At 56.4% G+C, this 215044-nt stretch carries 183 protein-coding genes, 4 tRNA genes and 2 pseudogenes; 80 read left to right on the top strand and 109 right to left on the bottom strand.

Annotation, left to right across the window (positions count from 1 at the left end):
- Positions 1–1345: 1345 nt before the first annotated feature.
- Complete coding sequence (locus IBT47_RS12020) at positions 1346–1552, bottom strand: DUF1107 domain-containing protein (RefSeq protein WP_105592072.1); 207 nt, start codon at positions 1550–1552, stop codon at positions 1346–1348.
- A 318-nt stretch (positions 1553–1870) separates the two neighbouring features.
- Here IBT47_RS12020 and IBT47_RS12015 point away from each other — a divergent pair, with 318 nt between their 5' ends.
- On the top strand, positions 1871–2428 hold the full coding sequence (locus IBT47_RS12015) for a YtfJ family protein (RefSeq protein ID WP_200560604.1): 558 nt from the start codon (positions 1871–1873) through the stop codon (positions 2426–2428).
- Between the two features lie 112 nt (positions 2429–2540).
- Here IBT47_RS12015 and cysQ read toward each other — a convergent pair whose 3' ends face one another.
- Positions 2541–3287: a 3'(2'),5'-bisphosphate nucleotidase CysQ gene (gene cysQ / locus IBT47_RS12010; RefSeq protein ID WP_200560603.1), complete on the bottom strand. Its 747-nt coding sequence runs from the start codon at positions 3285–3287 to the stop codon at positions 2541–2543.
- A gap of 325 nt (positions 3288–3612) precedes the next feature.
- Between cysQ and IBT47_RS12005 the strand changes: the two genes are divergently transcribed.
- Positions 3613–5550 (top strand): bifunctional 2',3'-cyclic-nucleotide 2'-phosphodiesterase/3'-nucleotidase, encoded by a 1938-nt coding sequence (locus IBT47_RS12005; protein ID WP_200560602.1) that lies wholly within the window; start codon positions 3613–3615, stop codon positions 5548–5550.
- 44 nt (positions 5551–5594) lie between these two features.
- On the opposite strand, the gene fklB is transcribed toward IBT47_RS12005, so the two are convergent.
- A complete protein-coding gene (gene fklB, locus IBT47_RS12000) occupies positions 5595–6215 on the bottom strand; it encodes an FKBP-type peptidyl-prolyl cis-trans isomerase (RefSeq protein ID WP_105592075.1) in 621 nt (206 codons plus the stop codon).
- Positions 6216–6592: 377 nt separating this feature from the next.
- Here fklB and IBT47_RS11995 point away from each other — a divergent pair, with 377 nt between their 5' ends.
- The gene (locus tag IBT47_RS11995; RefSeq protein ID WP_234471852.1) at positions 6593–7135 is read left to right on the top strand and encodes an OapA family protein; all 543 of its coding nucleotides are present in this window, start codon (positions 6593–6595) and stop codon (positions 7133–7135) included.
- Between the two features lie 92 nt (positions 7136–7227).
- On the opposite strand, the gene rplI is transcribed toward IBT47_RS11995, so the two are convergent.
- From rplI to rpsF, 4 genes are read right to left on the bottom strand one after another with little or no spacing between them, the layout of a single operon-like run.
- On the bottom strand, positions 7228–7680 hold the full coding sequence (gene rplI / locus IBT47_RS11990; RefSeq protein ID WP_200560600.1) for a 50S ribosomal protein L9: 453 nt from the start codon (positions 7678–7680) through the stop codon (positions 7228–7230).
- 38 nt (positions 7681–7718) lie between these two features.
- Complete coding sequence (gene rpsR, locus IBT47_RS11985) at positions 7719–7946, bottom strand: 30S ribosomal protein S18 (RefSeq protein WP_000135199.1); 228 nt, start codon at positions 7944–7946, stop codon at positions 7719–7721.
- A 4-nt stretch (positions 7947–7950) separates the two neighbouring features.
- The gene (priB, locus tag IBT47_RS11980) at positions 7951–8268 is read right to left on the bottom strand and encodes a primosomal replication protein N (protein WP_105592077.1); all 318 of its coding nucleotides are present in this window, start codon (positions 8266–8268) and stop codon (positions 7951–7953) included.
- Between the two features lie 5 nt (positions 8269–8273).
- Positions 8274–8669, bottom strand: coding sequence for a 30S ribosomal protein S6 (rpsF, locus tag IBT47_RS11975; RefSeq protein ID WP_004160104.1), 396 nt, complete (start codon positions 8667–8669; stop codon positions 8274–8276).
- A gap of 354 nt (positions 8670–9023) precedes the next feature.
- Between rpsF and bsmA the strand changes: the two genes are divergently transcribed.
- A complete protein-coding gene (bsmA, locus tag IBT47_RS11970) occupies positions 9024–9350 on the top strand; it encodes a biofilm peroxide resistance protein BsmA (RefSeq protein WP_200560599.1) in 327 nt (108 codons plus the stop codon).
- On the opposite strand, the gene IBT47_RS11965 is transcribed toward bsmA, so the two are convergent.
- The 15 genes from IBT47_RS11965 to nnr form a co-directional block, all read right to left on the bottom strand.
- Positions 9324–10955 (bottom strand): isovaleryl-CoA dehydrogenase, encoded by a 1632-nt coding sequence (locus IBT47_RS11965; protein ID WP_200560598.1) that lies wholly within the window; start codon positions 10953–10955, stop codon positions 9324–9326. The genes bsmA and IBT47_RS11965 overlap by 27 nt on opposite strands.
- Before the next feature lie 85 nt (positions 10956–11040).
- The gene (gene rlmB, locus IBT47_RS11960; RefSeq protein WP_105592080.1) at positions 11041–11778 is read right to left on the bottom strand and encodes a 23S rRNA (guanosine(2251)-2'-O)-methyltransferase RlmB; all 738 of its coding nucleotides are present in this window, start codon (positions 11776–11778) and stop codon (positions 11041–11043) included.
- Between the two features lie 88 nt (positions 11779–11866).
- A complete protein-coding gene (gene rnr / locus IBT47_RS11955) occupies positions 11867–14314 on the bottom strand; it encodes a ribonuclease R (RefSeq protein ID WP_200560597.1) in 2448 nt (815 codons plus the stop codon).
- Between the two features lie 16 nt (positions 14315–14330).
- The gene (gene nsrR / locus IBT47_RS11950) at positions 14331–14774 is read right to left on the bottom strand and encodes a nitric oxide-sensing transcriptional repressor NsrR (RefSeq protein WP_105592082.1); all 444 of its coding nucleotides are present in this window, start codon (positions 14772–14774) and stop codon (positions 14331–14333) included.
- 197 nt (positions 14775–14971) lie between these two features.
- Positions 14972–16270 carry an adenylosuccinate synthase gene (locus IBT47_RS11945; protein WP_200560596.1) on the bottom strand — a complete coding sequence of 433 codons (1299 nt, stop codon included), beginning with the start codon at positions 16268–16270 and terminating at the stop codon, positions 14972–14974.
- Between the two features lie 135 nt (positions 16271–16405).
- Positions 16406–16606: a DUF2065 domain-containing protein gene (locus tag IBT47_RS11940; RefSeq protein WP_105592084.1), complete on the bottom strand. Its 201-nt coding sequence runs from the start codon at positions 16604–16606 to the stop codon at positions 16406–16408.
- A 100-nt stretch (positions 16607–16706) separates the two neighbouring features.
- A complete protein-coding gene (hflC, locus tag IBT47_RS11935) occupies positions 16707–17711 on the bottom strand; it encodes a protease modulator HflC (RefSeq protein ID WP_200560595.1) in 1005 nt (334 codons plus the stop codon).
- A 3-nt stretch (positions 17712–17714) separates the two neighbouring features.
- Positions 17715–18968, bottom strand: coding sequence for an FtsH protease activity modulator HflK (gene hflK, locus IBT47_RS11930; protein WP_200560594.1), 1254 nt, complete (start codon positions 18966–18968; stop codon positions 17715–17717).
- 68 nt (positions 18969–19036) lie between these two features.
- Positions 19037–20317, bottom strand: a complete 1281-nt coding sequence (hflX, locus tag IBT47_RS11925; protein WP_105592087.1) for a ribosome rescue GTPase HflX — start codon at positions 20315–20317, stop codon at positions 19037–19039.
- Between the two features lie 199 nt (positions 20318–20516).
- Positions 20517–20828: an RNA chaperone Hfq gene (gene hfq, locus IBT47_RS11920; protein ID WP_105592088.1), complete on the bottom strand. Its 312-nt coding sequence runs from the start codon at positions 20826–20828 to the stop codon at positions 20517–20519.
- Positions 20829–20930: 102 nt separating this feature from the next.
- A complete protein-coding gene (gene miaA, locus IBT47_RS11915; RefSeq protein WP_105592089.1) occupies positions 20931–21881 on the bottom strand; it encodes a tRNA (adenosine(37)-N6)-dimethylallyltransferase MiaA in 951 nt (316 codons plus the stop codon).
- Positions 21874–23907, bottom strand: coding sequence for a DNA mismatch repair endonuclease MutL (gene mutL, locus IBT47_RS11910; protein ID WP_200560593.1), 2034 nt, complete (start codon positions 23905–23907; stop codon positions 21874–21876). Before mutL ends, miaA begins: the two co-directional genes overlap by 8 nt.
- Positions 23908–23919: 12 nt before the next feature.
- Positions 23920–25626: an N-acetylmuramoyl-L-alanine amidase AmiB gene (gene amiB, locus IBT47_RS11905; RefSeq protein ID WP_370569889.1), complete on the bottom strand. Its 1707-nt coding sequence runs from the start codon at positions 25624–25626 to the stop codon at positions 23920–23922.
- Positions 25623–26099, bottom strand: coding sequence for a tRNA (adenosine(37)-N6)-threonylcarbamoyltransferase complex ATPase subunit type 1 TsaE (gene tsaE / locus IBT47_RS11900; RefSeq protein WP_200560592.1), 477 nt, complete (start codon positions 26097–26099; stop codon positions 25623–25625). Before tsaE ends, amiB begins: the two co-directional genes overlap by 4 nt.
- Positions 26096–27619 (bottom strand): bifunctional ADP-dependent NAD(P)H-hydrate dehydratase/NAD(P)H-hydrate epimerase, encoded by a 1524-nt coding sequence (nnr, locus tag IBT47_RS11895; RefSeq protein ID WP_200560591.1) that lies wholly within the window; start codon positions 27617–27619, stop codon positions 26096–26098. Before nnr ends, tsaE begins: the two co-directional genes overlap by 4 nt.
- On the opposite strand from nnr, the gene queG reads away from it, so the two are divergent.
- Positions 27618–28757 carry a tRNA epoxyqueuosine(34) reductase QueG gene (queG, locus tag IBT47_RS11890; protein WP_200560590.1) on the top strand — a complete coding sequence of 380 codons (1140 nt, stop codon included), beginning with the start codon at positions 27618–27620 and terminating at the stop codon, positions 28755–28757. The genes nnr and queG overlap by 2 nt on opposite strands.
- A 313-nt stretch (positions 28758–29070) precedes the next feature.
- On the opposite strand, the gene IBT47_RS11885 is transcribed toward queG, so the two are convergent.
- The 3 genes from IBT47_RS11885 to IBT47_RS11875 all read right to left on the bottom strand — a co-directional run bounded on the left by IBT47_RS11885 (position 29071) and on the right by IBT47_RS11875 (position 30619).
- Positions 29071–29146 (bottom strand) — tRNA-Gly (locus IBT47_RS11885).
- Between the two features lie 223 nt (positions 29147–29369).
- Entirely contained in the window at positions 29370–30374 is a 1005-nt protein-coding gene (locus IBT47_RS11880) for an alpha/beta hydrolase family protein (protein WP_370569888.1), read from the bottom strand.
- A 169-nt stretch (positions 30375–30543) separates the two neighbouring features.
- Positions 30544–30619: transfer RNA gene (locus IBT47_RS11875), tRNA-Gly, on the bottom strand.
- Between the two features lie 293 nt (positions 30620–30912).
- On the opposite strand from IBT47_RS11875, the gene IBT47_RS11870 reads away from it, so the two are divergent.
- Complete coding sequence (locus IBT47_RS11870; protein ID WP_200560588.1) at positions 30913–31854, top strand: siderophore ABC transporter substrate-binding protein; 942 nt, start codon at positions 30913–30915, stop codon at positions 31852–31854.
- A 179-nt stretch (positions 31855–32033) separates the two neighbouring features.
- Here the strand turns inward: IBT47_RS11870 and IBT47_RS11865 are convergent.
- A tRNA-Gly gene (locus IBT47_RS11865) sits at positions 32034–32109 on the bottom strand.
- A gap of 213 nt (positions 32110–32322) precedes the next feature.
- A complete protein-coding gene (orn, locus tag IBT47_RS11860; RefSeq protein WP_105592095.1) occupies positions 32323–32868 on the bottom strand; it encodes an oligoribonuclease in 546 nt (181 codons plus the stop codon).
- Between the two features lie 102 nt (positions 32869–32970).
- On the opposite strand from orn, the gene rsgA reads away from it, so the two are divergent.
- From rsgA to mscM, 3 genes are all read left to right on the top strand, one after another.
- Positions 32971–34032 carry a small ribosomal subunit biogenesis GTPase RsgA gene (gene rsgA, locus IBT47_RS11855; protein WP_105592096.1) on the top strand — a complete coding sequence of 354 codons (1062 nt, stop codon included), beginning with the start codon at positions 32971–32973 and terminating at the stop codon, positions 34030–34032.
- A gap of 160 nt (positions 34033–34192) precedes the next feature.
- Positions 34193–35092 carry an archaetidylserine decarboxylase gene (asd, locus tag IBT47_RS11850; RefSeq protein WP_105592097.1) on the top strand — a complete coding sequence of 300 codons (900 nt, stop codon included), beginning with the start codon at positions 34193–34195 and terminating at the stop codon, positions 35090–35092.
- 9 nt (positions 35093–35101) lie between these two features.
- Entirely contained in the window at positions 35102–38437 is a 3336-nt protein-coding gene (mscM, locus tag IBT47_RS11845) for a miniconductance mechanosensitive channel MscM (protein ID WP_200543339.1), read from the top strand.
- A 137-nt stretch (positions 38438–38574) separates the two neighbouring features.
- Here the strand turns inward: mscM and epmA are convergent, their stop codons facing one another.
- On the bottom strand, positions 38575–39552 hold the full coding sequence (gene epmA / locus IBT47_RS11840) for an elongation factor P--(R)-beta-lysine ligase (RefSeq protein ID WP_200560587.1): 978 nt from the start codon (positions 39550–39552) through the stop codon (positions 38575–38577).
- A gap of 268 nt (positions 39553–39820) precedes the next feature.
- Between epmA and frdA the strand changes: the two genes are divergently transcribed.
- The 4 genes from frdA to frdD are packed head-to-tail and all read left to right on the top strand — an operon-like array spanning position 39821 to position 43090.
- Entirely contained in the window at positions 39821–41590 is a 1770-nt protein-coding gene (gene frdA / locus IBT47_RS11835) for a fumarate reductase (quinol) flavoprotein subunit (RefSeq protein WP_234471860.1), read from the top strand.
- Entirely contained in the window at positions 41583–42317 is a 735-nt protein-coding gene (locus IBT47_RS11830; RefSeq protein ID WP_105592101.1) for a succinate dehydrogenase/fumarate reductase iron-sulfur subunit, read from the top strand. Before frdA ends, IBT47_RS11830 begins: the two co-directional genes overlap by 8 nt.
- A gap of 11 nt (positions 42318–42328) precedes the next feature.
- Positions 42329–42724: a fumarate reductase subunit FrdC gene (gene frdC, locus IBT47_RS11825; protein ID WP_200560585.1), complete on the top strand. Its 396-nt coding sequence runs from the start codon at positions 42329–42331 to the stop codon at positions 42722–42724.
- 9 nt (positions 42725–42733) lie between these two features.
- The gene (frdD, locus tag IBT47_RS11820) at positions 42734–43090 is read left to right on the top strand and encodes a fumarate reductase subunit FrdD (protein ID WP_200560584.1); all 357 of its coding nucleotides are present in this window, start codon (positions 42734–42736) and stop codon (positions 43088–43090) included.
- Positions 43091–43209: 119 nt separating this feature from the next.
- Here the strand turns inward: frdD and IBT47_RS11815 are convergent, their stop codons facing one another.
- Positions 43210–43341, bottom strand: coding sequence for an entericidin A/B family lipoprotein (locus tag IBT47_RS11815; RefSeq protein ID WP_200560583.1), 132 nt, complete (start codon positions 43339–43341; stop codon positions 43210–43212).
- A 138-nt stretch (positions 43342–43479) separates the two neighbouring features.
- On the bottom strand, positions 43480–44046 hold the full coding sequence (efp, locus tag IBT47_RS11810; protein WP_105592105.1) for an elongation factor P: 567 nt from the start codon (positions 44044–44046) through the stop codon (positions 43480–43482).
- A gap of 42 nt (positions 44047–44088) precedes the next feature.
- On the opposite strand from efp, the gene epmB reads away from it, so the two are divergent.
- Complete coding sequence (epmB, locus tag IBT47_RS11805) at positions 44089–45117, top strand: EF-P beta-lysylation protein EpmB (RefSeq protein WP_200560582.1); 1029 nt, start codon at positions 44089–44091, stop codon at positions 45115–45117.
- Between the two features lie 107 nt (positions 45118–45224).
- On the opposite strand, the gene IBT47_RS11800 is transcribed toward epmB, so the two are convergent.
- On the bottom strand, positions 45225–45569 hold the full coding sequence (locus IBT47_RS11800; protein WP_105592107.1) for a DUF4156 domain-containing protein: 345 nt from the start codon (positions 45567–45569) through the stop codon (positions 45225–45227).
- 687 nt (positions 45570–46256) lie between these two features.
- Between IBT47_RS11800 and IBT47_RS11795 the strand changes: the two genes are divergently transcribed.
- From IBT47_RS11795 to IBT47_RS11785, 3 genes are all read left to right on the top strand, one after another.
- Entirely contained in the window at positions 46257–46913 is a 657-nt protein-coding gene (locus IBT47_RS11795) for a hypothetical protein (protein ID WP_200560581.1), read from the top strand.
- Between the two features lie 53 nt (positions 46914–46966).
- The gene (locus IBT47_RS11790) at positions 46967–47683 is read left to right on the top strand and encodes a fimbria/pilus chaperone family protein (RefSeq protein ID WP_370569887.1); all 717 of its coding nucleotides are present in this window, start codon (positions 46967–46969) and stop codon (positions 47681–47683) included.
- A 68-nt stretch (positions 47684–47751) separates the two neighbouring features.
- On the top strand, positions 47752–50154 hold the full coding sequence (locus IBT47_RS11785) for a fimbria/pilus outer membrane usher protein (protein WP_200560579.1): 2403 nt from the start codon (positions 47752–47754) through the stop codon (positions 50152–50154).
- 97 nt (positions 50155–50251) lie between these two features.
- Here the strand turns inward: IBT47_RS11785 and groL are convergent, their stop codons facing one another.
- The 3 genes from groL to IBT47_RS11770 form a co-directional block, all read right to left on the bottom strand.
- Positions 50252–51898 carry a chaperonin GroEL gene (gene groL / locus IBT47_RS11780; protein WP_105592112.1) on the bottom strand — a complete coding sequence of 549 codons (1647 nt, stop codon included), beginning with the start codon at positions 51896–51898 and terminating at the stop codon, positions 50252–50254.
- 47 nt (positions 51899–51945) lie between these two features.
- Complete coding sequence (locus IBT47_RS11775; RefSeq protein WP_105592113.1) at positions 51946–52239, bottom strand: co-chaperone GroES; 294 nt, start codon at positions 52237–52239, stop codon at positions 51946–51948.
- A 226-nt stretch (positions 52240–52465) separates the two neighbouring features.
- Positions 52466–52927, bottom strand: coding sequence for an FxsA family protein (locus IBT47_RS11770; RefSeq protein ID WP_105592114.1), 462 nt, complete (start codon positions 52925–52927; stop codon positions 52466–52468).
- Positions 52928–53385: 458 nt separating this feature from the next.
- On the opposite strand from IBT47_RS11770, the gene aspA reads away from it, so the two are divergent.
- The 5 genes from aspA to IBT47_RS11745 all read left to right on the top strand — a co-directional run bounded on the left by aspA (position 53386) and on the right by IBT47_RS11745 (position 59132).
- Entirely contained in the window at positions 53386–54816 is a 1431-nt protein-coding gene (gene aspA, locus IBT47_RS11765) for an aspartate ammonia-lyase (protein ID WP_105592115.1), read from the top strand.
- A 123-nt stretch (positions 54817–54939) separates the two neighbouring features.
- A complete protein-coding gene (locus IBT47_RS11760) occupies positions 54940–56241 on the top strand; it encodes an anaerobic C4-dicarboxylate transporter (protein ID WP_105592116.1) in 1302 nt (433 codons plus the stop codon).
- A gap of 178 nt (positions 56242–56419) precedes the next feature.
- Complete coding sequence (locus tag IBT47_RS11755; protein WP_200560578.1) at positions 56420–58303, top strand: protein-disulfide reductase DsbD; 1884 nt, start codon at positions 56420–56422, stop codon at positions 58301–58303.
- Positions 58304–58367: 64 nt separating this feature from the next.
- Positions 58368–58946, top strand: a complete 579-nt coding sequence (locus tag IBT47_RS11750; protein ID WP_105592118.1) for a transcriptional regulator — start codon at positions 58368–58370, stop codon at positions 58944–58946.
- Between the two features lie 110 nt (positions 58947–59056).
- Positions 59057–59132: transfer RNA gene (locus tag IBT47_RS11745), tRNA-Phe, on the top strand.
- 377 nt (positions 59133–59509) lie between these two features.
- Here the strand turns inward: IBT47_RS11745 and IBT47_RS11740 are convergent.
- From IBT47_RS11740 to IBT47_RS11695, 10 genes and pseudogenes are all read right to left on the bottom strand, one after another.
- Positions 59510–59782 (bottom strand): hypothetical protein, encoded by a 273-nt coding sequence (locus IBT47_RS11740; RefSeq protein ID WP_200543308.1) that lies wholly within the window; start codon positions 59780–59782, stop codon positions 59510–59512.
- Positions 59766–60896 carry a PAAR domain-containing protein gene (locus IBT47_RS11735; RefSeq protein WP_200543306.1) on the bottom strand — a complete coding sequence of 377 codons (1131 nt, stop codon included), beginning with the start codon at positions 60894–60896 and terminating at the stop codon, positions 59766–59768. Before IBT47_RS11735 ends, IBT47_RS11740 begins: the two co-directional genes overlap by 17 nt.
- Positions 60897–61030: 134 nt before the next feature.
- Positions 61031–61548: pseudogene (locus IBT47_RS11730) on the bottom strand (transposase); the annotation flags it as partial.
- Positions 61549–61779: 231 nt separating this feature from the next.
- Positions 61780–62595, bottom strand: a complete 816-nt coding sequence (locus IBT47_RS11725; RefSeq protein WP_200560577.1) for a TonB family protein — start codon at positions 62593–62595, stop codon at positions 61780–61782.
- A gap of 211 nt (positions 62596–62806) precedes the next feature.
- Positions 62807–63715 (bottom strand): DUF4880 domain-containing protein, encoded by a 909-nt coding sequence (locus IBT47_RS11720; protein WP_200560576.1) that lies wholly within the window; start codon positions 63713–63715, stop codon positions 62807–62809.
- A gap of 20 nt (positions 63716–63735) precedes the next feature.
- Positions 63736–64248, bottom strand: coding sequence for a sigma-70 family RNA polymerase sigma factor (locus IBT47_RS11715; protein WP_105592123.1), 513 nt, complete (start codon positions 64246–64248; stop codon positions 63736–63738).
- A gap of 160 nt (positions 64249–64408) precedes the next feature.
- Positions 64409–66916: a TonB-dependent receptor gene (locus IBT47_RS11710; RefSeq protein ID WP_200560575.1), complete on the bottom strand. Its 2508-nt coding sequence runs from the start codon at positions 66914–66916 to the stop codon at positions 64409–64411.
- Between the two features lie 182 nt (positions 66917–67098).
- Entirely contained in the window at positions 67099–67593 is a 495-nt protein-coding gene (locus IBT47_RS11705; RefSeq protein WP_105592125.1) for a GNAT family N-acetyltransferase, read from the bottom strand.
- Complete coding sequence (locus tag IBT47_RS11700; protein WP_200560574.1) at positions 67590–67883, bottom strand: DUF1778 domain-containing protein; 294 nt, start codon at positions 67881–67883, stop codon at positions 67590–67592. The genes IBT47_RS11705 and IBT47_RS11700 overlap by 4 nt, the downstream gene beginning before the upstream one ends.
- A gap of 122 nt (positions 67884–68005) precedes the next feature.
- Positions 68006–68338, bottom strand: coding sequence for a MerR family transcriptional regulator (locus IBT47_RS11695; RefSeq protein ID WP_200560573.1), 333 nt, complete (start codon positions 68336–68338; stop codon positions 68006–68008).
- 73 nt (positions 68339–68411) lie between these two features.
- On the opposite strand from IBT47_RS11695, the gene IBT47_RS11690 reads away from it, so the two are divergent.
- Complete coding sequence (locus IBT47_RS11690; protein WP_200560572.1) at positions 68412–68804, top strand: EthD domain-containing protein; 393 nt, start codon at positions 68412–68414, stop codon at positions 68802–68804.
- A gap of 70 nt (positions 68805–68874) precedes the next feature.
- Here the strand turns inward: IBT47_RS11690 and IBT47_RS11685 are convergent, their stop codons facing one another.
- The 5 genes from IBT47_RS11685 to glyA all read right to left on the bottom strand — a co-directional run bounded on the left by IBT47_RS11685 (position 68875) and on the right by glyA (position 74903).
- Positions 68875–70221 (bottom strand): gluconate:H+ symporter, encoded by a 1347-nt coding sequence (locus IBT47_RS11685; protein WP_200560571.1) that lies wholly within the window; start codon positions 70219–70221, stop codon positions 68875–68877.
- A gap of 105 nt (positions 70222–70326) precedes the next feature.
- Entirely contained in the window at positions 70327–71220 is an 894-nt protein-coding gene (purU, locus tag IBT47_RS11680) for a formyltetrahydrofolate deformylase (RefSeq protein ID WP_200560570.1), read from the bottom strand.
- A 10-nt stretch (positions 71221–71230) separates the two neighbouring features.
- Complete coding sequence (gene folD, locus IBT47_RS11675) at positions 71231–72130, bottom strand: bifunctional methylenetetrahydrofolate dehydrogenase/methenyltetrahydrofolate cyclohydrolase FolD (protein ID WP_200560569.1); 900 nt, start codon at positions 72128–72130, stop codon at positions 71231–71233.
- Positions 72131–72245: 115 nt separating this feature from the next.
- The gene (locus tag IBT47_RS11670) at positions 72246–73568 is read right to left on the bottom strand and encodes a D-serine ammonia-lyase (RefSeq protein ID WP_200560568.1); all 1323 of its coding nucleotides are present in this window, start codon (positions 73566–73568) and stop codon (positions 72246–72248) included.
- Positions 73569–73631: 63 nt separating this feature from the next.
- Positions 73632–74903 (bottom strand): serine hydroxymethyltransferase, encoded by a 1272-nt coding sequence (gene glyA / locus IBT47_RS11665; RefSeq protein ID WP_200560567.1) that lies wholly within the window; start codon positions 74901–74903, stop codon positions 73632–73634.
- Positions 74904–75036: 133 nt separating this feature from the next.
- Between glyA and IBT47_RS11660 the strand changes: the two genes are divergently transcribed.
- The 3 genes from IBT47_RS11660 to IBT47_RS11650 all read left to right on the top strand — a co-directional run bounded on the left by IBT47_RS11660 (position 75037) and on the right by IBT47_RS11650 (position 77974).
- Positions 75037–75990 carry a LysR family transcriptional regulator gene (locus IBT47_RS11660; RefSeq protein WP_200560566.1) on the top strand — a complete coding sequence of 318 codons (954 nt, stop codon included), beginning with the start codon at positions 75037–75039 and terminating at the stop codon, positions 75988–75990.
- A gap of 461 nt (positions 75991–76451) precedes the next feature.
- Positions 76452–77162, top strand: a complete 711-nt coding sequence (locus IBT47_RS11655; RefSeq protein ID WP_200560565.1) for a flagellar brake protein — start codon at positions 76452–76454, stop codon at positions 77160–77162.
- A gap of 110 nt (positions 77163–77272) precedes the next feature.
- A complete protein-coding gene (locus tag IBT47_RS11650) occupies positions 77273–77974 on the top strand; it encodes an EAL domain-containing protein (protein WP_370569886.1) in 702 nt (233 codons plus the stop codon).
- 36 nt (positions 77975–78010) lie between these two features.
- Here IBT47_RS11650 and IBT47_RS11645 read toward each other — a convergent pair whose 3' ends face one another.
- The 8 genes from IBT47_RS11645 to IBT47_RS11610 form a co-directional block, all read right to left on the bottom strand.
- Complete coding sequence (locus IBT47_RS11645; protein WP_200560563.1) at positions 78011–78661, bottom strand: fimbrial protein; 651 nt, start codon at positions 78659–78661, stop codon at positions 78011–78013.
- A 14-nt stretch (positions 78662–78675) separates the two neighbouring features.
- Positions 78676–79671 (bottom strand): fimbrial protein, encoded by a 996-nt coding sequence (locus IBT47_RS11640; protein ID WP_200560562.1) that lies wholly within the window; start codon positions 79669–79671, stop codon positions 78676–78678.
- Positions 79662–82148, bottom strand: coding sequence for a fimbria/pilus outer membrane usher protein (locus IBT47_RS11635; protein WP_200560561.1), 2487 nt, complete (start codon positions 82146–82148; stop codon positions 79662–79664). The genes IBT47_RS11640 and IBT47_RS11635 overlap by 10 nt, the downstream gene beginning before the upstream one ends.
- A gap of 11 nt (positions 82149–82159) precedes the next feature.
- Positions 82160–82861 carry a molecular chaperone gene (locus IBT47_RS11630; protein WP_200560560.1) on the bottom strand — a complete coding sequence of 234 codons (702 nt, stop codon included), beginning with the start codon at positions 82859–82861 and terminating at the stop codon, positions 82160–82162.
- A 92-nt stretch (positions 82862–82953) separates the two neighbouring features.
- A complete protein-coding gene (locus IBT47_RS11625) occupies positions 82954–83562 on the bottom strand; it encodes a fimbrial protein (RefSeq protein ID WP_200560559.1) in 609 nt (202 codons plus the stop codon).
- 362 nt (positions 83563–83924) lie between these two features.
- Complete coding sequence (locus IBT47_RS11620) at positions 83925–84254, bottom strand: helix-turn-helix domain-containing protein (RefSeq protein ID WP_105592135.1); 330 nt, start codon at positions 84252–84254, stop codon at positions 83925–83927.
- Between the two features lie 74 nt (positions 84255–84328).
- The gene (locus IBT47_RS11615) at positions 84329–87442 is read right to left on the bottom strand and encodes an efflux RND transporter permease subunit (protein ID WP_200560558.1); all 3114 of its coding nucleotides are present in this window, start codon (positions 87440–87442) and stop codon (positions 84329–84331) included.
- A gap of 30 nt (positions 87443–87472) precedes the next feature.
- A complete protein-coding gene (locus IBT47_RS11610; protein WP_200560557.1) occupies positions 87473–88603 on the bottom strand; it encodes an efflux RND transporter periplasmic adaptor subunit in 1131 nt (376 codons plus the stop codon).
- Between the two features lie 154 nt (positions 88604–88757).
- Here IBT47_RS11610 and IBT47_RS11605 point away from each other — a divergent pair, with 154 nt between their 5' ends.
- Together IBT47_RS11605 and IBT47_RS11600 are read left to right on the top strand one after the other, a co-directional pair.
- A complete protein-coding gene (locus tag IBT47_RS11605) occupies positions 88758–89462 on the top strand; it encodes a response regulator (protein ID WP_200560556.1) in 705 nt (234 codons plus the stop codon).
- A 1-nt stretch (position 89463) separates the two neighbouring features.
- Positions 89464–90516, top strand: a complete 1053-nt coding sequence (locus IBT47_RS11600; RefSeq protein ID WP_200560555.1) for an ATP-binding protein — start codon at positions 89464–89466, stop codon at positions 90514–90516.
- Positions 90517–90534: 18 nt separating this feature from the next.
- On the opposite strand, the gene IBT47_RS11595 is transcribed toward IBT47_RS11600, so the two are convergent.
- Entirely contained in the window at positions 90535–91143 is a 609-nt protein-coding gene (locus IBT47_RS11595) for a TetR/AcrR family transcriptional regulator (RefSeq protein WP_200560554.1), read from the bottom strand.
- A gap of 156 nt (positions 91144–91299) precedes the next feature.
- Between IBT47_RS11595 and IBT47_RS11590 the strand changes: the two genes are divergently transcribed.
- Positions 91300–92826, top strand: a complete 1527-nt coding sequence (locus tag IBT47_RS11590) for an MFS transporter (RefSeq protein ID WP_200560553.1) — start codon at positions 91300–91302, stop codon at positions 92824–92826.
- Here IBT47_RS11590 and IBT47_RS11585 read toward each other — a convergent pair.
- Positions 92823–93758 carry a LysR family transcriptional regulator gene (locus tag IBT47_RS11585; RefSeq protein ID WP_200560552.1) on the bottom strand — a complete coding sequence of 312 codons (936 nt, stop codon included), beginning with the start codon at positions 93756–93758 and terminating at the stop codon, positions 92823–92825. The two genes, IBT47_RS11590 and IBT47_RS11585, sit on opposite strands and share 4 nt — an antisense overlap.
- A 104-nt stretch (positions 93759–93862) precedes the next feature.
- Between IBT47_RS11585 and IBT47_RS11580 the strand changes: the two genes are divergently transcribed.
- Positions 93863–95092: an MFS transporter gene (locus tag IBT47_RS11580; RefSeq protein WP_200560551.1), complete on the top strand. Its 1230-nt coding sequence runs from the start codon at positions 93863–93865 to the stop codon at positions 95090–95092.
- Positions 95093–95270: 178 nt separating this feature from the next.
- Here the strand turns inward: IBT47_RS11580 and fsa are convergent, their stop codons facing one another.
- Positions 95271–95936, bottom strand: a complete 666-nt coding sequence (fsa, locus tag IBT47_RS11575; protein ID WP_200543267.1) for a fructose-6-phosphate aldolase — start codon at positions 95934–95936, stop codon at positions 95271–95273.
- Positions 95937–96284: 348 nt separating this feature from the next.
- Positions 96285–97022: a DeoR/GlpR family DNA-binding transcription regulator gene (locus IBT47_RS11570; protein ID WP_200543254.1), complete on the bottom strand. Its 738-nt coding sequence runs from the start codon at positions 97020–97022 to the stop codon at positions 96285–96287.
- Between the two features lie 229 nt (positions 97023–97251).
- On the opposite strand from IBT47_RS11570, the gene IBT47_RS11565 reads away from it, so the two are divergent.
- A complete protein-coding gene (locus tag IBT47_RS11565; RefSeq protein WP_200560606.1) occupies positions 97252–98055 on the top strand; it encodes a Cof-type HAD-IIB family hydrolase in 804 nt (267 codons plus the stop codon).
- A 167-nt stretch (positions 98056–98222) separates the two neighbouring features.
- Here the strand turns inward: IBT47_RS11565 and IBT47_RS11560 are convergent, their stop codons facing one another.
- Entirely contained in the window at positions 98223–99554 is a 1332-nt protein-coding gene (locus tag IBT47_RS11560) for a VOC family protein (RefSeq protein ID WP_200560550.1), read from the bottom strand.
- A gap of 156 nt (positions 99555–99710) precedes the next feature.
- On the opposite strand from IBT47_RS11560, the gene IBT47_RS11555 reads away from it, so the two are divergent.
- Positions 99711–100133, top strand: a complete 423-nt coding sequence (locus IBT47_RS11555) for an NUDIX hydrolase (protein WP_200560549.1) — start codon at positions 99711–99713, stop codon at positions 100131–100133.
- Positions 100134–100242: 109 nt separating this feature from the next.
- Positions 100243–101022, top strand: coding sequence for a 2OG-Fe(II) oxygenase (locus tag IBT47_RS11550; protein WP_200560548.1), 780 nt, complete (start codon positions 100243–100245; stop codon positions 101020–101022).
- Between the two features lie 22 nt (positions 101023–101044).
- Here the strand turns inward: IBT47_RS11550 and IBT47_RS11545 are convergent, their stop codons facing one another.
- The 3 genes from IBT47_RS11545 to treF all read right to left on the bottom strand — a co-directional run bounded on the left by IBT47_RS11545 (position 101045) and on the right by treF (position 104711).
- A complete protein-coding gene (locus IBT47_RS11545) occupies positions 101045–102145 on the bottom strand; it encodes a DUF2817 domain-containing protein (protein WP_200560547.1) in 1101 nt (366 codons plus the stop codon).
- A gap of 3 nt (positions 102146–102148) precedes the next feature.
- Positions 102149–102928 carry an ABC transporter substrate-binding protein gene (locus tag IBT47_RS11540; protein WP_200560546.1) on the bottom strand — a complete coding sequence of 260 codons (780 nt, stop codon included), beginning with the start codon at positions 102926–102928 and terminating at the stop codon, positions 102149–102151.
- Positions 102929–103040: 112 nt separating this feature from the next.
- Positions 103041–104711, bottom strand: a complete 1671-nt coding sequence (treF, locus tag IBT47_RS11535) for an alpha,alpha-trehalase TreF (protein WP_347710560.1) — start codon at positions 104709–104711, stop codon at positions 103041–103043.
- Positions 104712–105137: 426 nt separating this feature from the next.
- Here treF and IBT47_RS11530 point away from each other — a divergent pair, with 426 nt between their 5' ends.
- Together IBT47_RS11530 and IBT47_RS11525 are read left to right on the top strand one after the other, a co-directional pair.
- The gene (locus IBT47_RS11530; RefSeq protein WP_105592153.1) at positions 105138–106556 is read left to right on the top strand and encodes an MFS transporter; all 1419 of its coding nucleotides are present in this window, start codon (positions 105138–105140) and stop codon (positions 106554–106556) included.
- A gap of 142 nt (positions 106557–106698) precedes the next feature.
- Complete coding sequence (locus IBT47_RS11525) at positions 106699–107325, top strand: LysE family translocator (protein ID WP_200560544.1); 627 nt, start codon at positions 106699–106701, stop codon at positions 107323–107325.
- 48 nt (positions 107326–107373) lie between these two features.
- Here the strand turns inward: IBT47_RS11525 and IBT47_RS11520 are convergent, their stop codons facing one another.
- Complete coding sequence (locus IBT47_RS11520; RefSeq protein ID WP_105592155.1) at positions 107374–107919, bottom strand: 3-isopropylmalate dehydratase; 546 nt, start codon at positions 107917–107919, stop codon at positions 107374–107376.
- The gene (locus tag IBT47_RS11515) at positions 107916–109226 is read right to left on the bottom strand and encodes an aconitase/3-isopropylmalate dehydratase large subunit family protein (RefSeq protein ID WP_200560543.1); all 1311 of its coding nucleotides are present in this window, start codon (positions 109224–109226) and stop codon (positions 107916–107918) included. The genes IBT47_RS11520 and IBT47_RS11515 overlap by 4 nt, the downstream gene beginning before the upstream one ends.
- 138 nt (positions 109227–109364) lie before the next feature.
- On the opposite strand from IBT47_RS11515, the gene IBT47_RS11510 reads away from it, so the two are divergent.
- Positions 109365–110261, top strand: a complete 897-nt coding sequence (locus tag IBT47_RS11510; protein ID WP_105592157.1) for a LysR family transcriptional regulator — start codon at positions 109365–109367, stop codon at positions 110259–110261.
- Between the two features lie 162 nt (positions 110262–110423).
- Here the strand turns inward: IBT47_RS11510 and IBT47_RS11505 are convergent, their stop codons facing one another.
- Complete coding sequence (locus IBT47_RS11505; RefSeq protein WP_105592158.1) at positions 110424–111203, bottom strand: L-threonylcarbamoyladenylate synthase; 780 nt, start codon at positions 111201–111203, stop codon at positions 110424–110426.
- A 365-nt stretch (positions 111204–111568) separates the two neighbouring features.
- Between IBT47_RS11505 and IBT47_RS11500 the strand changes: the two genes are divergently transcribed.
- Positions 111569–112906 (top strand): MFS transporter, encoded by a 1338-nt coding sequence (locus IBT47_RS11500; RefSeq protein WP_105592159.1) that lies wholly within the window; start codon positions 111569–111571, stop codon positions 112904–112906.
- A gap of 15 nt (positions 112907–112921) precedes the next feature.
- On the opposite strand, the gene IBT47_RS27240 is transcribed toward IBT47_RS11500, so the two are convergent.
- Together IBT47_RS27240 and IBT47_RS11495 are read right to left on the bottom strand one after the other, a co-directional pair.
- Positions 112922–113056, bottom strand: a complete 135-nt coding sequence (locus tag IBT47_RS27240; protein WP_255569898.1) for a hypothetical protein — start codon at positions 113054–113056, stop codon at positions 112922–112924.
- Positions 113049–113861, bottom strand: a complete 813-nt coding sequence (locus IBT47_RS11495; RefSeq protein ID WP_105592160.1) for an IclR family transcriptional regulator — start codon at positions 113859–113861, stop codon at positions 113049–113051. Before IBT47_RS11495 ends, IBT47_RS27240 begins: the two co-directional genes overlap by 8 nt.
- A 337-nt stretch (positions 113862–114198) precedes the next feature.
- On the opposite strand from IBT47_RS11495, the gene IBT47_RS11490 reads away from it, so the two are divergent.
- The 11 genes from IBT47_RS11490 to araD all read left to right on the top strand — a co-directional run bounded on the left by IBT47_RS11490 (position 114199) and on the right by araD (position 125597).
- Entirely contained in the window at positions 114199–115725 is a 1527-nt protein-coding gene (locus tag IBT47_RS11490; RefSeq protein ID WP_200560542.1) for a sugar ABC transporter ATP-binding protein, read from the top strand.
- 40 nt (positions 115726–115765) lie between these two features.
- Complete coding sequence (locus tag IBT47_RS11485; RefSeq protein ID WP_105592162.1) at positions 115766–116863, top strand: ABC transporter permease; 1098 nt, start codon at positions 115766–115768, stop codon at positions 116861–116863.
- Complete coding sequence (locus IBT47_RS11480; RefSeq protein ID WP_200560541.1) at positions 116860–117960, top strand: substrate-binding domain-containing protein; 1101 nt, start codon at positions 116860–116862, stop codon at positions 117958–117960. The genes IBT47_RS11485 and IBT47_RS11480 overlap by 4 nt, the downstream gene beginning before the upstream one ends.
- 13 nt (positions 117961–117973) lie before the next feature.
- Positions 117974–118825 (top strand): SMP-30/gluconolactonase/LRE family protein, encoded by an 852-nt coding sequence (locus tag IBT47_RS11475; RefSeq protein WP_200560540.1) that lies wholly within the window; start codon positions 117974–117976, stop codon positions 118823–118825.
- Positions 118826–119112: 287 nt separating this feature from the next.
- Positions 119113–120111, top strand: coding sequence for a 3-dehydro-L-gulonate 2-dehydrogenase (gene yiaK / locus IBT47_RS11470; RefSeq protein ID WP_200560539.1), 999 nt, complete (start codon positions 119113–119115; stop codon positions 120109–120111).
- Between the two features lie 13 nt (positions 120112–120124).
- A complete protein-coding gene (locus IBT47_RS11465; protein WP_105592166.1) occupies positions 120125–120610 on the top strand; it encodes a YhcH/YjgK/YiaL family protein in 486 nt (161 codons plus the stop codon).
- Positions 120607–121905, top strand: a complete 1299-nt coding sequence (locus IBT47_RS11460) for an MFS transporter (protein ID WP_105592167.1) — start codon at positions 120607–120609, stop codon at positions 121903–121905. The genes IBT47_RS11465 and IBT47_RS11460 overlap by 4 nt, the downstream gene beginning before the upstream one ends.
- Entirely contained in the window at positions 121902–123377 is a 1476-nt protein-coding gene (locus IBT47_RS11455) for an FGGY-family carbohydrate kinase (protein ID WP_200560538.1), read from the top strand. Before IBT47_RS11460 ends, IBT47_RS11455 begins: the two co-directional genes overlap by 4 nt.
- A gap of 3 nt (positions 123378–123380) precedes the next feature.
- Positions 123381–124043, top strand: a complete 663-nt coding sequence (ulaD, locus tag IBT47_RS11450; RefSeq protein ID WP_200560537.1) for a 3-keto-L-gulonate-6-phosphate decarboxylase UlaD — start codon at positions 123381–123383, stop codon at positions 124041–124043.
- Position 124044: 1 nt separating this feature from the next.
- Positions 124045–124902 (top strand): L-ribulose-5-phosphate 3-epimerase, encoded by an 858-nt coding sequence (locus IBT47_RS11445; protein ID WP_200560536.1) that lies wholly within the window; start codon positions 124045–124047, stop codon positions 124900–124902.
- Positions 124899–125597, top strand: coding sequence for an L-ribulose-5-phosphate 4-epimerase (gene araD / locus IBT47_RS11440; protein ID WP_200560535.1), 699 nt, complete (start codon positions 124899–124901; stop codon positions 125595–125597). The genes IBT47_RS11445 and araD overlap by 4 nt, the downstream gene beginning before the upstream one ends.
- 131 nt (positions 125598–125728) lie before the next feature.
- On the opposite strand, the gene IBT47_RS11435 is transcribed toward araD, so the two are convergent.
- Together IBT47_RS11435 and IBT47_RS11430 are read right to left on the bottom strand one after the other, a co-directional pair.
- Positions 125729–126871, bottom strand: a complete 1143-nt coding sequence (locus IBT47_RS11435; protein WP_200560534.1) for a phytanoyl-CoA dioxygenase family protein — start codon at positions 126869–126871, stop codon at positions 125729–125731.
- A 9-nt stretch (positions 126872–126880) separates the two neighbouring features.
- Entirely contained in the window at positions 126881–127711 is an 831-nt protein-coding gene (locus IBT47_RS11430; protein ID WP_105592173.1) for an SDR family oxidoreductase, read from the bottom strand.
- 119 nt (positions 127712–127830) lie between these two features.
- Between IBT47_RS11430 and IBT47_RS11425 the strand changes: the two genes are divergently transcribed.
- Positions 127831–128838: a LacI family DNA-binding transcriptional regulator gene (locus IBT47_RS11425; protein ID WP_200543208.1), complete on the top strand. Its 1008-nt coding sequence runs from the start codon at positions 127831–127833 to the stop codon at positions 128836–128838.
- A gap of 16 nt (positions 128839–128854) precedes the next feature.
- Here the strand turns inward: IBT47_RS11425 and IBT47_RS11420 are convergent.
- A pseudogene (locus IBT47_RS11420) lies at positions 128855–129349 on the bottom strand (GNAT family N-acetyltransferase).
- A 547-nt stretch (positions 129350–129896) separates the two neighbouring features.
- Here IBT47_RS11420 and IBT47_RS11415 point away from each other — a divergent pair.
- The 10 genes from IBT47_RS11415 (at position 129897) to glgP (ending at position 145140) form a co-directional block, all read left to right on the top strand.
- Positions 129897–130592 carry a pirin family protein gene (locus tag IBT47_RS11415; RefSeq protein WP_200560533.1) on the top strand — a complete coding sequence of 232 codons (696 nt, stop codon included), beginning with the start codon at positions 129897–129899 and terminating at the stop codon, positions 130590–130592.
- A 113-nt stretch (positions 130593–130705) separates the two neighbouring features.
- The gene (gene gntR, locus IBT47_RS11410; protein ID WP_105592177.1) at positions 130706–131701 is read left to right on the top strand and encodes a gluconate operon transcriptional repressor GntR; all 996 of its coding nucleotides are present in this window, start codon (positions 130706–130708) and stop codon (positions 131699–131701) included.
- 192 nt (positions 131702–131893) lie between these two features.
- A complete protein-coding gene (gene gntK, locus IBT47_RS11405; RefSeq protein ID WP_105592178.1) occupies positions 131894–132433 on the top strand; it encodes a gluconokinase in 540 nt (179 codons plus the stop codon).
- 10 nt (positions 132434–132443) lie between these two features.
- Positions 132444–133784 carry a gluconate transporter gene (gene gntU, locus IBT47_RS11400; RefSeq protein ID WP_105592179.1) on the top strand — a complete coding sequence of 447 codons (1341 nt, stop codon included), beginning with the start codon at positions 132444–132446 and terminating at the stop codon, positions 133782–133784.
- A gap of 357 nt (positions 133785–134141) precedes the next feature.
- Positions 134142–135251: an aspartate-semialdehyde dehydrogenase gene (asd, locus tag IBT47_RS11395; protein WP_105592180.1), complete on the top strand. Its 1110-nt coding sequence runs from the start codon at positions 134142–134144 to the stop codon at positions 135249–135251.
- A 468-nt stretch (positions 135252–135719) separates the two neighbouring features.
- On the top strand, positions 135720–137903 hold the full coding sequence (gene glgB, locus IBT47_RS11390; protein ID WP_200560532.1) for a 1,4-alpha-glucan branching enzyme: 2184 nt from the start codon (positions 135720–135722) through the stop codon (positions 137901–137903).
- Entirely contained in the window at positions 137903–139879 is a 1977-nt protein-coding gene (gene glgX / locus IBT47_RS11385) for a glycogen debranching protein GlgX (protein ID WP_200560531.1), read from the top strand. The genes glgB and glgX overlap by 1 nt, the downstream gene beginning before the upstream one ends.
- 12 nt (positions 139880–139891) lie before the next feature.
- Entirely contained in the window at positions 139892–141181 is a 1290-nt protein-coding gene (gene glgC, locus IBT47_RS11380; protein ID WP_105592183.1) for a glucose-1-phosphate adenylyltransferase, read from the top strand.
- A gap of 57 nt (positions 141182–141238) precedes the next feature.
- On the top strand, positions 141239–142672 hold the full coding sequence (glgA, locus tag IBT47_RS11375) for a glycogen synthase GlgA (protein ID WP_105592184.1): 1434 nt from the start codon (positions 141239–141241) through the stop codon (positions 142670–142672).
- Positions 142673–142692: 20 nt separating this feature from the next.
- The gene (gene glgP, locus IBT47_RS11370; RefSeq protein WP_200560530.1) at positions 142693–145140 is read left to right on the top strand and encodes a glycogen phosphorylase; all 2448 of its coding nucleotides are present in this window, start codon (positions 142693–142695) and stop codon (positions 145138–145140) included.
- 60 nt (positions 145141–145200) lie between these two features.
- Here the strand turns inward: glgP and glpD are convergent, their stop codons facing one another.
- Positions 145201–146706 carry a glycerol-3-phosphate dehydrogenase gene (glpD, locus tag IBT47_RS11365; protein WP_200560529.1) on the bottom strand — a complete coding sequence of 502 codons (1506 nt, stop codon included), beginning with the start codon at positions 146704–146706 and terminating at the stop codon, positions 145201–145203.
- A 236-nt stretch (positions 146707–146942) separates the two neighbouring features.
- On the opposite strand from glpD, the gene glpE reads away from it, so the two are divergent.
- The 4 genes from glpE (at position 146943) to IBT47_RS11345 (ending at position 150582) form a co-directional block, all read left to right on the top strand.
- On the top strand, positions 146943–147272 hold the full coding sequence (gene glpE / locus IBT47_RS11360) for a thiosulfate sulfurtransferase GlpE (RefSeq protein ID WP_105592187.1): 330 nt from the start codon (positions 146943–146945) through the stop codon (positions 147270–147272).
- Positions 147273–147370: 98 nt separating this feature from the next.
- Positions 147371–148201, top strand: a complete 831-nt coding sequence (gene glpG / locus IBT47_RS11355) for a rhomboid family intramembrane serine protease GlpG (protein ID WP_200560528.1) — start codon at positions 147371–147373, stop codon at positions 148199–148201.
- Positions 148202–148214: 13 nt separating this feature from the next.
- Entirely contained in the window at positions 148215–148973 is a 759-nt protein-coding gene (locus IBT47_RS11350; protein ID WP_200543175.1) for a DeoR/GlpR family transcriptional regulator, read from the top strand.
- Positions 148974–149166: 193 nt separating this feature from the next.
- Positions 149167–150582, top strand: coding sequence for an MFS transporter (locus IBT47_RS11345; protein WP_200560527.1), 1416 nt, complete (start codon positions 149167–149169; stop codon positions 150580–150582).
- Positions 150583–150626: 44 nt separating this feature from the next.
- Here the strand turns inward: IBT47_RS11345 and IBT47_RS11340 are convergent, their stop codons facing one another.
- Complete coding sequence (locus IBT47_RS11340; RefSeq protein WP_200560526.1) at positions 150627–152705, bottom strand: EAL domain-containing protein; 2079 nt, start codon at positions 152703–152705, stop codon at positions 150627–150629.
- Between the two features lie 452 nt (positions 152706–153157).
- Between IBT47_RS11340 and sbmA the strand changes: the two genes are divergently transcribed.
- On the top strand, positions 153158–154384 hold the full coding sequence (sbmA, locus tag IBT47_RS11335) for a peptide antibiotic transporter SbmA (protein WP_200560525.1): 1227 nt from the start codon (positions 153158–153160) through the stop codon (positions 154382–154384).
- Positions 154385–154486: 102 nt separating this feature from the next.
- Here the strand turns inward: sbmA and IBT47_RS11330 are convergent, their stop codons facing one another.
- Positions 154487–156127, bottom strand: a complete 1641-nt coding sequence (locus IBT47_RS11330; RefSeq protein ID WP_200560524.1) for a dihydroxyacetone kinase subunit DhaK — start codon at positions 156125–156127, stop codon at positions 154487–154489.
- A 691-nt stretch (positions 156128–156818) separates the two neighbouring features.
- Between IBT47_RS11330 and leuA the strand changes: the two genes are divergently transcribed.
- On the top strand, positions 156819–158495 hold the full coding sequence (gene leuA, locus IBT47_RS11325; RefSeq protein WP_200560523.1) for a 2-isopropylmalate synthase: 1677 nt from the start codon (positions 156819–156821) through the stop codon (positions 158493–158495).
- Here the strand turns inward: leuA and IBT47_RS11320 are convergent.
- Together IBT47_RS11320 and gltP are read right to left on the bottom strand one after the other, a co-directional pair.
- Positions 158474–159241, bottom strand: a complete 768-nt coding sequence (locus tag IBT47_RS11320) for a helix-turn-helix transcriptional regulator (protein ID WP_105592195.1) — start codon at positions 159239–159241, stop codon at positions 158474–158476. The genes leuA and IBT47_RS11320 overlap by 22 nt on opposite strands.
- Positions 159242–159384: 143 nt before the next feature.
- A complete protein-coding gene (gltP, locus tag IBT47_RS11315; protein WP_105592196.1) occupies positions 159385–160683 on the bottom strand; it encodes a glutamate/aspartate:proton symporter GltP in 1299 nt (432 codons plus the stop codon).
- Between the two features lie 520 nt (positions 160684–161203).
- Between gltP and acs the strand changes: the two genes are divergently transcribed.
- The 3 genes from acs to actP all read left to right on the top strand — a co-directional run bounded on the left by acs (position 161204) and on the right by actP (position 165286).
- Positions 161204–163159 (top strand): acetate--CoA ligase, encoded by a 1956-nt coding sequence (acs, locus tag IBT47_RS11310; protein ID WP_200560522.1) that lies wholly within the window; start codon positions 161204–161206, stop codon positions 163157–163159.
- Positions 163160–163319: 160 nt separating this feature from the next.
- Positions 163320–163631 carry a DUF485 domain-containing protein gene (locus IBT47_RS11305; protein ID WP_105592198.1) on the top strand — a complete coding sequence of 104 codons (312 nt, stop codon included), beginning with the start codon at positions 163320–163322 and terminating at the stop codon, positions 163629–163631.
- The gene (gene actP / locus IBT47_RS11300) at positions 163628–165286 is read left to right on the top strand and encodes a cation/acetate symporter ActP (RefSeq protein ID WP_200560521.1); all 1659 of its coding nucleotides are present in this window, start codon (positions 163628–163630) and stop codon (positions 165284–165286) included. The genes IBT47_RS11305 and actP overlap by 4 nt, the downstream gene beginning before the upstream one ends.
- 66 nt (positions 165287–165352) lie before the next feature.
- Here the strand turns inward: actP and IBT47_RS11295 are convergent, their stop codons facing one another.
- The 4 genes from IBT47_RS11295 to IBT47_RS11280 form a co-directional block, all read right to left on the bottom strand.
- Positions 165353–166315 carry an Rpn family recombination-promoting nuclease/putative transposase gene (locus tag IBT47_RS11295; protein ID WP_200560520.1) on the bottom strand — a complete coding sequence of 321 codons (963 nt, stop codon included), beginning with the start codon at positions 166313–166315 and terminating at the stop codon, positions 165353–165355.
- A 434-nt stretch (positions 166316–166749) separates the two neighbouring features.
- Entirely contained in the window at positions 166750–167295 is a 546-nt protein-coding gene (locus IBT47_RS11290) for a YfaZ family outer membrane protein (protein WP_105592201.1), read from the bottom strand.
- Positions 167296–167439: 144 nt separating this feature from the next.
- Positions 167440–168138: an LrgB family protein gene (locus IBT47_RS11285; protein ID WP_105592202.1), complete on the bottom strand. Its 699-nt coding sequence runs from the start codon at positions 168136–168138 to the stop codon at positions 167440–167442.
- Positions 168131–168562, bottom strand: a complete 432-nt coding sequence (locus IBT47_RS11280) for a CidA/LrgA family protein (RefSeq protein WP_172606570.1) — start codon at positions 168560–168562, stop codon at positions 168131–168133. The genes IBT47_RS11285 and IBT47_RS11280 overlap by 8 nt, the downstream gene beginning before the upstream one ends.
- 109 nt (positions 168563–168671) lie before the next feature.
- On the opposite strand from IBT47_RS11280, the gene IBT47_RS11275 reads away from it, so the two are divergent.
- Positions 168672–169574 (top strand): LysR family transcriptional regulator, encoded by a 903-nt coding sequence (locus IBT47_RS11275; RefSeq protein WP_200560519.1) that lies wholly within the window; start codon positions 168672–168674, stop codon positions 169572–169574.
- Between the two features lie 45 nt (positions 169575–169619).
- On the opposite strand, the gene IBT47_RS11270 is transcribed toward IBT47_RS11275, so the two are convergent.
- The 4 genes from IBT47_RS11270 to soxR all read right to left on the bottom strand — a co-directional run bounded on the left by IBT47_RS11270 (position 169620) and on the right by soxR (position 174329).
- Positions 169620–171269 carry a Na+/H+ antiporter gene (locus tag IBT47_RS11270; protein WP_200560518.1) on the bottom strand — a complete coding sequence of 550 codons (1650 nt, stop codon included), beginning with the start codon at positions 171267–171269 and terminating at the stop codon, positions 169620–169622.
- 195 nt (positions 171270–171464) lie between these two features.
- Positions 171465–172814: an NCS2 family permease gene (locus IBT47_RS11265; protein WP_200543124.1), complete on the bottom strand. Its 1350-nt coding sequence runs from the start codon at positions 172812–172814 to the stop codon at positions 171465–171467.
- A gap of 343 nt (positions 172815–173157) precedes the next feature.
- Positions 173158–173820, bottom strand: coding sequence for a glutathione S-transferase family protein (locus IBT47_RS11260; RefSeq protein WP_200560517.1), 663 nt, complete (start codon positions 173818–173820; stop codon positions 173158–173160).
- Positions 173821–173861: 41 nt separating this feature from the next.
- Entirely contained in the window at positions 173862–174329 is a 468-nt protein-coding gene (gene soxR, locus IBT47_RS11255) for a redox-sensitive transcriptional activator SoxR (protein WP_105592207.1), read from the bottom strand.
- 145 nt (positions 174330–174474) lie between these two features.
- Between soxR and soxS the strand changes: the two genes are divergently transcribed.
- Positions 174475–174897 (top strand): superoxide response transcriptional regulator SoxS, encoded by a 423-nt coding sequence (soxS, locus tag IBT47_RS11250; RefSeq protein ID WP_105592208.1) that lies wholly within the window; start codon positions 174475–174477, stop codon positions 174895–174897.
- Positions 174898–174907: 10 nt separating this feature from the next.
- Here soxS and IBT47_RS11245 read toward each other — a convergent pair whose 3' ends face one another.
- Genes IBT47_RS11245 through pgaA form a run of 5 tightly spaced genes read right to left on the bottom strand, consistent with a single transcriptional unit; the run spans position 174908 to position 182024 of the window.
- Positions 174908–175771: a GGDEF domain-containing protein gene (locus tag IBT47_RS11245; RefSeq protein ID WP_200560516.1), complete on the bottom strand. Its 864-nt coding sequence runs from the start codon at positions 175769–175771 to the stop codon at positions 174908–174910.
- Positions 175772–175797: 26 nt separating this feature from the next.
- A complete protein-coding gene (gene pgaD, locus IBT47_RS11240) occupies positions 175798–176220 on the bottom strand; it encodes a poly-beta-1,6-N-acetyl-D-glucosamine biosynthesis protein PgaD (protein ID WP_200560515.1) in 423 nt (140 codons plus the stop codon).
- A gap of 5 nt (positions 176221–176225) precedes the next feature.
- Positions 176226–177554 carry a poly-beta-1,6-N-acetyl-D-glucosamine synthase gene (gene pgaC / locus IBT47_RS11235; RefSeq protein ID WP_200560514.1) on the bottom strand — a complete coding sequence of 443 codons (1329 nt, stop codon included), beginning with the start codon at positions 177552–177554 and terminating at the stop codon, positions 176226–176228.
- On the bottom strand, positions 177551–179560 hold the full coding sequence (gene pgaB / locus IBT47_RS11230) for a poly-beta-1,6-N-acetyl-D-glucosamine N-deacetylase PgaB (protein ID WP_200560513.1): 2010 nt from the start codon (positions 179558–179560) through the stop codon (positions 177551–177553). The genes pgaC and pgaB overlap by 4 nt, the downstream gene beginning before the upstream one ends.
- Positions 179561–179570: 10 nt before the next feature.
- Positions 179571–182024: a poly-beta-1,6 N-acetyl-D-glucosamine export porin PgaA gene (gene pgaA / locus IBT47_RS11225; RefSeq protein WP_370569885.1), complete on the bottom strand. Its 2454-nt coding sequence runs from the start codon at positions 182022–182024 to the stop codon at positions 179571–179573.
- 769 nt (positions 182025–182793) lie between these two features.
- Between pgaA and IBT47_RS11220 the strand changes: the two genes are divergently transcribed.
- The gene (locus IBT47_RS11220; RefSeq protein ID WP_105592214.1) at positions 182794–183075 is read left to right on the top strand and encodes a YjcB family protein; all 282 of its coding nucleotides are present in this window, start codon (positions 182794–182796) and stop codon (positions 183073–183075) included.
- Between the two features lie 278 nt (positions 183076–183353).
- Positions 183354–183749 (top strand): transposase, encoded by a 396-nt coding sequence (locus IBT47_RS11215; RefSeq protein ID WP_200543117.1) that lies wholly within the window; start codon positions 183354–183356, stop codon positions 183747–183749.
- Positions 183750–183864: 115 nt separating this feature from the next.
- Here the strand turns inward: IBT47_RS11215 and IBT47_RS11210 are convergent, their stop codons facing one another.
- A complete protein-coding gene (locus tag IBT47_RS11210) occupies positions 183865–184824 on the bottom strand; it encodes a DMT family transporter (protein WP_200560512.1) in 960 nt (319 codons plus the stop codon).
- Positions 184825–184902: 78 nt separating this feature from the next.
- Positions 184903–185733 carry an AraC family transcriptional regulator gene (locus IBT47_RS11205; protein ID WP_200560511.1) on the bottom strand — a complete coding sequence of 277 codons (831 nt, stop codon included), beginning with the start codon at positions 185731–185733 and terminating at the stop codon, positions 184903–184905.
- Between the two features lie 182 nt (positions 185734–185915).
- Between IBT47_RS11205 and IBT47_RS11200 the strand changes: the two genes are divergently transcribed.
- Positions 185916–186848, top strand: a complete 933-nt coding sequence (locus IBT47_RS11200; RefSeq protein WP_200560510.1) for a VirK/YbjX family protein — start codon at positions 185916–185918, stop codon at positions 186846–186848.
- Between the two features lie 4 nt (positions 186849–186852).
- Here IBT47_RS11200 and IBT47_RS11195 read toward each other — a convergent pair whose 3' ends face one another.
- From IBT47_RS11195 to dld, 5 genes are all read right to left on the bottom strand, one after another.
- Entirely contained in the window at positions 186853–187317 is a 465-nt protein-coding gene (locus IBT47_RS11195) for a DUF3828 domain-containing protein (RefSeq protein ID WP_105592219.1), read from the bottom strand.
- Between the two features lie 134 nt (positions 187318–187451).
- Positions 187452–188159: an alpha/beta fold hydrolase gene (locus tag IBT47_RS11190; RefSeq protein WP_200560509.1), complete on the bottom strand. Its 708-nt coding sequence runs from the start codon at positions 188157–188159 to the stop codon at positions 187452–187454.
- Positions 188156–189667 (bottom strand): J domain-containing protein, encoded by a 1512-nt coding sequence (locus tag IBT47_RS27075; protein ID WP_234471851.1) that lies wholly within the window; start codon positions 189665–189667, stop codon positions 188156–188158. The genes IBT47_RS11190 and IBT47_RS27075 overlap by 4 nt, the downstream gene beginning before the upstream one ends.
- A gap of 1 nt (position 189668) precedes the next feature.
- Positions 189669–191366, bottom strand: a complete 1698-nt coding sequence (locus IBT47_RS11180; RefSeq protein ID WP_200560508.1) for an Hsp70 family protein — start codon at positions 191364–191366, stop codon at positions 189669–189671.
- A gap of 38 nt (positions 191367–191404) precedes the next feature.
- Positions 191405–193096, bottom strand: coding sequence for a D-lactate dehydrogenase (gene dld / locus IBT47_RS11175; RefSeq protein WP_200560507.1), 1692 nt, complete (start codon positions 193094–193096; stop codon positions 191405–191407).
- Between the two features lie 606 nt (positions 193097–193702).
- Between dld and IBT47_RS11170 the strand changes: the two genes are divergently transcribed.
- Positions 193703–195097 carry an amino acid permease gene (locus tag IBT47_RS11170; RefSeq protein WP_200560506.1) on the top strand — a complete coding sequence of 465 codons (1395 nt, stop codon included), beginning with the start codon at positions 193703–193705 and terminating at the stop codon, positions 195095–195097.
- Positions 195098–195285: 188 nt separating this feature from the next.
- On the opposite strand, the gene gdhA is transcribed toward IBT47_RS11170, so the two are convergent.
- Positions 195286–196629, bottom strand: a complete 1344-nt coding sequence (gdhA, locus tag IBT47_RS11165) for an NADP-specific glutamate dehydrogenase (protein WP_200543108.1) — start codon at positions 196627–196629, stop codon at positions 195286–195288.
- A gap of 887 nt (positions 196630–197516) precedes the next feature.
- Here gdhA and IBT47_RS11160 point away from each other — a divergent pair.
- A complete protein-coding gene (locus tag IBT47_RS11160; protein ID WP_200560505.1) occupies positions 197517–199682 on the top strand; it encodes a TonB-dependent siderophore receptor in 2166 nt (721 codons plus the stop codon).
- A gap of 14 nt (positions 199683–199696) precedes the next feature.
- The gene (locus IBT47_RS11155; RefSeq protein WP_200560504.1) at positions 199697–201139 is read left to right on the top strand and encodes an FAD-binding oxidoreductase; all 1443 of its coding nucleotides are present in this window, start codon (positions 199697–199699) and stop codon (positions 201137–201139) included.
- Between the two features lie 45 nt (positions 201140–201184).
- Here IBT47_RS11155 and IBT47_RS11150 read toward each other — a convergent pair whose 3' ends face one another.
- The 3 genes from IBT47_RS11150 to IBT47_RS11140 form a co-directional block, all read right to left on the bottom strand.
- Positions 201185–202384: a multidrug effflux MFS transporter gene (locus tag IBT47_RS11150; protein WP_200560503.1), complete on the bottom strand. Its 1200-nt coding sequence runs from the start codon at positions 202382–202384 to the stop codon at positions 201185–201187.
- 202 nt (positions 202385–202586) lie between these two features.
- Positions 202587–203141 (bottom strand): TetR/AcrR family transcriptional regulator, encoded by a 555-nt coding sequence (locus tag IBT47_RS11145; RefSeq protein ID WP_105592228.1) that lies wholly within the window; start codon positions 203139–203141, stop codon positions 202587–202589.
- A gap of 239 nt (positions 203142–203380) precedes the next feature.
- Positions 203381–204403: a LacI family DNA-binding transcriptional regulator gene (locus IBT47_RS11140; RefSeq protein ID WP_200560502.1), complete on the bottom strand. Its 1023-nt coding sequence runs from the start codon at positions 204401–204403 to the stop codon at positions 203381–203383.
- A gap of 287 nt (positions 204404–204690) precedes the next feature.
- Between IBT47_RS11140 and IBT47_RS11135 the strand changes: the two genes are divergently transcribed.
- The 4 genes from IBT47_RS11135 to IBT47_RS11120 all read left to right on the top strand — a co-directional run bounded on the left by IBT47_RS11135 (position 204691) and on the right by IBT47_RS11120 (position 209602).
- The gene (locus IBT47_RS11135; RefSeq protein WP_200560501.1) at positions 204691–205614 is read left to right on the top strand and encodes a substrate-binding domain-containing protein; all 924 of its coding nucleotides are present in this window, start codon (positions 204691–204693) and stop codon (positions 205612–205614) included.
- Positions 205615–205882: 268 nt separating this feature from the next.
- Entirely contained in the window at positions 205883–207061 is a 1179-nt protein-coding gene (locus tag IBT47_RS11130; protein WP_105592231.1) for a Gfo/Idh/MocA family protein, read from the top strand.
- A gap of 9 nt (positions 207062–207070) precedes the next feature.
- Positions 207071–208012 (top strand): sugar phosphate isomerase/epimerase, encoded by a 942-nt coding sequence (locus IBT47_RS11125; protein ID WP_123331882.1) that lies wholly within the window; start codon positions 207071–207073, stop codon positions 208010–208012.
- A gap of 111 nt (positions 208013–208123) precedes the next feature.
- Positions 208124–209602, top strand: coding sequence for a sugar porter family MFS transporter (locus tag IBT47_RS11120; protein WP_200560500.1), 1479 nt, complete (start codon positions 208124–208126; stop codon positions 209600–209602).
- 42 nt (positions 209603–209644) lie between these two features.
- Here the strand turns inward: IBT47_RS11120 and IBT47_RS11115 are convergent, their stop codons facing one another.
- The 7 genes from IBT47_RS11115 to IBT47_RS11085 all read right to left on the bottom strand — a co-directional run bounded on the left by IBT47_RS11115 (position 209645) and on the right by IBT47_RS11085 (position 214714).
- Complete coding sequence (locus IBT47_RS11115; RefSeq protein WP_200560499.1) at positions 209645–210607, bottom strand: KpsF/GutQ family sugar-phosphate isomerase; 963 nt, start codon at positions 210605–210607, stop codon at positions 209645–209647.
- A gap of 2 nt (positions 210608–210609) precedes the next feature.
- Positions 210610–211377 carry a DNA-binding transcriptional repressor gene (locus tag IBT47_RS11110; RefSeq protein WP_105592235.1) on the bottom strand — a complete coding sequence of 256 codons (768 nt, stop codon included), beginning with the start codon at positions 211375–211377 and terminating at the stop codon, positions 210610–210612.
- Between the two features lie 92 nt (positions 211378–211469).
- Complete coding sequence (gutM, locus tag IBT47_RS11105; RefSeq protein WP_200543098.1) at positions 211470–211832, bottom strand: transcriptional regulator GutM; 363 nt, start codon at positions 211830–211832, stop codon at positions 211470–211472.
- Between the two features lie 43 nt (positions 211833–211875).
- A complete protein-coding gene (gene srlD / locus IBT47_RS11100; RefSeq protein WP_105592237.1) occupies positions 211876–212655 on the bottom strand; it encodes a sorbitol-6-phosphate dehydrogenase in 780 nt (259 codons plus the stop codon).
- 13 nt (positions 212656–212668) lie between these two features.
- Positions 212669–213037, bottom strand: coding sequence for a PTS glucitol/sorbitol transporter subunit IIA (locus IBT47_RS11095; protein WP_105592238.1), 369 nt, complete (start codon positions 213035–213037; stop codon positions 212669–212671).
- 13 nt (positions 213038–213050) lie between these two features.
- A complete protein-coding gene (locus IBT47_RS11090; RefSeq protein ID WP_200560498.1) occupies positions 213051–214151 on the bottom strand; it encodes a PTS glucitol/sorbitol transporter subunit IIB in 1101 nt (366 codons plus the stop codon).
- Between the two features lie 14 nt (positions 214152–214165).
- Positions 214166–214714 (bottom strand): PTS glucitol/sorbitol transporter subunit IIC, encoded by a 549-nt coding sequence (locus tag IBT47_RS11085; protein WP_105592240.1) that lies wholly within the window; start codon positions 214712–214714, stop codon positions 214166–214168.
- Positions 214715–215044 lie beyond the last annotated feature (330 nt).

Below are 215044 nucleotides of genomic sequence, written 5' to 3'. Positions count from 1 at the left end.
TTGGTGTTAGCCGGGTCTTCTGGCTGAGCGGTGCCCGCGCCGACTGGTTGGTGTTAGCCGGGTCTTCTGGCTGAGCGGTGCCCGCGCCGACTGGTTGGGGGCGGCTACGGGCGGTCCTCGCGCCGCTTCGCGGTTACCTTCACTTCGTTCGTCAGCCTGTCGGACCGGCTCAGACGGTCCATCCATGGCCCGACCGAGCCTTTCGCCAGCGTCCTGCTGGCGAATCCTGGCCTCCTCTCTGCGTTCAGCGCTGCGGATTGTCCGTAGCCGCCCCCAACCAGTCCGCTTTTAACAGTTAGTGATGCCTGTTAAAGAATCTCGTTTTCTCAAATTTCTCAATTTGTTGTTTATCCGAAGGATTACACTCTGAATATTGTTCGAAGTGCTGTTCACTTTCTTTCTCTCAGCTGGCTTCGTTGAAATCGCTATTCCCCCGGGCCTGATTTTTTTAACCCCGATGCCAGATATAAGAAAAACGCGTCTGATTGAGGGGGGCTTATCTCTGGCAACGAGTCAGCCTCCACGGCAGAGGTAATCCGTAGGCGGGACCGGAGAGACCGATTAGCCCCTTCCAGAAAGCGATGATTTTTCTGCCAGGGATTCAGCCTCTGCGGTTACCGGACAATCCGCAGTGCTGAGGTGCAGGTGGCGGGACTAGAAAAACCTGTCAGCCCCTGCCTGAAAGCAACGATGATGTTGCAAGGGGGTCGGCCTCTGCGGCTACCGGACAATCCGCAGCGCTGAGGTGGAGGTGGTGGGACCAGAAAGACCTGTCAGCCCCTACCTGAAAGCAACGATGATGCTGCAAGGGGGTCAGCCTCTGCGGCTACCGGGCAATCCGCAGCGCTGAGGTGCAGGCTGCGGGACCAGAAAGACCTGTCAGCCCCTGCCTGAAAGCAACGATGATGCTGCAAGGGGGTCAGCCTCTGCGGCTACCGGACAATCCGCAGCGCTGAGGTGGAGGTGGTGGGACCAGAAAAATCTGTCAGCCCCTGCCTGAAAGCAACGATGATGCTGCAAGGGGATTCAGCCTCTGCGGTTACCGGACAATCCGCAGCGCTGAGGTGCAGGCTGCGGGACCGGAGAGACACGCATGGACGCGTGGCTCAGGCGTGGCGCGGGCAGGACGCCCGCTCCACGCCGATCCGCAAGGCCCGCAGCCGGAAACGAAGGCACCACGCAAAGCGTGGCGCGAGGACCGCCCGGTAGCCGCAGAGGCTGAACCCCGATCCCCGAAACCACCAGCCACCAGCCACCAGGCAACAAAAAAGCCGCCCTCTCAACAAGATAGCGGCTTCAAACTCTCGACAGACAAACATCACACCACAGGGCGCCTTCTCTTACATCAGTTAAACTCTGACTGGAGGCGCAAAACCTGGCGGTTCACTTCTGACATCACACTAAAATGCTGCTTATCCTTCACGCGCGGCAGCAAAATCTTACCTTTATCGAACTCAAACGCGCCAACATCCTTAATATACAACCGACCACGAAACAGGGTTTTAACGTACTTAGCAACCTGAAGTGGGTTATAGCGTTGGAATATTTTCATTGTTGATTGTACTCCTGAATATTTAACGTACGCTCCGTCCGTAACCAAATCAGAGACGAATCCGTGAAGCGCAAAGTGATTAGACTATAGAACACTGATTGCTTTCTATGTCCTTAATTCCCAATTTTTTTACTACGTTTACACATCATTACAGAGCACTATCTCTCCCTATCGATGAGATGCAGTATAAACCTTCGATCTACAGGGTTTTGTGCAGTGTGTTGCAAAGATGTTATTTCTATGCGACAGCAGCATCATCCACACTTATTATTACATCTGAGTGAACAACTGGTCCGATCACATTACGCTGGAGCGATTATGAGAAAAGTTCGACATTTCCTTGCGCTGACCTGTCTCCTGCTGCCGTTTATGGCTGGGGCGCATAATCTGGCTGAGAACCAGCGCGTTCCTCCTGTCGGTATCGCCGACAAAGGAGAGCTGGTGTATCAACAAGATAAGTTTAGCTATAAAAACTGGAATAGCGCGCAGCTGGTGGGAAAAGTGCGGGTGCTCCAACATATTGCCGGTCGCTCGTCTGCTAAAGAGCAAAATGCTGCGCTGATTGAAGCCATTAAAGCCGCGAAATTACCGCACGATCGTTATCAAACCACCACCATTGTGAACACCGACGATGCGATTCCTGGCACCGGCATGTTTGTGCGCAGCAGCATCGAGAGCAATAAGAAACAGTTCCCATGGTCGCAGTTTATTATCGACAGCAATGGCAGTGTGCTGAAGGCATGGCAGCTGCAGAGCGGTGGTTCGGCGATTGCCGTGTTGGATAAAGAGGGCAAGGTCCGCTTCGTGAAGGACGGTGCGCTGACGCAGGATGAGGTTAAACAGGTCATGGCGCTGCTGCAGGCGCTTTTAAAATAAAGATTACATCCCGGCCTGAAGGGACAATGCCTCCTCAGGCCGGGCTAACAACCGTCAAACATTTATCGCTGCGCTGTAGCTGCTGTCAATATCCGGTAGCACCAGTCAAGACTTAAAAGATTGAGACGCGGAACCCCGGATTGAGGAAGGATTCACGCGGCGTGTAGTCCAGCGTTTTCCCCTGCCAGTCGTTGACGTGCGCACCCGCCGCCAGGGCTACAGCATGCCCTGCACCGGTATCCCAGATGTTGGTCGGCCCGAAGCGCGGATAAAGCTGCGCTTTACCTTCTGCAACCAAGCAAAACTTCAATGATGAACCGATCGCCGTAGTCTGATGCTCGCCCATGTGATCGAGGTATTCTTTCAGCTCCAGATCGGATGCCGCGTGTGAACGGCTGATCACCACCAGCGGAGGATGGGCTTCACGAACCTGAATCTGTGCTTTCTGTCCGCCCTCTTCTTTCCAAGCCTTACCGTTCGCTGCGGAGTACATCACGTCCAGCACCGGCGCATACACCACGCCCAGGACCGGTTTTCCTCCCTCAATCAGCGCAATATTGACGGTAAACTCACCGTTGCGTTTGATAAACTCTTTCGTTCCGTCCAGCGGGTCCACCAGCCAGTAGCTCTCCCAGCTCTGACGGGTCGGCCAGTCGGCCGGATCTTCTTCTGACAGCACCGGGATCTGCGGGGAAAGCGCCTGCAGCCCGGCAACAATAATTTTATGCGCCGCAATGTCCGCCGCCGTTACCGGGGAATCATCAGATTTGCGTGTTACGTCTACCGGCGTGGGTGCATCATACACCTGCATAATTGCATCACCTGCTTCACGTGCCAGCTGGCAAATTTGTTCTAACACTTTCCACCTCCCGATCGGATTCATACAGGCCTGCTATCAACGCGCAAACGCTAAGGCACTCTACTGAGAATAGCAGTTCACTTGAGCCAGGGTTAACAACAGGTTAGCCATTTATTTCAAAAGCATAGCGTAGAACCCCCCCACGATGACACCGTTTTGATTATTTTCTGCCATCGTGCATTCGATCCTCACAGTTCAGGTTTTTGCGGAAAATCACGGCTAATTATCGGCTTTCGATCACATTTTTTTGCAGCATAACGACAAATTTTCATATTTTTCTGCGAAGGTTATCGAAATTCAGTCAGGCATCAGAAAGGGAGACAACATGTTTAAACCTGGCATTACGCTGCTCACACTGCTGGTCAGCGGCACACTACAGGCCGCCACGGTCGATTTTCGTATTCTGGAAACCACCGATCTGCACAGTAATATGATGGACTTCGATTACTACAAAGATCAGCCCACCGATAAATATGGCCTTGTGCGCACCGCCTCGCTTATCGCCGCAGCGCGCCAGCAGGTGACGAATAGCGTACTGGTCGATAACGGTGACGTGATCCAGGGCAGCCCGCTGGGGGATTATATGGCGGCGAAGGGGCTGAATAAGGGAGAGACTCATCCGGTTTATAAAGCGATGAACACCCTGAACTACAGCGTCGGCAATCTGGGTAACCATGAGTTTAATTACGGCCTCGACTATCTGCAAAAGGCGATCGCCGGTGCACGCTTCCCCTACATTAACGCCAATATTATTGACGTTGCCAGTGGTAAGCCGCTATTTACGCCTTTCCTGATTGAACCGGTGAAGGTGCGCGATCGCGCAGGTAAAGAGCATACTCTGAAGGTCGGCTATATCGGCTTTGTGCCGCCGCAGATTATGGTGTGGGACAAAAAGAACCTCAGCGGTAAGGTTACGGTGGATGACATCACCGCCACCGCGAAAAAATGGGTGCCGGAGATGCGCGCTCAGGGTGCAGATATCGTTGTGGCCATCCCGCACTCCGGCCTTTCCAGCGAGCCGTATCACGCGCTGGCGGAAAACTCCGTTTACTACCTCAGCCAGGTTCCGGGCATTGACGCCATTATGTTTGGCCACGCGCACGCCGTATTCCCCAGCGCCGACTTCGCCGCCATTAAAGGCGCTGACATCGAGCAGGGGACGCTCAATGGCATTCCGGCAGTGATGCCCGGGATGTGGGGCGATCACCTCGGCGTGGTCGATCTGGTGCTGAATAACGAGAGTGGCAGCTGGAAGGTGATCGGTGCCAAAGCAGAAGCGCGGCCAGTTTATGACAAGGCAGCGAAAAAGTCGCTGGCGGCGGAAGATCCGGCGCTGGTGAAAGTGCTGGCCGACGATCATAACGGCACGCGTGAGTTTGTCAGCCAGCCAATTGGCAAATCCGCCGACGTGATGGCCAGCTATCTGTCGCTGGTGCAGGACGATCCGACCGTACAGATCGTTAATAATGCCCAGCGCGACTATACAGAACGCTTTATCCAGGGCGATCCCGACCTGGCGCGGTTGCCGGTACTTTCCGCAGCAGCACCCTTTAAGGCCGGAGGCCGTAAAAACGATCCGGCCAGCTATGTTGAAGTGGATAAAGGCCAGCTGACGTTCCGTAACGCCGCCGATCTCTATCTATATCCCAACACCCTGGTGGTGATGAAGGTCAGCGGTGCTCAGGTAAAAGAGTGGCTGGAGTGTTCTGCCGGGCAGTTCAATCAGATTGATATTCATAACAGCAGCCCGCAGTCGCTGATTAACTGGGACTTCCGTACCTATAATTTCGATGTGATTGACGGTGTGAACTACCAGATCGATATCACCCAACCTGCACGCTATGACAGCGAATGCCAGCTGATCAATCCGGAAAGCTCGCGTATTCGTGATTTAACCTTCAACGGCAAGCCCATCGATCCAGAAGCCACTTTCCTCGTTGCCACAAATAACTATCGCGCTTACGGTGGGAAATTTGCAGGCACGGGTGAAAAGCAGATAGCGTTTGCCTCACCGGATGAGAACCGTTCGGTGCTTGCCGCCTATATCAGCGCACAAACCAAAGCCGATGGCGAGGTGAAGCCGCAGGCAGACAATAACTGGCGACTGGCACCGATAGTCAGCAATACGCCGCTGGATATTCGTTTTGAGACCGCGCCGGGGGAGAAAGCCGCTGAATTTATTCGCACTCACGCCCAGTATCCGCTCAAGCAGGTGGCAACGGATGAAACGGGCTTTGCGATTTATCAGCTAAAGCTGCAATAACGGGGAACAGCAGCAGGCGCGCCCCACAGGGCGCGCCTGAGGGATTACAGAATTTCCAGCAGTTCGACTTCAAATACTAGCGTGCTGTATGGCGGGATTGATGCGCCTGCACCGCGCTCGCCGTACGCCAGGTTGTGAGGGATAACCAGCTCCCACTTAGAGCCAACCGGCATCAGGGTAAGCGCTTCGATCCAGCCTGGGATCACGCCGCTGACCGGGAACTCAGCCGGTTCACCGCGCTGTACAGAGCTGTCAAACACGCTGCCGTCAATCAGTTTACCGGTGTAGTGAACGCGTACGCGATCCTGACGGGATGGGATGGCACCTTCACCCTGAGTCAGCACGCTAAACTGCAGGCCGGTTTCGGTGCTGCTGACGCCGTCACGCTTCGCGTTCTCTTCCAGGAATTTCTGACCTTCCACTGCCAGCGCTTTCTGACGCTCCTGGCGCACAACCTCAGCACGCTCATGAACTTCACGCAGCGCGCGGTGAACAACATCAACAGGAACAGCCGGGGCATTCCCTTCCAGCGCATCACGCAGGCCCGCCAGTAGCGCCTCTGGTTGCAGACCCTGCAGACCAGATTCCTGCAGCTGCTGGCCAACCTGTAAACCGATACCGTAACTTGCTTGCGCTTCTACACTGTCAAAAGAAGGGGTTGTCATGGATTTTCCTTTCATCATTGATAAAACAGAAGCCGAAGCATAACAGCGCAGAGAACGTGCGTAAAATCCCATCTTCTACTGGTGACTTTTGATCGCGAAAGAGAAACAATAATGTCTTCAATTATTCAGAATGCTCAAATGGTTACCGCACAGCGTGTCTTTCCCGTTCCCAGAATAAAAACAGACCACGTTTGTCCAGATTGCGGAATTTTTTCACCCCAGGGGTAACCGGTTCAGCTACAGTGTACTCAGAGGTATAAATGGGCCAAATTGCCCGCCGGCGCAGGAAAAGCCAGCCACGTTTCTCTTTCGCATGGAAAAGCTGGATGGCCAGAGTCTTACTGATGGCGCGCAGCGTGCGCCGAAAGGAGGAAGCTATGCCAAATGCATCGAAAGTTTCACGCTCCCCCGCGTGGCTCAGCCATATCTGGCATCTGCCGGATAAGATGCACTGGATGGACCCGCTCCCCGCACCACACCGTCGCGGTATTATCGTTGCCGTTGTAGTGATCCTGCTGGCCTTCCTGTGGCCAACCCCTTCCCCGCTGCGAGCACCGGTTACGCCGCTGCAAAGCGGTTCTGAGGGGACTGAAGTGCCGTTACAGGCGAATATCGCCGACGACTTCCCGCAAAGCAGCAGCACGCAGGGTGATTCACGCGGGCAGTGGCGCAACTATACGATTGCGTCCGGCCAGACGCTGGCGCAGCTGTTCCGCGATAATAATCTGTCGGTTAACGATGTCTTTGCGATGGCGCAGGTGGAAGGCAGTGATAAACCGCTCAGTACATTGAATGCGGGCCAGAGGGTGAAAATCCGGCTCAATGCAGCAGGCGTTGTTACGGGATTAACGCTGGAGTCAGCGGGAAGGGAAATTCTGTTTACTCGTCAGGCAGACGGTTCATTTATTCGCGCTCAGTAGCACGGGCAACGCTGGGGATGCGCAGCGTCTTCAGCTTCCCACAGAAACAAAAACGCCGGCACGAGGCCGGCGTTTTTAATTGCTAAAAGCGATTAAGCTTCAGCAACTACATTCACGATCAGTTTCGCGAATACTTCGCTGTGAACCTGGAAGTCCACTTCGTGCTCACCGGTGGTGCGCAGAACGCCGTTCGGCAGACGAACTTCGCTCTTAACCACTTCAACGCCAGCTGCAGTTACAGCGTCAGCGATGTCGCGGGTACCGATGGAACCGAACAGTTTACCTTCGTCGCCTGATTTAGACGCGATGGTAACGGTGCCCAGTGCGTTGATTTTCTCAGCGCGAGCGTTAGCAGCAGACAGAACGTCAGCCAGTTTGGCTTCCAGCTCTGCACGGCGTGCTTCGAAGAACTCAACGTTTTTCTTGGTAGCAGGAACAGCTTTGCCCTGTGGTACCAGGAAGTTACGAGCGTAGCCCGCTTTAACGTTTACCTGGTCGCCCAGGGTGCCCAGGTTTGCTACTTTATCAAGCAGAATAACTTGCATTACCTTATCCTCTTAAAGTCGTTAATAGACAGTTGCCGTTACTGATGACGATCGGTGTACGGCAGCAGGGACAGGTAACGCGCGCGCTTGATAGCACGAGCCAGCTGACGCTGGTATTTTGCACGAGTACCGGTGATACGGCTTGGTACGATCTTGCCGCTTTCAGTGATGTAGTTTTTCAGCGTTGCGATATCTTTATAATCGATCTCTTGAACGCCTTCCGCGGTGAAACGGCAGAACTTGCGACGACGGAAATAACGTGCCATTTGGCTAGTCTCCAGAATCTATCAATTCAATCTGCTCGGCATGCAGTACGAGTTTGTTCAGGCCGTTGCGCCCTTGATGGCTGCAAATAAAACCCTGAACCGTGACCTGCGCGCCGACCGTTATACTTTGAGTAATGGCCTGATGGGCTTTGCCGCTGATAATCACCGGCATACGGCACCAGGCTTGCCGGGTAAAACCGGCTTCCACCTGCTGTGAACGATGCTCAAGCACGAACTGGCAGTGTGGAATTCCTGACGGGCTGACTTTTCGCATCGGCGTCTTGCACACGGTGCCAGACAGCGTCAGACGGTTAGCCGTCATAGAAATTACTCTTCAGAATCCCCAGCATCTGCATCATCAGAGGTTTCGTTAGCGAAATCTTCACGACGCTCACGGCGCTCGTCTTTCGCTTTAACCATCGGAGATGCTTCAGTTACCGCGTGCTTAACGCGCATAACCATGCTGCGGATAACGGCGTCGTTGAAGCGGAAGTTAGTTTCCAGCTCATCGATCGCTTCCTGCGGAGCTTCAACGTTCAGCAGAACGTAGTGAGCTTTGTGCAGTTTGTTGATCGGGTAAGCCAGCTGACGACGGCCCCAGTCTTCCAGGCGGTGGATCGTACCTTCTGCACCAGTGATGGTGGCAGAGTAGCGCTCGATCATGCCAGGAACCTGTTCGCTCTGGTCAGGGTGAACCATAAATACGATTTCGTAATGACGCATCGAATTTGCTCCTTACGGATTATTCAGCCTCCTGTCGGGGTCAGCCGCGGCCCATGGAAGCAAGGAACGTTATAAGCCGTAACCAACGATTAGCAGGCTACAACTTGAGAATGCGGCTGAAAAATTGACGCGTAATCATACTGGCGAGGGGTGGGAAACACAAGGTAAAGATCGAGCGAGCGGAGAAAAAAGATGCGGCCGCAGCATCAATGATAAATTCATGCTGAAAGGCGCTGCAACAGCCGCCGCCGGGGCAGGATTCTGCTCATCTGCCGCGGGCATTTCAGGTGAAATCGTCTCGTTCTGGCGTGGAATAACGTAAACTCATGCCACTGCCATCAAAGAGAGCTGAAGATGCGTCCGATCATTGCGTTATCCGTCATCCTGCTGCTGAGCGCCTGCAGCGCGCTGAAAACCACACCCCAGCCACCGCCGCCGCCAGCGGACCACGCGCAGGAGATCGTCCGCGCCCAAAGCACCAATCTGACACGACTGGGAACGGCCAGTGTCACGGTGCGCGGCTCCCCGGACGATGCCGAGCGGGCGCTGGCGGCAAAAGCCAACGCCAGCGGGGCCAGCTACTACCTGATCCAGCTGGTGAGCGAAACGGTGGCTCCGGGCATGTGGTACGCTTCGGCGATCTTCTACGGGCCATCAACTCACGCCGCTGGCGCGCAGTAGCAGGCGCTGGCAAACCTCATCGGGGATTGCCGCGCCTCCACGTGAGTCCAGCTGCTGGCGGCACCACGCGTCCGCCAGCGGCGGCTCAAGATAGCGCAGCACCTGCTCCGCCGTCGCCAGTGAGAACAGCCGTTCAACCAGACCTCGCGCTCGCGCTTCATCCGGCTGGCGAAGTAATAATCTGAGCTGCCGCCACTGCTGGTCAAAATGTCGGTTAATCCCTTTCACCTCGGCAAACTGCGCATCCAGTCGCTCACCGATCGCTGGCTGCTTAAGTAAGACTCGCAGCACGTCCAGGCACATCACGTTACCTGAACCCTCCCAAATGCTGTTAACCGGCATCTCGCGGTACAGTCGGGGCAGTTCGCTGTCCTCGCAGTAGCCGATGCCGCCAAGTACCTCCATCGATTCGGCTACAAACGGGATTCCGCGTTTACAAATAACGTATTTGGCAGCAGGGGTGAGCAAGCGGCTATAGCCCCGCTCGGCTTCATCTTTCGCATCAGACCAGGCACGAGCAAGACGCATCAGCAGCGCCGTTTGCCCTTCCAGTACCAGCGCCTGAGAGGCCAACACCTGGCGCATCAGCGGCTGGTCTACCAGCGTTTTCCCCTGCACCTGCCGCTGATGGGCATGGTACAGCGCCACTGAAAATGCACGACGCATCTGACCATGGCTACCCAGCGCGCAGTCAAAGCGCGTGTAACCGCCCATTTTCAGGATTTGCCGCACGCCTTCGCCCTCGTCGCCAATCAGCCAGCCGAGCGCATCCCTGAACTCCACTTCACTACTGGCATTGGAGCGGTTGCCGAGTTTGTCTTTCAGACGCTCGATCTGTACACCATTGCGCGTGCCGTCCGGCAGCAATCGCGGCAGGAAAAAACACGACAGGCCAGCCGGGGTCTGCGCCAGCACCAGATGGGCATCGCTTTGCGGCACCGAGAAAAACCATTTATGCCCGACCAGCCGGTAGCATTCACCGGGGCCACGATGGCTGACGGGTTCAGCACGCGTGGTATTACTCAACACGTCGGTTCCGCCCTGCTTTTCGGTCATGCCCATGCCAATCAACAGGCCGCGCTTTTGTTCACCAGGCTGAAGATGGGCGTCGTAGCGATCGGAGAGCAGCCCCGGCAGCCAGGCGTGAAAGTCGGCGGGTAAATGGCGCTGTAGCAGCGGAATGGCACCGAAGGTCATGGTAACCGGGCACAGCGTTCCGGCCTCAACCTGGGCATGCAGGATGAAACGAGCGGCGCGTGCCACGAAGGCATTCTCTGGCGCATCGGGCTGCCACGGCAGATTGTGCACCCGGTTCGCACACAGCCCCTGCATCAGCAGATGCCATGCAGGATGGAAACGCACATCATCCAGCCTTTCCCCCATGGCATCGTAGCGCAGCAGCTCCGGTGGATTACGGTTTGCCAGCCTTCCCAGCTCAAGCGATTCCGCGCTGCCCAGCTGTTGTCCGACGGAAGCCAGGCGTTCAGCATCCCAGCCAGCACCGTGGCGCAGCACGGCATCGCGCAGCGGAATATCGGAAAGAAACAGATTGCTATTGCTGAGGGGGGCGGGTTGATTGAAAACAGTATGGGTTTTCCAGTCCATCACGGCATCCTGTTTAAAACGGGCCAGATGACAGGATAAAACGAGGGGCGAAGAATGCTGGGGCGCAGGTCACGCCCCGAGCAATTTACTTAACGCTGCGCTGACGTACCGCTTCAAACAGGCAAATACCGGTCGCGACGGAAACGTTCAGTGAAGACACGCTGCCCGCCATCGGGATGCTGATCAGTTCATCGCAGTGCTCGCGCGTCAGGCGGCGCATGCCCTCGCCTTCTGCACCCATCACCAGCGCCATCGGCCCGGTCATTTTGCTCTGGTACAGGTCGTGGTCGGCCTCACCGGCGGTGCCGACGATCCACACGTTGGATTCCTGCAGCTGGCGCATGGTGCGTGCCAGGTTGGTCACACGGATCAGCGGCACATGCTCAGCGGCACCGCTGGCCACTTTCTTCGCGGTCGCATTCAGGGCGGCAGAGCGATCTTTTGGCACGATAACCGCATGAACGCCTGCGGCGTCGGCGCTGCGCAGGCAGGCCCCCAGGTTATGCGGGTCGGTCACGCCGTCGAGGATCAGGAAGAACGGGCTTTCCAGGCTCTCCAGCAGATCGGGAAGATCGCCTTCCTGATACTGACGGCCCGGTTTAATGCGGGCAATAATGCCCTGATGCACGGCGCCTTCAGACTTGCTGTCCAGCATCTGCTTGTTCGCCACCTGGATCACCACGCCCTGCGCTTCCAGCGCTTTCACCAGCGTTTGTAAGCGGCGATCGTCACGCCCTTTTTGGATAAAGACTTCCTGGAAACGCTGGGGGTCGCTGTCCAGCAGCGCCTGTACGGCGTGGATACCAAAAACAATTTCACTCATGGTTCAGTTACTCAAAGGTCATCATTCAGTTGAAAGGGGCAAACGCATCAACGCTCGCCCCCTGCTGCCGGTTATTCACACCGCTCAGTTAGTCGCGGTCGGATTTTTTCCCTGCGCGTTTCGCTTTGGTGGCGGCGGCGATTTTACGGGTTTTATCCGACGGCTTGCGTGGCTTTTTTTCTTTTTTCGCCGCTTGGGCATTTTTTGACTCGCCCGCTTTGCGGAAGTCGCTGTCCGGCTCGAAGTTTTTACTACCCGGACGCGGGGCACGGCGGCGGTTACCGCTGTTTTTGGCCACACCGCGTTTTTCACGTTCACGCTCGGTTTTCCCTTCACCGCGCGGCTTACGCTGGCTGGAGATCAGTGCGAAATCAATCTTACGCTCGTCCATATGCACCGCATCAACGCGCACTTCCACCGAATCGCCCAGGCGATAGGTACGGCCACCGGACTCGCCGATCAGGCGCTGCCCGACGGCGTCAAAGCGGTAGTAGTCGTTGTCCAGCGTCGACACGTGAACCAGGCCGTCGATAAACAGATCGTCAAGACGCACGAAGAAACCAAAGCCGGTCACGCTGGAAATCACCCCGCTGAAGGTTTCACCCACCTGATCCTGCATGAAGTCACACTTCAGCCAGTCGGCAACGTCGCGCGTCGCTTCATCAGCACGGCGCTCGGTCATCGAACAGTGCTGGCCAAACTGTAGCATCTGCTGCAGATCGTAGTGGAAACCACCGGTTGGCGTGGTGTTCCCCTGTAGCGTGTTGTTCTCTTTCGCCAGCAGATACTTAATGGCACGGTGCAGCAGCAGGTCCGGATAACGACGGATCGGCGAGGTGAAGTGCGCGTAAGATGCCAGCGCCAGGCCAAAGTGGCCACGGTTTTCCGGATCGTAAACCGCCTGCTTCATGGAACGCAGCAGCATGGTTTGCAGCATTTCGTGGTCAGGACGGCCAGCAATCTGGCTCAGCAGCTCGGCGTAGTCCAGCGGCTGCGGCTTGTTGCCACCCGGCAGCGTCAGGCCCAGCTCGTTCAGTACGGAACGGAAGCTTTTGATGCTGTCATCGCTTGGACGATCGTGATCGCGGAACAGCGCAGGCTCATTATTCTTCTCCACGAAGCGCGCAGAGGCGATATTGGCGAGGATCATGCACTCTTCGATCAGCTTGTGCGCATCGTTGCGGGATACCTGCTCAATACGATCGATACGGCGTTCAGCGTTGAAGATAAACTTCGCCTCTTCCGTTTCAAACGAGATACCGCCGCGCTGTTCACGGGATTTCTCCAGCGCCAGATACATGCGGTGCAGCTCTTCCAGGTCTTTCACCAGCGGCTGATACTGCTCGCGCAGATCCTGATCGCCCTGCAGAATGTTCCACACCTTGTTATAGGTCAGGCGGGCGAACGAGTTCATCACCGCTTCATAGTGCTTGTAGCCGGTCAGTTTACCTGTGGAGGATACGGTCATCTCGCACACCATGCACAGACGATCCACTTCCGGATTCAGCGAGCACAGGCCGTTTGACAGCACTTCCGGCAGCATCGGTACAACCTGCGACGGGAAGTACACTGATGTACCACGGTTAATGGCTTCGGCATCCAGCGGCGTGCCAGGACGCACGTAGTAGCTGACGTCCGCAATGGCAACCCACAGACGCCAGCCGCCACCGCGCTTACGCTCACAGAATACGGCGTCATCGAAGTCGCGGGCATCTTCACCATCAATGGTGACCAGCGGCAGATCGCGTAGATCCACACGGCCTTTTTTCGCCTCTTCCGGCACTTCTTCACTCAGATGAGCGATCTGTTTTTCCAGCTCCGGCGGCCAGACGTGCGGAATATCATGGGTGCGCAGCGCCATTTCAACGGCCAGACTGGTGCCCATGTTATCGCCAAGCACCTCGACGATTTTACCAATGGCTTTCGTACGGCGGGTCGGGCGCTGCGTCAGCTCCACCACCACCACAAAGCCCATTTTTGCGCCCATCAGCTCTTCGGCCGGGATTAAAATATCGAAGCTCAGGCGGCTGTCGTCGGGAACGACAAAGCCGACGCCCGCATCGGTAAAGTAGCGGCCTACAATTTGTGCGCTGCGCGGTTCGACTACGCGCACCACGCGCACTTCGCGACGGCCACGGCGATCGGCGCCCATGGCCTGAGCGAGAATGATATCGCCGTGCATGCACATCTTCATCTGCTCGGCAGAGAGATAAAGATCGTCTTTGCTGCCTTCAATACGCAGGAAGCCGAAGCCATCACGATGGCCAATGACTTTGCCTTTTAACAGATCGAGGCGTTCCGGCAGCGCGTAGCACTGGCGGCGGGTGAAGACCAGCTGCCCGTCGCGCTCCATTGCGCGCAGGCGGCGGCGCAGCGCTTCAGTCTGCTCTTCACCGTTAATGGATAGCTCTACCGCCAGCTCTTCCCGGCTGGCAGGCTTTTCACGTTTGTCCAGGTGCGCGAGAATAAACTCACGGCTGGGGATCGGGTTTTCGTACTTTTCAGCTTCTCTTTCCTGAAAGGGATCTTTTGACATCGAGGTTCCTCCGTTGTCAGCTGCTGAGCGACACGCGGTCGGTCAGCAAAATTTTGTAAAGCGGATGGTTATCTTCCACCAGGTCAGCCAGGGTGTAATTGTCCAGTTCCCGCAGGAAGCTCTGGACAGCATCATGCAGCGCCTTTTTCAGGCGACAGGCAGAGGTGATATGGCAGAAATCGCTGTGGCAATTCACCAGCTGAAGCGGTTCCATATCACGGACTACCTGGCCTATCACTATCTCCTCAGCCGGTCTGCCCAGGCGAATACCGCCATTTTTACCGCGCATCGCCGCGATGTAGCCGGCACGGCTAAGTTGATTGATAATTTTGACCATATGATTACGGGACACGCCATAAGTGTCTGTCACTTCGGTGATGCTGGTCATCTGGCCCTCTGGCAGAGAGGCAAGGTAGATCAGCGCACGCAAGCCGTAATCGGTAAAACTGGTTAGCTGCACAGTAACCTCAAGGATAAAACCCGTATTGAAGCTGTAATCCGCTTAAGAATGGACTTTGTTAGCAATGATAATAAACCAGCCACCGCAAAGGGGCGATTTTATTTAAACAAGCGGCATTGGTGAAACGAACTGACGGGGACGGCAGGAAACCAGTGCAGGAAAGGATCTGGCCGGGCAATGCCCGGCCTGAAATACAATTATGCGTCAAACGGGTCGCGCAGAATCATCGTTTCACTACGGTCCGGACCGGTTGAAATAATATCAACCGGTACGCCGGTCACTTCTTCAACGCGCTTGATGTAATCAAGCGCTGCCTGCGGCAGACCATCACGCGTTTTCACGCCAAAGGTCGTTTCGCTCCAGCCTGGCAGGGTTTCGTAGATTGGCTCGATACCTTCCCAGTTTTCTGCTGCCAGCGGAGTGGTGGTCACTTCGCTGCCGTCCGGCATACGGTATGCCACACAGATTTTCACTTCTTTCAGACCATCCAGCACGTCCAGTTTGGTCATGCAGAAGCCAGAGAGGGAGTTGATCTGCACGGCGCGACGCACGGCAACCGCATCCAGCCAGCCGGTACGACGACGACGACCGGTGGTAGCACCGAACTCGTTGCCTTTCTCGCACAGGAACTCACCGGTTTCGTCGAACAGTTCGGTTGGGAACGGACCTGCACCCACGCGGGTGGAGTAGGCTTTAACGATACCCAGAACGTAATCAACATAGCGCGGACCGATACCTGAACCCGTTGCCACGCCACCTGCGGTGGTGTTAGACGAGGTCACGTACGGATAGGTACCGTGGTCAATATCCAGCAGCGTACCCTGTGCGCCTTCGAACATGATCAGGTCGCCACGCTTGCGCGCGCCGTCCAGCAGTTCAGACACGTCAACCACCATGCTGGTCAGGATATCGGCAATTGCCAAGGTATCCGCCAGCACTTTATCGTAGTCAACCGCATCGGCTTTGTAGAAGTTAACCAGCTGGAAGTTATGGTATTCCATCACTTCTTTCAGCTTGGCCGCGAAGGTTTCTTTGTTGAACAGGTCACCAACGCGCAGGCCACGACGAGCCACTTTATCTTCGTAAGCCGGGCCAATACCGCGACCGGTCGTACCGATCGCTTTCGCGCCGCGTGCTTTTTCGCGCGCAACGTCCAGCGCCACGTGATACTCAAGGATCAGCGGGCAGGCTTCAGAAATGAACAGACGTTCGCGTACCGGGAAGCCGCGATCTTCCAGACCTTTCATCTCTTTCATCAGCGCAGCCGGAGACAGTACAACACCGTTGCCGATGATGCTGGTCACGTTTTCACGCAGGATGCCAGATGGAATTAAGTGGAGGACGGTTTTTTCACCGTTGATGACTAGCGTATGGCCAGCGTTATGGCCGCCCTGATAGCGCACTACGTATTTAGCACGTTCTGTCAGGAGGTCAACAATCTTACCTTTACCTTCGTCACCCCATTGGGTGCCCAGTACGACGACGTTCTTACCCATTTCTCAAAATCACCGATTGCTTAAAAATGGATTCTACCATCGTCATTTTAGTCTTTCAGCTGTTTTAGCATACGATTGCGTACTTTTTTGCCGACAATCACCATAACCGGTCGGATATCACAACATACGGTGGATTTAGCCACCGTTACGTACGCTAATCATGTAGTAGATCACAGCACCCGCCACAACCAGCCCGCCGCCTACCCTGCGCAGTAGTGCATCCGGTAGCTGCGCCATCGACAAAATCATTCGTCTCCAAATGCGCGGCCAGAGCATCGGGCCAAGCCCTTCAAAAACCAATACTAACCCCACTGCCATCCACACAATTGCATTCATCTTCGTCGATCTCGTTACTGTTCTGCCAGCCGCTGCCGGGCAAATTCCGGCCATAAAAAAAGGCCGGATAAATCCAGCCTTTCGCAGTTATAACAGATTATCAGCGCGTCGTGGTAGACGGATTCTTCATAAAGCGGAAGAAGTCGCTATCCGGGCTGAGCACCATCACGTCCTGATTGCTCTTGAAGCTGTTCTCGTAGGCACGCAGGCTACGCATAAACGCATAGAAATCCTGATCCTGGCTGAAGGCATCGGCAAACAGTTTTGCTGCTTCGGCATCACCTTCACCGCGGGTGATACGCGCCTGACGCTCTGCCTGAGCACTGATGAAGGCAACTTCATAATCCGCCTGCGCGGTCACTTTTGCTGCTTCTTCATCACCCTGCGCACGCTGGCTACGGGCAACGGATTCACGTTCTGCACGCATACGGGCAAAGATCGCGTCAGACACTTCAGTTGGCAGGTTGATCTGCTTGATGCGAACATCCACCACCTGAATACCTAACGCAGCCATGCTGTTCGGGTTGATCGACGGTTCTTTGCTATTGGTCTCACTCTCAACACGCTTGGCGACGGAAGCAATCGCATCGTCCGCTGCCGGCGTGGCCACTTCATCATCCGCACCCGCGCTACCGGTGTTCAGCGCATCGCGAACGTCGGTAGTCAGGCGACCACGTGAGTCGGTGACAATATCTTTTACATCCAGGCGACCAATCTCAGAACGCAGACGGTCACTGAACTTACGTTTCAGCAGAACTTCAGCCTGGGATACATCACCACCGCCGGTAGCGAGGTAGTAGCGGCTGAAATCGCTGATGCGCCATTTGATATAGGAGTCAACGATCAGATCTTTCTTCTCTTTGGTCACGAAGCGGTCTGCCTGGTTATCCATGGTCTGGATACGGGCATCAAGCGGCTTCATGGATTCCAGGAATGGGATCTTAAAGTGCAGGCCTGGTTCATAGACCAGCGGCTTGTTCTCATCATCACGCAGAACTTTACCGAAGCGCATCACAATGCCACGCTGCCCTTCCTGTACAACAAACAGTGACGCGTACAGCACCACCAGCACAACAATCAATAATACGATTAATGGCTTACGCATCGATTACTCTCTCCCTTCGCGCTGGGTATCGTTACGCTGGGAGTTCACCCTGCGCTGATCCATGATGTCGTCCGGGCTGAACGACGTACTGCTGCTGGCGCGTTCGCTGCCGCTGCTGGCAGGAGGCAGACGCATTAGATTGGTGCTGTCGCCGCTGCTCGCAGGAGCGCTGCCGGACTGGCCACGCATCAGCTGGTCCAGTGGCAGAACCATCAGGCTGTTGCCTTTGTCGTTTACCAGTACTTTGCGCGTATGGCCCAGCACGCGTTCCATGGTTTCGATATACAAACGTTCACGGGTAATCTGCGGTGCAGCTTTATACTCCGGCAGAATACGTGCGAAGCTGTCCACTTCCCCCTGCGCTTCCAGCGTCACACGCGCTTTATAAGCACGGGCTCTTTCCAGCGTTTCCTGCGCTTTACCACGCGCTACCGGGATTTCTCCGTTCGCGTAGGCTTCTGCTTCACGCACTTTCTGCTCGCGGTTTTCACGTGCGGCAATCGCATCGTCAAATGCGGCTTTCACCTCTTCCGGTGGACGCGCAGTCTGGAAGTTAACGTCCAGCAGCGTAATCCCCATATCGTAAGGGCGAATGGTTTCTTCCAGCTCGCGCTGGGTATCGCTACGCACGACGGTACGGCCTTCGGTCAGAATGCGGTCCATCGTTGAGCGACCAATCACGCCGCGCAGGGCGCTGTCGGTTGCCTGACGCAGACTGTCATCCGCGCTGGTCACCGAGAACAGATAGCGTTCAGGGTTGGTGACGCGGTACTGCACGTTCATTTCAACGCGCACGACGTTTTCATCAGAGGTCAGCATCGTACCGGAGGCAGAAAGCTCGCGCACCGCCTCAACGTTAACTGCGCGGACCTGATCGATAAAGGTTGGTTTCCAGTTCAGGCCTGGTTCAACCAGATGGCTGAATTTACCAAAACGAGTTACCACACCGCGCTCGGCTTCCTTGATGGTATAGAAGCCGCTACCGGCCCAAATGACCACTACAGCCGCTGCCGCGATGCTGACCAGACGCCCGGTGTTACCGGAACGACGCTGATCGTTACCATTGCCGCCATCGCCACCTTTTTTGCCACCGCCCAGACCACCAAGCTTATTGCTCAGTTTACGGAAGATATCATCCAAATCAGGAGGACCTTTATCACGTCCTCCCTTATTTCCCCCAGAGTTGCCGCCTTGATTATTGCTGCTTCCCCACGGGTCGCGGTCCTGTCCGTTATTTCCGGGCTGATTCCACGCCATGTTTATGCTCCATTAATTGTGTGTGCGGTGGTATCCCAAGCCGGGATACGCGTGTCAGGCAAAATCAGTCAAACAATGTAATTCACCAGCTCCGGCTCCTGCTTGCACAGACGTCGCCAGTCAACGATCGGCATGCGTATGTGTAAACCTACGCTCCCATCATCCTCATTCCACTCTTTTTCTATCGCCTGAAGCTGATAAAAACGACTGCGCAGCCGCCCCGCTTCCGGCGGCAAACACAAATCATACTGCGCGATTTCACCGGCCAGACGCTCAGTCAGAGCCTGGAACAGTAGCGGGATCCCCTCGCCGGTTTGTGCGGACAGCCAGACGCGGATCGGCAGGTTTTCTTCATCACGATCGATACGCGGGACGAAATCTTCCAGCATATCAATCTTATTCATAATCAGCAGGCTGGGGATCTCATCAGACTCGATCTCTTCCAGCACGACGTTTACCGCTTCAATGTTTTCATCAAGACGGACATCGGCAGCATCAATAATATGCAGCAGCAGCGTCGCCTGACGCGTTTCCTGCAGCGTGGCTTTAAACGCCGCAACCAGGTCGTGGGGAAGATGGCGGATAAAGCCTACAGTATCCGCCAGCACAACCTCGCCCACGTCGGCTACATTCACCCGGCGCAGCGTCGGATCGAGCGTGGCAAACAGCTGATCGGCTGCGTAAACATCGGCAGACGTCAAACGGTTAAACAGAGTGGACTTACCGGCGTTGGTATAGCCCACCAGCGAAACGGTCGGCACATCGGCTTTGCTGCGCGACTGCCTGCCCTGTTCGCGCTGCTTCTCAACGCGCTCAAGACGGGAAAGTATCAGCGTAATGCGATTTCTTAATAACCGACGGTCGGTTTCGAGCTGGGTTTCACCCGGGCCACGCAAACCGATACCGCCTTTCTGGCGCTCAAGGTGCGTCCAGCCGCGTACAAGACGGGTCGCAAGATGACGCAGCTGCGCCAGTTCTACCTGTAATTTACCTTCGTGAGTTCGGGCTCGCTGCGCAAAGATATCCAGAATTAATCCGGTACGGTCAATGACGCGGCATTCACAGAGCGCTTCAAGGTTGCGTTCCTGGGCCGGGCTGAGCGAGTGGTCAAAAAGCACCACGGAAGCCCCGCTCTCTTTAACCGCTTCGGCAATTTCTACAGCTTTTCCTTCACCGACAAAGTATTTAGGATGCGGTGCTTTACGGCTACCGGTAACGACACGGAGCGCTTCAACGCCAGCGGAAGAAACCAGAGTTTCAAACTCCTGTAGATCTTCCATATCTTTGTCTTGCGAAAAATAGATGTGTACCAGTACGGCCTGCTCACCGGCATCATAACGGTCAAACAAACTTAAACCTCTCAGAACCTGGTTGAACCTGCTACCCGATGGCCATACTGCATCAAAATCAGCTTAAACATGGCGCGCCAGCTCAATAATCGGCATTTTTACGCAATATCACCCCGCCTGGGCGAGATGAGAAAATCAGGATAAAACGTTATGCCAGGACGGGGAACAACTCCCCGTCATGGATAGACAGCGGCGCTATTTATTCAGCGTCATCATTGTCTTGTTGAGGCTGAGAAGACGCCCCCTGGTTACTTCCGCCATGATGATAGTTGTTGCTACCGCCACCCGCATTATTGCTGTGATGGGAAACGGGACGGGACGGAACAACGGTTGAGATCGCGTGCTTATACACCATCTGGCTAACCGTATTTTTCAAAAGAATGACAAACTGATCAAACGACTCAATCTGACCCTGAAGTTTGATGCCATTTACCAAATAAATCGAAACCGGAACACGTTCACGACGCAGTGCGTTCAAGAACGGATCTTGCAATGATTGCCCCTTAGCCATTCTATCTTTTCCTTATATGCTTGTTGTTTGTAACTTAAGAACCTTGCGATTCGAAATACGACGTAAAAAATTTGCGCGCGATAACGCACCAATTGTACACAATCACCCAGGCTTCGCACTAAGAACGTGTAACACTCTGGAATACGCTTCGTCAGGCTGTTCACTGTCAAGCCAGTGGACATCTTTCCAACCGCGTAGCCAGGTTATCTGACGTTTAGCTAACTGCCGGGTTGCGCAAATTCCCCGATAAACCATTTCATCGTAATCAATTTCACCGGACAAAAATGACCACATCTGGCGATAACCAACACAACGAATGGAAGGCATATCCGTATGCAAATCACCTCGTGCAAAGAGCGCCCGAGCCTCCGCTTCAAATCCTGACGCCAGCATCTGTTGAAAACGCAGCTCTATTCTCTGATGGATCAGTTCACGACTCGCTGGCGCGATAGCAAACTGGTGAACATCATACGGCAGCGCGTCTCCAGACGTTTTTGTCAGTTCCGTTAAAGTTTTACCCGAAATAAAAAAAACTTCCAGTGCTCGCGAAAGTCTCTGGGGATCATTCGGATGAATACGACGTCCTGCAACGGGATCAACATCACATAACTGGCGATGAAGTGCTTCCCAGCCCTTCTCACTCGCCATTTGCTCTATACGCTGACGCACTTCAGGATCGGCCGCGGGCAGTGGGGATAATCCTTCCAGTAACGCCTTGTAATAAAGCATGGTGCCACCAACAAGCAACGGAATATTCCCGCGTTGGGTAATCTCCGCCATTTCAGCCAGCGCATCGCGACGAAACTCTGCCGCTGAATAACTTTCAGCGGGATCGCGGATGTCCAGCAAACGATGAGGCGCCAATGCCAGCTCTTCCGCAGAAGGCTTGGCGGTGCCGATATCCATTCCGCGATAAATCAGTGCGGAATCTACACTAATCAGCTCTACCGGCAGCGCCTGACGCAGGGCTATCGCCAGCGCGGTCTTACCGGAGGCCGTAGGCCCCATCAAAAATATTGCCTTAGGCAGGCCAGCCGTGGATTGTTCACTCATACTTCAGGGCGTTCATCGCCGTATTAATATCAATAATTTGCACTAATCCAGAAGGTGGCGATTTCACTAACTGCGGGCAAAGTCGTTCAACATCGGCCAGCAGGGCAATCGCCTGCGAGTGATTCCAGTGCTGATGTTCAGAAACCGATTGACGCGCTAACCACTGCGCAATCTGACTGGCTGAAACATCCTGCTGCCGGGCCAAGTAGCCTAACAGTTCTGGAATCAAGTTTTGTAAATTTTGTTGGCGTAATGGTAAAGGCACCGCGCGCAGCATCACATGCTGGCCTTCCGCAAGCAGTTCAATACCCAGCTGATTTAGCAATGTGGCCGAATGGCTCATCGCCTCTCGCTCAGCTTTATCGAGCTTGAGTCGTACCGGGATCAACAGCGGCTGCGGTTTAAGTCCTTCCGCGCCCGGTTCCAGCTGCGCCTGCTTCAGCCAGCGTTCGGCAACGGCGAGGGCAACCAGCGATAAGCGTTCTGAACTTTCAACCAGCGCGTAATGCTGCTGTAACACCGTTAGTACGCGGCCAAAGCTGTGCGCATGGCCGCTAAGCGGTGTTTCAGGTAGCGGTTGCGGAGTCCTTTTTTCCGGCGCGGGCAAAGCAGGTTCGTTGCATCGCGCTGGCGGCGTATTCATCAGCTGTTGATAAGCGGCACCCTCACGTTTCTGATAAACCGGCTCCTGCCGCCGGTGCGGGAACATTGCGCCTGCCAGGCCACCGGATGCACGTTCTGAGGAACCTCCGCCAGAAGCGCTGCGCATATTATCTGCTGAAGAGGATGACGGGCCGACAGATGAACGAGGAACCTCTGTTGCAGCGTGGTCCAGACGGAATCCCGCTGCTGAGCCCGCACCCGCACCCGCACCCGCACCCGCACCCGCACCCGCACCCGCACCCGCAGAATAGTCTGCATCCGATGGTGCAGGCGTGGAGAAATGATTTCCACCCGCCGCCTGGCGATTTTCAGGCTGCCAGCGATCGGTAGGCGTACCGGGTTCAAGATCCGCCAGCATTTCCTGGCCGGTTTCCTGCAACACGCTCACCACGCCCTGATAAATAAAATCATGCACCAGGCGCGACTGGTGGAAGCGCACCTCATGCTTGGCCGGGTGAACGTTGACATCGACCTGATGCGGATCGATTTCAAGATACAGCACGTAGGCGGGCTGGTGCTGATCGCCCAGCTTATCCTGATAGGCCTGACGAATAGCGTGATTAATCAGCCGATCGCGCATCATGCGACCGTTAACATAGCAATACTGTAGCTCGCTCAGCACTTTAGACCCGGCGGGATCGGCAACCCAGCCGCGCAGCGCCAGTTCACCATGCTGCCACTCAATCGCCAGCGCGTGGCTGATGAACGCGGTACCGCAAATTGCACCAAGCCGCCGCTCGCGCTGCGTATCATCACTGACGCCACGGTACTGTCTCACCAGCTTGCCATTGTGGCTGAGGCTAATCGCCACATCGAAACGCGCCAGCGCAATGCGGCGCATCACTTCATCGATATGGGTAAACTCGGTCTTTTCGGTGCGCATAAATTTGCGGCGGGCGGGCGTGTTATAAAACAGGTCGAGCACTTCCAGGGTCGTTCCGACCGGATGTGCCGCAGGCTTCACGGTCACCGCCTGATCGCGGCCTTCCGCATAGGCCTGCCAGGCTTCGCTCTGCGCCTCGGTGCGCGAGGTGAGCGTCAGCCGGGAAACCGAGCTAATACTGGCCAGCGCCTCACCGCGAAATCCGAGACTGATAATGGCCTCAAGATCGTCAAGCGTGGTGATTTTACTGGTCGCGTGGCGGGCCAGGGCCATCGCCAGTTCGTCTTTGCCGATGCCGCAACCATTATCACGGATGCGAATCAGCTTTGCCCCGCCCTTTTCGATATCGATATCAATCCGTGTAGCCCCCGCATCCAGGCTGTTTTCCACCAGCTCTTTCACCACGGAGGCCGGGCGCTCTACCACTTCGCCAGCGGCAATCTGGTTAGCAAGCTGCGGTGGTAGCACCTGAATGGGCATAACTGTCCTCAATTACGATGTAGGAATGGTCAAGGTCTGACCCAGCATGACGTTTTGCGTCTTCATCTTGTTCGCCTGCTGAATCGCCTGTGGGCTAACGCCATACTTCGCAGCAATCGCCGTCAGAGAATCTCCCCGCACCACTTTATGTCGCTGCGGCTTAGCGGCTTTAACCGTGCTGGCGATCTGCTTTACGCTCCCCGCAGGCACTTTCAGCCGCTGGCCAACCCACACAACATCTTTCTTCAGAGTATTCAGGGAACGCAGCGTCGCCATGCTGACGCCATAATGCGCCGCAATCCCGGAGAGCGTTTCACCGCGTTTTACCACGTGGCGCTGCGTCGCGCCGGTGTACTGCGTTCCTGCCGGTGCCGGGTTAGCTTCTACTTCAACCGCCGCTGCGGACTGCAACGGTCGGTTTTCCTCCTTTGGGACCGATTGTAGCGGGTGCGCCAGGAAGTAGTTGCGCAAGCCTTTATAAATCGACTCGGCAATCTTCTGCTGGTAAGCGCTACTGCCAAGCAGTCGCTCCTCCGAAGGGTTGCTGATAAAGCCGGTTTCCACCAGCAGGGATGGAATATCCGGCGAGCGCAGAACGCCCAGGCTGGCATGTTCCGGACGACGTTTATGCAGCGCACCCACGCGCTGCAGCTGAGCAATCACTTTTACCGCAACATCGTACCCTACCCGCTGCGAGTGGCCGAATTGTAGATCCAGCACCGCCTGGCTCAGGTAGGGGTCCGCCTGGCTGTTAGCCAGCAAATCGCCCGCACCGCCCAGCAGTTCAGACTGTTTCTCATGCTGTTCGAGCCAGCCGGCCATTTCACTGTTAGCGCGACGGTTAGAGAGTACCCATACCGAGGCTCCCGAGGCGCTGCGGTTAGGAGCCGCATCCGCGTGTATGGAGACCAGCAGGTTGGCATTTTGCTTACGCGCCACATCTGAACGGCCCATCACGGAGATAAAGTAATCGCCATCTCGGGTCATTACGCCTTTAAACATCGGGTCGTCATTCAGCAGCGCCTTGAGCTTGCGGGCAATGGCGATGGTCACGTTCTTCTCTTTCAGCCCGCCGCCGCCAATGGCCCCCGGGTCCTGACCGCCGTGCCCGGCGTCGATCGCCACAATTACCGTGTCACTGCTGCTGGCCGCAGTGCTGCGCGGGCGGGCGGTTTGCGTACCGCTGGTGACGGCCGTAACCGGATTAGCGTTAAACGGATTTTTCTCTGGCTGGCTGCTGGTCGGGCGAGAAGCCGTACTGCCGCTAACCGTAGCCCGAGAAGCGTTACTGCTGCTGACCGGTGCCGGGCGGCTGGGTACCTTCGCCGGGCGCGTGCCGCTGATAGTAAACACCACGTCATAGCTGCTACCGTTTTTCTGGGTCACCGCCCGTGTTTTACCCGGCTGGGTCAGTTCGAACACCAGACGGATGCTCTGGCTGTCCTTCGCCTCGCTGGAACGAATACGCTTAACGATATTTTCCCCGCTGAAAGTCAGCGGCAGCCCGCCAACAACGCCGCTCTGGCGGATGTCCAGCACCACGCGATCGGGATTATGCAGCGGAAAAAACGCGTAAATCGGCTGTCCGGCAAAGCTGAGCGTGACTTTGGCTTCGTCACTACCGTTGGAAACTTTAATGTCTGAAAGGCTTGCCGCCACGGAGGCAAACGAACAGAAAAACAGGATAAGCAAAAACCAGGATTTAATCTGCCGCATCATCCCTCACCCTGCTGTGATGCAAACTGCTGCAGCATGGACTCACCGGCAGCGGAACGTGCACGCAGTTCAGCGTGGCGCGCATGCCCTTCATAGCTCAGATGCAGCTCCATATCGGGTTCAGGCAGAACGCCGGTTCCCCGCTGTGGCCACTCCACCAGACAAATACTGTCATTGGTGAAGTAATCGCGGATGCCCATAAATTCCAGCTCTTCCGGATCGGCCAGGCGATAGAGATCAAAATGATACACGCGGCGATCGACCAGCTCGTAGGGTTCTACCAGCGTATAAGTTGGACTCTTCACATTTCCCTGATGCCCTAAAGCCTGTAAAAATCCGCGACTGAACGTCGTTTTTCCCGCGCCCAGGTCGCCGTACAGATAAAGAGTTGCCGCGCCGTCACAGACGCGGGCCAGTCGGGCACTCAATGCGAGGGTTGCTGCCTCATCGGGCAACGCGATTACACAGGTCATCATTCTTTTTTATTCGACATCTCAGGATTGACAAACAGATACAGCACGGAAAAAAGATCGGTCGCTAACATGCCGCGTGTACCATAACGTGCGGCCACCGCGTCGGCTGCCGCTCCGTGCGCAACGCACCCTGCGCAGGCTGCATCGTAGTGTGGGAGCTTTTGCCCCGCCAGGCTACCGATAATGCCAGATAACACATCACCCATACCACCGCTGGCCATACCGGCATTGCCAACATCGGCAATTGCCAGTTTATCGTTCTCTTCCGCGACCAGCGTTCCGGCACCTTTAAGTACCACCACTCCGCCATAGCGCTTTACCAGCCGCCGTACCGCAAGTAAGCGATCGCTTTCGATTTCACTCACTTTCACGTTCAACAGGCGCGCAGCTTCACCGGGATGCGGCGTAATAATACGATTTTGACGTTTATCGGGGCTGATTGCCAGCAGGTTAAGCGCATCGGCATCCCAAAGCATCGGTTTATGAGAGTTTTCTACTTTTTTCAGGGCTTTTTTACCCCAGGCTCCCTGGCCCATACCCGGTCCGATAACAATGAAATCGGCCCATTCCAGCCCGTCATCCAGCGCGGAAGCCGTTAACTCTTGTACCATCAGCTCGGGTCGTGCCGTCAGCAGTGGGGCAACGTTCTCAATGTGAGTGAGTACTCGCACAAGACCTGACCCGGCGCGCAAAGCGGCTTCAGCCGCCATCCGTATCGCGCCTGCGGTACCGTGATCGCCGCCAATCAGCAGCAGGCGGCCATGATCGCCCTTGTGGGAAGTGGCTCGTCGCGGTGTGAGCCAATGCGAAAGATAACCGGCATCAAAGCGGGCAATCGGGGACTGCTGCGTTATCAGCCAGGGGTCGAGACCGAGACTGTGATAATCAAGCTGCCCGACATGGTCACGTGCTTTTCCGGTTAGCAAACCCGGTTTAAGGGCGATAAACGTCAGGGTAAATGTCGCTTCGATTGCCACACCTGGCGTAGTGCCGTTAGCAGCCACTAACCCAGACGGCACATCAATGGAAAAAATCGGGGCCGGATAGCGATTTGCCTGCTCAATCAGACGATCGTAAGGAGCGGCCGGAGCCCGATTCATTCCGGTGCCCAGCAGCGCATCGACAATCACATCCAGATCGTCCGGCCAGTCAATCGCCGGATCGTGAACCACACCTCCGGCGGCAAGCCAGGCAGCACGCGCCTGCTGCGCTTCATCCGGCAGAGCATGGCGGCCTTCCACGGCGATTAGCGTGACCGCCAGCCCGGCAGCTTTCGCCAGGCGCGCAATGACAAAACCGTCCCCGCCATTGTTGCCATGCCCGCAGAGAATCAACCAGTGTTGGGAATCCGGCCACAGGCTCCTTATCCAGTCAAACGCCGCTTCTCCCGCCCGCTGCATCAGTTCAAAGAGGGTAATCCCCAGCGCATCAGCGCCTTCCCGCTCCAGCTGAGCTATCGCCTCCACAGGCCAGACAGAATAGGGTAAACTAAGGTTGTCTTTCTGCTGGTTCAGGTTCTTCATGTCGCATCCTCTCGATTTCCATCAACTCGCCCTGGATATAAAACAGTGGGGGCTGTCGCTCGGCTTTCAGCAGGTCGGTATCTGCGATACCGATTTAACGCTGGAGGAACCGCGCCTGCAGGCCTGGCTGGATCAACAATATCACGGAGAGATGGACTGGATGGCGCGTCACGGCATGATGCGCGCCCGTCCCCATGAACTGATGCCAGGCACGCTACGGGTGATCAGCGTGCGTATGAACTATCTTCCGGCCAAAGCATCGTTTGCCAGCACGCTGAGAAATCCCCGCCTGGGCTATGTTAGCCGCTATGCACTTGGTCGTGATTACCACAAAGTATTGCGTAACCGTCTAAAAAAGTTAGGCGATATGATCCGTGAACGCTGCGAAGAAGCGCAATTTCGTCCTTTTGTTGATTCAGCACCGGTGCTGGAACGCCCGCTTGCAGCAAAAGCTGGGCTAGGCTGGACCGGAAAACATTCTCTGATCCTTAATCGGGAAGCCGGATCGTGGTTTTTTCTCGGTGAACTACTGATCGATCTTCCCCTTCCCGTCGACAGCCCGGGGGAAGAAAACTGCGGACGCTGCGTGGCCTGCATCACGACTTGCCCAACCGGGGCGATTGTAGAACCTTACAAGGTGGATGCCCGGCGCTGCATTTCGTATCTGACCATTGAACTGGAAGGGGCGATTCCGGAAGAGTTCCGACCGTTGATCGGTAACCGCATCTACGGCTGCGATGACTGCCAGCTAATCTGCCCATGGAACCGCTACGGCCAGTTGACTGATGAAGATGATTTTAGTCCTCGTGCCGTGTTACATGCACCGCCGCTTATCGATCTGTTCGCCTGGGACGAAACAAAATTCCTGCGGGTAACCGAGGGATCGGCGATCCGACGTATCGGGCACCTGCGCTGGTTGCGTAACGTGGCCGTAGCATTGGGCAATGCGCCCTGGGAAGCATCACACCTTCAGGCTTTAGAGGCCAGACTGGGGGAAAATGAAATGCTGGATGAGCATATCCGCTGGGCTATCGCCTGCCAGCTGGCAAAGCGCGATGAAAATGTTGTTGAGGTTCAGAGCAGCCAGCAGCGACGCCTGGTGCGAGCGATAGAAAAAGGATTACCGCGTGATGCTTAAATGCACAATTGGATCAATTTTTACCGCAGCAGATTTTTCCACACGCTGTGAATAAAAATAAAAAAGCTTTGTCATTCAATCTTCACAGAAATGACAAGCGATCCAGATAACATTTTGAAATATTCACAAATAGATAAAAAACAATGAGTTGTAAAAAAGGCATAGGAATTTGCCGATCGGGCAATTGCAGGCAGCAGAAAACTATCCTGTGGATAACTCTGTTTAAAACAATTTTCGTTTAGCAATAAAAAACAAACATCCTTCAGCGTAGTGCTGTGGATAATTTGAAGATTATGATGAGATGAAAAATTATTGGAGCGGGAAACGAGACTCGAACTCGCGACCCCGACCTTGGCAAGGTCGTGCTCTACCAACTGAGCTATTCCCGCTTAGGAGTGGTGCTGCTTTACTGAACTAGAAAGTTGTAACTTACTGATTTTTCTAGCTTTCCCCCTCAATTCCCGAGGAGAGGTCGCTATTATGGACCTGTTTGGTAGCGCTGGCAAGAGCCGCGTCAAAAAAAATTCACATGGTTCTCATTTTTTCGCTCAGTGCGACGTTATCTCCCTGAAAACCCCCGCCTTATCAGCCCCCCCTCCTTCCTGAGTGGGTTTAATCCGTCGTTTTCGGCAGGTTTTTTCCAAGAAACGCGATAACAAGATCGGCGATTTGATGGTGAATCTCCTCTCTGCTTCGGTTTCCTCCATCCTTACAGAGAATGTCCTGCCCTTCACCCGCCAGGATTGCCATCGCGCCCGGTTTACAGCGCTGGAGAAAGCTGAAATGCATGGCATCGGAGATTTCAACATAATCAGAACCTGCCTTTGGCAGAAACGCATGCAGGTAGCCGGATTCAAGCGCAACGGGCATATCACCGACATCCGTACCCGCACCAATAATGAGTGAAGGAATCGCTATTTCCCCCAGGCTCTGTGACGTGAATCCACGAATCAGCCCACCATCCAGGGAGATAAACGCTTTAATACGCCGATCCTGCATGCTTTTCTCCAGTCCCGGATTACCAAGATCCAGCGTTGAAGCCAGGCCGCAGGCATTCAGAATGGGATACATCCGGCATGCTTCTTTAAATAAGGTGGTATCAAAATGCCCACCCGCCAGAGCAACAACGGTCCATCCCCCAAGAGAATGGCCCAGAGCCGCAATCCTTTCCTCGTCGATGTCTCCTGCCAGCGAGGAATTCGCGCCTAGCACGTCAATAACCCGGCTGAGATCGTGCGGGCGCTGTGCTAACCGCGCAGCCTGGTGAGGATCGCGATTAAATGCACTGGTGCCGGGATGATTCGGTGCAGCCACAATGTATCCCCGATCGGCCAAATCAGCGGCCAGCCAACTCAGATTTCGCCACGTGCCGCCGTAGCCATGAGAAATGACGATTAACGGATGCTTACCGTTTTCAGGCGCGCCGTTCCGCACGGCGTTAAAACCATAGAATACCCGGCTATCGGCAATCATTTCCGCGTGGGTTTGTTTTTTCGCAGGATACCAAATGGCAAACTTCAGGGGGCGTGGATCGTCTTTATCCAGATCGATCTCTTTAAAACCCACCACCGGTGCGGCATAAGTCAGAGAGGAGAACAATAAGCACAAGAGCGTCACTAACGCCCATCGAACGCTAAAGCCGTAAAGGGAACCGCTCTGACAGAACATAATTATCCTTAAATAAATTAAGTTAATTTTTCTTGCAACGCTGGTGCTAATTTTTGGGCAGAACAGGGAGAATTAAAGTAAATCGACTGGAATTTAGAAAGGCGATAGGAAGAAAACTTGGAGCGGGAAACGAGACTCGAACTCGCGACCCCGACCTTGGCAAGGTCGTGCTCTACCAACTGAGCTATTCCCGCTTAGGAGTGGTGCTGCTATCAAACAGTAGGTAATTGTTTGATATTTAAATCTTTTACTTCATTCCCGAATCAGGAATGGGCGCCATTATGGACCAGATGATGCAGCCTGACAAGCCCCCTTTCTCGCTTTTTCATCTTAATCAGACCGACTGCTATAAATTTCTCCAAAAAGCATGTTTAACAAGCAGAATTCAGCACGTTCGAGCGAATAACAGCCCTATGTACATAGGAAACGTTTGCAGTATCATTAATTGAGAACGATTACCATTTACACTTACAAAGGATGTTGTTTTATGCCTCTACCTCGTTTCACTCGCAATATTCTGGCGACCAGCCTGCTACTCGCAACCAGTGGTTCTTTTGCTGCGGAGATATCTGCCACCAGCATCCCCGTTACCGATAGCATCAATACTCAGACGCTGAATAAGAATCCGCAGAATGTCGTGGTTTACGATCTGGCCATGCTGGATATTCTTGATGTGCTGGGAGTAAAGGTTTCCGGCCTGCCGTTACCTAAGGAAAAAGGCAGTTATCCGGCCTATCTCAGTAAGTACGAGTCAGACAGCTACTACAACGTTGGCAATCCGTTTAAGCCCGATTTCGAGGTGCTAAAACAGCATAAGCCCGACCTGATTATCGGCGGCAGCCGCGCATTTGAGTCAACCGATAAATTACGCGCTGTCGCACCCACGCTGGATCTGACCGTGGATAATGCCCATCTGCTGAGCAGTCTTGAAGATCGCACACGTACCTTAGGCAAGCTGTTTGATAAACAGCCGCAGGCAGAGCAGGCACTGGCCTCATTTAACAAGGATATTCAAAAAACGCGCCCGCTGGCGGAAAAAGCCGGCACCGCGATGACCGTCCTGGTGACGGGCGATAAGCTGATGGCCTATGGCTATGGCGACCACTACGGCTTTATCTTCGATCTTCTGGGCTTTAAAGAAGCGACCCAGGTCGAGGGCAAAGGCCGTTTCGGTGAGATCGTTGATGCTGCCCGCATCAAAAAAGCAGACCCGGAGTGGATCTTCGTGATCGACCGCAACAGCGCCATCGGTCAGGGACCGGCGAATGCGGAAAAACTGCTGGGCGATCCGCAGGTGCGTGCAACCAGAGCGGCAAAAGACGGCCATATTGTTTATCTGGACGCCAAAGCAATCTATTCAGCAGGTGGGTTAACCGCCTATGACCAGCAGGTTAAGCGCATTTATGGCGTACTGAGCAACAGCCAGTAATACCTCAGGGGCGGTGGAGACATCGCCCTGATATTTCGCTGGGCTTTGCAAGAAATACGACGGTTTTTAAATTCGCTGGCGCAGAAATCTGTCGGATATCAGGGAGAATTTCAGGCATAAAAAAAGACCCGTTAGGGTCTTTTTTTACTATTCCACCGCTTGCACGGCGGAACAAAATTTGGAGCGGGAAACGAGACTCGAACTCGCGACCCCGACCTTGGCAAGGTCGTGCTCTACCAACTGAGCTATTCCCGCTTAGTCGTAGCGATGTAATTTCTTCACCGGTACGGGGAGCGCATTATACGGAGATTTCCCCCCTGCGCAATCCCATCATCGTAAAAATATGGACTTTTCTTTCCGACTGCTGATAAAGCCAGCAAAAAGGTGAATTTATCAGCAAAACAGGTGAAGAATGTGGCTGGCAGCCGTTAAAAAGAATGTTCAACGCCCCACCCGCCACCGTTATTATCACAGCTGGATAAAGTGCTCGCGGTAGTAGGACAGCTCGGCTACGGATTCACGGATATCATCCATCGCCTGATGCGAACCCTGCTTTTTAAAGCCCGGCAGGATTTCAGGCTTCCAGCGACGCGCCAGCTCTTTCAGCGTGCTGACGTCCAGGTAGCGATAGTGGAAGTAGGCTTCCAGTTCAGGCATGTACTTAAACAGGAAACGGCGATCCTGGCCGATACTGTTGCCGCAAATTGGTGAGCTGTTCGCAGGCACCCACTCTTTGAGGAATTCGATGGTGGCCAGTTCGGCCGCACGATCGTCATGCTGGCTGGCCTTCACGCGTTCAACCAGTCCGCTGTTGGTGTGCGTACGCACGTTCCAGTCATCCATCAGCGCCAGCTGGGCGTCGGACTGATGTACGGCAAATACCGGCCCTTCAGCGAGAATATTCAGATTGGCATCGGTAACCAGCGTGGCAATCTCGATAATACGATCCCGTTCCGGGTCCAGGCCTGTCATTTCAAGATCAATCCAAATCAGGTTATTAGCATTCGCGGTCATAGTGCATCTCACTGTGGTCAAAGCGGCATTGTCGTTAATTAGCGTGTATGATAGACGTTTTGCCCCTCAAGGGCGAAACATGCCTGATTTGTGTGAGGAACAGTGAGTAAAAACAAACTATCCAAAGGTCAACAACGTCGCGTAAGTGCTAACCACGATCGCCGCCTGAAGCAGCGTGCCGATAAGCCCGAACCGGATGACAGCCTGTTCGGCGAGGCGCGTGATGGCGTCGCGATCAGCCGGTTTGGTATGCACGTAGACGTAGAAGATGCGGATGGTTCAGTTCACCGCTGCAACATTCGCCGCACCATCCGTTCTCTGGTTACCGGCGATCGCGTGCTGTGGCGACCGGGTGCTGAAGGTGGCGCAACGGTCAAAGGCATTGTTGAAGCCGTACACGAGCGGACGTCGGTCCTCACCCGCCCGGATTTCTACGATGGCGTCAAACCGATCGCCGCCAATATCAATCAGATCGTTATCGTTTCTGCGATTCTGCCCGAGCTGTCGCTGAATATCATCGATCGCTATCTGGTCGCCAGCGAAACGCTGGACGTTGAACCGCTGCTGGTGCTGAACAAAACCGATTTGCTGGATGAAGAAGGCCGTAAATTCGTCGATGAGCAGATGGATATCTATCGCCATATTGGCTACCGGGTGCTGATGGTTTCCAGCCATGAAAAACAGGGCCTTGCCGAGCTGGAAGAAGCGCTGACCGGGCGCGTCAGCATCTTTGCCGGCCAGTCCGGCGTCGGCAAATCGAGCCTGCTTAACGCCCTCCTCGGCCTGGACCTCAGCAGCAATGAGATCCTCACCAACGACGTTTCCGACGTCTCCGGCCTTGGCCAGCACACCACCACTGCGGCTCGTCTATATCACTTCCCACACGGCGGCGACGTGATTGACTCCCCCGGCGTTCGTGAATTCGGTTTATGGCATCTGGAACCGGAACAAATCACCCAGGGATTTGTCGAATTTCGTAAGTATCTGGGCGGCTGTAAATTCCGCGACTGCAAGCATGATACCGATCCGGGATGTGCCATCCGTGAAGCGGTAGATAACGGCGAGATCGACGAGTCGCGCTTCGTTAACTACCACCACATTCTGGAAAGCATGTCTGAAGTTCAGGCGAAAACCCGTCGAAGCTTCAACGCTGACAAAGATTGACCGTCTTTCCTTTAAGATGCTGATGGATGCAGACCGCCAGAATACGCTGCGCCATATTGCTGACTGAACGCGCCCGGACAGGCATTAGCCTTAACCGACGGGCGCTGTTACAATCCGCCCCCATTAATTTTTCGCTGTCTGATTAAGCCAGGAGGCTCACGTGTTGGATCGTATTAAACTCGGCCTGAATAATTTATTGCCTAAAAAGGCCCTGACTGAACTTGCCGGCTGGGGTGCCAGCAAACGCGGCGGATGGCTGACCAAAGCGGTCATCGACGTCTTTGTATGGTTCTACAAAGTCGATATGAAAGAGGCGCAGAAGCCGGATACCGCCAGCTATCGTACCTTTAACGACTTTTTTGTCCGTCCGCTGCGCGATGACGCACGGCCGCTGATTGCCGATCCAAACCTGCTGGTGCTGCCTGCTGATGGCGCCATCAGCCAGCTGGGCCACATTGACGGTGACCAAATCTTCCAGGCCAAAGGCCACACCTACTCGCTGGAAGGCCTGCTGGCAGGCAATGAAAAGATGACGGAGATGTTCCGCAACGGTGAGTTTGTAACGACCTACCTTGCACCGCGCGACTATCACCGCGTGCATATGCCGTGTAACGGTATCCTGCGTGAAATGATCTACGTTCCCGGCGACCTCTACTCGGTGAATCCGCTCACCGCACAGAACATCCCGAATCTGTTTGCCCGTAATGAGAGAGTCATCTGCCTGTTCGATACTGAATTTGGCCCGATGGCGCAAATTCTGGTCGGTGCCACCATCGTTGGCAGCATCGAAACCGTCTGGGCGGGCACCGTTACGCCACCGCGTGAAGGCGTGATCAAGCGCTGGAGCTTCCCGGGTGCGGATGCCGAGGGTTCCGTTGTACTCCTGAAAGGCCAGGAAATGGGCCGTTTCAAACTGGGCTCTACGGTGATTAACCTGTTTGCCGAAGGTAAAGTAAAACTGGCTGAAAGCCTGGCTGCGGAAAGTAAAGTCCGCCTGGGCGAGACGCTGGCCATCGCACTGCAAAAAGACAGTGCGGAAGACGTTCTCCATCATCCATAGCGGATTGCCATGTCACGCCTGATTCTCTCTCTTTTGTTAGGCTGGAGTCTTCTCCAGCCGCTCTATGCCGCCAGCGCACCGGATGCCGCGCAAATCAAACAGGAACTTGAACAGGCGAAGTCAGACAAAACGACTGCGAATCAGGCGGAAATTGTCGATGCCCTGCAGTCAACCCTGAACTGGCTGGACGAGCAAAAGTCCTCGCTGGATAAAACGCAGGAATATCAGCAGATCATCGATGATTTCCCCAAGCTTTCTCGTGATTTACGCCAGCAGATCGCCAGCCTGACCGACAGCAATAAACAGCTGCGCAGCAATATGAGCGCGGCCGATCTCGATCAGGAGATCCTGCAGGTCAGCAGTCAGCTGCTGGAAGAAGGTCGCCTGTCGCAGCAGGAGCAGGATCGCGCCCGTGAAATCAGCGACTCTCTGTCCCAGCTGCCGCTGCAGCAAACCGACGCCCGCCGCAGCCTGAGCGAGGTGGAGCGCCGCCTGCAGGGTCAGCCGACGGCAACCACGCCGCTGGCGCAGGCACAGCTGTCAGCACGCCAGGCGGAATCGGCGGCACAGAAAGCACGTGTTGATGAACTGGAACTGGCGCAGCTCTCCGCGAACAACCGCCAGGAACTGGCGAGAATGCGGGCGGAAGTCCACCAGCTCAAAGCCAGCCAGCTGGATGCCTATCTGCAGGATCTGCGCAATCAGCTTAACGGCCTGCGCCAGCGCGAAGCCGAAATGGCGCTGGCCCGCACCGAACAGCTGGCAGAAAACAGCGGTGATATGCCCGAGGGCATCGCCGAACAGTTCCGCGTTAACCGCGAGCTGTCCGCCGCACTGAATCAACAGGCGCAGCGGATGGACCTGGTGGCGTCGCAGCAGCGTACCGCCGCCAACCAGACGATTCAGGTCCGTCAGGCACTGAGCACGCTGCGCGAGCAGTCGCAGTGGCTGGGCATGTCCAACGTTCTCGGCGAAGCGCTGCGGGCACAGGTTTCGCGCCTGCCCGATATGCCAAAGCCGCAGCAGCTGGACAACGAAATGGCGCAGCTGCGCGTGCAGCGGCTGCACTACGAAGATCTGCTGGAGCGCCAGCAAACGCTGAAGCAGCTGCGTCAGGATGACAACAGTAATCTGACCAGCGAACAGCGCCGTATTCTGGATGCGCAGCTAAAAACCCAGCGCGAGCTGCTGACCTCACTCCTTTCCGGCTGCGATAACCTGATCCTCGGCGTGACCAAGCTGAAGGTTGGCAACAGCCAGCTGGTTGATGCGCTGAATGAAGTCAAAGAAGCCACCCACCGCTACCTGTTCTGGACCGCCGACGTCAGCCCAATCAGTATCAGCTATCCGCTTGAACTGGCGCGCGATCTGCAGCGTCTGCTCTCGCTGGATACCCTGGGGCAGCTGGGCGGCGCGCTGGTAATGATGGTCACCAGCCGCGAAACGGTGATGCCGATTCTTGGCGCTATTCTGCTGGTCGGTTTCAGTATCAGCTCGCGCCGTCACTTCCGTAACTTCCTTGAGCGCGCCTCCAGCAAGGTTGGCAAAGTCACCCTCGACCACTTCAGCCTGACGCTACGCACCGTGTTCTGGTCCATTCTGGTGGCTCTGCCGCTGCCGGTACTGTGGGCCGCACTGGGTTATGGCCTACAGCACGCCTGGCCGTATCCGATTGCCGTCGCCGTCGGCGATGGCGTTACCGCCAGCGTGCCGCTGCTGTGGGCCTTTATGATCAGCGCGACCTTTGCCCGCCCGCAGGGACTGTTTATCATCCACTTCCGCTGGCCGCAAACCCGCGTGGCCCGCGCAATGCGTTTCTATACGCTCTGTATTGGCCTGGTCGTGCCGCTGATGATGGTGCTGATCGCCTTCGATAACCTTGAAGACCGCGAGTTCTCCGCTACGCTGGGCCGCCTGTGCTTTATTCTGATTTGCGGTGCGCTGAGCCTGGTCACCGTCAGCCTTAAACGCGCCGGGATACCGCTGCACCTGGATAAAGAGGGTAACGGCGAGAATTTCATTAATAACATCCTGTGGAATGCGATGATTGCCATGCCGCTGATTGCCGCACTGGCGTCTTGCATTGGTTATCTGGCAACGGCTCAGGCGCTGCTGGCAAGGCTGGAAACATCGGTGGCAATCTGGTTCCTGCTGCTGGTGATCTACCATATCATTCGCCGCTGGATGCTGATTCAACGGCGCCGTATCGCCTTCGATCGTGCCCGCCACCGCCGCGCCGAGATCCTTGCCCAGCGTGCACGCGGTGAGGAAGAAACCGCCGCGCAGCAGACCGCCGCTGACAGTATCGACGTCGAAGAGCCGGTGATCGATCTTGATGCTATCAGCGCTCAGTCGCTGCGGCTGGTGCGCTCAATTCTGACGCTGATAGCGCTGGTGTCGGTGATTGTGCTCTGGTCAGAAATTCATTCCGCATTTGGCTTCCTGGAAAATATCCGCCTGTGGGACGTTAATACCACGATTCAGGGCGTGGAAAGCCTGCAGCCGATAACGCTCGGTTCGGTTCTTATTGCCGTGCTGGTGCTGATTATTACCACCCAGCTGGTGCGCAATATGCCCGCTCTGCTGGAGCTGGCGTTGTTGCAGCACCTGGATCTCACACCGGGGACCGGCTACGCCATTACTACCGTTACCAAGTATCTGCTGATCCTGATCGGTGGGCTGACCGGATTCTCGATGATCGGCGTTGACTGGTCGAAACTTCAGTGGCTGGTCGCGGCGCTGGGTGTAGGACTGGGCTTTGGCCTGCAGGAGATTTTCGCCAACTTTATCTCCGGCCTGATCATCCTGTTTGAGAAACCGATTCGTATCGGCGATACCGTGACCATTCGCGATCTGACCGGCAGCATCACCCGTATTAATACCCGTGCAACCACCATTACCGACTGGGATCGCAAAGAGATCATTGTGCCGAACAAGGCGTTTATCACCGAGCAGTTTGTGAACTGGTCGCTCTCCGACTCGGTGACGCGCGTGGTGCTGACTATCCCGGCGTCGGCGGAAGCCAATAGCGAAGAGGTCACCAACGTGCTGCTACAGGCGGCTCATCGCTGTAGCTACGTGCTGGAAACACCGCAGCCGGAAGCCTTCCTGGTTGATTTGCAGCAGGGTATTCAGCTGTTTGAGCTGCGTATTCATGCCGCAGAAATGGGGCACCGTATGCCGTTGCGCCATGAGCTGCATCAGCTGATCCTGCGCGGCTATCAGGAACACGGGCTGGAGATGCCGTTCCCACCGTTCCAGGTGCGAATGGAAACGATTGGTCGTAAAACGCCAGCCAGCAACGGCGCGCCGGTGGCCAGAACCTATAAATCGGGTGGCTTATAAGCTGCAACCGCATCAGGCGTCAGGCGTCAGGCGTCAGCAGGTCGCGAAATTAGCTGCAGTTCAGGATTTCAGATAACGATATCGAATGCGACAGATCCCGAAACGGGATCTGTCGCTGAGAAGGGTCTGCTACTTTATCAGCAGCGATCTACCGTAAAGGCAATCACGTCGCTCAGCTGTTCGGCTTTTAATGCCAGCATGATAATACGGTCAACGCCCAGCGCCACGCCGGAGCACTCCGGCAGGCCGTGCGCCAGCGCATCCAGCAGATTGTTATCGATCGGCTGTTCCGGCAAGCCCGCTGCCGCGCGCTTTTTATTATCCTGCATAAAACGCTGACGCTGTTCGCGGCTGTCGGTCAGCTCGCGGAAACCGTTCGCCAGCTCAATTCCCTTAAAGTAAACCTCGAAGCGTTCCGCCACGCGGTGATCTTCCGTGCTGATCTCCGCCAGCGAAGCCTGGGTTGCCGGGAAGTGATACACGAAGGCCGGGCGATCTTTACCAATCTCCGGCTCTACACCGAGCATAAACAGCAGCTGCAGCAGCGTATCGCGATCTTCTTCGCGGTTTGCCAGATCGCCCGCCCCGAGCTTTTCAGCCACTTCACGCAGCTGGATCTTATCGGCAGAAAGCGGATCGATCTCCAGATGGCGGATAAACGCCTGCTGATAGGAAAGGGTTTCTGCCGGCGCGCATTCCAGCACCTGCTGGAGCAGATCGTCCACCTCGTTCATCAGGCGGTACATATCATAATGCGGGCGATACCACTCCAGCATGGTGAATTCGGGGTTATGGTGGCGCCCCATCTCCTCATTGCGGAAGCTGCGGCAGAGCTGATAAATAGGCCCACTGCCAGCAGCCAGCAGCCGCTTCATATGATATTCCGGGCTGGTCATCAGATAGAGATCGATGCCTGCCGATGCGCCCGGTCCCACAAAACGGGTCTGGAACGGGAACAGGTGGACGTCGGTGACCGTGGCCTGGCTCATCGCCGGGGTTTCCACTTCCAGTACGCCACGATCGGCAAAGAAACGCCGGATTTCAGCCATGATCGCCGCTCGTTTTAATAAATTAGCGATGGATGCACTCGGCTGCCAGCTGGCCGTTTCGCTCATCTTTTCTACTCCAAAGTCAGTCAGGGCAAGAAGTCTACCTGTACGTGGCGTCGCACACAATTCTACGTGAAATAAAACCGTTTCTTACGGCAAATCACCCTTTGTACACTTTTTCTACACTACCCGCCCAAATACCCGAACACATCAAGTTAGCGCATTTTTAGCCAAAGTATACTGGGCACAGACTGGCGAAAGAACTTCGCCAACACTATGAAAATACTATAAAAAGTTAAGCAGGGAGGAACATGTGCAAATCCTGACTGTCGATATGGTCATTGTCGGTGCGGGGGGTGCCGGACTGCGCGCCGCCATTGCTGCCGCAGAAGCTAACCCGAGGCTGAAGATAGCGTTGATCTCTAAGGTCTATCCGATGCGAAGCCACACCGTTGCCGCCGAAGGGGGGGCTGCCGCCGTCACCACTTCACAGGACAGCTTTGACTCTCACTTTCACGATACGGTTGCCGGCGGCGACTGGCTCTGTGAGCAACCGGTCGTAGACTACTTTGTGGAACACTGTCCGCAGGAGATGGCCCAGCTTGAGCGTTGGGGATGTCCGTGGAGCCGTCAGCCGGATGGCTCCATTAGCGTACGCCGATTTGGCGGCATGAAGAACGAGCGCACCTGGTTTGCCGCCGACAAAACCGGCTTCCATATGCTGCACACCCTGTTCCAGACGTCGCTGCAGTATCCGCAAATTCAGCGGCTGGATGAGTATTTTGTCCTCGACCTGCTGGTCGACGACGGCGTTGCCAGCGGCCTGGTCGCGCTGAGTATGATGGAAGGCACGCTGGTTGAGGTGCGCGCGCGCTCGGTTATCCTCGCTACCGGCGGCGCGGGGCGTGTTTATCGCTACAACACTAACGGCGGTATTGTCACCGGTGACGGCATGGCGATGGCCTTCCGCCACGGCGTGCCGCTGCGCGATATGGAGTTTGTGCAGTATCACCCAACCGGCCTTCCCGGCTCCGGTATCCTGATGACCGAAGGCTGCCGCGGCGAAGGCGGTATTCTGGTGAATAAAGACGGCTATCGCTATCTGCAGGATTACGGCATGGGTCCTGAAACCCCCATCGGTCAGCCGAAAAATAAATATATGGAACTGGGACCGCGGGATAAGGTTTCTCAGGCGTTCTGGCATGAGTGGCGCAAAGGCAACACCATCGCCACCGCGCGCGGCGACGTTGTGCATCTGGATTTACGCCATCTCGGCGCGAAAAAGCTGCATGAGCGGTTGCCGTTTATCTGTGAACTCAGTAAAGCTTACGTCGGCGTCGATCCGGTCAGTGCGCCGATTCCGGTGCGCCCCACCGCTCACTACACGATGGGCGGCATCGAAACGAATGCACAGTGCGAAACCCGAATCCAGGGGCTTTTCGCCATCGGTGAATGTTCTTCCGTCGGCCTGCACGGTGCTAACCGGTTGGGTTCAAACTCGCTGGCAGAACTGGTGGTGTTTGGCCGCCTGGCGGGTGAGCAAGCTGCACAGCGCTGCGCTCAGCCGCATTCCATCTCCGATAACGCCATCAGTGCCCAGAGCAGCGACATCGAACGCCGTTTGCACGCGCTAACCCATCAGTCCGGCGGTGAAAACCTGTCGGCGCTGCGTGATGAAATGGGCATGGCGATGGAAGAAGGCTGCGGTATCTATCGTACCCCGGAACTGATGCAGAAGACGATTGATAAGCTGGCCGAGCTTAAACAGCGAGTCGAAAACGTGGCGATTACCGACAGCTCCAGCGTCTTCAATACGCAGCTGCTGTACACGATTGAGCTGAAGCACGGTCTGGACGTTGCGGAATGCATGGCCCATTCGGCATTTGAGCGCAAAGAGTCTCGCGGTGCGCACCAACGGCTGGATGAAGGCTGTACCACGCGCAATGATGATAAATATCTGCAGCACAGCCTGACCTTCTTTAATCCACAGGCTGCACCTACCGTCGCCTGGGACCCGGTCACCATTACCCATCTGCCACCGGCACAGCGCGTGTACGGTGCCGCATCGGAGGATAACAGCCAGAAGGAGCCCGTAAATGAGTGATAACGCTCTGCGTAAAATCGATATTCTGCGCTACAACCCGGAAAGAGATCGGCTGCCGCGCCATGAAATATTCAACGTGCCCTGGGATGAGCAAACGTCGCTGCTGGATGCGCTGGGCTATATCAAGGACAACCTCGCTTTCGATCTGTCCTACCGCTGGTCCTGCCGAATGGCCATCTGCGGTTCCTGCGGAATGATGGTCAACGGCGTGCCGAAGCTCGCCTGTAAAATTTTCCTGCGCGACTATCCGCAGGGAATGAAAGTTGAGCCGCTGGCTAATTTCCCCATCGAGCGCGATCTGATTGTGGATATGACCCATTTCATCGAAAGTCTGGAAGCCATCAAGCCGTGGATTATCGGCAACGCTGGCGATGCGGCTCAGGGACCGGGGCGCCAGACGCCTGCGCAGATGGCGAAGTACCATCAGTTTTCCGGCTGTATTAACTGCGGTTTATGTTACGCCGCCTGCCCACAGTTCGGGCTTAACCCGGAATTTATCGGCCCTGCGGCTATCACCCTCGCCCATCGTTACAACCTGGACAGCCGGGATCGCGGCAAAGCACTGCGCATGCCGCAGCTAAATGGAGAAAACGGCGTCTGGAGCTGTACCTTTGTCGGCTACTGCTCCGAAGTTTGTCCAAAACACGTCGATCCGGCGGCAGCGATTCAGCAGGGGAAAATAGAGAGCAGTCGGGACTTCATGATCGCCACGCTGAAACCTCATTAAGGGAGACCGATATGACGACAAAACGCAATCCTTACTGCCGCCCGGTGGAGTCCGCCTGGTGGCGCTCTCTGCCCTTCTACCGCTTCTACATGCTGCGGGAAAGCACGGCGATTCCGGCATTGTGGTTTAGCCTGGAGCTGATTTTCGGCGTATTTGCCCTTAAGCACGGTGCGGAAAGCTGGGCGGGCTATGTGGCGTTTTTACAGCATCCCGTCACGCTATTGCTTAACGTGCTGGCGCTGTTCGCCGCACTGCTACACAGCAAAACCTGGTTCGATCTGGCCCCCAAGGCGTCGATCATTATCGTCAAAGGGGAGAAGCTGCCGCCGGAGCCGCTGATTAAAGGGTTATGGATCATCATGGTCATCCTCAGCCTTGCGGTACTGGCCGCTGCGCTGTGGGCGTAAGGAGCATAAATGAAAGCATTACCGCAACGTTCTGACGAACCGATCTTCTGGGGGCTGTTTGGCGCAGGAGGTATGTGGACGGCGATGTTCAGCCCGGTGCTGATCCTGCTGGTCGGTCTGCTGCTGCCCGTAGGCTGGTCGCCGGAAGAAGCATTCAGCTACACGCGAATTATGGCCTTCGCGGCCTCTTTCCCCGGCCGAATCATCCTGCTACTGGCGATTGTCCTGCCGCTGTGGTGCAGCATGCATCGCCTCCATCACGGGCTGCACGACCTGAAGCTGCATATTCCCGGCAGTAAATGGCTGTGCTACGGGCTGGCAGCGATATTGAGCGTAGTGGCATTAATTGGCGTGATTACGCTGTAGTGTCGGCCGCTGAGGCTGATGCTGATGCTGATGCTGATGCTGAGAGAGAATATCGACCTGCGGAGGCAGGTTTTGAAAGGAGTGTCAGGCCAGCACCCTGTACTGGCCTGACAAGCTGATTACTGAGTACTTTTTTGAATTGCCTTACCGCCCGCCTCAACGTCTTCGCCCACGCCACGCGTGGTGTTACAGGCTGTCAAAACGGAAGAGAGAACCAGAACGGAAATAATGGCTAAAATACTTTTCTTCATGGCAATTTCCTTTTAATCATTAATAAAGAACAGCGCTTTAAGCATAGCCGTAATTTATTCAATTGCCCTGAGGGCGCTGAGAAAAAGGAAAAGCGTGCGGATAAGGGTCCGATGAACCGAACCCTTACTGATTCAGGCTTACTTTACGCGTGAAACGTATTCGCCAGAACGGGTATCAACTTTAATCACTTCGCCAATCTGTACGAACAGAGGCACTTTCACTACTGCGCCGGTGCTCAGCGTAGCTGGCTTGCCGCCGGTACCTGCGGTATCACCCTTCAGGCCAGGATCGGTATCGGTGATTTCCAGCTCAACAAAGTTTGGTGGCTGAACGGCGATTGGACGACCGTTCCACAGAGTCACGATGCACTCCGCGTTATCCAGCAGCCATTTTGCCGCTTCGCCTACGGTCTTCTCTTCAACAGGGTGCTGTTCGAAGGTTTCCGGGTGCATGAAGTGGAAGAACTCACCGTCGTTGTACAGGTAGTTCAGGTTGGTATCTACTACGTCAGCGCCTTCAGCGGAGTCGGTAGACTTGAAGGTTTTCTCTACGCGAGTACCGGTCAGCAAACGGCGCATTTTTACGCGCGCGAATGCCTGGCCTTTACCTGGTTTAACAAACTCGCTGGCTTCGACGGCATAAGGCTCGCCTTCGAACATGATTTTAAGACCGGGACGGAAATCGTTGCTAGAATAAGTCGCCATAAAGGCCCTCTACAATTTTATTACTGGTACTAAGCCAAAAAAATGGCACACATTGTAACCCTAAATACCCCTGCACGAGAAGATTGGTTGCATCAACTTGCCGATGTAATCACCGATCCCGATGAATTACTGCAACTTTTAGCGTTGCAGAATGACCCTGAGCTCGCTTCAGGCCTAGGCGCACGCCGGCTTTTCGCACTCAGGGTGCCAAGAGCGTTTGCTGCGCGCATGCGCAAGGGCGATCCGCAGGACCCGCTGCTGCTACAGGTGATCACCTCGCAGCAGGAGTTTGTTGATGCGCCAGGTTACAGTACCGATCCGCTGGATGAGCAGAGCAGCGTGGTGCCGGGTCTGTTACATAAATATCGAAATCGTGCGCTGTTGCTGGTCAAAGGCGGCTGTGCCGTCAACTGCCGGTACTGCTTCCGCCGCCATTTCCCCTACGAAGATAATCAGGGTAATAAGCGCAACTGGCAGCAGGCGCTCGAGTATATCCGACAGCAGCCAGAACTGGATGAGATTATTTTCTCCGGCGGCGATCCTTTGATGGCGAAAGATCACGAACTGGACTGGTTAATCGGCGAACTGGAACGCATTCCGCATATTAAGCGTCTGCGCATTCACAGCCGTCTGCCGGTAGTCATCCCACGGCGCATTACCGAAGCGCTTTGTCAGCGCCTGGCGCAATCACGTTTGCAAACGCTGCTGGTGAGCCATATTAACCACGCGCAGGAAATTGACGATGACCTGCGTCACGGTATGCGCATGCTGAAGCGGGCAGGAGTCACGCTGCTGAATCAAAGCGTGCTGCTACGCGGTGTGAACGATAATGCCCCTGCCTTGGCAGCACTGAGTAATGCGCTGTTCGATGCTGGCATCCTGCCGTACTACCTGCACGTGCTGGACAAAGTTCAGGGCGCAGCGCATTTCTATGTTGATGACAACCGGGCCCGCGCTATCGTGCGTGAACTTCTGGGAATGGTATCGGGCTATCTGGTGCCGACGCTGGCACGAGAAATTGGTGGCGAACCGAGTAAAACTCCGCTCGATTTACAGCTGCGGCAGGAATAACTATTACGACAAGAGCAACGATTCTGTCCCCCTGTCTTCAACAAAAAGGGTGGCCCTCATGGCCACCCTCTTTCACTTTCAATGTAGATCGCAATGTATCAATGCGCTTACGGGCACTTATACACCTGGCCGCTCATCTTACTGTCGAGAGGTGCGAAGCTTGACCAGATATTCTGCGTTGGGCTGGTTGCACCGTAAATCACGTTACCGCCCATTTCAGCCGCACGGTTGCGCAGGTCGTTTGCCGCACCGCGCAGCGAGCTGCCTTCTCCACCCGAGCCGGAGAACCAGTTACTTTGTGAGCCGGTAACGTTACCCAGAAGCTGGCAGCTGCTGGCTGGCTGCTGGTCGGTAAAAGTCACACGCTCACCCGCAGAACTCAGAGTATTAGAAGAGCTACAGCCCGCCAGCAGCAGTGCCGCAACGGAGAGTCCCAACAAGTTAATCCGCATTATAATCCCCATTTATTATCATCAGAGTCAGGCAGACGTAAGGTGAGCCTTAGGCATCCTTTACCTGCGAAAACAGCATCATTCAGGCTACGACGTGCGCACCTACTTATACCCTTTTCGGCAGTAAAAAAAAACAGTCATGAGGTACCACTGCGTGGTGGATACCGGCGAGGGTTGTCAGGCCTGCGTGCATTAAAACGTCACACAAGGGTTACTACCTGTATATTCTTCGTTAGAATATGCGAGAAAAGGGGCGTTATAAGACCATAAACGCGCGGCGTCAGTCAGAATAGGATGCCATGAAAAAACGCTAAGTTAGAAAAAAATCAATCAATAAAAATCCAAAAACCTCACAAAACAGCCTGATTAAAAAAACCTTTAATGAGAAACATAAAACCAACAACACCATAAAAATAACATTTAACAGTTACACAACAGATATATTTCATGAGAATACAGAAAAACACTCAATTTAAAAACAGAAAAAAAAACCAAATACTCGCATCGCTGCGACATTAAAAACCATTCAAGGAAATTTAATTTTTAATAGATGACCTCCATACGAAATCCGTATAACATTTATCGCGTTATGAAGCAAAGACCATAACAACGAAGGATTGAATAAACAACCTGCTGCTTCAGTGGTACGTTTATTCTTTTAAATCTATCCGGTAAAGGAATATACTAATGAAAAAGATGACAATTCTTGTTTCTGCTGTCGCGGCGATGGCAGCCGTCAACGTAGCGAACGCAAACTCAACGGCAACCATGAATATTACGGGTAAAATTGTTCCACCAACGTGTAATATCAGCTTCAATGGTGGAACCTCGTCATCACTGAACATGGGTGCAATCAGCCCAGGCCTACTTTCAGAAGATGAATTCAGTGCGCTACCTGAATTGAAAGCCAACCTGTCGATTAGCTGCCCGGCAGCCACCCTAGTTGGCTTTAAAGCAAAAGATGTCTCAGATGGCGCGCAAAACGTTAAAATTACGGGTATGGATGTGGAAGAGTTGTTTAGCCTTGGCAGTACAGAGAGCGGTGCCTCTATTGGCGGCTATATTGTCACAATGGAAAGCGGAACGATTGATGACTCAAACATCGGCCACTTCCTGAGCTCATTTTCCGGAAAGGAGTGGGATGACATGAATTCCGGAGCCGCCCTCGATCCCACCAGCACCGTTATGTATAGCTGGTCCAGCATAAACCAAGTCCCACAGATGGGACGTCAGCACCAAATTAATCTGGTAATCAAGCCTTACATCAATGCAATGAAGGAATTAGGTACCAGCGACACTATCGAACTGAATGGCCAGGCGACCTACGATATTGTCTATCTGTAATTGCGCCTTTTTTTAATATCAATGCGGGGAACCCACGGGTTCCCCTCTTTATTATGACCAGAGGCATTATGAACTTCCGAATTTATATTCAGACTATCTTTTCTTTGATAATCTTCTCCACAACGTTTCCTTCAAATGCAATTATGAATCCTGAATCATCGATGCTATTTATTGAAGAAGCGAAAGGCGGCGGAAGTATGAACGTTAATAACCAGGAGGATCGTGAAGCATTGCTCTACGTGAAAGTCCTGAATTTACCTGACGATCCTCAGCCAAAACTTTTTGCTACTCAGCCTGTTATGCGTGTAGGAGCACATAAAACTCAACGCGTACGCTTCATTCTTGTTAGCAAGCAACCTCTGCAGCATGAACACCTGAAGCGGGTGGTATTTGAAGGAATCAATCCTAAAAAAAAGGGCAATGAAAATACCATCGATTTGAACATCCGCCACAATATCCCGGTCATTATTCATCCTAAAAGCCTACCCATTATTGCCGACCCGTGGAAAGAGCTTGTCTGGTCATTACAAGGGAACACGTTAACCGTTAACAATCCAGGAAAATACGTCGTCAGGCTGGCACAGGAAATCACGCTATTACCTTCTAATAAAACGGCTCTGCTGGAAAAAGCCTACATCCTGCCGGGACAGTCTTTAAAAGTGCAGGTAAAAACGCCTGAAATCCTGGCCTCAACGCAAAAAGTCAGCATTGAAACCCTGTCAAAATATGGTTATGAGACCGGGATGGTAGAAATGGATATCACTCACTAAGAGTGACGAGGAAAGGGATTTTGGCAACACGAAACGCCCAGGATGGCGTGATAAAAAAATCTGGAATTTTGACCAGTACGTTACTCCTTGCGATTGTTTTCAATTACGCCAAACCGGCTGAAGCCAGCAGTCAGAAAGAGAGCGCTGAAGAAAACTGGGACATGGTGGCACTTAAACGTCGCGGGATCATCTCTGAAGACATGGAAAACCTTGATGAATTAACTGCCATACCAAAAGGTCTGAATCTGGTTGATATCACTCTGAACGGTAAGTTTATTGGATCGTTTCAGGTTCAGGCTAATGACAAGGGGACGGTATGCTTTACTCCTGAGATGTTTGCATCCCTCGGGTTAATCCCACCCAAAGTCAGCAATGTAGCAGAATGCTACGACTGGATTGGTGAACAGCCCGATGCCAGCCTCGCCTGGCAGCCTGAGACACAGACGCTGAGTATTGTGGTGCCGCCGCAGTGGCTGCAACATAATGATCTGACGGCAGAATCTGGTGGCACGGCTGCACACGTTAATTATAACTCTTTCACCAACGTGAATACGTTTAAAAATGGCACTGAGCGCTACAGTTGGTTATCTCTTAACAGCGGCATCAATGTGTCCAACTGGCTACTGCGCAGCCAGCAGAATATTCAGGACGACCATGGAAAAATTACTGCGGCGGTTAACTCAACCTATCTGGAGCATTTTTTCGGCAGCCTGAATCGCATCGTACAGGTAGGTGAGGTGACTGCGCAAAACACGCTTTTTTCCATCGGCTTACTGAAAGGCGTGCAGTTATTTCCTGATGGCATGCGCTCGGATCGGGCTGACGCCAGCGGAGTCGAGATTGACGGTATCGCAAACACGCCTCAGGCCCGTGTCGAAGTTCGTCAATATGATCGGTTGATTTACAGCACCTTAGTACCTGCCGGGCCGTTTCATCTGACCAATATCCCCGTGCAAAATGTTAATGCAGAACTTCAAGTCACGGTGGTTGAAACCCAGGGTGAAAGCCACCAGTTTGTTGTTCCCGTTACGCAACTTGCGTCAGCGTCACAACCGGCACCGCAGGGGTACAGTGTGGCGATGGGGAAACTGAAAAACTATTCTGGCAGCAGCAATGTTCCGGCAATACTGACGATGAACCATAACTGGCGCCTGCTAAGTCGCTGGTCATTACGTTCCGGGGTACTGTTTAGCGACAACTATCAGTCCGTGGCCGCTTCCGTAAGCGGTAGCCCTGAATCAATAACGGGGCAGTCATTCCACCTGCAGGCAATGCTGGTGCAGAATCGCTATCAGCATAATCAAAGCGTCCAGCTGCGTGCTTACAGCAATCACAATCTGGGCAATAATCTGTCACTGAATTTGGGCGTAAAGAAAAATACCGCAGGCTTTTTAACGTTAGCAGAAGCCGCAAACCGCACCAGAAGTCGTAAGGATAACTATTACAGCAGAGATAATCTGGAAGTAAGCGTGGGCCTTGGCTGGACGACAGACTGGCTTGGAACGCTGTCGCTCACCCACAGTCGGTCAACAACGTATTCCGATGAAAGGGCCTGGCGTTATTACATGATCAACTGGAATCGACGTTTCAGCAATGGGCTACTGCTGACGGCCAGTGCCTCTCACGGCAGCGGAGGCACAAGGAACAATAACAGCGTGAACATTAATTTTAGCTGGCCGCTGGGTGAGAAGCGTTTCCGCCATTACTATCGCAGCTACGATCGGCGACGCCTGCTAGGCAGCAGCGTCAGCATGCCGTTGAACAGCCTGAGTGAATTGCAGCTTGCCGCAGAAGAAGAACATAGCGAACGTAACCGATCTCTGCAGGCTTCACTTTCCAACAACCTGCGCTATACCAATGTGAACTTTAATCTGCTTGTGGATAACAAGCATTATCGAAACTACAGCGTTAGCACTAGCGGCAGCGTGGTCGCCCACAAAGAGGGCATCACCTTCAGTAATAATCCCGTCCAGAGCACCTACGGCCTGATCAAACTCAGTAATCCGATTGCAGGTATCCCCGTTAACATTCCGGGGGGAACCACCTGGACAGATTGGCGCGGGATGGCAGTGATCCCCTCACTGGCAGCCTGGCACGATAACGCCATTGATATTGATGTCGACTGGCTTCCGAAAAATGCGGATGTCTCTAACGGGCACCGCACCCTTCGCCCCGCATATGGTTCGGTAAAAACTGTTAATGTCGCCATGCTGACAGGCACGCGGTTGTTAATGACGATATCGTTAGCCGACGGCCGGCTGTTGCCAAAAGGCAGTACCGTCTGGGACGATCGGAAAATTGTCGCTGAGGCAGTCGATGATGGTGTGGTGTTTATAGAGAATGCAGCAAACGAGGGTCAGCTACGTATCAACGTGAGTCACTCGACCGAGCAGTGTGACGTTCAGTACCGGTTGCCGCCCGACGACGACCCGGAGAGCCTGTATCAGCAGCTCACGCTTGTCTGCAAATAGCGCACCACATAGTGTACAAAGTAAAACGCCCGGCAAGGCGAAAACCTTACCGGGCGCGGCTACTCTCCCGCACTCAGGCAGTTAAGTGGCGGAGGAATTACATCATTCCGCCCATACCACCCATGCCGCCCATGCCGCCAGCACCGCCTAAATCAGGCGCGTCGCCTTTTGGCAGGTCGGTCACCATGCACTCGGTGGTGATCATCAGGCCAGCAACAGATGCCGCGTACTGCAGAGCAGAACGGGTTACTTTGGTTGGGTCCAGGATACCGAAGTCGATCATGTCGCCGTATTCTTCAGTCTGTGCGTTGTAACCGTAGTTACCTTCGCCTGCTTTCACCGCGTTGGTGACAACAGATGGCTCTTCACCGGCGTTGGAAACGATCTGACGCAGTGGAGCTTCCATTGCGCGCAGCGCAACTTTGATACCCACGTTCTGGTCTTCGTTCTGGCCACGCAGTTCCAGCAGCTTAGAAGCCACACGAACCAGCGCCACACCACCACCAGCAACCACACCTTCTTCAACCGCAGCACGGGTAGCGTGCAGGGCATCTTCAACGCGTGCTTTCTTCTCTTTCATTTCAACTTCAGTTGCTGCGCCCACTTTCAGAACGGCAACGCCGCCTGCCAGTTTCGCTACGCGCTCCTGCAGTTTTTCACGATCGTAGTCTGAAGTCGCTTCTTCGATCTGCTGACGGATCTGAGCAACACGGCCAGAGATCGCCGCTTCGTCACCGGTACCATCGATGATGGTGCTGGTGTCTTTGTTGATCACAACGCGCTTAGCCTGACCCAGATCTTCCAGGGTGGCTTTTTCCAGTTCCATACCGATCTCTTCAGAGATCACGGTACCACCGGTCAGCACAGCGATATCCTGCAGCATCGCTTTACGACGGTCGCCGAAGCCAGGTGCTTTAACCGCAGCCACTTTCACGATGCCGCGCATGGTGTTAACAACCAGAGTTGCCAGCGCTTCGCCTTCAACATCTTCAGCAACGATCAGCAGTGGTTTACCTGCTTTCGCTACCGCTTCCAGTACTGGCAGCAGTTCACGGATGTTAGAGATCTTTTTATCAGCCAGCAGGATGAATGGAGATTCCAGCTCAACTGCACCAGTTTCTGGCTTGTTGATGAAGTACGGGGACAGGTAGCCACGGTCGAACTGCATACCTTCAACCACGTCCAGCTCGTCCTGCAGGCCGGTGCCTTCTTCAACGGTGATAACGCCTTCTTTGCCCACTTTTTCCATCGCCTGAGCAATCAGTTCGCCCACGGTTTCATCGGAGTTAGCAGAGATGGTACCAACCTGAGCGATAGCTTTAGAGTCGGAGCAAGGTACGGACAGTTTTTTCAGCTCTTCAACGGCTGCAACAACGGCTTTATCGATACCGCGCTTCAGATCCATTGGGTTCATGCCAGCGGCAACGGCTTTCAGGCCTTCGTTAACGATAGACTGAGCCAGTACGGTCGCAGTGGTGGTACCGTCACCCGCTGCATCGTTAGCTTTAGAAGCAACTTCTTTCACCATCTGAGCGCCCATGTTCTCGAACTTGTCTTCCAGTTCGATTTCACGCGCTACGGACACGCCGTCTTTGGTGATGGTCGGTGCACCAAAAGATTTATCCAGAACCACGTTACGGCCTTTCGGGCCCAGGGTAACTTTTACTGCATCTGCCAGGATATTCACGCCGCGCAGCATTTTTACGCGAGCGTCATTACCGAATTTTACGTCTTTAGCTGCCATTTTCTAATTTCCCTTAAATTCGTTAGGTTCAGTGAGTTACGCGTAAATTACGCTTCAACAATCGCCAGGATGTCGTTTTCAGAGATGATCAGAACTTCTTCGTTGTCGATCTTCTCGGTTTTTGCGCCGTAGCCTTCGTTGAAAATCACTACGTCACCAACTTTCACATCCAGCGGCTTCACTTCGCCACTTTCCAGGATACGACCGTTACCTACAGCCAGCACTTCGCCACGGGTGGATTTACCCGCTGCGGAACCGGTCAGCACGATGCCGCCTGCAGATTTAGATTCAACTTCTTTACGCTTAACAATCACACGGTCGTGCAGTGGACGAATTTTCATTGATAGCTCTCCTTTGAGAAGTCCAATCAGTCTTTTGGGATGAATGCCGGGCTTCGCGCGAAGCTGGCCTCGTGACGGAAGAGATAAGGACGGAACAACCCGCTTTCAAGGGCTGGAAATTATTTTTTTTGCTTATGTCGCCGTTCGCGTGTTTTTTGAGCAGTTGACGATAAAAAAACGGCGCGACCATCAGGTCCACGCCGCCGGGGATGACGATACAACAGGCTTAACGCCGGTCGTCGCGATCGTCATGTTCGATCAGATTATTCTCTTTACGCTCATATTCACCGTCAACGGTAAACCCGCTGCTGCCGTTAGCCCCGCCGCCGCCCCAAACGCGCAGATGCGGCATCAGTTTCAGCGTCAGGTGCTTCTGCACCGGCGGCAGCAGTAGCAACAGCCCCAGGAAGTCAGTGAAAAATCCGGGGATCAGCAGCAGGAAGCCCGCCAGGATCAGCGAAACGCTTTTGACCATTTCAGCAGCCGGGCTTTCACCCGCATTCAGCTTCTGCTGCATTAACATAAAGTTTTTCATCCCCTGGTTTTTGACCAGCGAGATACCGATGCAGGAGGTAAAAATCACCAGCAGCATGGTGAGTAAGACCCCAAGGACGTGGGCAACCTGAATAAAGAGTGAAATCTCAATCCAGACCAGCACGAAGATGACTAAGAACGGTAACCAACGCACCGTATTCTCCTCTGTAAGTGACCACCCCGCTAAAGGCAGAGCGGAAGAAAATGGCGATCCTGAAGACCGATATTATAGAAGATGGGAGCGGCCCACCCCGTTTTCAACCGTAAATGTGGAAATTCATCCATCCGCATCTTTTGCCGGGACGATCACATATTATTGAAGATGTTTGAAATGGCACACGCTTTAAGTGATCTGGATTCAGTCTTTTCACTGGCAACAGAATATGATCGTGCCTGAGCGGTCACGAACGGATAAAATACGGCTCAGGGCGTTTAACGCCACGATAATCCCCGGTGACCTGATTCCGAGCTGGTTATTGTTGCTGACTTACGTTGTACACGGACCGTACGCAGGATCGATTCCGTGCTGACGAAACGTTCAGTACCTGTTGCCAGAGAAGTCAGGCGCTTAAATTGTGTAGATTTCCCGGCAGTTCTAACAAGAAGGTTCTCATGGCTAATAACATTCGTATCGAAGAAGATCTGTTAGGTATACGTGAAGTTCCGGCGGATGCTTACTACGGTGTTCATACTCTGCGTGCGATTGAAAACTTCTACATCAGTAACAGTAAAATCAGCGACATACCTGAATTTGTTCGCGGCATGGTGATGGTTAAAAAAGCCGCCGCGCTGGCAAATAAAGAGCTGCAAACTATCCCACGCAACGTCGCCAATGCGATCGTCAGCGCCTGTGATGAAGTACTGAACAACGGCAAATGTATGGATCAGTTCCCCATCGACGTGTATCAGGGCGGCGCGGGCACCTCGGTGAACATGAACACCAATGAGGTGCTGGCCAATATCGGCCTTGAGCTGATGGGCCACCAGAAAGGTGAGTATCAGTACCTGAACCCAAACGATCACGTTAACAAATGCCAGTCCACCAACGATGCCTATCCAACAGGCTTCCGCATTGCGGTGTACAGCTCAATCCTCAAACTGCTTGATGCGATTGCCCAGCTTAGTGAAGGTTTTCAGCGCAAAGCGGTGGAATTCCAGACCATCCTGAAAATGGGCCGTACCCAGCTACAGGATGCGGTGCCGATGACCCTCGGCCAGGAATTCCATGCCTTTAACGTGCTGCTGAATGAAGAGATTAAAAGCATTCTGCGCACCGCCGAACTGCTGCTGGAAGTGAACCTGGGCGCAACGGCGATCGGCACCCGACTGAATACGCCGGACGGCTATCAGCAGCTGGCGGTGCAAAAACTGGCCGAGGTCAGCGGGCTGCCGTGCGTACCGGCTGAAGATCTGATTGAAGCGACCTCCGACTGCGGTGCCTACGTGATGGTCCACAGCTCGCTGAAGCGCCTGGCCGTGAAGCTGTCGAAAATCTGTAACGACCTGCGCCTGCTCTCTTCCGGACCGCGTGCCGGCCTGAATGAAATCAACCTGCCGGAGCTGCAGGCGGGTTCTTCCATCATGCCAGCCAAAGTTAACCCGGTGGTGCCGGAAGTGGTCAATCAGGTCTGCTTCAAGGTGATTGGCAACGATATTACCGTGACCATGGCGTCTGAAGCGGGCCAGCTGCAGCTGAACGTAATGGAGCCGGTCATTGGTCAGGCACTGTTTGAATCGGTGCATATCCTGACCAACGCCTGCTATAACCTGCTGGAAAAATGCGTCGACGGCATCACCGCCAACAAAGCGGTGTGCGAAGCCTACGTGTTTAACTCCATCGGGATCGTCACCTACCTCAACCCGTATATCGGCCACCATAACGGCGATATCGTCGGTAAGATCTGTGCCGAAACCGGCAAGAGCGTACGTGAAGTGGTGCTGGAGCGCGGTCTGCTGACCGAAAGCGAGCTGGATGACATTTTCTCTACCCAGAACCTGATGTTCCCGGTTTACAAAGCAAAACGCTACACCGATGAAAACTAACAATAAGCGATTTACCCGATAGCCCTTTTAAGGCACGTCAGTTCAGCGAACGACGTGCCTTTTTACTTTCCACGGCCTACAAATCATTAACAACTTATTATCAGTAATTTAAGGAGCACATAGATGTTGCTACCCGAGCTTGTCGTTGTCCTGCTGGCTATCTACCTGGGTGCCCGGCTGGGCGGGATCGGTATTGGTTTTGCCGGGGGTTTAGGCGTGCTGGTGCTGACCCTGGGGTTCCAGATAAAACCCGGTGCCATCCCCTTTGACGTGATTGAAATTATCATGGGGGTGATTGCCGCTATTGCCGCCATGCAGATCGCCGGCGGGATGGATTACCTCGTCAATCTGGCCGAGCGCCTGCTGCGTAAGCACCCACGCTACATCACCTTTCTGGCACCGCTGGTCACCTACGGCATGACGCTGCTGGCGGGTACAGGCCATACGGCATTTTCCACCCTGCCGGTGATTGCCGAGGTGGCGAAAGAGCAGGGTGTGCGCCCTTCCCGTCCGCTATCAATAGCCGTAGTCGCCTCGCAAATTGCCATTACCGCTTCTCCTATCTCCGCCGCCGTGGTGTTTCTGGCCGCGCTGCTGGAGCCGAAAGGCGTCAGCTATCTCGGGCTGCTGGCGGTGGCGATTCCCTCAACGATGGCGGCTATTTTTGTCGCAGCGCTGGTAACCAACTTCCTCGGTAAGGAACTGAAAGACGATCCGGTTTACCAGGCACGACTGGCGAAGGGCGAAGTCACGCTGCGCGGTGCCAGTCAGTTTGAAGAAAAGCCCGGCGCGAAGCTCTCCGTCCTGCTGTTTTTAGTCGGCATCGTGGCGGTGGTGTTCTACGCCACGGCCATCAGCGACGCCGTTGGCCTGATCCAGAATCCGGTCCTGCCGCGTAACGAAGCAATCGTGGTGTTTATGCTGACCGTTGCCACGCTGATCTGCCTGACCTGCAAGGTGGACACCGGCGAGATCCTCAGCGCCAGCACCTTTAAATCCGGTATGAGCGCCTGTGTCTGCGTGATGGGCGTTGCCTGGCTGGGGGATACGTTTGTTAAAGCCCACATCGGCGAGATCCAGAGCGTTGCCGGTGAGCTGCTGGACAGCTATCCGTGGATGCTGGCTATCGTGCTGTTCTTCGCCTCCACGCTGCTCTACTCCCAGGCAGCCACCACCAAGGCGCTGATGCCTGCCGCACTGATGCTCGGCGTATCGCCGGTCACGGCAGTCGCCTCCTTCGCTGCGGTGTCCGCGCTGTTCGTGCTGCCGACCTACCCGACCCTGCTTGCTGCCGTCGAGATGGACGATACCGGCTCCACGCGCATTGGCCGCTTCGTCTTCAACCACTCTTTCCTGATCCCCGGAACGCTGGCCATTATTCTCTCCGTGGTCTTCGGCTTCCTGATTGGGCATTTAGTGCTGTAGCCAGACCAGCAGCGGGCCGCACGCCATCGTCTGCGGCCCGCTATCACGCCCTCAACTTCATCCTGAAAAGCCATCCCCGACTTGCCATGCTATTATCTGCGCTTGCCGTACAAGGAATAGCCGACAGCACCGCTTTCCGGTCTGTCTCAGCCCCAAATGGAGAGAGCCAACGCCCGTTATGATCCCACGAATTTTAACTACTTTGTTGCTGCTGCTGTGTACCCTGTTCAGCATCAGCGCCAGTGCATCGCTTTTCGGCCAGGGCAGTAACAGCCAGTTTGTGCCGGTTAATCAGGCTTTTGCTTTTGACTTCAGCCAGCAGGAAAACCAGCTTACTCTCCGCTGGCAGATCAAACCCGGCTACTACCTCTATCGTCAGCAGATGCATATCAGCGTGCAAAACGCCACGCTGGCGCAGTGGGAACTGCCTGCCGGCAAACCGCATGAGGATGAGTTCTACGGTAAAACCGAAATCTACCCGGAAAACCTGACGCTGCCGTTCACCATCCAGCAGGCGGGTAGCGGAGCGCAGCTCACCGTTACCTATCAGGGCTGCGCCGCCGTTGGATTCTGCTATCCACCGGAAACCCGCAGCGTGCCGTTGAGTGCCGTCTTCGGGCAGGAACCCGCGTCCGCGCCGGGCGCATCAGTCACAGCGCCACCAGTGGAAGACTCACCTGCCGTAGCCAGCAACCCGCCGCCTGCTGAAGCTTCACCTGCCGCAGCCAGTACCTCGTCCGCTATTGAAGCGTCGCCGGTTGCAGCTGATAACCAGTCAGCGGTTAAAAATCCACCTCTCGCCGCCAGCAACCCTTCAGCTGCAGCAACACCAGCGGAAGAATCATCCTCGCTGCCGTTTTCCCCGCTGTGGGCGTTACTGATTGGCATCGGCGTGGCCTTTACGCCCTGCGTCTTGCCGATGTATCCGCTGATTTCCGGCATCATTCTCGGCGGCAATCGTAAATTCAGTCTGGGCCGCCTGTTTATGCTGGCGATGATCTACGTTCAGGGCATGGCGCTGACCTATACGGTGATGGGTATTGTCGTTGCCGCCGCCGGGCTGCGTTTCCAGGCGGCGCTTCAGGCCCCGGCCGTGCTGATTGGCCTGTCGGTGCTGTTTATCGTTCTCGCCCTGTCGATGTTCGGCCTGTTCACACTACAGCTGCCTTCCGCTCTGCAAACCCGACTGACGCTGTGGAGCAATCGCCAGCAGGGCGGATCGCTACCCGGCGTATTCCTGATGGGCGCGCTGGCCGGGCTAATCTGTTCCCCCTGCACCACCGCGCCGCTGAGCGCGATCCTGCTGTATATCGCCCAGAGCGGCAATATGCTGGCGGGAGCCGGTACGCTCTACCTGTATGCGCTGGGTATGGGCCTGCCGCTGATCGCCATTACGCTGTTTGGCAACCGCCTGCTGCCGAAGAGCGGCCCGTGGATGCAAACGGTTAAAGAGGGCTTCGGTTTCGTGATCCTTGCCCTGCCGGTGTTCCTGCTGGAGCGGGTCATCGGCGATGTCTGGGGGCTGCGTCTGTGGAGCCTGCTCGGCGTCGCCTTCTTTGGCTGGGCGTTTATCAGCAGCCTGAAAAGCAGCCGGGGCTGGCTGCGCGTACTCCAGGTGATCCTGCTGGCGGCGATGCTGATTGCCGCACGCCCGCTACAGGACTGGGCGTTCGGCACTCAGGCAGCCAGTACTGAGGCCGCACACCTTAACTTCCAGCGCATCAGCAGCGCGGCACAGCTCGATCAGAAGCTTCAGGCCAGCGGTGGCAAAATCACTATGCTGGACCTGTATGCGGACTGGTGCGTGGCGTGTAAAGAGTTTGAGAAATATACCTTTAGCGATACGCAGGTGCAGTCAGCCCTCGGTAAAGTGCAGCTGCTGCAGGCCGATGTGACCCGCAACAGCAGTACGGACAGCGCGCTGTTGCAGCATTTGCAGGTGCTGGGGCTACCCACCATCCTGTTTTTCGATGCCGATGGTCACGAGATCCCTGGCTCACGCGTCACCGGCTTTATGAAAGCGGATGATTTCCGCCAGCATTTGCAGAAAGTGACACCATAAACAACACTAAAGTCTTATTGCGCATCCGTGGCGATGCCAGACCGGAACAGAAAAGGAGAGCCAATTGCAGCGTGAACAGGTACTCGAGCATGCCCTGAATATCCTCGAGAAATACGGATTGGCAGCAACAACCTCTCTTACCATGCTGGTCGGAGAGCTGGATTGCTCCGAAGAAGAGATCAAACGCTTCTGGCCCGATCGCGAAGCGTTGCTGTATGACGCCCTGCGCTATCACGGCGAGCAGATTGATATCTGGCGGCGCAAGCTGCTGCTGGATGATGAGCTCAGCGCCGGTCAAAAGCTGCTGGCGCGCTATCAGGTGCTGGCCGATGCGGTGAATAACCAGCGCTATCCCGGCTGCCTGTTTATTGCCGCCTGTAGCTTCTATCCGCAGGCTGACCATCCGATCCATCAGCTTGCCGAACAGCAAAAGAAAGCATCATGGCAGTATACCCACGAGCTGCTCGATACGCTGGGAGCGGAGAACTCCACGCTGGTCGCCCATCAGATGGAATTAATTCTGGAAGGCTGCCTGTCGCGCCTGCTGGTGAAACGTCAGGTGCAGGACGTTGAAACCGCCCGCAGACTGGCCGAGGATGTTCTCGCCATTGCAATGTGCCGTAAGAACGGTGCGCTTTCCTGAGCAGCTTTTGCACCATCAGAGCAAAAAGCAGGCAGTCAGCGGGGATTTAGGTATTTTTTATGACAAAGCCGTTGACGCCGAACGGCCATTACGGTTTAATGCGCCCCGTTGCCCGAATAGCTCAGTCGGTAGAGCAGGGGATTGAAAATCCCCGTGTCCCTGGTTCGATTCCGGGTTCGGGCACCAAATTTAAAGCACACTGGTTAGAAGTTAGTTTTCTAACGGGTGTCTGAATGAAGGTGGTGTTCAAAGCAACGGTGAGTGCATTTGCATCATCGAAGGTTGAATGTTTTAAACCTTAAAGAAAGGGTATCAGTTTACGCTGATGCCTTTTTTTTCGTTGGTGAAAAATAATTACCCCTGACCTCATCACGTGGTAACCATGAGTAAACTAATTCCCTCATCTCTGGTTGCTTTAAAAAAGGCCTCGCCGTGTGAGGGCTGCAAATATCTGCCGGAACGGCGGCACTCCAGTCTCGTTACAATTTCACCCACTAACAGGGGTTTATGGGTTCAATTGTCTGAAATTAGGGGAAAGGCTAAATATCTTCAGCCTTTGGCGCTTATCTCACCTTTTTGAAGATAATCAGGATAAGAGGTACACCTATTACGAAACCGTAAATCGCCGCATCAAAAACGGCATTTGTAGCTTGAGCAAGTGAATCAACAGCTTGGTAATACTCATTCAATGGAACAGGGTTTGAGACAAGGTTCTGGTTTTCTGAGAAGACCTCGAATGCTTGTGAGGCGATAAACAGACCGAGGAAGTAGCCTAAGCTAACAATGCAAATCCCTCCCCATCGGAGAATGGTTTTAGTTCTACTCGTCAATGTCATAAGAACCACCTAATACACCACCAAACGTACCACTGGAATATTGTGATAATGAATCACCGGTAGCGGCGGCTTCGGCAGCAATATGCTGAATTTTACCTTTTGGTGACTCTTGATATCGCAGTAAATTGTCCTTGTTGGGGTATATTTTTTTAAACTCTTCCGTCATTTCAATTACTGTCATTGATGAGAAGTCAGAGCTTTTTGACCCAAGATAACGCTGCAACGAGACAGGGATCGTGAAATCCTCTTCAGATTCGATAGGAATCTGCGTCGTGATGGACGTGTAGTTATGCTCGAATACTTTTGAACCAGCAAACTTGATCCCTTCAACAGAGTGAGTGGTACAGTTATTTCCCGTTACGTCGTACTCATCGATAGTGCGACCTCTTCGCTGAGTTGTTTCTTTCATCTCCGATGTTCGAATTGCTGGCTTACCTTTGTTCCAAAGATCTTCAAAGAACTGTCTCGTTTTCATCGGGTCAGCGTCATCTATTCGAAATACTCTTGCGCCCATACGGTACAGTTCCGCTCTATAGTAAACCCTCGCATCTTCACCTTGCAGAAAGTTTAAAATCCCATCACCCGTTAAATTACCTGGACCTGTTCTGCCGTAGCGACCATAAGTATAGAGATAAATAGAATTACCCTGATGAACGGATACGAAAGCGTGTCCTGCGTCGCTGGTTTCAGTCCAAATGTAAACACCGTTCAATAACGGGTTATGTTCTGGCTTACAGATGTCAGCAAAATTATTCATTTCAGGATTTGCAATTGGACCGGGGAGTACGGGAAATTCAAACGAGTGAAATTGAGCCATATTGTTTTTCGCTGGCTCTCTAGAAAATTCGTAAGTATCAAAGATGGAAGGAATAAAACGTGATTTGCAAGGACAAGAGCTACGGCTGTGCAATGTCCCGGCAATCCTTTTTCCATGTATGTCGTCGTTTTCAAGACCTCCCACAATGCGAAATCTACCGGCATGTTTACCACAGGTAACTTGATGGCCTTCGCAGGCCATGTCTCTATCAAAGTGTTGGTGATCGGGACATCCTTCAATAATTCGACCACCGCAAACGGTTTTATCCCCCCTGAATAAGTAGTGACCAATAGCCATTCATCTTCATCCTTATGTTATTTGTAAACCCATACAGAAAGTGTAGGCTTTTGGCTGTGGTGAGTAAATGCACAAACGTAATGAACTCAGGGTATGAGCACGGTTAAGTTGAGTGTCGCTTAGTTTTCACTGTTAAGGCGGTACACGCACTTGTGATTAACGTGAAGGCCTTCGCGGCGCAGTAACTGCCAGATGCAGCGATAGCCAAAACGCCTGCGCTCACGTGCCAGCTCAAGGATGCGCACTGATAAATGCGCATCAGCTGCCGGACACTGAGAATAATAGCTGCAGGTCGACAGGGACAAACCTGTAAGCCTGCAGGCACAATGTTGCGACAGACCGGTCGCATCGCACATAAACTCGACGGCTTCCCGCTTCTGGTCTGTCGTCAGTACTTTCGCTCCGGAGCCACCTGAAGTCCCTCCCTATCCAGCATGGCTTCGGCAAGCAGCTTCTTGAGTCTGGCATTTTCTTCCTGAAGCTACTTCAGGTGTTTAACCTCGGGAACCTCCATACCGCCATACTTCTTATGCAAGGTGTAGAAGGTGGCGTCGGATTTGGCGTGCTTACGGCAGTGCTCACGGGTAGAAACCCCGGCTTCAGCCTTGCGGAGGATACTGATGATCTGTTCGTCGGAAAAATGCTTCTTCATGGGGATGCCCTCATGTGGCTTATGAAGACATTACTAACATCAGGGTGTATTAATCAACGGGGAGCAGGTCAAGATGACTCAGCGGCACGATCAACACGTTGAAGACCTAAGAGTGTAAGTATCCCCAGCACCCGAAAAAAACCGGCCCTGTTGGCGGAAGTCAGTGGTGATTTTCACGGTCTGAAGGGGAAAATCAGCAGCGCCGACGGGCTACGTCGTCGGCGCTGTAGACTATTTTCGCGCTTCGCGCAGATCGAAGCGCACCGGAAGGCTGATGCTGATCTCGGCCATGCCGACGACCATCTCCGGCGGCGGCGGCGGCACCGGCGATGCGCGCAGCGGTAGCTCGGTGGTTTCCCGATCCAGCGAGCTGACGCCGCTCGAGCGCAGCAGCTTGACCGCCAGCACCCTGCCCTGGCGATCGAGGGTAATGCTTATCTGCGCTACGCCCTGCCGCTGCTGACGCAGCGCGATCGCCGGGTAGCGCTTGTAGCGGCTGAGATGCGCCAGCAGTTCGCCGCTCCACGCCGAAGCGTTGCGGCTGGGCTGGGCAGCGACCTGGCTACGCGGGGCGGCAACGGTTTTGCCCGCCATCGGCGGCGGCGCGCTGGTATCCGGCGCGGCCGCTGCGAGGGAAGGCGGGTTCGGCGGTGCCTTTTCCACCGGACGCTTCGGGGGTTTCTGCTTCTCCACCGGGGTTTTGTCAGGCTGTGCGACGGCGGTTGTGCGGTGAATCAGGGCGTCGGGTGCCTCCGTCAGCTTCGGCGCGGCCTGCCGGGTTGGCTCGGCCTGCGCGGCGATCGCCTGCACCTGGCGCACGCCGGTCGGCCTTTTCTCGCTGTCCGGCACCGATTCGGCCTGCTCGGCAACCGCCAGCAGCAGCATCGGCTGAGCGGCAGGCAGCGGCGGCGGCGGGGCTGCACGGTAGCTCAACCACAGCAGCAGCGCGCCGTGCAGCGCCAGGGTAAGCAGCCCGGCCGCGACCCGGCGGCGCTGCCGCTGCGGTGCGGGAAGCGGGCTGGAGGGAAGGACGGAGTGAGCGATCATAAGCAGCAGTACCCGGATTGGCCGTAAAAGGTGCCCGATATGCCTGAAAACAATCGGGGGATTACCCTGAGGTCACCCGAGTGGAGAGAAACGGGCAGAACTGCGATGAATTATGGGGTTATTTATCTTAAATTGTCTTCACTGTAGTTTTATATTCTACTGAGAATATTAACACCACTCTTTTTAAGCGTATTCGTCTGTTAATGGCCGACTATGAGATGCTGATGAAGTATTTCGATAGCGAGCTGACCTGAACCGGCAGCGTGCCTGGCAGCGAGGCAATAATCCGATCGGTGTCAGCGAGCGGGAAGGCACCCGACAGCCGCAGGCCTGCGACCTGCTGACCGCAGCGGATTACGCCGCGACGGTAGCGCGCCAGCTCGGCGAGAAAGTCATCCAGTCGCATATTGTCGGCGTACAGCATTCCCTGCTGCCAGCCGGGTTCCCCGCTGACCCTGCCCACCTCGTGGAAACCGCTGAGATTCAACCGACCGCCGTAGCCCGCGTTGAGGGTGGTGCGCTGGCCATCCAGAGGCATGACGCTGAGCTGGCCGTGATAGACCGCAAGCTCGCTATAGTCGTCATGCAGCCGCAGGCTGAACCGGCTGTTGTGTGACTGTACTCTGCCCTGCGGCAGCGACAGCTGCAGCGGCATGCCGTTGCGCGGTGAGGAGACCAGCATTTCGCCCTGCAGCAGGCTGAGCTGCGGCAGGCTGACGTTCACCGCGGTCTGCGTGTTCAGCAGCAGATCGGTGCCGTCGCTCAGCGTGACCCGCTGCTGCTCGCCGATCGCCGTGCGGTAGTCGGCCTGCCACGATCGCCAGGGCAGCACCCCTGCGCCGACCGCGCCGATCAGACCAACGCCGGCCGCGCAGCGCAGCAGCCGACGGCGCTGCGGGTTGGCGACCGTCGACAGGCTGCGGTGTGCCGCTTCGCCGTTCAGCTGCGAGAACTGCGAAGAGAAGCGGCTGATATGCTGCCAGGCCCGCACGTTTTCCGGGCTGGCCGCCAGCCAGCGCTGCCAGCCGTCCTTATCCTCGCCGTTCGCCTCTTCCGACATCAGCTGCGTCAGCCACGCCACCGCCTCGCGTGCGCTCTGCGGGTCAATTTCTTCGGCCATCGCGCCTCCCTCCGCCGTCATCACGCAGAAAGCGCAAAGAAGCAGTGCAGGTTGGCACGCTGTAGGTACTGTTTCACCGAGCTGGTTGAGACACGCAGGCGTTCTGCTATGTCGCTGTAGCGCATGCCCTGCAGGTGCGCCAGCAGGAACGCTTCGCGCACGTGCGGCGGCAGCCCGTCCAGCGCCCGGTCAAGCTGCTCCAGCATTTCAATCGCCTGTTGGCGCACTTCCGGCGAGGGGATCGCCTCTTCCGGCAGCTCGGCGAGCGCCTGCAGGTAGTGCTCTTCAATCTTTTTACGGCGGTAGAAGTTGGCGACCAGGCGGCGTGCCACCGTCGCCAGGAACGGGCGAGGCTCGCGGATCGTTAACAGCTGCGGGCTGAGCAGGATGCCCATAAAGGTATCCTGTGCCAGATCTTCCGCATGGGACGCGCAGCTGACCCTGTTGCGCAGCCAGCTGCACAGCCAGCTGTGATGCTCAAGGTAGAGCTGTTCGGCAAAACCGTGGGACGCTGCGCTCTGTTTCCTCGCCATGCAAAACACCCGATAGCAATGATAGTGAAAATAACAATCATTATTATTTAGATAATGTAAATGGCGTGTCAAGTTATTGCTGAATTTTAACGCGCTTTACCGCGTTATGCGGCCACACGTGCGGTGCGGGGGCCGCAGCGGCCCCCGCTGGGAGGAAGGATTAGAAACGCTGGCTGACGCTGAACTTGAAGTTGCGCCCGACGCCGGAAACCGATTCGCCGAGGTACGGATAGTAGTTGTGGTTCAGCAGGTTATCGACGGTGACTCGCGCCTCAAGACCGCGCCAGAAGTTTGGCTCCCACGAAGCGAACAGGCCGTACAGCGCATAGCCGGAGGTTTTCGGCAGCGCCCACACCGCCGCCTGAGGATCGCCATCCACCGGCGAGCGGTCCTGCTTGCGCACGAAGTCGCCGGTTACGCCGAAGGCCAGGTTGGCACGCGGCACTTTCAGGCCGAGCATCGCGTGTGCGGTCGTCGGCGGGATTTCGGCGATCCATGTTTCATTACCCCACGGGTCGCGCGGTGAGCCGTCGCGCTTACCGCGAATCGATGACAGCGACAGGCTGCCGAACAGGCTTTCACTGTCGTAGAACGACTCAACCTCGAACCCTTCAATGGTGTAGCCCGGCAGGTTGCGATAGTTGGAGAGCGGCTGGCCGCAGCTACCCTCTTCGCACAGCACGCCGCGGCGGTAGAAGATCTCGTTCTTTCCACGGTTGCGGAACAGGGTGGTACGGATCTGCAGGCTGTCCTTGTCCAGCAGCAGGTCGTTGAAGTCAAGCACCGCGCCCAGCCGGATGCCGGTAATGCGCTCCACCTGCAGATTGCGGCTGGTGCCCGGCACGCTGGAAGCGGCAGACTGCACTTCGTACTGCTCGTCGATCACCGGCGCGCGCCAGGTGCGGCTGACGTCGGCAAACAGCGAGACGTTACGCGTCGCCTTCCAGATGGTGCCGAGGTGCGGCGACCAGCCGGTGTAGGTCACGCTGCTGTAGTCGTGGCCGGCCAGCGGATCGCTGTCGTTATAGCGCGGCGCGAGGTTCGGCCGCCCGGTGTTGGTGACGTGGTCGTAGCGCAGGCCTGGGGTGATCGTCAGGTCGCCGTAGCTCACCGCATCCTGTAGATAGACGCTACGCGTCTCCTGTTTACCCGCTGGCATATAGTAAGGCTGGAAGTAACCATAGTTGTAGCTGGCGTTGGTCGCACCGGACGGATAGTACATCAGCGTATCGCGGTCGTGCTTGTGCAGCTGCGTGCCGATCAGCAGCTTGTGCTCCAGCGGCCCGCTGTTGAACTCGCTCACGTTGCTGACGTCCAGCTGGCGGTCGGTATAGCTGACCCAGCTCTCGTTGCCCAGCGTGCCGAGATAGCTGGACTGCGAGGCGGAGTCAGGCCGCCGGTCGTGCTGTTCGGTTTTCGAATAGGCCAGCGCCACGGTCAGATTGACCAGCGGCTGTGACTCCGGGGCGAGGTTCCACTTCGCGGAGTAGTTGCTGTCCTTCTGATCGCGGTAGACCAGAATGCGGCGCCAGGCCTCCTCATAGCCGTAGCGGTCGATGTTCGCCTGGCTCGGCGCGGCGATGTCGTCGCGTTTGGCGGCAAACGGCTGCCAGCCGTCGGATTCAGAACGCATCGCCGAGAGGGTCAGGGTCTGCGAATCGGTCAGATAAAGGTTAGTTTTCAGCAGGTAAGAGGTCTGGTCGTTCTCAGAATACGCGAAGCGCGTGCCGTCCGGGCGCTTGATATTGCCGCCGTCGCGGCGGCTGGCGTACAGCAGGCCGTCGGCAAATCCCTCCTCGCTGCGGCCGTACAGCGCGCCGCTGTAAATGCCCTGGCGATCGTTGGTGTGGTAGCTGTATTTCAGCATGCCGCCGAGATCTTCCCCCGGACGCAGCATATCACCGGCGTCTTTGGTTTCCATCGTGATGGTGCCGCCGAAGCCGCCGTTAGCGTTCTGAATATTATGCGGCCCCTTGTCGACGCTCACTCGCTTCAGCAGCTCCGGCTCAATAAATACCGAACCCTGGCGATACTTTTCGAAGCCCTTAGGCGCGCCGTCCAGTACCACCTTAACGTCTTCCATGTCGCCCATACCCCAGATATTCAGGCTCTGCCCACCCGGACGAGGCGAACCGGCCATCGATACACCCGGCAGCTTGTCGAGCAGGCTGGCCACGTTGTCGGCCTGGATACGGTCGATATCCTGCTGGTCAAGCGTGGAGCGCCCGGCGGCGGTACTGTCGGACAGCCCGGCGACCACCGACAGCTCTGGAATGGCGAGAGCCTGTTCTGCCGCGCTGTCGACCAGCCGGTAGCCGCTGTCGGTCTGTTCAGCGCGCAGGCCGCTCCCTGCCAGCAGGATATCCAGCGCCTGCTCAACGCCGTAGCTGCCGCGCACACCGGCGCTGCTTTTCCCGCGGGTCTGCTCCGGGGTGAAAATCAGAATGACGCCCGCCTGGCCAGCGGCGCTGCGCAGCGCCCCCGCCAGATCCCCGGCAGGAACCGAGAAGGTCCGCGCTGCTGGCTGCTGTAGCGTAGCGGACTGCGCCAGCGCGCAAACGGGCACGACGGCGGTGGCGGCCAGAAGGCTGGTGATGGCGATAGCGAGGCGACTACGGCCAGAGGCGGCCCCCGCGCGCGTCGGGCGGACTGTATTTTTTATGGTCATTTAGCGGTTCCCTGAAGGTATTGAATCGAAAGCTCATCAAAGAGGTCACGCGAGGGAAGAAATCGGGCAGAAAAAAAAGAAAATTAGTCGGGGAACGGGCTGCGCTATCTATCCTCTTTCATTCTGAGGAGAGAGATATGCCAAAAAGAGAATCACAATGCGTAAAAATCGGAACCTGTAATTTAAATCGATAAACTCCCTGTCAAATCCCCCAGCGTCACCATCAGCATCATTGGGTCTATTGGTGAAGGCTCAAATCCTAATCTCAGGTAAAATTCCCGCGCGTCATCAGACAGCGCATGTACCATCATTCCTCTGATGCCGATGGTATCTGCTACCTGAATGACCCGTAGCCCGGCATCTCGCACTAATGCCCTGCCAACACCCTGACCGTGTAATGATTTATCCACCGCCAAACGGCCCAGCACAACGACGGGGATCGGGTCGGGCATATTACGGCGAAAACGTCCGGGAGCGGCATTCGTCATTACGGCACTGGAGGCCAATGAATAATACGCCAGCACGCTTAAGCCATCACAGCTGACGAAAGTACGTGATGCGCCAGTGACCTGATTTTTCATCGCCCGCTGTTTTAGCCAGTTATCCATAGACTCCACGCCACAACAAAATGCAGACAGCAGATGTTCGGCGTGGAGCGGCTCGGGTGCAGATATCATTCTTTCCTTTCCCATGGGGCAAGGGTTTGCATCGTTTTTCGCAGTGCGTCATTCGCCGCAGGAGCCTGATCCAATCGGGTAAGAAAAGCCTGATAAGCGTCTGGATCTGCCATGATGATCCGCCGATCGATTAACGCTTCCTCTGCGGCGGCACGAGCAGCCTCAAGAACAAAATCTGTGCGATTTTTTCCCTTGGCTTTTGCCGCACGATCGATGAGATCCCGCTCGGCGGGCTTGATGCGCAAATTCAATGTTTCGCGTTTGACAGAAGCACTGTTCGTTAAGGGCATAATGTTATCTCCACCATACTTACTGGACATTAATCATACAGCAATCGTAACGCAGATGTCATTACGGGTTATCGTAACCACAGGGCGTAGGATGCTCCTCAATCAGAATGCCACGGCAGCATTCACTGCCCCAGCAGCCCCTTAAGAAGCCCACGGCTTTCATCCAGGTCCGCCATCTGCTTTTCAATCACATCCAGCTGCTCGTGCACCTTCACCTGTAAAGCTTCACAGGGCGCACTACCCGAACTCACACAGTTCAGCAGGCTGCGAATAACCGGCAGCGTAAATCCGGCCGCATTCAGCATCAGCACCTGACGGACCGTTTCCACATCCTGTTGGGAAAAATGCCGGTAGTTTGTGTCGCTACGCGTCGGGTGCAGCAATCCAGCCTTCTCATAGTAGCGAAGCATGCGAATGCTTACGCCGGTCAGCGACGCCAGCTTACCAATCTGCATCTTCCCTCCCCTTGACTCTGACAGTGCTGTCAGAGTGTAAGCTTGCCTCTGTCGAAATAACAGGAGCAGCACGATGTTGAAGTTAATCATGTGTGTAAAAAGACGGGCGGACTTAACGGCTGAAGAATTCGATCGATACTGGCGTGAAAACCATGCCCGGCTGGTGACTAAACACGCTCAGGTACTGGGAATTCGTCGCTATATCCAGACCCTCCCTTATGCTGATGCTTCGGCACAAGAGGCACTACGGCAAACCCGAAATGCCCCTCAGGTGGATTACGATGGCTGCGCTGAGCTGTGGTGGGACGACATGGCGTCACATCTGGCGGCGCGTAAAACCGAGGAGGGATTACTGGCACTGCGGGAGCTGATTGCCGATGAACGACAGTTTGTCGATTTAACGCAATCACAGCTCTGGTACGGTGAGGAAAGGACGATCGTTTCTGAGCCCCCCATTAGCCGTTAATCACCATGCTCTTGCCCCACCATCGCACGCCCTGAGCGATAACTCTGGGCGTGAGAAAGATCTTCACCGCTTACAAAACGTATCCCAGCACCAGAGTAGCCAGCAGCGCAACCACCGAGGCCAGCACCGTAGCGCCAGTAAACTTCTTCAGCGCATCGGAAAGCGAGATCCCCAGATACTCGCGAACGATCCAGAACGCGGAATCGGTCACGTGCGCCCAGCCAATCGATCCGGCACCAATCGCAATCACCATCACTTCGGGGCTGAGCGAAGGATCGGCCGCCAGCATCGGGCTAATCATGCTGGCCGCGCTGATCATGGCAACGGTCGCCGATCCCACCGCCAGATGCATGATCCAGGCAATAAACCAGGCGAGGATTATCGGATTGATGTGCGTGCCCAGCAGCATGGATGAAATCGCTTTACCCACCCCGCTCTGGATCAGTACGCCGTTAAAGGCACCGCCCGCGCCAATCACAAAGACAATGGTGGCCAGCACGGGAAAGCTGCGTTGTGAGGTTTCAAGCAGTTGCAGCATGGTTTTACCCTGCCGCAGCCCCAGCGCCCAAAAGGCAAAAGCCAGTGAAATCAGCAGCGCCGTTAGCGGATTACCCACCGCGACGGTAAAGCGATGAACCACCGAATCCTGCGGCAGCCCGGACGTCAGGGTTTTCAGCACCATCAGGATCAGCGGCAGGCAAATGGTAAAAAGCGTGATGCCAAAACCGGGAAGAGGGCGATCGCCGTGCCCTGCCTGACTCGTTCTGGCAGCGAGAAAGCGTTCCTGTTCCGGCGTGGCTTCTTTCTTACACACCAGATTAACCCACAGCGGCCCCGAGATAATCATCGTGGGAATACCCACCAGAATGCCGTACAGGATCACTTTGCCCACGTCTGCATTCAACATCACGGTAATCGCCATAGCGGCCGGATGCGGCGGTAAAATACAGTGAATGGTCATCAGGGACAGCGCCAGGGGGATACTCAGATAAAGCAGATTCATTTTTGTCTGGCGGGCGATTTCATACACCAGCGGAATCAGCAGCACGAAGCCCACTTCGAAAAACACCGGAATACCGGCAATGGCCCCCACCGCCGCCATCACCCAGTGCGCGCGTCTGGCACCCAGATGATTCAGTAACGTTTTGGCCAGGCGCTCCGCACCGCCGGATTCCTCCAGCACTTTACCTAAAATTCCGCCAAGCCCAATGATGGCAATCAGGTTGCCCAGCGTACCGCCAATGCCCTTTTCAATCGCGTCCACAATGTCAGGCAAATTCATTCCCGACCCCAGCCCCACGCCAAAGCAGGCAATAATCAGCGTCAGAAACGCATGCACTTTTACTTTAATAATCAGCAGAACAATCGCAATAACGGCGGCAAGAAGAACCAGCAACAGCCACGAGCTGTGATCCATATTTTTTCTCCCTGAGTCGGGGTAGGATTTTATTGTTCAGCCCCGGGCAGGCAGGGGCTGGCCGAAAAGAAATTCGCTTACCGGATAAGGTACGAGCCGCGGGGGTTACCCGCCGTTGGTGGTTTTATAAGAATCCGGCGATGGCGGGAACACGATGGTTTTATCTCCGTTGATAAATACCCGGCCATGAACATGGGCGTGAATGGCTCTGGCGAGCACCACGCTCTCAACATCCCTGCCCAGCGAGATATAGTCGGCAGCGCTCTGTGCGTGGGTAATGCGCACGATGTCCTGTTCAATAATCGGGCCTTCATCCAGATCGGCGGTCACGTAATGAGACGTGGCACCAATCAGCTTTACGCCCCGGCGAAACGCCTGATGGTAAGGATTACCGCCTTTGAATGAAGGCAGGAAGGAGTGGTGGATATTGATGATCCGCCCGGACATCTTCCGGCACATCTCATCAGACAAAATCTGCATATAGCGGGCCAGTACGATCAGCTCGGCCTGCGACTCCCGCACCACGCGCATCTGCGCCGCTTCGGCTTCCGGTTTGTTCTCACCATTAACCGGAATGTGGTGGTAAGGAATGCCGTGCCCCTCAACCAGCGTGCGGAAATCAGTATGGTTGGAGATTACGGCCACAATATCGATCGGCAGCGCGCCGATTCGCCTGCGGAACAGCAGATCGTTCAGGCAGTGGCCGAAGCGTGAAACCATCAGCACCACCTTAAGTTTGCTCTGCTCCTGAAAGAACCTGCTCTCCATCTGATATTTTTTAACGATGGGCTGAAAACCCTGCTGCAAATCCTCAAGCGTCCGCCCCTCGTCCGAGCGGAAAGTGATGCGCATAAAATAGCGGTTAGTGCTTTCATCATCGAACTGGGCGCTATCGCGAATATTGCAGCCGTTCGCCGCCAGATAGCCGACGATATCCGCCGTCACGCCACGAATTGACGGGCAGCTAACACTCAGCACAGCGTTTTTTATCTCATTCATGGTGAGTTCCTTATTGAGTATCACGGGCCTGTGAACGCGGCAGATTCTGCCAGCGCCAGGCGGTCAGGGTATTTTCCAGCAGGCAGGCGATAGTCATTGGGCCGACACCGCCGGGTACGGGAGTAATGGCGGCGGCATGGCCGCACTCTTCGAAGGCAACATCTCCGACAATCCGGGAGCGCCCGTCCCGCTCAACGCGGTTAATCCCGACGTCAATCACCACCGCGCCGGGTTTAACCCAGTCGCCCCTGACCAGGTGCGGACTACCGGCGGCCACCACCAGGATCTCGGCGGTACGGCACAGATCGGCGATATTCCGGGTTTGGATATGTGCCACGGTGACCGTGCAGTTTTCTGCCAGCAGCAGCTGTGCCATCGGCTTGCCGACGATATTGGATTTGCCAATCACCACCGCCTTCATCCCGGTCAGATCGCCCAGGCGATTTTTCAGCAGCATCAGACAGCCCAGCGGAGTACAGGGAACCAGCGACGGCTGGCCGGTGAACAGGCGCCCGGCATTGACGACATGGAAACCATCAACGTCCTTATCCGGGGCTATCGCATTAATCACCGCGCGGGCGTCCAGATGTGCCGGAAGAGGTAATTGAACGAGGATGCCGTTGACCCGGCTGTCGCTGTTCAGGTCGTCGAGCAGCGCCATCAGTTCGGCCTGCGTAACACTGACCGGCAAATGGAAAGCAAAAGACTCCATCCCTGCGGCCAGGGTCTCGCGCCGTTTTGCATTGACATAGATGGCGCTGGCGGGATCTTCCCCGACCAGCACGACGGCAAGGCCCGGAGTCGCTCCGCTCTCTTCGCGAATGCGCACTACCTCACTGGCTATACGTTGGACCAGACCGGTGGCGAACGCTTTACCGTCGATCCTCGCGGCCCCAGACAGGGTATCCATCAGGTTATTCCTCATATAAAAAAGGACCGCGCGTGTTCACGCGGCAACACTTTCCCGGGCGGCGGAAAAGTGTGGTCCGCAGCCTGGGAATATCGGTAAAAGTGGGAGTTGGCCGCTAGGCCAGTTCTGAACCGCGCTTCATAAAGGTCCAGAACTGTTCCTGGGGAACAAATGCGCCGCCCGTGGTCCACACCACATGCGTGGCTTCCGCAAGCTTGTCAGAAAATCCGTGCCTTTCGGCCCAGGAGCGCCCCTGGGGGCTGTTGACGATAAAGTCAGGACCGGCGAAACCCGCCGTGGCGGAAGGTTCCAGCCGGATGCCCTGCGTTATCTGGGCCTGCCACAGCCAGCGAAACAGATCGTCGTCCGCCACGGTGAAAATCCCAGAGAGCAGCGGCTTCATCACCTCGGCAACAAACGCAGACATGCGTGCAACCGCCATCCCGTCGGCTTCGGTTTTATTGCTCAGCCCCACGTCATAAACCGACACCAGCGATTGCGAGCCGCTCATCATATGGACCAGCGCACACGGCGACTGCACCGGCTCAACGAAGAAGGCATGGACTGCGTCACCAAAAATCGCCTTCAGACCATAGGCCACGCCGCCGGGTGCGCCGCCGATGCCGCACGGTAGATAGACGAGGAGTGGGCGGTCGCGATCGACGGTCACCCCTGCCCGATCGAGCTGCCTGGCAAGCTCACTCGCCGCAGCACTGTAGCCGAAAAACAGCAGCTCAGAACGCTCATCATCCACGAAGTAAATGCGGTCATCGGCTTCGGCGGCAATCCGCGCCTGCTCCACCGCCGTGGTGTAATCCGCCTGATGCTGTACCACCTCAACGCCCTGCCGCGTCAGCCGGTCCACTTTCCACTGTTTAGCGTCAGAAGACATGTGCACCACCGCGCGGAAACCCAGCGCGCGCGCGGCGATCCCCACGCTCATGCCCAGATTCCCGGTGCTGCCCACGGCGATGGTATATTGCGAAAAGAGCGCGCGTGCCTCTTCGCCGGCCAGCGCCAGGATATCGCCCCCCTCCTGATAAATACCCAGCTCTTCTGCCAGCGCCAGGGCATACATAAAGACTTCATAAACGCCACCACGGGCTTTAATCGATCCCGCCACGGGCAGATCGCCATCGTTCTTCACGAACAGTCGGCCAAACTCGGGGCCGCCGTAGCCGAGTGCGTTTCGCAGCGCCACGGCCTCAATCAGCTGGGACTGAATCGCCCCGCCGACAGGCTCCAGCTCCGGGAAACAGCGGCACAGCAGTGGAGCCAGCCGCTGCCAGTTCCGCTCGGCTTCCTTCACCTGCGAGGGCCGAACGGGCAACGCGAGATCGTTGATCCCGCCATCGCGCAGGTAGGGGTTTAGCCACAGCGCGGGCTTGCCGGCCAGGATATCTTCTCGCGCCGGATTTTCCGGAAGTAAAAAGCTCATCTTCTTTCTCCTGTTATCGCAGATGTGCCGCTAACACGGTGGCGCATCCGTGTATCGATGACGTTATGCGTAGGTCGGGAAACTGGCACAAAGGTCCTGAACCTGCGCCAGGCACTTTTCCACCACGGCAATACGTTTTTCAGCTTCCAGGAACTGCGCGTCGAAAATGTCCGCGATCAGCCCACCGATAAGTTCAAACTCGGCGGCCCCGAAACCCCGTGTGGTTCCGGCGGAGCTTCCCAGACGCAGCCCTTTCCACTCGGAAGGGCGTGGGCTGTCGAACGGGATCGGATTTTTGTTCGAGGTAATATTGATAGAAGAGAGCGCATCCTGGGCTTTCTGGCCGGTCAGCCCTTTTGAGGAAACATCAACCAGAACCACATGGGTGTCGGTACCGCCGCTGACGATGCGAACGCCGCGATCCTGCAACACCCTGGCCAGCACCTGCGCATTGTTTTTCACCCCGGCAGCGTAGGTTTTAAATTCCGGGGTTAACGCTTCGCCCAGCGCCACGGCTTTTCCGGCAATCGTCGCCAGATGCGCGCTGCCCTGAACGCCGGGGAACACCGCGGGCTGAATTTTTTTGAACAGATCTTCACGGTTGGTCAGCACCAATCCACCGCGCGCCCCACGCAGGGTTTTGGTGGTGGTGCAGGTGACAATATCGGCAAACGGCAGCGGTGAGGGATGAACCCCAGCGGCGACCAGGCCCGCAAAGTGCGCCATATCAACCAGATAGAATGCCCCCACTTTGTCGGCAATTTCCCGCATGCGTTTAAAATCGATTTCGCGCGGATAGGAAGATCCCCCGGCAATAATCAGCTTCGGCTTATGTTCCAGCGCCATGGCTTCCACGTTGTCGTAATCAATCAGGCCCGTTTCGCGGTCCACGCCGTAGGAGTGAATGGTGAACCAGCGCCCTGACTGGTTTGGCTTTGCACCATGGCTGAGGTGCCCGCCCGCAGCGAGGTCAAGGCTCAGCACGGTGTCACCCGGCTGCAGCAGAGCAAAAAACACCGCCTGGTTTGCCTGGGTACCGGAGTGGGGCTGAACGTTGACATAGTCGCAGTCGAACAGCTTTTTCGCCCGATCGATGGCCGCCTGTTCAACTACGTCGGCAAAGGCCGCTCCGCCGTGGAAACGATTTCCCGGATAGCCTTCTACGGTCTTATTGGTGATCACCGAGCCCAGCGCATCCAGCGTTGCCTGGCTCACCGAATTTTCCGATGCAATCAGTTCGATCTGGCCCTGCTGGCGCTTTTTTTCATTCTCCAAAGCCTGGCCGATAAGCGGGTCACGTACCGAAAGACGATCCTGGAAGTAGGATTTGCTCATTGTTTTATCTCGCTCTTGGTTAATATCGCTGGTTGTCCTTTGAGCAAGTTAATAGCGTGTTAATATTCAGGACAAGCGAATAATTTTGCAATAATCTTTAAGCTGAACTTAAAGATTGAGATAAGAAAAAACTATGGATATCAATAAACTGGCGGCATTACGCGAACTTGCGCTTAGAAAAACAATGACCGAGGTCGCAAAAAACCTGCACCTCTCTCCTTCGGCGGTATCACAGCAGATCGCCCAGTTGGAAGAAGAAGTTGGTATCGATTTAACCGAACGCCGGGGACGCGGCGTGGAATTAACCATCGCAGGCCAGCGTTTAGTGGAATATGCCAATCGCATCTTTACCGAGCTGGAATCGGCACGCGCCGAAATGTCTCATTTGAAAAAGGAAGTCGCCGGAACGCTGCGCGTCGCAGCATTTCCCTCGGTCGCGGCCGCATTAATGCCGGCAACGTGGAGTGCGTTAACAGCAAGCCACCCGATGCTGCAGATTCAGTTTGATGAACTGGAACCGGAAGAAGCCGTTACCGCGCTACGCGGCTGGCAAACGGACGTGGCGCTGGTGGACGATCTGAATACGTCGCCCGGAATGCTCGACGCCAATATAGGCATCATTCCGTTATTAGAAGACGTCTTTAATGTGGTTCTGCCACTGCAGCATCCGCTGGCGGAAAAAAAGAAAATAACCTTCGCCGAGTTAATAGAGGAGAAGTGGATTATTGATACCGCCTCAATGACCTATACCGATATGCTGTCTGAGGCGTGCCGCAGATCCGGTTTTACGCCTAATATCGTGGCGAAGTGCAAGGGCTTTGAAGTCACTATCGCCCTGATCCGCGGCGGATGTGGAATCGCCATTCTTCCTGAACTCAGAGCAAAAATGGATCTTGAAGGGGCGCTGGTCAAACGCGTAGTGCCCGAAATCAGACGTAAAATATTTGTGGTTTACAGAAAAAGCGAAAAGAAAAATCCTTTGATCAGAGCATTTCTTATCGCGTTGCTGACGCAGTCAGTTATTCTCAAACAGGGCAGTTTCAATGCAGAATCGAAGCACATTATTCAGACTCTGCTTTTAGAATAGAATCGCTTTTGGTGCCTGCGTGTCAGGCACTATGCGCTCCTGAAAAAAGAGTCATGTTTCACATCCACGCCGTTTTACGCATCCCTTACATCTTTCGGATTCACAGGCCAGATTGCGTAGAGTTAGTCGCTATTAGCTTATTTCTTTAGTCGATTGATTTTATGTTATCCAGAATCGATAGCTATTAACGAAAATGAGACAGGAAATATTCTGCCACCAAAAGTACGTTTACCATTCGTTTAAAAAAACAGTAAATAACCACATAATAAATAAGTGTTATTTAAATTTACCCTACCCAGGAGAATACTTAGCAAAACTGTCAAGTACCTGTTAATTGTCTTCATCTATTATTTAAACATTAACAATAGACGACCCTCACAATCTCTTGCACTAAGTGGTGATTTTTTCCTATAGGATAAAGACCAAAATGGTACTAAAAAAATAGCATGAGAGGATATGGAATGTCAGTGGGGATCTTAAAAGAGTCTAAATATGAAATATTGGCAATCTTGAGAGAAGAGTGCAGAGTTAAATCTGAAATAGACATTTATCATAAAGGAGAATTGTGGGCAGCAAATATCAAAAAGGTTGATTTCTCATGTTTTTATATTAATCCTGATGATTCGGATTTTTCATCTATTCCTGATAACGCGATGTTCTCTTTTGTATTACACAGCCAGTTAGGAAAAATTGAGTTCAGCGCTGCATTAAGCACCGAAGGTGACCGTCAAAACACCACCAATGCCATTGCTTTTTTTTTGCCTGATAGCATTAACATTTTGCAACGTCGCTTAACACAACGCGTACGCGTTAAAAACGATTCGGGTTTCTTCTGTTCGGGTCGACACAAGAGCGGTGAAAGCTATAGATGTACTATCAATGACCTTTCCGAGGGAGGATGTTCTTTTATATCTGAATCCTTCAAAAAAAAGTTTATGGATAAAGGAATGGCATTAGACAATGTAGAGATTTCACTTGCAGAATACGGTATTATTGTCACCAGTCTGAAAGTGGTTAACGTCACGCCGGTGTATCAGGATCGTTCTCATGAACGAAACGCTTTTCGCATTTCCTGTAAATTCAACTATAAAAACCCCGACACTAAAAAATACATCGAGGACACCGTATTAAAGATAACCGTCGATCAAAAACTCAAGTCCAGAAGATTTTAGTTCCAAATTATATTTAAGTTTGAATAGCATATTGTGTATTCTGGTTGTCATTGCCGTTGGCGATGACACATCAAATAAAAACTGACACCTGAAAAATAATGAGCAATACGATGCTTATCGATACGTTATCTCGTGGTGATATAGCCATTCGCTATGTTTATCAGAAAATGTTCTCACCTGAAGGAAAACTGGTTGCCGTTGAATGCCTGAGCCGCTTTGACCGAATCACCGTCTCCCCCGATGTTTTTTTTCGCAATGTAAACAATTCATTACGTGAAGATATTTTTATCGAGCAGCTGGCACAGGCAGAGCAGCACAGGGACTGGTTCCTGGATAATGCCGTGTTTCTGACTATCAATATCGACGATCATATCCTCTCGCTTCTACAGCGTCATGATATTGCGAAAAGGATTGAGCGTCTGGAACATGTGCATTTTGAGGTAGCTGAATACTCAGTCAGCTTACTGAGCCGCGCGCCGGTAAACCGTTTATTGCCGCTGAACGTTTCACTCTGGCTGGATGACTTTGGTTCTGGTCATGCCGGAATCGGTGCTATTCGCGGCTATCATTTTAATTACGTAAAAATTGACAAAGAATTCTTCTGGCATTTAATAGAAAAAGAACACGGACGCCAGCTCATGCAGGCGCTAATTACATTCCTGTCAAAAAATAATCACCGGGTGATTATCGAGGGTGTTGAGAACGAAGAACATCAACGCTGGCTAAGCGGCATGGAATGGTTTGCAATGCAGGGGTTTTACTGGCAGGAAGTCAGTATTGAACAACTGGTGCAGGAAGAGGTTATTATTTAATATGCCGGAGCAACCCGGCATCACTCTTTGATATTATTAATTATAAAGCAGCTCCAGCGTTGCCAGGCTGCTAATCGGTCCGCTGGTCACCTGCTGCGGCGAGGTGGTCACATAGCCTATATAGTAGGTTAATACACCACTGCTTGCCGATTGATCCTGCATCTTAACCTGATTCTGCTGCGGGTCGGCCGGAACAATTTTATTTTCCGCTACCAGATTGCTGCCGTCATTGGTCGCCAGAGCCAGGTAAATATGGCGCGCACCGTCGGGTAAAATATTATCCAGGTACTCGGCACTGTTGTTATTCACCGCGCTCATTCCCACACCACTAATCCAGCGCACGCTGACTATCGGAAGCGATATTTGACGATCTTCCCCGCCATGCGAATTCAGCTGGCACTGAGACAGTTCCAGCGTAAAAGCCTGCGGATTCATAAACGCCCCCGCCCCACGCTGGTGAACTTCAGTAAGACTGACCGGAGCCAGCCAGATATTACCGCTACCGGCATTATTACTGCCATTTAGCGCCACGCTGCATGACGTATCGCTAACTCGCCCACGAAACTCGATCCGCCCATCATCATAGAAAGGCAACTTCCCCAGGGCTGAAAAGACGATAAAACCGCAGCCCAGCAGAATCATCTGAACGATCTTTTTAAGGGCTAAATACGATAACGATTCGCTCATATCCACCTCCCGGGTTAATCGTACGTCAGGTTAAAGACCATATGAGATTCCACTTCACCGGTCGAGGTAGTCGGCAGGTACTGATAGAAACGGGCACGATACGGTAAGGTGATATAGCGCGTTTCCTGGCTCTGTAGCGTACCGATGTTGTATTTTTTATTAAACTCGATTGGCGTTCCGTCTTTCAGCACCTGAATACCGATCCCTTTTGCCGCCGAATTGCCGGTTTTTTCGTTAATCAGTGCCCCTTTAGTCGCGGTGGTATTGGTGGCCAGATTCCCGGAGAACGTCGTATTGATGTTAGCAAACCCGGAAGCGCTTAAGCCGCCGCTGCACTGCAGCTGAATATTAAAATCTCTTCCGCCCGCTGTCGTACCGACTCCGTTTAAATCGGAACGTTTAATTGCGCCCACATCAACATTCATATTAGTACCACTCAATACCGTACAGGAAGGCGAAACAATGGTGATCGCATTGGCACTCAGATAGGTGTCCAGAATGGGATTATTACCGTTCTCCCAGTCGTAGGTCGTATATTTTCCTGCCGCCAGCGTACCGCTTCCGGTGGTGGTGGCGGTTTTAATAATCTCCAGGGTGAAGCGCGACCCCTCCAGAGAATAGGTCGTGGTTCGGGTTATCGATGAGGAATAGGTATCCGGGTAGATAATATTCACCGTGGCCCCACCGCGGCTGAAGCGCATGCCGATTCCCGGCACGTTGGTAGAAAACACCTTATTACCCAGATTGGTACTGCCCGCCAGCGCCATCTTCGCCACAAAGCGGTTGGTGCCGGAGGTACAGGTGTAGCTTGCGCCGCCCGGCGCATTCATCGTCCAGTTTCGAGTGGCAATCACCGAGCCCACCGGCAGATCGGGCGGCACCACCACCCTGCCCACCACCATATCCAGCTGTACCGTTGGCTGAGAGAGTCGGGTACAGGCTGCCCAGGCGGAGGTCGTCCCCATCATCATCAGCCCCATCAAGATAACCAGCTGCTTACTCAGCGACATACCCTTTCCTTATTGTTTTCCTGGCCCAGCTCAACGGAACACTCTCCGCCGCTCCACTTCACCACCGCGCGCCGTGCGCTGGCGTCGCTGATAAACAGCATGCTGCCCTGCCCCACCACACCAATCGCCTTACCGTCCGTATCGTAAACGGAGGCGGCAAATGGCAGCGGCGCACGGTTTGCCTGCCGGGCATGTAGCGTGATGTTGTTCTGAATTGACGTATTGAAGGCCACTTTCACCACGCTGTCTTCCCACGGTACGACCTGAGCCACCGTTCGTTCGAACGCGACATCGTCACTGCTGCCTTTCGGGTCAATTTCAACAGCATTGATGCGGTAGGGGCGCAGGTACGGCAGAACCGCATAGCCGTTTTTATCCACGCGCGTCCCCGGTGAACCCGGCAGTTCAGCACCTGCCGCATCTTTCGCTTCGATCAATGCCATGGTCGTGCCGGTCTCCGGCGACAGCACGATACCGCCGCCGTGGGCAATCAGCGTCCCGCTGCCGCCCAGCCCGCTCTGGCGATAGCCCGCGCCCTGGCTGTAGCTGCCGTTCAGCGTGGCCAGCGGCGTACGATAGCTGCCGTTCAGCGCTACATCATGCTCGCCGCCGCTGGACGTGGTGGTGGAAATGCCGTAGTTAAGGTTATTGCTGCTATCCAGCGAGCCGTTCACGCCAATCTGCGAGCTGCCGAAGTGCGAGTTATTAAATGAGGTATTCGAGGTCAGATTTGCGGTACGCCCCTCGCCAAACCACAGCGGATAACTGAAGTTAAGCGACACGCGGTCGTCGCGGCTGTGGCCGGAGCTGTCCGGGGTATAAACGCGTTGAGCGCCCACCGACCATGACAGGCGGCCAAACATATTGTTGTAGCTGAGCTGATACTGCTTCTCGGTGCCGGAACGGTTCCAGTAATCGGAGATACGGCCGCTCAGATAGAAGCCACCCCAGCCGTCCGGCAGGCTCTGGTTGACGGTAAAGGTCAGGCCGTTTTTCTGCCGCCACTGGGTGTAATTGCTGTCGTAGTATTTCTCCTGATCGACCGCAAACAGCGCGTCGTTCAGGTTGTAATAACCTTTGGTGGAGTAGCGATACGCCGCCAGCACGATGCTGGTCTGGGTTTCGGTGAACATTCGGTTAAAGGTGGCGCGGTAGCTCTGGCCATTTTCATTCAGCGTATCGCTTCTCAGCCGTGACTGGGTGATATCGAAGGAGAGCGCACCGAAACCGGTATTCATCCCGGTGCCGAGCAGGAAGGCCTGATAATCATTAAAGCCGGTAGCGCCGACATAGCCGGTAAACAGGTTATTCAGACCGTGCTGCCAGGTCGCCTGATACAGCACGGGCCGGTTGCGCAGCGAGCTGTCATCAACCTTACCGGCGGAAAGCGCATAGCGCGTCATCCCCGGGCGCAGCAGCTGCGCAACCGAGGCGTAGGGCACATTAAACACTTCTGTGCTGCCATCGGATTCTTTCACCGACACTTCCAGATCGCTGCCGTAGCCGGAAGGATAGACATCTTTTAATACAAACGGCCCCGGCGGCACGGTCGTCTGATAAATCATATTCGCGCCCTGACGGACCGTTACCAGCGCGTTACTCTGCGCCACGCCGCGGATCTCCGGCGCGTAAGAACGCATTCCGTCAGGCAGCATATTGTCGTCGGTCGCCAGATTCACACCGCGCACACCAATGGTGTCGAAGAACTCGCCGTTGGTGAAGATTTGCCCCGCGCTGACGATGGAATCGACCTGCGGCAGCGGCCGCTGTACGTAGGTCTGATTACTGCTCCAGCGCGCCTTGCCCTGCTGCTGCTGCCAGTTCAGATTCCCCACGTGCTTCAGCAGCCAGCCGTCCCAGGAAAATCCCGCATTGATGCCCAGATAGGCGCTGCTGTTATCCGAACTTTCACCGGCCGAAGCGTGGCTGGTCCAGGTGTTCGCCATCCAGCCCAGGTTCAGCGCGGTAATGCCTTTATCCCAGAATTCCGGGCTGACGAAGTTTTTAAAGCGCTGATCTTCATAGATTTGCGGTACGGAGATTTCCAACCGCAGAGAGGACTGAATCAGGTTATCTTTAATCGTGTCTTCGCTGTGCCACTCCGGCAAACGGCCGCAGAAGCCTTCCTGCTGGCTGAGCGTGGGGTTGAGCTTCTCGGCGGCAATACCAAACTGCGCCAGCATGGCCCGGGTGTAACAGATCCCCATTTTCCCGTCTTGATCGCGGGTGACATTGAGATCGTAGCGCCCTTTCCACTCGCCGTTGGTGTACACGTCAAGTGAGTAGGTTCCCTCGGTGATGGCGCTGGTAGAGAATCGTGACAGATCGACTTTTTCACGGCTGCCGACGATAAAACCGTCGTTAAAGGTGTAGGTCGCCCCTGGGTTTTCCTGTCCGCTGGAAACTAACGGCAAGCCGCAGAGCGCAATTGCCATCGCCGTGCGTAAACTTCCCGGGCAGAATAACTTCTGCTTCATTATTTTCACCCTTATTGAACGGCGACTTTCACAGCAACATCGGCACCATAGTCATTGATATTGTTAACAGTCAGCGTCTCGCCTTTGCTCACCGACGCGTTCAGTGCAATCACCTGGCTTGACTGCGGGGCAAGCATTACCGTTTTGCCATTGAGCGGCCTGGTGCCGTCGCGCGAAATACGGCTGACGGTGATATAAAACGGCGTGGGGTTCGATACCGATAAGCGATTACCGCTGGCGGAGAGTGCGAGTTTCTCGGCGGCCGCATCGCGGTTGCCCAGCCCGGTCGGGCGATAGATAAACTTGAAGCGCGAACGAATCGCCAGCTGCAGGACGTTTTGCCCCTCATTTTTGCCGTTAGCGACCACCGGCGGGATTTCCAGCAGGTTCAGCCACCACAGCGTCTCTTTATCTTTGGCTAATCCGGCATCGCTGCCGAGTTTGATGCGCAGCGTCTGGCCGCTTTTGGCATCCACGCGGGAAATGGGCGGAGTAATAATAAACGGCGTGGTGATAGTATCCGGCGTAGCGTCGGGATTACCGTTATCCAGCCAGGTTTGTGCCAGTGCCGGACGGTCGGCGGTGTTGGAAAGCTGCACCGTTATTTCTTTTTCATTTCCCGGATAAATAAAGCGGGTGCCGTTGACAATAATATTGTTGGCGCTGGCCGCAACGCTAAAAATGGAAAAGAAAAAAAGGGCAATCGACTTCATGCTGACCTCAGAATATAAAATAAGCGGCAGCACGTGCCGCTTTATCACTGTTTAAATCAGCCGAAAAAGGCCGTTTTAATTTCAGGCAGTAATTACTGGTAGGTAATTTCGTAAGTCGCGTAGCTGTTCACCACACCGGTGGTGACAGTAGACGGGGTGCTGCTCGCGTAGCCCACGATATAGGTGAAGCGAGCACCATCCTGCACGGCAGTCGCGTCACCGGCTGCTTTCGGCTGGGCCTTGTCGCCTGGGATGATTTTGTTGGTCAGTGCGGTGGCGCTGTCTGTTGCCAGAACCAGCTGGATATTTTGAGCGCCAGCGGCTTCGGTGTTCGCCAGGTAGCCCTGCTGTTTGTTGGTTGCATTCGCCAGCAGGTTACCACCGGTCCAGTTCACGCCCAGCTTGGTCAGATCGTCCTGCGCAGTTTTGTCAGCGGCCTGGCAGTTAGACACGTCGATGGTGAAAGATTTTGGTTTCAGCAGTGTATCAGCCGCTGCTGCTTTTACTTCAGTTAAGGTCACTGGAGACAGATAAACATTGGCATCGCTGCCCTGGCCATTAACGGAAACAGTACAAGAAACATCGGTCACTTTACCGAAGAAATTAACCTGACCACCACCCACATTCTGGTCAGCCGCATTAGCTGCAGACAGGCCTAAAAACGCAGTCGCCATCGCGGCGGAAAGAATTACCTTTTTCATTGCTTATCCTTGTCGGAGAGAGTTATTTATCAATTAGCCAACAGCGGTCCTGCACAAAGTCGTCGACTTTTTGCCATACGTATTTGTGCAATGGTGAATAGAAACTTCAACTGACCGGAAGCCGCAAGATTAAGGCGTCAGATAGCGAGTCTCGTTAAGGAGAGTTCGTTAATACTGTCGGCGTCAAAGAATGCTATTTCGCCGACAAATATACATTTGTTCACATCTGTCTGGAGACTGCTTTAAGAGTGGGTGGCTATTAATTTTTAATAAACAATCGCTAAAATTAATAACAAAAGTTATAAATGGACGTTTTTTTAGCCAAAAAATAAGCGTATTAATGACTTCTAAGGCGAAAAACGTTAGCGCTGCGTCCGCCGCCATCGGGCGGGCGGCGCCTTAAAGTAGCGGGTGAACAGGCGGGTGAACGATTGCTGGCTTTCAAAGCCGTAGCGTAGCGCAATGTCCAGAACAGTCAGTTCGGTCAGTGCCAAATCCTGCGAGGCATAATACAGTCGGCGTTCGCGAATATAACTTCCCAGGGTCTGATTCATTCGCTGACGGAAAAGGCGCTGAAAATACCATTTAGAATAACCAGAGCGGGCGGCAACATCCTGAATGTGCAGCGGCAGTCCGATATGTTCATCAATCCATGGCAGAATGTCGTCGACGGTTTCTTGCTGGAAATCCATGCTGTCCTCCTGAGTTAAAATCAGCCTGAACTCAGAGCAGGCAGCACCCTTAAGCTGCCTGCTGTGTTGTTTTATTACCGATTGGATTTGCTGGTGAGGGCACGCAGTTTATCGGCCGCAGCCATCACGAACAGGAAGAACGCAGGCACAAAGAACACCGCCAGAATTGTCCCGGTAATCATCCCACCGAATACCCCGGTGCCGATGGCGTGCTGAGTCGTCGCGCTCGCCCCGGTTGCCAGCATCAGCGGCACTACGCCGAGGGTAAAGGCCAGCGAGGTCATCAGGATCGGCCGCAGGCGCATACGGGCGGCGCGCAGCGTGGCGCTGACGATATTGCCCTCTTCACGATAGAGCTGGCGGGCAAACTCAACGATTAAAATCGCATTCTTCGCCGACAGACCGATGATGGTGATCATCCCCACCTTGAAGAACACATCGTTGGACATATCGCGCAGCAGCACCGCCCCCACGGTGCCCAACAGCCCCAGCGGCACCACCAGCATCACCGAAAGCGGGATGGTCCAGCTTTCATACAGTGCCGCCAGCACCAGGAATACCACCAGCATCGACAGCATCATCAGCATCGGTGCCTGCGAAGCCGACTGGAGTTCCTGCTGCGACTGCCCGGTCCACTCAACGGCAAACCCTGACGGCAGCTCTCCGGCAAGCCTCTCCATTTCGGCCATCGCCTCCCCGCTTGAATAGCCCGGCGCGGCACTACCGGCCAGACGGAAGGCGGGATAGCCCTGATAGCGAATCAGCTGTAGCGGCGAGGTTTGCCAGTCGGCCTGAACAAACTCGGACAGCGGCACCATACCGCCGCTTTTGTTGCGCACGTAGAGCGAAAGCACGTCCTTCAGATGCATACGGTACGGCGCGTCGGCCTGCACAATCACCTGCTGAATACGCCCACCGTTAGGGAAATCGTTGACGTAAGACGACCCCATCGCACCGGAGAGCGTCTGGCTGATATCGCTAAACGTCACGCCCATCGCTTCGGCTTTCTGGCGATCGAAGCGCAGGTTAATACTGGTGCCATCAGGCAGGCCATCGGGATACACATCCTGCACGACGGCACTGCCAGCCGCCGCGCCAAGTAGCCTATGCAGCGCCGCCATCTGCGTTTTGTAATCGTGCCCGGCGCGATCCTCCAGCCGCAGCGTGAAGCCGGTGGAGTTACCCAGCTCGGCAATCGGCGGCGGCAGCAGGCTCATCACCGTGGCGTCAGGAACGGATGACATCGCCTCCTGCACCCAGGCTGCTTCCCCCTGTGCCGTAGCGCCAGCGCGATCGCCCCAGTCTTTCAGCATGGTAAAGGCCAGCGCAGAGTTGGAGCCCGACCCGGCAAAGCTGAAACCGAGGATCGACAGGTTACGGTCAACGCCCGGTCGGTCGGCTACCACCGCCTCCAGCTTTTGCACCACGTCGCGGGTACGCTCGGTGGTCGCATCGGAAGGCAGCTGAAGCGAAGTAATGAAGTACCCCTGATCCTCTTCCGGCAGGAACGAGGACGGCAGGACTTTAAAGCCGAAGGCCAGCACCGCGCACAGTGCCGCATACAGCAGCATCATACGGCCGGTTTTTTTCAGCAGGCGGCCCAGCCACGACGCATAGCCTGAAGACAGCCGATCGAAGCCGCGGTTAAAGGCACTGAAAAAACGCCCTTTATGGTGTGATTCCGGGGTAATCGGCTTCAGCATCGTGGCGCAGAGCGCCGGGGTCAGCGTTAACGCCAGGAATGCAGAGAACAGGATCGACACCGCCATCGACAGGGTAAACTGCCGGTAAATAATCCCGACCGAACCGCTGGCCAGCCCCATCGGGATAAATACGGCGGTCAGCACCAGCGTAATACCGATTACCGCGCCGGTGATTTCACGCATTGCCTTTTCCGTTGCTTCGCGCGGCGACAGCCCCTCTTCCGCCATCAGGCGCTCGACGTTTTCCACCACCACAATCGCATCGTCGACGATAATGCCGATCGCCAGCACCATGCCAAACATCGTCAGCACGTTGATAGAGAAACCGCTCAGCATCATCACGGTGAAGGTGCCCAGCAGCGCGATAGGCGCAACGATGGCGGGAATAAAGGTATAGCGGACGTTTTGCAGGAACAGAAACATAACCAGGAATACCAGTACCATCGCCTCGATAAAGGTATGGATCACCTTTTCGATGGAGATTTTAACGAACGGCGCGGTATCAAACGGCACGGAATAGCTCATCCCCTCCGGCATGGTATTGGCCAGTTCGGCCAGCCTTGCCTGCACCGCCGCCGAGGTTTTCACCGCATTGGCACCGGGCGACAGCTGGATCGCCGCCGCCGTAGACGGCACGCCGTTGTCACGGATAGAGAAAGAGTAAGTTTGTAATCCCAGCTCTACGCGCGCCACGTCGCCCAGCGTCACCCGTGAACCGTCGGTATTGGCCTTCAGCACGATCTGACGGAACTCCTCCGGCGTACCGAGCTGGCCGCTAACGGTCAGCGGATAGGACGAACGCTGACCGTCAACCGACGGCGAATCACCGATTCGGCCCGGTGCAATCTGCGCATTTTGCAGGCTGATGGCGTTGGTAATGTCGCTAATCGTCAGACTGTAGGAAATCAGCCGTGCGGGATCGACCCACACCCGCATCGCCTTCTCCGCGCCGAACGCCTGCACTTTCCCCACGCCCTCCACCCGGCGCAGCTCTTCCGTCAGGTTACGGGCAAAATAGTCGCTCAGATCGGCTTCGCTAAAGCGGCCCGGTGCCGAGTTCAGCCCGACGATCATCAGAAAGTTCGAGGACGCCGCCTCAACCGTCAGCCCGTTTTGCCTGACCGTCTGCGGCAGCCGCGGCTCCACCACCTTGATCTGGTTCTGCACGTCTACCTGGGCCAGCTTGATATCGGTGCCCGGCTTAAAGGTCACCGTGATCGTGCCCATTCCCGACGTATCGCTGGAGGATTCGAAGTAAAGCAGATCGTCCACGCCGGACAGTTCCCGTTCGATCAGGGAAATCACCGATTCGTTCATGGTCTGCGGCGTGGCACCGGGGTAGTTTACGGTAATCGACACGCTGGGCGGTGCCACCGACGGATACTGTGCCACCGGCAGCTGCGGAATGGCGATCAGCCCGAACAGTACGATAAACAGGGCAATAACCCAGGCAAAAATCGGGCGATTGATAAAGAATTGCGGCATCAGATTTTCCTGTACTGATTAAAACGCGGATTACGCACGGGGCTTAAGCGGAACAGCCGTTACCCGCATGCCTTCCTGCAGCTTGTCCTGGCCTTCAACAACCAGCCTTGTTCCGGCCTGCAGACCGCTTTTGACGATCTCACCCTGGCCGCTTTCGCCCGCCAGCTCCACGCCGATTTTCCGCGCCGCGCCATCACCATCAACCGTCCAGACATAGTTGCCGTCATCTAGGCGCTGTATCGCCTGGCCGGGTATCACCAGTCCGTTTTTAGCAATATGTCGGGTAATACTGACGCGGATATACATTCCCGGCAGCAGGACGCGCGCCGGATTATCCGCCACGATGCGCAGCACCACGTCGCCGGTTTCGTTATTAACGCTCACCCCGGAGAACAGCAGCTTAGCCTGTACGTCATAGGGCTTACCGGCCTCATCCAGCAGACTGACCCGCAGCGCATTGGGGGACGGTTCATCCGCTGTCGGGCTGTCGATAATCTGGCGCAGCTCCGATGCGGGCAGACGGGCATCGACATAGACCTTTTCCGTCTGCTGAACGATAGCCATCGCCTGGGTATCCGCCGCGCTGACCAGCGCACCCTCAGTCACAAACTCCTGATCGATACGCCCGCTGACCGGGGCCTTTACCGTGGAGTACGCCAGGTCCAGCTTTTTCCGCTGTAGCGAGGCTTTGGCTTCCGCCACGCTGGCCGCCGCCTGGGCGCTGTTCGCCAGTGCATCATCAAAATCCTGACGGCTGACAGCACCGCTATGCTGAATCTGGCTCAGGCGGTTGGCCTTCTGCTGTAGCTGGCGGTGAGAGGCTTCCACTCTGGCCAGTGTCGCTTCAGCCATCGCCACCTCCGCACGAAATGGCGCAGGATCGATTTGAAACAGCGGCTGACCCGCTTTGACCTCCGAGCCCTGAGCAAACAGCCGGGCGGTGACAATCCCACCGACCTGCGGCCGGATTTGCGCGGTGCGCAGGGCAACAACGCGCCCCGGCCAGCTGTGGGTGACAGACACCTCTCCCGCCTCCAGCGATGTCACCGTTACTTTGGTGGCGTCAGACGACTGAACGGCAGTCTTATCCTCATCCTGCCCACAGCCAGCGATCGACAGGACAACAGCAGCCAGTAACAGCACCCGTCCTTTAATTTTCATAGCGGCATAATTTCCGAAAGTTATAAGAATGAAAGGCGGCAGACTAACGCGGTTTTATGCAGAATCAGTGGAGCGAATATGGAGGGAGTGTGGAGATAAAAAATAAAAATTCTGGCCTTAACAACCCCTTGCCGATGCCATATTGTGGGGTCCTATGAACACACAATTCCCAATCCTTGTCGTCGAAGACGAAGTGGAAATCGCTGAGATCGTCCAGGCGTATCTGCAACGCGATGGCTTTGACACACTCTATGCCGCCAACGGCGTCGACGCGCTTGAACTGCATGCGCGGCATAACCCCTGCCTGGTGATTCTGGATATCCGCATGCCCGGAATGAACGGCTGGCAGGTGCTCTCCGAGCTTCGTCGGCGCGGCAATACGCCGGTGCTGATGCTGACGGCCAGCGATGGCGATACCGATAAGCTCGCCGCATTGCGGATCGGTGCCGACGACTACGTAATAAAACCGTTTAATCCCGATGAGGTCGTGGCCCGCACCCACGCTATTCTCCGGCGCACGGCCTGCCAGCCGCACCCCATCGCGGCCGTCCCGCAGGTGCTAAAAACCGCCCGGCTGGCGCTCTATCCCGAGGAGTTCCGGGTGGTGAATATCAAAACCGAGGAAGAACTGGCTATCGCGCTCACCACCACCGAGTTCCGCCTGCTGGCCCACCTGATGCGTTACCCGAAAAAGGTCTTCAGCCGCCTTGAGCTGCTGGAAAACTGCCTGGCCGAGGGAGAAACCCTGGAGCGTACGGTGGACAGCCACATCAGCAAACTGCGTAAAAAGCTGGAAGAGGCCGGGATTTCAGGCATACCCGAAAGCGTGCGCGGCCTCGGCTACCGGCTGGGGGATTAGCATGAAGGGATCAGGCCTGAGTCGCCATTTAATCGTGCTGATGACGCAGGTCACCTGCTCATCAATTATTATCTCTTTCGGCGTGTATTACGTGTGGTATGGCCTGGCGCTGCTGTTTACCAATATGGAGGCGGTGGACTACGAACCGACTACCGGCGAGTGGATGCAGTTCGGCATTTCAACCGCGCTGTCGCTGGCGGTGGCGATCCTGACCGCCGTCAGATTTGCCCGCAAGGTACTGTATCCGCTGAACTCTCTGGCCGACAGCGCGCGTAAAATCGCCGGCGGCGAACTCGGTACTCGCGCCGATGCCGGTGACCGCAGGCTGACGGAAACCGCCGCGCTGGTGGACGACTTTAATACCATGGCCGAGCGGCTGGAAACGGCCTCGGGGGAGATCACCACCTGGAATGCGGCCATCGCACACGAGCTGAGAACGCCGGTGACCATCCTGCGCGGGCGGCTACAGGGGCTGGCCGACGGCGTATTCCCACCCGACCACGCGCTGTTCGTCAATCTGGTGAAGCAGACCGAGGGCCTGGCGCGGCTGATTGAAGATCTGCGCACGCTGAGCCTGGCGGAAAGTGGTCATATGCCGCTGCACTGTGAAGACAGCGAAATCAGCCGGGAGATCTCCGCCGTGGCGGAGCTGATGCGCCCTTCGCTGGCCGAGCGCAAACTGTCGCTGGTGCTGCGGCTGGATGACATCACCCTGCACTGCGATGCTGCGCGACTTCGCCAGGCGCTGCTGGCCCTGTTGGACAATACGCGCCGCTACGCCACGCAGGGTGTCGTCATGGTGTCCTGTTTCCGCAGCCCGGAGGGTGTCACTATCGCGGTAGAGGACGAGGGGCCAGGCATCCCGGCGGAAATCGGCAGCACCCTGTTTAATACCTTCACCCGGGGCGATCAATCGCGTTCACGGGAAAGCGGCGGCACCGGGCTGGGGCTGGCGGTGGTGCAGGCGATTGCCAAAGCCCACGGCGGAAAAGCCAGCTGTGAGATAAGCGAGCTGGGCGGCGCGGCGTTTAAGATGACGTTCCCGGATATTTAGCGATATGCCGGACGCGGGCTAGCCACGGCCCAGCAAACGTAAAAACTGCTGTGCCAGCTGCGCGCCCAAATCGGTGCGGCTGGCGTCTTCATCGATCACCAGATTGTCCACCGCGCCGTGCATACCGTGGTACATCAGCATCGCGGTCAGCCGGGGCTGATCCAATTGCCAGGCTCCCAGCGTAACCCCTTCGTTCAGCAGCGCCAGCACCTGGTCCAGCACCGCATCGCGATCCTGATTGCCGCGCGTGTGGTAGTGGTGATCGTGATACAGCGCATCATGCACCGCCATGCTGTCCAGATACGCCGCCACGCAGCTCTTGCACCAGGCGTGCAGGCGGGCTATCGCATCATCCGCGGGGCAGGCATCCATCGCCAGCTGAACCCGATCGATAAACTGGCGGGTAAATCGCTCGCGCAGTGCGGCCAGCACTTCATTTTTTGACGGGAAGTAGTGATAGAACGTGCCCTTCGCCACGCCGGCATCGCGCACGATCTCACTGACCGTGGTGGCCTCAAAACCCTTAGTGATAAACAACCGCTCGGCGGCATCCATCAGCTCGTCCAGTCGAACCTCTGCCGGTTTGGTGCGCGGCTGCGGCGGTATATTTTCCTGTGGTGAATTCATTTTCGCGTCCCGTATTGCCCGGCTGCCATCGTAACCAATGTCGCTTTTCTTGACCAGAAAACCGCAAAATAGCCGCCATCAACTCATTGACCGACGGTCAGTCATTATCTATATTGAGAATCATTATCAATAAAATGACAGGATCACGGAGACGCTATGCACCGCTTACGTCGGGTTTCGCTGGTGGCAGCCATCTGCCTCGGCACCTTTATGACATCGCTGGATATCAGCATTGTTAACGTTGCGCTGCCCGCAATGCAGGCGGCACTGAATACCACGCTATCCGGGCTTCAGTGGGTGGTGGATGCCTACGCGCTCTGCCTTTCCGCCTGCATTCTCTCCTCCGGCCCGCTCAGCGCACGTTTCGGTCACAAGCGCGTGTGGCTGTGCGGCATTGCGATTTTTACCGTGGGTTCGGCCCTGTGCGCGTTTGCCGGATCGCTGCCCACTCTGCTGGCGGGGCGGGTGGTTCAGGGCATCGCCGGAGCGGCGATTATTCCGGGGGCGCTGTCGCTGTTAACTCGATCTTTTCCTGATGAATTTCAGCGTATTCGGGTCATTGGCATCTGGTCGGCGGTTAGCGCTCTGTCGCTGGTCGCCGGTCCGCTGCTCGGCGGCATCCTGGTGCATATCACCGGCTGGCAGGTGATCTTCCTGATCAACCTGCCCATCGGGATAATCACCCTGCTGCTGGGCCACTATGGCCTGCGTGAAAGCGCCTCGAAAGAGCGCCTGTCGCTGGACCCGGCCGGGCAGCTGCTGAGCGTGCTCTGGCTGGGAGCACTGACATTTGGTCTGATAGCCAGCGGCGAGCACGGTTGGCGCAGTCCGCTGAGCGCCGGTTCACTGTTCGCCGCGCTGCTGCTGTTTGCCGCATTTCTGCGGGTGGAAAAATTCGCCGTCCGCCCGCTGCTGCCGCTCGACCTGTTCCACAAGGCTGACTTTACCCTCTGCAATCTCGCTTCGGCGGTACTCGGCTTTTCCGCCTACAGCAGCGTCTTCTTTGTTTCTCTGTTTCTGCAGCAGGCGCAGGGATGGAACTCGCTGGAAACCGGCTGGCGCATGGCACCGGAATTCATTGCTATGGCGATAGTTGCGATGGCCTTTGGCCGTCTTTCGGCCCGTTTTAGTGTGCTGATGATGGCAGTGACCGGCTATGCGCTGATGGCTGTGGGTCTGCTACTGATGCCACTGCTGGACGCCGGTAGTCCGGGGCTTTTCGTGAGCCTGCTGCTGGCGATACTGGGTGCAGGGATGGGGCTGGCGATGCCCGCTACCAGTGCGCTGGTGATGCGCAGTGCGCCGACGGAACGATCCGGGATCGCCTCGGCGGTAATGAATGCGCTACGGCAGGCGGGCATGACGCTGGGCATCGCCCTGCTGGGTACGCTGATGAACCTTCATGCGCAGGCCGTACTGGCTGCCAGCCTGCGAGCGGCCCGCTTCAGCCAGCCGGAGGCGTTGGCCCACGCGGCAATCGTTGAGCATCACTGGCCCGCGAGCGTGGACGGTGAAAGGCTGATGCAGGAAATGGCCCGCGCGGTTGCCAGTGGCTTTGGCAGCGCGATGCTGTGGGCGGGGCTGATCAGTCTGGCGATGGCGCTAATGCTAATGCTGCTGCATCCCCGTTTCCGCCAACGATCTGCCGAACCGCCGCTCGTCTCAGATGCCGCGCGGCACTAAGCCGGATGCTGGGTGCCGGTCAGCGCCGGCATGGTTTCCCGCATCATCGCCAGAAACATACGCAGGCGGGCGGGATAGTAGCGCGCGTGGGGATAGACCAGATACACCGGCAGCGCCGCCGCGTGCCACTGCGGTGCCAGATGCAGCAGTTTTCCCTCGGCAAGATCCTGCTGCACCATCCACGATGAGGCAATGCCGACCCCCATCCCCGCCAGCACCGCATTACGCAGCGCATACAGGCTATCGGTCAGCAGGCGCGGCTGAATATCAAAACGCTGCACCTCGCGGCTGGCATCGTGAGTCAGCGACACGCTGTGGCGATAAAAAGTACTCAACGCCAGCCAGGGCAGATCCTGGAGCTGCTGCGGCCGTTCCGGCAGCGAACGATCGCCGAGCAGCGTGGGGGAGGCGATGACAATACGCGGGACTTCGGCCACCAGAACCGCCACCACCGACGGTTCGGTAATGGGCCCAACGTGCACCGCGCAGTCAATGCCTTCGGCAATAAAGTCCGGCGTGCGGTCGCTGAGCATCCAGTCCACGGTCATTTTTGGATAGCGCTGCAAATAGGCCTGTAGCGGCGCGATCATCTGATCCTGGCCGAAGGCATGCGGGGCCAGCACGCGCAGCACGCCCTGCGGCTCTTCCGTCACGCCACGCAGATCGTCCTCTATCCCCTGCCAGCTTTCCAGCAGCGAACGCGCATGAGCGTAGCAGCGCTCACCGTCTTCAGTCAGCTTCATCACGTGGGTATTGCGCTGCAAAAGCTTCAGACCCAGCAGCTTTTCCAGCGTTTGCAGGCGGCGGCTGACGGTAGGTTGGGTGGTCGACAGGCGCAGGGCGGCCGCAGACAGGCTGCCTGCTTCAACGATGCGCACAAAGGTTTGCATCAGCTCTATACGGTCAACGCCGGGTAATATGTCTTTGCTCATACGCCCATCGTATAACAGTTCTACCTGGCAGGCGACTACCAACCGTTATCGTAACGGTGAAAAATACCTGCAACTTCTGATGAAACGAACAACGGGTAACAACCATGTCAACGCAAACACATCCATCGCATAACGAACGGCCGCTGGCGGCTTCGACCGTGCTGATGCTGGCGACCGGTGCCGGCTTCAGCGTCGCCTCGATCTACTACAGCCAGCCGATGCTGGAAATTTTATCCGGCCAGCTGCACGCCAGCGTGACCGCCAGCGGCCTGGTGCCGACCCTGACGCAGATTGGCTACGCGCTGGGGATACTGCTGCTGGCCCCGCTGGGCGATCGCCACGATCGTCGCACCATTATCAGCATTAAAGGGCTGCTGCTGACCCTCGCGCTGCTGCTTAGCGCCGCCGCCGGCAATATCACCGTATTGCTGGTTGCCAGCCTGGCGGTGGGAATTGCCGCCACCATGGCGCAGGATATCGTTCCGGCTGCCGCCCATCTGGCACCGGCAGCGCAGCGCGGCAAAACCGTCGGCACGGTGATGACCGGGCTGCTGTTGGGGATCTTGCTTTCGCGCGTAGTGAGTGGTGTGGTGGCGCAGTACGCAGGCTGGCGCACAATGTTTATTCTTGCCGCCGTACTGGTACTGGCGATTACGCTGATCCTCTGGCGTCGCCTGCCGCATATCGCCCCGAGCACCGCGATGAGCTACCCGGAGCTGCTGGCGTCAATGCGTCATCTGTGGCTGCGCCACGGGGAACTGCGCCGCGCAGCGCTGGCACAGGGCCTGCTGTCCGTTGGCTTCAGCGCCTTCTGGTCAACGCTGGCGGTGATGCTGCACAGCCATTACGGTCTGGGTAGCGCCACGGCGGGTGCCTTTGGCCTGGCCGGTGCCGCAGGTGCGCTGGCCGCACCGCTGGCGGGAATGCTCGCCGATCGCCACGGCCCGGCCATGGTGACCCGGCTGGCCACGGCGCTGGCGACCGTATCGTTTGCCGCGCTGTTCCTGCTGCCGCTGCTGCCGGTTCCGGCTCAGCTGGCGCTGATTGTTGTCTCTGCTCTCGGCTTTGATTTTGGCGTGCAGGCCACGCTGGTGTCCCACCAGACGCTGATTTTCGGTCTGGAACCTGCGGCACGCAGTCGTCTGAACGCGCTGATGTTCACCGGGGTCTTTATCGGTATGGCCGTCGGTTCTGCGCTGGGTAGCCTGATGCTGGAACGTGCAGGCTGGCCGGGCGTGGTAGCGCTGCTGACCGTGGCCGGTGCCGGTAGTTTTGTGGTGAGAATGTGGGGGCGCAGTGCGCAGGCTCAGGACGCGATAACGGCAGCAAAATAGCCGGGAAGCGGATGACGTATGAACCCGTCATTCAAATCCCAATTACGTCGCGGAAAACCGCTATAAACTCAAACAGTGCGAACCCTTTTATCGGGTTCGCCTTTTTATAAACGCTAAGCCAGTCAGCCAATCAGCCAATCAGCCAATCAGCCAATCAGCCAATCAGCCAATCAGCCAATCAGGAAATTTTCAGCTCGCCGTAGGCCGCCGTCCAGTCCTGATCGAAGCGTTGCAGCGCGCTGTCGACTGCCGGATCGAGCAGGAACAGTTCGGCGACATCCGGATCGACGGTGATCGACTCGCATCCTGCCAGCATGCAGTCCAGCACCTGGCGCGGCGTACGGAAGCTGGCCGCCAGCACTTTGCTCTGCGGGCAGTGGAGCGACAGCAGTCTTTGCAACTCTTTAACCAGCATAATGCCGTCGCCGCCCTGCGCATCCACGCGGTTTACGTAAGGCGCAATGTAGCTGGCCCCGGCCAGTGCAGCATAGAACCCCTGCCCTGCGCCGTATACGGCGGTGCCCAGCGTCGGGATATTCTGCTGGGTCAGCGCCTTGATCGCCGTCAGACCATTATGCGTTACCGGCACTTTCACCACCAGCGACGGGACGATTTCACGCAGATGCAGCGCTTCATCCACCATCGCGGCGGCATCATGGGCGATAACCTGGGCAAACAGCGTGCTGTCTGCGGGCAAAATCGACACCAGTTCCTGCAGCACGCTGCTTAACGGGCGCTTGCTGCGCGAAACGATGCTTGGGTTTGTCGTGACGCCTTTAATCGGCAGAACGGCCGCCAGACGTTTTACTGCCGCAACGTCAGCGGTATCTAAATAGAATTCCATGGTGACCTCCGGTGCAAAATGCGATTCACAATAAAAAAGTTTCATATGCAATATATTTTTATTTCATTAAAAAATAAATCTGTATCTTTGTATAAAACGCGATCGCTATCACATTGTAGAAATACTGGGGAAATTAAATATAACTCGTTGTATATATTGAAATATAGTCAAAATAAGGGCAGAAATATTTATATATCGCAAGTTGAGTTTTCTATAGCGGAGGGTTTCGAAACAAAGGAAAGAAAATATGAAAGAAAAATGCCCGAATTAGCCACCGCATAAAAAAACCCAACGCGCCGAACCACCGGTCAGGCGGTCAGGCGGTCAGGCGGTCAGGCGGTCAGGCGGTCAGGCGGTCAGCACCTTAACGCCCTGCCCGGTTAAGCTGCCAACAAATTCTGCGGAAAGATGCCGATCGGTGATAATCGTATCAATATCGCCATGCTTCGCCACATTATAAGGGTAAAGTTTGCCAAACTTGGCGGACTCGGCAATCACGAAATTCTGCACCCGTTTTTCAATCGCCAGCCGAATGTTCTCGGCGCGCATCACGTCGCGGCCGGTAAAACCGTGTTCCGGACTGTAGCCATCAATGCCAATAAACACCTTGTTAAAGTTGATGTTGTTAATGCACAGGTGCGTCAGCGGCCCCACCAGGCACTCGCTGCGCTTTTGCAGCACGCCGCCGATTAACACCACTTCCTGATGACAGTTCTTCAGCTCGTTTGCGACATACACGCAGGGCGTAATCACCGTCACATCGAGCCCGGAACGGCCAATTTCGCGGGCCAGATGGGCGTTACTGCTACCCGCTTCAATAAACACCGTGTCGCCCTCGCAGAGCAGCCCCAGCGCGCGCTTCGCCATCGCCTCTTTGGTACTGAAATTACTGCTGACCCGCTCGCTGAGATCGTTGAGCGACACCGCATAGCCGTGGGTCCGGGTCAGGTAATTCAGCTTTTCCAGCTCAACCAGATCCTTGCGAATCGTCACGCCGGATACCGCGAACTGCAGCGCCAGATCCTGAATGCTGACCTTCCCCTTTTCTTCCACCCGATCCAAAATCAGCCGATGCCGCTCTTTCATCTCATCCCCACAGTGCCGTACGCCCGACAGCAAAAAACTTTCATTAGTAAATTATTACTTTCATATTATGAAACATGAGGAGCGATAACAATCACCGCTATTCGGCCTGCATCGCAAAAACGAAAGAAAAGCGGCACAAAGGTGCAAAATTCACCTCTTTTTTTTTGCACCTTTTCCGACGAAAATAGCGGATGTTTTTTCTACTTCAGGGCATGGAACCGTGATTAAAATGATCGCCGTCGATATGGATGGCACCTTTCTTTCAGACCAGAAAACCTATAACAAAGCCCGGTTTTTGGCGCAGTATCAGCAAATCAAACAGCAAAACATCCGTTTTGTGGTGGCCAGCGGCAATCAGTATTACCAGTTGATCAGCTTCTTCCCGGAAATCCGCGATGAGATCACCTTCGTCGCCGAAAACGGTGCCTACATTATCGATCGTGGGCAGACGCTGTTCTGTGGCGATCTCAGTGCCGATCGCGTGCAGCGCGTGCTGACGGTGCTGTCGGCGTTCCCGGACGTTCACGTGGTGCTCTGCGGCCCGCGCAGCGCCTGGATGCTGGGATCTTCGCCGGATGCGCTGGTGACGCTGATGTCAAAACACTACCATCGCCTTGAACTGCGCGAGAGCTTTGACCATCTGAATGAAAGCGTCTTTAAGTTTTCGCTGAATCTGCCGGACGAAAAGATCCCTGAACTGATGGCACACGTCGGCCATGCGCTGGACGGTATCGTCACCCCGGTTTCCAGCGGCTTTGGCTTTGTCGATCTGATTATTCCCGGCGTGCACAAAGCTCACGGACTGGCGCTGTTGCAGCGGCAGTGGGGCATCGCCGATGAAGAAGTGGTTGCCGTCGGCGACAGCGGTAACGATATCGAGATGGTGGCGCATGCGGGCTTCGGTTTTGCGATGGCTAACGCGCAGCCTGCGGTCAAACAGGTTGCGCGCTACCACACCGAGAGCAATAACGACGAGGGCGCGCTTAATGTTATCGAGCGCGTACTGACCGGCAGTGCGCCGTTCGCCAACTGATTCGCTTCTCAGCGCCTGCACAGCCAGGCGCTTGCAGCCACATCGACAGCCCTCATCCCAACGGCCTGAATGACGAGATTTACTGTACTTGGGCGGTAAATCTCAGTTTCCGCGGCCAGGATTACCCTCATCCCTGCACCACGACACCTTGCATGGAGAACATTTTCCTAACTCAGCGCCTCAGTCAGCCGATCGAGCGAGTCCTGCTGTAGCTGCTGATACAGCGCAAACTCATCCTGCACCGCGCAGCCCAGCGCCTGCTCAAATGCCGCCTGGCTGGGATTGCCGCTGCTGACGCTGCTGGTGTCGCTGCCCAGATTGGACTGGAAAATCCCCGCCGCGCTGACCGGCAGAAAGTCCTCGTAGATGATCGGTTCGGCACTCACCGCGCCGCTGGCGATTAGCGCCTCCAGATCCTGCCCCGGCTGTGCCGCAACGCCCGGATTGCGCCGGTAGCGGTAAAAGGCCAGCTGCTGCTGACGCAGTTCGGCATCACTGTCGGGAAACGCGGCAAATACGGCACTGAGGTGCTGCTGGTGGGCGGCGTTATCGCTGAACTTCTGCGCTGAAGCCTCGCGCAGCAGCCGATCGTACAGCTCGCGGCCTTTACGGGTCAGGGCGACGCCACGCTGTTCGATCTCACCAAAGCGGGCGGTGTGGGTGCCCTGCTCGCGGTCGGAAAAACGGATCTCTTCATTCAGCGCCTTAAAGCTGGTCTGCCGCAGCAGGATCGGGCAGCGTCGGCGCGGCGGGCCTTCAATCACCTCTTTCGGGCTGATGCCGTACTCCGGCATCAGCTGCTGCACGCGGTCGATATCCAGCGTGCGCGGCGTCAGGTGGTTGATGTGCGGCCCACGGAAGCAGGCGACATCGGCAATCAGTCGGTGCTGGGCCAGCAGCGCGTTATAGGTTGGCAGATCCACCGCCGCCTGCTGGTGCCAGCGGAAGGTTTCCAGAGCTTCACTGACGAACTCCTCCGCTTCACTTTCGCTGAATCCGCCCTGCTGCTGCCACAAAACCAGCAGCTCGCGCAGGCGCGGCGTATAGATATCGCGGCGGGCCAGCACATCGGCCACCCGCTGGCGCAGGGCCGGATCGTCAATCAGCTCCAGCCGCAGCAGCGAGGTAAAAACGCGGAAGGGATTGATCAGCAACGAGGCTTCACTGACCGGGCGAAAAGCGGTGGAATGGACCGGTACGCCTGCCTCAGAGAGATCGTAATAGCCCACCGCCGACATGCCCATCACCGCAAACAGCTGGCGCATGGTGGCCAGCTCGGCCGCGGTTCCCAGACGAATCGCACCGTGGCGCTCCACGCTCAGGCGATTCAGTTCTTCCGGGGATAACGCGCTGCAATCCCGCGCTGATTCCTGCTGATTCACTTCCCGCACCAGCTGAAGCAGCGTGCCGTACTGCGGCACTTCCGCCTGGTACATGGCCGACATGGCTTTAGAAAAGCGGTCGCGTATCCGATCGGCACTGATAAATCTGTCACTCATTGCAGCTCTCCTGAAAAAGCTCAAATTATCCCACTGGCAGCATAGTCACCCCGCCGCGAGTTGAGTACCGTTTGCATCACAGATTATCAATAATGTGAATCAGCCCGCGACTGCGGCTATTATCATGGCGATCGTTTTATTTCAGGGAGAACAAACATGCCTCAACCCCGCATCGGCGTTGGCGTACTGATTTTTCGCGACGGCAAAATCCTGCTCGGCAGGCGTCTGGGCAACCACGGCGAGGGCTACTGGTCGGCCCCCGGCGGCCATCTGGAATTTGGTGAAACCCCGCAGCAGTGTGCTGCCCGCGAAGTGCTGGAAGAAACCGGACTGATCCTCGGCGACACCGCGCTGGGGCCGTTTACCAATGACGTCTTCCACGCCGAGCAGAAGCATTACGTCACGCTGTTCGTGCTGGCCCACGCGGCCAGCGGCACGCCGCAGCGCTGCGAACCGGAAAAATGCGCGGGCTGGCAGTGGTTCGATCCCGCCGATCTGCCACAGCCGCTGTTTGCGCCGCTGCGTTCGCTGCTGGCACAGGAAGGCAGCCTGGCCGCGCTGGCAAAACCCCCGGTTTAGCGCGGCGCGGCGGCGATCGCAAAAGCGTAAAATACCTGCAAAAACAGATAGTCAGCGGCAGGGTGAAGCCGTAGAGTGAAGTTCACACTCCGCCGCTGACGAGAACCCGATGAACGCACTGACTTCTCTCCTGAATCTGCCCGCTCACCCGATTAATGATGCCGCTTACACCGAACGCTGTCGCCTTCAGCTGGCGGACTCCGGCGCGCTGGTACTGCGCGGTTTTCTGACCCCTGCCGCGCTGGAGATCATCAAAAAAGAGGGAGATGAAAATCAGCATCTGGCCTTCTACGCCAAAAGTCAGCACAACGTTTATCTGCAAAAAACCGATGAAACTCTGCCCGCCGATCATCCGCGCAATCGCCAGGTGGTGTCGTCAAAAGGCTGTATTACCGACGAAGAGATCCCGGCAGATTCGCCTCTGCGTAAGCTGTACGATTCTGCGGAATTCAAAGCCTTCCTCTGCGGCGTGCTGGACGAACAGCAGCTGTATCCCTACGCCGACAGCCTGTCATCGATCAATCTGCACTATGCGCATACCGGCCAGGAGCTGGGCTGGCATTTTGACAACTCGTCATTCGCCATCACCCTGCTGATCCAGAAACCGGAAGCGGGCGGCGTGTTTGAATACGTCAGCCATCTGCGCGATGCGGAGGCCGGAGAGATGAATTTTGACGGCGTGGGTAAGGTGCTGAACGGCGAGCTGGAGGTTCAAAAGCTGGAGATTGAACCAGGGGATCTGGTGCTGTTTCGCGGGCGCAACGCGCTGCACCGGGTGACGCCAACCGAAGGCGATATCACCCGTATGCTGGTGGTGCTGGCCTATAATGCACAGCCGGATATTGCGCTGTCGGAAAGCGCCCGTATGACCTTCTACGGGCGCCTCTAGCATTTAACGGACGCCTTAGACCTTAGCGGGCGGCGAGCAGCGCCGCCCAGCCGCGCTGGAAGATCTGCCGGGTGCGGAACGCCACCAGCGCCTGCCAGTCGGCATCCTGCGGATTGAAGCCCTCAAACAGCTGCCATTTCAGCTGCCGCCCCTGCTCGCTCGCCGGTTCGCCGTACAGATGAAGCCAGTGGTCGTCGCGCACCCGGCGATGCATTTCATCCCCGGCATAGGTCCCGCACTCCACCACCAGCTGGATCAGCTGCGTATCCGGCAGATTATCGAGCAGGAACTGTGACAGATAGCCGGTGGCCGTGGCGGTGACGCCGGTTTCGCTGTCGCGGCCCGCGCCGGTAATCAGCACCGTCAGCCACTCGCCGAAAATCTGCCGCGCCTCGTCCAGCGCCGGGTAAGGCCGCTCGGCGATCGCCAGCAGCATCGGGTGCCCCCAGGCTCCCGCACCGGTATGCAGATCGAAGCTGATAATGCGCTCCGCATGCTGGAGGTGACTGGCGATAATCTGCTTCAGCGTCAGGTGCGACCAGCTGGCGCGGCTGCCGCCGAAGAAGATGCCGTCGGCAAACTGATACTGCCCGGCTTCAACGATCTGCTTCACCCCGCTCCATCCGCGTACGGCACACTGCTCAGCCAGCATGGCATCGGCGGCGGCACGTTCAGGGCCGTTTACGTCACGGCAGGTGTAGATCGCGTGCAGTTCGCGGTAAGTCGCATTTTCCGGCGCTCCGGCGGCGAAGTCGATAAAGTTACGGTTAAGGTCGGCGTTATCTTCATTCACCCGCCGCAGGTGCGCGGTGCCCCACGGATTCAGCAGGTGAACCAGCACCACCGCCACGTCATCCGGCTGCGCCTGGCCCTCCAGCGCGTCCAGCCAGGCGATCTGGCTGTCGGAACCGTAGTAGCCCTCTACGCCGTGCGTACCGGAAATAATCAGCATCACGCGCGGCGCATCGGCGCGGCCCAGCACCGCGACATCGGTTGAAAGCGCTTCACCGGCGGGGCCGGTTAACGGATGGTCGTAACGGGTTACGGTGCCGCCGTTGCGCGCCACCGCTGCCAGAAAACGCGCCCGCTGCGCGGTGAAATCAGGAAGAACTGTCGTAGTCATCACTTATTCCGGGCGCTTGTAGACGTCAAAGCTGAAGTACTTCTTCGCTAACTTATCGTAGGTGCCGTTTTTATGCAGTTCGGCCAGCGCCTGATTAATCTTTTCGACCCGCGCCGTATCGTCCTTGCGCAGGCCGATGCCGATGCCCTCACCGAAGTATTTCTGGTCGTACATCGGCTCACCGGCGATATGATAGCCCGCGCCCTGCGGGGTTTTCAGGAAGCCGGTTTCGGCCGCTGCGGCGTTAATAAAGGTGGCATCCAGGCGGCCCGAGGCCAGATCCGGATAAATTTCCGCTTCGTTCTGATAGCTCACCACCTGCACACCCTGCGTTTCCCAGACGCTTTTAGCGAAGGCTTCCTGGGTGGTGCCCTGCGCCACGCCGACGGTTTTCCCCTTCAGCACCGCCGCATCCGGCAGCAGCTTGCTGGCTTTAGACGTCAGCAGCGCACTCGGCACGTTGTAGATCATATCGGTGAACAGCACCTGCTGGCGGCGCTTGTCGGTCATCGCCATCGCTGAGAGGATTGCATCGAATTTACGCGCCTGCAGAGCCGGAATAATGCCGTCGTACGCGGTCTGCACCCAGACGCATTTCACCTGCATATGCTGGCAAACGGCATTGCCCAGATCGATATCAAACCCCTGTAGCGATCCGTCCGCCGCCTTGCTTTCAAACGGGGTAAAGGTCGGATCGACACCAAAGCGCAGCGTTTCGGCAGCCTGCGAGGAGGCGCTAAAGGCGGCCAGCAGGGCCAGCGCGGTAAGGGTGAGTTTTTTCATGGTAGATCTCCGGATTAATCAGGCGTTTATCCCCAAGTAATACCATGATTAATCGCGGAGAAATAAGGTTATTAGCTTATAAAACAGGAAGAATAATTAGCAGGAGTGATAGCTATCCCTCCGGGTACATCTCCAGCAGGCGGCGGGTGACGCCGTTGGTCCAGCCAAATCCGTCCTGAAGCGGGTATTCCCCCCCGGCTCCCAGCAGCGCGGCATCACCGCTGACGTTGTACTTCTCCACCATTTTATGGTGCTGCTGATAGGTTGATGACACGGTTCTCAGCCAGCGGCTGGCGATTTCATGTGCCAGATTCTCGTCGCCGTAAATGCTGAAGCCCTTCACCGCCATCCACTGTAGCGGTGCCCAGCCGTTGGGGCTGTCCCACTGCTCACCGGTCTGCTCCATGCTGGAGAGCAGGCCGCCCGGTGCCAGCAGATAGTCGCGCACCGCTTTGGCCGTACGGTTGGCCTGATCCAGGCTCGCCATGCCGACGTAAACCGGGGTGACGGCGGCGGCGGAGAACGTTGCCTGCTCGCCGTCGCGCCAGTTGTAATCGCGGTACAGGCCGGTGTCGTTATCCCAAAGATAGTGGTTCACCGCCTCCTGCCGACGGTACGCCAGCTGCTGATAGCGTTCGGCGGTGGCCTCGTCTCCCCTGGCTGCCGACAGTCGGGCAATCGCCATCTCCAGCTTGTAGAGGAACGCGTTCAGGTCGATGGGGATAATGCTGGTGGTCTGAATGCTCGCCAGACGGCCCGGCTCGCTCAGCCAGCGCGAGGTATAGTCCCAGCCCGACGCCGCACCGGCACGCAGGTCGCGATACACTTCGCTGGACGGGCGCGATGAGTCACGTGCGGTTTCCACGTCCTCAATATAAGACTCGTCGCGCGGGGTATCGCGATCGTCCCAGTAGCGGTTCAGCACCGCGCCATCCGGCAGCATCACCACATGGCGATACGCCTGATTCGGCTCCAGATTTTCCTGGCCGTCCATCCAGAAAGCGTACTCGCTTTTCAGATGGCGAAGATAGCGCTGCGCCTCGTTGACGCCGTTCTTTTCGAACAGTTCCACCATCATCGCGAAGACCGGCGGCTGCGAACGGCTGAGATAGTAGGTGCGGTTGCCGTTGGGGATATGGCCGTAGCGATCGATCATCCAGGCAAAGTTGTCCGCCATATTGCGCAGCAGATCGCAGCGCCCGGCGGCGGCAAAGCCCAGCATGCTGAAGTAGGAATCCCAGTAGTAGGTTTCACCAAAGCGCCCGCCGGGAACTACGTAGGGCTTCGGAAGCGGCAGCAGCGAGGAATATTCACAGTGCTGTTTCGGGTGACGGGTTAATACCGGCCACAGCGCGTCGATATGTTCCGCCATGGTTTTTTCCGGGTCGGAAACATAATGACTTTCATTAACCTGCGGCAGGTCGAAATTCTCCAGCACGAAATTATGCAGATTAAAATCATCGCGTTCACGCGCCAGATAATAACGAAACATAATCCGTTCCGGATCTATTTTTGGCGCGCAGTCAGCAAAGGTTTTACTGTCGCTAAAGATGCGCGACGTCTGCACCGCAAAAAACAGTTCCTGATAGCGGTCCGACGGCGTGAGGATATCGGAGACCGGCAGGCCGCGGATGTGCTCCGGCTGCGGCTCCATCACCGCTTCGGGGCCGGCTTCGTAGTCGAGATACCAGTTCTCAAATTCGCCGGGAATGTTAGTCATCGTCTCAGTGTGATTGAAAGTGATAAAAGCCTCCTGCTGCCGGTAATAATAGGCAGAATTCACATGATGAATTTATCGTACTGATAATAAGTATAGTACCGGCGTCTCTTCACGCAACCCGATGTTTCTATTAATCTTAATGACATATTATTTCAAAAAATAAATGAAAAATTAAATATGGTTTTTTTATAAAAAAAAGAAAATATCAGGGAGAATGAATAAACATAAACTGACAAATTCAGCTTCCTGCCGTATTGATTAAAAATAGCCCCCGAATAACAGTCATTTAGTGTGATCCGGCTCACTGTTTTGCCGTATGCGGGTTTCCCAGCTTTTTTCGCGGCAAACTTCAGTGCGAACAGCAGATTAGTACGTTTTTCCCCAGCGCTGACGCGCCCCGCTGGGCGCAGTGAACGGCAGCTGTTATGTTACGTGTTTGTAAATTTTAAGCGGCCGCATTTTTTCACTCAGCGGCCTTACGGAGCCATTATGCAATCTGGCACGCCCGCCACCTCGCCCACTGCACCGATACCACGAACCTGGTGGATCGCCCTGCTGGTGGCCGTCACCTTCTTTATGGAAAACCTGGATGCTACGGTAATCGCGACGGCCATGCCGCAGATGGCACGTGATTTCTCGGTCAGCGCGGTGGATATGAACGTCGGCATAACCGCCTTTCTGCTGGCGGTGGCAGTATTTATTCCGCTGAGCGGGTGGCTGGCCGACCGCTTTGGCGAACGGCGTATTTTTGCCAGCGCCATCGTGCTGTTTACCCTCGCCTCACTGCTCTGCGGCCTGAGTACCTCGCTGCCGATGTTTACCTTCAGCCGCGTGCTGCAGGGGATCGGCGGTGCACTGATGGTGCCGGTGGGCAGGCTGCTGGTGCTGCGGGTGACGGAAAAACAGGATCTGGTGCGAATGATCGCGCTGATCACCTGGCCCGGCCTGATCGCTCCGGTGCTTGGCCCGCCTCTCGGTGGGCTAATCGTCACCGTCGGCCACTGGCCGTGGATTTTCTGGCTGAATATCCCGCTGGGTATTGCAGCACTCATCTGTACCTTCTGGCTGATCCCCAAAGGCGAACGCGGCCAGCCGCGCCCTTTCGATTTAGCAGGCTTTCTGCTGACCGCCATCGCCTGCGCCGCGCTGATCGCCGGGCTGGAGTCGCTGGGCCAGAGTCACCTGCTTGCGGGCACGGCGCTGCTGCTGCTGGGCAGCCTCAGCGCATGGCTGGCGTGGCGACATGCGCGCCGCGCAACAGCCCCGATGCTGCCGCTGGATGCACTCAGCATCAGCTCGTTTCGCAGCACTCTACAGGGCGGCTCGCTGTTTCGTGCCGCTATCAACGCCATTCCGTTCCTGCTGCCGCTGATGTTCCAGGTCAGCTTTGGTCTGTCGGCGATGGAGGCGGGTATTCTGGTGCTGTGGGTGTTTGCCGGTAATCTGGCAATGAAGCCGTTCACCACCGCAGTGATGCGCCGCTGGGGCTTCCGGCAGGTGCTGCTGGTCAACGGCGTCATCAGCACGGCGGCCATCGCCGTCTGCGCCTTTATTACCCCGGCGTTGCCGTACCCGCTGCTGGCGCTGGTGCTGTTTATCGGTGGGCTGTCGCGCTCAATGCAGTTCACCTGCTATAACTCGCTGGGCTTTGCCGACGTGCCGCGCCCGCAGATGAGCGCCGCCTCCACGCTGTTCAGCATGTTCTTCCAGTTCAGCATGAGTGCCGGTATCGCCTTTGCCGCGCTGGCGCTGCGCGCCTCGATGTCTTTACAGACGCACTCGCAGCCGCTGCCGGTAGATTTTTCCTGGGCGTTTATCGCCGTCAGCCTGCTGTCGCTGCTGGCATTACTGGACAATCTGCGACTGAAGGCGGGAACCGGCGAGCACGTTTTACAGCGCCAGCCGTAGCGATAATGGAAAATCTTGCGCATGTGATTTACTTCTCACTGCCGAGAAAATAAACTACCGCTCCTTCGTATTTCAACGAAATCCATTTATCGCTTATCGCTAAAAACCCTCAGGCAGAGGGTTTTCAATGAAAGGACCCTGTATGACGCTCCACCTCTGGTTGGCCTATACCGGCGTGATTGCCGCACTGATTGCCATTCCCGGCCCGTCGGCTTTAATCAGCATGACCCACGGCCTGCGCTTCGGCCGCAAACATGCGCTGGCAACGGTTGTCGGCGGCGTGCTGGCAGCTATGGTTCTGATGACCGCCTCCGCGCTGGGTCTGGGTGCTATTCTGGCCGCCTCCACTACCGCCTTTACCATTCTGAAGGTGGTCGGTGCCGCCTATCTGGTCTGGCTGGGTATTTCCGCATGGCGCGATAACAGTCATGAAACGCCGGTGGCCACCCCAGAAATGGAAGATGCGCCGAGCGCGCTGCGCCTGTTCCGTAAGGGCTTTATGGTCGGCATCAGCAACCCAAAAGATCTGCTGTTCTTCGCCGCGCTGTTCCCGAACTTTATTGATGCCAGCCAGCCGCACGCGTTGCAGTTTGCTACCCTGGCAATCACCTGGGCCGCGCTGGATTTCAGCATTATGTTCAGCTATGCCTGCGCCGGTCGTCGCCTGTCCGGGCTGTTCTCTAACCCGAAACGTCTGCGGATGCTCAACCGCTCAACCGGTAGCCTGTTTGTCTTTGCCGGTGGCGCGCTGGCTATCTCCGCCAGGTAATCCCTCAGGGCCGCCTCACCGCGGCCCTGCTGCTTTGTAGCGGGGAATTTATGCGCTTTTGATTCTACCGCTGGCGCGGGCATAGGCAAATAGCCCACCCGCCGCGACGATGTTCGCCAGCTCGCCCGCCGGATCGATGGCCGCCGTTTCACCGCTGTCCAGCAACGTGACGGTCTGCGCGTCGTTGTCGATTTCCACCCGGTCGCCGGTGCGCAGGCGATCGCACAGCCGCGTGGCCGAAGCCAGCGGCAGCACCTCGCCGGTCGCCACGCAGTTGCGGAAGAAAATGCGGGCATAGGACTGCGCCAGTACTGCCTGCACGCCCGCCGCGCCCAGCGCAATCACCGCATGCTCACGTGAAGATCCGCAGCCAAAGTTTTTGCCGGCAACGATAATCGGATGCGCCGTCCGCTGGCCGGAGGCATCCAGAAACGGCAGCGCCCCTTCCGGCAGACCACACATCGCCAGCCCCGCCAACTGCGCGTAGCCCTCCGGGGTCGAGGGATTCACCTTCAGGTATTCGGCGGTCAGGATCTGGTCAGTATCAATGTTGTCGCCCAGTACGTAGACCGTTCCGCTGATGATATTTTTCATGATGGCGTTCCTAACAGCTCAACAGGATTGGTTATGGTGCCGCGCACCGCAGCGGCGGCTACCGCATAAGGGGAGGCCAGATAGATGTTGGCGCGCTTGTGCCCCATACGGCCCACGAAGTTACGGTTGGTGGTGGAGATCACCGAAATCGGCTGATTAATCCGGCCGAAGGTATCGGCGGGCCCGCCGCAGCAGGCCGCACAGCCGGGCTCGGATGAAAGATTCACCCCCGCAGCGGTCAGGATTTCATAGATTGACTGGTTCGCAATGCGGGTGACGATCAACTGATGAAACACCTCTTTGGTGGCCGGAACGGCAAAGGTCGGGATCGCCACTTTGCGGCCCTGCAATACCCGAGCGGCGGCAACAAAATCCGCCAGCTTGCCGCCGGTGCAGGAGCCAATATAGGCCTGTGAGATTTCCACCTGCTGCAAAGTATCGATCGATACCACATTGTCCGGTGAGTGGGGTTTAGCCACCAGCGGCTGCATAGTGCTGACATCAATGTCGACAACGCGGCTGTAAACCGCATCGGCATCGGCCTCCACCACATTAAAAGGCACCGTGGTGCGCGCCGCCAGGTAGTCGAGGGTGGCCTGATTCGGCACCATAATGCCGTTCTTAGCCCCGCACTCCACCACCATATTGCACATGGTCATGCGCTCTTCTATCGGCATTGCGTCAATCACCGGACCGGCAAACTCAATCGCCTCGTAGGTGGCCCCATCCACCGTCAGTTCACGCAGCAGGGCGAGAATCAGGTCTTTCGCCTGCACCTGCTGTGGCTGCTCACCGTGATAGTTCACCCGAATGGTGGTCGGCACCTTCAGCGGGATCTCACCGGTACCCAGCGCATAGGCCGCATCGGTGATCCCCAGTCCGATCGCGAAGCAGCCAAACGCACCGGCCGTAACCGTATGGGAATCGGTGCCCAGCAGCACTTCCCCCGGGCGCGTATGGCCCCCCTCAGCCAGACCAATATGGCAGACGCCCTTATAGGCGGGTGTGCCCACATCATAGAAATACTTCACGCCCTGCTCGCGGGCAAATTCACGCATCACGCGAATATTCTGATTCGCCTGCAGATCGGCAGAATAAACAAAGTGGTCAGGAATAAGAATAAAACGTTCCGGGTTCCATATTTTCGCCTGTTCGCCAAATTCTTTTTTAAATACGCTGGCCACACCCGGCATACAGGGATCGTGCGACATTAATACATCCACCTTCGCCCAAACTATTTCTCCAGGCGTCACGCTTTCGCACCCGCTTGCTCGGGCGAGTATTTTCTGGTTGATTGTCTGACCCATGTTAATTATCTCTCTGCGCTATTATTTTCCGACTGCTTACATTTGTTTGTAATTACCCTATCTCTTTTCTGTGCGTCGGAAACGTGAAATATGCTAGTATTCTTTATTGTTTCTCCTTAAGAACAATCCGGGATAATAATGAGCGATTTTGAAAACCTGCACGGAATGATTATTTTTGCCAAAGTGGTGGAAACGCTGAGCTACACCGAAGCGGCAAAGGTGCTCGGGCTGGCAAAATCCTCGGTCAGCAAGGAAATTTCGGCGCTGGAAGTGCGTCTGGGGGCGAAGCTGCTAACCCGCACAACACGGCGGATTCAGGTGACGGAAGTCGGCATGACCTATTATCACTACTGCTACCGTATCCTGCACGAGGTGAAAAGCGCCGACCTGTTTATCCGCCAGTTCCACGAAGAGCCCACCGGCAGCCTGCGCGTGGTGGCCCCGGTCACCTTTGGCTGCCAGTGCATCGTGCCGGTACTGAATCGCTTTGTCGCCAGCAATATCCACGTCAGCGTCGATCTTGACCTCACCGACCGCCCGGTCAGCCTTGAGGACGATAATTTCGATCTGGCGGTGGTGATTAAGCGTGAGCTTCCCGGCCACCGAAACTATCGCCCGTTGATGGACATTACCTGGGGGATTTACGCCGCGCCGGATTACCTGCGGCAACACGCTGAGATTACCAGCCCGGACGATCTCACCCGCCATGACTTTATTCTTTTTCGCGGCCCGGCCCACACGATCTCGCTGCCTTTCAGAAAAGAAAAACAGAAAAAAGATATTGAAGTCCGCAGCAGATTTCGTGCCAACAACAGTATTGCGCTGGTGAATTCAGCTATAGCCCAGACCGGCATCGCGTATTTACCCAGCTATATTGCCCAGGAAGCCGTCGATGAGGGTAAATTAGTTCAGGTACTGCCGGACTGGGAAATGGATATTTATAAATCCTACGTTTTGATGAAAACGGACAGCTATATTTCCCCGCGCGTGAGGTTATTTGTTGAGGCACTGCAAAAAGCGCTGAGTGGTAATTAACATTTCGGATTCAGGCCGGGAAATGGCAGTAATTTACGAGCCGGATTCACGCCGGGAGATGACAATAAAAAACGCCCGCATTAGCGGGCGCTGATTGATTTTCGCGTTATTCGCGCCTGAAGATAACAGCATCTGCCATCGTCTCAGGCGCAGAAGCGATAATCAGTAGTAGTTACCGTGACGGTAATCCCAGGTGGTGAAGATGTCAGACAGCATTGACATGATCTTATCCACATCCAGACCTTTACGGATCAGTACCGGGCATGGCGTGATGTTGCGCTCGCCTTTCTGCTCTGGCACCAGCTTACCGTTTTCGTCCACCATCGCGACCATCACACCCTGCTCGTAACGCGTCTTTTCAGATTCGTTAGGCTGGATAGATTTCACGTAGTCGTTTGCCGCAATGATCAGGTCAGCGTGCTGTTCGATACGCTCGCCGATACCTTCTACCAGGCCACGGTTACCTTTACCTGACGGGTTAGCCGAGCTGGCGAAGGAGAACTTGCCGTGGTTTTCCCACAGTTCTTTTGCCAGGTTCTCACCAGGCACACCGAACTTGATGACGAAGCAGCTGGTCTGGCGGCGGTCCATCATCAGGTCTTTAGAACCGTCTTCCGGAATGCGCGCTACGGCTTCTTCTTTCCACGGCAGGATGCAGCCCAGCAGAACGTCTTTGTCCCAGTGCTGCTGATACAGCTCTTCGATTTCCGGGTTCAGCTGAGCCAGCTCTTTCAGCTGCTCCAGCGAGCCGCACAGCACCACGCCTGGCTTGTTACGGTTACGCTGCTTGGCGTCGAACTTACGCTCCAGGCCTTTCGCATCAGAGGTCATGATGATGTAGCCCACTTTGGTAGGACAAACGATCATGCCACCGTCAGCAGACAGGATTTCAACGGCTTCCGGCTGTAAGCCACCATTCCAGTTAACAACTTTATTGCTCATCATGACACCTTCGGATTCGGTTTAAATTAGGAGGGTAATCACCCGTTGAAACCATCCTGCCACAACCAGTTTTTCCTGCAACAATAAACGCACAATCCCGCCTATTGTTTCCAACAGGAAACAATCGTTGCACAATGGAAAGGGTGAAACCGACGATTTGGCGAAAAAAATATTCCACCGATAAACCTGAAGGTGGTATTTCCCTGATTAACTCATTAAAAAGAAGATGGTTTATTCATTTCATTTTCCTCTTCGCAATATTGAGCTGGCTCGCAGTTTGTTAAATTAACCGTCTCTCCCACCGTTGGCGCATTTACAGCCATTAAGCTTAACGAGTCAGGTGAATCACTCGCCGGGGGAAAATCATGGACACACATCACGCTCAAAGTCGCACACACGTTTATCGCAAAAACATGCGCTATCTGCTGCCGCTGCTGGTGGTCTGCTATCTGTTTGCCTTTATCGACCGAACGATCGTAGGTTTTGCCTGGCTGGAGATGGAGGCCGATGTGGGTCTGAGTGCCGCCGCGTTTGGCCTAGGCGCCGGGCTGTTTTTTATCTCTTATGCCTTCTGCGAAGTACCCAGCAATCTGCTGATGCTGAAATTCGGGCCGAAGATCTGGTTTTCCCGCATTCTGGTCACCTGGGGCATCATTACCATTCTGATGGCCTTTGTGCAGGGTCCATGGTCATTTTACGCGCTGCGCTTTTTACTGGGCGTGGCCGAAGCCGGGTTCTATCCGGGCATTATCTACTTCATCACGAAATGGTTCCCGCCTTCGCGCTGCGGTCAGGTCATCGGCATTTTCTTCCTCGCCAATCCGCTGGCGCTGGTGATCGGCAGCCCGCTCTCCGGCCTGATTATGCAGATGGACGGCCTGTATCAACTGGCGGGCTGGCAGTGGCTGTTTATTCTGATGGGCCTGCCGCCGGTGCTGCTGTCGCTGATTGTCCTGCGCTCGCTGCCGAATACGCCGCAGCAGGCGCACTGGCTGAACGACCAGGAGCGCAGCCAGATCGCCAGCGATATTCAGCAGGAGCAGCAGCAAAACGGCGTCACCGATGCGCCCGGTCAGCATCAGCACCCGCTGCGGGTGATGAAGGATCGCCGCATCATGATGCTGATTGCCTTCCTGATGTGCTATCCGATTGTCGGCTACGGCCTGATGCTGTGGCTGCCGAGCATTATCAATAAGTTCAGTACCTCAGTGATGATGACCGGGCTGCTCTCCGCCCTGCCTTGGCTGGCGGCGGCCGTGGCGGTGATCGTGGTGCCGCGATCGGCAGCCAGGCACAACACACCGTTTTTACATATTGGGGTGACGCTGGCGCTTAGCGTGGCCGGGCTAATCCTCAGCGTGGTATTTAACGATCCGCTGTGGCGCATGCTGGCACTGTGCCTCGCCGCCTTTGGTATTTTCGCTGGTCAGCCGATTTTCTGGAGCTTCCCGGCGAGGCTGCTGAAAGGTACCGATGCGGCGGTCGGCATCGCGTGGATTAACGCCTTCGGCATTGTAGGTGGCTTTATCGGCCCGTACGGGTTTGGCGTGGTGGCACAGCTAACCGGCAGCAATGAAAACGGGCTGGTATGGTTTATTGGCTGGGGTATTTACGGCCTGCTGATGCTCTACCCGCTGCGGCGGATGATGCGCCGCCAGCGCGGGATGAGCGGGGAAGCGGCAGCGGTTCCGCATCATCCGTAACTCCGCACGTCACGATTACGCGCAGGACGGCGGCAGAAGCCGGGTCGGTTGAACAAACGGCAGAATCGGCAGGGCCATCGCCCCTTTTGCTGCCTTCTCAACCTCAACAACCGGCGAACATGGCGATCCGGCCATGCCGGGATCAGCCATTAAACCCCAGCTCGGCGGAGATGGCTCTGGCGGTGGCCACCACCGGTGCCATCAGCTTTTTCACCCCAACCTGCTGTAGCTTGGCGGTCGGCAACGACACCGAAACGGCAAACGGCACCCGCTGCTGAATATCAAACACCGGTGCCGCCAGGCAGGACACGCCCAGCTCGTTCTCTTCCCTGTCCATCGCGGTTTGCTGCTGGCGAATCACCTTCAGCTCGTCCAGCATCTCCGGCAGCGTGGTGATGGTATTTTTTGTCAGCTGCTGGATTGTGTCCTGATGCGTTTCCCAGTAGTGCGCCGGATACTCTTCACTGCCCCAGGCCATAAAGATTTTACCCATCGCCGAGCAGTACAGCGGCATATGCTGGCCGATATACGCTCGGGTTCGCAGCATACCGGTCGTCGGCTCCAGCTTGTAAATCAGAATCACATGATCGTCTTCACGGCTGGAGAAATTTACCGTTTCACCCACTTCCAGATTGAGTTTTTCCAGATGCGGGGCCGCAACGTGAATGATGTTCAGCGACGACAGCGCCTTCTGCCCCACCGAAATAAACTTAGTAGTCAGTCGGTAGCTGCCGGGCGACGGCGCCTGGGTGACATAGCCGCTGCTGTGCAGCCCCTGCAACAGCCGGTGAACGGTACTCTTATTCATCCCGGACAGTTCTGACAGATTCGCCAGCGGGCAACCGTTGGGGTAATTACTCAATATCTCAATCAGCTGCAGGCCACGAAACAGACTCTGGGTGCCAGCCGGCTGATCCTTTTTATCGTCCTTTGCGGTATCCGCCTTTACGCTCATTCACGCTTCCTCTTAATGTCCCGCACACCCTTTACGGGGCTTTGTCTGATGGTAACTCATGCCTCTGCGGCTGTGAATATGGAACGACGTTTCAACACTGACAATGCTCCATATTAGACGGTTAAAAGCGCAAAAGCGAAGTGAGCGATTCATCACAGTTCTATAACATTAAAAATAACCATCTGATTTATATAAATAAATAAAACTTCCTCACCTTTGCTTTCCGCCCTCAGTAAGAATACTATTTTTGAAACTTGATTTCGCATGTTGGAACAAGCGGTGTTTTTATTAAGCTGTCGCCGCCGCTGATACTTGTCTGTTGTTGCAGGAGACTGTTATGCAGAATACACCCGGGGCAGCGGTTCTGACGCTGAGCCATATCACTAAACGCTTTGGCGGCAACATCGCCGTCAACGACGTCAGCCTGGAGGTTCATCCCGGTGAAGTCCTGGCGCTGCTGGGCGAAAACGGTGCCGGAAAATCCACGCTGATCAAAGTCCTCGCCGGGGTTTACCCACGCGACGGCGGCGATATCCGCTTCCACGACGACACCATTACCTCCGCCGCCGCGCTGAAAACCGCCCAGCGCCAGCCCATCGCCTTTATTCATCAGGACCTCGGACTGATCGAGTGGATGACGGTGGCCGAAAATATGGCGCTGGTGATGGGCTTTACCCGTCGGCTGGGGCTGATTGACTGGCGAGCGGTGCGCGAGCGCTCCCGCCAGGCGCTGGAAGAGGTCGGTATCGCCCTCGACCCGGACTCACGCGTGTTCGAACTGTCGCGCACCGAAAAGTCTCTACTGGCTATCGCCCGTGCGGTGGCCGTCAATGCCGAAGTGCTGGTGCTGGATGAGCCCACCGCTTCGCTGCCTGCCAACGACGTCCGCCATCTGTTCAGCGTCATCGAACGCCTGAAAAGTAAAAAAGTGGGGATGATTTACGTCACCCACCGCCTGGACGAAGTGATCGAAATTGCCGACCGCGTCTGCGTAATGCGCGACGGGAAACGCGTAGCGGGCGGCTTCACCCGCGACTACAGCCTGCGCAACCTGGTGGAAATGATCGTCGGCGAAGCGGTAGAGGGCAACCAGCGCGAGCCGCTGCCGGAAAAAGCCGATCCGGTTCTGGCCTTCGACAGCGTCTGCATTGATGAAGTGGGCCCCGTATCCTTCAACCTGCAGCCCGGCGAGATGCTGGCGCTGGCCGGGCTGCGCGGTGCCGGGCAGGAAGAGATTGGCCGCCTGCTGTTCGGCCTGCGTCAGCGTACCGGCGGCAGCATTACCTTCCGCAAGCAACACTATCAGGCCAGCTCGCCGCAGCAGGCGATGGCGGCGGGCGTGTCGCTGGTGGCCGGGGATCGCACCGGCGAAAGCCTGGTGATGTCGATGAGCGTGCGTGAAAACCTGTTTATCAACCCCTGCGCCAGCGGTCACCGCCTGCTGTCGCACTACGGACGCCGCGCCGAGCTGGGGGCCAGCTGGTGGAAAATGCAGCTGTTTGACGTCCGCCCGAAGGACGTCAGCCTGGATATCAGCGCCCTCTCCGGCGGCAACCAGCAAAAGGTGGTGATGGCGCGCTGGATGCACCTCAATGCGCCGCTGCTGATCCTGGAAGATCCGACTGCGGGCGTCGACGTGGGCGCACGTGAAGAGATCTATCACCTGCTGAACAAAGCGCTGGCAGAAGGCGTGGCTGTGCTGGTGATCTCCAGCGACTTCGAGGAGATCGCCCATATCTGCAACCGGGCGCTGGTCTTCAACCGCGGGCAGATCGTCGGCGAGTTGAAAAACGATCGCGTCAGCTTTGCCAACCTACTTGAGCTGGCCTCCGCCAGCAGCGAATCCACCGTCGCCACCGTGTGAAATTTAACGCCACCCCGCAGGCGGTGGCAGGAGAAGATCTATGTCTAAAACGTCCGTCAAATCGACCGCGCTGGAGCAGCGGGTCAGTCTCAGCCAGCACGGTGCAGGCCCGTGGTCGATGCAAATCGTCACCCGCTACGGCCTGCTGCTGCTGTGCGTGCTGCTGGTGGCGATGTTCTCGGCGCTGTCGCCGTCGTTCGCCAGTATGCTGACCCTCCAGGCGATCCTCTCCAGCAAGGCCAAGATCGCCCTGCTGGCGCTGGCCGCAACGATCCCGATGATCGTCGGTAAAATCGATCTTAACGTCGGTTTCGGTATCGTCCTCTGGCACATCCTCGCCATTACGTTACAGGTGCAGTACGGCTTCTCCTGGCAGATGGCGGTACTGACCGTGCTGGCCATCTCCGCGCTGTACGGCCTGCTGAACGGCATTCTGGTGGCGCTGGCGGATATCGACAGCTTTGTCGCCACGCTGGGTTCCGGCACCGTGCTATACGCCATCGCGCTGTGGCACTCCGGCGGCCGTCAGATCGTCGGCGATCTGCCCGACGCCTTCACTGCCCTGCACTACACCGAAATTTTCGGCATCCCGATTGGCGCGTTCTACGTGCTGGCAGTGGCCATTGTCCTGTGGCTGATCACCGAACATACCCCGCTTGGCCGCTGCATGTACGCGGTGGGCGGTAACCCGGCGGCGGCGCGGCTGAACGGTATTGCGGTCAATAAATTCACTATCGGCGCGTTTATCGCCTCTAGCGTGCTGACCGGCTTCAGCGGCGTATTGATCGCCGCCGAACAGGGCGTCGGCCAGGCCAGCGTGGGGATGGACTACCTGCTGCCCGCGCTGGTCGGGGCGTTCCTCGGCAGTACCACTATTCGCCCGGGACGGGTCAACGTCTGGGGTACGGTGGTCGGGATTGCCATTCTGGCGATCGGTATCGCCGGTATTCAGCAGTTTGGCGGTGAGTTCTGGGTTGAACCGCTGTTCAACGGTGCCACCCTGCTGCTCTCCATTAGTCTTGCCGGCTACGCCCAGCGCCGCCGGATGTTAAACCAGAAAGCCGTCGTTCGCAGCCAGAGCGCCCCGGCAACGCCTCCTGACAATAACCAAAACGCCACTACAGGAAGTCAGCTATGAAAATTCACGTTCTTGCCTTAACCCTCAGTACTCTGCTGGCCGCCGCCCTACCGGCACACGCAGACAGTTATCTCGACCAGGCCACAGCGGCAGTGACTAAAGCCACCGCCAGCGTGACCGAATGGGACGGACCGACCACCGGCCCTAAGCTACAGGCGAATAAAAAGGTGATTTTCATCGCCTCCGATATGAAAAACGGCGGCGTGCAGGGCGTGCAGCAGGGGCTGAGCGAAGCCGCGAAGGCGGCAGGCTGGAAGCTCGATACCCTGGACGGCGGCGGCTCGGTAAAAGATCAGCTAGCCGCGCTGAATCAGGCGATTGCCCAGCGCCCGGACGGCATCGTGATCGGCGGCTGGAACCCGAACGTGGCGAAGGTGCTGCTGAAGAAGGCCGCGCAGCAAAAAATCGTGCTGATGGCCTGGCACGCGGTGCCGCAGCCGGGGCCGATTCCGCAGTACGGCGTCACCACCAACATCACCTCGGACTCAACCGAGGTGGCGCGTCTGACCGCGCAGTATGCGGTAGTGCATTCCGGCGGCAAGGCCAGCGTGCTGATCTTCACCGATTCGCTGTATCAAATCGCGCTGGATAAAGCCAACACCATGAAGCAGGAGATCGAGAAGTGCAGCGGCTGTAAGGTCGTGGAGTTTATCGATACGCCGCTGGCCGACACCGCCAACCGCATGCCGTCAATGACCTTCAGCCTGCTGCAAAAATATGGCGATAAGTTCCAGTACGCGCTGGCGATTAACGATCTCTACTTCGACTTTATGGCCCCGGCGCTGAAAACCGCCGGTAAAGGCGGCAGCAACGCACCGTTTAACGTCTCCGCCGGTGACGGATCGGTTTCCGCCTTCCAGCGCATTCGCAGCGGTGACAGCCAGATCGGCACCGTCGCCGAGCCGCTGAAGCTGCACGGCTGGCAGCTGCTGGACGAATTTAACCGCGCCTTTGCCGGGCAGCCGCCGTCAGGCTACGTCACCCCCGCGCACCTGATCACCAAAGAGAATATCGGCAGCGACGGCGGTCCGCAGAACCATTACGACCCGCAGAACGACTATCAGGGCCACTACAAAACCATCTGGGGCGTGAAGTAACGGAGGCAGAACAATGGCAATCACCGACGATCTGGTTATTGAGACGCTTTGCTCCCCGGCGATCTGGGCGGAAGGGCCGGTATGGCTGCCGCAGCAGGATGCGGTGGTGTTCAGCGACGTTAAGGGCAACCGCATGTTTCGCTGGCAGCGCAACGGCGAGCTGGAGGTATGGCGTTCACCTTCCAACTTCGCCAATGGCAACGCACGCGATGCCGAGGGGCGGGTGATCAGCTGCGAGCACGGCCGACGCGGCATCAGCCGTACCGAGCACGACGGCAGCGTCACTATGCTGGTGGAGAAGGTGGACGGCAGGCGCTTTAACTCGCCTAACGACGTGGTGGTGCGCTCGGACGGCACCATCTGGTTTACCGATCCGCCGTACGGCATCACCAGCGATGACGAAGGCTATCACGCCCACAGTCAGGTGATCGGCTGCTATCTCTACTGCTTCGATCCGGTCAGCGGCAAACTGACCATCGCCGCCAGCGATTTGCAGCGTCCTAACGGGCTGGCTTTCTCGCCCGACGAAAGCCTGATGTACGTGGCGGATATGTCGGTGATTGATTTCCCCACCCTGGGCCGCCGCGAGCTGCGGGTGTACCAGGTGGAGGGGGACCGGCTGAGCCACGGCAGGTGGTTTACCGAGGTCGCACCGGGGATCCCGGACGGCTTCTGCGTTGACCGCCGGGGCAACGTCTGGTGCAGCTGTGCCGACGGGGTGATCGCCTTCGACAGCAGCGGTAACCGCATCGGCAAGATCCCGCTGCCGGAATGCGTGTCTAACTGCACGTTCGGCGGCCCGGACGGCGACGAGCTGTATATCACCGCCACCCGTTCGCTGTACCGGGTGCGAATCAGGCTGTAAGGGGGAAACGGTGGCGCTTACCGAATCACTGGCTGTACCGGCCGCGCCGCAGACCTCAGTCATCATCACGTAGCCGACAGCAGAGGAAACTTTGCTGTCGGCTTTGCCATGCCCGTTTTTGACCGGGTGTGGCGACGATCACAGAAGCTGACATTAATTTTATCTATCTGTTTTTTAACACTAAATTCACCCCCCGTTTTTTTGACTTCATTCCGATAACCTCATAGGATTTATTTGGAACGACATTCCACATATTGAAACACACACCAGCGGGGAGTAACAGCAGCATGAGAATCAGCTACCAGCAGTTAAAGCAGGAGTTCCTGCGCGCTTTACTGGCGCGCGGCGTGGCGGCGGAGAAGGCCGAAGCCTGTGCCACCCTGTTTGCCGACACCAGTGAAAGCGGCGTTTACTCCCACGGCGTGAACCGCTTCCCCCGCTTTATTCAGCAGCTGGATGCCGGGCATATCGTGCCGACGGCAACCCCGGAAAAAATTCTCTCACTGGGCGCGATTGAACAGTGGGATGCACATCGCGCTATCGGCAACCTGACCGCCACCGACATGATGGATCGCGCGATGGAGCTGGCCGACAGCCACGGCATCGGCCTGGTGGCGCTGCGTAACGCAAACCACTGGATGCGCGGCGGCAGCTACGGCTGGCAGGCGGCTGAGAAAGGCTATGTTGGCATCTGCTGGACCAACTCGATTGCGGTGATGCCGCCGTGGGGCGCAAAAAACTGTGCTATCGGCACCAACCCGCTGATCGTTGCCGTACCGGGCGAGCCGATCACCATGGTAGATATGTCGATGTCGATGTTCTCCTACGGCATGCTGGAAATTAACCGTCTGGCGGGCAAAACCCTGCCGGTAGACGGCGGCTTTGATAACGACGGCAACTACACCCGCGACCCGGCCACCATTGAGGAAAACCGCCGCATTCTGCCGATGGGCTACTGGAAAGGCTCCGCGCTCTCCATCGTGCTGGATATGCTGGCCACCCTGCTCTCTAACGGCTCATCGGTCACCGAAGTGACCCAGGACAACGGCGACGAATTCGGTATTTCCCAGGTATTTATCGCCATTGACGTCGACCGACTGATCGACGGCCCAACCCGCGACGCCAAGCTGGCACGCATTATTGAATCCATCAGCGGTGCCGAACGCGCCAACGGCGAGCAGGCCATCCGCCTGCCGGGCCATAAATTCCCCGGCATCCGCGCTGAAAACCAGCAGCAGGGCATTCCGGTCGACGAGCGCGTCTGGGCACGTATTCAGGCGCTGTAACAGGAGCAACGCGATGATTTTTGGACATATCAACAATACCGAAGCGCACCACTACCCTGTCGCCGTTGCCCGTGCTGTGGACTATCTGGCCCGCCACGATCTGCGGGCGATGGCCGCCGGACGCTATCAGCACGATAAAACCGGCTGGGTCGTACAGGTGCTGGATTTACAGACCGGCCCGCACAGCGAGAGCTTCCCGGAAGCCCATCGCCACTTTGTTGACGTGCAGTTTCTGGTGGACGGTGAGGAGCTGATTGGCGTGGCGACGGAAAAAGCCGAGCTGGCCATCCACCAGCCGTACAACGCCGATCGCGACATTATTTTCTACCGCGATGCGCCAAACGAAACCCTGTTGCTGATGAAGCCCGGCAATTTCGCCGTGTTCTTCCCGCAGGATCTTCATCGGCCAAACCTGATGATCGACGGCCCGCAGGCGATCCGCAAAGTGGTGGTCAAGATCCCTCTTACCGAGTTCGTTAATTCCGGGAGTACGCTATGAGCCTGACCTCAAGTTCTGTGGCATCCCGCGCGTCCATTCCTAACACGCGCTGGCTGCGTATTATTCCGCCGATCCTGATCACCTGCATTATCTCCTATATGGACCGCGTGAATATCGCCTTTGCTATGCCGGGCGGTATGGATGACGAGCTGGGGATCAGCGCCTCAATGGCCGGTCTGGCGGGCGGGATCTTCTTTATCGGTTATCTGTTCCTGCAGGTTCCCGGCGGCAAGCTGGCGGTCTACGGCAACGGTAAACGTTTTATCGGCTGGTCGCTGCTGGCCTGGGCGGTTATCTCCGTCCTCACCGGTATGGCCACCAACCAGTATCAGCTGCTGGGGCTGCGCTTCCTGCTGGGTGTGTCCGAAGGGGGCATGCTGCCGGTGGTGCTGACAATGATCGGCAACTGGTTCCCCGATTCTGAACGCGGCCGCGCCAATGCGATTGTGATCATGTTCGTGCCGATCGCCGGGATCCTCACCGCCCCGCTTTCCGGCTGGATCATTACCAGCTGGGACTGGCGCATGCTGTTCTTCGTGGAAGGTGGGCTGTCGCTGGTGGTGATGGCGCTGTGGTGCTTCACCATCAGCAACCGACCGCAGGAGGCGAAGTGGATCTCCGAGGCCGAAAAGAACTATCTGATCAAAACGCTGCATGACGAACAGCTGCAAATCAAAGGTAAAAATACCCGTAAGGCCTCGCTGCGCCAGGTGATGCGTGAACCGGTGATGTGGCGGCTGATTATGGTCAACTTCTTCTATCAGACCGGGATCTACGGCTATACCTTGTGGCTGCCGACCATCCTGAAAGGACTGACCAACGGCAATATAGAACAGGTGGGCTGGCTGGCGATCCTGCCGTACGTTGGCGCGATCTTCGGCATGTTTATATTCTCGTCGCTGTCCGATGCCACCGGGCGCCGCAAGCTGTTTGTGGCGCTGCCGCTGGCCGGGTTTGCTATTTGCATGGCGCTGTCGGTACTGCTGAAAGCGCATATCTGGTGGTCCTACGCCGCGCTGGTCGGCTGCGGGGTGTTTATTCAGTCGGCGGCCGGGGTGTTCTGGAGTATTCCACCACGCCTGTTTAACGCCGAAGTGGCGGGCGGCGCACGCGGCGTGATTAACGCGCTGGGCAACCTTGGCGGCTTCTGTGGTCCATATATGGTTGGCGTGCTGATTGCCGAATTCAGTAAAGACGCCGGCGTTTACAGCCTGGCGATCTCACTGGCGATTGCTTCGGTACTGGCGCTGACCCTGCCTGCACGCTGCGATGCACCGCAGAAGGGGGCCGCATGAGTTACTGGCTGGGGCTGGACTGCGGCGGCACCTTTATTAAGGCCGGGCTGTATGACGCATCAGGCCGTGAACAGGCGGTGGCGCGGCAAAACCTTGCGGTACTGGTGCCGGAACCGGGCCGTGCGGAACGCGATATGAACCAGCTGTGGCAAGTTGCCGCCACGGTGATCCGTCAGGTGCTGGAAAACGGCAGTATCGCTGCCGCAGACGTGCGCGGCATGGGGATCTCTGCTCAGGGTAAGGGCCTGTTTATGCTGGATAAGCAGGGCCAGCCGCTGGGCAACGGTATTCTCTCCTCCGACCGCCGCGCGCTGGAGCTGGTTCAGCGCTGGCAGCGCGAGGGCGTGCCGCAGGCGCTCTATCCGGTCACCCGTCAGACGCTTTGGACCGGTCATCCGGTTTCGCTGCTACGCTGGGTCAAGGATCACGAGCCGGAACGCTATGCGGCGATCGGCAGCGTGATGATGGCGCACGACTATCTGCGCTTCTGCCTGACCGGCGAACGGGCCTGCGAAGAAACCAATATTTCTGAATCCAATCTCTATGACATGCAGCAGGGCGACTGGTCGCCCGCGCTGGCGGAGATGCTGGAGATTGCGGAGATCCTGCCCGCCCTGCCGCCAATCGTCGGCTCCAGCGACGTTGCCGGGCACATTACGGCCGCCGCCGCCGCGCAGTGTGGGCTGGCGGAAGGCACGCCGGTGGTGGGCGGACTGTTTGACGTGGTGTCCACCGCGCTGTGCGCCGGGCTGTACGACGACACGCGGCTCAACGCGGTGATGGGCACCTGGTCGGTGACCAGCGGCATTACCGACCGCCTGAGCGATGAAGTGGACTATCCGTTCGTGTATGGCCGCTACGCCATTGACGGCCAGTACATCGTTCACGAAGCCAGCCCGACCTCCGCCGCTAATCTGGAGTGGTTCTGCCAGCAGTGGGGCATTGACGACTACGCGCAGCTGAATCAGTGGGTGGCGGAGCTGCCCCCGGCAGCCAGCTCGCTGCTGTTCGTGCCGTTCCTCTACGGCAACAACGCCGGAGCTAATCTGCACGCCAGTTTCTACGGTTTGCAGGCTGGCCACCAGCGCGGCCATCTGGTGCAGGCAATTTATGAAGGCGTGGTGTTCTCGCATCTGACCCACCTGAACCGCATTCTCAAACGCTTCCCCAACGTCAGCGCCCTGCGCCTGACTGGCGGGCCGACGCGCTCTGCCGAGTGGATGCAGATGTTTGCCGATATCAGCGGCCTGCCGGTGGAGATCCCGCAGATTGAAGAGAGCGGCTGCCTGGGAGCGGCGCTGGTGGCGATGACCGGAACCGGCGCGCAACCGTCGCTACAGCAGGCGCAGCGGGCGCTGGACCCGGCGATCGTCAGCTATCAGCCAAACGCCGAAAACCACGCGCTTTACCAGAAAAAATACCATCGCTATCAGAAACTTATTACGGCGCTGATTGCCGCCAACCAGGAGTAACTCATGAGCCGTTCCTCTGTTCCTCAACTGCAGCTGGCGCTGGATCATACCCGGCTGGATGCCGCCCTTGATGCCGCCGATCGCCTGCACGAGCACGTCGATATCGTGGAAGCAGGCACCATTCTCTGCTTCAGCGCGGGCGTGGAAGCGGTGCGCCAGCTGCGCCAGCGCCTGCCGGAGAAAACTCTGGTGGCCGATTTTAAAGTCGCCGATGCCGGATCGACGCTGGCCGAACTGGCGTTTGAGGCCGGGGCTAACTGGATGACGGTGATCTGCGCCGCGCCGCTGGCCACCTTTGCCAGTGCCCATGAGGTGGCGCAGCGCTACCAGGGCGAGATCCAGATTGAGCTGTTCGGCAACTGGACGATGGACGACGCCCGCAGCTGGCGCGCCCTCGGCCTGAAGCAGGCGATTTACCACCGTGGCCGCGATGCGCAGGCGCAGGGGCAGCGCTGGAGCCAGCAGGATCTTGACGCGATGAAGGCGCTTTCCGACCTCGGCTTCGGGCTGTCGGTGACCGGCGGGATCACCCCGCAGGAGCTGCCGCAGTTCAAAGAGATCGACGTGCGTGCCTTTATCGTCGGCCGCGCGCTGACCGAAAGCGCCAACGGGCTGGCCACCGCCGCCGAGTTCCATCAGGCCATCGACAGCATCTGGGGGAAATAACATGCGTCAGCACCCGTTAGGTATTTATGAAAAAGCCCTGCCCGCGCACCTGAGCTGGCCGGAACGTCTGGCGCTGGCGAAAGCCTGCGGCTTTGACTTTGTTGAGATGTCGGTGGATGAAACCGATGCCCGCCTGGCGCGCCTGGACTGGACCAAAGCACAGCGCCTGTCGCTGGTGGACGCGATGATTGAAACCGGGGTCAACATCCCATCGATGTGCCTGTCCGGCCATCGCCGCTTCCCGTTTGGCAGCCGCGATCCGGCCGTTCGCCAGCAGGCGTACGATCTGATGGATCGCGCCATCCAGCTGGCAAAGGACACCGGCATCCGCACCATCCAGCTGGCGGGCTACGACGTTTATTACGAATCGCACGATGAAGGCACCGTGACCCGCTTCGCCGAAGGGCTGGCCTGGGCGGTGGAACGCGCGGCGGCAGCGCAGGTGATGCTGGCGGTGGAAATCATGGACACCGAGTTTATGAACTCCATCAGCAAGTGGAAGCACTGGGATCGCCAGCTGGCCTCGCCGTGGTTCACCGTCTACCCGGACGTTGGCAACCTCAGCGCCTGGGGCAACGACGTCAGCGCCGAGCTGGCGCTGGGCATCGATCGCATCGCTGCGATCCATCTGAAGGACACCCTGCCGGTTACCAGTGACTCGCCGGGCCAGTTCCGCGACGTGCCGTTTGGCGAAGGCTGCGTCGATTTTGTCAGCGTGTTCCGCACGCTGAAGCAGATTAACTATCGCGGCGCGTTCCTGATTGAAATGTGGACCGAAAAAGCCGAAGAGCCGGTGGCCGAGATCGTACAGGCGCGGCGCTGGATTGAACAAAAAATGCAGGAAGGAGGATTACTGTGAGCTTAACGTCTCTGAAAGAACAGGTGTTCGAGGCCAACCTCGCCCTGCCGCGCCATAATCTGGTGACCTTTACCTGGGGCAACGTTAGCGCAATTGACCGCGCCAGCGGCCGCGTGGCGATCAAGCCTTCCGGCGTGGATTACGATGTGATGACGGTGGACGATATCGTGGTGGTGGATCTGGAGAGCGGCCGCGTGGTGGAAGGCAGCAAGAAGCCCTCTTCCGATACGGCAACGCATCTGGCCTTGTATCGTGCCTTTGAAACCATCGGCGGCATCGTGCATACCCACTCGCGCCACGCCACCATCTGGGCGCAGTCCGGGCTGGATCTGCCCGCCTGGGGCACCACCCATGCCGACTATTTCTACGGCAAAATTCCCTGCACGCGGCTGATGACGGCGCAGGAAATTGCCAGGGATTACGAGCACAATACCGGCGAAGTGATTATTGAAACCTTCCGCTCGCGCGATATCAGTCCGGCAGCCGTTCCGGCGGTGCTGGTCAACGCCCACGGCCCGTTTGCCTGGGGCAGCGATGCGGATAACGCGGTGCACAATGCGGTGGTGCTGGAGGAAGTCGCCTATATGGGTATCTTCTCGCGGCAGCTGATGCCGGGGATTACTGATATGCAGCAGGTGCTGCTGGATAAGCACTATTTACGTAAGCACGGGGCAAATGCGTATTACGGGCAGTGAGTGACGGTTGCAGGATCGTGCCCCGTTATACGTTACGGGGCACGATCGATTGAAGCACCGCTGTCAGATCAGCACGGCAAAGAGCAGGCGAATGTCAAAATCAGCACAGTCCTTTGTTTCCTCATCCGACATCATGCCTGACGTTTCTGCGTATGCTCTGCCAGCTGCTGGTTGAAATGTACCGGCGTCCACTTCTCTCGCAGCGCCTGTAACAACAGGGCCTGCTGGGTCTGCGGCACCAGCCCGCCCAGCGGCGGATCGGTATCCAGATTGGTTGGAAATGAGTAGCCCTCCGCAGCGGATGCAATAACGGCACTGAGCTTATCTTCCGGCAGCTCGCGCTGAAGCAGGGCCGGATAAATACTTTGCAGCACCTTGATATGGTTAACCTTCTCCATCGTTTTGCCAAAGCTGGATGACACCTGCAGCAGGTTGGCGGTGCGCACGCGATCCTGCGTAACGTTATTGCCCGCCGCATGGAACAGCGCCGGGTTGAAGAACAGCCCGTCGCCTTTGTGCAGCGGCAGCTGGATGGCATGCTGCTGGAAATAGGTAATAAACTCCGGGTCCCGCCAGGCCAGATAGCCCGCCTGATACTGCTGCGACCACGGCAGCAGCTGGGTCGGTCCGGACTCAATCGGCATATCGGTGTGCGCCACCGCGCCCTGCAACGTCAGATACTGCGACAGAATTTGCAGCGGCAGCGGGAACTGTTCGACCACCTCATTACTCTGGAAGCCCAGATGGTAGTCACGATGCGGCTGCTGCGCCTTGCCGCCGGGGCGTACCTGGTTCACCTGGGCGGTCATCTCGTAGCCCGGCCCCAGCCAGCTTTCACAAATTATCGCCAGCAGCGGATTGTCGTAATAATCAATAAAGGCGTCGGCATCGCGCTCCGCGACTTTTTGCAGCGCGTTCCAGATGCGGCCGTTGCTGCCCGCTTTGGCGAAGTGATCGCCGCCGCCGCCCGCTGCGGCTTCATCTTTCAGGATCGCTTCAAACAGCTGGCTGCTGCGGTCCACCGCGGCCAGGTTGTCATACAGTCCTTTCACCACAAATACGCCGGGGCCGGAAGAGAGTGCACGGTGCAGCTCGCTCAGTACCGCTTTCCGATCGTCACGCGCGGCGCTTAACAGCGAGTCGGCGCGGTAAATCAGCACGTTCAGCTCGCTGCTTGCCGCTAACGGATAATCATCCTGGCGCAGCGTCTGGCGGCAAACCGCCGCAAACTCATCAACTTTCAGCTGCTTTTCCTGCAGATAGATAGCGTTCATCTCAGCTCCTTACAGGCTCAGCGGTTGCTGGGGTTTTGGCGCGCCGTCATCGCCGCAGCCCACCACGTTCTGGTCGAAATCAATCACCGCGCCGGTCATCATCCCGGACTCTTCAGAGAGTAAAAACGCCACGCCGCGCGCCACTTCGCGCGGCTTCAGCAGGCGGCCAAATGGCTGTTCGCGCTCGGCTTTTTCCAGCCAGTCGTCGGAAGCCTGGTGATACTGCTTTTGAATATCATCTTCGTGCGGGGTGTCCATCCAGCCAATGTTCAGGCCGTTGACCCGGATGCGGTTGCGCATGGCGCTGAAGGCGACGTTTTTCGTCAGCGTGACCAGCGCGCCTTTGGAGGCGGCATAGGTGGTGAGGAAACTCTGACCGCCGTGGGAAGTCATGGTGATGATATTAACGATACTGCCTTCCGTGCCGTTCGCCACCATCAGTTTGATTGCCGCCTGCATCAGGAAGAACGGCGCGCGGACGTTAACGGCGAAAATGGCGTCAAACAGCTCCGGAGTGGTGTTAAGGATGGTGCCACGATCGGACATCCCGGCGCAGTTCACCAGGCCATGCAGCACGCCAAAGCGGCTTTCCGCCGCAGCGATCACCTGCTCGCAGGAGTGCGGATCGGTCAGGTCGGCAGCGACAAAGCCGGCATCGCAGCCCAGCGCACGCAGTTTTGCCACCTGCTCTTCACCTGCCCGCGCGTTACGACCGCAGATAATCAGGCCACGCGCGCCGCGTTCTGCCAGCAGCTCGGCCACCGCCGCGCCCAGGCCCTGGGTACCGCCGGTCACCACATACACTTTGTTCTTAAACTGATTGTTGAAATCTGAACTCATGATTAAGCGCCTTTCTTGTTTTTTGTCGGATACAGGGTGAGGAACATTTGCTCTTAACCACCTTATCACTTACATTTTTTTAACAACACGCACCGATAACCTCAAAAAGACCTCAAATAATGAAGTTCTCCATTAAACAGATTGCCGCGCAGTCGGGCGTCAGCAAGGCGACGGTGGATCGCGCGCTGCACAAACGCGGCAGCGTGCATCCGCAAACCGACCGGCGGATTGCCGCCGCAATCCGCGATCTTGAGCTACAGCAGCGGGTGAATCTGGCGAGTGGCAGAACGCTGAATATTGACGTGGTGCTGCATACCCCCGAGCGCTTCAGCTCGCTGGTCAGCGCCGCCCTACTCAGCCAGCTCGGCAGCCTGGCACCGTTCCGCCTGATGCTGCGTTTTCACGTCTTTGAACAGATCGATGCGAAGGCCCTCCAGCAGTTACTTTTGCGCTGCGGCAGCGACAGCTACGGCGTCATTCTCAAGGTCAGTGATGAGTCAGCGCTGAACGCCAGCGTGGAAGAGCTGCTGCGCCAGCGGGTGCCGGTCGTCACGCTGGTGACCGATCTGCCCGACAGCGCGCGTATTCGCTACGTGGGCATGGATAACGGCAGCGCCGGGCGTACGGCGGCCTATCTATTGTCACGCTGGCTGGGGCCGCAGCCCCACTCGGTGGCAGTGGTGCTGAGCAGCGCCGGATTTCGCGGCGAAGAGGAGCGGGTTGCGGGCTTTGCCGAAGGGCTGCACCAGCTTGCACCGCAGCATAAAGTGGTGCGCATCAGTGAAGGCTACGGCGTCGACAGCCTGACGTTTGAGCGGGTGAGCCAGGTGCTGGATCGCGATCCGGCTATCAGCGCAGTTTACTGTGTTGGCGGTGGTAATCGGGCCATCTTCCGCGCGTTTACCAGTCAGCAGCGCCCGCTGCGGGCGTTTATTGCCCACGATCTGGACGAGGAAAACCGTGAAATGCTGGCCGCACGGCAGCTGGATGCGGTTATCGATCACGATCTGCGCGCCGATGCCCGCAGTGCGTTACAGGCAATCCTGCGCTTTCACGGTTTTTTACCGCCGGAAGAGGAAATCGGGGAGTTTTCGCGGGTCAACGTGGTGACGCCTTTTAATCTGTAGGCGTCACCGGCTGGATTCAGTCTTTCAGTCGGGCCATAAATAGCGCATCGACCTGCACGCCGTTACGCACGCCAAAGCGTACGCCGCGCCCTTCGGTCACGAAGCCAAATTTCTCATACAGCGCAATGGCCGCCTGATTATCGGCGTAAACGGTCAGTTCAATGCGATCCACCTGTAGCTAGTTATCGCAGAGATCGACTATCGCCGTCATCATCGCCTTCGCCACGCCCTTGCCGCGATGGCGAATGTCCACGCCCAGGCCAAATGTCGCCGTATGGCGGCGGCGCGCCGGGGTATTCAACGCCACGAAACACTGACCGACGATCTGGCTATCGATGCAGGCCACCAGCATGTGCTGGCCGTCCGGCGTGTTTTTTAGCTTCTCCTGCCAGCGCTGTAGTGAAGGGTAAGGGAGCTGAAGCGTATCGCTGTAGGTTTCCGGCTGGCTGTACATCTGATGCAGCGCCGCAGCGTCATCAGGCTCGGCGTGTCGAACGATAATCTCACTCACCTTTACTCTCCTTAGTGTTAGAAAACCTCTTTAAAATCAGGGTTTTTTATCATCAAATCAAGTAAAAAATAATCAGAAAAGAGCTTTACAAGTGCGAATGATAATGATTATTATTGCTATGCGTTTTCAGCAGAGCTCTGCTACTGGCTGAGAAGGCACGACATTGCTCACATTGCTTCCAGTGTTTCTTAGCCAGCTCGGGTGCTGGCTTTTTTTTTGCCTGCGTTTTGCCCGGCCCTCTAACTCTTCACCAGTTATCCATTCCATCGTTTCACACCGATTACCCCACTGCTGCGATATCCACTGCCGCCGTGACTACCGCGGTCATTTTTACCGTTGCGGGTGCCGCCCTCACTTTCGATACTGCTGTCACTTTTCTCCATGAAGCCTTTCCCTCCTGAAAGACCGGGTTGTCACGCAACCCCAAGCTGACTGATGCATCCGCCACTGTTTCATCGAATAATTTGAACAGAGGAGACAATTTTCTCCGCTATCAACGCGGGCTGTTCGGGCGCAGACTACGTTAAAACATTGAGGAGAATTGAATATGATCTACTTACGTAAAGCACAGGATCGGGGCCATGCAAACCACGGCTGGCTGGACAGCTATCACACGTTCTCTTTCGCTAACTATTATGATGCCAACTTTATGGGCTTCTCCGCGCTGCGGGTGATTAACGAAGACGTGATCGATGGCGGCCAGGGCTTTGGCACCCATCCGCATAAAGATATGGAGATCCTGACCTACGTGCTTTCCGGCACCGTGGAGCATCAGGACAGCATGGGCAACAAAGAACAGATCCCGGCGGGTGAGTTCCAGATTATGAGTGCGGGCACCGGCGTTCGTCATTCCGAGTACAACGCCAGCAAGGACGTGCCGCTGCATCTGTATCAGATCTGGATTATCCCAGAAAGAACCGGCATTGAGCCGCGCTACGCGCAGCGTCGCTTTGATGATGTCCAGGGCCGTCAACTGGTGCTGTCGCCGGATGCGCGCGACGGTTCACTGAAGGTTTACCAGGATATGACACTGTCCCGCTGGGCGTTTAAAGCAGGCGAACAGGGTACAGCAGAGGTCGCCGAAGGCCGCAAAATCTGGATTCAGGTAGTGAAAGGCGATGTCACCGTGAACGGTGAAGCCGCCACGACCAGCGATGCGTTTGCCATCTGGGATGAAGCGGCTCTGGAGATTACCGCCAGCAGCGACGCGGAGATCCTGCTGTTCGATCTGCCGCCGGTTTAAGGCCTGCGAAGATAGCTGCATCACACTTTGGGCGCGGGAAACCGCGCCCTTTCTCTTTTTCCCGCCCAGATTTGTTACACTCAGCCGGATACCGTCCAACCAGCTGAAGCCAAATGAAGAAAAAAAGACCGGTACTTCAGGATGTTGCCGATCGTATCGGCATCACCAAAATGACCGTCAGCCGCTATCTGCGTAACCCCGAGCAGGTTTCCGCCGCGCTACAGGGCAAAATTGCCGCCGCGCTGGACGAGCTGGGCTACATTCCCAACCGTGCCCCGGATATGCTCTCCAACGCCACCAGCCGGGCGATTGGCGTGCTGCTACCGTCGCTGACCAACCAGGTGTTTGCCGACGTGCTGCGCGGCATTGAAACCGTTACCGATGCGGCGGGCTACCAGACGCTGGTCGGCCACTTCGGCTACAGCCCGGAGAAAGAGGAGCTACAGCTGCGCTCCCTGCTGGGCTGGAATATCGACGGCCTGATCCTGACCGAACGCACCCACACCGCCGCCAGCCTGCGGATGATCGAAACCGCCGGCATTCCGGTAATTGAGATGATGGACAGCGTTTCCCCCTGCCTGGATATGGCGGTGGGATTCGATAACGTTGAGGCCGCGCGGCAAATGACCCAGGCCATTTTGCAGCGCGGCCATCGACACACGGTTTACCTCGGCGCGCGGCTGGACGAACGAACGCTGCAAAAAGAGCGCGGCTATGCGCAGGCGATGCGCGAGGCCGGACTGGAGCCAAAAACCGTGATGATGGAAGCGGCCTCGTCGTTTACCGCCGGTGCGATGCTACTGCGCGAGGCGCAGAAGCGCTATCCGCAGACCGACAGCCTGTTCTGCACCAACGATGACCTGGCGGTGGGCGCGATGTTTGAGTGCCAGCGGCAGGGGCTGCGGGTGCCGGAGCAGATGGCGATCGCCGGTTTTCACGGCCACGATATTTCAAAGGCCACCACCCCGCAGCTGGCTACCGTGCAGACCCCGCGTGAGCAGATGGGCCAGGAAGCGGCGTCAATGCTGCTGGCGCGTATTCGCGGTGAAGCGGTCGATTGTGGGCCGCTGGATATCGGCTTTACGCTCTCCATCGGCGAAAGTATTTAACCCCGACGGGCGCAATCGCGTCCGTTATCTCTTTGTGCCTCCCTCACGCTGTTTTTGCCGTTTTTTTGAAGTCCCTCACATTTACCAGCTTTTCCCGCCGCAGCTGTTGCCATAATTTGTACAGCACCAGACAATGTTACCGATAACAAATTGCCGTTCACACCTGCTATTGACTCTGACGGAGCAAAAATAATGACCTCATCTACCCCGTCCAATCACGTATTCGTACTGATGGGCGTATCCGGCAGCGGCAAATCTGCCGTGGCTAATGCCGTAGCACATGAACTGAAAGCCGCTTTCCTTGACGGTGACTTCCTGCACCCGCGCGCCAACATTGAAAAAATGGCCGGTGGTCATCCGCTGGACGACGCCGACCGCAAGCCGTGGCTGAAGGCGATTAACGACGCCGCGTTCGCCATGCAGCGAACCAATGACGTATCGCTGATCGTTTGCTCGGCGCTGAAAAAGCACTATCGCGACATCCTGCGCGAAGGGAACCAGAACCTTTCCTTCGTCTACCTTAAGGGCGATTTCGACACCATTGAATCCCGCCTGCGCGCGCGCAAAGGCCATTTCTTCAAGCCGCAGATGCTGGTTACCCAGTTCGCTACCCTGGAAGAACCGGGTAGCGAAGAGAAAGATGTGCTGGTTGTGGATATTAATCAGTCCCTTGATGACGTCATTGCCTCAACGCTGAAAGCCATTGACGGTGCCATCAACAAGACGAAGTAAGTAGGGTGTAATGAGTACTGCAACACTGGTTTTGACCGCAGCAGGTTCGGTATTACTGCTGCTGTTTTTAGTAATGAAGGCGCGTATGCACGCCTTTGTGGCGCTGATGTTAGTGTCAATTGGTGCCGGTCTATTCTCCGGCATGCCGCTGGATAAAATCGCCCAGACGATGGAAAAAGGGATGGGCGGCACGCTCGGCTTTCTCGCCATCGTTGTGGCGCTGGGGGCGATGTTTGGCAAGATCCTGCATGAAACCGGCGCGGTCGATCAGATCGCCATCCGCATGCTGAAAGCCTTCGGTGAAAGCCGTGCGCATTACGCGATGGGCATTGCCGGACTGATCTGCGCGCTGCCGCTGTTCTTCGAAGTAGCGGTCGTACTGCTGATCAGCATCGCCTTCGCCGTGGCGCGCCGCACCGGGGATAACCTGGTGAAGCTGGTGATTCCACTGTTTGCCGGGGTTGCGGCAGCGGCGGCGTTCCTGCTGCCGGGGCCTGCGCCGATGCTGCTGGCTTCGCAGATGCATGCCGATTTCGGCTGGATGATCCTGCTGGGGCTGTGTGCGGCGATCCCGGGCATGCTGATTGCCGGTCCGCTGTTTGGCCGCTTTATCAGCCAGCACGTGCAGTTCACGCCACCGGCGGAAAGCGAACATCCCGAATTTGATGAGAGCAAGCTGCCGTCGTTTGGCTTCAGCCTGTCGCTGATCCTGTTCCCGCTGGTGCTGGTGGGGCTGAAAACCATCGGCGCGCGCTTTACCGAACCCGGCTCCCGCCTGTATGAATGGCTGGAGTTTATCGGTCACCCGTTTACCGCAATTCTGCTGGCCTGCCTAGTGGCGATTTACGGCCTGGCGTACCGCCAGGGCATGGACAAAGAGCGCGTGATGCAGATCTGCGGCGCGGCCCTACAGCCAGCGGGAATTATCCTGCTGGTGATCGGTGCCGGTGGCGTGTTTAAGCAGGTTCTGGTGGATTCCGGCGTCGGCCCGGCACTGGGCAACGCCCTGACCGGCGCGGGGCTGCCGGTTGCGCTGGCCTGCTTCGTGCTGTCCGGCGCAGTGCGCATTATTCAGGGTTCGGCGACCGTCGCCTGCCTGACCGCTGTGGGGCTGATTATGCCGGTGATTGAACCGCTGCATTATTCCGGTGCTCAGCTGGCCGCGCTGTCGATCTGTATTGCCGGTGGCTCGATTATCTTCAGCCACGTCAACGACGCCGGTTTCTGGCTGTTTGGCCGCTTTACCGGCGCAACGGAAGGACAAACCCTGAAGACCTGGACGATGATGGAAACCATCCTCGGCACGGTTGGGGCGGTGATTGGCATGATTGCGTTCGAACTGCTGTCGTAATAAATCAGAAGGGGCGGCGAAAACTGCCCTGCCCCTTCTTCGATTCTGTATATTACCGCTCTATGACGATGTTTCGGCTCCTGATACGCAAAACCCCCTATAATCATCGGTAAAACCCGCTTTAATCGCCAATTTAACAACGATAATAGGGCTGCCGCCGTTATCAGAGACTCGCGTTAATCCTCCTGTTTCACACCGCCTGGCGTGGATTATTAGTCCTTCTGCTAAAAAAATTCTCTCAATCGATTTAATTCACTTGCCACTTTTGCTGCACCTTGTAGATTTGGACAGAGTACATTCCGGTGATTTTAACTGAATTACGGGCGTTATCAGTGCGGGCCCGAGGTAAAGGTAGATATGAAAACTGTAGGACTTGTCGGTTGGCGTGGCATGGTTGGTTCCGTGCTGATGCAGCGTATGATCGAAGAGCGTGACTTTGACGTTGTACGCCCGGTGTTTTTCTCCACTTCCCAGCACGGCCAGGCCGCGCCGGAGTTTGGCGGCCGCTCTGCCGGTACGCTGCAGGATGCGTTTGATATCGATGCGCTGAGCGCGCTGGATATCATCATCACCTGCCAGGGTGGAGATTACACCAGCGAAGTCTATCCAAAACTGCGTGCCGCTGGCTGGCAGGGTTACTGGATTGACGCTGCTTCCACGCTGCGCATGAAGGACGATGCGATTATCATCCTCGACCCGGTCAACCACCAGGTTATCCACGACGGCCTGAACAACGGCATTAAAACCTTCGTTGGCGGTAACTGCACCGTCAGCCTGATGCTGATGTCGCTGGGCGGTCTGTTTGCTAACGACCTGGTGGAGTGGGCTTCCGTTGCCACCTATCAGGCGGCATCCGGCGGCGGCGCGCGCCATATGCGTGAACTGCTGGCTCAGATGGGCATGCTGCATGACCACGTAGCAAAAGAGCTGCACAACCCGGCATCGGCCATTCTCGATATCGAGCGCCGCGTGACCGAGCTGACCCGCAGCGGCACCCTGCCAACCGATAACTTCGGCGTACCGCTGGCCGGTAGCCTGATCCCGTGGATCGATAAGCAGCTGGAAAACGGCCAGAGCCGCGAAGAGTGGAAAGGTCAGGCGGAAACCAACAAAATCCTGCGTACCGACAGCGTGATTCCGGTTGACGGTCTGTGCGTGCGCGTCGGTGCACTGCGCTGCCACAGCCAGGCGTTTACGCTGAAGCTGAAAAAAGACGTGCCGCTGGATGAGGTCACTCAGCTGCTGGCTTCCCACAACGAGTGGGTGAAAGTGGTACCAAACGATCGTGAGCTGACCATGCGTGAGCTGACGCCTGCGGCGGTCACCGGCACGCTGAATACTCCGGTGGGTCGTCTGCGCAAGCTGAATATGGGGCCGGAATATCTTTCTGCCTTCACCGTTGGCGATCAGCTGCTGTGGGGTGCGGCTGAACCGCTGCGCCGTATGCTGCGCCTGCTGGTAGGCTAAACGGCTCGCTTTCCCCTGTCGCCTGCGGCAGGGGAAAGTATCTGTTTGTTATATTCTGATTCAGTAATTATCACTAACGGCATCACCCGCTATTACCCGTTTTTCTGAATACCCGATCCACCGTTTTGAGTTTTTCCGCCTGATTCGGGGCTTTCCCCAACTGGCGCTTAAGAAGCTTCTGACGTTCCTGCCTTATGCCCTAACAGCAGTACAGTTTGATGTGAAAGAAATATTTTTACGCTTTCGTACCTGGCTATTGTTGTCACCTGGCTATGCTTAAATCAGTCATTGTTCCATCAGCAAATAAAAGTTTCGCTTAAGGGTTTATTATCGCGTGCTGCGGTGGTTTTTCCAGCGGATGGTCACCTCCCCGACAGCATGCCATTAAGCTCAATGAAGAGCAGAGTATGTCCCGGGCGTTGTTAAAACATCCGGCCATCGCCTGCCGTCTATCATGGGAAGAAAGTCATGTCAGAGCTTGCCGATCGTCGTGAGATTAATGCTTTACTTTCTGGTCACCTCGCGGACCCTTTTTCGCTATTGGGCATGCATCAAACCGCTAAAGGCCTGGTGGTTCGTGCCCTGCTACCGGACGCCAGCGAAGTCTGGGTGATTGAAACCAGCACCGGGCGTAAATGCGCGCAGCTGGAGTGCCTGGACGGGCGCGGTTTTTTTCAGGCGGTCGTTCCCCGGCGTAAAAATCTGTTTCGCTATCAGCTGGCGGTCACCTGGCACGGCCAGCAAAACCTGATTGATGATGCCTACCGTTTTGGCCCGCTGCTGCCTGAAATGGACAGCTGGCTTCTGGCGGAGGGCACGCACCTGCGGCCCTATGAAAAAATGGGCGCGCATGCCGACGTCATTGATAACGTTATCGGCACACGCTTTTCAGTATGGGCACCGAATGCCCAGCGCGTTTCCGTCGTGGGCGAGTTTAACTATTGGGACGGCCGCCGCCATCCAATGCGCTTCCGTCGCGAACTGGGCGTATGGGAGCTGTTTATTCCGGCCGCCCGGCCCGGCCAGCTGTACAAATTCGAAATCGTTGATGCCCACGGCCAGCTGCGGCTGAAAGCCGACCCGTATTCCTTTGAAGCCCAGATGCGCCCTCAAACGGCCTCGATGATCTGCGGCCTGCCGGAAAAAACCGAAATCGCCCCCGAGCGCCAGCGAGCCAACGGCTTTGACGCCCCCATCTCAATTTATGAAGTGCATCTGGGTTCATGGCGACGCCATACCGATAACAATTTCTGGCTGAGCTATAAAGAGCTGGAGGAGCAGCTGGTTCCCTACGCCAAAGAGATGGGCTTTACCCATCTGGAGCTGATGCCGATTAATGAGCATCCGTTTGATGGCAGCTGGGGCTATCAGCCGCTGGGCCTCTATGCGCCCACCCGGCGTTTTGGTACGCGAGACGAATTCCGTTCGTTTATCGCGGCAGCGCACAACGCCGGGCTTAACTTGCTGCTCGACTGGGTGCCCGGCCACTTCCCCTCTGATGAATTTGGCCTGTCGAATTTTGACGGCACCAATCTGTACGAACACAGCGACCCGCGTGAAGGTTATCACCAGGACTGGAATACCCTGATTTACAACTTTGGCCGCCGGGAAGTGAGCAACTACCTGGCGGGCAATGCGCTGTACTGGATCGAACGCTTTGGCATTGACGGCCTGCGCGTGGATGCCGTGGCCTCGATGATTTATCGCGACTACAGCCGCGCCGAAGGTGAATGGGTGCCGAACTACTACGGCGGGCGGGAAAATCTGGAGGCTATCTCCTTCCTGCGCTACACCAACCGCACGCTGGGCCATGCCGCGCCGGGTTCGATCACCATCGCTGAAGAGTCCACGGATTTTAACGGCGTCTCGCGCCCGCCGGAAATGGGTGGCCTGGGCTTCTGGTTCAAGTGGAACCTTGGCTGGATGCACGACACGCTCGACTACATGAAACTGGACCCGGTGCATCGCCGCTATCATCACGATCTGATGACCTTCGGCATGCTTTACAACTACACCGAGAATTTCGTGCTGCCGCTGTCGCACGATGAAGTGGTTCACGGTAAACGTTCGATTCTCGACCGTATGCCGGGCGATGCCTGGCAGAAATTCGCCAACCTGCGCGCCTACTACGGCTGGATGTTCGGTTTCCCCGGCAAGAAACTGCTGTTTATGGGTAACGAGTTTGCACAGGGGCGCGAGTGGAATCATGACAGCAGCCTGGACTGGCACCTGTTGGAAGGGGCAGACAGCTGGCATAACGGCGTGCAGCGGCTGGTCCGCGATCTCAACCATACCTATCGCGCTCATCCGGCGCTCTACCAGCTCGACTTCGAACCCGCCGGTTTTGAGTGGCTGGTGGTGGATGACTTTGAAAACTCGGTGTTTGTCTACGTGCGCCGCGACCGCGACGGCAACGAGCTGATCGTCGCCAGTAATTTCACCCCGGTGCCGCGCTATGACTACCGTTTTGGCGTGTCGCAGGGCGGGCGCTGGCGTGAAGTGCTGAACACCGATTCCGGCCACTATCACGGTAGTAATCTCGGTAACTGCGGCACTATCGATAGCGACGACTGGGGAAGCCACGGCCGCAGCCACTCGCTGAGCCTGACGCTGCCGCCCCTTTCCACTCTGTGGCTGGTTCGGGAGGCGTAATGGCACCGATACGTTCGGGTAAACCGCAGCCCCTCGGGGCCAGCTACGACGGCAAAGGCGTTAACTTTACGCTGTTCTCTCAGCATGCGGAGCGCGTAGAGCTGTGCCTGTTTGATGAGAAAGGCCGTGAGAAACGTATCGATCTGCCCGCACGCAGCGGCGATATCTGGCACGGTTATCTGCCTGCCATCCATCCGGGCCAGCGCTACGGTTATCGGGTACACGGTCCGTGGGCACCGGCGCAGGGTAAACGTTTTAACCCGGCGAAGCTGCTGGTCGACCCCTGCGCGCATCAGGTAGAGGGTGAAGTCTGTGACGACCCGCGCTTTCAGTGCGGCGAAGAAATCCCGGACGCGGCGGATAACGCCAGCATCGCGCCTAAATGTGTGGTGCTGGCCGATGACTTCGACTGGGAAGACGACGCCGCGCCGCGTGTCCCCTGGGGTAGCACGGTAATTTATGAGGCCCACGTTCGCGGCCTGACCTGCCAGCACCCCGATCTGCCGCCGGAAATTCGCGGCACCTACGCCGCGCTGGGGCATCCGGTGATGATTCACTATTTTCAGCAGTTGGGGATCACCAGCCTTGAGCTGCTGCCGGTGGCCTGCTTTGCCAGCGAACCGCGCCTGCTGCGCATGGGGCTGACCAACTACTGGGGCTATAACCCGCTGGCCTGCTACGCACTGGATACCCGCTATGCCGCCAGCCAGAACGCGCGGGAAGAGTTCCAGCTTGCCGTCAAAGCGCTGCATCAGGCAGGAATAGAGGTAATTCTGGACGTGGTGTTTAACCACACCGCGGAGCTGGAAGAAACCGGTCCGATGCTGTCGATGCGCGGCATTGATAACCAGAGTTATTACTGGCTGACAGAACGGGGCGAGTACCAGAACTGGACCGGCTGCGGTAATACACAAAACCTCAGCCACCCGCAGGTGATGGCCTGGGCACTCGACTGCCTGCGCTACTGGGTAGAGGTCTGCCACGTTGACGGTTTCCGCTTCGATCTGGCCACGGTACTGGGCCGCACGCCGGACTATCAGCGCGATGCGCCACTGTTCCAGGCGATTGCCGCCGATCCGCTGCTGTCAAAATGCAAACTGATCGCCGAACCCTGGGATATCGGGCCGGGTGGCTATCAGGTGGGGGATTTCCCCTGGCCGTTTGCCGAATGGAATGACCACTTTCGCGATGCCGCCCGCCGCTACTGGCTGCACGGAGATCTCTCCAACGGCGAGTTTGCCCGGCGGTTTGCCGCTTCCAGCGATGTTTTTCAACGTGACGGGCGGCCACCTTCCAGCAGTATTAACCTGATCACCGCGCACGACGGTTTTACCCTGCGCGACGTGGTCAGCTTTAACCAAAAACACAATGAGGCCAACGGTGAAGATAACCGTGACGGCAGCAGCAGCAATTTCAGCCATAACCACGGCGTGGAAGGGCTGCACGCACCGCTGTTGGTTACGGAACATCGCCGCCGCAGTGCGCATGCGCTGCTAACCACGCTGTTGCTGGCACAGGGAACGCCGATGCTGCTGGCAGGCGATGAGCACGGCCACAGCCAGCACGGAAATAATAATGCCTATTGCCAGGATAACCCGCTGACCTGGCTCGACTGGCTGCACTGTGATAGTGGGTTATTTTCCTTCACTGCCGCGTTAATCCATCTGCGCCGCCGCATCCCGGCGCTGCAAAGCGATCGCTGGTGGCAGGAAGGTGATGGAAACGTTGAATGGCTGAACCAGCAGGGTAAGCCGCTCAGCGCCAGTGAGTGGCAGCAGGGAGCACATCGTTTGCAAATCCGGCTTTCGCAGCACTGGCTCATCGTGCTCAACGCCACCGAAGAAGTGTGTGACCTGATTTTACCTCAGGGAAATTGGCACGCCATCCCTCCCTTTGCCGGGGACGATAATCCGATCCGGTCAACTGTCTGGCATGGTGCAGCGCACGGCGTGTGCGTGTTCCAGGAAAAAACATAACAGGAGTCAGGCATGGCCAAATTTAATAAGAACGATTCCCTGATGCTGGCAAGACAGCTGCCAACGCAAACTGTGGCCCTGATCCTCGCCGGTGGGCGCGGTACGCGGCTGCGCGATCTCACCGCCAAGCGCGCCAAACCGGCGGTTCACTTCGGCGGTAAGTTTCGTATTATCGACTTCGCACTCTCTAACTGCCTGAATTCAGGCATCCGCCGCATCGCGGTGATCACCCAGTATCAGTCGCACACGCTGGTTCAGCATATTCAGCGAGGCTGGTCGTTCCTCAATGAAGAGATGAATGAGTTCGTCGATCTTCTGCCTGCCCAGCAGCGGCTGTCGACCGAGCACTGGTATCGCGGGACTGCCGATGCGGTCACGCAGAACCTCGATATCATCCGGCGCTACCGCGCGCAGTACATCGTTATTCTGGCAGGCGATCACATCTATAAGATGGACTACTCCCGCATGCTGCTCGACCACGTCGAAAACGACGCGCGCTGTACCATTGCCTGCCTGCCGGTACCGCTGGAAGAAGCCAGTTCGTTTGGCGTAATGAAGGTGGATGAAAACAATCGCGTGGTCGAGTTCCTGGAGAAACCTGCCGATCCGCCGTCGATGCCCGGTGATGACAGCAAGGCACTGGCCAGTATGGGCATCTACGTCTTTGACGCGCACTATCTTTATAGCCTGCTGGAAGCTGACCAGGAGCTGCCGGAATCCGACCACGATTTCGGCAAAGATCTGTTACCGAAAATCGTGGCCAGCGGAGAAGCGCTGGCTCACTCCTTCAGTCTGTCCTGCGTACAAAGTGGGGAAGCCGTTGAGCCCTACTGGCGCGACGTCGGCACGCTGGAAGCCTACTGGAAGGCAAACCTCGATCTGGCTTCGGTCACCCCGGAGCTGGATATGTACGACAGTACCTGGCCAATTCGCACCCATATGGAACCGCTGCCGCCAGCGAAATTCGTGCAGGACCGTTCCGGCAGCCATGGTATGACAATGAATTCACTGGTGTCGGGAGGCTGCATTATCTCCGGCTCGGTGGTAGTGAACTCGGTGCTGTTCTCCCGTGTTCGAATCAACTCCTTCTGCAATATTGAGTCGTCGGTATTACTGCCGGATGTGGAGGTGGGACGCTCCTGCCGCCTGCGCCGCTGCGTGATAGACCGCGCCTGCGTGCTGCCAGAAGGGACGGTGATTGGCGAAAACCCGGATGATGATGCCCGGCGTTTCCACCGATCGGAAGAGGGAATTGTTCTGGTCACAAGGACCATGCTGGCGAAGCTCGGCTGGATCAGCTAGGCGTAACGACGTGATGACCTGACAGCATCACGTTCTGGCACTGTTAAGGAGCCGATAATGCAGGTGTTACATGTCTGTTCAGAGATTTTCCCGCTGCTGAAAACCGGCGGGCTTGCTGATGTTGTTGGGGCATTACCGGCGGCGCAGATTGCGGAAGGAATGGATACACGCGTATTACTTCCGGCATTCCCCGATTTGAAAAAGGGAATTACCGATGCGGTTGTAGTGGCGAAACTGCAAACTTTTGCCGGCTATGTCGAATTACTGTTTGGGCACTATGACGGCGTGGGGATCTATCTGATCGATGCGCCGGGTCTTTACGATCGCCCGGGCAGCCCGTATCACGATGAATCGCAGTTCGCCTATACCGATAACTATCTGCGCTTCGCGCTGCTGGGCTGGATGGGCTGCGAAATGGCCTGCGGGCTGGATACCTTCTGGCGTCCGGATGTGGTTCATGCGCACGACTGGCATGCCGGGCTGGCCTGTGCCTATCTGGCCGCGCGCGGTCGTCCGGCGAAGTCGGTGTTTACCGTGCATAACCTGGCATATCAGGGACTGTTTAACGCGCACCACCTGGAGCAGATCCAGCTGCCGCGCTCGTTTTTCAATATGTACGGGCTGGAGTTTTACGGCCAGATCTCCTACCTGAAAGCAGGCCTGTACTACGCCGACCATATAACGGCAGTCAGTCCCACCTACGCCCAGGAGATCACCCAGCCGGAGTTTGGCTACGGTATGGAAGACCTGCTCAAACAGCGTCAGCTGGAAGGCAGGCTGAGCGGTATTCTGAACGGCGTCGACCCGGCCATCTGGGACCCGCAGCATGATCCGCTGCTGACGGCCCGCTATAACCGTGATGTTCTGGACACCAAAGTTGAGAACAAGCGCCAGCTGCAAATTGCGATGGGGCTAAAAATTGATGAAAAAGCGCCGATCTTTGCCGTGGTCAGCCGCCTGACCAAACAGAAAGGTTTGGATCTGGTGCTGGAAGCCCTGCCGGGCCTACTGGAACAGGGGGGGCAGCTGGTGCTGCTGGGGGCCGGAGATGCGGTTCTTCAACAGGGATTCCTGGCTGCTGCCGCCGAGTATCCGGGCCAGGTCGGCGTGCAGATCGGCTACCACGAGGCGTTTTCCCACCGCATTATGGGCGGTGCAGATGTGATTCTCGTACCCAGCCGCTTTGAGCCCTGCGGCCTGACCCAGCTCTACGGCCTGAAATACGGCACCCTGCCGCTGGTACGGCGCACCGGTGGGCTGGCCGATACGGTAAATGATTGTTCGCTGGAAAACCTCGCAGACGGTATCGCCAGCGGTTTTGTGTTCGAAGATAGCAACGCGTGGTCACTGCTGCGCGCTATCCGACGTGCTTTCGTCCTCTGGTCCCGTCCTTCACTCTGGCGCTATGTTCAGCGGCAGGCTATGGGGATGGATTTTAGCTGGCAGGTGGCTGCTGTTGCCTACCGCGATCTCTATCAACGTTTGTTGTAACCTGACGATGGGAAACTGATATGAACGCACCTTTCTCCTATGCCTCACCGACGCTCAGCGTGGATGCCCTTAAGCATTCGATAGCCTACAAGCTGATGTTTACCATTGGTAAAGATCCGTCCATTGCGAATAAACACGAGTGGCTGAACGCCACGTTACTGGCGGTACGCGATCGTATGGTAGAGCGCTGGCTGCGTTCAAATCGTGCCCAGCTGTCGCAGGATGTCCGGCAGGTTTACTACCTGTCGATGGAGTTTCTGGTTGGCCGCACCCTCTCCAATGCCCTGCTGGCAATGGGAATTTATGAGGATGCGCAGACGGCGCTGGAAGAGATGGGCTTCGACCTTGAGGAACTGATCGAAGAAGAGAACGACCCGGGGCTGGGCAACGGCGGCCTGGGGCGCCTGGCGGCCTGCTTCCTGGATTCCCTCGCCACGCTCGGCCTGCCGGGGCGCGGTTACGGCATCCGTTACGACTACGGTATGTTTAAGCAGAATATCGTCGACGGCCAGCAGGCGGAATCACCGGACTACTGGCTGGAATACGGCAACCCGTGGGAGTTTCAGCGCTTCAACACCCGCTATAAGGTGCGTTTCGGCGGCCGTATCCAGCAGGAAGGCAGCCGTGCACGCTGGGTAGAAACGGAAGAAGTGCTGGCAATGGCCTACGATCAGATCATTCCAGGGTTTGATACCGATGCCACCAACACCCTGCGGCTGTGGGGCGCTCAGGCCAGTAACGAAATCAACCTCGGTAAATTTAACCAGGGCGATTACTTCGCGGCGGTGGAAGATAAAAACCATTCGGAAAACGTGTCCCGCGTGCTGTATCCCGACGACTCGACCTATTCAGGCCGTGAGCTGCGCCTGCGTCAGGAGTACTTCCTTGTCTCATCCACGGTGCAGGATATCCTCCATCGCCACTGGGCGATGCACCAGACCTTTGACAATCTGGCGGATAAAATCGCCATCCACCTGAATGATACCCATCCGGTGCTGGCCATCCCCGAGTTGATGCGGGTACTGATCGATGAAAGCAAATTTAGCTGGGACGACGCGTTTACCGTAGCCTGCCAGGTGTTCTCTTACACCAACCACACGCTAATGCAGGAAGCACTGGAAACATGGCCGGTGGATATGATCGGCAAAATTCTGCCGCGCCATCTGCAAATTATTTTTGAGATCAACGACTACTTCCTGAAAACCATCCAGGAGCAGTACCCGGATGACTGGGAGCTGCTGTCGCGCATTTCGATCATCGATGAAAATAACGGCCGCAAGGTACGCATGGCCTGGCTGGCGGTGGTGGTCAGTCACAAGGTTAACGGCGTGTCGGAACTGCACTCTAATCTGATGGTGCAGTCACTGTTTGCTGATTTTGCCAAACTCTTCCCCAGCCGCTTCTGCAATAAAACGAACGGCGTTACCCCGCGCCGCTGGCTGGCGCTGGCGAACCCGTCGCTATCCGGCGTGCTGGACGAGGCGATTGGCCGCACCTGGCGCACGCAGCTCAGCCAGCTGGATGAGCTAAAGCAGCATATTGATTATCCTAATTTTATTAGCAAAATCAGCGATGCAAAACTGGCAAACAAAAAGCGTCTGGCAATCTATATCGCGCAGAAACTTGATATCGTGGTCGACCCGCATGCGATGTTCGACGTGCAGATTAAGCGCATACACGAATACAAGCGCCAGCTACTGAACGTGCTGCACGTGATCACCCGCTACAACCGCATCAAAGCCGATCCGGATGCTGAATGGGTGCCGCGCGTGTGTATCTTCGCCGGTAAAGCCGCTTCGGCCTACTATATGGCTAAGCACATTATCCATTTAATCAACGATGTCGCGAAGGTGATCAACAGCGATCCGCAGGTGAAGAACCGGCTGAAAGTTGTGTTTATTCCCAACTATGGCGTCAGCCTTGCACAGATTATTATTCCGGCGGCCGACCTCTCCGAGCAGATCTCGCTGGCCGGGACGGAAGCCTCGGGCACCAGTAATATGAAGTTCGCGCTGAACGGTGCGCTGACCATCGGCACACTGGATGGGGCAAACGTTGAGATGCTGGAGCACGTGGGTGAAGAAAATATCTTTATTTTCGGCAACACCACGCCGCAGGTCGAGGAACTGCGCAGCAATGGCTACAGCTCGCATAAGTATTACGAGCAGGATGCGGAACTGCATCAGGTGCTGACGCAGATCGCCACCGGGGTGTTCAGCCCGCAGGAGCCAGGCCGCTACCGTAATATTTTTGATTCGCTGGTGAACCTGGGCGATCACTATCAGCTGCTGGCGGACTATCGCAGCTATGTCGATACTCAGGACAAGGTAGACAAGCTTTATCGTAATAAAGGTGAGTGGACGCGACGGGCACTGATTAATATCGCCAATATGGGCTATTTCTCTTCGGACCGCACCATTCAGGAATATGCGGATGAAATCTGGGGTATCCAGCCCATCCGCCTGTAGGCTATCCAGGAAGTAAAGAGGGCGACCGCTGTCTGACGGTCGCCCTTTTGTTTGCGGCGATCAGGATGCCAGCGACAGTACCGGTTTCGCGTGCTGAACCAGCCACTCGGCAACACGCGCCTGCTGCTGCTCATTCAGCCACATACCCTCTTTGGTACGGCGCCAGATGGCATCCTCTTTCGTGCGAACCCACTCTTTCTGCACCAGATAACGCAGCTCCGCCTCGTAGAAGTGGTGACCAAACAGTTCACCTAAATCATCCAGGCTTTTCGCCTCTTTCAGGAACAGTTCGCTGCTGCTGCCGTAGGTGCGGGCATAGTGGCGAGCCATATCTTCGGTGATAAACGGATAGCGGCGGCGCAGGCTGGCCGCGTAATCTTCGCGGCTTCCGGCAAAATCACCGCCCGGCAGCACGCAGGTTTTCGTCCATGCCGCACCGATACCCGGATAATATTTGCTGAGTTTTTCCATCGCATGCTCGGCCAGCTTACGATAGGTGGTCAGCTTGCCGCCGAACACCGACAGCAGCGGTGCCTGACCCTGCTCGTCGTGCACGTCCAGCGTGTAGTCGCGGGTAATCGCCTGCGGAGAGTCGGACTCGTCATCGCACAGCGGACGCACACCGGAATAGGTCCAGACAATGTCGTCCTTCGCCAGCATTTTCTTGAAGTGGGTGTTATAGACATTCAGCAGATAGTCGATCTCTTTATCGTCAATCTTGACGTCTTTCGGATCGCCTTTGTACTCCACGTCGGTGGTGCCGATAATCGAGAACTCATCCATCCACGGAATAACAAACACAATACGGTGATCTTCGTTCTGCAGAATGTAGGCCTGTTTCTGGGTATGCACACGCGGCACGACGATATGGCTGCCTTTAATCAGGCGAATACCGTATGGGGATTTCAGCTTCAGTCCGTCATCAAACAGCTGCTTAACCCACGGACCTGCAGCATTGACCAGGCCTTTCGCCTGCCAGGTATACACTTTACCGCTGTCGATATCTTCGGCTTCAACGGTCCACAGGCCGTTTTCACGCCAGGCTTTGGTCACGCGGGTACGGGTGCGCACTTCGCCACCGCGCTTTTCAATTTCCTGCGCGTTAAGTACCACCAGGCGCGCATCGTCCACCCAGCAGTCGGAATATTCGAAACCGCGCACGATTTCAGGTTTAAGTACTGAGTCTGCGCCAAAACGCAAACCTTTACTTCCCGGCAGGCTGGTGCGTTTGCCGAGATGATCGTACATAAACAGACCGATACGGATCATCCAGGCCGGGCGAAGATGCGGGCGGTGCGGCAGGCGGAAACGCATAGGGAAAGCAATGTGCGGTGCCATTTTTAACAGCACTTCACGCTCGGCCAGCGCCTCGCTAACCAGGCGGAATTCGTAGTGTTCCAGATAGCGTAAGCCACCGTGGATTAATTTAGAACTGGCGGAAGAGGTGGCGCAGGCGAGGTCTTGAGCCTCCAGCATCAGCACCGACAATCCACGTCCGGCTGCATCGGCCGCAATACCAGCGCCGTTAATACCGCCGCCGATTACGATCAGGTCTTTGATTTCCACGTCATCTCCTCCGATGTTCGGAATCGTTCAATAATGTTCGTTTTCGAGCATTATATTAATCGTAAACCAACATTGATGCCAGCGTTAACCGGATAAAAACATTTATGCGTGATGCAGGTAACATATTTTCTTTAATCATTACGCAAATTACTCCGCCCAGCTCTGGTTAAACCCTACCCGCTTCAGGCTACAATAGGATTTAATTGACGACTTTTGACTGTTAACGAGACCCCACCATGGAACAATTTGAGTGTATCAACGTCCAGGAAGCCCGACAGAAACTGGCAGACGGGCAAACCCTGCTGGTTGATATCCGCGATCCGCAAAGCTTCTCTGCGGCTCATGCCACCGGTGCATTTCATCTGACCAATGACTCGCTGCCGGCCCTGATGGCCAGCGCTGACCTGAGCGGCTCGGTGCTGGTCATGTGCTACCACGGTAACAGCAGTAAAGGTGCAGCCCAGTATCTGCTGAACCAGGGGTTTGCTGCGGCCTACAGCATCGACGGCGGCTTTGATGCCTGGTACGCTGCATTCCCGCAGCAGGTAGAATCCGGCGCTCGCTGACCGGCGTACGGCAGTGGAAGCCTTTGATCCTGCAAGCTTCGATGTGACGGGGTATACTGCCGCTCTCGTTTTAATCTACAGGGAATCAGCCTTCTATTATGCGCATCACCCAATTTACCCATCTGCGCATGGCGCAGGCGTTTGTTGACTATATGGCGACGCGCGGCATTACGCTGCGCATTGAGCAGGAAGGCAACTACACGCTATGGCTGGATGATGAATCTCAGTTAAGCGTGGTCGAAAACGAACTTAACCAGTTTATACGCGAACCGGATCACCCGCGTTATCAGGCAGCCAGCTGGAAAACTGAAAATACCGACAGCGGCATCAAGTACGTCAGTCCTGCTGGCCCATCGCTAAAGGTAAGAATGAAGGAGATGGCCGGGCCACTGACGATAGGGGTCAGTATTGCATCCATACTGGTCTACCTGCTGATTGCGCTGGGCGGTTATGCACAGGCGATTGCCTGGCTCGGCTGGCCGAAAGACAGCATGCAGCATTTCCAGGTGTGGCGCTGGTTCAGCCACGTGCTGATGAACTTCTCGCTGCTGGCACTGCTGATTAACCTGCTGTGGTGGTTTTATATTGGCGGGCGCATCGAAAAACAGCTCGGCAGCGGTAAGCTGTTTACCATCGCGCTGATCTCCGCGCTACTGTGCGGTTTTGCACAGTCCCGGTTTAACGGCTTCTGGTTCGGCGGGCTGTCTGGCGTTGACCATGCGCTGGTTGCGTATGCCTGGCTGCACGCGATGCGTGACGAGCGCAGTCCGCTGAATATTGGCGGCGGGCTGATGGGGATTTTTGTAGTGTGGGTGGTACTGGAAGCCACGGGCGTCTTCGGTGCGAACACCGGTCTGCCAAGCCACGTTGCCGGACTGCTGGTTGGCCTGGCCATGGCGTTTGTCGACACCCGCCAGAAAAAACGATAACAGGGGAACTCTTTTGAAGCAGACACAGCGTCATGACGCGATTATCGATCTGGTTCGTCGCCAGGGATATGTCAGTACTGAAGAGCTGGTGGAGCATTTTGCGGTCAGTCCGCAAACTATCCGCCGCGATTTAAACGATCTGGCAGAGCAGAATAAAATTCATCGCCATCACGGTGGCGCAGCGCTGCCGTCCAGCTCGGAGAATACCGCCTGGCAGGACCGTAAAATGATGTGGTCTGCGGAAAAAGCGCGTATCGCCCAGCGGGTTGCCAGCCAAATCCCCGACGGGGCTTCACTGTTTATTGATATCGGCACCACGCCGGAAGCGGTGGCCCACGCGTTGATGAACCACAATAACCTGCGCATTGTGACCAACAATCTGAACGTGGCGGTGCTGCTCATGGCCAAGCCGGATTTCCGCCTGATCCTGGCCGGCGGAGAAGTGCGCACCCGCGACGGTGGAATTATGGGTGAGGCAACGCTCGACTATATTTCTCAGTTCCGCCTGGATTACGGCATTCTGGGCATCAGCGGAATCGATCTGGATGGTTCACTGCTGGACTTCGACTACCACGAAGTGCGCACCAAGCGGGCAATTATTGAGAACTCTCGCTGTGTGATGCTGGTGGCAGACCATTCTAAGTTTGGCCGTAATGCAATGGTCAATCTGGGCAGCATGAGCCTGATTGACTATCTGTTTACCGATGAAGCGCCGCCGCCGGAAATTATGAAAACCATTGAGCAGCATGAGGTACATCTGGAGCTGTGCTAACGGTTTTTACTGAGCAGCCAGGCGCGGAACTTACCGCTGCCTGGCCAATCAGAAATAAATAGCAAAAAAATAACTATAAGCGTTTTTTATGCTTATTTTTCTTCATAGCGGATACAATTCAAAATTTAAATTTTGCTGCTAACTATTAGCATGAAAAGTTATTGTCCTCTGCTATCAAGGTCTGCAAAGAAAAATGAGTGAAACCTGCGCGCCGGGAATTCCTTCCCCGCAAAATAACCCTATAAAATATAATAAATTATCCGATCGTCTCGATGCCCTACCCGCTACCGCCGGGCTGTGGCGTTTTATTGCCTTACTCTCGCTGGGTGGTTTCTTTGAACTCTATGATTTATTCCAGACGGGATATATTAGTTCAGGTTTAATCAGCGAGAACATATTTCATCTTGGTGAACTCGGCGTATTTGGAATATCTGACCAGGCCGCATTTGCCTCCGCGACTTTCCTCGGCCTGTTTATCGGTGCCAGCCTGCTGGCCCCTCATGCTGACCGTTTTGGCCGCCGGATGACCTTTATGTTCGCGCTGGCCTGGTACGGCTGCTTCTCCATGCTGATGGCGTTCCAGAACCAGGCAGAGTGGATTATTTTCTGCCGCTTTCTGGTGGGCGTCGGCCTGGGTATTGAACTGGTGACCATCGATACCTACCTCAGCGAATGCGTTCCGTCACGGCTGCGCAGTAAAGCCTTTGCTTTCGCCTTCTTTGTGCAGTTTCTTTCAGTACCCGCCGTCGCGCTGATGTCCTGGTGGCTTGTACCGCAGACCATTTTGGGCCTGACCGGCTGGCGCTGGGTGGTGATTGCCGGGGCCGTCTGCTCGATGGTTATCTGGCTGGTGCGGAAAAATCTGCCGGAGTCGCCGCGCTGGCTGGCACAGCAGGGTCGGCATCAGGAAGCCCATCAGGTGGTCAGCGGTCTGGAAATCCGCTGCGGCGTGCCGGTGACCGCCCCGAGTCCGGCAGAGATGGAAACGGCAGCCACGCAGAAACCGCAGGGGCGCTTTCGTGATATCTGGCGGCCGGAGTATCGCCAGCGCACGCTGATGCTGGTGGTGATGAATATCTTCCAGGCAATTGGCTTCTTCGGCTTTGGCAACTGGCTGCCCGCACTGCTTTCAGGTAAAGGTGCCAGCATCACCCACAGTCTGCTGTATGCCTTTTTTATCACCCTCGCCTACCCGCTGGGCTCACTGATTTGCAGCCGCTACGCGGATAAAATCGAGAACAAATGGCAGATCGTCCTGTCGTCGCTGATGACGGTGGTTTTCGGTACGCTGTTCGCCCTGCAGACCAATCCGCTGATGTTAATCATCTGCGGCTTCTGCATCACCTACTCTAACGCCTGGCTGACCTTCAGCTATCACGCCTATCAGACCGAGGTGTTTCCTACCTTTATCCGTGCGCGTGCCGTCGGATTCTGCTATTCGTTCAGCCGCCTTTCAACGGTGTTCAGCAGCATTATTATCGGGATGATTTTGCAGGTGGCGGGCACCCAGGGTGTGGTGGCCTTTATCGTCGTCAGCATGCTGATTGTGATGCTGACCATCGGCATCTTCGGGCCGAAGACGCGCGGCATTAATCTGGATGATATCTGATTCAGATGCAGGGGCGGCAAACGTCGCCCCTGCCATTTATCCGCTTAGAACTCTTTCAAACGATCTTCAGAGGGCTGCGGGCGGCCAAAATAGTAGCCCTGGAACAGAGTACAGCCCTCTTCCTTCAGTCGTTCAAACTGCTCGTTGCTCTCCACGCCTTCGGCGGTGATCTGAATATCCAGACTGCGGCTCATTCCGGTAATTGCCCGGATAATCGCCAGCGCCTCGCGGCTGTCTTTCATATCGTTAATAAACGATTTATCGATTTTGATCTTGTCGAACGGGAACGAGCGCAGATAGCTCAGCGATGAGTAGCCGGTGCCGAAATCATCCAGCGCAATACGCACGCCCAGCGCCTTGAGCTTCTGCAGGATATCGATATTCACCGAGGTATTGTCCAGCAGTACCGACTCGGTGATCTCCACCTCAAGACGATGCGGAGCCAGGCCGGACTCTTTCAGCGCCGCTTCCACTACCGACACCAGCGCGCTGTTTTTAAACTGCATCGGCGACAGGTTCACTGCCACACTCTGCCCGTCCTGCCAGCTGGCGGCTTCACGACAGGCCTCGTGCAGCGCATACGCCCCCAGGCTGTGGATTAGCCCGGTTTCCTCGGCAATCGGAATAAAGTCCATCGGCATAATCATGCCTTTTTCCGGGTGGTGCCAGCGCATCAGCGCCTCATAGCCAATAATATGCTGATGCTGGTTATTGGTAATCGGCTGGTAGTACAGCTTCAGCTGGCGGCAGCTAATCGCTTCGCGCAGATCGTTTTCAATCATCCGCCGCTTCGCCGCCAGCTCGCCCATCTGCTCGGTGAAGTATTCGAAGCGGTTACGCCCGTTACGTTTGGCTTCATACAGCGCCATATCGGCACAGCGCAGCAGGTGCTCCGGCGTACTGATCCCGCGCTCGGCAATCGCGATTCCAATGCTCAGACCGACGGAAAGATTATGCCCGTCAACGTTGAACGGTGGGCGAATGGTTTCAATCAGACGGCTGGCAACGATTTCCGCCTCTTCCGCCTGCTTCAGGCCCGGCAGCACAATAGAGAACTCATCGCCACCGGTACGCGCCAGCGTATCCTGCTCGCGCAGCACGCTGCGCAGCCGTACCGCCACGGTGCGCAACAGATCGTCGCCCACCTGATGGCCCAGCGCATCGTTAACGTTTTTGAAGTTGTCCAGATCGAGGCACAGCGTGGCGGTAATTTTCCGCTCTTCACGATCGGCACGCAGCGCATCATTAAGCCGCTGGCTGAACAGGACACGATTTGGCAGGCTGGTCAGATTATCGTGATGCGCCATATGGTGAATGCGCGCGTCGGCTGCGCGCTGATCGGTAACGTCGTCGGCGATCAGCAGCACATAATTATGGGTGGCGTCGTTACCGCGAATAATTGACGCAGTGGCATTGATAATGCGATCGCGCCCGCGGCTATCCAGCAGACGCTCGCTGCGGTGCATCCCCCCTTTGCGCTGCGCCGCGTCAGAAAGCTGCATAAAGTATTCGCCCATTTCCACCGTCATACACTGCGAAAGCTTCTTGCCGACAAAGTCTTCCTGCACGCCGCCGAGCAGCTGCTGCGCTTTATTGTTAATCAGCAGGATTTCACGGGTGACGACATCTTCCACGATGACGCTGGACGGAATATTGGTCACGATGGTGTCGAGGAAGGTCGACAGCGCAGCCATTTTCTCACTGTGCCGCTCGGCCAGTTCACGGGCTTCGCGCATCTGCTCTTCATACTCGCGCAGTTCAGTGCAGTCACGGGTGATTTTAGCGAAGCCCAGCAGCTCACCGCTGTCGGTACGGATCGCATCAATGATCACGTGTGCCCAAAATGCGCTGCCGTCTTTGCGATAGCGCCAGCCTTTACTTTCGTAACGACCGGTGTCACGAGCGATGCCCAACCCGTACTGCGGTAAACCCTTTTCCTGATCCTGGTGGCTGTAAAAACAGCTGAAATTTTTGCCGATGATCTCGTCCGGCAGATACCCTTTGGCCCGCTGGGCGCCTGTATTCCAGTTCGCGACGGTACCATCTGGTTTCAGCATATAAATGGCGTAGTCAACCACGCTCTGAACCAGAAGCCGATACATTACATCTGAGTTTTCATTCATTATTATTTTCACCCGGTTGCTGGCAGCTATTTCTCTTCAATGGAAAGATACTGCCGGCATGCAATCAATACGCCATCGGATGGCGCACACGCTGATCCTGCCCACATCCTGTGGGAACACAACTCCTGTCGTGCCTGTGACGGACAGTCTCCTGGGGAGGGACGAAAACCGCTGCGTGCTCAGGCAGGTTCGCCTGTCGCCCCGTCGGCGTTCATTATCTGCTTTGTTGAATAAACATTCAAAATGCAAATCGCGTTTTTTCGTTAATCTGACTTCATTTGTTAGTAAATAGTGGGCTTCAGGCAGGGAAAATAGAGTAGCCAGGTAAAAATTCAGCATAAACGATAATTTTTCGCCCTGAGAAACGGCCTGGAAATTAATGGAAACACTGTTAGCGAGATTCCTCACAAACAATCACGGTATAACCGTTACAAATTCGCAGTGGAGTTTCTATGTTTAAATCCTTTTTCCCCCGGCCTCTGCTGTTCTTCAGCAGCGCGGCGCTGTGGAGCCTGATGGCTATTCTGTTCTGGTTCGGTTTTGCCGGTAGCCACCTCGCGCACCTGATGCAGTTCTCTCCGGTTGCCCTCGGCCCGTTGCCGAACAACGCCCTGTGCTTTATTGCCCCCAGCGAACTCGGTTTCTATAGCTACTATTTGCTTGCAGCGCTGCTGTTTGCCGGTTTCTGGGCGCTGTTCAGCCCGCATCCCTGGCAGCGCTGGTCGGTACTCGGCAGTGCGCTGATTATTTTTGTCACCTGGTTTTCCGTGCAGGTTGGCGTGGCGATCAACCGCTGGTATGAACCTTTTTATGACCTCGTACAGCGGGCGATGGCGCATCCGAATACGGTAAAAATCGACACGCTCTATGGCCAGATTGGCGGCTTCCTCAGCATCGCGCTGATTGCCGTAGTGATTGATGTGCTGAATCTGTTTTTTATCAGCCACTACGTTTTCCGCTGGCGTTCAGCGATGAACCACTACTATATGTCCCACTGGCCGCGCCTGCGCGGTATTGAGGGTGCAGCGCAACGCGTGCAGGAAGATACCATGCGCTTTGCCTCCACGCTGGAAGATATGGGGGTGAGCTTTATTAACGCCATAATGACGCTGATTGCTTTCCTGCCGGTGCTGGTCGCCCTGTCGGTGCACGTCAAAACCGTGCCGATTATCGGCAGTGTCCCCTACGCGTTAGTGATTGCCGCCGTCACGTGGTCAATTCTCGGCACCGGCCTGCTGGCAGTCGTGGGTATCAAGCTGCCGGGGCTATCCTTCCGCAATCAGCGGGTGGAAGCGGCCTATCGTAAAGAGCTGGTGTATGGCGAAGACGACCCCCAGCGTGCGCAGCCACCTACGGTCAAGACATTGTTTCATAACGTGCGGGTCAATTACTTCCGCCTCTATTTCCATTATCTCTACTTTAATATCGTGCGTATTTTCTACATCCAGCTGGATGCGGTATTCAGTATTTTTGTCCTGTTCCCATCGATTGTCAGCGGAGCCATTACCCTCGGGCTGTTAACGCAGATCACCAACGTCTTCGACCAGGTTCGCGGTTCGTTCCAGTATCTGATTAACTCGTGGACAACGCTGGTTGAACTGCTGTCGATCTACAAACGTCTGCGCAGCTTTGAGCATACGCTGGATACGCTGCCAGAGACGGAAAGCAGCGCTATCTGATGGAATGCTGGAGTCTGGAGTCTGGAGTCTGGAGTCTGGAGTCTGGAGTCTGGAGTCTGGAGTAATGGCCGCCGCCCGGGGCGGCCATCGTCAACAATCAGGCTATTTTTCGGCCAGTGCGGCGAACACTTTTTCAACCGCATACGCACCGGGATCTTTCACGCCGTCCAGGCTTTCTGCATTCAAATAGGAAGCGCGCCCTGCTCCGGCGCTGCGCATCAGACTGGTGCTCTCGGCCCCTTCACGTGCGGCTTGCGCAACAGCAGCCAGATCTTTCCCCTCAGCCAAAGCGTTAAACGCAGGGTCCAATGCATCAATCATCGTACGCTGCCCGACCCGCGCACCGCCGTAATGCTGCATACGCTCCAGACCGTATTGCAGCGCCTGCGGCAGCGGCTCGCCCTCTTCCAGGCGCTGACCGGCGGCAGTGAACATAATCGACATCAGCACGCCCGATGAGCCTCCCATCACCGTCGCCAGCTTTTCGCCAATAACGTTTAGCAACTGCCCGGTCCGATCGAGCGGCAGCGACTGCTCTTCGCAGGCCTTGAGGAGGCTTCTGGCGCCGGCGGCAAATGTTGAACCGGTATCGCCATCGCCCACTTTCGCATCCAGATTGTTTAACTCGCTTTCCTCAGCAATCAGCGTCCGGCAAAGGGTGGTCAACAGTGCGGCCACTTTATCGTTAGAGGAAGGCGTAAAGGTCGGCTGTCGATCGAGGGTCTTCGCCGGTGCTTCCACCAGCGTTGACGGTGAGACAGCCTCTGTCCAGCCCGCCGCTTCCACTTTCGCCAGCAGCGCCTTCTCAAACTCATCATCCAGCCGCAGAACAGACAGCGAGAATCCTTTCATATCCAGCGCGCTGACCAGCGTTGCCGGCCCCAGCAGCAGCCGAACCTGCCTGCCAATCGGCGAGCGCAGCACTTCCCGCGTCAGTACCGCCATCTCCAGCATCGAAAAACCGCCGAGATTATTGATTAACAGCGCCAGCGGTCGATCGCCTGTGTGAGCGGCAAGGCGCTGCACCATTTGAGCGACGATCTCCACACTGTTCTGAGTTTTCAAGGTCGATGCACCCGGCTCGCCGTGAATCCCCATCCCTAACTCGCAGGTTCCGGGCTTAACGCGGTCATCACGTGCTTCTCCCGGAATATGGCAGCTGCTGAAGGCAACGCCGATGGAGGCGGTCTGCTCAATGGCTTTCTGCGCTAATGCGGTGACATCGGCCAGGCTCTTCCCCTGTTCAGCGGCATAACCGGCAATTTTATGCACCAGCGCCGTACCCGCAATGCCACGAGGCTGAGGGTTGTCCGGCAGCGCGATATCATCCTGCACCATCACCATTTCCACCCGATACCCCAGCTGTTTGGCTTTCTCCGCCGCCAGACCAAAGTTCAGCCGATCGCCGGTGTAGTTCTTGACGATAAGCAGGCAGCCTGCCTCACCGGTTACGTTAATAATGGCGTGCAGCACGGCATCCACACTGGGTGAAGCAAAAACATCACCGCACACCGCGGCACTCAGCATTCCTTTGCCGACAAAGCCGATGTGGGCAGGTTCGTGGCCGGAACCGCCGCCGGAAATCAGCGCAACTTTCGATCGGTCCCAGTCACTGCGCACGACAATACGCAAATCTGCTCCCAGCGCGAGACGGCTAAGATTATGAAAAGGCGTACTTAACAGCGAGCCTTCTATCGCCTCGTTGACCAGATGTTGCTTGTCGTTCATAAAAAACTGACTCATCTTATCTCCTTAACTCGGGCATACACTCTGCACAGGTGGCAACCTGCACGATGCTATAACTGTAGTAAAAATCCCTAAAGCAATCGTTACGCAAACGGCGCAATACGTTTCCAGCGCTTTAAAAGCATTGAAATAATTTTTTCCTTCACCCGTTAGTAGAAAACTTATCAACTCTGATTAGTTATCTAAGTAATAATGTCGGCGTAAATTTAAATATCTTCATGGTAAGTTTATCCAGAATTATTTTATTCATAGTTAATTACAATGTTTAACCAAAAATAAAGACTGAGAGATTGAAACTCATACGGGTGTGCACCTTATTCATCCTTATTCACTTTTTGCATACGCGAAATACCATTTTAAATTGCAGCATCAATCACAATTTCGGTTAATTAAGATGAAAAATAATCTAAAAGAGTCTACAAATAATGACAGGTGTCCGAATAAGATTGTTATCAACCTGGCAAATTATTTAACTAAGCCGCCGGTTTACCGCAGAAAAAGGCAGATAATATTCGGAAAGGGCATCGTATATAAACGCTAACACCAGGGCGTCAAAAGGGGCAGATGATGTGATCTGTTCCTTTTTTTTTCGACCTGTCACTTTTCAGCATCAGGTTGTCAGCTTTGCGTCGGTCAATACCGGCGATCCCCACGCAGAATAGAGCCTCTATCACAAGGAGGAATGACTATGCTGCAACAACCCAACGACAAATATCGCGCTTTTCCCCCGGTGGCACTGAACGATCGTCAGTGGCCAGGTAAAACGCTGACCCAGGCACCGCGCTGGCTCTCTACCGATCTGCGCGATGGCAACCAGTCGCTGGCCGAGCCAATGGACAGCACGCGTAAAAAGCTGTTCTGGCAGCTGCTGTTGCAGTGTGGTTTTAAGGAAATTGAAGTGGCTTTCCCTTCCGCTTCACAGACCGATTTCAATTTCGTTCGCGAGCTGATCGAACAGCGGATGATCCCGGATGACGTATCAATACAGGTGCTGACCCAGGCTCGTAGCGATCTGATCGACCGCACCTTTTTATCCCTTGAAGGGGCGAAAAATGCCACGGTACACCTTTATAACGCCACCGCGCCGGTATTCCGTCGACTGGTATTCCGCCAAAGCAAAGAGCAGATTATCGAACTGGCGGTGAATGCGACCCGCCTGATCCGTCAGCGCAGCGAGGAACAGCCGCAGACTAACTGGACCTTTGAATATTCGCCGGAAACATTCTGTTTTACTGAGCTCGACTTCGCGCTGGAAATCTGCGAGGCGGTTGCCGCCGTCTGGCAGCCCTGCGCGGAAAGACCGATGATCGTCAACCTGCCCGCCACGGTGGAAGTCAGCACGCCTAATGTCTATGCCGATCAGATTGAGTACTTCTGCCGCCATTTCTCCTGGCGTCCTGAGGTTTGCATCAGCGTCCACCCGCATAACGATCGCGGCACCGGCATCGCTGCCGCCGAACTGGCCCTGCTGGCCGGAGCAGACCGGGTGGAAGGCTGCCTGTTTGGCAACGGGGAACGCACCGGTAACGTCGATTTGGTGACCATGGCGCTGAACTTTTATACCCAGGGCATCAACCCAGGGCTTGATTTCAGCCAGATGAAGCAGGTGGTCGATCTGGTTGAGCAGTGCAACCAGCTGCCGGTTCACCCACGCCATCCTTACGCCGGGGAGCTGGTGTTTACCGCCTTCTCCGGTTCACACCAGGATGCAATTAAGAAAGGCTTTGCTGCCCGCAAAGAGCAGCAGGATAACGTCTGGGAAGTGCCTTATCTGCCGCTGGACCCGGCGGACATCGGCTGTAACTATGAGGCGGTGATCCGCGTTAACAGCCAGTCAGGAAAAAGTGGCGCGGCCTGGATGATCGAGCAAAATCACGGCCTGGTCCTGCCACGAGCACTTCAGCAGGATTTCAGCCAGCGGGTACAGCAGGTCACCGACGGCGAAGGCAAAGAGATGACCCAGGCCGCTATCTGGCAGCTGTTCCGCCAGGCGTATGGCCTGACCGCACCAGAGCTGCAGCTGGGGGAATATCGCAGCCAGAGCGACAGCCATGGACAGCTGCAGTTTGAGGCCAGCGTACAGCAGGATAACCACCCCTACGCTGTGGCAGGTCGGGGGAACGGACTGCTGTCGGCGGCGGTCGACGCGCTGCGCCAGGCGTTTGACGTCTCCTTTACCATTCAGGATTATCATGAGCACACTCTGGGTCAGCGCAGCGACAGCCGCTCAGTCGCCTATCTTCACTGCACCTTTGCCGGCAATCACAGTGCCTGGGGGGTGGGTATCGACAGTGACGTTTCCCGTGCTTCGCTGCAGGCGCTGCTGAACGCGCTGGCGCAGGGTCAGCTGGCGGGTGGGAAGTAGTCGCTGGGCGCCACGCCCATAATGCGGCGGAACATTGCGCTGAACGCACTCTGGCTTTCGTAGCCCAAATCGAGTGATACCGTCAGCACCGAGTCTCCCCGTGCTAAACGCGCCAGCGCTTCCATCAGCCTGGCGCGCCTTACCCAATCGCTGAACTGCAGCCCGGTTTCCTGATAGAAACGGCGTGCAAGCGTACGGCTGCTGACGTTAATGCGCCGGGCGCTGTTCTCCAGCGTCCAGCTCTCTCCCGGTTCGGCCCTCAGGGCATCACACAGCGAAATCAGCGCCTCGCTCTGCGGCTCCGGCAGGCTGAACGGCAGTTCGGTCATGACACGGATCTCATCCAGTATCAGCTCATAAATTCGCTCCGCCCGGCTGGCGGGGGCATAGGATTCCGGCAGTGCCAGCGCGCTGACAATCAGCTCGCGCAACAACGGGGATACCTGCACTACCTGACAACTGGCTGGCAGATCGGCACGCGCCAGCGGATCGACAAACAGCGTTCGCGCCGCCACGTTACCGGTCATTTGCAGCGCATGAGGTACGCCCGCAGGCAGCCAGACGCCGCGACCCGGCGGCACAATCCAGTGGCCCAGATCCGTTTCAATACGCACCACGCCGCTCAGCGTATGGACCAGCTGTGCGCAGTTATGATGATGCCTCGGCTCACTGTCGCCATGGCGATAATCATGCGCGTATGGCACCAGCGGGCGGGTAGCAAACGAAAAATCAACGGAAGATGACATAGGATTCCCGGAGGTGAGCAGGAATTTAAGCTTAACAAAGACTCGGGCAGAAAGCGGGAAAAAGAGAAGGCGGGCGGAGAGGCAGCGGCGAACAAGGAAGGAAATCAGGCGGGCCGCGATCGGCCCGCCTGATAAGGACACTATCAGGAATGAACGGCTTTCAGCTGCGCCTCGTAGGCAGAGGCCTGCTTCGTATCAAACTGATGCTCCCACTTGGCGACAACCAGCACCGCCAGCGCATTACCCACTACGTTCAGTGCGGTACGTGCCATATCGAGGATACGGTCAACGCCGGCAATAAATGCCAGTCCTTCAAGCGGGATGCCCACGCTGCCCAGCGTCGCCAGCAGCACCACGAAAGAGACGCCCGGTACGCCAGCGATCCCTTTCGACGTCACCATCAACGTCAGCACCAGAATGATTTCGTCGCCCAGCGACAGGTTGATGCCGTACAGCTGCGCGATAAAGATCGCCGCAATACTCTGGTACAGCGTTGAACCGTCGAGGTTAAACGAATAGCCGGTTGGTACCACGAAGCTGGTGATCGACTTCGGCGCGCCGTAGGCTTCCATCTTCTCCATAATACGCGGCAGCACGGTTTCCGAACTGGCGGTGGAGTAAGCCAGAATCAGCTCATCTTTCAGAATGCGGAACAGCACGGTGATACGCAGCTTACAGATACGCGCAACGGCTCCCAGCACCACAAAGGCGAAGAAGGCGATAGCGGCGTACACCAGAATCACCAGCTTGGCCAGCGGCCACAGCGAAGCAAAACCAAAGTTAGCCACGGTCACCGAGATCAGCGCAAATACCCCAACCGGCGCATAACGCATAATCATGCTAGTCACTTTAAACATCGCTTCTGAGGTGGAACGGAACACTTTCACCAGCGGGTCACGATGTTCAGACGGCAGCGACGAGAGGCCCAGACCAAACAGCACCGAGAAGAAGATAATCGGCAGCATGTCACCTTTGGCGATAGCAGCGAAAATATTCTGCGGAATCAGCGACAGAATGGTGGTGACCAGGCTGTGAGGCTGGCCCTGAACCTGTGCCGTTGTGGCTTCATATTTAGAGATGTCCACCGTTGCCAGCGTCGACATATCAATGCCGGAACCGGGTTGGAATACATTCGCCAGAGTAATACCTGTCACAATGGCAATGGTGGTAATCACTTCAAAATAAACAATCGTTTTAACGCCAATACGTCCGAGTTTCTTGGCATCCCCGACGCCGGCGATGCCAACAATCAGCGTGGAGATAACGATCGGTACAACAATCATTTTGATCAGGTGAATAAAGATGTCACCGGCAGGGCTGAGAATGTTAGTGACTAACCATTCACGTTCCCCTGGTTGATTATGCAGAACCGCCCCAACGACGATCCCCAGTACCAACGCAATCAATATTTGCCAGGCAAGGCTGAGTTTTATTGCTTTCATAACGAGTCTTTTCCTTAACATAACCTGCTTTCCGCGCGGAGCTTGCGGAGTGAATGACACTCAAGGGAGGCAGACCGAAACCGGTCAATTCACAGGTAATGGATGGTTGATACCTGTATTCAGGCGCGTAATCAGTACCATTTTAAGCGCCATTAATGCAAGCCTGAGAAAGATGTATCTATTTTGTTAATTTCCGGCAGGATAAAGCTCTGATTTTAACCACACCAGACTAAGTTATTGTTATGGTTAACAATATTAAATCATTAAAACAACATAACTATGCACAGCCCTGCTATTAGTCGTGTCAAACTAACGGTCTGCTTGCGCTTTTTTTGTACACTACACCGCCGTAAATTCGCCTTTTTCCTATCGCTTCCTTCTCTTTATGACAATGTCTCACCCCGGTTTCATTACGCTGGGTTATGGCGTGATCTGCCGCTCAAAAAGAAAACAAAGCCTTGCAGGCATCTTCACTTAACCATTGATTGACATATTATTAACATCTTCAAGGAGGCCAGCCATGAGCCAAATACATACGTACCCTGTTCCCGCGAATATTGCGGAAAATACCCTGATTAATGCTCAGCAGTACCAGTCGATGTACCAGCAATCAGTGCAGGACCCCGATGCATTCTGGGGTGAGCAAGGCAAAATACTTGACTGGATCAAGCCTTACAGTACGGTGAAAAATACCTCTTTCGCCCCGGGTAATATTTCGATTCGCTGGTTTGAAGATGGCACCCTGAATCTGGCTGCCAACTGCCTGGATCGCCACCTGCAAACGCGCGGTGACCATCCGGCCATCATCTGGGAAGGCGATGACGCCAGCGAAAGTAAAACCCTCACCTATCGTGAACTCCATCGCGACGTGTGCCGCTTCGCCAATGTGCTGCAGGGGCTGGGCATCAATAAAGGCGACGTCGTAGCGATTTATATGCCGATGGTGCCGGAAGCAGCGGTTGCCATGCTGGCCTGTGCCCGCATTGGTGCCATTCATTCGGTCATTTTCGGCGGTTTCTCGCCGGAAGCCGTCGCCGGACGTATTATCGACAGCAACGCCAGACTGGTGATTACCGCCGATGAAGGTGTTCGTGCGGGTCGTAGCATCCCGCTGAAGAAGAACGTCGATGACGCGCTGAATAACCCTGCGGTGACCAGCGTGAAAAACGTGGTGGTATTTCGCCGCACAGGTCGCGATGGCGGCTGGAACAGCCAGCGCGACCTGTGGTGGCACGAACTGGTAGCCAACGCCAGCAGCGAGCACCAGCCGGTTGAAATGAACGCCGAAGATCCGCTGTTTATCCTCTACACCTCCGGTTCTACCGGCAAGCCGAAAGGCGTGCTGCACACCACCGGTGGCTATCTGGTGTATGCCGCCACCACCTTTAAGTACGTGTTTGATTACCATCCGGAAGATATTTACTGGTGTACCGCCGATGTCGGCTGGGTCACCGGCCACAGCTATCTGCTCTACGGGCCGCTGGCCTGCGGGGCAACCACGCTGATGTTCGAGGGCGTGCCAAACTGGCCAAAACCAAGCCGCATGGCGGAAGTGGTTGATAAGCATAAGGTGACGATTCTCTATACGGCACCGACGGCGGTCCGTGCGCTGATGGCCGAAGGCGATAAGGCGATTGAGGGTACCGATCGCTCTTCCCTGCGTATTCTGGGGTCAGTCGGCGAGCCGATTAACCCGGAAGCCTGGGAGTGGTTCCACAAGAAAATTGGTAACGGGCGCTGCCCGATCTCCGATACCTGGTGGCAGACCGAAACCGGTGGCTTTATGATCACCCCACTGCCCGGAGCAACCACCCTGAAACCGGGTTCGGCCACCAAACCGTTCTTTGGCGTTCAGCCTGCGCTGGTCGACAACGAAGGCCACCCGCAGGAAGGTGCAACCGAAGGCAATCTGGTGATAACCGATTCATGGCCGGGCCAGGCGCGAACGCTGTTCGGCGATCATGAACGTTTTGAACAGACCTATTTCTCAACGTTTAAGAATATGTATTTCAGCGGTGACGGCGCGCGCCGTGACGCCGATGGCGACTACTGGATCACCGGCCGCGTTGACGATGTGCTGAACGTTTCCGGCCACCGCCTGGGTACCGCAGAGATCGAATCCGCGCTGGTATCGCACCCGAAAATTGCCGAAGCCGCCGTGGTTGGCATTCCTCACAGCCTGAAGGGCCAGGCGATTTATGCCTATATCACCCTGAACCACGGTGAGGAACCCTCGCCGGAACTGTACACCGAAGTGCGTAACTGGGTGCGTAAAGAGATTGGCCCAATTGCCACGCCGGATGTACTGCACTGGACCGATTCCCTGCCGAAAACCCGCTCCGGCAAGATCATGCGACGTATTCTGCGCAAAATCGCCACCGGGGATACCAGCAATCTTGGAGACACCTCAACGCTTGCCGATCCGGGCGTAGTGGAGAAACTGCTGGAAGAGAAACAAGCCATTAAAATGCCGTAAATCTGATGGGGGCCTCAGTGCCCCCATTGCGTAACTGCCGCAGAGCAGCCCGTCGTCTTTCGTCTTAATTTTCAGCACCATGAAGTTATAACAAGAAAACCAGGCCGTCGAAGCCATGCTTCTGCTATCCCGGTATAACTCTACCTCTGGAGACGCTGTGATGAACGATGTCATTTATCAACGCATAGAAAAAAGCGCCCGATTTAAAGAACTGGTCAGAAAACGCCAGAGCTTTGCCACCCTGCTGTCCCTGATTATGCTGGTCCTCTACGTCGGTTTTATTCTGCTGATTGCCTTTGCGCCCGGCTGGCTGGGCACGCCGCTGCATGACGGTACTAATGTCACGCGCGGTATCCCCATCGGCATCGGACTGATTGTTATCTCCTTTGTGCTCACCGGCGTTTACGTCTGGCGCGCTAACGGCGAGTTCGACCGCCTGACCCGTGAATTGCTGAACGAGGTGAAAGGATGAAACTTCGCCGTCTCACGCTGGCTCTGCCAGCCCTGCTGCCTTTCGGTACACAGGCTGCCGATGCGATTACCGGTGCGGTTGAACGCCAGCCAACCAATGTTGAAGCCATTGTCATGTTCCTGATTTTTGTGGCTGCCACTCTGGGCATTACGTACTGGGCTTCCAAACGTACCCGATCCCGCAGTGATTACTACACCGCCGGCGGCAATATTACCGGTTTTCAAAACGGGCTGGCGATGGCCGGGGATTTTATGTCTGCCGCCTCGTTCCTTGGCATTTCCGCGCTGGTTTATACCTCCGGCTACGATGGCCTGATTTATTCACTCGGCTTCCTGGTCGGCTGGCCGATTATTCTGTTCCTGATCGCCGAGCGCCTGCGCAATCTGGGCCGCTACACCTTTGCCGATGTGGCCTCCTACCGCCTGAAGCAAAAGCCTATTCGCACCCTCTCCGCCTGCGGTTCACTGGTGGTAGTGGCGCTGTACCTGATTGCGCAGATGGTCGGGGCCGGTAAGCTGATCCAGCTGCTGTTTGGGCTGGACTACCACGTTGCGGTCGTGCTGGTCGGCATTCTGATGGTGATGTATGTGCTGTTCGGCGGCATGCTGGCCACCACTTGGGTGCAGATCATCAAAGCCGTGCTGCTGCTGTTCGGTGCCAGCTTTATGGCCATCATGGTGATGAAAACCGTCGGGTTCAGCTTCAATAACCTGTTTACCGAAGCGATGAAGGTCCACCCGAAAGGCATTGAGATTATGCGCCCCGGCGGACTGGTGAAAGACCCGATATCCGCGCTATCACTCGGCCTTGGCCTGATGTTTGGTACCGCAGGGCTGCCGCATATTCTGATGCGCTTCTTTACCGTCAGCGATGCCCGCGAGGCGCGTAAAAGCGTCTTTTATGCCACCGGCTTTATGGGCTACTTCTACTTCCTGACCTTCATCATTGGTTTTGGTGCGATCCTGCTGGTCGGTGCTAACCCGGCCTTCAAAGATGCCGCCGGTGCACTGATTGGCGGCAATAATATGGCCGCGGTTCATCTGGCTGACGCGGTTGGTGGCAGTATGTTCCTCGGCTCTATCTCAGCGGTGGCCTTCGCCACGATTCTGGCGGTGGTAGCCGGGCTAACCCTCGCGGGCGCATCGGCGGTTTCCCACGATCTGTACGCCAGCGTGTTCCGCAAAGGCCAGGCGACCGAGCGTGAAGAGCTGAGAGTATCCAAAATCACCGTGCTGGTGCTCGGCGTAGTGGCGATTGCGCTGGGCATACTGTTTGAGAAGCAAAATATTGCGTTTATGGTCGGGCTGGCCTTCTCGATTGCTGCCAGCTGTAACTTCCCGATTATCCTGCTATCAATGTACTGGTCAAAACTGACCACGCGCGGTGCAATGGTCGGCGGCTGGCTGGGGCTGATTACCGCCGTCGTCCTGATGATCCTCGGCCCGACCGTTTGGGTACAGGTGCTGGGGCACGAGAAGCCGGTTTATCCTTATGAATATCCGGCGCTGTTCTCTATGCTGGCAGCCTTTATCGGCACCTGGCTGTTCTCCGTCACCGATAACTCAGCAGAAGGTGCGCAGGAACGTCTGCGCTTCCAGGCTCAGTTCGTCCGTTCACAAACCGGTATCGGCATTGAAGGCGGCAAAGGGCATTAACCGATCGCTACAGGGGCGGGCCGGATGCCTGCCCCATCACGGATAAGCCACGGCCTGGATGGATGATTAATGATCCAATTTGGCAAGTTCATCTTCCGACAGGCCGGTAATGTCTGCTACCGTCTGCCGCTCGAATCCCTTCGCCAGCATTTTTCTCGCCAGGGATCTTGTGACATCCATCGCCCCCTCAAGGCGGCCTTTTCTCAGCCCCCTTTCCATGCCTTTTTCAATCCCTTTTTCCTCTCCCTGTTCAAAAAAAAACTGATTGCCGTTCTGCTCAAACCATTCTGCCAGCCTCATCATTCCCTCCTTGTATCCAGACGTTCGGCGAGACAACTCCTGAGCAAAGGCATGCGGTGAGGGCGTCCTGCCAACCTGTAACATATAATTGAACAGCGGTTTCAACTGCTCCTCGCCAGTGTAGCCAGCGAACATTAGCGTGACCAGCGGCTCCAGCAACTCCGAAAGATCGCGCTGGCGAATATGCTTCTGCAGCAGTTCCAGTATCGCCATTCGGCGATGTTGCATGATTTCATCATCCGCAATAACCGTCACATCAACCAGTGGGAAGTCACCACCGTAGAGCTGAGCTGCCCGCTGCGGATCGCTAAACGCCTGCAGCCAGCTCATCGAATAGGGATAAGGCGTGACCCGACCGTGATAAAAAAGTATCGGCACCACCAGCGGCAGAGTCTCATTTCCGGCATCAAGATGGCGCTGCATGACGGCAATGGCGTAACGCATTAATCGAAAGGCCATTAGCCTGTCGGGCGTGCTTTGATGTTCAATCAGCGTGTAAATATAGCCCTCACCGTTGAGGGTTTTGACCGAATAGAGTACGTCGGAATAGTGGGCGCGGAGATCCTCTTCAATAAAGCTCCCTGATTCCAGTGCGAGGGTATCAAGACGGCACGCATTTAACAGGTCCGCCGGTAGATAGATCTGTAAAAAGTCACGTGCGGTATCCACGTGGCCTAATATCTTTTTAAAAATCGCATCATGCGGCGTTGGCGTTTGAGTTCCTTTCATCGCCGCAAGATGATTTATTTTTCAGAGGCGGGAAAGGAGAATTTTTATTTATTCTCTGCGCCTGCGGCAGCCATTCCTTTTTTTTCTGAAATGGCATGTTTGCAATAATAAAAGTCCCGAGCGAGATCCAAAAATCATCATTCACTATTTCAGTCCAAAACGCCGGTCGGGTATTTTAAATTCAGCAGAAAGGCAGAATAAACGAGGATAGAGGTTGGCTAACAGTGAACGGTAAGCAGTAAGCAGTAAGCAGTAAGCAGTAAGCAGTAAGCAGTAAGCAGTAAGCAAATTATCAACCAGCAGGTATAAGACAACTGCCCTACGGATGAATAACACAGCGGACTAACGGGACGAAAACAGGCTCAATGCCCATTCTCACCCCGTTCAGCTTCAGCCGCGCAGGTTTGCGCGGTTCGAAGTGTAAGCCAGCCCGATTAGAAGTGCAGCGCGGCACCGACGTAAGGACCGTCGGCCACAACGTTGTCTTTACGACCGTCTTTGCCGTTCATGGTCATGTACTTGTAACCTACATTCACATCAATCAGCGAAATCGGCTGGAAGCTAACACCGGCAGAGGCTTCCTGGTAATTATCGATATGGCTGGAGAAGGAGTCAGGCGAGTAGAAGTACTGGCCGTAAACATTGAACATTTTGGTAACCGGCACCTTCACACCGCCACCAACGGCGATGGCGTAGCCATCTTTGGTGTCTTTCGGGTTGGTCGACATGGCTTTGATGGTTGGGGACAGCATCACATCACCGATCGCCACGTTATAGCCGAGACCCAGGCTGCTGACGTTGCCATCATGATCGCTGCGCAGCCAGTCACCGGATAAGGCAAAACCCGGAGTACTGGTGCCCAGGCCGACGTGTACGTCGGTGTAATCTTTGCCGACGCTCACGCCGCCATCAATCGCCTGAGCCGTTCCTGCCAGCGCCAGCAGCGCCAGAGCGCCGGTTGTCATTGCCACTTTTTTCATTGTTCTCTCCCAATTAATTTTACTCACGCCTGAAAACGGCGGTGGTGCAGCGTAAACCAACTGTTTTAAGAATTATATGAGAAAGAACTAAATGGTAATAAATTTGATTAATCTTACAAAAGAGTGAGTAACCAGATATTTCCGTCAGGCGCTGACCCACATAATATGGCCGACTATCGGCGCGATAACCACCGTCAGCACTCCGGAAAGCATCATTACCAGGCTGGACACCACGCCCTCCTGCGGGCCGAGTTCGTAGGCCCGCGCGGTACCGGCACCGTGAGAGGCAGCGCCGAAGCCTGCGCCTTTCGCCATGCCCTGTTTGATCGCCAGGCGCAGGAACAGCAGATCACCGACAGCCATGCCGAAGACCCCGGTGATCACCACAAACAGCGCCACCAGATCGGGCTTACCGCCCAGCTGTTCAGCCGCCGCCAGCGCAAAAGGCGTGGTGATCGAGCGCACCGCCAGGCTGCGCTGGATCTCTTCCGGCAGCGTCAGCAGGCGCGCCAACCACACCGAGCTGCAGATTGCCACCAGCGTGGCGGTGATCACCCCGGCAGTCAGCGACAGCCAGTGGCGGCGGATAATCGCCGTGTTTTCATAGACCGGCACCGCGAAAGCCAGCGTCGCCGGGCCGAGCAGCCACAGCAGCCAGCGGCTTTCGCCAATATAGTCCTGCCAGCTGATATGGGTGACCACCAGTAGCGCCACCAGCACCATTGGAGTCATGACCAGCGGCATCAGCAGCAGACGATGCCAGCGGCGATACAGCCGTTTATTAGCAAAGTAAATCAGCAGAGTTGCGGCCAGGCACAGCACGCTCAGGACAAAATCATTCATGGTGCTGCCTCTGCTGTTTACGCGCGGCCAGCCACAGCTCAAAACGGCTGACCCGATCGACGACGATGCTGGTTGCCGCCAGCACCAGCAGCGTGCTGAGGGTAATCACCAGCAGGATACGCCAGCCCTCAACGCGCAGCAGTTCGGAGTAGTTAACTACCGCTACGACCGCCGGAATGAAGAACAGCAGCATTTCGGCCAGCAGCCAGTTAGACCCGGCCTTCACCCAGCCAATCGGCAGGATGCGCAGCATGATCATCGCCAACAGCAGCAGCATGCCGACGATATTGGCCGGCAGCGGGAGGTGCAGCCAGCTCACCAGATGTTGTGAAAAAACAAACAAACCGACATACAGCATCACCTGTAGCGGAACCTGAACCCGTAGCAGCCAGCCCGTTTTCACCGGGTCTGTCATGGTGGCCATCGCTTTATTACCCCTTTGGCAGCAATTTTGCTGTGATTATTATAAAGGGGTAACAAAGCGTGAAAAAAATGACTTAATATTATTCCAACTATGCCAAACAGGAATGATTATGGACGTTCGCGCCCTGCGCTATTTTGTTGAAGTTGTCCGCCAGCAAAGCTTTACCCGGGCCGCCGAACAGCTGTATGTCACCCAGCCGACCATCAGCAAAATGCTGCGCCAGCTGGAGGATGAACTCGGCTGCACCCTGTTAATGCGCGAGGGCCGCAAGCTGCACCTGACCGATACCGGCCAGGCGGTCTATCAGCGCGGGTTGACCATTTTGCAGGAGTTCAAGCAGCTGGAAGCGGAAATCAGCGATCTTAACGAGCTGAAAACCGGCGAGCTGCGGCTGGGTATTCCGCCGATGGTCGGCATGCAGATCGCCGGGTCGATCTCCGCTTTCCGCCAGCGCTATCCCGGCGTGGAGCTGAAAATTTCCGAATTCGGCGGCCTGACCGTTCAGCAGGCGGTGCTGTCAGGCAGCCTGGATATCGCCATGACCGCCCTGCCGGTAGCCGACGATCTGCCGCTTAACGCACTGCCGCTGATGAGCCATCCGCTGTGCGTGCTGGTGCCGCGTACCGAAGCCTGGCTGCGGCGCACGCACCTCAAACTCAGCGAACTGGCCGGGCAGCCGATTCTGATCTACAACGAAGAGTTCTCCCTTAACCGCCAACTGATGCGCGCTTTTCAGGCCAGCGGCTTCACGCCGCAGATCGCCGTCCGCAGCGGGCAGTGGGACTTTCTGGCGGCGATGGTACAGGCCGGAATGGGCGTAGCTATCCTGCCCGAGCCGATCTGCCAGCGGCTGGATAAAAGCCAGCTGCTGTGGCTGCCGCTGGAGTCGGACCTGGTGTGGAAGCTGGGGCTGATCTGGCGGGAGGGAAGCTATCTTTCACGCAGCGCCCAGGCGTGGATTGCCTGCTGCCGCGAGTTCTGGCCGGGCAGCACACCCGGACTGGCGGTTTAACATCATAAAAAAGGGCGGCCATTTCAACGGCCGCCCTGTGCAATATTACTCTTCTTTTTCGCTCAGCAGCGTTTCCAGCAGGTCAAGGTCGTGCAGCAGCTTTTGCATCGTTTCGTCGCTGATCTGTTGCGTAGCACGCAGGTGATACAGCTCGCCGCGCTCGGCACGCAGGCCGGTCAGGCGGAAGCGACGTTCCAGATTCTCCGCATACAGCGCGCGCTCCAGATCCTCTTTGCCATCCACCCGGCGGCGCAGATTACCAATCACCCGCGAACTGACCTCTTTCAGCAGCTCAGGGTCAGAAGTCTCTTCGCTATCGGCCAGCAGGCGCTCTTGCATTTTGTACAGGCTTTCAATCGCCGTTCCGGCCATTACCGCTCGTGCCATCTGCACTTCACGGCGGTGGCCCGTTTTATCGGTCCCTTCAATCCCACGCAGCAGCAGCGGTAAGATCACCACGCCCACCAGCAGGGAGAAGAGGATCACGCCGGTCGCGAGAAACACCAGCTCATAGCGTGCCGGGAAGTCGTTGCCGTTGCTTAACAACAGAGGAATCGACAGCACACCGGCGAGGGTAATCGCACCGCGCACGCCGGCAAAGGAGGCGATCAGCAGCTCACGCGTGGTATAGCTGGAAAACTCCATCGGGTGCTTTTTCAGCATATGGCGACTGATGTAGCGCATACCCCACAGCCAGCCAAAACGCACCAGCATCAGCGCGGCATAAATGGTGACAACGGAGGCAAACAGCACCCACAGTTCGACGTTCGGATCGGCATCGGCCTGCCGCACGGAAATCTCCAGAATGCCCGGCAGCTGCAGGCCCAGCATCAGGAACACCATGCCGTTAAAAACGAATTCCAGCATCTGCCAGGCGCCGTTGGCGCGCAGGCGCATGGCCAGCGGTGCCTGACGGATAATGCCGGAGCGGGAGATGGTCATCCCGGCAGCGACCGATGCCAGAATGCCGGAAACGCCAATGTGTTCCGCAATCAGGTAGGAGGCAAACGGCAGCAGCAGCAGCAGCACGGTCTGTGTTGCCGGGTCGTCACCGCTCCAGCGGCTGAACAGGCGCAGGGATTTACCGTACAGCCAGCAGATAGCGATACCCGCCAGCAGGCCGCCAATCGCCACCTTGAGGAATTCCAGCGAGGCGCCGGAAACGGTAAACACCATAGTGCCCATCGCCACCGCGACGGCAAACTTCAGCGATACCAGGCCCGATGCGTCGTTCATCAACGCTTCGCCCTGCAGGATCGCCATAATCTTTTTCGGGATGCGCCCTTCCCCAACGATGCCGGACAGCGCCACGGCATCGGTCGGTGACAGCACCGCCGCCAGGGCAAATGCCGGGATCAGCGGGATGCCCGGAACCAGCCAGTAAATCAGGTAGCCAATCCCCACCACGGTAATCAGTACCAGCACCAGCGCCAGGCCGATAATCTCGCGCCCGTGGTGCAAAAACTCACTGGTAGGGGTCTTCCAACCGTCGGCAAACAGCAGCGGCGGGATAAACAGCACTAAGAACAGCTCCGGATCGAAATCGACATGCAGACCAAACGTCGGCCAGGCGAGCAGTGCGCCCACGGCGATTTGAACCAGCGGCAGGGGAATTTGGAATGGGATCATTCGCGCGGCGACGCCCGACAGCGAAACGACCAGCATCAGGATCAGGATGGTAAAGAAGATTTCCATGTTTTCCTTTATTTATCTTCCAGTTGTGTGCAGGTGAACGCCGGCAAGGCAAGAGCCATGCCCTATCCGGCAGCGCCGTAAGACACTGGTTATAGTAAAGCAAATAAATAAACTGATGAAAAACAGGATGTGCGTCGAGGGGAAAATTCAGTGACATCTGAAGGTGGGGCCGAAGATTTCGGCCCCGGAACAGGATTAAATCGCCCAGCCGCCCGCGTAGAAGGCAACCAGTATTACCGCGATAACCACGGTGCCGATATTCAGCTTGCGCCATTCACCGGCTACGATGCGGCCAATCACCAGCGAACCGAAACCGATCATAATGCCGGTCACAATGTTGCAGGTCAGCACGATAAATACCGCGGCCAGCAGGCCGGACATCGCATCAACGAAATCATCGAAGTCGATTTTCGACACGTTGCTCAGCATCAGCAGGCCAACGTACATCAGCGCCGGTGCCGTCGCATAGCCCGGAACCAGATACGCCAGCGGCGACAGGAACAGGATCAGCAGGAACAGCACGCCAACCACCACCGCCGTCAGGCCGGTTTTACCGCCCGCCGCCGTACCGGCCGCAGACTCGATATACACCGCCGCAGGCGCTGCACCTACCAGACCGGAGAAGATGCTGCTCACCGAGTCGCTGGTCAGCGCTTTACCGCCGTCGATAATCTGATTGTTTTTATCCAGCAGGTTCGCCTGACCGGCAACGGCGCGAATGGTGCCGGTGGCATCAAATACCGCCGTCATCACCAGCGCCAGCACGCTTGGCAGTACCGCAGGCTGCAACGCACCAAGAATATCCAGGCTGAACACCAACGAGTTGCCCTGCGCATCGCTCAGGCTCGGCATGGCAAACAGACCCTGGTATTTCACCGAAGGATCAAAGATCAGCCCAATCACTGAAATTCCGATAATGGTCAACAGGATGCCACCGGGGACGCGGCGTTTTTCCAGACCAAAAATCACCGCCAGCCCCAGCAGCGACATAATTACCGGGAAGGAGACGAAGTGACCCAGCGCTACCGGCAGGCCCGGAGCCGGGTTTTTCACGACCAGGCCAACGCCGTCGGCGGCAATCAGCAGCAGGAACAGACCGATACCTACGCCAGTACCGTGTGCGACGCCCATCGGTAAATTGCGCAGTATCCAGGCGCGAATCCCGGTTGCGGAGATCACGGTAAACAGGATACCCATCAGGAACACCGCACCCAGCGCAACCGGCACGCTAATCTGCTGACCCAGCACCAGACTAAAGGCGGTGAATGCGGTCAGGGAGATGGCGCAGCCGATAGCCATCGGCAAATTCGCCCACAGTCCCATCAACAATGAGCCAAATCCGGCAACCAGACAGGTGGCAACAAATACCGCCGTCGGTGAGAAACCGGCTTTGCCCAGCATGCCCGGCACCACAATGACCGAATACACCATGGCCAGAAACGTGGTCAGACCGGCCAGAACTTCGGTACGCACGCTGCTACCGCGCGCGGATATTTTGAACCAGGTGTCTAACGTACCACCGGCCGGTTTAGAAGGAGTCGACATAGTAATCCCCTGAAATTTCTTATGAACTATTGCTGCGCGGCACCGTTGAAGCAAATGGACGTAAACGTTTGCGTCTTCGATGCAATATTCACGAGAAAAAGAATAAGGTTTCCTTTTTTCGTGTTTATAACCGCGTAATTTAGATGCTTAATTAAAAGGCAAACGATTATCCAGCGTTTAACGGTCTGTTTTCAACACCTGTTCACGGTTATCTTTATTTATTCCATAATCGGCAACTCGGTGATTCAACGTGAATCCCGGCTTAAAAGAAACTTTATAGAGATACGCGGTACGGCAAAAATAGCGCTTTCTTATGAACAGCTGAGAAAGCGCGAAAAATCCGTCAGGAGAGAGTGATTTCACCGCCCTTTTGCAACGCACGCTGCCAGGCACCGCGATGCTGAATTTTATCCAGCCAGTTTTGAATCCCCGGGCTGTCTGCACGACCACCTCGCGCGGTCAGCGCCAGCAGTGGAAAGCTCATCTGCACGTCGGCAATGCTGAAGCGGCTGCCGGCAAACCACGCATGCTGCGCCAGGTGCTGCTCGATGAACTTCCGATGGGTGGCCAGCTGCTTGTCCAGATACGCTTTCTGCACCCCTTTGCCAAACGCGCTGCCAACCGGCCTGAGCAGCCAGGGCACCGGTGCCTGACCCATCCGGCTGAAAATCAGCTTCATCACCAGCAGCGGCATCAGCGATCCTTCGGCATAGTGCAGCCAATAGCGGGATTGCAGCTGCTCCTCTTCTTCTATTAAAGTCAGCCTTTCTTCGTCGTCATAGCGCGACTCAAGGTACTCCAGAATCGCGCCGGACTCGGCAATCACCCGGTTGCCATCGGTGATAACCGGTGATTTCCCCAGCGGATGGATTTTTTTCAGCGCTTCGGGGGCCAGCATGCTCGGCTCTCGCTGATAGCGCTTGATCTGATAAGGCACGTCCAGCTCTTCCAGCAGCCACAGCACGCGCTGCGAACGGGAGTTGTTCAGATGATGTACGGTGATCATGCTCGCTCCTGTCAACGCCAAATCTGAAGTATAGGTTTGGCTCAGCTGCTTTTCACATCCAGCAGGATCGCCCCGGTCCCCTGTTCGCTCAGTCGGTCATTCGGGTTACGCAGCGGGCAGTCTTCCATGGAGAGGCAACCGCAGCCGATGCAGCCATCCAGATCGTCACGCAGGTGGGTGAGCATTTCGATACGGCTATCCAGCTCGTCGCGCCACTGCTTCGACAGCACCGCCCACTCTCTCGGCGACATGCGTTTACCCGGCGGGAACTGCATTAAGTTGTCGCCAATTGTCGCCAGCGGAATGCCGATACGCTGGGCAATCTTGATAATCGCCACCCGGCGCAGCACGTCTCGCGTATAGCGGCGCTGATTCCCCGCGTTGCGATGGCTGCTGATTAATCCTTTGCTTTCATAGAAATGCAGCGCAGAAACTGCGACACCGCAGCGCTGCGCCACGTCGCCGGGGGTCAGTTCGCGCTTGTTGGGGGAGTTGCCGCTTTTTTTCATTTAGCTCTTTACCTCAAGTTAACTTGAGGAATTATACTCAGCCTCCATTGAAAGGGCGAGATGCGTGTTCCATCGTGCCCATCCGTTTCTGATACGTCAGTTGTTATGACGGCCAGATTTGACGCAGAACCAGGGAGAAAAATGTATGCATGATGACATCATCCGCACCCTTACCGACTGGATCGAAAGCAATCTTGATAAAACGCTGTCGATTGATGAAGTGGCGGCCAAATCGGGCTATTCGAAATGGCACCTGCAGCGCATGTTCCGCACCGTGACCAAACAGACGCTAGGGGGCTATATTCGCGAGCGCCGCCTGACGCTGGCAGCAGAAGAGCTGCGGAAAACCCAGCGCCCGGTGTTTGATATCGCTATGCAGTATGGCTACGACTCACAGCAGACTTTTTCCCGCGTGTTCCGCCGTCAGTTCTCGCAAACGCCGACCGCCTATCGCCACACCATGCGTCGCCAGGCGCTCCAGCGCGGCAGCTGGAATTTCGACTGTAGCGACTTTGCGATGAGCGGCTTCTCGCGCAGCAGCAGTAAAGTCAGCACCGTCTGCAACTGACCCGCCCGGGTCAGCACGGTGCCGCCTCTCTCTCCGGTGGCACCCCGGGGGTCAGTTCCCAGAACGACGGGGACAAGAACCAGCCACCGCCCCGCTGTTTAATCTGATACATCGCGCTGTCCGCCTGGGCAAGCAGCACCTCAGTACTCTGATGGTGCTTGCCTAAGGCAACGCCAATACTCAGCGTCTGAGGTAATAGCGTACCGTCACCCAGTTTTACAGGCTGCCGCATCTCGGCGGTGATATCCCGTGCCACCTGCGCCGCCTGCTCTTCGCGATCGATCGACGTCAGCAGAATGGCAAACTCGTCGCCGCCGAGCCTCGCCACCAGATCGTCTTTACGCAGCCGGGCCCGCAGCCGCTGAGCGACAACCCTCAGCACCCTGTCGCCCGCCGCATGGCCGAACCGATCGTTGACCTCTTTGAAGCGGTTGCCGTCGATAAACAGTACGGCGATGCGCTGACGCTCCCGAAGATCCAACCAGCGTTTCTCCAACTGATAGGTAAACGCCGCGCGGTTGGGTAAACCGGTTAGCGTGTCGTGCAGCGCCTGATGGGCAAGCGTGTCATTTTCGCGCGTCAGGTGATGATGCCAGCGCTCCAGCTCCGCATTTAGCCGCCGGGTGAGGAAGCTGGCAATCAGTCCGCTGACCAACAGCGCCACGCTCAGCAGCAGCAGCAGTGGCCATAGATAGAAAGGCAGCTGCCCGCCCTGATGTGGTTTTTCCAGCGCCATTGCCAGCAATGAAATCAGCCCCGCCAGCAGGGCAACCGCCGCAATAATCAGATGGATGCGGTGGAATGATTTCCGCAGCGTCGGCAGCGTGCGCGACGGTGCAGCGGCAGGCGGGCTGTCATCCCGATCAATATTCATTTTTATGTCCTCCCTGAAAGCGGCCCTCAGGCCGGCTCCCGCAGAGCTTCGACCTGCGTGATACGCCCGTCGCTGTCGTGATACACCCGCAGCATATCGCTGCCGCTCAGCAGGCTGACATCCTGCTGGCTGATGTCAAAACTGCGTGCCACCTCAACTGGCTCCAGTCCTGGCCTGCGCCGACGGCGCTCGATGCGAAAACGCAGCTGGTTATACTTGGCCCAGCCGATCAGCAGCAGCGCATTAAACAGCCCGATGCCGATATACAGCGTCAGCGTACTCAGCCCGGAAACCAGCGGACGCGGGCCGCTGAAGGGCATGGTTTGCAGGACTTTGAGCAGCCCGGTGGTAAACAGCCAGATAAAGCCGCCCCAGCCAAACAGCGTCAGCACAAAATCGATAGCGCGCGGCACCCAGCCGCGCGGGGTGAAAATCAACGGATTCGCCATAGTTATTATCCTTTTTCGATGCCGCGATCGGGGCTTTCCCAACGGGCGCGCTGCTTTCTGGAGCGCAGCATCACTTTAGGGAACGCCACCAGCGTGGTGAACAGACTCAGCATCCAGTAGACCAGCGGATACCAGATGACCCAGAACAGAGAACCGGCCAGACGCGGCTCGTAGCGGCGTTCAATCAGCAGGCTGACGCTAAACTGCAGCAGACAGGTCACCGCCAGCACCATGCCGGTAAACTGCGGCGGGAACAGATCGTAAACCCGGATACTGTCGGGGATCGGCATCACCAGCCCCAGCAGGAACAGAATGACGCTTACCGCATAGGTGAAGGCCCAGATGGTTGACAGGCTGAATTCAAAGAACAGCGTCCACATCCGGCGATACTCCCAGGACCAGATATGACGCAGATTTTTCAGGAACACCTCTGCTCCGCCCTGCGCCCAGCGCAGCCGCTGGCGCCACAGGCCTTTCAGCGTTTCCGGCATCAGTATCCAGCACAGCGCACGCGGTTCAAAAAACACCGACCAGTGACGCAGCTGTAGCTTCCAGCTGATATCAATATCTTCGGTGATCATGTCCGGGCTCCAGTAGCCGATTTCCGCCAGCGCGCGGCGGCGGAACGCGGCGACCACGCCGGAAACGGTAAACACCTGACCGTAAACCCGCTGTGTGCGCTTGATCAGGCCGATAATCGAGGAGAACTCACCCACCTGAATTCGACCAATCAGCGTCGAGCGGGTGCGGATACGTGGATTACCGGTCACCGCCCCCACGCGCGGATTATTCAGCAGCGGTGCCACCAGCCAGGCAGCGGCGTCCCTGTCCAGCAGCGCGTCGCCATCAATGCACACCAGAAAGTCGCTGCGCGCGGCGGCGGCTCCGGTCTGTAGCGCAATCGCTTTCCCCTGATTAGCCGCCAGGTGGATCACCCGCAGTTTGGGGTGGCTGACAGCCATCGCATCCAGCACGGCGGCGGTGTTGTCTTTAGAACCGTCGTTAACGGCGATCACTTCGATATTGCTGTAGCGCTGGCCCAGTGCCGCCCGCAGCGTCTCCTCAGCGTTAGCCTCTTCGTTGTAGCAGGGAACAATAATCGAAATCAGCGGATTCCCTTCCAGCTCGGGGGCCGCGACGTCTTTGCCCCATTTCCAGTGGCGTTCACGATAAAACCAGAAATAGAGTCCGCCGGTCATCCAGATACCGGACATAAACAGCGGCCAGAAGAAAACGAAGTTCAGCATCACTTCACCGGTATAAATCACCGTAATACCGAACGGTATGCTCAGCACCAGGCAGAGCATCAGAAAGGCAAGAATACGATCGATCATGGCAGCGGATACCAGGTTGATGAAAACACGGGACGGATGTCGTTCAGCGCAGGGCTGTCGTTAAGAAAATCATCCGGGTAGTAGCCAAAGCTCTGCGCACCGCTGGTTTGCAGCTGTTTCATCCAGCTCGCCAGCTGTGCCGCCGGGATAGCGCCGTGCTGTTCCGGCTGACGCCAGTCGCGGGCCTGTAGCTCAAAGACGGTCTTCTTCAGCGCGCCGGGGCGGCGACCCACTTCGGTCACCAGCTTGTCCAGCCAGGCGTTGCTTTCCGGCATCGGCACTTTTTCCATCAGCGGCATCGCCATCGGCGCAACCCAGTCATAGGCCTGCAGGAAGTCGTCAAGATTCTGCGCAAACCACGCTTCGCTCTGCGGTTCCAGGATCGGCAGGGCAAAGATATTGCGCGCGGTTTTCACCTGTGGCCCGCGAATAGCCCGCACGTCAGCGGTCAGCTGGCGGGTGAAGTCGATCAGCGTGCGGCTCTTGAAGCGCGTCCAGCGCTGGAAGGTGGCAGGATCGCGACGAATCTCGGCGATCGACGCCGGGAATCCGGCGGCCTGATAGGCGCGCATAGCATCCAGGCTGGCATCTTCATCATCGGCGAGCACCGCGTCATCGTGGTAGACGATCCCGCTGAACACCGCGTGACTGGCCAGATCCTGGTAGATCTCACGAATGCGATCGCGGGCCACTGCGCTGTAAGGCGACAGGCGCTGATACTGCTGCGGGTCCACACGGGTCTGCCCGGTTTTCAGATCGATTTTCTCCACGCGCGGCAGCGATTTATCCAGATCGAAGGCCAGCACCGGCATCCAGGCATACACCTCAGCACTGGTGCGGGTGGCGATCTGCCACGCCACGCGGTTAAACAGATCCTCGCGTACCGGCAGCCAGCGGTTGGGGAAATAGAGCTCATGCACCAGCCCGTCGCCGTCCGGATCGGCGAAGGCCTGTAAGAAGACGGTGTTCGCCCCGGAGTCGGCCACACGCTGGATCAGCTTGTCTAAATTACGCGCCTGCTGCTCAGGGTCGGCATCGTAGACGTAGTCGAGATCGACATGCATCACCCGCATGTCGCTGGTTTCCTGCACCTCAACCACCCGCCGGGCAAAGCTTTCCAGGCTGGGGTTATTGGCAATCAGCAGGCGCGGCACGTTGTCCAGCGCATCAACGGAAGCCAGCCCGTCATCCAGCGTCATCGCCATCTGGTAGCCGTGCTGACGCACGATGCTCAGCGCTTCACCGCCGGCGGCACCGTAAGGCCAGACCCAGACGCGCGGCGCTTTGCCGGTGGCCTCGGTAATACGCTGAGTGATTTTCTCCACGTCTGCATTCACCCGCTGGCGGTACTCGGCCCCGGTTTCATAACGCTGCTGTTTGGTATCGTAGCGGCGGTTCACCGCATACGGCTCGCTGTTGCCCTGCGGGTTGGATACCTCGCCCTCGTGCTGGGCCCAGGTGTGCGCACCGATTTCAACCAGCCCGGAGCGGGACATCTCGGCGATCTGTTGCCAGGTGGTGAAGCGATCGCGCGGCGTCATCAGCCCGCCAAAGTTTACCGGCTGCCCGGTGGGGGTATCGATCCAGCTGCCCACCGGGGCCAGCACCGCGTGCCAGCGGTACGCCTGTAACAGCGGCCAGACGCGGCGATAAAAACTGCTGTAGCCGTCGTCGAAGCTGAGCAGTACCGCTTTTTCCGGCAGTGGTTTCCCCCCGGCTTTGGCGGTGAGGATCTCATCCACCGACACCGGGTGATAGCCGTTTTCCCGTAGCCAGGCGAACTGATCGTTCAGCGCGCTGCTGCGCACCGACAGGTAGCGCTGATCGGCGGACTCATCCTCCACGTCGTGATAGGCGAGGACAATAAAGTGATTTTTCGGCCACGGCTTTTCCGCCGCTGACAGCTGGCGGTCAGCGGGAGAGAGAAAGCGCGGGCGCTCGGCCTGGCTGCATCCGTTTAGCAGCAGCGCGACAGGCAATAATAGAAGAAGCATGAACAAACGCATCGTCTGATCCTCAGAATCGGTAGTTCATATCAAATGAAACAGAAAGGTTTTGCTCGCGAACGCCGTCATACGGGCGTTTATCCCACGTCAGCTTGACGCCGGTATCCAGCACGTCGTTCCAGCGAACCCGCTGGCCGTAGCTGACCGTGGTCACCGCGCCGCTGCCCTGCCCCTGCTGCCAGTAGGCACCGGCACCCACCTCAACCTGCTGGCTCCATTCGGTCTGATAGTGGCGATACATCAGGTGATCGAGGCTCAGCGCAGGCACCACCGCCAGATCCCGCGACGGGCTGTAGTAAGGCGTATCCGTTTTACTGTTGTGGCTGCCGCTGATATTCGGCGTGAAGTCGAGGGTATAGCGCGCGCCCGAGGTCAGCCGTTCCGAGCCGTCAACCGACCACTCAACGCGGTTGTTACCGTCCGAGAACCAGGACGGCGCGACGGAGACCTGCCATTCGCGGCGTTCGCTCTGCCGCCAGCGTGCCCAGAGATTACCGCCGTTGACGGTGATGCCGTTGCGCAGTGCCTGTAGCGGCGCTTCACGCATCAGCCGCTCCGCGCTGCCGCCGATGCGCCAGCTATCGCTAAAATCGTGCCAGCCCGACAGCCGCGCACCGATTTTCTGCCCGCTGCCGTAGCGCTGGCCGTTCAGCTCCGCTTCCGCCCAGTTGTCGCGCGCGCGGTACTCCACGCCGCCGCGCACGCTGCGGTTAATACCCCGGCCTTCACTGAACTCGCTGTCGGCAAACGACAGGCCGGTGAAGACCCGCCAGTTCTCTTCGATGGGCGGACTGTAGAGCAGCGCATCGAGGGAAAGATCGTTAGCGCCGCTGACCGGGCTGTCGGAGTTGATGCCGTGTTCACCCTGCACGCGCAGCTCGGCGTAGCGATGCACATCGCGCAGGCGATCGAGCCGCTGCGTGCTGCGGCTTTCCGGCTGGCGCTCGATCACGTCATCCGCCAGCAGGTCGGCCTGCCGCCACTCCTGCAGCTCCAGCGCGGTCAGCCCCTGCTGCGTTTCCAGCCCCAGACTGCGCGGCTCCATGCTCTCCACCCGCTTCAGTTCGGCTTCCGCCCGGCGCGGCCAGCCGCGGGTCAGCCACAGGCTGGCTACGTCGATCTGCAATCCCTGATTGCCCGGCGCGGTGCGCGCCAGATGTTCGGCCTGCTGCTGTGCCGCAGGCAAATCGTCATGCAGCAGCGCCGACTGAACCTGCAACTGCTGCGCATCCAGCCAGTCGTCGTTAGGCACCCGTTCCGGTGAACCGAAAATATTGAGCAGATACGGGCTGGAGGCAACGAACCGATCGCTCTGCCGGCGTGCGGCATCGGGCTGCTCATCCTCGGCCAGCGCATAGAACAGATCGCTCTGTTCGGTGCGGCTGAGCGGGCTGGATGAGGTTTCCGGCGACAGCGACTGATAGAGTGCCACCGCGCGATCCGGCTGGCGCAGCCAGAGGAAGGCGGCCGCCACCCAGCGGCGGGCATAGGTCGGGATCACCGCGCCCTCTGCCGTCAGCCGCTGGTACTCATCCACCGCTTCCTGCATCCGGCTGCGGGCCACCAGCGCACCCAATCTGTCGATGCGCGCCTGCTGATAGTCAGAATGAGCGGCAGGGTCGTGCTGCCAGGCCGCCAGCAGCGGCTGATAGTCGGCCAGCGCCCGATCGGCGACGGTAAAGCGCTCCGCTTCCGAGCGGCTGGGTGCAAAGGCAATACGTACTTTTTCCGCCACGGCATCGCGCTGCAGTCTGCGCAGCTGCGCCGCATCGGGGCTTGCGTGCGGAGCCTGAAGCAGCGCCGGGCCGCTGACCCGATTGAGGGAGAGCGCGTTCAGGTAGTTTTGTTCAATCTGCCGATCGCCGGAGAAGCGCAATTCCGCCTGGCTGGCGGACTGTAGCGCATCCTCTTTTTTCCCGGCGGCAAACTGAACGTAGGAGAGATCGAGCCAGCGACGCGCGGTGGCAGCCTGTCCGACACGCTGCTGCGCCAGCGGCAGAGCTTGCGCACTGCGCCCGGCATCGGCCAGGGTCATCAGATAACCGCTGTACAAATCGTCGTTGCCCGGCTCGCGAACCAGCGCCCGCAGCCAGAGCGCCAGCGACGGCTGCCACTGGTGCAGATTGCGCAGCGAACCGGCCACCGCCTGCAGGCCACGCACCGGCAGCGTCACCTGCCGGTCGTAGCGCTGCCAGACGGCCACCACCTGACGATCGTTCCCGGCCCAGTTGGCAATCTGCAACCAGTCGGCTATTTCACTCGCACTCAGCGTTCGTCTTGCGGCTTCACCGTCGAAGAATCGCAGAGCAGGAGCATTGTTCCCCTCACGGGCGGCAACGATCAGAGCGTCATAATTCTGCGCCGCTGCCAGCGATGGCAGGGTGCTGAATGTGAGTAATAACGCGACCGCTTTTTTCCGCTGGTGTGGGCGGCATTTCAACCTGGAAAAGCAACAAAATAACACGGCAACTCCTTATTATTTTACTTATCCGTACAGATGTATTGTTGGATTTTTTATTTATTTAAATTATTAGAGCGACGGAATCCCCACCCAAAATCAGCTTTCGGGAGAATAGGCAGTCGTATCATTTGTGATCAAAATCCTACATATCATTGGCAATCTGTACAACTTTCCAGGCTTCGGATTCCTCTTAAACCGTTGTAATCCAGGCTTATTTTCTAAAATTCAATATCAATAAATTATTTATTTTCAAGCAATTACCAAACTCACCATACCAGTTGAAATAAGACTAATCCCGCGGGCTAACGCAATTTATAAAAAAGCTTTTGTTCAAAAAATGAAAAACTAAATTCCCATCAGACAAATTAATCAGTGCTGTCATGATTATTTAATCGGGAAAATGAAAACGACAAAACTCCAGTAATAAATGGATCTGATTTTCACCGCACGGCCTTAGTTGATTCACTGCCTTTATGCAAAGTGAAAAAGCCTTTTTCGATGGGCAAATTTAATCACCGTGATAAATTTCATTCCTTTTGATTAAGAAAAACCAGGCATACCGCATAACGACAGGGCGCTTTCCACGAGACAAAAAACTGTCATATCGTGCGTAAATTTCGTTCAACTTTTAAAAACCGATGATATAATGTGACCGTCGTCACACTTCCTTGACATTTAATGTCAGTCCGGAAAGAGCCTACCTGGCAGCTCTTGTTCCGCTTTCGGTGATGCCGCTTCCAGTCTGTCAGGACCGATCATCGTGGAGTAAAACATGGGTACAATTACTGCCAGCGTTATGCTGATGAGATGGGAACTGCTGAGCGCAGTAATGATGTTTATCGCCAGCACGTTTAACGTGCAGTGCCGTAAAGCCAGCCGCAACGCCATGGCGTTCGTCTTTACCGGCATCGGTATTGGCATGTCGTGCTGGTTCGTCACCGGCCTGTTGGGGATTAGCCTGAGCATGGAAAATTTATACAACTTCTGGCATATCACTAAAGACGTGTTTATCAACGTTATGAGCCAGACGCCGCCGGACTGGCCGATGCCCTGATTTCCCGGCCCGATGAAGAACTCTTCATCGGGCAATGTTGTTTTCAGTTCCCCCTTCACTTCCCTCTTCTTTGCTACTTTGTTAAAACCGCGTGGAATTACCTCAGGCTCTAAAATAACCCTCACCGCAATAATCCGAATCAGAGTTTATTTTTAAATCCACAGGAATTTTCCTAATCGCATATCGTGAAATACTGATATAAAATAGCCGAACTACCTCAGCACGAATTAACTCCAGTTATTATCGCCATATTATAGTTAAGAAAGGTAATAGCATTTATGAGAAAGTCACGATATACGGCAGAACAAATCAGCAGAGCAATTAAAGATTCAGAAGAAGGTATTAAAGTTAAACAAATTTGTGAAAACCTCGGTATTTCTGAAGCGACCTTCTACAGTTGGAAAAAGAAGTACGCCGGATTAAATTCAGAACATGGAAGAAAAATCAAAGAATTAGAAGAGTCACTGCACAGCCTGTCGCGCGAACTGCAGCTGATTTCCTCCGATAAAGAACTGCTTCAGAGTATTGTGAAGAAATTCTTCACCACCGGCGATAAGCGTAAAGCGGTCACCTTTCTGCAGGATACCCACAACGTGGGAACCCGCCGCAGCTGCCGCCTGCTGAATATCAGCCGCAGCGTTTATCACTACCCTTGCAGCTGTGACAGTCAGTAGTCTCCTGACAGCAGAAATTATTTATCACTCGTTAACATTAGCCACCGACCGGGCAAGTAATATGCGGTCGGTGCTAATGTTTTCGCTAAAGTTAACGCAGCATACTGTCTGATGATTATTCGTTCAGCGGCACAATCCGTGGCTGAGGCTTAATCCGCATCGCCACCACCACCCCGCTAATCAGGCAGATAATGCCGCAAAACGTCAGCAAAGGTGGCCACGCCTGGCGCAGGGCAAAGGTATAGGCCAGCCCGGCCAGCGTTTCAAATACGATTAACGGCCCGAGCAGCACCGCAGGCAGGCGCTGGCTGGCTTCATTCCAGCACAGCGTCCCCAGCCACGAGCACAGCAGCCCGATAGCCAGCATAAGCGCGATAAATACCCCCGGCTGTGGGCCAAACGGCAGACTAAACTCAGGCTGCGTCAGATGCAGCTGCCCCATCACCAGCAGATAGCCCAGCAGCGCCAGCGGCAGCGTTGCCAGCCCCTGCGCGGTTGCCCAGGTACCGGGGCGCAGCGTCGGATGCTGCCGCAGCCAGCGCGAGTTGCGCAGCGGATACCACGTCCAGCAGATAACCGCAGCCAGCGCCAGCGCGATACCGCTGAAATAGCGCCACGGGTCGAACTGCTGCCCGGCCCCGTTCATTTCAGCCACGTTAACGCAGGCCAGCCCGCAGACGATCAGCAGCAGTGCAGGAGCCAGGCTCCGCCAGCTGAGTCGGCCATCATCGCCGCCGTAAAACAGGTTAGCGCAGACCGCAATCACCACCGGCAGCGTGCCGATAATCATCGTGGAAACCGGTGCGCCGGTGCGCTGGATAGCCGTCGCCAGAAAGGCGTAGTAAAGCAGATTCCCCACCAGCGTCAGCTTAAACGCTTCCCGCAAGTCATCCCCCGTCAGACCGCGCAGGCGCTGGCGATCCTGCCAGGCCAGCGGCAGCGCAATCAGCCCGAAGGCCAGATAGCGTCCCATGGACTGCAGGGTTCCCGGATAGTCCGGAACCAGCAGCGGCCCGACAAAGATCAATCCCCACATCAGCCCCGCTCCGAGGGCAAATAAAATTCCCGCTAACATCGTTCACTCCAGATAGCACACAACAGCAATACCGTATTATGAGGGGGGATGGCGCGGCGGGGATTGTAGCAAATTGCGCTAACCGCTCTGGCGGACCTGCTTCTGATAGCGGGCGGGGGTGATGCCATAACGGGCGGCAAAACTGCGGGTCAGATGTGCCTGGTCGGTCAGCCCGACGGCGGCGGCAACCTCGGCTGAGGGCATGCCATCGATCAGTAGCTGACGGGCCTGATAGAGACGAAAAGCCATCAGCATCTGATGCGGGGTAACGTGATACTGCGCCTTAAACTGACGCTGGAAATGATAAGGGCTGAGCGACATCAGCGCGGAGAGATCGCCGAGCGTGATACGCTCCGCCAGATTATCGCGCAGATAGTCGCGTACCCGATCGAAGCGGTGGCGGGCCGGAGCCTCCGAGGGGCAAACATTACGGGCGTGGGGGCGCAGTACGTCACAAAGCGACAGCAACAGCCCATCAATCGCCAGAGCATCGTCCGTCTGCCACAGCCGGGAGAGGATCTGCGAAACTTCGCGCGCGTGCTGCGGGTGATGGCGCACCGCGCGGTCAAACCACCAGCCCGATTCGCCGGTCAGCTCGGCAAGCCGCTGCGGCTCAAGGTAGATCATACGATACTGCCAGCCGCCCTCGCTGGCGGATTCGCCGGTATGCAGCTCGTCCGGATTCATTAACACCAGCGAGTCGACCGGGGCCAGGTGCTGTTCACCGCGATAGCGAAACCGCTCGGCACCGATGTCGATCGTTCCGATGCCAAACGCTTCGTGGGTGTGTGGCTCAAAGGCATAGTGCGTGATGTGCGCGCGATACAGCTCTACGCCCTGCACGCCGGGTAAATGGCGGAAGCTGGCGCGGTCCTGCTCGTAGCAAAACTGTTCCGGTACACCTTCCACTTTCGCCTCCTCGCTGAAAAATCGACCATCAGTTTACGACGTTCAGGTCGCGTCGAAAAGTGCTGATTAAACCCCGGTTAAACGGCTCACCTGTGCAGTAAAAGCCCTCGCACTCATTGTGACTCTATTTATCTGGCACCTGCTCAAATACGGTTTTAACCAGCGGAAAAGGATAATCTGCTATGTCGGAAATTCTTCTCACTCCACGTACGAACAACGGCCTTGCGTTATTTTCAGCATTAATTGGCGGCCAGCTGGCGCCGGAAAAGCTGTGGCTTTCGCCCTCGTGGCGCGCCAAATTTCTGCTGCGCTCCATGCTGACCCCCGTCAGCAGCTGGCAGCATATGCGCCATATCGCCGCCTTTGCGCCGATGCAGCAGATTTTGCCGCAGCAGCCCACGCTGCCGGGAAAAATCCACCGCCCTTACCTGCATCTTGGGTTGTCGGTCAGCCAGCGCGTGGCGGCGCTGCACGATCATTACCGCTTCGTCTCGCAGCTGGCGTGTGAAGAGCTGCGCCAGGCGATGCTTAGCGCGACAGATTTCGCACTCGCCCGCTTCAGTGGGAAAGACGGTGAGGCCATAGCGATCACCATGATATGCAACGGTCGCTGCGAGCGAGAAGGGGAAGTGAATTTACTCCTCCACTGCGACGGCACTCTGCTGGGAGTGCTGACGTTTGCCGTGACCGAGCGCAATGGCAAACCGCAGCTGATCGTCGGCGGCCTGCAGGGCGCTCACCGCGATACGCCGCATGAATTTATTCGCCACGCCACCAAAGCGTGCCACGGGCTGTTCCCCAAAAGAGTCCTGCTGGAAGCGCTGATGCAGCTCGCCGCGGCGATGGGCATTCAGCAGATTTATGCGGTGCGCGATGGCGGCCATGTGTTCTATAGCCTGCGCTATCGCCTGAAAAAAAGGGCGCTGTTTCACGCCTGCTATGATGAGTTCTGGCAGTCGGTTAACGCGACGGTGGCATCGCGTCATTTATACCAGCTGCCGCTCAGCCTGGCGCAAAAACCGCTGGAGGAGATCGCCAGTAAAAAGCGCGCCGAATACCGCCGCCGCTATGCGCTACTTGACCAGCTGCATCAGCAGCTGAGCCGGTTTAGCTAATCACTTAACCGGCTGGCGGTGGTTCAACGCCGGCGGCCGGTTCCAGCTGTACGTCGTCAATCTTCCAGCCGTCGTGCTCATGCACCAGCGTGACCAGCAGATGCTGTTGATCGGTCGGGTCGCGCCCGAGGGTCACATCGCCAAAGGCGCGATTGCCGTTCAGCGTGAAATCGCTGACGCTGACGTTATTCACCCAGCCGTCGCTGTAGTCCTGATCCTGCAGAAAGTAATCATCATCCATGCCTTCCGGGCTTTTAATCAGCAGATTAATTTTTTGCAGCAGCCGCTGGGTCACATACTCACTCAGCAGCGGATCGTGCTCATCAATCGGGCTTTCTTCTTTGCTCAGCGCCGTCAGATACCAGCTGTAGAAGGCCACGCTGGTACTGTGCGGATCGGCATTATGCTCTGCCGCCATCGCCTGAAAGGCGAATATCGGGGCAATCAGCATCAATAACCACTTTTTCATTCCAACCATCCCGGATTAACCACGACTTGTTTTCCTCAATCAGCCCAGGCACTCCATGCCGCCTGTGATTGTATTGAATTTACGCGGCTAATCCAGTGTTCCCGGCGGTGTTCCCGGCTTTTTTTGGTAACTGTTTATCGGCGAGTGATACAGGTGTTAATCCACTCCGTCAGGATCGCCGCCAGCCGCTGTGGCTGTTCAAGCGGCAGCATATGGCCGGAATCCTCCACCAGCCGGAATTCCGCATCAGGGATCGCCTCACACAGCGCCCGCGACTCCGCCAGGCTGCGCATGCGATCGTCTGCGGCAGCAACCACCAGCGTCGGGCAGCGAATGTCGGCCAGCAGATGGCTGTCACTGTTGCGCGCCATCAGCAGCTGACGAATCCAGGTTTCCCGCCCCAGCCGCAGGCTCATATCGAGGATCTGCTGCACCAGCTGCGGATCGTCTTCATGCTGCTGGCCCAGCGACAGCTTAATCGCCCGGTGGCTCAGCCCGCGGAATGGACCGCTGTCCTGCTCAAGCTTCCCGGCGACCGTCGCTTTAAACTGCGACTGCATCACGCTGTCTGCTGCACTGGAGGTGGCAATCAGCACCAGCCCCCGTACGCGATGCGGTACCTGGCGAGCAATCTCGCGGGCGACAAAACCGCCCATCGAAAACCCCACCAGCACGAACTCCGGCGGGCAGCACTCCAGCACGCTCGCGGCCATCTCCTCGACCGATTCTCCCTGCGACAGATCGCCAAAGGTCAGCGGGCCTGTCGCCTCCAGCTGCGGCAACAACCCCTGCCACAGCCCGGCATCGCACATCAGTCCGGGCAGTAATACCAGTGCGGTCATCGGTAGTGCTCCAGAACATTATTGGCCAGCTTGAAAAACTCATACATCACGGCGCAGCTGCCAAAATAGACGATCAGCCCGGTAATCGCCCCCAGCAGGCGTGACGGTATTGCTCGCGGTGCGTTCCACGGCGCGGCCAGCAGCCAGTTGACCAGATGACCCGGCAGGCAGATAACGGGCACGCCGCGCTCGCGGATGCGCCATACCCCGCTGAGCACAATCAGCGCCAGCATGATTTCAAGCAGCCCCGCAAGCTCTGCCCGGTGCCCCAGCAGCTTCGGCAGGCCAAAATGCATCAGCACCAAAAAGAGGGCAACCACCAGGGTCGAGAGTATGCCTTCAATCAGCAGCCAGACGCCCAACACGATCTGCCAGCGCCGCAGCGTTTGGAAAACCAGATCGTGGCCGTAGAGGTAAAACAGAATCAGTACGCCGCTCAGCGTCAGCACCGGCCATGTTGGATGTGCTTCAACCGCGCTGCGGTTAATGACCACGCCCCAGAACAGCAGCAGATACACGCCAGCCCAGCTCAGGGCAACGTGCTTTTCCTGAAAGAACCGTTCCTGAAAGCACTTTTCCTGGCTGTACTGCAATACCATCGGATTGATGCGGTCGGTCAGCTCGGGATAGCGGGTGCACAGTTCATCCACCTGCTTGCTCATATCGGCGAGAAAATTGGGGATCAGCCTTGCCCACAGCGGCATTTTCTCGTCGCTGCCGGCGATTAACGCCACCATCCGTTTTTTGCGCCAGGAATCCCCGGCGGAATGCAGCAGCGCCTGCCAGCTTGCTCCCATTGCCGTGCGGCGTGCAGCGCGGTTAAGCTGCCACACCAGGCGGCCCGACAGCAGCCGGGTATCATCGTAGCCGTCCAGCCCCCAGCCAAGCGTTTCCGACAGGCGCATCAACAGCTCTTCGGTCAGTCCCGGCCGGTCAACCAGCGCCTGTGCCAGCTGCTGGTTGAACTGCTGCTGCTGCAACAGCGAGCCGTTAGCCGCAACCCGCAGCCAGGTTTCCTCCAGCTGCGCCATGCCCTGCTCTGATGCCAGCAGCCGATCCGCCAGCCGGTTGATTTCTTTTATGCTGTAGGCGGGCGGCGGCAGAGGGATATCTTCCGCGTTATCTGACGTCATGCCTGTGCGATTGGGCGAATTCTCAATGTCTTCCGGCAACAGAATGCGATCAGCGGCATGTGCGCCCGCCTCCTCGTCGGAGATTACAGCGCCATCACGCCGAACACCGTCGCCGTTTCCGCTGAACGCCACACCATCGTCATCAAGCACCAGCGTTAAGCCAGCTTCCCCGGGCTGAACCTGGAAGCCAAAACCGGCCAGTTCGCCCGGCGCGCTGGCGGCATACTGCTTCGCCTGCTCCCACGCCTCGCGCAGCCGCTGATAGCCTTCAGGATCGCGATCCGGGCGGTGCTGCTTCAGCTGCTTCACATAGGCGCGGCGGATCTCACTCTCGTCACGGGTCGGATCGATCCCCAGTACACTCCATTCGTTCATGTTACTGGGTCCAGTTATCGTAGCGGGACAGCATCTGCTCCAGATGCTGACGGAAATCAGCAATCTGACGTACATCCTGGGTTTCCAGCAGCTGTTCAAACGCCGACAGCGCCGCATCAATCTGCTGCCGCTCTTCGCCCAGCAGGAAGCGATAAAGCTCGTTGCAGCGCGTCAGCACCCGGCGGTTTTCCGGCCGATCGCGCGGATGCTGCTTCAGCGAGGCCAGCCGTTGCAGGCTCTGCTGGATCTCCTCCGCGCTCATCTGGCCCGGCACGTTTTCAATCACCAGCCGGCTGATGGTATCCGATGCCGACGTGCGGCACTCCACTTCCAGAATGCCGTCCAGCGTATAGGTAAAGCGCACGTCGATGCTGACTTCACCCGCCTTGCGCGCCGGTACTTCAAGTTTAATGTCGCCCAGCTGGATATTGTCCTTCACCCGCCGCCCTTCTCCCTGGTAGATCTCAACTTCCACCAGGGTCTGATTGTCGACGGCGGTACACAGGGTTTTCTCCATGCTCACCGGCAGGAAGGTGTTGCGCTCAATCAGCGGCAGGAAGAAGCCCGCTTCCTGGCGGCCATGCTGCTCGCGCATTGTCGCCACCCCCAGCGAGTACGGCATCACGTCGGTGAGGATCACGTCTTCTACCGCGCTGTCCTCCATCACCATCCCGGCCTGCACGCCTGCACCCAGCGCCACCGCCTGGTCAGGATGCAGGTCGTGGCGCGGGAAGCGGCCAAACAAGCGGGCCACGGTCTGACGGATCAGCGGCATACGCGTAGCGCCGCCCACCAGCAGCACGTGATCCAGCTGATCGAGAGTGAAACGGGCATCCTGCAACGCCTGGCTGACGGGCCGCTGGAGGCGGGCAATCAGCTCGCTGCAAATCTCGGCAAACTTCGCCTCGCTCAGCTCCCACTGCCAGCGCTTATCCTGCCATTCCAGCTCGGCGGTGGCGGGAGAGGACTGGGTGAGATCGCACTTCAGGCGTTCGGCCAGCTGGGTGAGGCTGGCGTAGAGTGCACCTTCCGCCTGATTCAGCTCGGGGAACTGCTGCTGCATCCAGCGCAGGATCGCTGCGTTAAAGTCATCGCCGCCGAGGAACACGTCACCGCTGCTGGAACGCACTTCCACCACGCCGTCGAACATATCGATAATCGACACGTCAAAGGTGCCGCCGCCGAGGTCAAAGGTCAGGTACTTTTGCTGCTGGTTATTCAGCAGGCCAAACGCCAGCGAGGCGGCGGTCGGCTCGTTCAGCAGCCTTTTCACTTCCAGCCCGGCCAGTTCACCGGCAGTTTTCACCGCCCGGCGCTGCACGTCGTTGAAATAGGCCGGCACGGTGATCACCGCGCAGGATACCGGCTGACCGAGGGCGTTTTCCGCATCCTCTTTCAGCTGACGCAGCAGGATCGCCGACAGCTCCTCGGCGCGGAAGCTCTGTGCGCCAAGCTTAACCGTGGTTTCGCTGCCCATATGGCGCTTAAAGCTGGCGGCGGTGAGGTGAGGATGCGACTGTAATCGCGCCTTAGCGGGCTGGCCCACCAGCATATTGCCCACATCGTCCACGCCGACGACCGAAGGCGTCAGAAAATCGCCAAAACGGTTCGGCACCAGTTCTGAACGCCCGTTGCGCCACAGGCACAGCAGGCTGTTTGAGGTGCCAAGATCGATACCAATAACTAAATCGGTGGTCATTCACGCTGTCCTTGTTAACCCGCCCGCGCGGGTAAATGTTATGCCCAGTTCTTTTTCTTGCTGGTTTTGCCGATACCCGGATTACAGCTGTTGGTCGGGTCAAGCTGATGAAAATGCTGCTCGTGCTCGCTGGAGGCGTGATACAGATGGCCGATATTGTGCTCCGCCGGGTACTTCGCTCCGCGCCGATCGAGGTATTCCAGCACCGCGTCTTTAAAGGCCGCGCCGTCCACGCCGGGCTTCAGGATGTAATCCTGATGATTGACCAGACAGAAGAAGTGGCCGCAGCAGGACCCTTCCAGTACCTGCGCCTGGAGTTCCGGCGGCAGCTGGATCATCCACTGCTCGTCGTTACGCCGCAGCGCCACGTCGAAGGCAATCAGCCGACGATCGGTATTGATGCCGTAGTAGTCGCAGTAAAAAACGGTGCAGGCACCGACGCCGAAACGCACCAGAAACGCATCGCCCTGCTCCGCTTCCGTGCAGTGGAACCAGTCGCCGTTGCGCTCGGCAAAGAACGCGGTCAGCAGGCGGTTCATCGCGGCGGCTTCTTCGTGCGCGACCTTGATCATCAGATGATGCTCATAGCGGCGATGCCACGACAGCAGGCGCGGCGAAATCGTCGACGGCGTCAGCCGGTTGCCCAGCTGGATCAGCTTATCGATGGTGTTGGCCGGCAGCAGCTTGAGCTGCTTCACCCGAGCATCCCAGCGGGCTTTTTTCTGCATCAGCCCCGGCAGTGCCGACGGCCCCAGCCGCTTAATCGACAGCAGCATATGGCGGGCATAGCGCAGCGTCAGGCGGAAGGCATTGCGATGAATGTATTCCGCCTGAATCGGCAGCTGTTCAAGGCTTTCAATCAGATAGCGGCGCAGCTCCAGCAGCACCTGCTCATCGTTGGTGCCAATATAGAAGGTGTCTTCCTGCGGCGTGGCGTCAAAGGTGGCGAGGCGCACGGCAAACACAATCACCTTTCCGGCGCAGCCCGCGCTGTCGTGCAGATACTGCGGATTGCCGTTAAAGCGCGTTGGCGTGACGGCATCCACATCCTTAATTACCGAGGCGTAGTCGTCGGCCCAGATTTTCCCCTGCCAGTCGGCGGCGGTGCCGGTGGTGTAATCGCCGGATTCCAGCCGGGCAATCATCTGCTCCGGCTCGGTGCCCAGATCGATACCCAGATGGTTCACCAGCTCCAGCCGACCGTCGTCGGTAATGCGGGCAAACAGTGATTTTTCGGTAAACGCCGGGCCGCGCTGTAATAGCGATCCGCCGGAGTTGTTGCAGATGCCGCCCACTACGGAGGCACCAATGCAGGAGGAACCGATCACCGAGTGCGGTTCTTTGCCGTACGGCTTCAGGCTCTCTTCCAGTTCGGTCAGCGTGCTGCCGGGAAACGCCACGATCTGCTGCGCATTATCGATCACCTGCACCCCTTTGATTTTTCGGGTGCTGATAATGACCACCGGGCGATCGTAATCGTCTCCGTGCGGGGTCGATCCGCCGGTCACGCCGGTATTGGACGCCTGCATCAGAATAATCACGTCATTTTGCTGGCAGACCTTAAGCGCCTGCCAGAGCTGAATCAGTGTTGCAGGCAGCACCACGGCCAGCGCGTCACCGTGGCCTACGCGAAATCCTTTGCAGTAGTACGCTTTCTGATAGCTGTCGGTAATCAGACCGTCGGCACCGACCACCTTGCCAAGCTGTTGTAGGGTATTGGCATGTTGCATAGCGGGTTGACCTCTCCCTGGAAGATTGATGTGCGCAAAGAGTGTACCTGACACTTTTCCGCCAGAGCTAGCACTGTTCGACAGAAAATGCCGCGGTTTATCGGCGGATAAATCCACAACATTGATAATGATTTCAGCCAGTTCGGGAATTTCAGAGAGATCTTCGGTGAAAGCGCATTATGCAGAGGCGATCGACTGGATGACCGGCCGTTCGTCCAGAAATAGCGCGCCGCATTTTTATTCTGACCGTGGATTATTTTTCTGAAAAAAACGGCAGGAAAGGATGAATAAATAGTTAGCTTTTTAGCAGCCATAGGCAAAGTATTTTTATGCATATTTTATTCACACAAAATGCATAAAATTAATTTTTCCTCTGTTTTTCAGAAACTTGAATGTGATCAAAAAGTGAATAATTCCGAGCTATTCTGTGTTGACATTGTTATTCCCCACGGCCAGCATTAGGCCACTCGCTCACCTCCCGCCAGCGGTTCTGGCCTGAGTGAAGGCCATACGGCGCTGTCCGTTTTCTCGTCGCGTAGTACGCCTGCCCCCCTTTTCCATCGGGACGGGATTGCTTTGCCTGCAAAAAAATATTGAGAGGATGCCATGTCTGACCAAGCGGATGCGCAGCAAAATCTGCACCGGGGCCTGAGTTCCCGCCATATCCAGCTGATCGCCCTCGGCGGTGCCATCGGTACCGGGCTGTTTATGGGGGCAGGTAAAACCATTGCCGTTTCAGGAACCTCCATTCTGATTACCTACGTGGTGGTCGGATTCTTTATGTATATGACCATGCGGGCGATGGGTGAGCTGCTGCTGACCCGGCTGGACTATCGCTCATTTGCCGACTTCGTGGCCGACTATCTGGGGCCGAAAGCCAGTTTCTACCTGGGCTGGTCCTACTGGCTGAGCTGGGTAGTGACCTGTATTGCCGATGTGGTGGTCTGCGGCGGCTACGTGCAGTACTGGCTGCCGGAACTGTCGCCGTGGATACCGGCGCTGTCAACGCTGGCGCTGCTGTGCCTGCTTAACCTGCTGTCGGTAAAGATGTTTGGCGAGGCCGAGTTCTGGTTCGCCATTATCAAGGTGATTGCCATCGTGGCGCTGATCGTCACCGGCGGCTGGATGATCGCCAGCGGCTGGACCTCGCCGGATGGCGTACAGGCGTCACTCAGCAACGTCACCAACCCGCAGGTGTTTATGCCGCACGGCATTGTCGGCTTCTTCGCCGGTTTCCAGATCGCCATCTTCTCCTACACCGGCATTGAGCTGCTGGGCACCATGAGCGCCGAAACCCGCTCGCCGGAACGCGTACTGCCGAAGGCGATTAAAGCCATTCCGATGCGCATTATCATTTTCTACGTGCTGTCGATGGTGGTGATTATTGCCGTGACTTCCTGGCAACATATCGCGCCGGATACCAGCCCGTTCGTCACCCTGTTTGATAAAGCCGGGCTTCCGGCGGCGGCGGCGATTATCAACTTTGTCGCCCTCACCTCGGCAATGTCCTCCGCCAACAGCGGCGTTTACTCCAGCACCCGCATGCTCTACGGACTGTCGGTTGACGATCACGCCCACTGGCAGTTCCGCATTCTGTCGCGCACCACCTCGATTCCGGTTCACAGCCTGCTGTTTACCTGCTTCTGTATGCTGATTGGCACGCTGCTGCTGTTCCTGGTGCCGAACGTGATGACGCTGTTCACCGTGGTTTCGACCCTGGCGGCGATTCTGGTGATCTACAGCTGGGCGATGATCCTGATTGCCTATCTGGTATACCGCAAACGTCGCCCGGACCTGCACCAGCGTTCCACCTTCAAGATGCCAGCGGGCATCGCCATGAGCTGGCTGACCCTGCTGTTCTTCCTGTTCTCACTGGTGGTAATGGTGTTTGATGCCGATACTCTGACGGCGCTGTGTACCATGCCGCTGTGGTTCATTCTGCTGGAGTGGGTCTGGCGGGTGAAGCAGCGCAAAGCGCAGGTTGAGTCAGAGGCGCTGTAGCTGGCTGAACGTAATAGAATAACGGGCGCGTTGTCGCCGAGAATAACGGCAGGCGGCAGGCCACATAATAAAACAGGCTCTGCCGGGTAACCGACAGAGCCTGTTTTGCAGAAGACGGCGTCTTTACGGATGCCGCCTGCTGATGCCGCCCGGTGGGCACAATCGCCCACCGCAGACGGCCTGAACGCTTACAGTACGCCCTGCGCCAGCATCGCATCGGCAACTTTAACGAAGCCCGCGATATTCGCGCCGTGAACGTAATGGGTCTGCTTGCCTTCACCGCCGTGCTCAACGCAGGCGTGGTGAATATCCAGCATGATGTGCTGCAGACGAATATCCACTTTCTCAGCCTTCCAGCTCAGACGCGCGGCGTTCTGCGCCATTTCCAGACCTGACGTCGCCACGCCACCGGCGTTAGCCGCTTTGCCCGGTGCGAACAGTACGCCCGCATCCAGGAAGGCATCAGTTGCCGCAATCGTGGTTGGCATGTTTGCGCCTTCGGCAACAGCCTTCACGCCGTTTGCAATCAGCTGCTTAGCAGCTGGCAGATCCAGTTCGTTCTGCGTGGCGCACGGCAGCGCGATATCCACCGGCACGCTCCACGGCTGCTGGCCAGCGAGGTAAACCAGGTTGCGTTCGCGTGCGTAGTCTTCCACGGTGCCGTAACGTACGTTTTTGATCTCGGCCAGATGCGCCAGCTTCTCGGTGGTGAAGCCTTCTTCATCCACCACGGTGCCGCCGGAATCGGAAGCGGTGATGACACGCGCACCCAGCTCCAGCGCTTTCTCGATGGCGTACTGCGCCACGTTACCGGCACCGGAAACGGAAACACGGCTGCCTTCAAAGCCCAGACCGTGGCGCTTCAGCATTGCATCGGTGAAGTACACCAGGCCATAACCGGTGGCTTCAGGACGGATCAGGCTGCCGCCGAAGGTCAGACCTTTACCGGTGAACACACAGCTGGTGTTGTTGGACAGCTTTTTCATCATCCCGGACATAAAGCCCACTTCACGGCCGCCCACACCGATATCACCCGCCGGAACGTCGGTATCCGGGCCCAGGTGGCGATACAGTTCGGTCATCAGCGCCTGGCAGAAGCGCATCACTTCCGCGTTGCTTTTGCCTTTCGGATTAAAGTCAGAACCGCCTTTTCCCCCGCCCATCGGCAGCGTGGTCAGTGCGTTTTTAAAGGTTTGTTCAAAGCCGAGGAACTTCAGAATTGACAGGTTTACAGAAGGATGGAAACGCATACCGCCTTTGAAAGGACCAATAGCAGAGCTGAACTGCACGCGCCATGCGCGGTTCACCTGTACCTGGCCACGGTCGTCGGTCCAGGCTACGCGAAACTGAATGGCTCGCTCTGGTTCCACCAAACGTTCCAGCAATCCCTGCTCCTGATACTGCGGGTTCTGTTCCAGAAACGGCCACAGAGAGGTAAAGACTTCACGTACCGCCTGCAGGTATTCCGGTTGATTAGGGTCACGCTGTTGGACGGAGGTTAGAAACGACTCCAGAGAGTTAAAACCTTTCATTACTAAATCCTTCTGACTGTGGGATGTCACTGGTGCTAATTAAGAGTTATTTGAATAGCCAGTGAGGTAATATTGTGCGTCAACGACTATATCATCGCTTTTCAAGCGCACAACAAAAAAGTTTTGCACCTTTAATCGCCTGAAAACCTATATCGAGCGACAGGATGACGCACGAATTTCGTGACTCATCATCGTCCAGGGCACGGCTGGCGTGCTCTGCAAGGGATCGCGCTAAAATCAACCATGCCAATACAAGCCATTTGGCACCATAACAAAAAGACCATAATTACATAATGTTAAGATAATCTATAAGAAAAAATTATGACGAATAAATGCTAATTAAAGTTAATCATAAAGACACATAAAAATTAAAGACACGGTAAAAACACCCGTTAATTCACATTTTTTACAATGGTATTAAATAACCCAAAATGATTATTAAACCTGATTAACATTCGCGAATAAAAGCCATTTAAGGTGGCACACTTATCACTAAAAGCATAAAGGCAATGCTCAAAACCTGGAGATAAAATAATCCATTACTTATCGAAGTAATAGTTCAGGCTACCGCAAATTCCGACAAGTATTAGCCTCTGACGTCACATCACGAATTGTTATTATCCGCTTAAAACACCCTTATCTTCGCCGTTTAAAAAGCGCCATCCTTTTCTCCAGGAATACGATCTCTCACTTAACCGGTCATTCTTGCCACCACCATTCCCGATAAATAGGCACTGTTTTTGAAGGGATTAATAAGTTGTACATATGTACACTTTTTTGTTTACATCCTTTAATGAGAATGCATATCATAAACATCCTTATTAAAAAAATGCGCTTATCTTATGAAAACCACGACTTTTGTTGCGTTCAAACCTCTCAGGGTACTGATGCTTTTCGCGCTATACGGCATCCTGCCTCCCGCGTATTCCGCTGATGCGGATGGCGATAATCCACTAAAAAAAGAAGAGTCCGCTGAACAAACCTTATTCGTCACCGCCGAAGAGGAGATTAAACAGCAGCCGGGCGTGTCGGTCATTACCGCCGAAGACATCAGTAAACATCCTCCGGTTAACGATCTCTCAGATATTATTCGCAAAATGCCGGGCGTGAATCTCACCGGCAACAGCAGCACCGGCGCCAGGGGAAATAACCGGCAGATTGATATTCGCGGAATGGGCCCGGAAAACACGCTGATTCTGATCGATGGCAATCCGGTCACCTCTCGCAATGCTATTCGCTACGCGTGGGACGGCGAACGCGACACGCGCGGCGACAGCAACTGGGTACCGGCTGAAGAAGTTGAACGTATTGAAGTGATTCGAGGCCCCGCAGCGGCACGTTACGGTTCCGGCGCGGCGGGCGGCGTGGTGAACATCATCACCAAACGGCCAACCAATGCCTGGCACGGCTCGCTGAGCTATTTCCTCAATCAGCCAGAAAGCAGCAGCGAGGGGAATACCAACCGGACCAACTTCAGCCTCAGCGGCCCACTGGCGGATGAAGCATTAACGATGAGACTGTACGGCAGCTGGAATAAAACCAAAGCCGACAGCCCGTCGATTAATGGCACAGATAACAGTTCGGGTTTAACCCCTGCGGGACGTGAAGGCGTACGTAATAAAGATATTAACGCCGTGCTCTCCTGGAAACCGACCAACAATCAAACTCTTGATTTCGAAGCGGGCTACAGCAGGCAGGGAAATATTTACGCGGGTGATACTCAGTTCAGCCTGGCTTCTGATGCCACGAAGGCGCTGGCGCAGTCCGGCGCGGAAACCAATAAGCTTTATCGGCAGAATTTCGGCATCACGCACAACGGCATCTGGGACTGGGGCCAGTCTAAGCTGGCATTCCAGTATGACGGAACGCGCAACAGCCGACTCGATGAAGGCCTGACCGGGCGCACGGAGGGGTCGATTAAAGACGGGGCCGGTTTCATCACCAGCCAGCTGCGGAACTACCGGGTGAACGGCGAGATTAACTTCCCCGTTGACTGGCTGCGTGAGCAGACCATTACCCTTGGCGCGGAGTGGAACCGCTCCGAGCTTGAGGCCCCGAATTCAGCACTGCAAACGCTGATTTCCGGCGATGCCGTCAGCGGCGCGGCGGCAAACGGCAGCCATGTGAAATCCCACTCCGATCTGAGCGGCATCTATTTCGAAGACAATATTCAGGCCACCGAAACCACCCAGGTGATACCGGGTCTGCGCATGGATTACGATAACCGCTTTGGCAGCAATTTCAGCCCCAGCCTGAATCTGTCACAGGCGCTGGGCGAATACTTTACTCTGAAGGCCGGTATTGCTCGGGCGTTCAAAGCGCCAAACCTGTATCAATCCAGCCCTGGCTATCTGCTTTATTCCCGGGGTAATGGCTGCCCGCTCACCGTGGGCTATGAGCCCTGCTACCTGGCGGGCAATGACGATCTCAAACCGGAAGTCAGCGTGAATAAAGAGATCGGGCTGGAATTTAATCATCAGGGCTGGGCCGCGGGTATTACGTGGTTCAGAAATGACTATAAAAATAAAATTATCGCCGGTAATGATTTCCTTGGCGCAACGAATTCCGGTACCGCCATCCTGCGCTGGGAAAATACCGGAAAAGCGGTGGTGGAGGGTCTGGAAGCCAACGTCACCGTCCCGGTCAGCGATGCGCTGAAATTTAATACTAACGCCACTTATATGATTACCTCCGAGGATAAAACCACCGGAAATCCGCTGTCGATTATTCCTGAATACACCATTAACTCAACCCTCGACTGGAAAATCCGTCAGGACCTGTCGGCGAACGTCAGCTACACCTTCTACGGCCCGCAAAAGCCACGAAAATATGCCGTTAACCATACCGAGTTAAATAACGGCCTGGATCAGACCCGCGTAGGATCGTATGGACTGGTGGGCTTAAACCTGCAGTACCAGATGACGAAGAACCTCGATCTGAAAACCGGCATCAGCAATCTGTTTGATAAAGAGATTAAACGCCGGGCCGAAGGGGCCTCAACCTACAACGAACCGGGCCGGGCGTATTACTTCGGCGCTACCGTATCATTCTGAGGCGAGGAACAGAGATGTCAGTCAGTCGTCGTAAATTTTTAATGGGAGCAGGATGCGGTATTGCCGGTGCAGCGGTGGGCTTTACGGCGGGGGTGTTTACCGCCGCCCGCCCCGGGTACATTTCCGCTTCGCAGATCCCGCGCGCTCAGGCAGTGTCAACCCAGGCGGATCTCCCGGCGGAAGCCGACGTGGTGGTGATTGGCGGCGGCATTGCCGGAATATCCACCGCGTTGTTCCTTAATGAAAAGAAACTGAACGTGGTGGTGCTGGAAAAAGGCGTCGTCGCCGGAGAGCAGTCCAGCCGCGCATTCGGCTGGGTTTATTCCAACCACTGGGATTTGGGCAAGTATGAGTTAGCCAATCAGTCCAAACGTATCTGGTCGGGCTTTGCCAGCCGCTTTGATACCGACGTGGGGTTCAGAGCATCGGGCAACTACGTCATAATGCACACCGATGAAGAAATCTCAGCGGCAGAAGAGTGGCTGAAGCACGCTCACGCGCGCGATCCGCAATGCGATGCCCGCATCGTTTCCGGTGCAGCGATGAACGCCGTTATTGCCGGTGCCGGGGACAAATATAAAGCGATGCTGTATCAGGCCAGCGACGGCACCGCAGAACCGGTCTGGTCCGTCTCTCGTATCGCCGAAGGTGCCATGCGGGAAGGGGTGAAGATTGTTGCGCCCTGCGCCGCACGCACCATCGAATACGCAGCGGGCCGGGTTGCGGGCGTCCATACCGAACAGGGCTTTATCAAATGCCAGAATGTGGTCCTGGCGGGAGGCGCCTGGTCGGCTCTGTTCGCCGAGAACGCGGGCTATCATCTGCCGCAGCTGTCGATTGACTCTTCCATGATGCGCATCAGCAGCGCTGAAGGAACCTTACCCGGCGCGGGCTATGGCCCCGATTTTGTCTGGCGGCAGATGGCAAATGGTGAAACCTCAATTGGGGTGATGCAGCATATCGCGCCGGTGACCAAAGCCAGCTTTAAGTACCTGACCGATTTCTTCCCCAGCCTGCGCTATTCATCGGACCTGCTGAAGATAACGTTCACCCGTGATTTCTTCCATTCGCTGAATATGAAATCACGCTGGTCGGCACAGGATATTACGCCGTTTGAAGAGATCAGGATGCTATCCGGCCAGGTTGACCACACGGCAACGCAGGAGGCGCTGGCAAACCTTCGCCGTGCCTGGCCTGCCTATCAACAGACTACGGTGAAAGAGCAATGGGCCGGAATTATTGATGCCAGCCCGGACTCAACGCCCTACATTTCCGCCGTCGCCAACCGCAACGATATTTACGTGATAACCGGCTTTTCAGGAAATGGCCTGACGACCGGCCCGGCGGCTGGCCAGATGCTGGCGCAGTTGATAGCCGGTGAACAGACCACCTGTAATCCTCATATCTACCGCTTCAACCGCTTCAGCGACGGTTCGCCGTTCACCTTCCGCCACTGATCCTGCCGGTATTCCAGCCCGCGCCTATTGATGCGCGGGCTGTTTTTATGCGTCTCTGACCTGCGTACAGAGCACGATGGCTAACAGACCGCAGAGCAGAATACTCAACGCCAGGCTTAACGGGCCCTGTGGAAACAGGCTGATAAGATAGCCAATCAGCGATGAGATCAGATATTGCAGTGCCCCCATTACCGCCGCTGCCACCCCAGCGGAACTACCGGCATTCTCCATCACTAATGCCATAATATTGCCGTAAATCAGGCCTAATGACCCCATCGCAGCGGCCAGCATCACGGTAAAACCCAGCGCCGTGACGCCATGCATCACCAGCACCACCGCCAGCAGCAAACCCATCGCAGCATGGAGCCCCAGACCGAGTATCGTCACCGCCCTGGCCGACATCCCCAGGTTCAACAGCCACACGCTAATAAAACCGGCAACGATGCTGACCAGCGCGTTAAGCGCAAAGATATAGCTGAACGACTGAGGAGAGAGCGCATAGAAATGGGTGAAGATAAAAGACGAGGTTGCGATGTAGTTGAACAGTGAGCCCAACGCCACGCCGCTGGCGATGGTGTAGAGCATATAGCGACGGTTTTTGAATACTGCGGCATAGGCGCGCAGAATCGACCGGGGATGCAAAGGCGTGCGTTTTGCCAGCGGCAGAGAATCAGGCAGCGATGCGGCACACCAGAAAAAACCCGCCGTCCCCAGCACGCCAAGCATCATAAAAATAAGCCGCCAGTCGCCCAGACCCAGCACGTAGCCACCAACGACCGGGGCCACTACCGGCGCGATCATCATCACCTGCATCAAAATCGTAAAGATCTTTGCCGCCTCGCCGTCGCTGTAGCGATCGGAGACGATGGCTCGCGGGCTGACCAGTCCTGCCGACGCGCCCAGCGCCTGCAAAAACCGCATCACAATCAGCATTTCAACGGAGGTCGCTGCCGCCGCGCCAAAGGACGCTGCGGAAAAAAGTGCCATTCCCGCCAGCACCGGCGTTCTGCGGCCGTACCGATCCAGCAGAGGACCATACAGCGCCTGCCCTATTGCCAGCCCGGCAAGAAAAATAGCCAGTGTCAGCTGCATGCGCCCCGCATCGGTATTAAACGCAACGGCCATATCCGGCATGCCGGGAAGGTACATATCGATTGCCATCGCATCAAGCGCCGTCAGCAAAGAGAGCAGGACAATCAGCGCCGGGCTGATGCGGCCAGCATCATGTGTTTTTACATCGGACATTCATTCACCCATAGTTTTTGCTAGTGAAAGTCAGGATTAACCGGTCACGATAAGAGACTGCGCCGGAAGAGGTGACAATTTTACTAAACATGTACATTTGTACAACTTTTTTCGGGTAAATGCCTTGCTGGCAAAATAAAAAGACACCATTGCTGATGTCTTTTTATTTAAATCCTGTGAGAGGTCGGGTTAAATGACAAAATCATTTATGAAGCAGCAGATGAATGGCCGTGACTAAATTTTCTTCGTCAAAAAGAATGCTGTCGGGTTCCAGCACGCTGCGCATCAGCAGCGAGTCAATCATCGAGGAGAGGAGCTTTGATTTGAGTAAATCTTCCGTGACGTATTTCAACATCATATCTTCGATAATCAGCAGCCAGCTGAGGCTGAGTGGCCGAAGCGAAGGCCGGGATATCGCCGCAGCATACATCTCATATTCGTGATGGATAAGCTTCCTGTCCATTAGCGTGGTAATGAGGAATTTTATCACAATATCGGCAGGTGGCAGCTCAGCATGCTGAGAGAACCACTTCTCTGTTATTTCTTTGAAATCTGAAAGATAAGACTGCATCGCAGCTTCTAACAGATCGTCAAGGCTCTTAAAATAGTAGGTGGTCGATCCCAGCGGCACCCCGGCCTCTTCGGCAACGGCGCGGTGATTGCACTGGTTTATACCCTGCTTGCGCAAAACTCTCATGGTTGCATCAATGATAATTTTTTTCTTCAATTTTGCCGCAGTTCGAGTTTCGCCAGCCATGCTAAATACACCCCGTTAAAAAACTTCGCGGATCATAGCATTCCGTCGAAAATCTTACCAACGTTAATAAAAGTCGATATTATTACGGTGGATGACAAATGAAATACAACGATCCACCCTGATGCAATCACTCATCAGAAAATAATATTTAATCATTGAATACAATTAATTTACGGAAAAATGAGATTATAAGAAATAACGGAATGTGCACATTAAACATCACATTCCGTCTTACACGATTATTTCAGGCGATTCTTCAAATGGGATCGCCGGATGCGTATTTCACCTTTCCGCCACTCCCCCTGCGGCGTGGCCTGATCATCAATCAACCGGTTCAGCGCTTCGGTAATCAGCAGATCAATACGCTGGCTGAACGTGGTCAGCTGCCAGCCTTCGGCAGCGGCATCATCGATATCGTCAAAACCAACAATGCCGATTTCGCCCTGATGCCCGGCCAGCCTGAGGGCTTCAAGCGCACCCAGCGCCAGAATATCGTTCTCACAAAACAGCGCATCCACCCACTGCTCTGCGGGCACCGATTGCAGATAGTCGGCCATCGCCCGGTAGCCTGAATGCCGGTCGTAATGCCCGGCGGTCAGCAGCACGCCGACATCATGGCCCGCATCCTGCAACCGCGCACGGTAGCCTTCCATTCGCTGCAAATGATCGTTGCTGGTATCCGGTCCTTTCATGTAGCCGAAGCGATGATATCCCTGCTGCAACAGCAGGTTAGCGATATCGCGCCCCGCCTGGATGCCGTTGATATTGACCACATCGATATCATCCGCATCGTTATTGCGGCACACCTGCACCAGCGGAATATGCAGCATGTCGTGCGCTACGGCGATCAGTTCGTCGGTCAGCAGCGTACCGAGAAACAGAATCCCGTCCACCTGCAGCTGGTCAGCCATGGTCATCACCGAGGTGTAGTTTTCTCCCGGGGTGATATTCAGCGTCAGCGCCATGCAGCCGCGTCGCTGCAACTGGCGAGTAACGGCGTCCAGCAGCATCATCAGATGCGGGTTTTTCAGTTCATCGATAACCACACCGATGATATTGGTTTTCTTCTTCGACAGGCTGCGCGCCAGCAGATTTGGCCTGTAGCCCAGTTCGCCTGCCGCCGCCAGCACTTTTTCGCGCGCCCGGTCGGACACCGACGCCCCCGGCGTAAAAGCCCGTGAAACGGTCCATTTCGACACACCGGCCCGCTTTGCCACGTCGTTGGCGGTAGTTTTATGGTGCATTTTAGTTTTTGTTGTCATAGCCCCTGCGTTTCAGAGTTTGCCCAATCTGCCCTCTGCATTGAACGCTAAACCCGGCGGAAAAGAAATCGAAAAACAAAATGCAATCGGGTGCAAAATGTTAAATTTGTGTGATCAAACGCAGTGATTTTCACTTTCGGTGATTGACTAATTTTTAGGCGTGGAAGACATTTCCATCACTCCCCCGGCGAAAGCAAATTTCTTCTTCGGCGGAGTACCCCTCTGTTTGCACCCGGTTGCATTCGTAATGCGAATCAGCCGACAACCTTATGATATGGAATAAAAAAATGAAAAATATCAAAGTGCTGCTGTTGATGTTCTGCTCGCTGTTTATGTTCCAGGCCCAGGCCAAAAGCTATCAGGTCGGCGTGGCCCTGGCGAACTTCGATTTAAACTTCGTTTCCATTCTTCGCACGCAAATGATCGCCGAACTGAAAAACCAGGGGATGAACGGCCAGTTCTCCGATGCCAAAGGTGACGTGGCGTTACAGATCCAGCAGGTGGACGATTTTATCAACCAGGGCGTGGATGCCATCATCCTCAATCCGGTGGATACTCAGGGGGTTAAACCGGCGATGGATGCCGCCAAACGCGCCGGCATTCCGCTGATCTTTGTGAACCGCAAGCCGGAAGTGAAGCTGGAAGGCATGCAGGCCTACGTGGGTTCCGACTCGGCGCTCAGCGGAAAAATGCAGATGGAAGAGCTGGCGAAAAAAATGAACTACAAAGGCAACGTGGCCATCCTGATGGGCGCACTTTCCACCGAAGAAGCCCGCGAGCGCACCCGCGCGGTTGAAGAAGTGATCGCCAAGCATAAGGACATGAAAGTTATCGAGAAACAGAGTGCAAAATGGCAGCGTAACGAAGCCGTTGACGTTACCGCCAGCTGGCTGCTGAACGGCACAGCGATCGACGGGATTGCCGCCAACAACGACGAAATGGCCATCGGGGCGATTATGGCGCTGAACCAGGCAAAACGCAGCAACATCGTAGTCGCGGGCATCGACGGTACGCCGGACGGGTTACAGTTTATCAAGAATGGCGAAATGGCGGTGACCATCTTCCAGGATGCCAAAGGCCAGGCCATCGGTTCGGTAAAAGTGACCAAAGCGATGCTGGAAAAACAGCCGACCGAAGCCTACAACTGGGTCCCTTATGAAGTGGTGACAAAGCAGAACTACGCCAGCTTCGCAGAGAAAAACGCGAAGTAATCACCCGTATCTCCCTGTTTTTAACCCGGATAATGCCCATATCACAGCGGGTCTGCCTTCGGTAGATCCGCTTTTGCACCCGGGTGCATTTTGTTGAATTTTTGTGATCCGGATGGTGAATTTTGCATCAGGTCGATTGACTTAATCTTCGCCATCTCTAAAAGTGCAGCACATGACAAGCAACAGCAACACCGCTTATCACCGTCTGTGAAACCCGTTTAACGCCCTTTTTTGCACCCGGGTGCAAAACAACATTCAGGAGTCAGATATGCTTAACGGCGAAAGAAAAATCCCACGTCCACTGCGCTGGGCCATGATCGGCGGCGGCCGCCTGAGCCAGGTGGGTTACAAGCACCGCAGCGGCGCGCTGCGCGATAACACCGCCTACCAGCTGGTGGCCTGCGCCTTCGATATCGATGCCGCACGCGGCCGCGATTTCGGCGTCAACCTCGGCGTGGCGGCAGAGCGCTGCTACGACACCTACCAGCAGCTGCTGGCGGAAGAAGCAAAGCGCGAAGACGGCATCGAGGTGGTGACCATCGCCACGCCAAACGGCACCCACTATGAAATCACCAAAGCCGCGCTGAACGCCGGTATTCACGTAATTTGTGAAAAGCCGCTGTTCTTCACCACCGCCGAAGCACGTGAAATCAAAGCGCTGGCGGCGGAAAAAGGACTGATCGTTGGCGTGACCTACGGCTTCTCCGGCCATCCGCTGCTGATGCAGATGCGGGCGATGATCGCCAACGGCGAAATCGGTGAGGTGCGCATGGTGGAACTGCAATACACCCACGGCTTCAGCGCTAACGACAGCGCCGACAAATTCAGCGAAGCGCAGAAATGGCGCGTGGACCCGAAAATTGCCGGACCAACGTTCGTGCTGGGTGACATCTCCACCCACACGTTCTACATCTCCCAGCTGGTGCTGCCGGAGCTGCATATCAAATCGCTGCTGTGCGACCGCCAGAGCTTTATCCCGTCGCGCGCGCCGCTGGAAGATAACGCCATGGTGCTGATGCACTACGAAGGCGGCGCGGTCGGCCGCATGTGGGCTTCTTCCATCAACGCCGGTTCCATGGACAGCCAGTTCATCCGCGTGATTGGTTCCAAAGCCAGCCTGCAGTGGAGCGACTACAACCCGGGCGAGCTGAAGTATGAAATTCAGGGCCAGCCGACCCAGACCATGCACCACGGCATGCCGTACCTCGATGAAAGCGCGCTGGCCGACGAACGCCTGGGCGCGCTGCACACCGAAGGGCTGGCCGAGTCCTGGGCCAATATCTACCTGAAATTCGCCATCGCCATCAGCGCGCAGCAGCGCGGCGACCGTCAGACGCTGGAAAACCTGATCTACCCCGATATCGACGCCGGTCTGGAAGGCGTTCGCTGGATTGAAAACTGTGTACGTTCCGCCGACAACGGCTCCACCTGGGTTAACTACGAGTAAGGTTCCACCATGAAATTATCATTCTGTACCGACAGCCTGGGCCACCTGCCCTTTGAAGCGATGCTGGATAAACTGCTGGAACTCGGCGTGACCGGCGTGGAAATGACCACCGGCGGCTGGTCTTCCGCCCCGCATCTGCGCACCGACGAGCTGCTGGCCAGCCCGGCTAAGCGCCAGCAGGTTCTTCAGGCGCTGGAAAGCCGCGGCATGCAGATCGCCGCGCTGAACGTCTCCGGCAACCCGCTCGATCCGGGCGAACTGGGTCAGCGCCATAAGAGCGACACCGATAAAGCGTTACAGCTGGCGGGCCACTTTGGCGTGAAGAAAATCGTGATGATGAGCGGCCTGCCCCCGGCCAGCCCGCAGGACACCATCCCGAACTGGATCACCTACACCGTCAGCTGGCCGCCAACGCTGAAAAACTGCCTCGACTACCAGTGGAATGAAGTGGCGATCCCTTACTGGCAGGGGCTGGTTGCACGGGCGAAAGAGTGCGGTGTGGAGAAATTCGCGCTGGAAAACTTCAGCTCAATGCTGGTGTGGAACCCGGAAACGCTGTTCCGCCTGCGCGACGCCGTTGGCCCAACGGTCGGCCTGAACCTCGACCCGAGCCACCTGCTGTGGATGGGCGCCGACCCGATTGCCGCCGCCCGCGCCCTTGGCCCGGCGATCCATCACGTTCACGGCAAAGACGTGCGTATGGAACGCGGCCTGGTCGGCATCAACGGCCTGCTGGAAACCAAACCGGTGGAAGACGTTGCCAACCGCGCGTGGAACTACGTGGCCGTCGGCTGCGGCCAGGATCTGCAGTGGTGGAAGGAGTTCTTCTCGGTGGTGCGCATGATGGGCTACAACGACTGGGTTTCTCTGGAGATGGAAGATCTCACCATGTCGGTGGAAGCGGGCGTTACCTCCTCTATCGCCGCTTTGCAACAAACCATCAGCCAGTAGTTCCGCTTTCCGGTGGCCGCCGTGCGCGGCCACCCGCATCCGTCATTTCAATCCCCGACTGGCCAATAACAACCACACCACATAGCCCAGTCTTTATCCGGAGTGTGAATTTTGGAACATTACCTCTCTAAAAATCCGGCATCTGGCCCTAACAGTAAAACCCGGACCGAACCCTTAGTTAAAGTGATCACCGCCATCGCCACTCTCGGCGGCCTGCTGTTTGGTTACGATACCGGGGTGATCTCCGGTGCCCTGCTGTTTATGGGGCCGGAACTGCAGTTAACGCCCTTTACTACCGGGCTGGTCACCAGCTCCCTGCTGGTCGGTGCGGCCACCGGCGCGCTGGTGTCCGGTAGTCTGGCCGATCGCCTGGGACGGCGGAAAATTATTCTGATCCTGGCGATTATCTTCGCCGTTGGCGCGCTCGGCACGGCGCTGGCACCCAACCTGGAGGTGATGCTGATTTCCAGGGTGATCCTCGGCCTCGCCGTGGGCGGCGCGGGCACCACGGTGCCGGTCTACCTGGCCGAAATTGCCCCGGCCAACCGGCGCGGGCAGCTGGTGTCCATCAGCGAACTGATGATCGTCACCGGGCAGATGCTGGCCTATATGTCCAACTTCGCCTTTAACGAAATCTGGGGCGGCGAACACACCTGGCGCTGGATGCTGGGCATCGCCACGCTGCCTGCGGTGCTGCTGTGGTTCGGCATGCTGTATATGCCGGATACGCCGCGCTGGTACGCGCTGAAGGGCCGCTTTGCCGAAGCGCGCGACGTGCTGAACCGCACCCGGGCAAAGGAAGACGTGGACTGGGAGATGATGGAGATCGAAGAAACCATGACCGCCCAGGCGCAGGAGAAAGGTTCACTGCGCGACCTGCGGGTGCCGTGGATGCGGAAAGTGTTTCTGATCGGCGTGGGCTTCGCCTTCTTCCATGCGGCAACGGCGGTGAACAGCATTATGTATTACGCCCCGGTTATCCTGCAAAACACCGGCATGAGCACTAACGCCGCGCTGTTTGCCACCATCGCCAACGGCGTCGTTTCGGTGATTATGGTAACGATCGGCATTCTGCTGCTGGGCTACATCGGGCGACGTAAAATGGCTGCGCTGGGGCAGATTGGCTGCACCTGCTGCCTGTTCCTGCTGGCGGCGATCTCGGCGTTTATGCCGGAGCATATTGGCAGCGAGGTCAACCTGCTGCGCAGCTATCTGATCTTAGGCTCGATGCTGCTGTTCCTGTGCTTTATGCAGGGTGCCTACGCGCCGGTGATCTGGCTGATGCTGTCCGAAATGTTCCCGGCGAAAATTCGCGGCATCTGCATGGGCGGCGCGGTGTTTGCTCTGTGGTGCTCCAACGTGATTATCGCCATGTCGTTCCCGGTGCTGCTGGCATCGTTCGGGCTGGCCAGCACCTTTGCGATATATGGTGCGGTGGGCATCGTCGGCATTATCTTCGTGCTGAAATATATCCCGGAAACCCGTAACCGCAGCCTGGAACAGATTGAACACTATCTGCGTGAGAAGTATGACGAAGAGCGTGTGATGAAAGCCCAGAAGCGCCAGAAAACGGCGCGCCAGGCGGGCTGATAATCAGTAAGGCGGCGGCAGAACGCCGCTGCCGGAATAGGATCAGATCCCCGCCTCGCGAATATCATGGGCGTTAATCGCACCGATAATCGTGCCGTCTTCGCCCAGCACCGGCGCAGAGGAAATTTTGCGCTGCTGGAACAGCGCCAGCGCTTCGGCGGCATGCTGGGAAGCCAGCAGCGTAAAGCCCGGAGTGCTCATCGCCTCCTTCACCGGGGCGGCAATCACCCCGCCCTTCAGCAGCCAGCGGCGCAGGTCGCCGTCGGTAAACACGCCGTTCAACGCGCCGTCCTCGCCCGTGACCGCCACCAGCCCTAGCCCGGTGCGGGTCAGCTCAAACAGCGCATCGGTAATCGTGGCGTCAACATTCACACGGGGGATTTTCTCCCCGGTACGCATAATATCGCCCACCAGGCACAGCAGGCGCGCGCCCAGGCTGCCCGCCGGATGGGTGCGGGCATAGTCCTGTTCGCTGAAGTTGCGGGCGCGCATTAGCGCAATCGCCATCGCATCGCCCATAATCAGCGTATTCACCGCCGATGAGGTCGGGGCCAGCCCCAGCGGGCAGGCCTCTTTTTCCACGTGAATATTAATCCAGCGGTCGGCGGCCTGCGCCAGCGGGGAGGCGGCATTGCCGGTAAAAGCAATAATCCCCACCGGCAGCGCCTTGAGCAGCGGGATAATGCGCACAAACTCCGCGGCGTGGCCGGAGTAGGAGATCAGAATCACTACATCACCGGCAGAAATCATCCCCAGATCGCCGTGCAGCGCTTCGGCAGGATGCACGTAAAACGCCGGAGTGCCGGTGCTGGCCAGGGTGGCGGCAATTTTTCTGCCGATATGGCCGGACTTGCCGATGCCGCTGACAATCACTTTGCCACCGCAGCCATGCACCATCATGCAGGCCTGTACAAAATCGTCGTTCAGCCTGTCGGGCAGACTGGCGGCTTCCTGGAGTTCGGTGGCAATCGTCTCGCGCGCCGCGTTTAATAAAATGTCCCGCACGGTTATTTCTCCCCGGCAATAATGACCTGAATCCCTTTTTCCCGCAGCTGAGCGACGGTTTCATCCGCCACTTCGCTGTCGGTGATCAGCACGTCGACCGCATCCAGGCTGCACACCACGTTCGGGCTGCGGCGACCAAATTTGGAGGAGTCGATCAGCAACACAATCTTCTTCGCCGCGCGGCACATCGCCTGGCTGACGGCGAAGACTTCGTTAAAGGTGGTGACCCCAGCGGTAATTTCCACGCCGTCGGCACCGATAAACAGCGTATCAAAGCTGAAGTGGCTGAAGGCGGATTCCGCCAGGCTGCCGTGGAACGAGGCGGAGGTGCTGCGGTAGGTGCCGCCGGGCATCAGGATCACCTGATCGTTGTTCAGCTCCACCAGCTCGTTGACGATGCCGAGGCTGTTGGTCATCACGGTGATATTATTGAAGCGCGCCAGGTGCGGCACCATTTGCAGCACGGTGCTCCCCGCATCAAAAATCAGCGAGTCGCCCTCGTGGATCAGCCCTGCCGCCAGCGCGGCGATGCGCTTTTTCTTCTCTATGTTAATCAGCGTTTTTCTGTCGATGGGCTGATCGCCTTCATCGCGGTTCAGCATCACGCCGCCGTAGGTACGGATGACCGCGCCTTCCTGCTGAAGGCGGGCAAGATCCTTGCGGATAGTGGTTCCCGTGGTATTGAAGTGCGCTATCAGCTCCTCCACGGTGGTGCGTCCCTTATCCTGAAGATAATCGAGAATTTGTGCCTGGCGCTGTACAGGTTTCATAAAACGGTCCTTTGCAATATCTGAACTGTTCCTCTTCACCCCGGACGGCATAACGCGTGATGCAAAGGATTAATCTTTCAGAATGAAAGGTATCACCGTTTATTTGAAATGGCTAATGCCAGCGCCTGCTGCGCGGATTTATTACGTGGAAACATGATCTCGGGACGGATTTCACTGACCAGTTTGCCGGTCAACGCCCCTTCACTCTGCGGCCGGGAGAACACCGTCAGCCCCTTCATCAGGAAGTTGCCGGTCACCCGACGATCGTCGTCCAGGCTCAGCACCACGATTACACGAGGCTTAAAGCGCCCCGCGGAACGGCCAATGCTGATGTGGCCGTTATCGGCCATGTCGGCCAGCGCCTGGTTAAAGCGGCGGATTTGCACCCAACCCAGCGCGATTTGCCCCAGCCAGGCCACCCCGGCCAGACAAATTAAGGTATTAACCGGATCCATCTTCTTCCCTCCAGAACCGGCAGCCGAAGCTGCCGGTATGTCATCAGAACATTACCTGTCCGCCGGTGATATTCACCGATTGTCCGGTGCAGTAGGCGGCTTTATCGCTTGCGTAGAACAGCAGCACGTTGAGGACATCCTGATAATCGCAGCCGCGTTTCAGCGGCACCTTATCAATATAGTGCTGCTCCACCTCTTCCGGCTCGATGCCCAGCTTCTCGGCATACTGCGGCAGCAGCGACTGGAACATCGGCGACTTCAGCAGGTTACCCAGCATCAGTGAATGCACGGTAATGCCGTATTCGGCCAGATCCAGCGCCAGCGACTGGGTCAGCCCCACGCCGCCAAATTTGGCCGCGCTGTAGCCGGAGTTGTGCTTGCTGCCCACTTTACCGGATTTGGAGTTGATCTGGATGATGCGGCCTTTAATACCGTCGCGGATCATCAGCTTAGAAAACTCTCTGGCACAGAGGAAGTACCCCACCAGATTCACCTGCAGCGACAGGTCAAAATCGCTCAGCCCAAACTCGGTAATCGGTGCCGCCCGCGCCACGCCTGCGCTGTAGAGCAGCAGGTCGGAACGGCCAAAGGTTTCATCCACCGCCGCGGCCAGCGCCACCACGCTGGCTTCTTTCGTGGCATCCGCCTCAAAACCGGCAGCGCGCCCTTCCCCATAACGGCTGTTAATGGTGTCCGCAACGCGGCGGGCGTTCTGAATATTAAGGTCAGCAATCGCAACACGATAACCGGCTTCCGCCAGCCCTTCGCACAGGTAAGCACCCAGCGTCTGACCGCCACCGATGACTACAGCAACCTGATCCATCATTCTCTCCTGGTTATTCACTCAACATACGAAACTTCTGGCCCGCGCCAATCGCCGACGGCGCAGCGCCGGAGACGTGGACGGTACCGGGAAACTCGGCTTCAGCCGCGCCGTCAAAACGCACGGTGATATGCCCGAGGTCGCGCAGGTTTTCCCGCGCGACTTCACCGACTGCGGTCACCGGCCAGTGCTGTTCGCCAATAGCCAGCACCGACCCGGCGCCAAACGTGCCGCCGTTGTTAATATCGGTGCGGTGGATAAAGCAGTACTCGGCGACATCCTCCGGCGCGCCTTCGCCGAAGGTGATAATAAAGTTGTCTTCCAGCGCCGACATGGCCTCTGCGCCGACGGCGACAAACGTGGATTCGTAAACGGTTTTCATACGTTCTCCCCTGTTACTGATAAATAAACCCGGACGCTGCCCAGGCAAGAAGGACCGCCGGTGCGCCGGTCAGGAAGCGTCCAACCAGCACCGAAGGCACCCCGACGCGAACCGTCTCCTGGCGCGCATCGGCCAGCGACAGGCCGACCGGAATAAAGTCACACGCGGCCTGGGAGTTGATGGCGAACAGCGCCGGTAAAGCCAGATGCGGTGGGATATTGCCAAGGCCGATCTGCACGCCAACCAGCACCCCGATCACCTGCGCAATCACCGCGCCCGGGCCGAGGAACGGCGACAGCAGCGGGAAGGAGCAGATCAGCGCCAGCGTTACCAGCCCGACCGGGCTGTTGGCCAGCGGCGTGAGTCCGTGCGCGATCAAATCCCCCAGCCCGGAAGCCATAATGATGCCGATCAGCGCCGAGACGAACGCCATAAACGGCAGGATGGTTTTCAGCACGGTATCGATGGTTTCACGACCCGCCTGGAAGAACACCGCCACCACCGAGCCCATGCCCATACCGACTTTCGCCAGCAGGCCGTCGCTCTGTTCGGTGATTTTTTTGCTGGTATCGTAGTCACGCGTGCCGGAAGCCGCCGGAGCTGAGCCGGTGCCAGCCGCTGATGCAGAGGCAGCAGCCGATGCTGACGCTGAAGCTGAAACCGGGGCAGTCGCCGCCGAGGCTGTGGAACCCGCCGATGCCGACGCGCTGCCGGACTCCAGCGTATCCGCCTGAGCCGCCGCGCCCTCTGCCACAATGTTGATGTCGCCTGGGCGCACGCCGGAAACGTAAATATCCTCGACGATATACTGCGCCAGCGGGCCGGATTTGCCGGTGGCGTGAATGTTGACCGTGGGAATACGGCGCTTCGGATAGATACCGCAGCGCAGCGTGCCGCCGCAGTCGATCACCGCCACGCCGATCTCTTCCGCCGGTGGTTCACCTTCTTTAAAGCCGTCTACCGCTTCCCAGCCGGTGACTTCCCGCAGGCGGTCGACAATCGCCGGACGCGTTCCTGCGGTGATATAAACAATTTTTTTGCCTGGTGTAGCCGTCAGAGTCAGCGGGCCGCCCCAGCCGCTCTCGCCTTTTTTAATCTCAATCGTGTTAGCCATCGTTTACTCCGCGCTTATAAACGAACCTGACGGTCCAGTTGAATACGCATTTTTTTCTCAAAGATGGTGGTGGTCAGGTCGGTCACCCAGCCACGGAAGAAGTTCATGATCATGCCGACCAGCAGATAGCTGACCGCTAACGGACCCAGCGGCAGGTTCAGCGTGGTCAGCCCGTTGGCGATGCCGAGATAGACGAACAGTTCGCCGGGGTTGATATGCGGGAACAGGCCGTTCATTGAGTGGCAGCTGTAGGAGGCCGAGGCGTAATAGCTGGGTTTGTATTTTTCCGGCAGAAACTTGCCGAGGCTTAGCGTCATTGGATTACAGAAAACAAAGGTGCCGATCACCGGCAGGAACAGATAGCGGGATACCGGGTTCCCGGCACAGCGCTGCGCCAGACGTTCGATGCGCTGCTGGCCGACAAATACAATCAGCGCGTTCATAACGACCAGCAGGCTGATCAGCAGCGGCAGGATGCCGGTCACCATGCCGACAAACACTTCTCCGCCTTTTTGGAAGAGGCCGATAAACCACTCGGCCCCGTGGGTGATGCTTTCAATCATTTTTAACCCCTCGCGTAGAGAACAGATAAAACGTTCTTATTCACAGCGCTAAGAAGGTAGATCGAAAATCATTTAAAAAAAGCAATCTATATCACAAAACGATTATAAAATCTTTCATTGTGAAAGAAACAATGAAAGGTAAAGTCTTTCATTTGTGATGAGAAGTGGATGAAAAGCCGTTTATTGGGGGAGTTTTTGGCATGGGCGGGAGTTAGCGCTGGCTGGCAATGCCCCCGGTCGGGCTGCTACAAAGTCGGGTGTTAGCGCTGGCTGGCAGTACCCCCGGTCGGGCGGTCCTCGCGCCGCTTCGCGGTCCCTTCACTTTGTTCG

The sequence above is a fragment of the Erwinia sp. S43 genome, assembly GCF_016624745.1.
Classification (GTDB): Bacteria; Pseudomonadota; Gammaproteobacteria; order Enterobacterales; family Enterobacteriaceae; genus Erwinia; species Erwinia coffeiphila.
Note: the sequence above shows the minus strand (reverse complement) of the source record. Positions and strands in the feature narration are given on the sequence as shown.

Excerpts from the sequence above, each read along its gene's own strand:
- IBT47_RS12020 (WP_105592072.1), bottom strand. The coding sequence starts at position 1,552 with ATGAAAATATTCCAACGCTATAACCCACTTCAGGTTGCTAAGTACGTT.
- IBT47_RS12015 (WP_200560604.1), top strand. The coding sequence starts at position 1,871 with ATGAGAAAAGTTCGACATTTCCTTGCGCTGACCTGTCTCCTGCTGCCG.
- IBT47_RS12005 (WP_200560602.1), top strand. The coding sequence starts at position 3,613 with ATGTTTAAACCTGGCATTACGCTGCTCACACTGCTGGTCAGCGGCACA.
- fklB (WP_105592075.1), bottom strand. The coding sequence starts at position 6,215 with ATGACAACCCCTTCTTTTGACAGTGTAGAAGCGCAAGCAAGTTACGGT.
- IBT47_RS11995 (WP_234471852.1), top strand. The coding sequence starts at position 6,593 with ATGCCAAATGCATCGAAAGTTTCACGCTCCCCCGCGTGGCTCAGCCAT.
- rplI (WP_200560600.1), bottom strand. The coding sequence starts at position 7,680 with ATGCAAGTTATTCTGCTTGATAAAGTAGCAAACCTGGGCACCCTGGGC.
- rpsR (WP_000135199.1), bottom strand. The coding sequence starts at position 7,946 with ATGGCACGTTATTTCCGTCGTCGCAAGTTCTGCCGTTTCACCGCGGAA.
- priB (WP_105592077.1), bottom strand. The coding sequence starts at position 8,268 with ATGACGGCTAACCGTCTGACGCTGTCTGGCACCGTGTGCAAGACGCCG.
- rpsF (WP_004160104.1), bottom strand. The coding sequence starts at position 8,669 with ATGCGTCATTACGAAATCGTATTTATGGTTCACCCTGACCAGAGCGAA.
- bsmA (WP_200560599.1), top strand. The coding sequence starts at position 9,024 with ATGCGTCCGATCATTGCGTTATCCGTCATCCTGCTGCTGAGCGCCTGC.
- IBT47_RS11965 (WP_200560598.1), bottom strand. The coding sequence starts at position 10,955 with ATGGACTGGAAAACCCATACTGTTTTCAATCAACCCGCCCCCCTCAGC.
- rlmB (WP_105592080.1), bottom strand. The coding sequence starts at position 11,778 with ATGAGTGAAATTGTTTTTGGTATCCACGCCGTACAGGCGCTGCTGGAC.
- rnr (WP_200560597.1), bottom strand. The coding sequence starts at position 14,314 with ATGTCAAAAGATCCCTTTCAGGAAAGAGAAGCTGAAAAGTACGAAAAC.
- IBT47_RS11945 (WP_200560596.1), bottom strand. The coding sequence starts at position 16,270 with ATGGGTAAGAACGTCGTCGTACTGGGCACCCAATGGGGTGACGAAGGT.
- IBT47_RS11940 (WP_105592084.1), bottom strand. The coding sequence starts at position 16,606 with ATGAATGCAATTGTGTGGATGGCAGTGGGGTTAGTATTGGTTTTTGAA.
- hflC (WP_200560595.1), bottom strand. The coding sequence starts at position 17,711 with ATGCGTAAGCCATTAATCGTATTATTGATTGTTGTGCTGGTGGTGCTG.
- hflK (WP_200560594.1), bottom strand. The coding sequence starts at position 18,968 with ATGGCGTGGAATCAGCCCGGAAATAACGGACAGGACCGCGACCCGTGG.
- hfq (WP_105592088.1), bottom strand. The coding sequence starts at position 20,828 with ATGGCTAAGGGGCAATCATTGCAAGATCCGTTCTTGAACGCACTGCGT.
- miaA (WP_105592089.1), bottom strand. The coding sequence starts at position 21,881 with ATGAGTGAACAATCCACGGCTGGCCTGCCTAAGGCAATATTTTTGATG.
- mutL (WP_200560593.1), bottom strand. The coding sequence starts at position 23,907 with ATGCCCATTCAGGTGCTACCACCGCAGCTTGCTAACCAGATTGCCGCT.
- amiB (WP_370569889.1), bottom strand. The coding sequence starts at position 25,626 with ATGATGCGGCAGATTAAATCCTGGTTTTTGCTTATCCTGTTTTTCTGT.
- tsaE (WP_200560592.1), bottom strand. The coding sequence starts at position 26,099 with ATGATGACCTGTGTAATCGCGTTGCCCGATGAGGCAGCAACCCTCGCA.
- queG (WP_200560590.1), top strand. The coding sequence starts at position 27,618 with ATGTCGCATCCTCTCGATTTCCATCAACTCGCCCTGGATATAAAACAG.
- nnr (WP_200560591.1), bottom strand. The coding sequence starts at position 27,619 with ATGAAGAACCTGAACCAGCAGAAAGACAACCTTAGTTTACCCTATTCT.
- IBT47_RS11870 (WP_200560588.1), top strand. The coding sequence starts at position 30,913 with ATGCCTCTACCTCGTTTCACTCGCAATATTCTGGCGACCAGCCTGCTA.
- orn (WP_105592095.1), bottom strand. The coding sequence starts at position 32,868 with ATGACCGCGAATGCTAATAACCTGATTTGGATTGATCTTGAAATGACA.
- mscM (WP_200543339.1), top strand. The coding sequence starts at position 35,102 with ATGTCACGCCTGATTCTCTCTCTTTTGTTAGGCTGGAGTCTTCTCCAG.
- epmA (WP_200560587.1), bottom strand. The coding sequence starts at position 39,552 with ATGAGCGAAACGGCCAGCTGGCAGCCGAGTGCATCCATCGCTAATTTA.
- frdA (WP_234471860.1), top strand. The coding sequence starts at position 39,821 with ATGGTCATTGTCGGTGCGGGGGGTGCCGGACTGCGCGCCGCCATTGCT.
- IBT47_RS11830 (WP_105592101.1), top strand. The coding sequence starts at position 41,583 with ATGAGTGATAACGCTCTGCGTAAAATCGATATTCTGCGCTACAACCCG.
- frdC (WP_200560585.1), top strand. The coding sequence starts at position 42,329 with ATGACGACAAAACGCAATCCTTACTGCCGCCCGGTGGAGTCCGCCTGG.
- frdD (WP_200560584.1), top strand. The coding sequence starts at position 42,734 with ATGAAAGCATTACCGCAACGTTCTGACGAACCGATCTTCTGGGGGCTG.
- IBT47_RS11815 (WP_200560583.1), bottom strand. The coding sequence starts at position 43,341 with ATGAAGAAAAGTATTTTAGCCATTATTTCCGTTCTGGTTCTCTCTTCC.
- efp (WP_105592105.1), bottom strand. The coding sequence starts at position 44,046 with ATGGCGACTTATTCTAGCAACGATTTCCGTCCCGGTCTTAAAATCATG.
- epmB (WP_200560582.1), top strand. The coding sequence starts at position 44,089 with ATGGCACACATTGTAACCCTAAATACCCCTGCACGAGAAGATTGGTTG.
- IBT47_RS11800 (WP_105592107.1), bottom strand. The coding sequence starts at position 45,569 with ATGCGGATTAACTTGTTGGGACTCTCCGTTGCGGCACTGCTGCTGGCG.
- IBT47_RS11795 (WP_200560581.1), top strand. The coding sequence starts at position 46,257 with ATGAAAAAGATGACAATTCTTGTTTCTGCTGTCGCGGCGATGGCAGCC.
- IBT47_RS11790 (WP_370569887.1), top strand. The coding sequence starts at position 46,967 with ATGACCAGAGGCATTATGAACTTCCGAATTTATATTCAGACTATCTTT.
- groL (WP_105592112.1), bottom strand. The coding sequence starts at position 51,898 with ATGGCAGCTAAAGACGTAAAATTCGGTAATGACGCTCGCGTAAAAATG.
- IBT47_RS11775 (WP_105592113.1), bottom strand. The coding sequence starts at position 52,239 with ATGAAAATTCGTCCACTGCACGACCGTGTGATTGTTAAGCGTAAAGAA.
- aspA (WP_105592115.1), top strand. The coding sequence starts at position 53,386 with ATGGCTAATAACATTCGTATCGAAGAAGATCTGTTAGGTATACGTGAA.
- IBT47_RS11760 (WP_105592116.1), top strand. The coding sequence starts at position 54,940 with ATGTTGCTACCCGAGCTTGTCGTTGTCCTGCTGGCTATCTACCTGGGT.
- IBT47_RS11755 (WP_200560578.1), top strand. The coding sequence starts at position 56,420 with ATGATCCCACGAATTTTAACTACTTTGTTGCTGCTGCTGTGTACCCTG.
- IBT47_RS11740 (WP_200543308.1), bottom strand. The coding sequence starts at position 59,782 with ATGACATTGACGAGTAGAACTAAAACCATTCTCCGATGGGGAGGGATT.
- IBT47_RS11735 (WP_200543306.1), bottom strand. The coding sequence starts at position 60,896 with ATGGCTATTGGTCACTACTTATTCAGGGGGGATAAAACCGTTTGCGGT.
- IBT47_RS11725 (WP_200560577.1), bottom strand. The coding sequence starts at position 62,595 with ATGATCGCTCACTCCGTCCTTCCCTCCAGCCCGCTTCCCGCACCGCAG.
- IBT47_RS11720 (WP_200560576.1), bottom strand. The coding sequence starts at position 63,715 with ATGGCCGAAGAAATTGACCCGCAGAGCGCACGCGAGGCGGTGGCGTGG.
- IBT47_RS11715 (WP_105592123.1), bottom strand. The coding sequence starts at position 64,248 with ATGGCGAGGAAACAGAGCGCAGCGTCCCACGGTTTTGCCGAACAGCTC.
- IBT47_RS11710 (WP_200560575.1), bottom strand. The coding sequence starts at position 66,916 with ATGACCATAAAAAATACAGTCCGCCCGACGCGCGCGGGGGCCGCCTCT.
- IBT47_RS11705 (WP_105592125.1), bottom strand. The coding sequence starts at position 67,593 with ATGATATCTGCACCCGAGCCGCTCCACGCCGAACATCTGCTGTCTGCA.
- IBT47_RS11700 (WP_200560574.1), bottom strand. The coding sequence starts at position 67,883 with ATGCCCTTAACGAACAGTGCTTCTGTCAAACGCGAAACATTGAATTTG.
- IBT47_RS11695 (WP_200560573.1), bottom strand. The coding sequence starts at position 68,338 with ATGCAGATTGGTAAGCTGGCGTCGCTGACCGGCGTAAGCATTCGCATG.
- IBT47_RS11690 (WP_200560572.1), top strand. The coding sequence starts at position 68,412 with ATGTTGAAGTTAATCATGTGTGTAAAAAGACGGGCGGACTTAACGGCT.
- IBT47_RS11685 (WP_200560571.1), bottom strand. The coding sequence starts at position 70,221 with ATGGATCACAGCTCGTGGCTGTTGCTGGTTCTTCTTGCCGCCGTTATT.
- purU (WP_200560570.1), bottom strand. The coding sequence starts at position 71,220 with ATGAATGAGATAAAAAACGCTGTGCTGAGTGTTAGCTGCCCGTCAATT.
- folD (WP_200560569.1), bottom strand. The coding sequence starts at position 72,130 with ATGGATACCCTGTCTGGGGCCGCGAGGATCGACGGTAAAGCGTTCGCC.
- IBT47_RS11670 (WP_200560568.1), bottom strand. The coding sequence starts at position 73,568 with ATGAGCTTTTTACTTCCGGAAAATCCGGCGCGAGAAGATATCCTGGCC.
- glyA (WP_200560567.1), bottom strand. The coding sequence starts at position 74,903 with ATGAGCAAATCCTACTTCCAGGATCGTCTTTCGGTACGTGACCCGCTT.
- IBT47_RS11660 (WP_200560566.1), top strand. The coding sequence starts at position 75,037 with ATGGATATCAATAAACTGGCGGCATTACGCGAACTTGCGCTTAGAAAA.
- IBT47_RS11655 (WP_200560565.1), top strand. The coding sequence starts at position 76,452 with ATGTCAGTGGGGATCTTAAAAGAGTCTAAATATGAAATATTGGCAATC.
- IBT47_RS11650 (WP_370569886.1), top strand. The coding sequence starts at position 77,273 with ATGCTTATCGATACGTTATCTCGTGGTGATATAGCCATTCGCTATGTT.
- IBT47_RS11645 (WP_200560563.1), bottom strand. The coding sequence starts at position 78,661 with ATGAGCGAATCGTTATCGTATTTAGCCCTTAAAAAGATCGTTCAGATG.
- IBT47_RS11640 (WP_200560562.1), bottom strand. The coding sequence starts at position 79,671 with ATGTCGCTGAGTAAGCAGCTGGTTATCTTGATGGGGCTGATGATGATG.
- IBT47_RS11635 (WP_200560561.1), bottom strand. The coding sequence starts at position 82,148 with ATGAAGCAGAAGTTATTCTGCCCGGGAAGTTTACGCACGGCGATGGCA.
- IBT47_RS11630 (WP_200560560.1), bottom strand. The coding sequence starts at position 82,861 with ATGAAGTCGATTGCCCTTTTTTTCTTTTCCATTTTTAGCGTTGCGGCC.
- IBT47_RS11625 (WP_200560559.1), bottom strand. The coding sequence starts at position 83,562 with ATGAAAAAGGTAATTCTTTCCGCCGCGATGGCGACTGCGTTTTTAGGC.
- IBT47_RS11620 (WP_105592135.1), bottom strand. The coding sequence starts at position 84,254 with ATGGATTTCCAGCAAGAAACCGTCGACGACATTCTGCCATGGATTGAT.
- IBT47_RS11615 (WP_200560558.1), bottom strand. The coding sequence starts at position 87,442 with ATGCCGCAATTCTTTATCAATCGCCCGATTTTTGCCTGGGTTATTGCC.
- IBT47_RS11610 (WP_200560557.1), bottom strand. The coding sequence starts at position 88,603 with ATGAAAATTAAAGGACGGGTGCTGTTACTGGCTGCTGTTGTCCTGTCG.
- IBT47_RS11605 (WP_200560556.1), top strand. The coding sequence starts at position 88,758 with ATGAACACACAATTCCCAATCCTTGTCGTCGAAGACGAAGTGGAAATC.
- IBT47_RS11600 (WP_200560555.1), top strand. The coding sequence starts at position 89,464 with ATGAAGGGATCAGGCCTGAGTCGCCATTTAATCGTGCTGATGACGCAG.
- IBT47_RS11595 (WP_200560554.1), bottom strand. The coding sequence starts at position 91,143 with ATGAATTCACCACAGGAAAATATACCGCCGCAGCCGCGCACCAAACCG.
- IBT47_RS11590 (WP_200560553.1), top strand. The coding sequence starts at position 91,300 with ATGCACCGCTTACGTCGGGTTTCGCTGGTGGCAGCCATCTGCCTCGGC.
- IBT47_RS11585 (WP_200560552.1), bottom strand. The coding sequence starts at position 93,758 with ATGAGCAAAGACATATTACCCGGCGTTGACCGTATAGAGCTGATGCAA.
- IBT47_RS11580 (WP_200560551.1), top strand. The coding sequence starts at position 93,863 with ATGTCAACGCAAACACATCCATCGCATAACGAACGGCCGCTGGCGGCT.
- fsa (WP_200543267.1), bottom strand. The coding sequence starts at position 95,936 with ATGGAATTCTATTTAGATACCGCTGACGTTGCGGCAGTAAAACGTCTG.
- IBT47_RS11570 (WP_200543254.1), bottom strand. The coding sequence starts at position 97,022 with ATGAAAGAGCGGCATCGGCTGATTTTGGATCGGGTGGAAGAAAAGGGG.
- IBT47_RS11565 (WP_200560606.1), top strand. The coding sequence starts at position 97,252 with ATGATCGCCGTCGATATGGATGGCACCTTTCTTTCAGACCAGAAAACC.
- IBT47_RS11560 (WP_200560550.1), bottom strand. The coding sequence starts at position 99,554 with ATGAGTGACAGATTTATCAGTGCCGATCGGATACGCGACCGCTTTTCT.
- IBT47_RS11555 (WP_200560549.1), top strand. The coding sequence starts at position 99,711 with ATGCCTCAACCCCGCATCGGCGTTGGCGTACTGATTTTTCGCGACGGC.
- IBT47_RS11550 (WP_200560548.1), top strand. The coding sequence starts at position 100,243 with ATGAACGCACTGACTTCTCTCCTGAATCTGCCCGCTCACCCGATTAAT.
- IBT47_RS11545 (WP_200560547.1), bottom strand. The coding sequence starts at position 102,145 with ATGACTACGACAGTTCTTCCTGATTTCACCGCGCAGCGGGCGCGTTTT.
- IBT47_RS11540 (WP_200560546.1), bottom strand. The coding sequence starts at position 102,928 with ATGAAAAAACTCACCCTTACCGCGCTGGCCCTGCTGGCCGCCTTTAGC.
- IBT47_RS11530 (WP_105592153.1), top strand. The coding sequence starts at position 105,138 with ATGCAATCTGGCACGCCCGCCACCTCGCCCACTGCACCGATACCACGA.
- IBT47_RS11525 (WP_200560544.1), top strand. The coding sequence starts at position 106,699 with ATGACGCTCCACCTCTGGTTGGCCTATACCGGCGTGATTGCCGCACTG.
- IBT47_RS11520 (WP_105592155.1), bottom strand. The coding sequence starts at position 107,919 with ATGAAAAATATCATCAGCGGAACGGTCTACGTACTGGGCGACAACATT.
- IBT47_RS11515 (WP_200560543.1), bottom strand. The coding sequence starts at position 109,226 with ATGGGTCAGACAATCAACCAGAAAATACTCGCCCGAGCAAGCGGGTGC.
- IBT47_RS11510 (WP_105592157.1), top strand. The coding sequence starts at position 109,365 with ATGAGCGATTTTGAAAACCTGCACGGAATGATTATTTTTGCCAAAGTG.
- IBT47_RS11505 (WP_105592158.1), bottom strand. The coding sequence starts at position 111,203 with ATGAGCAATAAAGTTGTTAACTGGAATGGTGGCTTACAGCCGGAAGCC.
- IBT47_RS11500 (WP_105592159.1), top strand. The coding sequence starts at position 111,569 with ATGGACACACATCACGCTCAAAGTCGCACACACGTTTATCGCAAAAAC.
- IBT47_RS27240 (WP_255569898.1), bottom strand. The coding sequence starts at position 113,056 with ATGGCTGATCCCGGCATGGCCGGATCGCCATGTTCGCCGGTTGTTGAG.
- IBT47_RS11495 (WP_105592160.1), bottom strand. The coding sequence starts at position 113,861 with ATGAGCGTAAAGGCGGATACCGCAAAGGACGATAAAAAGGATCAGCCG.
- IBT47_RS11490 (WP_200560542.1), top strand. The coding sequence starts at position 114,199 with ATGCAGAATACACCCGGGGCAGCGGTTCTGACGCTGAGCCATATCACT.
- IBT47_RS11485 (WP_105592162.1), top strand. The coding sequence starts at position 115,766 with ATGTCTAAAACGTCCGTCAAATCGACCGCGCTGGAGCAGCGGGTCAGT.
- IBT47_RS11480 (WP_200560541.1), top strand. The coding sequence starts at position 116,860 with ATGAAAATTCACGTTCTTGCCTTAACCCTCAGTACTCTGCTGGCCGCC.
- IBT47_RS11475 (WP_200560540.1), top strand. The coding sequence starts at position 117,974 with ATGGCAATCACCGACGATCTGGTTATTGAGACGCTTTGCTCCCCGGCG.
- yiaK (WP_200560539.1), top strand. The coding sequence starts at position 119,113 with ATGAGAATCAGCTACCAGCAGTTAAAGCAGGAGTTCCTGCGCGCTTTA.
- IBT47_RS11465 (WP_105592166.1), top strand. The coding sequence starts at position 120,125 with ATGATTTTTGGACATATCAACAATACCGAAGCGCACCACTACCCTGTC.
- IBT47_RS11460 (WP_105592167.1), top strand. The coding sequence starts at position 120,607 with ATGAGCCTGACCTCAAGTTCTGTGGCATCCCGCGCGTCCATTCCTAAC.
- IBT47_RS11455 (WP_200560538.1), top strand. The coding sequence starts at position 121,902 with ATGAGTTACTGGCTGGGGCTGGACTGCGGCGGCACCTTTATTAAGGCC.
- ulaD (WP_200560537.1), top strand. The coding sequence starts at position 123,381 with ATGAGCCGTTCCTCTGTTCCTCAACTGCAGCTGGCGCTGGATCATACC.
- IBT47_RS11445 (WP_200560536.1), top strand. The coding sequence starts at position 124,045 with ATGCGTCAGCACCCGTTAGGTATTTATGAAAAAGCCCTGCCCGCGCAC.
- IBT47_RS11435 (WP_200560534.1), bottom strand. The coding sequence starts at position 126,871 with ATGAACGCTATCTATCTGCAGGAAAAGCAGCTGAAAGTTGATGAGTTT.
- IBT47_RS11430 (WP_105592173.1), bottom strand. The coding sequence starts at position 127,711 with ATGAGTTCAGATTTCAACAATCAGTTTAAGAACAAAGTGTATGTGGTG.
- IBT47_RS11425 (WP_200543208.1), top strand. The coding sequence starts at position 127,831 with ATGAAGTTCTCCATTAAACAGATTGCCGCGCAGTCGGGCGTCAGCAAG.
- IBT47_RS11415 (WP_200560533.1), top strand. The coding sequence starts at position 129,897 with ATGATCTACTTACGTAAAGCACAGGATCGGGGCCATGCAAACCACGGC.
- gntR (WP_105592177.1), top strand. The coding sequence starts at position 130,706 with ATGAAGAAAAAAAGACCGGTACTTCAGGATGTTGCCGATCGTATCGGC.
- gntK (WP_105592178.1), top strand. The coding sequence starts at position 131,894 with ATGACCTCATCTACCCCGTCCAATCACGTATTCGTACTGATGGGCGTA.
- gntU (WP_105592179.1), top strand. The coding sequence starts at position 132,444 with ATGAGTACTGCAACACTGGTTTTGACCGCAGCAGGTTCGGTATTACTG.
- asd (WP_105592180.1), top strand. The coding sequence starts at position 134,142 with ATGAAAACTGTAGGACTTGTCGGTTGGCGTGGCATGGTTGGTTCCGTG.
- glgB (WP_200560532.1), top strand. The coding sequence starts at position 135,720 with ATGTCAGAGCTTGCCGATCGTCGTGAGATTAATGCTTTACTTTCTGGT.
- glgX (WP_200560531.1), top strand. The coding sequence starts at position 137,903 with ATGGCACCGATACGTTCGGGTAAACCGCAGCCCCTCGGGGCCAGCTAC.
- glgC (WP_105592183.1), top strand. The coding sequence starts at position 139,892 with ATGGCCAAATTTAATAAGAACGATTCCCTGATGCTGGCAAGACAGCTG.
- glgA (WP_105592184.1), top strand. The coding sequence starts at position 141,239 with ATGCAGGTGTTACATGTCTGTTCAGAGATTTTCCCGCTGCTGAAAACC.
- glgP (WP_200560530.1), top strand. The coding sequence starts at position 142,693 with ATGAACGCACCTTTCTCCTATGCCTCACCGACGCTCAGCGTGGATGCC.
- glpE (WP_105592187.1), top strand. The coding sequence starts at position 146,943 with ATGGAACAATTTGAGTGTATCAACGTCCAGGAAGCCCGACAGAAACTG.
- glpG (WP_200560528.1), top strand. The coding sequence starts at position 147,371 with ATGCGCATCACCCAATTTACCCATCTGCGCATGGCGCAGGCGTTTGTT.
- IBT47_RS11345 (WP_200560527.1), top strand. The coding sequence starts at position 149,167 with ATGAGTGAAACCTGCGCGCCGGGAATTCCTTCCCCGCAAAATAACCCT.
- IBT47_RS11340 (WP_200560526.1), bottom strand. The coding sequence starts at position 152,705 with ATGAATGAAAACTCAGATGTAATGTATCGGCTTCTGGTTCAGAGCGTG.
- sbmA (WP_200560525.1), top strand. The coding sequence starts at position 153,158 with ATGTTTAAATCCTTTTTCCCCCGGCCTCTGCTGTTCTTCAGCAGCGCG.
- IBT47_RS11330 (WP_200560524.1), bottom strand. The coding sequence starts at position 156,127 with ATGAGTCAGTTTTTTATGAACGACAAGCAACATCTGGTCAACGAGGCG.
- leuA (WP_200560523.1), top strand. The coding sequence starts at position 156,819 with ATGCTGCAACAACCCAACGACAAATATCGCGCTTTTCCCCCGGTGGCA.
- IBT47_RS11320 (WP_105592195.1), bottom strand. The coding sequence starts at position 159,241 with ATGTCATCTTCCGTTGATTTTTCGTTTGCTACCCGCCCGCTGGTGCCA.
- gltP (WP_105592196.1), bottom strand. The coding sequence starts at position 160,683 with ATGAAAGCAATAAAACTCAGCCTTGCCTGGCAAATATTGATTGCGTTG.
- acs (WP_200560522.1), top strand. The coding sequence starts at position 161,204 with ATGAGCCAAATACATACGTACCCTGTTCCCGCGAATATTGCGGAAAAT.
- IBT47_RS11305 (WP_105592198.1), top strand. The coding sequence starts at position 163,320 with ATGAACGATGTCATTTATCAACGCATAGAAAAAAGCGCCCGATTTAAA.
- actP (WP_200560521.1), top strand. The coding sequence starts at position 163,628 with ATGAAACTTCGCCGTCTCACGCTGGCTCTGCCAGCCCTGCTGCCTTTC.
- IBT47_RS11295 (WP_200560520.1), bottom strand. The coding sequence starts at position 166,315 with ATGAAAGGAACTCAAACGCCAACGCCGCATGATGCGATTTTTAAAAAG.
- IBT47_RS11290 (WP_105592201.1), bottom strand. The coding sequence starts at position 167,295 with ATGAAAAAAGTGGCAATGACAACCGGCGCTCTGGCGCTGCTGGCGCTG.
- IBT47_RS11285 (WP_105592202.1), bottom strand. The coding sequence starts at position 168,138 with ATGAATGATTTTGTCCTGAGCGTGCTGTGCCTGGCCGCAACTCTGCTG.
- IBT47_RS11280 (WP_172606570.1), bottom strand. The coding sequence starts at position 168,562 with ATGGCCACCATGACAGACCCGGTGAAAACGGGCTGGCTGCTACGGGTT.
- IBT47_RS11275 (WP_200560519.1), top strand. The coding sequence starts at position 168,672 with ATGGACGTTCGCGCCCTGCGCTATTTTGTTGAAGTTGTCCGCCAGCAA.
- IBT47_RS11270 (WP_200560518.1), bottom strand. The coding sequence starts at position 171,269 with ATGGAAATCTTCTTTACCATCCTGATCCTGATGCTGGTCGTTTCGCTG.
- IBT47_RS11265 (WP_200543124.1), bottom strand. The coding sequence starts at position 172,814 with ATGTCGACTCCTTCTAAACCGGCCGGTGGTACGTTAGACACCTGGTTC.
- IBT47_RS11260 (WP_200560517.1), bottom strand. The coding sequence starts at position 173,820 with ATGATCACCGTACATCATCTGAACAACTCCCGTTCGCAGCGCGTGCTG.
- soxR (WP_105592207.1), bottom strand. The coding sequence starts at position 174,329 with ATGAAAAAAAGCGGCAACTCCCCCAACAAGCGCGAACTGACCCCCGGC.
- soxS (WP_105592208.1), top strand. The coding sequence starts at position 174,475 with ATGCATGATGACATCATCCGCACCCTTACCGACTGGATCGAAAGCAAT.
- IBT47_RS11245 (WP_200560516.1), bottom strand. The coding sequence starts at position 175,771 with ATGAATATTGATCGGGATGACAGCCCGCCTGCCGCTGCACCGTCGCGC.
- pgaD (WP_200560515.1), bottom strand. The coding sequence starts at position 176,220 with ATGGCGAATCCGTTGATTTTCACCCCGCGCGGCTGGGTGCCGCGCGCT.
- pgaC (WP_200560514.1), bottom strand. The coding sequence starts at position 177,554 with ATGATCGATCGTATTCTTGCCTTTCTGATGCTCTGCCTGGTGCTGAGC.
- pgaB (WP_200560513.1), bottom strand. The coding sequence starts at position 179,560 with ATGCGTTTGTTCATGCTTCTTCTATTATTGCCTGTCGCGCTGCTGCTA.
- IBT47_RS11220 (WP_105592214.1), top strand. The coding sequence starts at position 182,794 with ATGGGTACAATTACTGCCAGCGTTATGCTGATGAGATGGGAACTGCTG.
- IBT47_RS11215 (WP_200543117.1), top strand. The coding sequence starts at position 183,354 with ATGAGAAAGTCACGATATACGGCAGAACAAATCAGCAGAGCAATTAAA.
- IBT47_RS11210 (WP_200560512.1), bottom strand. The coding sequence starts at position 184,824 with ATGTTAGCGGGAATTTTATTTGCCCTCGGAGCGGGGCTGATGTGGGGA.
- IBT47_RS11200 (WP_200560510.1), top strand. The coding sequence starts at position 185,916 with ATGTCGGAAATTCTTCTCACTCCACGTACGAACAACGGCCTTGCGTTA.
- IBT47_RS11195 (WP_105592219.1), bottom strand. The coding sequence starts at position 187,317 with ATGAAAAAGTGGTTATTGATGCTGATTGCCCCGATATTCGCCTTTCAG.
- IBT47_RS11190 (WP_200560509.1), bottom strand. The coding sequence starts at position 188,159 with ATGACCGCACTGGTATTACTGCCCGGACTGATGTGCGATGCCGGGCTG.
- IBT47_RS27075 (WP_234471851.1), bottom strand. The coding sequence starts at position 189,667 with ATGAACGAATGGAGTGTACTGGGGATCGATCCGACCCGTGACGAGAGT.
- IBT47_RS11180 (WP_200560508.1), bottom strand. The coding sequence starts at position 191,366 with ATGACCACCGATTTAGTTATTGGTATCGATCTTGGCACCTCAAACAGC.
- dld (WP_200560507.1), bottom strand. The coding sequence starts at position 193,096 with ATGCAACATGCCAATACCCTACAACAGCTTGGCAAGGTGGTCGGTGCC.
- IBT47_RS11170 (WP_200560506.1), top strand. The coding sequence starts at position 193,703 with ATGTCTGACCAAGCGGATGCGCAGCAAAATCTGCACCGGGGCCTGAGT.
- gdhA (WP_200543108.1), bottom strand. The coding sequence starts at position 196,629 with ATGAAAGGTTTTAACTCTCTGGAGTCGTTTCTAACCTCCGTCCAACAG.
- IBT47_RS11160 (WP_200560505.1), top strand. The coding sequence starts at position 197,517 with ATGCTTTTCGCGCTATACGGCATCCTGCCTCCCGCGTATTCCGCTGAT.
- IBT47_RS11155 (WP_200560504.1), top strand. The coding sequence starts at position 199,697 with ATGTCAGTCAGTCGTCGTAAATTTTTAATGGGAGCAGGATGCGGTATT.
- IBT47_RS11150 (WP_200560503.1), bottom strand. The coding sequence starts at position 202,384 with ATGTCCGATGTAAAAACACATGATGCTGGCCGCATCAGCCCGGCGCTG.
- IBT47_RS11145 (WP_105592228.1), bottom strand. The coding sequence starts at position 203,141 with ATGGCTGGCGAAACTCGAACTGCGGCAAAATTGAAGAAAAAAATTATC.
- IBT47_RS11140 (WP_200560502.1), bottom strand. The coding sequence starts at position 204,403 with ATGACAACAAAAACTAAAATGCACCATAAAACTACCGCCAACGACGTG.
- IBT47_RS11135 (WP_200560501.1), top strand. The coding sequence starts at position 204,691 with ATGAAAAATATCAAAGTGCTGCTGTTGATGTTCTGCTCGCTGTTTATG.
- IBT47_RS11130 (WP_105592231.1), top strand. The coding sequence starts at position 205,883 with ATGCTTAACGGCGAAAGAAAAATCCCACGTCCACTGCGCTGGGCCATG.
- IBT47_RS11125 (WP_123331882.1), top strand. The coding sequence starts at position 207,071 with ATGAAATTATCATTCTGTACCGACAGCCTGGGCCACCTGCCCTTTGAA.
- IBT47_RS11110 (WP_105592235.1), bottom strand. The coding sequence starts at position 211,377 with ATGAAACCTGTACAGCGCCAGGCACAAATTCTCGATTATCTTCAGGAT.
- gutM (WP_200543098.1), bottom strand. The coding sequence starts at position 211,832 with ATGGATCCGGTTAATACCTTAATTTGTCTGGCCGGGGTGGCCTGGCTG.
- srlD (WP_105592237.1), bottom strand. The coding sequence starts at position 212,655 with ATGGATCAGGTTGCTGTAGTCATCGGTGGCGGTCAGACGCTGGGTGCT.
- IBT47_RS11095 (WP_105592238.1), bottom strand. The coding sequence starts at position 213,037 with ATGAAAACCGTTTACGAATCCACGTTTGTCGCCGTCGGCGCAGAGGCC.
- IBT47_RS11090 (WP_200560498.1), bottom strand. The coding sequence starts at position 214,151 with ATGGCTAACACGATTGAGATTAAAAAAGGCGAGAGCGGCTGGGGCGGC.
- IBT47_RS11085 (WP_105592240.1), bottom strand. The coding sequence starts at position 214,714 with ATGATTGAAAGCATCACCCACGGGGCCGAGTGGTTTATCGGCCTCTTC.